Source organism: Bacillus sp. AM1(2019) (assembly GCF_009906915.1).
In the GTDB taxonomy this organism is placed as follows: domain Bacteria; phylum Bacillota; class Bacilli; order Bacillales; family Bacillaceae; genus Bacillus; species Bacillus velezensis.
This window is the reverse complement of the sequence record NZ_CP047644.1, coordinates 2,194,246-2,423,011: the sequence shown is the minus strand read 5'-3', so window position 1 is coordinate 2,423,011 and position 228,766 is coordinate 2,194,246. Positions and strand designations below refer to the sequence as shown.

The 228,766-nt window shown below is 40.3% G+C and carries 278 protein-coding genes, 1 other RNA gene, 11 pseudogenes and 1 riboswitch (1 of these 291 cut by a window edge); of the genes and pseudogenes, 216 read left to right on the top strand and 74 right to left on the bottom strand.

Features of this window, described 5'->3' with window-relative positions; all coding sequences use genetic code 11:
* Positions 1-38: 38 nt before the first annotated feature.
* The 3 genes from cmk (at position 39) to fni (ending at position 3,153) form a co-directional block, all read left to right on the top strand.
* On the top strand, positions 39-713 hold the full coding sequence (gene cmk, locus GNE05_RS11960; protein ID WP_061862337.1) for a (d)CMP kinase: 675 nt from the start codon (positions 39-41) through the stop codon (positions 711-713).
* A gap of 227 nt (positions 714-940) precedes the next feature.
* Positions 941-2,089, top strand: a complete 1,149-nt coding sequence (rpsA, locus tag GNE05_RS11955; protein ID WP_003153426.1) for a 30S ribosomal protein S1 — start codon at positions 941-943, stop codon at positions 2,087-2,089.
* 14 nt (positions 2,090-2,103) lie between these two features.
* The gene (gene fni, locus GNE05_RS11950; RefSeq protein WP_061862336.1) at positions 2,104-3,153 is read left to right on the top strand and encodes a type 2 isopentenyl-diphosphate Delta-isomerase; all 1,050 of its coding nucleotides are present in this window, start codon (positions 2,104-2,106) and stop codon (positions 3,151-3,153) included.
* Between the two features lie 34 nt (positions 3,154-3,187).
* On the opposite strand, the gene GNE05_RS11945 is transcribed toward fni, so the two are convergent.
* Complete coding sequence (locus tag GNE05_RS11945; RefSeq protein WP_003153429.1) at positions 3,188-3,319, bottom strand: YpzI family protein; 132 nt, start codon at positions 3,317-3,319, stop codon at positions 3,188-3,190.
* A 76-nt stretch (positions 3,320-3,395) separates the two neighbouring features.
* On the opposite strand from GNE05_RS11945, the gene GNE05_RS11940 reads away from it, so the two are divergent.
* The 35 genes from GNE05_RS11940 (at position 3,396) to GNE05_RS11770 (ending at position 35,274) form a co-directional block, all read left to right on the top strand.
* A complete protein-coding gene (locus tag GNE05_RS11940) occupies positions 3,396-3,998 on the top strand; it encodes a YphA family membrane protein (protein ID WP_160182840.1) in 603 nt (200 codons plus the stop codon).
* A 192-nt stretch (positions 3,999-4,190) separates the two neighbouring features.
* A complete protein-coding gene (gene der / locus GNE05_RS11935; protein ID WP_003153433.1) occupies positions 4,191-5,501 on the top strand; it encodes a ribosome biogenesis GTPase Der in 1,311 nt (436 codons plus the stop codon).
* A gap of 17 nt (positions 5,502-5,518) precedes the next feature.
* Positions 5,519-6,556 carry an NAD(P)H-dependent glycerol-3-phosphate dehydrogenase gene (locus GNE05_RS11930; RefSeq protein ID WP_029973642.1) on the top strand — a complete coding sequence of 346 codons (1,038 nt, stop codon included), beginning with the start codon at positions 5,519-5,521 and terminating at the stop codon, positions 6,554-6,556.
* Between the two features lie 318 nt (positions 6,557-6,874).
* Entirely contained in the window at positions 6,875-7,078 is a 204-nt protein-coding gene (locus tag GNE05_RS11925; RefSeq protein WP_003153435.1) for a DUF2768 domain-containing protein, read from the top strand.
* A 19-nt stretch (positions 7,079-7,097) separates the two neighbouring features.
* Positions 7,098-7,832: a hypothetical protein gene (locus tag GNE05_RS11920; protein WP_007409453.1), complete on the top strand. Its 735-nt coding sequence runs from the start codon at positions 7,098-7,100 to the stop codon at positions 7,830-7,832.
* A 185-nt stretch (positions 7,833-8,017) separates the two neighbouring features.
* The gene (gene spoIVA / locus GNE05_RS11915; RefSeq protein WP_003153438.1) at positions 8,018-9,496 is read left to right on the top strand and encodes a stage IV sporulation protein A; all 1,479 of its coding nucleotides are present in this window, start codon (positions 8,018-8,020) and stop codon (positions 9,494-9,496) included.
* 374 nt (positions 9,497-9,870) lie between these two features.
* Positions 9,871-10,149 (top strand): non-specific DNA-binding protein Hbs, encoded by a 279-nt coding sequence (gene hbs, locus GNE05_RS11910; protein ID WP_003153447.1) that lies wholly within the window; start codon positions 9,871-9,873, stop codon positions 10,147-10,149.
* A gap of 186 nt (positions 10,150-10,335) precedes the next feature.
* Positions 10,336-10,908 carry a GTP cyclohydrolase I FolE gene (gene folE / locus GNE05_RS11905; protein ID WP_003153448.1) on the top strand — a complete coding sequence of 191 codons (573 nt, stop codon included), beginning with the start codon at positions 10,336-10,338 and terminating at the stop codon, positions 10,906-10,908.
* A 20-nt stretch (positions 10,909-10,928) separates the two neighbouring features.
* On the top strand, positions 10,929-11,156 hold the full coding sequence (mtrB, locus tag GNE05_RS11900) for a trp RNA-binding attenuation protein MtrB (RefSeq protein WP_003153449.1): 228 nt from the start codon (positions 10,929-10,931) through the stop codon (positions 11,154-11,156).
* Positions 11,157-11,312: 156 nt separating this feature from the next.
* Positions 11,313-12,068 (top strand): heptaprenyl diphosphate synthase component 1, encoded by a 756-nt coding sequence (gene hepS / locus GNE05_RS11895; protein ID WP_021494244.1) that lies wholly within the window; start codon positions 11,313-11,315, stop codon positions 12,066-12,068.
* A 5-nt stretch (positions 12,069-12,073) separates the two neighbouring features.
* Positions 12,074-12,775 carry a demethylmenaquinone methyltransferase gene (menG, locus tag GNE05_RS11890; protein ID WP_003153453.1) on the top strand — a complete coding sequence of 234 codons (702 nt, stop codon included), beginning with the start codon at positions 12,074-12,076 and terminating at the stop codon, positions 12,773-12,775.
* A gap of 28 nt (positions 12,776-12,803) precedes the next feature.
* On the top strand, positions 12,804-13,766 hold the full coding sequence (gene hepT / locus GNE05_RS11885; RefSeq protein WP_003153454.1) for a heptaprenyl diphosphate synthase component II: 963 nt from the start codon (positions 12,804-12,806) through the stop codon (positions 13,764-13,766).
* Between the two features lie 120 nt (positions 13,767-13,886).
* On the top strand, positions 13,887-14,333 hold the full coding sequence (gene ndk, locus GNE05_RS11880; RefSeq protein ID WP_007409456.1) for a nucleoside-diphosphate kinase: 447 nt from the start codon (positions 13,887-13,889) through the stop codon (positions 14,331-14,333).
* 189 nt (positions 14,334-14,522) lie between these two features.
* Positions 14,523-15,293 (top strand): protein-glutamate O-methyltransferase, encoded by a 771-nt coding sequence (locus GNE05_RS11875; protein ID WP_021494243.1) that lies wholly within the window; start codon positions 14,523-14,525, stop codon positions 15,291-15,293.
* A gap of 71 nt (positions 15,294-15,364) precedes the next feature.
* Positions 15,365-16,537, top strand: coding sequence for a chorismate synthase (gene aroC / locus GNE05_RS11870; protein ID WP_003153459.1), 1,173 nt, complete (start codon positions 15,365-15,367; stop codon positions 16,535-16,537).
* Entirely contained in the window at positions 16,537-17,625 is a 1,089-nt protein-coding gene (gene aroB / locus GNE05_RS11865) for a 3-dehydroquinate synthase (protein ID WP_065180555.1), read from the top strand. Before aroC ends, aroB begins: the two co-directional genes overlap by 1 nt.
* Positions 17,622-18,005, top strand: a complete 384-nt coding sequence (gene aroH, locus GNE05_RS11860) for a chorismate mutase (RefSeq protein WP_003153463.1) — start codon at positions 17,622-17,624, stop codon at positions 18,003-18,005. The genes aroB and aroH overlap by 4 nt, the downstream gene beginning before the upstream one ends.
* Positions 18,006-18,228: 223 nt before the next feature.
* Positions 18,229-19,776: an anthranilate synthase component I gene (gene trpE / locus GNE05_RS11855; RefSeq protein ID WP_160182839.1), complete on the top strand. Its 1,548-nt coding sequence runs from the start codon at positions 18,229-18,231 to the stop codon at positions 19,774-19,776.
* Positions 19,748-20,764 carry an anthranilate phosphoribosyltransferase gene (gene trpD / locus GNE05_RS11850; RefSeq protein ID WP_061862330.1) on the top strand — a complete coding sequence of 339 codons (1,017 nt, stop codon included), beginning with the start codon at positions 19,748-19,750 and terminating at the stop codon, positions 20,762-20,764. The genes trpE and trpD overlap by 29 nt, the downstream gene beginning before the upstream one ends.
* On the top strand, positions 20,757-21,509 hold the full coding sequence (gene trpC / locus GNE05_RS11845) for an indole-3-glycerol phosphate synthase TrpC (protein ID WP_095060768.1): 753 nt from the start codon (positions 20,757-20,759) through the stop codon (positions 21,507-21,509). The genes trpD and trpC overlap by 8 nt, the downstream gene beginning before the upstream one ends.
* Positions 21,510-21,513: 4 nt before the next feature.
* Positions 21,514-22,167, top strand: coding sequence for a phosphoribosylanthranilate isomerase (locus tag GNE05_RS11840; protein ID WP_160182838.1), 654 nt, complete (start codon positions 21,514-21,516; stop codon positions 22,165-22,167).
* Positions 22,148-23,350 carry a tryptophan synthase subunit beta gene (gene trpB, locus GNE05_RS11835; RefSeq protein ID WP_014418255.1) on the top strand — a complete coding sequence of 401 codons (1,203 nt, stop codon included), beginning with the start codon at positions 22,148-22,150 and terminating at the stop codon, positions 23,348-23,350. The genes GNE05_RS11840 and trpB overlap by 20 nt, the downstream gene beginning before the upstream one ends.
* The gene (gene trpA / locus GNE05_RS11830) at positions 23,343-24,140 is read left to right on the top strand and encodes a tryptophan synthase subunit alpha (protein WP_017418034.1); all 798 of its coding nucleotides are present in this window, start codon (positions 23,343-23,345) and stop codon (positions 24,138-24,140) included. Before trpB ends, trpA begins: the two co-directional genes overlap by 8 nt.
* An 11-nt stretch (positions 24,141-24,151) precedes the next feature.
* A complete protein-coding gene (gene hisC / locus GNE05_RS11825) occupies positions 24,152-25,234 on the top strand; it encodes a histidinol-phosphate transaminase (RefSeq protein ID WP_014418253.1) in 1,083 nt (360 codons plus the stop codon).
* 51 nt (positions 25,235-25,285) lie between these two features.
* On the top strand, positions 25,286-26,401 hold the full coding sequence (locus GNE05_RS11820; RefSeq protein ID WP_160182837.1) for a prephenate dehydrogenase: 1,116 nt from the start codon (positions 25,286-25,288) through the stop codon (positions 26,399-26,401).
* Positions 26,402-26,412: 11 nt separating this feature from the next.
* Entirely contained in the window at positions 26,413-27,699 is a 1,287-nt protein-coding gene (gene aroA, locus GNE05_RS11815) for a 3-phosphoshikimate 1-carboxyvinyltransferase (protein WP_160182836.1), read from the top strand.
* A 317-nt stretch (positions 27,700-28,016) separates the two neighbouring features.
* The gene (locus tag GNE05_RS11810; RefSeq protein WP_014418250.1) at positions 28,017-29,288 is read left to right on the top strand and encodes a tetratricopeptide repeat protein; all 1,272 of its coding nucleotides are present in this window, start codon (positions 28,017-28,019) and stop codon (positions 29,286-29,288) included.
* A 73-nt stretch (positions 29,289-29,361) separates the two neighbouring features.
* The gene (locus GNE05_RS11805; RefSeq protein ID WP_003153482.1) at positions 29,362-29,901 is read left to right on the top strand and encodes a ReoY family proteolytic degradation factor; all 540 of its coding nucleotides are present in this window, start codon (positions 29,362-29,364) and stop codon (positions 29,899-29,901) included.
* A gap of 54 nt (positions 29,902-29,955) precedes the next feature.
* Positions 29,956-30,402, top strand: a complete 447-nt coding sequence (locus GNE05_RS11800) for a YpiF family protein (protein ID WP_072177157.1) — start codon at positions 29,956-29,958, stop codon at positions 30,400-30,402.
* A gap of 137 nt (positions 30,403-30,539) precedes the next feature.
* On the top strand, positions 30,540-31,043 hold the full coding sequence (locus GNE05_RS11795; RefSeq protein ID WP_003153484.1) for a Rieske (2Fe-2S) protein: 504 nt from the start codon (positions 30,540-30,542) through the stop codon (positions 31,041-31,043).
* A 1-nt stretch (position 31,044) separates the two neighbouring features.
* On the top strand, positions 31,045-31,719 hold the full coding sequence (qcrB, locus tag GNE05_RS11790; RefSeq protein ID WP_003153485.1) for a menaquinol-cytochrome c reductase cytochrome b subunit: 675 nt from the start codon (positions 31,045-31,047) through the stop codon (positions 31,717-31,719).
* 31 nt (positions 31,720-31,750) lie between these two features.
* Positions 31,751-32,518 (top strand): menaquinol-cytochrome c reductase cytochrome b/c subunit, encoded by a 768-nt coding sequence (locus GNE05_RS11785; protein ID WP_007409471.1) that lies wholly within the window; start codon positions 31,751-31,753, stop codon positions 32,516-32,518.
* A 107-nt stretch (positions 32,519-32,625) separates the two neighbouring features.
* Complete coding sequence (locus GNE05_RS11780; RefSeq protein ID WP_021494235.1) at positions 32,626-33,219, top strand: lipoprotein heptaprenylglyceryl N-acetyltransferase LhaT; 594 nt, start codon at positions 32,626-32,628, stop codon at positions 33,217-33,219.
* A gap of 67 nt (positions 33,220-33,286) precedes the next feature.
* Positions 33,287-34,069, top strand: a complete 783-nt coding sequence (ypjB, locus tag GNE05_RS11775) for a sporulation protein YpjB (protein WP_021494234.1) — start codon at positions 33,287-33,289, stop codon at positions 34,067-34,069.
* 29 nt (positions 34,070-34,098) lie between these two features.
* The gene (locus GNE05_RS11770; protein ID WP_021494233.1) at positions 34,099-35,274 is read left to right on the top strand and encodes an oxalate decarboxylase family bicupin; all 1,176 of its coding nucleotides are present in this window, start codon (positions 34,099-34,101) and stop codon (positions 35,272-35,274) included.
* A 23-nt stretch (positions 35,275-35,297) separates the two neighbouring features.
* On the opposite strand, the gene GNE05_RS11765 is transcribed toward GNE05_RS11770, so the two are convergent.
* Entirely contained in the window at positions 35,298-36,170 is an 873-nt protein-coding gene (locus GNE05_RS11765; protein ID WP_003153493.1) for a YitT family protein, read from the bottom strand.
* A gap of 142 nt (positions 36,171-36,312) precedes the next feature.
* Here GNE05_RS11765 and GNE05_RS11760 point away from each other — a divergent pair, with 142 nt between their 5' ends.
* From GNE05_RS11760 to GNE05_RS11675, 18 genes are all read left to right on the top strand, one after another.
* Positions 36,313-36,648: a nucleotide pyrophosphohydrolase gene (locus GNE05_RS11760; protein ID WP_003153495.1), complete on the top strand. Its 336-nt coding sequence runs from the start codon at positions 36,313-36,315 to the stop codon at positions 36,646-36,648.
* A gap of 8 nt (positions 36,649-36,656) precedes the next feature.
* The gene (gene dapB / locus GNE05_RS11755; RefSeq protein ID WP_003153497.1) at positions 36,657-37,460 is read left to right on the top strand and encodes a 4-hydroxy-tetrahydrodipicolinate reductase; all 804 of its coding nucleotides are present in this window, start codon (positions 36,657-36,659) and stop codon (positions 37,458-37,460) included.
* Positions 37,461-37,483: 23 nt separating this feature from the next.
* Positions 37,484-37,897 carry a methylglyoxal synthase gene (gene mgsA, locus GNE05_RS11750; protein WP_003153499.1) on the top strand — a complete coding sequence of 138 codons (414 nt, stop codon included), beginning with the start codon at positions 37,484-37,486 and terminating at the stop codon, positions 37,895-37,897.
* Entirely contained in the window at positions 37,890-38,603 is a 714-nt protein-coding gene (gene bshB1, locus GNE05_RS11745; RefSeq protein WP_094295998.1) for a bacillithiol biosynthesis deacetylase BshB1, read from the top strand. The genes mgsA and bshB1 overlap by 8 nt, the downstream gene beginning before the upstream one ends.
* Positions 38,600-39,733, top strand: a complete 1,134-nt coding sequence (gene bshA, locus GNE05_RS11740) for an N-acetyl-alpha-D-glucosaminyl L-malate synthase BshA (protein ID WP_020955989.1) — start codon at positions 38,600-38,602, stop codon at positions 39,731-39,733. The genes bshB1 and bshA overlap by 4 nt, the downstream gene beginning before the upstream one ends.
* Before the next feature lie 4 nt (positions 39,734-39,737).
* On the top strand, positions 39,738-40,928 hold the full coding sequence (locus GNE05_RS11735) for a CCA tRNA nucleotidyltransferase (protein WP_022553039.1): 1,191 nt from the start codon (positions 39,738-39,740) through the stop codon (positions 40,926-40,928).
* A complete protein-coding gene (locus tag GNE05_RS11730; RefSeq protein WP_014418241.1) occupies positions 40,913-41,890 on the top strand; it encodes a bifunctional biotin--[acetyl-CoA-carboxylase] synthetase/biotin operon repressor in 978 nt (325 codons plus the stop codon). Before GNE05_RS11735 ends, GNE05_RS11730 begins: the two co-directional genes overlap by 16 nt.
* 244 nt (positions 41,891-42,134) lie before the next feature.
* The gene (gene panB / locus GNE05_RS11725) at positions 42,135-42,968 is read left to right on the top strand and encodes a 3-methyl-2-oxobutanoate hydroxymethyltransferase (protein ID WP_007409480.1); all 834 of its coding nucleotides are present in this window, start codon (positions 42,135-42,137) and stop codon (positions 42,966-42,968) included.
* Between the two features lie 3 nt (positions 42,969-42,971).
* Complete coding sequence (gene panC, locus GNE05_RS11720) at positions 42,972-43,832, top strand: pantoate--beta-alanine ligase (RefSeq protein WP_012117844.1); 861 nt, start codon at positions 42,972-42,974, stop codon at positions 43,830-43,832.
* A 1-nt stretch (position 43,833) separates the two neighbouring features.
* Positions 43,834-44,217: an aspartate 1-decarboxylase gene (gene panD / locus GNE05_RS11715; protein WP_160182835.1), complete on the top strand. Its 384-nt coding sequence runs from the start codon at positions 43,834-43,836 to the stop codon at positions 44,215-44,217.
* A gap of 121 nt (positions 44,218-44,338) precedes the next feature.
* Complete coding sequence (gene dinG / locus GNE05_RS11710; protein WP_103526785.1) at positions 44,339-47,125, top strand: ATP-dependent DNA helicase DinG; 2,787 nt, start codon at positions 44,339-44,341, stop codon at positions 47,123-47,125.
* A gap of 147 nt (positions 47,126-47,272) precedes the next feature.
* Positions 47,273-47,443 (top strand): YpmA family protein, encoded by a 171-nt coding sequence (locus tag GNE05_RS11705; protein ID WP_003153512.1) that lies wholly within the window; start codon positions 47,273-47,275, stop codon positions 47,441-47,443.
* 9 nt (positions 47,444-47,452) lie between these two features.
* Positions 47,453-47,938: a cell wall elongation/penicillin-binding protein regulator TseB gene (tseB, locus tag GNE05_RS11700; RefSeq protein WP_022553042.1), complete on the top strand. Its 486-nt coding sequence runs from the start codon at positions 47,453-47,455 to the stop codon at positions 47,936-47,938.
* A gap of 22 nt (positions 47,939-47,960) precedes the next feature.
* Complete coding sequence (locus tag GNE05_RS11695) at positions 47,961-49,142, top strand: pyridoxal phosphate-dependent aminotransferase (protein ID WP_007612190.1); 1,182 nt, start codon at positions 47,961-47,963, stop codon at positions 49,140-49,142.
* A gap of 134 nt (positions 49,143-49,276) precedes the next feature.
* A complete protein-coding gene (gene asnS / locus GNE05_RS11690; protein WP_003153515.1) occupies positions 49,277-50,569 on the top strand; it encodes an asparagine--tRNA ligase in 1,293 nt (430 codons plus the stop codon).
* Between the two features lie 94 nt (positions 50,570-50,663).
* Positions 50,664-51,362 (top strand): DNA replication protein DnaD, encoded by a 699-nt coding sequence (gene dnaD, locus GNE05_RS11685; protein WP_003153516.1) that lies wholly within the window; start codon positions 50,664-50,666, stop codon positions 51,360-51,362.
* A gap of 18 nt (positions 51,363-51,380) precedes the next feature.
* Positions 51,381-52,040, top strand: a complete 660-nt coding sequence (gene nth, locus GNE05_RS11680; RefSeq protein ID WP_007612187.1) for an endonuclease III — start codon at positions 51,381-51,383, stop codon at positions 52,038-52,040.
* A complete protein-coding gene (locus GNE05_RS11675; RefSeq protein WP_160182834.1) occupies positions 52,037-52,528 on the top strand; it encodes a YpoC family protein in 492 nt (163 codons plus the stop codon). The genes nth and GNE05_RS11675 overlap by 4 nt, the downstream gene beginning before the upstream one ends.
* A 77-nt stretch (positions 52,529-52,605) precedes the next feature.
* Here the strand turns inward: GNE05_RS11675 and GNE05_RS11670 are convergent, their stop codons facing one another.
* Both GNE05_RS11670 and recU read right to left on the bottom strand, forming a co-directional pair.
* Positions 52,606-55,380, bottom strand: coding sequence for a PBP1A family penicillin-binding protein (locus GNE05_RS11670; protein WP_160182833.1), 2,775 nt, complete (start codon positions 55,378-55,380; stop codon positions 52,606-52,608).
* A gap of 38 nt (positions 55,381-55,418) precedes the next feature.
* Positions 55,419-56,027 (bottom strand): Holliday junction resolvase RecU, encoded by a 609-nt coding sequence (recU, locus tag GNE05_RS11665; RefSeq protein WP_015417702.1) that lies wholly within the window; start codon positions 56,025-56,027, stop codon positions 55,419-55,421.
* Between the two features lie 41 nt (positions 56,028-56,068).
* Between recU and GNE05_RS11660 the strand changes: the two genes are divergently transcribed.
* Positions 56,069-57,031, top strand: a complete 963-nt coding sequence (locus GNE05_RS11660) for a DUF2515 domain-containing protein (RefSeq protein WP_015417701.1) — start codon at positions 56,069-56,071, stop codon at positions 57,029-57,031.
* Positions 57,032-57,074: 43 nt separating this feature from the next.
* Here the strand turns inward: GNE05_RS11660 and sspM are convergent, their stop codons facing one another.
* Positions 57,075-57,179 (bottom strand): acid-soluble spore protein SspM, encoded by a 105-nt coding sequence (gene sspM, locus GNE05_RS11655; protein ID WP_003153525.1) that lies wholly within the window; start codon positions 57,177-57,179, stop codon positions 57,075-57,077.
* 205 nt (positions 57,180-57,384) lie between these two features.
* Here sspM and GNE05_RS11650 point away from each other — a divergent pair, with 205 nt between their 5' ends.
* Entirely contained in the window at positions 57,385-57,630 is a 246-nt protein-coding gene (locus tag GNE05_RS11650) for a DUF5446 family protein (protein WP_039063257.1), read from the top strand.
* Between the two features lie 45 nt (positions 57,631-57,675).
* Positions 57,676-58,044, top strand: a complete 369-nt coding sequence (locus GNE05_RS11645; protein ID WP_007409492.1) for a YppE family protein — start codon at positions 57,676-57,678, stop codon at positions 58,042-58,044.
* Between the two features lie 38 nt (positions 58,045-58,082).
* Here the strand turns inward: GNE05_RS11645 and GNE05_RS11640 are convergent, their stop codons facing one another.
* The gene (locus GNE05_RS11640) at positions 58,083-58,265 is read right to left on the bottom strand and encodes a YppF family protein (RefSeq protein ID WP_003153532.1); all 183 of its coding nucleotides are present in this window, start codon (positions 58,263-58,265) and stop codon (positions 58,083-58,085) included.
* 186 nt (positions 58,266-58,451) lie between these two features.
* Here GNE05_RS11640 and GNE05_RS11635 point away from each other — a divergent pair, with 186 nt between their 5' ends.
* Positions 58,452-58,886 carry a YppG family protein gene (locus GNE05_RS11635; protein ID WP_160182832.1) on the top strand — a complete coding sequence of 145 codons (435 nt, stop codon included), beginning with the start codon at positions 58,452-58,454 and terminating at the stop codon, positions 58,884-58,886.
* A 29-nt stretch (positions 58,887-58,915) separates the two neighbouring features.
* On the opposite strand, the gene GNE05_RS11630 is transcribed toward GNE05_RS11635, so the two are convergent.
* A complete protein-coding gene (locus GNE05_RS11630) occupies positions 58,916-59,329 on the bottom strand; it encodes an Hsp20/alpha crystallin family protein (RefSeq protein WP_017418017.1) in 414 nt (137 codons plus the stop codon).
* A gap of 138 nt (positions 59,330-59,467) precedes the next feature.
* On the opposite strand from GNE05_RS11630, the gene GNE05_RS11625 reads away from it, so the two are divergent.
* From GNE05_RS11625 to GNE05_RS11585, 9 genes and pseudogenes are all read left to right on the top strand, one after another.
* Positions 59,468-59,974 (top strand): PTS sugar transporter subunit IIA, encoded by a 507-nt coding sequence (locus GNE05_RS11625; protein ID WP_012117833.1) that lies wholly within the window; start codon positions 59,468-59,470, stop codon positions 59,972-59,974.
* A 98-nt stretch (positions 59,975-60,072) separates the two neighbouring features.
* The gene (locus GNE05_RS11620; RefSeq protein ID WP_160182831.1) at positions 60,073-62,319 is read left to right on the top strand and encodes a DEAD/DEAH box helicase; all 2,247 of its coding nucleotides are present in this window, start codon (positions 60,073-60,075) and stop codon (positions 62,317-62,319) included.
* A 19-nt stretch (positions 62,320-62,338) separates the two neighbouring features.
* Positions 62,339-63,577: a ribonuclease H-like domain-containing protein gene (locus GNE05_RS11615; RefSeq protein ID WP_022553048.1), complete on the top strand. Its 1,239-nt coding sequence runs from the start codon at positions 62,339-62,341 to the stop codon at positions 63,575-63,577.
* A 121-nt stretch (positions 63,578-63,698) separates the two neighbouring features.
* Positions 63,699-63,806: pseudogene (locus GNE05_RS11610) on the top strand (hypothetical protein); the annotation flags it as partial.
* 83 nt (positions 63,807-63,889) lie between these two features.
* Complete coding sequence (cotD, locus tag GNE05_RS11605) at positions 63,890-64,126, top strand: spore coat protein CotD (RefSeq protein ID WP_003153539.1); 237 nt, start codon at positions 63,890-63,892, stop codon at positions 64,124-64,126.
* Positions 64,127-64,214: 88 nt separating this feature from the next.
* Positions 64,215-64,763, top strand: coding sequence for an SLOG family protein (locus GNE05_RS11600; protein ID WP_022553049.1), 549 nt, complete (start codon positions 64,215-64,217; stop codon positions 64,761-64,763).
* A 79-nt stretch (positions 64,764-64,842) separates the two neighbouring features.
* Positions 64,843-65,142: a cell division regulator GpsB gene (gene gpsB / locus GNE05_RS11595; protein ID WP_003153541.1), complete on the top strand. Its 300-nt coding sequence runs from the start codon at positions 64,843-64,845 to the stop codon at positions 65,140-65,142.
* Between the two features lie 55 nt (positions 65,143-65,197).
* Positions 65,198-65,579, top strand: an RNA gene (gene rnpB, locus GNE05_RS11590) — RNase P RNA component class B.
* 96 nt (positions 65,580-65,675) lie between these two features.
* Positions 65,676-66,842, top strand: coding sequence for a THUMP domain-containing class I SAM-dependent RNA methyltransferase (locus GNE05_RS11585; RefSeq protein ID WP_014418227.1), 1,167 nt, complete (start codon positions 65,676-65,678; stop codon positions 66,840-66,842).
* Positions 66,843-66,882: 40 nt separating this feature from the next.
* On the opposite strand, the gene GNE05_RS11580 is transcribed toward GNE05_RS11585, so the two are convergent.
* On the bottom strand, positions 66,883-67,035 hold the full coding sequence (locus GNE05_RS11580) for a YpzG family protein (RefSeq protein ID WP_003153548.1): 153 nt from the start codon (positions 67,033-67,035) through the stop codon (positions 66,883-66,885).
* Positions 67,036-67,201: 166 nt separating this feature from the next.
* Between GNE05_RS11580 and GNE05_RS11575 the strand changes: the two genes are divergently transcribed.
* The 5 genes and pseudogenes from GNE05_RS11575 to GNE05_RS11555 form a co-directional block, all read left to right on the top strand.
* Complete coding sequence (locus GNE05_RS11575) at positions 67,202-67,393, top strand: hypothetical protein (protein WP_014418226.1); 192 nt, start codon at positions 67,202-67,204, stop codon at positions 67,391-67,393.
* 103 nt (positions 67,394-67,496) lie between these two features.
* Positions 67,497-69,416: an ATP-dependent DNA helicase gene (locus GNE05_RS11570; RefSeq protein ID WP_014721409.1), complete on the top strand. Its 1,920-nt coding sequence runs from the start codon at positions 67,497-67,499 to the stop codon at positions 69,414-69,416.
* A gap of 110 nt (positions 69,417-69,526) precedes the next feature.
* Complete coding sequence (locus GNE05_RS11565; protein WP_061862313.1) at positions 69,527-71,029, top strand: carboxypeptidase M32; 1,503 nt, start codon at positions 69,527-69,529, stop codon at positions 71,027-71,029.
* A 133-nt stretch (positions 71,030-71,162) separates the two neighbouring features.
* Positions 71,163-71,262: riboswitch (purine riboswitch) on the top strand.
* 99 nt (positions 71,263-71,361) lie between these two features.
* Complete coding sequence (gene xpt, locus GNE05_RS11560; protein ID WP_003153553.1) at positions 71,362-71,946, top strand: xanthine phosphoribosyltransferase; 585 nt, start codon at positions 71,362-71,364, stop codon at positions 71,944-71,946.
* Positions 71,943-72,341, top strand: a pseudogene (locus GNE05_RS11555) (solute carrier family 23 protein); the annotation flags it as partial. The gene xpt and the pseudogene GNE05_RS11555, both read left to right, overlap by 4 nt.
* Before the next feature lie 19 nt (positions 72,342-72,360).
* On the opposite strand, the gene GNE05_RS11550 reads toward GNE05_RS11555, so the two are convergent.
* Both GNE05_RS11550 and GNE05_RS11545 read right to left on the bottom strand, forming a co-directional pair.
* On the bottom strand, positions 72,361-73,902 hold the full coding sequence (locus GNE05_RS11550; protein ID WP_160182830.1) for a recombinase family protein: 1,542 nt from the start codon (positions 73,900-73,902) through the stop codon (positions 72,361-72,363).
* A gap of 248 nt (positions 73,903-74,150) precedes the next feature.
* Positions 74,151-75,131, bottom strand: a complete 981-nt coding sequence (locus GNE05_RS11545; protein WP_160182829.1) for a thermonuclease family protein — start codon at positions 75,129-75,131, stop codon at positions 74,151-74,153.
* Positions 75,132-75,302: 171 nt separating this feature from the next.
* On the opposite strand from GNE05_RS11545, the gene GNE05_RS11540 reads away from it, so the two are divergent.
* Both GNE05_RS11540 and GNE05_RS11535 read left to right on the top strand, forming a co-directional pair.
* Positions 75,303-77,057: a T7SS effector LXG polymorphic toxin gene (locus GNE05_RS11540; protein WP_160182828.1), complete on the top strand. Its 1,755-nt coding sequence runs from the start codon at positions 75,303-75,305 to the stop codon at positions 77,055-77,057.
* A complete protein-coding gene (locus GNE05_RS11535; protein ID WP_038458787.1) occupies positions 77,057-77,617 on the top strand; it encodes an SMI1/KNR4 family protein in 561 nt (186 codons plus the stop codon). The genes GNE05_RS11540 and GNE05_RS11535 overlap by 1 nt, the downstream gene beginning before the upstream one ends.
* Positions 77,618-77,911: 294 nt before the next feature.
* Here the strand turns inward: GNE05_RS11535 and GNE05_RS11530 are convergent, their stop codons facing one another.
* On the bottom strand, positions 77,912-78,001 hold the full coding sequence (locus GNE05_RS11530; RefSeq protein WP_076982784.1) for a putative holin-like toxin: 90 nt from the start codon (positions 77,999-78,001) through the stop codon (positions 77,912-77,914).
* 202 nt (positions 78,002-78,203) lie between these two features.
* On the opposite strand from GNE05_RS11530, the gene GNE05_RS11525 reads away from it, so the two are divergent.
* The 5 genes from GNE05_RS11525 to GNE05_RS11505 all read left to right on the top strand — a co-directional run bounded on the left by GNE05_RS11525 (position 78,204) and on the right by GNE05_RS11505 (position 81,468).
* The gene (locus tag GNE05_RS11525) at positions 78,204-78,545 is read left to right on the top strand and encodes a hypothetical protein (RefSeq protein ID WP_160182827.1); all 342 of its coding nucleotides are present in this window, start codon (positions 78,204-78,206) and stop codon (positions 78,543-78,545) included.
* A gap of 18 nt (positions 78,546-78,563) precedes the next feature.
* Entirely contained in the window at positions 78,564-78,767 is a 204-nt protein-coding gene (locus GNE05_RS11520; protein ID WP_160182826.1) for a hypothetical protein, read from the top strand.
* 115 nt (positions 78,768-78,882) lie between these two features.
* The gene (yunB, locus tag GNE05_RS11515; RefSeq protein WP_160182825.1) at positions 78,883-79,656 is read left to right on the top strand and encodes a sporulation protein YunB; all 774 of its coding nucleotides are present in this window, start codon (positions 78,883-78,885) and stop codon (positions 79,654-79,656) included.
* Between the two features lie 236 nt (positions 79,657-79,892).
* A complete protein-coding gene (locus GNE05_RS11510; protein WP_064778347.1) occupies positions 79,893-80,225 on the top strand; it encodes a YolD-like family protein in 333 nt (110 codons plus the stop codon).
* On the top strand, positions 80,218-81,468 hold the full coding sequence (locus tag GNE05_RS11505; protein ID WP_160182824.1) for a Y-family DNA polymerase: 1,251 nt from the start codon (positions 80,218-80,220) through the stop codon (positions 81,466-81,468). The genes GNE05_RS11510 and GNE05_RS11505 overlap by 8 nt, the downstream gene beginning before the upstream one ends.
* 163 nt (positions 81,469-81,631) lie before the next feature.
* Here GNE05_RS11505 and GNE05_RS11500 read toward each other — a convergent pair whose 3' ends face one another.
* The 44 genes and pseudogenes from GNE05_RS11500 to GNE05_RS11280 form a co-directional block, all read right to left on the bottom strand.
* The gene (locus tag GNE05_RS11500; RefSeq protein WP_069013027.1) at positions 81,632-82,792 is read right to left on the bottom strand and encodes a response regulator aspartate phosphatase; all 1,161 of its coding nucleotides are present in this window, start codon (positions 82,790-82,792) and stop codon (positions 81,632-81,634) included.
* A 151-nt stretch (positions 82,793-82,943) separates the two neighbouring features.
* Positions 82,944-83,249 (bottom strand): hypothetical protein, encoded by a 306-nt coding sequence (locus tag GNE05_RS11495; protein ID WP_223609776.1) that lies wholly within the window; start codon positions 83,247-83,249, stop codon positions 82,944-82,946.
* 339 nt (positions 83,250-83,588) lie between these two features.
* A complete protein-coding gene (locus GNE05_RS11490) occupies positions 83,589-83,840 on the bottom strand; it encodes a phage holin (protein WP_014417851.1) in 252 nt (83 codons plus the stop codon).
* Between the two features lie 20 nt (positions 83,841-83,860).
* Positions 83,861-84,253 carry a hypothetical protein gene (locus GNE05_RS11485; protein ID WP_014417852.1) on the bottom strand — a complete coding sequence of 131 codons (393 nt, stop codon included), beginning with the start codon at positions 84,251-84,253 and terminating at the stop codon, positions 83,861-83,863.
* Between the two features lie 114 nt (positions 84,254-84,367).
* The gene (locus tag GNE05_RS11480) at positions 84,368-85,414 is read right to left on the bottom strand and encodes an N-acetylmuramoyl-L-alanine amidase (protein ID WP_053574313.1); all 1,047 of its coding nucleotides are present in this window, start codon (positions 85,412-85,414) and stop codon (positions 84,368-84,370) included.
* A gap of 171 nt (positions 85,415-85,585) precedes the next feature.
* Complete coding sequence (locus GNE05_RS11475; protein WP_160182823.1) at positions 85,586-88,135, bottom strand: peptidase G2 autoproteolytic cleavage domain-containing protein; 2,550 nt, start codon at positions 88,133-88,135, stop codon at positions 85,586-85,588.
* A gap of 13 nt (positions 88,136-88,148) precedes the next feature.
* A complete protein-coding gene (locus GNE05_RS11470; protein WP_020954192.1) occupies positions 88,149-88,964 on the bottom strand; it encodes a hypothetical protein in 816 nt (271 codons plus the stop codon).
* 20 nt (positions 88,965-88,984) lie between these two features.
* Positions 88,985-92,281, bottom strand: a complete 3,297-nt coding sequence (locus GNE05_RS11465; RefSeq protein WP_236654836.1) for a DUF7359 domain-containing protein — start codon at positions 92,279-92,281, stop codon at positions 88,985-88,987.
* Between the two features lie 14 nt (positions 92,282-92,295).
* Positions 92,296-93,057: a phage tail domain-containing protein gene (locus tag GNE05_RS11460; protein ID WP_160182822.1), complete on the bottom strand. Its 762-nt coding sequence runs from the start codon at positions 93,055-93,057 to the stop codon at positions 92,296-92,298.
* Between the two features lie 44 nt (positions 93,058-93,101).
* Positions 93,102-99,986, bottom strand: a complete 6,885-nt coding sequence (locus GNE05_RS11455; protein WP_160182821.1) for a phage tail tape measure protein — start codon at positions 99,984-99,986, stop codon at positions 93,102-93,104.
* A gap of 63 nt (positions 99,987-100,049) precedes the next feature.
* The gene (locus GNE05_RS11450; protein ID WP_160182820.1) at positions 100,050-100,676 is read right to left on the bottom strand and encodes a hypothetical protein; all 627 of its coding nucleotides are present in this window, start codon (positions 100,674-100,676) and stop codon (positions 100,050-100,052) included.
* Positions 100,677-100,753: 77 nt separating this feature from the next.
* Positions 100,754-101,218: a hypothetical protein gene (locus tag GNE05_RS11445; RefSeq protein ID WP_160182819.1), complete on the bottom strand. Its 465-nt coding sequence runs from the start codon at positions 101,216-101,218 to the stop codon at positions 100,754-100,756.
* A 127-nt stretch (positions 101,219-101,345) separates the two neighbouring features.
* The gene (locus GNE05_RS11440) at positions 101,346-101,561 is read right to left on the bottom strand and encodes a hypothetical protein (protein ID WP_046560223.1); all 216 of its coding nucleotides are present in this window, start codon (positions 101,559-101,561) and stop codon (positions 101,346-101,348) included.
* A 44-nt stretch (positions 101,562-101,605) separates the two neighbouring features.
* Complete coding sequence (locus GNE05_RS11435; RefSeq protein ID WP_014472041.1) at positions 101,606-102,607, bottom strand: tyrosine-type recombinase/integrase; 1,002 nt, start codon at positions 102,605-102,607, stop codon at positions 101,606-101,608.
* A 13-nt stretch (positions 102,608-102,620) separates the two neighbouring features.
* Positions 102,621-103,037, bottom strand: coding sequence for a hypothetical protein (locus GNE05_RS11430; protein ID WP_160182818.1), 417 nt, complete (start codon positions 103,035-103,037; stop codon positions 102,621-102,623).
* Positions 103,037-103,522: a hypothetical protein gene (locus tag GNE05_RS11425; RefSeq protein WP_062623494.1), complete on the bottom strand. Its 486-nt coding sequence runs from the start codon at positions 103,520-103,522 to the stop codon at positions 103,037-103,039. The genes GNE05_RS11430 and GNE05_RS11425 overlap by 1 nt, the downstream gene beginning before the upstream one ends.
* A gap of 82 nt (positions 103,523-103,604) precedes the next feature.
* Positions 103,605-104,453, bottom strand: coding sequence for a glycerophosphodiester phosphodiesterase family protein (locus tag GNE05_RS11420; protein WP_113766212.1), 849 nt, complete (start codon positions 104,451-104,453; stop codon positions 103,605-103,607).
* Positions 104,454-104,471: 18 nt separating this feature from the next.
* Positions 104,472-104,624: an XkdX family protein gene (locus GNE05_RS11415; protein WP_095353067.1), complete on the bottom strand. Its 153-nt coding sequence runs from the start codon at positions 104,622-104,624 to the stop codon at positions 104,472-104,474.
* Complete coding sequence (locus tag GNE05_RS11410) at positions 104,625-104,903, bottom strand: hypothetical protein (RefSeq protein WP_233162028.1); 279 nt, start codon at positions 104,901-104,903, stop codon at positions 104,625-104,627.
* 10 nt (positions 104,904-104,913) lie between these two features.
* On the bottom strand, positions 104,914-106,245 hold the full coding sequence (locus GNE05_RS11405) for a pyocin knob domain-containing protein (RefSeq protein ID WP_160182817.1): 1,332 nt from the start codon (positions 106,243-106,245) through the stop codon (positions 104,914-104,916).
* Positions 106,245-106,601 (bottom strand): hypothetical protein, encoded by a 357-nt coding sequence (locus GNE05_RS11400; RefSeq protein ID WP_160182816.1) that lies wholly within the window; start codon positions 106,599-106,601, stop codon positions 106,245-106,247. The genes GNE05_RS11405 and GNE05_RS11400 overlap by 1 nt, the downstream gene beginning before the upstream one ends.
* A gap of 71 nt (positions 106,602-106,672) precedes the next feature.
* A complete protein-coding gene (locus GNE05_RS11395) occupies positions 106,673-107,137 on the bottom strand; it encodes a hypothetical protein (RefSeq protein WP_207719809.1) in 465 nt (154 codons plus the stop codon).
* Positions 107,138-107,155: 18 nt separating this feature from the next.
* The gene (locus GNE05_RS11390; protein ID WP_053574387.1) at positions 107,156-107,959 is read right to left on the bottom strand and encodes a hypothetical protein; all 804 of its coding nucleotides are present in this window, start codon (positions 107,957-107,959) and stop codon (positions 107,156-107,158) included.
* 40 nt (positions 107,960-107,999) lie between these two features.
* A complete protein-coding gene (locus GNE05_RS11385) occupies positions 108,000-108,710 on the bottom strand; it encodes a hypothetical protein (protein WP_053574386.1) in 711 nt (236 codons plus the stop codon).
* Positions 108,707-109,213 (bottom strand): hypothetical protein, encoded by a 507-nt coding sequence (locus tag GNE05_RS11380; protein ID WP_160182815.1) that lies wholly within the window; start codon positions 109,211-109,213, stop codon positions 108,707-108,709. The genes GNE05_RS11385 and GNE05_RS11380 overlap by 4 nt, the downstream gene beginning before the upstream one ends.
* A complete protein-coding gene (locus GNE05_RS11375) occupies positions 109,210-109,875 on the bottom strand; it encodes a hypothetical protein (RefSeq protein WP_160182814.1) in 666 nt (221 codons plus the stop codon). The genes GNE05_RS11380 and GNE05_RS11375 overlap by 4 nt, the downstream gene beginning before the upstream one ends.
* A gap of 9 nt (positions 109,876-109,884) precedes the next feature.
* Positions 109,885-110,271 (bottom strand): hypothetical protein, encoded by a 387-nt coding sequence (locus tag GNE05_RS11370; protein ID WP_020954177.1) that lies wholly within the window; start codon positions 110,269-110,271, stop codon positions 109,885-109,887.
* A gap of 12 nt (positions 110,272-110,283) precedes the next feature.
* A complete protein-coding gene (locus GNE05_RS11365; protein WP_020954176.1) occupies positions 110,284-110,757 on the bottom strand; it encodes a hypothetical protein in 474 nt (157 codons plus the stop codon).
* 54 nt (positions 110,758-110,811) lie between these two features.
* A complete protein-coding gene (locus GNE05_RS11360) occupies positions 110,812-111,918 on the bottom strand; it encodes a hypothetical protein (protein ID WP_020954175.1) in 1,107 nt (368 codons plus the stop codon).
* Positions 111,919-111,942: 24 nt separating this feature from the next.
* On the bottom strand, positions 111,943-112,407 hold the full coding sequence (locus tag GNE05_RS11355; protein ID WP_047474209.1) for a hypothetical protein: 465 nt from the start codon (positions 112,405-112,407) through the stop codon (positions 111,943-111,945).
* A gap of 40 nt (positions 112,408-112,447) precedes the next feature.
* Entirely contained in the window at positions 112,448-113,602 is a 1,155-nt protein-coding gene (locus tag GNE05_RS11350) for a hypothetical protein (RefSeq protein WP_020954173.1), read from the bottom strand.
* Positions 113,603-113,619: 17 nt separating this feature from the next.
* Positions 113,620-115,161, bottom strand: coding sequence for a hypothetical protein (locus GNE05_RS11345; protein ID WP_160182813.1), 1,542 nt, complete (start codon positions 115,159-115,161; stop codon positions 113,620-113,622).
* An 18-nt stretch (positions 115,162-115,179) separates the two neighbouring features.
* Complete coding sequence (locus tag GNE05_RS21025; RefSeq protein ID WP_201741785.1) at positions 115,180-116,955, bottom strand: hypothetical protein; 1,776 nt, start codon at positions 116,953-116,955, stop codon at positions 115,180-115,182.
* Positions 116,956-116,957: 2 nt separating this feature from the next.
* Entirely contained in the window at positions 116,958-117,887 is a 930-nt protein-coding gene (locus GNE05_RS11330) for a hypothetical protein (protein WP_201741784.1), read from the bottom strand.
* 103 nt (positions 117,888-117,990) lie between these two features.
* Complete coding sequence (locus tag GNE05_RS11325; protein ID WP_160182812.1) at positions 117,991-118,521, bottom strand: hypothetical protein; 531 nt, start codon at positions 118,519-118,521, stop codon at positions 117,991-117,993.
* 30 nt (positions 118,522-118,551) lie between these two features.
* Entirely contained in the window at positions 118,552-118,749 is a 198-nt protein-coding gene (locus tag GNE05_RS11320) for a hypothetical protein (RefSeq protein ID WP_160182811.1), read from the bottom strand.
* A gap of 38 nt (positions 118,750-118,787) precedes the next feature.
* Entirely contained in the window at positions 118,788-119,243 is a 456-nt protein-coding gene (locus tag GNE05_RS11315; protein ID WP_022553084.1) for a hypothetical protein, read from the bottom strand.
* Positions 119,215-120,456 (bottom strand): metallophosphoesterase family protein, encoded by a 1,242-nt coding sequence (locus GNE05_RS11310; protein ID WP_160182810.1) that lies wholly within the window; start codon positions 120,454-120,456, stop codon positions 119,215-119,217. The genes GNE05_RS11315 and GNE05_RS11310 overlap by 29 nt, the downstream gene beginning before the upstream one ends.
* Before the next feature lie 11 nt (positions 120,457-120,467).
* Complete coding sequence (locus GNE05_RS11305) at positions 120,468-120,677, bottom strand: YonK family protein (RefSeq protein WP_160182809.1); 210 nt, start codon at positions 120,675-120,677, stop codon at positions 120,468-120,470.
* Positions 120,678-121,719: 1,042 nt separating this feature from the next.
* Positions 121,720-121,831 (bottom strand): annotated as a pseudogene (locus GNE05_RS11300) (hypothetical protein); the annotation flags it as partial.
* A 572-nt stretch (positions 121,832-122,403) separates the two neighbouring features.
* A complete protein-coding gene (locus GNE05_RS11295) occupies positions 122,404-122,679 on the bottom strand; it encodes an HU family DNA-binding protein (protein WP_077722257.1) in 276 nt (91 codons plus the stop codon).
* A gap of 252 nt (positions 122,680-122,931) precedes the next feature.
* The gene (locus GNE05_RS11290) at positions 122,932-125,451 is read right to left on the bottom strand and encodes a hypothetical protein (RefSeq protein ID WP_160182808.1); all 2,520 of its coding nucleotides are present in this window, start codon (positions 125,449-125,451) and stop codon (positions 122,932-122,934) included.
* 40 nt (positions 125,452-125,491) lie between these two features.
* Positions 125,492-125,671, bottom strand: coding sequence for a hypothetical protein (locus GNE05_RS11285; protein ID WP_014417885.1), 180 nt, complete (start codon positions 125,669-125,671; stop codon positions 125,492-125,494).
* A 119-nt stretch (positions 125,672-125,790) separates the two neighbouring features.
* Complete coding sequence (locus GNE05_RS11280; protein WP_021493593.1) at positions 125,791-126,027, bottom strand: helix-turn-helix domain-containing protein; 237 nt, start codon at positions 126,025-126,027, stop codon at positions 125,791-125,793.
* Between the two features lie 178 nt (positions 126,028-126,205).
* Between GNE05_RS11280 and GNE05_RS11275 the strand changes: the two genes are divergently transcribed.
* The 9 genes from GNE05_RS11275 (at position 126,206) to GNE05_RS11235 (ending at position 136,301) form a co-directional block, all read left to right on the top strand.
* Complete coding sequence (locus tag GNE05_RS11275; protein ID WP_021493592.1) at positions 126,206-126,490, top strand: hypothetical protein; 285 nt, start codon at positions 126,206-126,208, stop codon at positions 126,488-126,490.
* A complete protein-coding gene (locus GNE05_RS11270) occupies positions 126,490-127,602 on the top strand; it encodes an FtsZ/tubulin family protein (protein WP_160182807.1) in 1,113 nt (370 codons plus the stop codon). Before GNE05_RS11275 ends, GNE05_RS11270 begins: the two co-directional genes overlap by 1 nt.
* A 987-nt stretch (positions 127,603-128,589) precedes the next feature.
* On the top strand, positions 128,590-128,769 hold the full coding sequence (gene yonT / locus GNE05_RS11265) for a type I TA system toxin YonT (protein ID WP_038458712.1): 180 nt from the start codon (positions 128,590-128,592) through the stop codon (positions 128,767-128,769).
* Positions 128,770-129,256: 487 nt separating this feature from the next.
* Entirely contained in the window at positions 129,257-130,105 is an 849-nt protein-coding gene (locus GNE05_RS11260) for a GIY-YIG nuclease family protein (RefSeq protein ID WP_160182806.1), read from the top strand.
* Between the two features lie 20 nt (positions 130,106-130,125).
* Positions 130,126-131,343 (top strand): hypothetical protein, encoded by a 1,218-nt coding sequence (locus GNE05_RS11255; protein ID WP_077722264.1) that lies wholly within the window; start codon positions 130,126-130,128, stop codon positions 131,341-131,343.
* Positions 131,344-131,649: 306 nt separating this feature from the next.
* Complete coding sequence (locus tag GNE05_RS11250; protein WP_201741783.1) at positions 131,650-133,521, top strand: LPD29 domain-containing protein; 1,872 nt, start codon at positions 131,650-131,652, stop codon at positions 133,519-133,521.
* 51 nt (positions 133,522-133,572) lie between these two features.
* A complete protein-coding gene (locus GNE05_RS11245) occupies positions 133,573-135,174 on the top strand; it encodes a DUF4942 domain-containing protein (protein ID WP_160182804.1) in 1,602 nt (533 codons plus the stop codon).
* A 404-nt stretch (positions 135,175-135,578) separates the two neighbouring features.
* Positions 135,579-135,944 (top strand): beta barrel domain-containing protein, encoded by a 366-nt coding sequence (locus GNE05_RS11240; RefSeq protein ID WP_021493579.1) that lies wholly within the window; start codon positions 135,579-135,581, stop codon positions 135,942-135,944.
* Between the two features lie 30 nt (positions 135,945-135,974).
* Positions 135,975-136,301, top strand: coding sequence for a hypothetical protein (locus GNE05_RS11235; protein WP_021493578.1), 327 nt, complete (start codon positions 135,975-135,977; stop codon positions 136,299-136,301).
* 228 nt (positions 136,302-136,529) lie between these two features.
* Here the strand turns inward: GNE05_RS11235 and GNE05_RS11230 are convergent, their stop codons facing one another.
* On the bottom strand, positions 136,530-137,621 hold the full coding sequence (locus tag GNE05_RS11230) for an acyltransferase family protein (RefSeq protein ID WP_160182803.1): 1,092 nt from the start codon (positions 137,619-137,621) through the stop codon (positions 136,530-136,532).
* Positions 137,622-137,907: 286 nt separating this feature from the next.
* Between GNE05_RS11230 and GNE05_RS11225 the strand changes: the two genes are divergently transcribed.
* From GNE05_RS11225 to GNE05_RS11205, 5 genes are all read left to right on the top strand, one after another.
* Complete coding sequence (locus tag GNE05_RS11225) at positions 137,908-138,345, top strand: hypothetical protein (RefSeq protein WP_201741782.1); 438 nt, start codon at positions 137,908-137,910, stop codon at positions 138,343-138,345.
* Positions 138,346-138,438: 93 nt separating this feature from the next.
* Entirely contained in the window at positions 138,439-138,642 is a 204-nt protein-coding gene (locus GNE05_RS11220) for a helix-turn-helix domain-containing protein (protein WP_014470137.1), read from the top strand.
* Between the two features lie 131 nt (positions 138,643-138,773).
* Positions 138,774-140,084 carry an RES domain-containing protein gene (locus GNE05_RS11215; protein ID WP_160182801.1) on the top strand — a complete coding sequence of 437 codons (1,311 nt, stop codon included), beginning with the start codon at positions 138,774-138,776 and terminating at the stop codon, positions 140,082-140,084.
* A 50-nt stretch (positions 140,085-140,134) separates the two neighbouring features.
* The gene (locus GNE05_RS11210; protein WP_160182800.1) at positions 140,135-140,362 is read left to right on the top strand and encodes a hypothetical protein; all 228 of its coding nucleotides are present in this window, start codon (positions 140,135-140,137) and stop codon (positions 140,360-140,362) included.
* Between the two features lie 24 nt (positions 140,363-140,386).
* Entirely contained in the window at positions 140,387-140,611 is a 225-nt protein-coding gene (locus GNE05_RS11205; protein WP_160182799.1) for a hypothetical protein, read from the top strand.
* Positions 140,612-140,621: 10 nt separating this feature from the next.
* Here the strand turns inward: GNE05_RS11205 and GNE05_RS11200 are convergent, their stop codons facing one another.
* Entirely contained in the window at positions 140,622-140,804 is a 183-nt protein-coding gene (locus GNE05_RS11200) for a DUF8096 family protein (protein ID WP_014417903.1), read from the bottom strand.
* Positions 140,805-140,874: 70 nt separating this feature from the next.
* On the opposite strand from GNE05_RS11200, the gene GNE05_RS11195 reads away from it, so the two are divergent.
* The 14 genes from GNE05_RS11195 to GNE05_RS11140 all read left to right on the top strand — a co-directional run bounded on the left by GNE05_RS11195 (position 140,875) and on the right by GNE05_RS11140 (position 148,862).
* Positions 140,875-141,126, top strand: coding sequence for a hypothetical protein (locus tag GNE05_RS11195; RefSeq protein ID WP_160182798.1), 252 nt, complete (start codon positions 140,875-140,877; stop codon positions 141,124-141,126).
* Between the two features lie 2 nt (positions 141,127-141,128).
* On the top strand, positions 141,129-141,344 hold the full coding sequence (locus GNE05_RS11190; protein ID WP_053574292.1) for a hypothetical protein: 216 nt from the start codon (positions 141,129-141,131) through the stop codon (positions 141,342-141,344).
* Positions 141,345-141,355: 11 nt separating this feature from the next.
* Positions 141,356-141,487: a hypothetical protein gene (locus GNE05_RS11185; protein WP_108702409.1), complete on the top strand. Its 132-nt coding sequence runs from the start codon at positions 141,356-141,358 to the stop codon at positions 141,485-141,487.
* A 42-nt stretch (positions 141,488-141,529) separates the two neighbouring features.
* The gene (locus tag GNE05_RS11180; RefSeq protein WP_053574293.1) at positions 141,530-141,736 is read left to right on the top strand and encodes a hypothetical protein; all 207 of its coding nucleotides are present in this window, start codon (positions 141,530-141,532) and stop codon (positions 141,734-141,736) included.
* The gene (locus GNE05_RS11175) at positions 141,737-142,786 is read left to right on the top strand and encodes an LPO_1073/Vpar_1526 family protein (RefSeq protein WP_053574294.1); all 1,050 of its coding nucleotides are present in this window, start codon (positions 141,737-141,739) and stop codon (positions 142,784-142,786) included.
* 184 nt (positions 142,787-142,970) lie between these two features.
* Complete coding sequence (locus tag GNE05_RS11170) at positions 142,971-144,110, top strand: AimR family lysis-lysogeny pheromone receptor (RefSeq protein WP_160182797.1); 1,140 nt, start codon at positions 142,971-142,973, stop codon at positions 144,108-144,110.
* 29 nt (positions 144,111-144,139) lie between these two features.
* Positions 144,140-144,271: a lysogeny pheromone AimP family peptide gene (locus tag GNE05_RS11165; protein ID WP_021493559.1), complete on the top strand. Its 132-nt coding sequence runs from the start codon at positions 144,140-144,142 to the stop codon at positions 144,269-144,271.
* 127 nt (positions 144,272-144,398) lie between these two features.
* Positions 144,399-144,554: a hypothetical protein gene (locus tag GNE05_RS21020; RefSeq protein ID WP_201741781.1), complete on the top strand. Its 156-nt coding sequence runs from the start codon at positions 144,399-144,401 to the stop codon at positions 144,552-144,554.
* 149 nt (positions 144,555-144,703) lie between these two features.
* Positions 144,704-144,916 (top strand): hypothetical protein, encoded by a 213-nt coding sequence (locus GNE05_RS11160; RefSeq protein WP_014472000.1) that lies wholly within the window; start codon positions 144,704-144,706, stop codon positions 144,914-144,916.
* A gap of 14 nt (positions 144,917-144,930) precedes the next feature.
* The gene (locus tag GNE05_RS11155) at positions 144,931-145,161 is read left to right on the top strand and encodes a hypothetical protein (protein ID WP_014471999.1); all 231 of its coding nucleotides are present in this window, start codon (positions 144,931-144,933) and stop codon (positions 145,159-145,161) included.
* Between the two features lie 38 nt (positions 145,162-145,199).
* Positions 145,200-145,364, top strand: a complete 165-nt coding sequence (locus GNE05_RS21015; RefSeq protein ID WP_021493556.1) for a hypothetical protein — start codon at positions 145,200-145,202, stop codon at positions 145,362-145,364.
* A gap of 9 nt (positions 145,365-145,373) precedes the next feature.
* Positions 145,374-146,432, top strand: a complete 1,059-nt coding sequence (locus GNE05_RS11150) for a tyrosine-type recombinase/integrase (RefSeq protein ID WP_021493555.1) — start codon at positions 145,374-145,376, stop codon at positions 146,430-146,432.
* A 76-nt stretch (positions 146,433-146,508) separates the two neighbouring features.
* Positions 146,509-147,858 carry a DNA sulfur modification protein DndB gene (locus GNE05_RS11145; protein WP_014417909.1) on the top strand — a complete coding sequence of 450 codons (1,350 nt, stop codon included), beginning with the start codon at positions 146,509-146,511 and terminating at the stop codon, positions 147,856-147,858.
* Positions 147,859-147,878: 20 nt separating this feature from the next.
* Complete coding sequence (locus GNE05_RS11140; protein ID WP_062623451.1) at positions 147,879-148,862, top strand: phage lytic cycle repressor MrpR family protein; 984 nt, start codon at positions 147,879-147,881, stop codon at positions 148,860-148,862.
* Positions 148,863-149,082: 220 nt separating this feature from the next.
* On the opposite strand, the gene GNE05_RS11135 is transcribed toward GNE05_RS11140, so the two are convergent.
* A complete protein-coding gene (locus GNE05_RS11135) occupies positions 149,083-149,304 on the bottom strand; it encodes a helix-turn-helix domain-containing protein (protein WP_021493552.1) in 222 nt (73 codons plus the stop codon).
* 165 nt (positions 149,305-149,469) lie between these two features.
* On the opposite strand from GNE05_RS11135, the gene GNE05_RS11130 reads away from it, so the two are divergent.
* The 16 genes from GNE05_RS11130 (at position 149,470) to GNE05_RS11070 (ending at position 157,030) form a co-directional block, all read left to right on the top strand.
* Positions 149,470-149,769 (top strand): hypothetical protein, encoded by a 300-nt coding sequence (locus tag GNE05_RS11130; protein ID WP_020954129.1) that lies wholly within the window; start codon positions 149,470-149,472, stop codon positions 149,767-149,769.
* A 74-nt stretch (positions 149,770-149,843) separates the two neighbouring features.
* A complete protein-coding gene (locus GNE05_RS11125; protein ID WP_020954128.1) occupies positions 149,844-150,089 on the top strand; it encodes a hypothetical protein in 246 nt (81 codons plus the stop codon).
* A 367-nt stretch (positions 150,090-150,456) separates the two neighbouring features.
* Complete coding sequence (locus GNE05_RS11120; protein ID WP_160182796.1) at positions 150,457-150,657, top strand: hypothetical protein; 201 nt, start codon at positions 150,457-150,459, stop codon at positions 150,655-150,657.
* Position 150,658: 1 nt separating this feature from the next.
* Positions 150,659-150,874, top strand: a complete 216-nt coding sequence (locus tag GNE05_RS11115) for a hypothetical protein (RefSeq protein ID WP_160182795.1) — start codon at positions 150,659-150,661, stop codon at positions 150,872-150,874.
* On the top strand, positions 150,871-151,527 hold the full coding sequence (locus tag GNE05_RS11110) for a dUTP diphosphatase (RefSeq protein WP_160182794.1): 657 nt from the start codon (positions 150,871-150,873) through the stop codon (positions 151,525-151,527). Before GNE05_RS11115 ends, GNE05_RS11110 begins: the two co-directional genes overlap by 4 nt.
* On the top strand, positions 151,527-151,904 hold the full coding sequence (locus GNE05_RS11105) for a YopX family protein (RefSeq protein ID WP_160182793.1): 378 nt from the start codon (positions 151,527-151,529) through the stop codon (positions 151,902-151,904). Before GNE05_RS11110 ends, GNE05_RS11105 begins: the two co-directional genes overlap by 1 nt.
* The gene (locus GNE05_RS11100; protein WP_160182792.1) at positions 151,901-152,098 is read left to right on the top strand and encodes a hypothetical protein; all 198 of its coding nucleotides are present in this window, start codon (positions 151,901-151,903) and stop codon (positions 152,096-152,098) included. The genes GNE05_RS11105 and GNE05_RS11100 overlap by 4 nt, the downstream gene beginning before the upstream one ends.
* A gap of 71 nt (positions 152,099-152,169) precedes the next feature.
* Positions 152,170-152,409, top strand: coding sequence for a hypothetical protein (locus GNE05_RS11095; protein ID WP_160182791.1), 240 nt, complete (start codon positions 152,170-152,172; stop codon positions 152,407-152,409).
* A gap of 21 nt (positions 152,410-152,430) precedes the next feature.
* Complete coding sequence (locus GNE05_RS11090) at positions 152,431-154,629, top strand: RNA ligase (RefSeq protein ID WP_160182790.1); 2,199 nt, start codon at positions 152,431-152,433, stop codon at positions 154,627-154,629.
* A 43-nt stretch (positions 154,630-154,672) separates the two neighbouring features.
* Positions 154,673-155,269: a hypothetical protein gene (locus GNE05_RS11085; protein ID WP_160182789.1), complete on the top strand. Its 597-nt coding sequence runs from the start codon at positions 154,673-154,675 to the stop codon at positions 155,267-155,269.
* Between the two features lie 32 nt (positions 155,270-155,301).
* A complete protein-coding gene (locus GNE05_RS11080) occupies positions 155,302-155,694 on the top strand; it encodes a hypothetical protein (RefSeq protein ID WP_236654835.1) in 393 nt (130 codons plus the stop codon).
* A gap of 186 nt (positions 155,695-155,880) precedes the next feature.
* On the top strand, positions 155,881-156,096 hold the full coding sequence (locus tag GNE05_RS21280; protein ID WP_057080587.1) for a hypothetical protein: 216 nt from the start codon (positions 155,881-155,883) through the stop codon (positions 156,094-156,096).
* Between the two features lie 32 nt (positions 156,097-156,128).
* Positions 156,129-156,320, top strand: a complete 192-nt coding sequence (locus tag GNE05_RS11075; protein ID WP_041054525.1) for a hypothetical protein — start codon at positions 156,129-156,131, stop codon at positions 156,318-156,320.
* Between the two features lie 27 nt (positions 156,321-156,347).
* On the top strand, positions 156,348-156,482 hold the full coding sequence (locus GNE05_RS21405; RefSeq protein ID WP_257730966.1) for a hypothetical protein: 135 nt from the start codon (positions 156,348-156,350) through the stop codon (positions 156,480-156,482).
* Positions 156,483-156,520: 38 nt separating this feature from the next.
* The gene (locus tag GNE05_RS21010) at positions 156,521-156,685 is read left to right on the top strand and encodes a hypothetical protein (RefSeq protein WP_201741780.1); all 165 of its coding nucleotides are present in this window, start codon (positions 156,521-156,523) and stop codon (positions 156,683-156,685) included.
* Between the two features lie 84 nt (positions 156,686-156,769).
* Positions 156,770-157,030 (top strand): hypothetical protein, encoded by a 261-nt coding sequence (locus GNE05_RS11070; RefSeq protein WP_047474307.1) that lies wholly within the window; start codon positions 156,770-156,772, stop codon positions 157,028-157,030.
* Positions 157,031-157,115: 85 nt separating this feature from the next.
* Here the strand turns inward: GNE05_RS11070 and GNE05_RS21005 are convergent, their stop codons facing one another.
* Positions 157,116-157,268: a hypothetical protein gene (locus tag GNE05_RS21005; protein WP_173391191.1), complete on the bottom strand. Its 153-nt coding sequence runs from the start codon at positions 157,266-157,268 to the stop codon at positions 157,116-157,118.
* Between the two features lie 118 nt (positions 157,269-157,386).
* Between GNE05_RS21005 and GNE05_RS11065 the strand changes: the two genes are divergently transcribed.
* Positions 157,387-158,247 (top strand): hypothetical protein, encoded by an 861-nt coding sequence (locus GNE05_RS11065; protein WP_236654834.1) that lies wholly within the window; start codon positions 157,387-157,389, stop codon positions 158,245-158,247.
* Between the two features lie 235 nt (positions 158,248-158,482).
* On the opposite strand, the gene GNE05_RS11060 is transcribed toward GNE05_RS11065, so the two are convergent.
* On the bottom strand, positions 158,483-159,295 hold the full coding sequence (locus GNE05_RS11060) for an ATP-dependent DNA ligase (protein ID WP_160182788.1): 813 nt from the start codon (positions 159,293-159,295) through the stop codon (positions 158,483-158,485).
* Between the two features lie 69 nt (positions 159,296-159,364).
* The gene (locus tag GNE05_RS11055; RefSeq protein ID WP_160182787.1) at positions 159,365-160,039 is read right to left on the bottom strand and encodes an SOS response-associated peptidase; all 675 of its coding nucleotides are present in this window, start codon (positions 160,037-160,039) and stop codon (positions 159,365-159,367) included.
* A 67-nt stretch (positions 160,040-160,106) separates the two neighbouring features.
* On the opposite strand from GNE05_RS11055, the gene GNE05_RS11050 reads away from it, so the two are divergent.
* From GNE05_RS11050 to GNE05_RS10970, 18 genes are all read left to right on the top strand, one after another.
* The gene (locus GNE05_RS11050; RefSeq protein ID WP_160182786.1) at positions 160,107-160,328 is read left to right on the top strand and encodes a hypothetical protein; all 222 of its coding nucleotides are present in this window, start codon (positions 160,107-160,109) and stop codon (positions 160,326-160,328) included.
* Positions 160,329-160,363: 35 nt separating this feature from the next.
* Positions 160,364-160,714 carry a YopX family protein gene (locus GNE05_RS11045; protein ID WP_160182785.1) on the top strand — a complete coding sequence of 117 codons (351 nt, stop codon included), beginning with the start codon at positions 160,364-160,366 and terminating at the stop codon, positions 160,712-160,714.
* A gap of 95 nt (positions 160,715-160,809) precedes the next feature.
* Positions 160,810-161,634, top strand: a complete 825-nt coding sequence (locus tag GNE05_RS11040; RefSeq protein ID WP_160182784.1) for a poly-gamma-glutamate hydrolase family protein — start codon at positions 160,810-160,812, stop codon at positions 161,632-161,634.
* A complete protein-coding gene (locus GNE05_RS11035) occupies positions 161,631-163,373 on the top strand; it encodes a right-handed parallel beta-helix repeat-containing protein (protein WP_160182783.1) in 1,743 nt (580 codons plus the stop codon). Before GNE05_RS11040 ends, GNE05_RS11035 begins: the two co-directional genes overlap by 4 nt.
* A 38-nt stretch (positions 163,374-163,411) precedes the next feature.
* On the top strand, positions 163,412-163,789 hold the full coding sequence (locus tag GNE05_RS11030) for a hypothetical protein (protein WP_134982128.1): 378 nt from the start codon (positions 163,412-163,414) through the stop codon (positions 163,787-163,789).
* Positions 163,790-164,294: 505 nt separating this feature from the next.
* A complete protein-coding gene (locus GNE05_RS11025; RefSeq protein ID WP_160182782.1) occupies positions 164,295-164,669 on the top strand; it encodes a hypothetical protein in 375 nt (124 codons plus the stop codon).
* A 28-nt stretch (positions 164,670-164,697) separates the two neighbouring features.
* On the top strand, positions 164,698-165,612 hold the full coding sequence (locus GNE05_RS11020) for a hypothetical protein (protein ID WP_124692939.1): 915 nt from the start codon (positions 164,698-164,700) through the stop codon (positions 165,610-165,612).
* A gap of 88 nt (positions 165,613-165,700) precedes the next feature.
* Complete coding sequence (locus GNE05_RS11015) at positions 165,701-166,672, top strand: ATP-binding protein (protein ID WP_160182781.1); 972 nt, start codon at positions 165,701-165,703, stop codon at positions 166,670-166,672.
* A 41-nt stretch (positions 166,673-166,713) separates the two neighbouring features.
* Positions 166,714-167,184 (top strand): hypothetical protein, encoded by a 471-nt coding sequence (locus GNE05_RS11010; RefSeq protein WP_160182780.1) that lies wholly within the window; start codon positions 166,714-166,716, stop codon positions 167,182-167,184.
* Between the two features lie 14 nt (positions 167,185-167,198).
* Positions 167,199-168,713, top strand: a complete 1,515-nt coding sequence (locus tag GNE05_RS11005; RefSeq protein WP_160182779.1) for a replicative DNA helicase — start codon at positions 167,199-167,201, stop codon at positions 168,711-168,713.
* 15 nt (positions 168,714-168,728) lie between these two features.
* Positions 168,729-169,865, top strand: a complete 1,137-nt coding sequence (locus tag GNE05_RS11000) for a hypothetical protein (RefSeq protein WP_160182778.1) — start codon at positions 168,729-168,731, stop codon at positions 169,863-169,865.
* The gene (gene recJ / locus GNE05_RS10995) at positions 169,865-171,592 is read left to right on the top strand and encodes a single-stranded-DNA-specific exonuclease RecJ (protein ID WP_160182777.1); all 1,728 of its coding nucleotides are present in this window, start codon (positions 169,865-169,867) and stop codon (positions 171,590-171,592) included. Before GNE05_RS11000 ends, recJ begins: the two co-directional genes overlap by 1 nt.
* 12 nt (positions 171,593-171,604) lie before the next feature.
* Positions 171,605-175,534 (top strand): DNA polymerase III subunit alpha, encoded by a 3,930-nt coding sequence (locus tag GNE05_RS10990; protein ID WP_160182776.1) that lies wholly within the window; start codon positions 171,605-171,607, stop codon positions 175,532-175,534.
* A 26-nt stretch (positions 175,535-175,560) separates the two neighbouring features.
* Positions 175,561-176,268: a 3D domain-containing protein gene (locus GNE05_RS10985; RefSeq protein ID WP_160182775.1), complete on the top strand. Its 708-nt coding sequence runs from the start codon at positions 175,561-175,563 to the stop codon at positions 176,266-176,268.
* 11 nt (positions 176,269-176,279) lie between these two features.
* Positions 176,280-176,483, top strand: a complete 204-nt coding sequence (locus tag GNE05_RS10980; protein ID WP_021493509.1) for a YorP family protein — start codon at positions 176,280-176,282, stop codon at positions 176,481-176,483.
* 4 nt (positions 176,484-176,487) lie between these two features.
* Positions 176,488-176,646, top strand: coding sequence for a hypothetical protein (locus tag GNE05_RS21000; protein ID WP_095353281.1), 159 nt, complete (start codon positions 176,488-176,490; stop codon positions 176,644-176,646).
* A complete protein-coding gene (locus GNE05_RS10975) occupies positions 176,643-177,140 on the top strand; it encodes an AAA family ATPase (protein WP_160182774.1) in 498 nt (165 codons plus the stop codon). Before GNE05_RS21000 ends, GNE05_RS10975 begins: the two co-directional genes overlap by 4 nt.
* Positions 177,141-177,148: 8 nt before the next feature.
* Positions 177,149-177,667 carry a 5' nucleotidase, NT5C type gene (locus GNE05_RS10970; protein ID WP_160182773.1) on the top strand — a complete coding sequence of 173 codons (519 nt, stop codon included), beginning with the start codon at positions 177,149-177,151 and terminating at the stop codon, positions 177,665-177,667.
* 62 nt (positions 177,668-177,729) lie between these two features.
* Here the strand turns inward: GNE05_RS10970 and GNE05_RS10965 are convergent, their stop codons facing one another.
* Positions 177,730-178,077, bottom strand: coding sequence for a BLB8/JUQZ-1 family protein (locus GNE05_RS10965; RefSeq protein ID WP_160182772.1), 348 nt, complete (start codon positions 178,075-178,077; stop codon positions 177,730-177,732).
* 139 nt (positions 178,078-178,216) lie between these two features.
* Here GNE05_RS10965 and GNE05_RS10960 point away from each other — a divergent pair, with 139 nt between their 5' ends.
* From GNE05_RS10960 to GNE05_RS10820, 30 genes and pseudogenes are all read left to right on the top strand, one after another.
* Positions 178,217-179,134, top strand: a complete 918-nt coding sequence (locus GNE05_RS10960) for a DNA cytosine methyltransferase (protein WP_160182771.1) — start codon at positions 178,217-178,219, stop codon at positions 179,132-179,134.
* Positions 179,135-179,187: 53 nt separating this feature from the next.
* Positions 179,188-179,403, top strand: a complete 216-nt coding sequence (locus tag GNE05_RS10955) for a hypothetical protein (protein WP_095353282.1) — start codon at positions 179,188-179,190, stop codon at positions 179,401-179,403.
* 37 nt (positions 179,404-179,440) lie between these two features.
* Positions 179,441-179,668 carry a hypothetical protein gene (locus GNE05_RS10950; protein ID WP_160182770.1) on the top strand — a complete coding sequence of 76 codons (228 nt, stop codon included), beginning with the start codon at positions 179,441-179,443 and terminating at the stop codon, positions 179,666-179,668.
* 12 nt (positions 179,669-179,680) lie between these two features.
* The gene (locus GNE05_RS10945) at positions 179,681-179,878 is read left to right on the top strand and encodes a hypothetical protein (protein ID WP_113766148.1); all 198 of its coding nucleotides are present in this window, start codon (positions 179,681-179,683) and stop codon (positions 179,876-179,878) included.
* 187 nt (positions 179,879-180,065) lie between these two features.
* Positions 180,066-180,824 carry a hypothetical protein gene (locus GNE05_RS10940; protein ID WP_160182769.1) on the top strand — a complete coding sequence of 253 codons (759 nt, stop codon included), beginning with the start codon at positions 180,066-180,068 and terminating at the stop codon, positions 180,822-180,824.
* 790 nt (positions 180,825-181,614) lie between these two features.
* Positions 181,615-181,770 carry a hypothetical protein gene (locus GNE05_RS10935; RefSeq protein WP_160182768.1) on the top strand — a complete coding sequence of 52 codons (156 nt, stop codon included), beginning with the start codon at positions 181,615-181,617 and terminating at the stop codon, positions 181,768-181,770.
* A gap of 43 nt (positions 181,771-181,813) precedes the next feature.
* A complete protein-coding gene (locus GNE05_RS10930; protein WP_062623414.1) occupies positions 181,814-181,993 on the top strand; it encodes a hypothetical protein in 180 nt (59 codons plus the stop codon).
* 17 nt (positions 181,994-182,010) lie between these two features.
* A complete protein-coding gene (locus GNE05_RS10925; protein ID WP_160182767.1) occupies positions 182,011-182,463 on the top strand; it encodes a hypothetical protein in 453 nt (150 codons plus the stop codon).
* 60 nt (positions 182,464-182,523) lie between these two features.
* Positions 182,524-182,892 (top strand): hypothetical protein, encoded by a 369-nt coding sequence (locus tag GNE05_RS10920; protein ID WP_265339042.1) that lies wholly within the window; start codon positions 182,524-182,526, stop codon positions 182,890-182,892.
* A complete protein-coding gene (locus GNE05_RS10915) occupies positions 182,893-183,333 on the top strand; it encodes a hypothetical protein (protein ID WP_029974360.1) in 441 nt (146 codons plus the stop codon).
* Positions 183,326-183,523, top strand: coding sequence for a hypothetical protein (locus GNE05_RS10910; RefSeq protein WP_029974358.1), 198 nt, complete (start codon positions 183,326-183,328; stop codon positions 183,521-183,523). The genes GNE05_RS10915 and GNE05_RS10910 overlap by 8 nt, the downstream gene beginning before the upstream one ends.
* 52 nt (positions 183,524-183,575) lie before the next feature.
* The gene (locus tag GNE05_RS10905; protein ID WP_122504006.1) at positions 183,576-183,938 is read left to right on the top strand and encodes a hypothetical protein; all 363 of its coding nucleotides are present in this window, start codon (positions 183,576-183,578) and stop codon (positions 183,936-183,938) included.
* 98 nt (positions 183,939-184,036) lie between these two features.
* Entirely contained in the window at positions 184,037-184,255 is a 219-nt protein-coding gene (locus tag GNE05_RS10900; protein ID WP_126835037.1) for a hypothetical protein, read from the top strand.
* Positions 184,209-184,517, top strand: a complete 309-nt coding sequence (locus GNE05_RS10895; RefSeq protein ID WP_236654833.1) for a DUF1653 domain-containing protein — start codon at positions 184,209-184,211, stop codon at positions 184,515-184,517. The genes GNE05_RS10900 and GNE05_RS10895 overlap by 47 nt, the downstream gene beginning before the upstream one ends.
* 12 nt (positions 184,518-184,529) lie before the next feature.
* Positions 184,530-184,661: pseudogene (locus tag GNE05_RS21275) on the top strand (hypothetical protein); the annotation flags it as partial.
* Positions 184,662-184,896: 235 nt separating this feature from the next.
* Positions 184,897-185,187: a hypothetical protein gene (locus GNE05_RS10885; RefSeq protein WP_160182764.1), complete on the top strand. Its 291-nt coding sequence runs from the start codon at positions 184,897-184,899 to the stop codon at positions 185,185-185,187.
* 16 nt (positions 185,188-185,203) lie between these two features.
* Positions 185,204-185,353, top strand: a complete 150-nt coding sequence (locus tag GNE05_RS10880) for a hypothetical protein (RefSeq protein WP_160182763.1) — start codon at positions 185,204-185,206, stop codon at positions 185,351-185,353.
* A gap of 18 nt (positions 185,354-185,371) precedes the next feature.
* Positions 185,372-185,728 (top strand): hypothetical protein, encoded by a 357-nt coding sequence (locus GNE05_RS10875; RefSeq protein WP_160182762.1) that lies wholly within the window; start codon positions 185,372-185,374, stop codon positions 185,726-185,728.
* A complete protein-coding gene (gene nrdI / locus GNE05_RS10870; protein ID WP_160182761.1) occupies positions 185,725-186,120 on the top strand; it encodes a class Ib ribonucleoside-diphosphate reductase assembly flavoprotein NrdI in 396 nt (131 codons plus the stop codon). The genes GNE05_RS10875 and nrdI overlap by 4 nt, the downstream gene beginning before the upstream one ends.
* Positions 186,083-186,802 (top strand): annotated as a pseudogene (locus GNE05_RS10865) (ribonucleotide reductase N-terminal alpha domain-containing protein); the annotation flags it as partial. The gene nrdI and the pseudogene GNE05_RS10865, both read left to right, overlap by 38 nt.
* A gap of 253 nt (positions 186,803-187,055) precedes the next feature.
* Positions 187,056-187,478: pseudogene (locus GNE05_RS10860) on the top strand (ribonucleotide-diphosphate reductase subunit alpha); the annotation flags it as partial.
* Positions 187,479-187,758: 280 nt separating this feature from the next.
* Positions 187,759-188,715, top strand: a pseudogene (locus GNE05_RS10855) (ribonucleotide-diphosphate reductase subunit alpha); the annotation flags it as partial.
* A 21-nt stretch (positions 188,716-188,736) separates the two neighbouring features.
* Complete coding sequence (locus GNE05_RS20995) at positions 188,737-188,913, top strand: hypothetical protein (protein WP_201741779.1); 177 nt, start codon at positions 188,737-188,739, stop codon at positions 188,911-188,913.
* Position 188,914: 1 nt separating this feature from the next.
* Entirely contained in the window at positions 188,915-189,127 is a 213-nt protein-coding gene (locus GNE05_RS10850) for a hypothetical protein (RefSeq protein ID WP_160182760.1), read from the top strand.
* A pseudogene (locus GNE05_RS10845) lies at positions 189,120-189,707 on the top strand (ribonucleotide-diphosphate reductase subunit beta); the annotation flags it as partial. The gene GNE05_RS10850 and the pseudogene GNE05_RS10845, both read left to right, overlap by 8 nt.
* A 107-nt stretch (positions 189,708-189,814) precedes the next feature.
* The gene (locus GNE05_RS10840; RefSeq protein WP_160182759.1) at positions 189,815-190,336 is read left to right on the top strand and encodes an HNH endonuclease signature motif containing protein; all 522 of its coding nucleotides are present in this window, start codon (positions 189,815-189,817) and stop codon (positions 190,334-190,336) included.
* Positions 190,337-190,512: 176 nt separating this feature from the next.
* Positions 190,513-190,920 (top strand): annotated as a pseudogene (locus tag GNE05_RS10835) (ribonucleotide-diphosphate reductase subunit beta); the annotation flags it as partial.
* Positions 190,917-191,156 (top strand): thioredoxin family protein, encoded by a 240-nt coding sequence (locus tag GNE05_RS10830; protein WP_104678977.1) that lies wholly within the window; start codon positions 190,917-190,919, stop codon positions 191,154-191,156. The pseudogene GNE05_RS10835 and the gene GNE05_RS10830, both read left to right, overlap by 4 nt.
* A 26-nt stretch (positions 191,157-191,182) precedes the next feature.
* A complete protein-coding gene (locus GNE05_RS10825; protein WP_104678978.1) occupies positions 191,183-191,410 on the top strand; it encodes a hypothetical protein in 228 nt (75 codons plus the stop codon).
* Positions 191,407-191,841: a dUTP diphosphatase gene (locus GNE05_RS10820; protein ID WP_160182758.1), complete on the top strand. Its 435-nt coding sequence runs from the start codon at positions 191,407-191,409 to the stop codon at positions 191,839-191,841. Before GNE05_RS10825 ends, GNE05_RS10820 begins: the two co-directional genes overlap by 4 nt.
* A 71-nt stretch (positions 191,842-191,912) precedes the next feature.
* Here GNE05_RS10820 and GNE05_RS10815 read toward each other — a convergent pair whose 3' ends face one another.
* Entirely contained in the window at positions 191,913-192,356 is a 444-nt protein-coding gene (locus GNE05_RS10815; RefSeq protein ID WP_160182757.1) for a hypothetical protein, read from the bottom strand.
* 112 nt (positions 192,357-192,468) lie between these two features.
* On the opposite strand from GNE05_RS10815, the gene GNE05_RS10810 reads away from it, so the two are divergent.
* The 18 genes from GNE05_RS10810 to GNE05_RS10725 all read left to right on the top strand — a co-directional run bounded on the left by GNE05_RS10810 (position 192,469) and on the right by GNE05_RS10725 (position 202,550).
* Positions 192,469-192,750: a hypothetical protein gene (locus tag GNE05_RS10810; RefSeq protein ID WP_160182756.1), complete on the top strand. Its 282-nt coding sequence runs from the start codon at positions 192,469-192,471 to the stop codon at positions 192,748-192,750.
* 271 nt (positions 192,751-193,021) lie between these two features.
* Positions 193,022-193,330 (top strand): hypothetical protein, encoded by a 309-nt coding sequence (locus GNE05_RS10805; RefSeq protein WP_045207799.1) that lies wholly within the window; start codon positions 193,022-193,024, stop codon positions 193,328-193,330.
* Entirely contained in the window at positions 193,323-193,622 is a 300-nt protein-coding gene (locus tag GNE05_RS10800; protein ID WP_160182755.1) for a hypothetical protein, read from the top strand. The genes GNE05_RS10805 and GNE05_RS10800 overlap by 8 nt, the downstream gene beginning before the upstream one ends.
* 775 nt (positions 193,623-194,397) lie before the next feature.
* On the top strand, positions 194,398-195,237 hold the full coding sequence (locus GNE05_RS10795) for a thymidylate synthase (RefSeq protein WP_160182754.1): 840 nt from the start codon (positions 194,398-194,400) through the stop codon (positions 195,235-195,237).
* A complete protein-coding gene (locus GNE05_RS10790) occupies positions 195,237-195,743 on the top strand; it encodes a dihydrofolate reductase (RefSeq protein ID WP_160182753.1) in 507 nt (168 codons plus the stop codon). The genes GNE05_RS10795 and GNE05_RS10790 overlap by 1 nt, the downstream gene beginning before the upstream one ends.
* A gap of 128 nt (positions 195,744-195,871) precedes the next feature.
* Entirely contained in the window at positions 195,872-196,237 is a 366-nt protein-coding gene (locus tag GNE05_RS10785) for a hypothetical protein (protein WP_160182752.1), read from the top strand.
* Positions 196,238-196,296: 59 nt separating this feature from the next.
* Positions 196,297-196,653, top strand: a complete 357-nt coding sequence (locus tag GNE05_RS10780) for a hypothetical protein (RefSeq protein WP_160182751.1) — start codon at positions 196,297-196,299, stop codon at positions 196,651-196,653.
* A complete protein-coding gene (locus GNE05_RS10775) occupies positions 196,641-197,360 on the top strand; it encodes a hypothetical protein (RefSeq protein ID WP_160182750.1) in 720 nt (239 codons plus the stop codon). The genes GNE05_RS10780 and GNE05_RS10775 overlap by 13 nt, the downstream gene beginning before the upstream one ends.
* A gap of 217 nt (positions 197,361-197,577) precedes the next feature.
* Positions 197,578-197,883 (top strand): hypothetical protein, encoded by a 306-nt coding sequence (locus GNE05_RS10770; RefSeq protein ID WP_071581237.1) that lies wholly within the window; start codon positions 197,578-197,580, stop codon positions 197,881-197,883.
* Positions 197,884-198,118: 235 nt separating this feature from the next.
* Complete coding sequence (locus GNE05_RS10765; protein ID WP_236654831.1) at positions 198,119-198,949, top strand: HNH endonuclease; 831 nt, start codon at positions 198,119-198,121, stop codon at positions 198,947-198,949.
* Complete coding sequence (locus GNE05_RS10760; protein ID WP_160183204.1) at positions 198,913-199,587, top strand: metallophosphoesterase family protein; 675 nt, start codon at positions 198,913-198,915, stop codon at positions 199,585-199,587. Before GNE05_RS10765 ends, GNE05_RS10760 begins: the two co-directional genes overlap by 37 nt.
* Before the next feature lie 34 nt (positions 199,588-199,621).
* Entirely contained in the window at positions 199,622-199,783 is a 162-nt protein-coding gene (locus GNE05_RS10755; protein WP_021493460.1) for a hypothetical protein, read from the top strand.
* Positions 199,784-199,831: 48 nt separating this feature from the next.
* Positions 199,832-200,191 carry a hypothetical protein gene (locus tag GNE05_RS10750; RefSeq protein WP_201741778.1) on the top strand — a complete coding sequence of 120 codons (360 nt, stop codon included), beginning with the start codon at positions 199,832-199,834 and terminating at the stop codon, positions 200,189-200,191.
* A 38-nt stretch (positions 200,192-200,229) separates the two neighbouring features.
* Positions 200,230-200,469, top strand: a complete 240-nt coding sequence (locus tag GNE05_RS10745; protein ID WP_160182747.1) for a hypothetical protein — start codon at positions 200,230-200,232, stop codon at positions 200,467-200,469.
* Between the two features lie 161 nt (positions 200,470-200,630).
* Positions 200,631-200,900, top strand: a complete 270-nt coding sequence (locus tag GNE05_RS10740; protein ID WP_160182746.1) for a hypothetical protein — start codon at positions 200,631-200,633, stop codon at positions 200,898-200,900.
* 380 nt (positions 200,901-201,280) lie between these two features.
* Positions 201,281-201,445: a hypothetical protein gene (locus GNE05_RS10735; RefSeq protein WP_160182745.1), complete on the top strand. Its 165-nt coding sequence runs from the start codon at positions 201,281-201,283 to the stop codon at positions 201,443-201,445.
* A 3-nt stretch (positions 201,446-201,448) separates the two neighbouring features.
* A complete protein-coding gene (locus GNE05_RS10730; protein ID WP_160182744.1) occupies positions 201,449-202,126 on the top strand; it encodes a hypothetical protein in 678 nt (225 codons plus the stop codon).
* Complete coding sequence (locus tag GNE05_RS10725; protein ID WP_160182743.1) at positions 202,119-202,550, top strand: macro domain-containing protein; 432 nt, start codon at positions 202,119-202,121, stop codon at positions 202,548-202,550. Before GNE05_RS10730 ends, GNE05_RS10725 begins: the two co-directional genes overlap by 8 nt.
* A 244-nt stretch (positions 202,551-202,794) precedes the next feature.
* Here GNE05_RS10725 and GNE05_RS10720 read toward each other — a convergent pair whose 3' ends face one another.
* Positions 202,795-203,034, bottom strand: coding sequence for a helix-turn-helix domain-containing protein (locus GNE05_RS10720; RefSeq protein ID WP_014470254.1), 240 nt, complete (start codon positions 203,032-203,034; stop codon positions 202,795-202,797).
* A 97-nt stretch (positions 203,035-203,131) separates the two neighbouring features.
* Here GNE05_RS10720 and GNE05_RS10715 point away from each other — a divergent pair, with 97 nt between their 5' ends.
* The 4 genes and pseudogenes from GNE05_RS10715 (at position 203,132) to GNE05_RS10700 (ending at position 205,890) form a co-directional block, all read left to right on the top strand.
* A complete protein-coding gene (locus GNE05_RS10715; protein WP_160182742.1) occupies positions 203,132-203,686 on the top strand; it encodes a Holliday junction resolvase RecU in 555 nt (184 codons plus the stop codon).
* Complete coding sequence (locus GNE05_RS21265) at positions 203,683-203,847, top strand: hypothetical protein (RefSeq protein ID WP_020954050.1); 165 nt, start codon at positions 203,683-203,685, stop codon at positions 203,845-203,847. Before GNE05_RS10715 ends, GNE05_RS21265 begins: the two co-directional genes overlap by 4 nt.
* A 35-nt stretch (positions 203,848-203,882) precedes the next feature.
* Positions 203,883-204,803: pseudogene (locus GNE05_RS10710) on the top strand (nucleobase:cation symporter-2 family protein); the annotation flags it as partial.
* Between the two features lie 523 nt (positions 204,804-205,326).
* Complete coding sequence (locus GNE05_RS10700) at positions 205,327-205,890, top strand: cysteine hydrolase family protein (protein WP_021494221.1); 564 nt, start codon at positions 205,327-205,329, stop codon at positions 205,888-205,890.
* An 800-nt stretch (positions 205,891-206,690) separates the two neighbouring features.
* Here GNE05_RS10700 and GNE05_RS10695 read toward each other — a convergent pair.
* Positions 206,691-206,954, bottom strand: a complete 264-nt coding sequence (locus GNE05_RS10695) for a hypothetical protein (protein WP_017418009.1) — start codon at positions 206,952-206,954, stop codon at positions 206,691-206,693.
* Between the two features lie 221 nt (positions 206,955-207,175).
* Between GNE05_RS10695 and GNE05_RS10690 the strand changes: the two genes are divergently transcribed.
* A complete protein-coding gene (locus tag GNE05_RS10690) occupies positions 207,176-207,484 on the top strand; it encodes an MGMT family protein (RefSeq protein ID WP_014418174.1) in 309 nt (102 codons plus the stop codon).
* Positions 207,485-207,512: 28 nt separating this feature from the next.
* Here the strand turns inward: GNE05_RS10690 and GNE05_RS10685 are convergent, their stop codons facing one another.
* Positions 207,513-208,121 (bottom strand): GNAT family N-acetyltransferase, encoded by a 609-nt coding sequence (locus GNE05_RS10685; RefSeq protein ID WP_014418173.1) that lies wholly within the window; start codon positions 208,119-208,121, stop codon positions 207,513-207,515.
* Between the two features lie 166 nt (positions 208,122-208,287).
* Between GNE05_RS10685 and GNE05_RS10680 the strand changes: the two genes are divergently transcribed.
* The 7 genes from GNE05_RS10680 to GNE05_RS10650 all read left to right on the top strand — a co-directional run bounded on the left by GNE05_RS10680 (position 208,288) and on the right by GNE05_RS10650 (position 215,352).
* A complete protein-coding gene (locus tag GNE05_RS10680; RefSeq protein ID WP_160182740.1) occupies positions 208,288-209,388 on the top strand; it encodes a type III polyketide synthase in 1,101 nt (366 codons plus the stop codon).
* Positions 209,388-209,894, top strand: coding sequence for an isoprenylcysteine carboxyl methyltransferase family protein (locus tag GNE05_RS10675; RefSeq protein WP_014418171.1), 507 nt, complete (start codon positions 209,388-209,390; stop codon positions 209,892-209,894). The genes GNE05_RS10680 and GNE05_RS10675 overlap by 1 nt, the downstream gene beginning before the upstream one ends.
* 72 nt (positions 209,895-209,966) lie before the next feature.
* Entirely contained in the window at positions 209,967-210,062 is a 96-nt protein-coding gene (fbpC, locus tag GNE05_RS10670; RefSeq protein WP_025284905.1) for a Fur-regulated basic protein FbpC, read from the top strand.
* Positions 210,063-210,244: 182 nt separating this feature from the next.
* On the top strand, positions 210,245-213,826 hold the full coding sequence (locus GNE05_RS10665) for a dynamin GTPase (RefSeq protein WP_029973665.1): 3,582 nt from the start codon (positions 210,245-210,247) through the stop codon (positions 213,824-213,826).
* Between the two features lie 67 nt (positions 213,827-213,893).
* A complete protein-coding gene (locus GNE05_RS10660; RefSeq protein WP_012117818.1) occupies positions 213,894-214,151 on the top strand; it encodes a YpbS family protein in 258 nt (85 codons plus the stop codon).
* 76 nt (positions 214,152-214,227) lie between these two features.
* Positions 214,228-214,371 (top strand): hypothetical protein, encoded by a 144-nt coding sequence (locus tag GNE05_RS10655; RefSeq protein ID WP_014418168.1) that lies wholly within the window; start codon positions 214,228-214,230, stop codon positions 214,369-214,371.
* A gap of 93 nt (positions 214,372-214,464) precedes the next feature.
* Positions 214,465-215,352 (top strand): 5'-3' exonuclease, encoded by an 888-nt coding sequence (locus GNE05_RS10650; RefSeq protein WP_021494215.1) that lies wholly within the window; start codon positions 214,465-214,467, stop codon positions 215,350-215,352.
* 5 nt (positions 215,353-215,357) lie between these two features.
* On the opposite strand, the gene sspL is transcribed toward GNE05_RS10650, so the two are convergent.
* From sspL to GNE05_RS10635, 3 genes are read right to left on the bottom strand one after another with little or no spacing between them, the layout of a single operon-like run.
* Positions 215,358-215,486 carry a small, acid-soluble spore protein L gene (gene sspL, locus GNE05_RS10645; RefSeq protein WP_003153575.1) on the bottom strand — a complete coding sequence of 43 codons (129 nt, stop codon included), beginning with the start codon at positions 215,484-215,486 and terminating at the stop codon, positions 215,358-215,360.
* A gap of 51 nt (positions 215,487-215,537) precedes the next feature.
* Complete coding sequence (locus tag GNE05_RS10640) at positions 215,538-215,930, bottom strand: reverse transcriptase-like protein (RefSeq protein WP_015240064.1); 393 nt, start codon at positions 215,928-215,930, stop codon at positions 215,538-215,540.
* A 6-nt stretch (positions 215,931-215,936) separates the two neighbouring features.
* Complete coding sequence (locus GNE05_RS10635; RefSeq protein ID WP_012117815.1) at positions 215,937-216,617, bottom strand: queuosine precursor transporter; 681 nt, start codon at positions 216,615-216,617, stop codon at positions 215,937-215,939.
* 81 nt (positions 216,618-216,698) lie between these two features.
* On the opposite strand from GNE05_RS10635, the gene GNE05_RS10630 reads away from it, so the two are divergent.
* Positions 216,699-217,370: a ribonuclease H family protein gene (locus tag GNE05_RS10630; protein ID WP_080130255.1), complete on the top strand. Its 672-nt coding sequence runs from the start codon at positions 216,699-216,701 to the stop codon at positions 217,368-217,370.
* Between the two features lie 2 nt (positions 217,371-217,372).
* Positions 217,373-217,555, top strand: coding sequence for a zinc-finger domain-containing protein (locus GNE05_RS10625; RefSeq protein WP_060562811.1), 183 nt, complete (start codon positions 217,373-217,375; stop codon positions 217,553-217,555).
* Between the two features lie 26 nt (positions 217,556-217,581).
* Here the strand turns inward: GNE05_RS10625 and GNE05_RS10620 are convergent, their stop codons facing one another.
* Entirely contained in the window at positions 217,582-217,839 is a 258-nt protein-coding gene (locus GNE05_RS10620; RefSeq protein WP_160182739.1) for a DUF2564 family protein, read from the bottom strand.
* 161 nt (positions 217,840-218,000) lie between these two features.
* Between GNE05_RS10620 and GNE05_RS10615 the strand changes: the two genes are divergently transcribed.
* Positions 218,001-218,183 carry a hypothetical protein gene (locus tag GNE05_RS10615; protein ID WP_012117812.1) on the top strand — a complete coding sequence of 61 codons (183 nt, stop codon included), beginning with the start codon at positions 218,001-218,003 and terminating at the stop codon, positions 218,181-218,183.
* A gap of 51 nt (positions 218,184-218,234) precedes the next feature.
* On the opposite strand, the gene cspD is transcribed toward GNE05_RS10615, so the two are convergent.
* The 4 genes and pseudogenes from cspD to metA all read right to left on the bottom strand — a co-directional run bounded on the left by cspD (position 218,235) and on the right by metA (position 220,929).
* Complete coding sequence (gene cspD, locus GNE05_RS10610) at positions 218,235-218,435, bottom strand: cold-shock protein CspD (protein ID WP_003153604.1); 201 nt, start codon at positions 218,433-218,435, stop codon at positions 218,235-218,237.
* Positions 218,436-218,450: 15 nt separating this feature from the next.
* Positions 218,451-218,562, bottom strand: a pseudogene (locus GNE05_RS10605) (hypothetical protein); the annotation flags it as partial.
* 94 nt (positions 218,563-218,656) lie between these two features.
* Complete coding sequence (locus GNE05_RS10600; protein WP_007409520.1) at positions 218,657-219,799, bottom strand: diglucosyl diacylglycerol synthase; 1,143 nt, start codon at positions 219,797-219,799, stop codon at positions 218,657-218,659.
* Between the two features lie 224 nt (positions 219,800-220,023).
* A complete protein-coding gene (gene metA, locus GNE05_RS10595; RefSeq protein ID WP_003153608.1) occupies positions 220,024-220,929 on the bottom strand; it encodes a homoserine O-acetyltransferase MetA in 906 nt (301 codons plus the stop codon).
* Positions 220,930-221,212: 283 nt separating this feature from the next.
* Between metA and GNE05_RS10590 the strand changes: the two genes are divergently transcribed.
* The 9 genes from GNE05_RS10590 to GNE05_RS10550 form a co-directional block, all read left to right on the top strand.
* Positions 221,213-221,695, top strand: a complete 483-nt coding sequence (locus GNE05_RS10590) for a glutathione peroxidase (RefSeq protein WP_014418163.1) — start codon at positions 221,213-221,215, stop codon at positions 221,693-221,695.
* 11 nt (positions 221,696-221,706) lie between these two features.
* A complete protein-coding gene (locus tag GNE05_RS10585; RefSeq protein WP_160182738.1) occupies positions 221,707-222,315 on the top strand; it encodes an HD domain-containing protein in 609 nt (202 codons plus the stop codon).
* 68 nt (positions 222,316-222,383) lie between these two features.
* Positions 222,384-223,517, top strand: coding sequence for a conserved virulence factor C family protein (locus tag GNE05_RS10580; protein ID WP_160182737.1), 1,134 nt, complete (start codon positions 222,384-222,386; stop codon positions 223,515-223,517).
* A 252-nt stretch (positions 223,518-223,769) separates the two neighbouring features.
* Positions 223,770-225,446 (top strand): dihydroxy-acid dehydratase, encoded by a 1,677-nt coding sequence (gene ilvD / locus GNE05_RS10575; protein ID WP_007409524.1) that lies wholly within the window; start codon positions 223,770-223,772, stop codon positions 225,444-225,446.
* An 81-nt stretch (positions 225,447-225,527) separates the two neighbouring features.
* Positions 225,528-225,962: a BrxA/BrxB family bacilliredoxin gene (locus tag GNE05_RS10570; RefSeq protein ID WP_003153619.1), complete on the top strand. Its 435-nt coding sequence runs from the start codon at positions 225,528-225,530 to the stop codon at positions 225,960-225,962.
* A 39-nt stretch (positions 225,963-226,001) separates the two neighbouring features.
* Positions 226,002-226,772 carry a class I SAM-dependent methyltransferase gene (locus tag GNE05_RS10565; protein ID WP_061862302.1) on the top strand — a complete coding sequence of 257 codons (771 nt, stop codon included), beginning with the start codon at positions 226,002-226,004 and terminating at the stop codon, positions 226,770-226,772.
* Positions 226,773-227,034: 262 nt separating this feature from the next.
* Positions 227,035-227,643, top strand: a complete 609-nt coding sequence (locus GNE05_RS10560) for a YpjP family protein (protein ID WP_007409526.1) — start codon at positions 227,035-227,037, stop codon at positions 227,641-227,643.
* A gap of 99 nt (positions 227,644-227,742) precedes the next feature.
* Entirely contained in the window at positions 227,743-228,537 is a 795-nt protein-coding gene (locus GNE05_RS10555; RefSeq protein ID WP_025284896.1) for a thymidylate synthase, read from the top strand.
* Positions 228,534-228,766, top strand: partial view of a dihydrofolate reductase gene (locus GNE05_RS10550; RefSeq protein ID WP_007409527.1) — the 5' end (the start) only. 253 nt of this gene lie beyond the right edge of the window; 233 of the gene's 486 nt are visible here — the first part of the coding sequence; its start codon is at positions 228,534-228,536; the stop codon falls past the right edge of the window. Before GNE05_RS10555 ends, GNE05_RS10550 begins: the two co-directional genes overlap by 4 nt.

Genomic DNA, 228,766 nt, shown 5'->3' with positions numbered 1-228,766 from the left:
TACAATCCATAGAGGAGTAAAGAGCAAGGAGAGAGATTATGGACAAGAAATTATCAATTGCGATCGACGGGCCGGCCGCTGCCGGAAAAAGCACCGTTGCTAAAATAGTGGCTGAGAAAAAATCATATGTGTACATTGATACAGGAGCGATGTATCGTGCCATTACATATACGGCGCTCAAGCAGAATGCCGATTTAACTGATGAAGCCGCGCTTACAGAGCTGCTGAAGCGTACGGAAATTGAGCTTGTATCCGCTCCGGAAGGACAAATCGTTCTGGTAAACGGAGAAGATGTGACAGAAGAAATCCGAAAAGACGAAGTCAGCAACCAAGTATCAATCGCCGCCAAGCATAAAGGCGTCAGAGAAGAAATGGTCAAAAGACAGCAGCAGCTCGGAGAAAAAGGCGGTGTCGTCATGGACGGCCGTGATATCGGTACTCATGTGCTGCCTGATGCCGAAGTGAAAATTTTTCTGCTCGCGTCCGTAGAGGAAAGAGCGAAGCGCCGATATGAAGAGAATAAGAAAAAAGGCTATGACGTGAATTACGAGACGCTCATTGAAGAAATTGCCAGACGCGACAAACTCGATTCAGAGAGGGAAGTTTCCCCGCTGCGCAAAGCGGAAGACGCGATTGAAATCGATACGACGTCACTAAGCATTGCCGAAGTCGCAGGGAAAATTCTGGAGATCGTTGAACAGAAATCACGTTAAGCCCGGGCGGAGCGCTTTATAATTTTTTTCGAAAGACAAGATGTTATTGCTTGACAAACCAGTCCATTTATTAGAAGTTAATACTAATAAAACTTTTTATTGATCATTCAAAATCTTTTTTGGATGATTCTTTAATACATATTCGGCTGAAAAGCGGACATTCACATGTTCAGCTTTCAAACCGTATTAATTAAGCTGTGTAGGTTTGGACCAAGGAGGTTATTCAAATGACAGAGGAAATGAATCAAATTGATGTTCAAGTGCCAGAGGTTGGAGATGTAGTAAAAGGGATTGTGACAAAGGTAGAGGACAAGCATGTAGATGTCGAAATTGTCAATGTCAAACAGTCCGGAATCATTCCAATCAGTGAATTATCAAGTCTTCATGTAGAGAAAGCATCGGATGTCGTAAAAGTTGACGACGAGCTTGACCTGAAAGTAACAAAAGTGGAAGACGATGCTTTGATTTTATCTAAACGTGCCGTTGATGCTGACCGCGCTTGGGAAGACCTTGAAAAAAAATTCGACACAAAAGAAGTGTTTGAAGCTGAAGTGAAAGATGTGGTGAAAGGCGGTCTCGTCGTTGATATCGGCGTTCGCGGCTTCATTCCCGCATCACTTGTCGAAGCTCATTTCGTCGAGGATTTCACTGACTATAAAGGGAAAACCCTCTCTCTTATCGTCGTTGAACTCGACCGTGATAAAAACCGGGTGATTCTGTCACACCGGGCTGTAGTGGAAAAAGAACAGACAGCCAAAAAGCATGATTTTCTCCAAACGCTTGAGGTTGGAAGCGTGCTTGAAGGAAAAGTGCAGCGTCTGACTGATTTCGGCGCATTTGTCGACATCGGCGGAATTGACGGGCTTGTTCATATTTCGCAGCTGTCTCATTCACACGTCGAAAAACCGTCTGACGTGGTGGAAGAAGGTCAGGACGTAAAAGTGAAAGTACTGTCCGTAGACCGCGATAACGAACGTATTTCTTTATCTATTAAAGAAACGCTGCCGGGACCTTGGAGCCAGATCGGCGAAAAGGTAAAACAGGGAGATGTGCTTGAAGGAAAAGTGCAGCGCCTTGTAAGCTTCGGCGCCTTCGTTGAAATTCTTCCGGGCGTGGAAGGACTTGTGCACATTTCGCAAATTTCCAATAAACATATCGGAACGCCGCATGAAGTGCTTGAAGAAGGACAGACTGTTAAAGTGAAAGTGCTTGACGTGAACGAAAGCGAAGAGCGCATTTCCTTAAGCATGCGTGAGCTTGAAGAAGCGCCGAAAGCCGATCAGGAGGACTTCCGCCAATACCAGGCGAAAGAAGAGCCGAGCACCGGCTTCCAGCTTGGCGATTTAATCGGAGACAAGCTTAATAAATTAAAATAAATTGGTGATAAAACGTGACACGAGCAGAACGAAAAAGAGAACATATAAATCATGCGCTGTCTACCGGCCAAAACCGGGAAACGGGGCTTGATGATATTACGTTTGTTCATGTCAGCCTACCGAACCTAGCATTGGAAAAAGTGGATATATCAACGAAAATCGGCGGACTCACAAGCAGTTCGCCGATTTTTATCAATGCGATGACAGGCGGCGGCGGACAGCTTACATACGAAATTAACAGATCGCTGGCAAGAGCCGCGCGCAAAGCCGGCATGCCGCTGGCTGTCGGTTCGCAAATGTCAGCTTTAAAAGATCCCTCCGAACGGTGTTCTTACGAGATCGTCAGAAAAGAGAATCCGGACGGGCTGATATTTGCCAATTTAGGCAGCGAGGCGGATGCCGAGCAGGCGAAAAGGGCAGTTGATATGATTCAAGCGGATGCCCTCCAGATTCATTTAAATGTGATTCAGGAGATCGTCATGCCAGAGGGTGACAGAAGCTTTACCGGCGCTCTCGGCCGTATTGAGCGGATTGCGGCGGAAGCGGGAGTTCCCGTTTTTGTCAAAGAGGTCGGCTTCGGAATGAGCAGGGAATCGGCACGTCAGTTATTTGATGCCGGCGCAGCAGCAGTTGATGCCGGCGGATACGGCGGTACAAATTTCTCTAAGATCGAAAATATGCGCAGAGAGAAGGCGCTTCAATTTTTTAATACGTGGGGAATTTCCACTGCCGCAAGCTTAGCGGAAATCCACTCGCTCTCCGCTGATCAATCAATTATCGCATCCGGCGGGCTGCAAAGTGCCCTGGATGTCGCCAAATCGATTGCCCTCGGCGCTTCCAGCGCGGGAATGGCGGGCACTTTCCTGAAAGCTCTCACCTCTAAAGGAGAAGAGGGCCTGTTTGACGAGATGACGGCGCTTTTGCAAGAGCTGAAAATGATTATGACCGCCCTCGGATGCCAATCGGTTGCCCAATTGCAAAAGGCGCCTTTGGTCATAAAAGGTGACACACATCACTGGCTTTCTGAACGGGGAATTGACACATCCCGTTTCAGCAGACGTTAAAAGGCATGCGGACCCGCATGCCTTTTTCTGTTTTTTACGATTTTCTTTTTCGGAATTCCCCGTTTTGCTCAAGGCTTGTCGCTCCTTTATGGTGAATCGAATCATCGCGATCAGATTCCACTCGTCGGGAGGCTTTCAGTTTTTTCTCCTGTCTGTCTTTTCCCATCCTTATCCGCTCCTTTCAGGCATAATTAGTTTAAAAAATGCGTTCCCGCTCCATACTGATCAGAGGAGGAGCGATTATGGAACCGTTTTATTATTACTGGTCAATGTGGTTTTTATGGATACTTGCGACTTTTATTTTTGCCAAAACGAAAAGCCGTTTTTACGTATCAGTCTTTATTTTGACTAATATGATGGCAAGCATACATCAGATTACGGCTTATTTTACGTTGAACGCGGCATATGTCATGTTTTTTGCTGCGGCATTTGTTTATGCGGGAAGCCTCGGCATGCATAAACGGCTCCGTAATATTGTGATTCATCTGACGGCGGCTGCGGCGTACGGCTTTACTTTTCTTTTTGCATTATATGATCCTGTTTGGTTTATCATAAAACCTGAATGGGCGGCGGTTATACTGCTTACCGTTATTACGCTTTCCGTTGAGGGGCGGTTCCCTGAGAGGCTTTGTCTTTTTGTTCTCGGCATGTGCCAGGGGGAGCTATTGTATGCTGCGGTCATCCGCAATATTGCGGGTGCGGCAGCCGTCGGTGATTATAAATGGCTTTCAGGCTGTTCGGCGGGAGTGATTCTGCTCGTCGGGCTGACTACATATGAACAGCTTGCGGCGCGCATCAGCCAAAAAAGCAAAAAGCAGGGCAAAGGAGCGACAAAAATGTCTTGAAAACAGACGGAGACTGTTACATGAATGCGAAACATTTTGAAGAATACATTGTGATCTCAGTGAAAACTGATATAATAAATGAGTTAAGCCCTTCTGTTTGAAGGGTTCTTTTCATAGCGAAGATGATTTTTAATAACCGGTTGAACAATTTTTTGTGAAAATGTAAGCGGCTGGATTGAAAGGAAGGGTACTATGGGTAAACCTGTCGTAGCCATTGTCGGAAGACCGAATGTGGGAAAATCCACAATCTTTAACCGGATTGCGGGTGAAAGAATTTCAATAGTAGAAGATACCCCCGGAGTGACGCGGGACCGGATATACAGTTCGGCGGAATGGCTGAATTATGATTTTAACCTGATTGATACGGGCGGAATTGATATCGGAGACGAACCGTTTCTGACACAGATCCGCCAGCAGGCTGAAATCGCCATGGACGAGGCTGATGTGATCATCTTTATGGTGAACGGCCGCGAAGGTGTGACGTCTGCGGATGAAGAAGTGGCAAAAATACTGTACCGGACAAAAAAACCGGTCGTATTAGCCGTTAATAAATTAGATAATACCGAAATGAGAGCGAACATCTATGACTTTTATGCGCTCGGCTTTGGAGAACCGTATCCGATTTCGGGCACACACGGTTTAGGATTGGGAGATTTGCTCGATGCTTGTGCCGAGCATTTTAAAAACATTCCGGAGACGAAGTACAGTGATGATGTCGTTCAATTCTGCCTGATCGGCCGCCCGAATGTCGGAAAATCATCCCTTGTCAATGCGATGCTCGGCGAAGAGCGGGTTATCGTGAGCAACGTAGCCGGAACGACTAGAGACGCTGTGGATACGGCGTTCACCTACAATCAGCAGGAATTTGTAATCGTTGACACGGCGGGAATGAGAAAAAAGGGTAAAGTATATGAAACAACAGAAAAATACAGTGTGCTTCGGGCGTTAAAAGCCATTGACCGCTCAGACGTCGTCGGCGTTGTGCTGAATGCAGAAGAAGGCATCCTTGAGCAGGACAAGCGGATCGCCGGATACGCCCATGAAGCCGGGAAAGCCGTCGTCATTATCGTAAACAAATGGGATGCCGTTGATAAAGACGAGCGCACGATGAAAGAATTTGAACAGAATATTCGGGAACATTTCCAATTTCTTGATTATGCGCCGGTGCTGTTTATGTCGGCACTGACGACAAAGCGGATTCATACACTCATGCCTGCGATTATTAAAGCGAGTGAAAACCACTCTCTCCGCGTGCAGACAAATGTCTTAAATGATGTCATCATGGATGCGGTCGCCATGAATCCGACTCCGACGCACAACGGCTCCCGTCTGAAAATTTATTATGCGACTCAAGTCGCTGTTAAGCCGCCGAGCTTCGTTGTTTTTGTCAACGATCCGGAACTGATGCATTTTTCTTATGAACGCTTTTTAGAAAACCGAATCCGGGACGCTTTCGGATTTGAAGGTACGCCAATTAAAATATTTGCAAGAGCAAGAAAATAAAAAGGTGTGATACAGAGATGAAAAAAGTGGCAATGCTTGGAGCGGGAAGCTGGGGCACTGCACTTTCTTTAGTGCTGGCTGATAACGGACATCAAGTTATGATGTGGGGACACCGTGCCGAATTGATCGATCAAATCAACGACCTGCATGAAAACAAAGATTACCTGCCGGGGGTGGAGCTATCAAGTTCTATCATCGGTACAGCTGATTTAAACGAGGCTTTAAAAGGAGCGGACTTCATTATTGTGGCAGTTCCGACAAAAGCCATTCGGGAAGTGCTGAAAAAGGCTCTGCCGTACATCCCGAAACAATCGATTTTTGTTCATGTCAGCAAGGGAATTGAGCCGGATTCGCTTCTCCGTATTTCAGAATTAATGGAAGAGGAGCTGCCTGAGGAGTACAGAAAAGACATCGTCGTGCTTTCAGGGCCGAGCCACGCTGAGGAAGTCGGATTAAGACACCCGACGACTGTTACATCATCTTCAAAAAATATCAAGGCTGCAGAAGCGGTTCAGGATTTATTCATGAACCAGCATTTCCGCGTCTATACCAATCCGGATATGATCGGTGTTGAAATAGGGGGAGCGTTAAAGAATATCATCGCTCTTGCAGCGGGGATTACAGACGGATTGGGATACGGAGATAATGCAAAAGCGGCCTTAATCACCCGAGGTCTTGCTGAAATCGCCAGACTCGGCACAAAGATGGGCGGAAATCCGCTCACCTTTTCCGGCCTGACCGGCGTAGGCGATTTGATCGTGACGTGTACAAGCGTTCATTCCCGAAACTGGCGCGCCGGCAACCTGCTCGGCAAAGGATATAAGCTGGAAGCTGTCCTGGATAAGATGGGGATGGTTGTTGAAGGCGTGCGGACGACGAAAGCTGCGTATCAGCTGTCTCAAAAATACCAAGTGAAAATGCCGATCACAGAGGCGCTTCACCAAGTATTATTTAACGGGCAGAAGGTAGAAACGGCTGTAGAATCCTTAATGGCCAGAGTGAAAACCCATGAGATGGAAGACTTGGTCAACACATTCGAAAACCGGGTGAAGTGACAATAACATGCCGTCAGCATATTCTGAAGTGACGAAAGTCCAAAACGCAGAACTCTCCGGCTGAAATCGCTTAAAACATTTGCTGATTTAGGCAGAAGAGGATGCAGACGTACGCATCTGCGCATACTATAGCATCGAAGTCCAAGAGAGTGTATCTCAGACGTACAGGTGAATATAGTCAACTTGACTGAAGCAAAGTCCCCCTCTTTGCTTCAGTTTTTTTGTTTTTTCAATAGATGGAAAACCTGTTGATCTTTTCAACATTTGTATATTAAAATGAAATATAACGCTTACAATGATGGGACGGGGGGCACGAACGTGAGTGTGGCATTGATGAAAATGTGGTTTGCGCTTGGTGCTATGGGATTAATGTTTGTTGCGGTGGCCTCTATTTATGTCAGCAGGTATAAAGTGAAAAACAAACTGATAAAAGCAGCGGTTTCTTCACTCGCTTATGCCTGCATGGTCATCTCGGGATTGATCGTGTTAATGGTCGTTTTCAGCGGGCCTGTCAATGAATAAAGCCGAAAGGGGGCGCGGAATGCATAAGTTAAAAATGGCCGTCATAACGGCAATGGCGGTGCTTCTGCTGTCCGGCTGTCTGTACCCTGAAGCGGAAAAAACTGAAAATAAAGTATCTTACAAACATCAGCTTCAGCAGGTGCAAGCGGCAGTGGATGAATTTAAAAAGGCGAACGGCGGACTTCTGCCGATTCAGACAAAAGATATGAAAACACCGCTCTATCAAAAATATCCGATAGATTTTAAGCGGCTCGCGCCCAGATACATAGAGGAGCCGCCGGCCTCAGCTTATGAAAGCGGAGGAATGTACCAATACGTGCTTGTCGATGTGGAAAATAAGCCGACCGTCAAGCTGGTCGATCTCCAAATGGCGGAAGCAATCCGCGACATGAAGCTGCGTGTCAAAATGTATCAGGAAAAGCATACATATCCTCCCTATGAGGACGCCGTTTCAAAAGGGCTGTTCACTTTAAATAAAAAAAAGCTCGGCATGAAAGACTCTCCTTCAGTCAAAAGTCCGGTTTCAGGCACGTCTCTGCCGCTTTTAATCGGCGCTGACGGAGAAATCTATGCCGACTATCGCGTCGATCTCGCCCGCTGCCTGAAGGAAAACAAAAAGAAAATCAAACCGGGCGCGGAAATTCAGGATATTTTATGGAAAGAGACTCCTTTCGTCCCGGCCTTTTCAGTCACATACACCGTAAATGAAAAACAGGAACCCGTTTTTTTAGAAAGTCAAACGAAACAGGAATGAACCTTTTTCCCGCGCATACAAATAGGGAGAAAGGTTTTTTTGATTTTGATAGAAAAGACTGCCTGAAAATTTTCTAAAGATGTCATATTGAAATAGGACAACGTCATACACATATAGTGTCCTGTATTTGATTGGAGAATGGTGAATGAAAAATGATAAGGATAGGAAGTCCGGGAGGGGATCACTTGGAAAAGGTCGATATTTTCAAGGATATCGCTGAACGAACAGGGGGCGATATATACTTAGGAGTCGTTGGCGCTGTCCGTACAGGGAAATCTACATTCATTAAAAAATTTATGGAGCTCGTGGTGCTCCCGAATATCAGCAATGAGGCCGATCGAGCGCGGGCGCAGGATGAGCTTCCGCAAAGCGCAGCAGGAAAAACGATAATGACCACAGAACCAAAATTTGTCCCGAATCAAGCCATGTCCGTTCATGTCGCGGAAGGACTTGATGTCAACATCCGTCTTGTGGATTGTGTGGGATATACGGTTCCCGGGGCGAAGGGATATGAGGATGAAAACGGCCCGAGAATGATCAATACACCTTGGTACGAAGAACCGATTCCCTTTCATGAGGCAGCGGAAATCGGTACGAGAAAAGTCATCCAGGAACACTCCACAATCGGGGTCGTCATTACGACAGACGGCTCAATCGGCGATATTGCGCGGGGCGATTACGTGGAAGCGGAAGAAAGAGTCATCGACGAGCTGAAGGAAGTCGGCAAACCGTTTATTATGGTCATCAACTCGGTAAAACCGTACCACCCGGAAACAGAAGCGCTCAGAGCTGAATTAAGCGCGAAATATGATATTCCCGTCCTCGCCATGAGTGTTGAAAGCATGCGGGAAACAGATGTGTTAAGCGTCCTCAGAGAAGCGCTTTACGAGTTCCCTGTGCTGGAAGTCAATGTCAACCTTCCGAGCTGGGTCATGGTGCTGAAGGAAAATCACTGGCTCAGAGAGAGCTACCAGGAATCAGTGAAAGAAACCGTAAAAGATATTAAACGCCTGCGCGATGTCGACCGGGTTGTCGGCCACTTCAGTGAATTTGAGTTTATTGAAAGCGCCGGTCTGGCCGGAATCGAACTTGGCCAGGGTGTCGCAGAAATTGATTTGTATGCGCCGGATCATTTATATGACCAGATTTTAAAAGAAGTGGTCGGCGTTGAAATCCGCGGGAAAGACCACCTGCTTGAATTAATGCAGGACTTCGCCCACGCGAAAAAAGAATATGATCAGGTATCAGATGCGCTGAAAATGGTGAAACAGACCGGCTACGGCATTGCCGCCCCGGCCTTAACCGATATGAGCCTTGATGAACCGGAAATCATCAGACAGGGATCAAGGTTCGGAGTAAGGCTCAAAGCGGTCGCTCCGTCCATTCATATGATCAAAGTGGATGTGGAAAGTGAATTCGCGCCGATCATCGGGACGGAAAAACAAAGTGAAGAACTTGTCCGCTACTTAATGCAGGACTTTGAAGATGATCCGCTTTCTATCTGGAACTCCGATATTTTCGGCAGATCATTGAGCTCTATCGTAAGAGAAGGAATCTCCGCAAAACTGTCACTCATGCCGGAAAATGCGAGATATAAACTGAAAGAAACGCTGGAGAGAATTATTAACGAAGGCTCAGGCGGCCTGATCGCCATTATTTTGTAAGCTGAAGGACCTCTTCCTGAAACGGGGGGTCTTTTTTTATTCTTTTTAGATACTGGAAATCAATCAAGGATTAGGAGGAAAAAAGCAAAAAAAGGAATATTTGTTCGGTAAAACACGTGAAAACCTTGACGAGCAAGGGATTGAGGCTTTAAAATGCTTGATATGGCTTTTTATATGTGTTACTCTACATACAGAAAATCTTCACTTTGTTGGACAAACATTCCTCAAAGTGTCTGTTTTCTTATGAAAAGCCGTTTACTTGTCTGTTCTTCCCTGCTTTGATTTTTTATCAGACAGGTTTAGAATCAGGCTGAACTGTGAAGAAATGATAATAAACTGCTGATTTGATACCCTTTTGGGAGGAGGTGAAAGGCATGAACAAGACAGAACTAATCAATGCGGTTGCTGAAGCAAGCGAATTGTCTAAAAAAGACGCTACAAAAGCAGTTGATTCTGTTTTTGATACGATTTTAGATGCACTTAAAAACGGTGATAAAATCCAACTGATCGGTTTCGGTAACTTTGAGGTGCGCGAGCGCTCTGCACGTAAAGGACGTAACCCGCAAACAGGTGAAGAAATCGAAATCCCTGCAAGCAAGGTACCTGCTTTCAAACCAGGTAAAGCTCTTAAAGACGCTGTTGCAGGAAAATAATTGTGAATATAGATCGTGTATGCATCTGATACATACACTTTGTTTCTTCACAGAAAAGCCCCTTGATAAAGGGGCTTTTCATATTTAAGCAGCCTCGGTCACCGGGCAGGACTTTCGTTTTGCTTTTGGCGCGGCAAATGTGCTAGAATCGAAATTAAATGTATTCAATGGTGGAGGACACAGACAATGAAAGAAGTTAATAAAGAACAGATTGAACAGGCGGTTCGCCAGATTTTAGAGGCGATTGGAGAAGACCCGGACCGGGAAGGGCTTTTAGATACGCCGAAACGCGTGGCAAAAATGTACGCGGAAGTATTCTCGGGATTAAATGAAGACCCGAAAGAACACTTTAAAACCGTTTTCGGAGAAGACCATGAGGAGCTTGTTCTTGTAAAAGATATCGCGTTTCATTCCATGTGTGAACATCACCTTGTTCCTTTTTACGGAAAAGCGCATATTGCCTACATTCCGCGCGGCGGCAAAGTGACGGGCCTGAGTAAATTGGCGCGGGCGGTGGAAGCCGTCTCAAAACGCCCGCAGCTGCAGGAGCGCATCACTTCAACGATTGCAGAAAGCATCGTAGAGACCTTAGATCCCCACGGCGTCATGGTTGTCGTCGAAGCTGAGCATATGTGCATGACGATGAGGGGCGTAAGAAAGCCGGGTGCAAAAACAGTGACTTCCGCTGTAAGAGGTATTTTTAAAGATGACGCAGCGGCGCGTTCCGAAGTGTTAGAACATATTAAACGTGCGGATTAATAATGATAGAGGGTGCAGATATGAATTCAAAGCATTCAAGTGATTTTGTCGTCATTAAAGCGGTCGAGGACGGCGTGAACGTCATCGGTTTAACGAGAGGAACGGATACGAAATTTCACCATTCCGAAAAACTGGACAAAGGCGAAGTAATTATCGCTCAGTTTACTGAGCATACCTCTGCCATCAAAGTGAGAGGCAACGCCCTCATCCAGACCGCTTACGGAGAAATGAACAGCGAAAAAAAATAAGCCGGCTGTTTCCCGCTTTTGCCAAATGCCCGCAAACGGCGGGAGAATACAGCCAATTTCTTTTTTTTATGCTATAATGATACCTGCGTATAATAATGACGAGTAAATCTCATACATATTAGAATAAATGTGAATTTGGGGACAAGGGTGATATTTTTGCAAGACATCTACGGAACTTTAGCGAATCTAAATACGAAATTAAAACAAAAGCTGTCTCATCCTTATTTAGCGAAACATATTTCTGCGCCTAAAATCGATGAGGATAAGCTTCTTCTTTTTCACGCTTTGTTTGAAGAGGCGGACATTAAGAACAATGACAGAGAAAATTACATAGTAACTGCGATGCTTGTCCAAAGCGCCCTTGATACCCACGATGAAGTGACAACAGCCAGAGCGTTAAAGCGAGACGAAAATAAAAACCGGCAGCTCACCGTGCTTGCCGGCGACTATTTCAGCGGACTGTATTATTCGCTTTTATCTGAAATGAAGGATATCTATATGATACGGACGCTCGCTACGGCAATTAAAGAAATCAATGAGCATAAAATCCGTCTGTACGATCGGTCTGTCAATGACTTGAATCAATTGATCGAAAGCATGGCGATTGTGGAAGCGGCCCTGTTTCACAGAGTGTCAGACCACTTTAATCTTCCGCGCTGGAAAGAGCTGGCGAGTGATTTTTTTGTATATAAGCGGCTGATGAACGGCAATGCTATATTTCTCGATGTCATCGGCAATATTGTAAAGTCAGGGAAATCAAAGGCTGACATAATGGAAGATAGCTTCCGAAAGGCAAAGCAAAGCATTGAAACGCTGCTGCCGCTCAATTCACCAATCCAAAACCTAATGCTGAACCGGCTTACGGCGATCAGCCGGGACAAAACATATCATCAGAAAGTGGAAGAAGGGTAATCAACATGCAGGAGTCAAAAGAACAGCGCGTACACGGCGTGTTTGAAAAAATCTATAAAAATTATGACCAAATGAACTCTGTTATCAGTTTTCAGCAGCATAAAAAATGGCGCGATAAAACGATGCAGATCATGAATGTTAAAGAAGGCGCAAAAGCGCTTGATGTCTGCTGCGGAACGGCTGACTGGACGATTGCCCTCGCAGAAGCGGCCGGAAAAAGCGGCGAAATCAAAGGACTGGATTTCAGCAAAAATATGCTGAGCATCGGTGAGAAAAAAGTGAAAGAGGGCGGTTACAGCCAAATTGAGCTTTTGCACGGAAATGCGATGGAGCTTCCTTTCGCTGATGATTCTTTTGATTTTGTCACCATCGGCTTCGGGCTGCGAAACGTTCCCGACTATCTGACCGTGCTGAAAGAAATGCGGCGGGTCGTCAAACCGGGCGGGCAGGTCGTATGTCTGGAAACATCCCAGCCGGAAATGTTCGGATTCAGACAGGCATATTTTCTTTATTTTAAATACATCATGCCTTTCTTCGGAAAAATGTTTGCGAAGAGCTATAAAGAATATTCTTGGCTTCAAGAATCGGCAAGAGAATTTCCCGGTATGAAAGAACTTGCGCGTCTGTTTGAAGAAGCGGGCCTGACGAATGTCAAATACCATTCGTTTACCGGCGGAGTGGCCGCTACGCATATCGGTTGGAAATGATGAATATACAGATGTTTGGGTGAATGATATGAAATTTAAAATGGCCTATTCTTTTTTAAATGACGATATTGATGTGATCGAAAGGGAGCTTGAGCAAACGGTGCGGTCAGACTATCCCTTGCTGAGTGAAGCCGGGCTCCATCTGCTCCAGGCGGGAGGCAAGAGGATCCGCCCCGTTTTCGTATTGCTTTCCGGCATGTTCGGCGACTATGACATTAATAAAATAAAATATGTTGCGGTGACGCTGGAAATGATTCATATGGCGTCCCTCGTGCATGACGACGTCATTGATGACGCCGAGCTGCGGAGGGGAAAACCGACCATCAAAGCCAAGTGGGACAACCGCATCGCCATGTATACCGGTGATTATATGCTAGCGGGCTCACTTGAGATGATGACGAGATTGGATGAGCCGAAAGCCCACCGGATCCTGTCCAAAACCATCGTAGAAGTATGCCTCGGAGAAATTGAACAGATCAGAGATAAATACAATATGGAGCAAAACCTCAGAACCTATTTGCGCCGCATCAAACGGAAAACGGCTCTTCTCATTGCCGTCAGCTGCCAGCTCGGCGCCATCGCTTCGGGAGCTGATGAGAAGATTCACAAAGCATTATATTGGTTCGGTTATTACGTGGGCATGTCCTATCAGATTATTGACGACATTCTTGATTTCACTTCAACGGAAGAGGAACTGGGAAAACCGGTCGGAGGGGATCTGCTGCAAGGAAATGTCACTCTGCCCGTTTTGTACGCGCTCCGTCAGCCTGAATTGAAAAATCAGCTGAAATTAATTAACAGTGAAACAACACAGGAGCAGCTCGCCCCCATTATTGAAAATATTAAACGCACAGACGCGATTGAAAAATCAATGGCCGTCAGTGACAGGTACTTAAAAAAAGCGTTTGAAAAACTGAATACACTGCCGAGAGGACGTGCGCGCTCATCATTGGCCGCCATCGCCAAATATATCGGCAAACGGAAATTTTAAATTCCTTTTACGAACAAGATGTGAACATTCTCCGCCCTGGATTGATTAATTGTCAGAAAGATGTTACGATTTCGGTGTGCAACTTGAAAGCCTATACATAATGATGGGGTGGAGAATCTTATGGAAAAAACTTTTATCATGGTAAAACCGGACGGCGTACAGCGCCAGCTGATCGGAGAGATTTTATCCAGATTTGAGCGTAAGGGCTTACAATTGGCAGGAGCCAAGCTAATGCAAGTTTCAGAACAGATGGCTGAAAACCATTATGCTGAACATAAAGGGAAGCCGTTTTTCGGCGAGCTTGTGGAATTCATTACATCAGGACCCGTATTTGCAATGGTATGGGAAGGGGAAAATGTAGTAGAGATCACAAGACAGCTGATCGGAAAAACGAACCCGAAAGATGCACTGCCGGGCACGATCCGCGGTGACTACGGCATGTTTGTCGGCAAAAATATCATTCACGGTTCAGACTCCTTAGAAAGCGCTGAGCGGGAAATTCACATTTTCTTTAAACAGGAAGAGCTTGTACCGTATCAAAAATTAATGGCCGACTGGGTGTACTAAGCCGTCAGCCTTTCTTTTTCTCGTATTATGAAAAGGTTTACATCATTTATGAAAGACAGAGGCTGCGCCGCCCTGTCTTTTCGTTTCTCACAAATCAGCCCGCGGGCTGATTTTTTTATTGAAATCGTACAATTTCGACAGAAAACAGGCTATACTAGGACAAAAGACAGCGAGATTGGGAGAGAAGCAATGGAGCCTTACGACATTTTTATCACCAAGTGGAAACAAATAACCGGCGTTGATTTATCTTTATACAAAGAAGCACAGATGAAAAGGCGGCTGACGTCCCTTTATGAAAAGAAGGGGTTCAGAGATTTTCAGGAATTTGCCGCCGCTTTGGAAAAGGACAAGCTTTTATTAAACGAAACATTGGACAGAATGACGATCAATGTTTCTGAATTTTACCGAAATTATAAACGGTGGGAAGTTCTTGAAACCTCAATTCTTCCGTTAATAAAGCATAACAAACCGTTAAAAATATGGAGTGCGGCCTGTTCAACGGGAGAGGAGCCCTATACTTTGGCTATGATTCTCAATCAGCAGACGGGACTGGCCGGATTTGATATATTGGCGACAGATATTGATGAAAAGGCGCTAAGCAAAGCCAAGCGGGGCATCTATCAGGAACGCTCGCTGCAAGAGGTGCCGGCTTCCGTGAAAAGCCGTTATTTCACCAAGCAGGCTGACAGCAGCTATCAAGTAAAACAAGAGATTCAGAAAAACATCCGGTTTAAGCGGCACAACCTGCTTGCCGACAGCTATGAACAGGATTTTGACCTGATCGTCTGCCGCAACGTCTTTATTTATTTTACTGAAAAAGCAAAAGAAGAGCTGTATGTGAAAATGGCGGGCAGTCTGAAAAAGAACGGAATTCTGTTTGTCGGCAGTACAGAACAAATTTTCAGCCCGGAAAAATTCGGCCTTGAGAGCACTGATACATTTTTTTATCAAAAAAGATAGAAGACATTTAATGAAAACTTGTGTTATAGTTTTACTTAAAAGCGTTAATGCGATGAAGGGAGAAAAAAGAAATGAGATACTTAACAGCCGGAGAATCACACGGTCCGCAGCTGACGACAATTATAGAAGGTGTGCCTGCGGGGCTTTATATAACTGAAGAAGACATTAATTTTGAGCTTGCCAGACGTCAAAAAGGGCACGGCCGCGGACGCCGCATGCAGATTGAAACGGACAGAGCGAAGATCACAAGCGGCGTGCGGCATGCCCGGACACTCGGTTCACCCATCGCGCTCGTTGTAGAAAATAAAGATTGGACCCACTGGACAAAAATCATGGGCGCCGCACCGATTACAGAAGAAGAAGAAAGTGAAATGAAACGCCAGATTTCAAGACCGAGACCGGGACACGCAGATTTGAACGGTGCTATTAAGTATAATCACCGCGATATGAGAAATGTGTTAGAACGATCTTCCGCGCGTGAGACAACGGTTCGCGTGGCTGCCGGAGCCGTCGCTAAAAAGATTTTAGCGGAGCTTGGCATTAAAGTCGCCGGGCATGTCCTGCAAATCGGCAGCGTAAAAGCAGAGAAAACCGATTACACATCCATTGAGGATCTCAAACGGGTAACGGAAGAATCACCGGTCAGATGCTACGATGAAGAAGCTGGCCGTCAAATGATGGCAGCCATTGATGAAGCGAAGGCAAACGGCGACTCGATCGGCGGAATCGTTGAAGTGATCGTCGAAGGTATGCCGGTCGGTGTCGGAAGCTATGTCCACTATGACCGTAAGCTGGACAGCAAGCTCGCTGCTGCCGTTCTGTCGATTAACGCGTTTAAAGGCGTAGAATTCGGCATCGGTTTTGAAGCGGCCGGCAAAAACGGCAGTGAAGTTCATGATGAAATCGTATGGGATGAAGAGAAAGGCTATACACGCGCCACAAACAGGCTCGGAGGATTAGAAGGCGGTATGACGACGGGAATGCCGATTGTCGTCCGCGGCGTTATGAAACCGATCCCTACTTTGTACAAGCCGCTGAAAAGCGTCGACATTGAAACGAAAGAACCGTTTACAGCGAGCATTGAACGTTCAGACAGCTGCGCGGTTCCGGCAGCAAGCGTAGTGGCTGAAGCAGCAGTGGCCTGGGAAATCGCAAATGCCGTCGTAGAACAATTCGGGCTTGACCAGATCGACCGCATTAAAGAAAATGTTGAAAACATGAAAAAACTATCGAGGGAATTCTGATGAAAGAGCTTGAGGTTCGGACAGCTTCCTCCGCATATCCCGTGTATATCGGTGAAGGCATAAGGAAACAGGCCGCTGCCCTTTTGTCTTCACTGAACAGGCCGCTGACAAAGATCCTTCTCGTCATCGATGCGGAAGTTGACCGGCTATACGGTGATGAGATGTTCCGGCTTTTAAACGAAACATGGCCCGTGAAAAAAGTGATCGTTCCAAGCGGAGAAGAAGCGAAGTCTCTGAAAGAGTATGAACGGATTCAAACGGAAGCGATCGCTTTCCATATGGACCGCTCCTCATGTATGATCGCCTTCGGAGGCGGCGTGACGGGTGATTTGGCCGGCTTTTGCGCAGCAACTTTTATGCGCGGAATTGATTTCATTCAAATGCCGACGACACTGCTTGCCCATGACAGCGCGGTCGGCGGCAAGGTGGCCGTCAACCATAAACTCGGAAAGAACTTAATCGGCGCGTTTTATCAGCCGAAAGCGGTGATTTACGATACGGAGCTTCTGAAAACCCTGCCGGAACAAGAGCTGAGATCGGGCATGGCTGAAGTGATCAAACACGCGTTTATCGCCGATCATGCTTTTTTAGAAAAACTTCTCACGTTTGACACGTTGCAAGGACTGACAAGCGCTGAGCTGAATGAAATGATTTATAAAGGAATTTCAATCAAATCGGCCGTCGTGCGTGAGGACGAAAAGGAAGAGGGGATAAGAGCTTTTCTGAATTTCGGCCATACGCTCGGCCATGCCGTTGAGGCGGAATACGGCTACGGCCGGATTACACATGGAGATGCGGTCGCCCTCGGCATGCAGTTTGCCCTTTACGTGAGTGAACAGGTTGCGGGATGCAAGATGAACAGAAAAGAACTCACGCAATGGCTGATTGGGCTCGGCTACCCGGGAAGCATCAGACAAGATATTGAAACGCCGGTTCTCTCCGCCCGGATGATGAATGATAAAAAAACGCGCGGAGGCATGACACAGTTCATCGTGTTAAAGGAATTAGGCGAAGCGCAGGACTGCATGCTTTCAAAAGATGAGCTTGAAAATTTGCTGAACAAATGGCGAATGGAGGAAACAGCATGATGATACGCGGCATTCGCGGAGCAACAACGGTGGAACAAGACACTGAACAAGAAATTTTAGAAAAAACACAGCAGCTGCTTGAAAAAATCATTGAACAAAATGGATGCAAGCCGGAAGACGTTGTGCAGATCCTGTTATCCGCCACGCCTGATATCCATTCCGTATTTCCGGCAAAAGCGGTCCGCCGCCTTTCCGGGTGGCAGTACGTCCCGGTGACGTGCATGCAGGAAATGGATGTCACCGGCGCTCTGCAAAAGTGTATCCGTGTCCTGATGACGGTTCAGACGGATACGCCTCAGGATGAAATCAAGCATGTCTATTTAGAAAAAGCCGTTGTGTTAAGGCCGGATTTATCATTGACAAAAAATACTGACATGTAATACGATAAACAAAGCTTAGAAATACACAAGAGTGTGTATAGAGCTGGTAAGTAAGATATTGAACAGTTGAGTTTAGAATAGGGTAGCAGAGAATGAGTTTAGCTGAGCTGAGATAAACACGTTTTTATTCTGCCCAAAAGAAGCCTTTCTTTTGGGTTTATTTCTTATACGCAAGACTCCTCTCACTCTTCATCTCATTCTCCTTACCGTAAGGAGGAGAATCATGAATTTACAATCGGATGTTTCTTTATTTTTAAAGGACAGTCTGACACACCGCACCATTCCAATCGCAGAGACTTTTACGGTCGACACGATCACACCCATTCAGATGGTTGAAAAACTGGACAGAAACATTACGTATCTTTTAGAAAGCAAGGATGAGTCGTCAAGCTGGTCGAGATACTCTTTTATCGGCCTCGATCCTTTTATCACCATTAAAGAGAGTCATGACACATTCACTGCCGCTGATCCAAATGGGCATACGCTGTTTGAAGGCGGAGAATTAAAAGCCGTGCTTGACTGGATGAATGAGAGCTTCCGCATTAAAACACCCGAGCTTGATATCCCATTTTCGGGAGGGGCGGTCGGTTATCTGAGCTATGACATGATTCCTTTGATTGAGCCTTCCGTGCCAAGCCACGCGAAAGAAACAGATTTCGAAAAATGCATGCTGTTTGTCTGCCGGAAAATCATCGCGTACGACCACGAAACGAAACAAGTGCATTTCATTCAGTATGCGGAGCTTAACGGCCGGGAGACGGAGGAAGAAAAGCGGGCCGTTTTTAAAGAAAATTGCGCGGAGCTTCGTAAGCTTATCGGTATTTTGACAGAATCGAAAGATATGAAAGAGCCGTTTTTTTCTAAAGAAACGTTTGACACGCCAAGTTTTGCCGATGTGACATCCAATTATACGAAAGAAGAGTTTATGGCCGGCGTCAATAAACTGAAAGAATATATAAAAGCGGGAGACATTTTTCAAGGGGTGCTTTCGCAAAAGTTTGACATTCCGGTATCCAGACATTCATTTGAGCTGTACAGGGTGCTCCGCATCATCAATCCTTCACCCTATATGTACTATATCAAACTGCCTGACAGAGACATTGTCGGGAGTTCGCCTGAACGTCTGATCCGCGTGCATGACAGGCACCTGGAAATTCATCCGATTGCCGGAACGAGAAGAAGGGGCGCCGGAAAAAAAGAAGATGAACGCCTGAAAAAAGAGCTGATGAATGACGAAAAAGAAAAAGCTGAACATTACATGCTCGTCGATCTTGCGCGCAATGACATCGGCAGAGTTGCGGAGTACGGTTCCGTAGCCGTTCCGAAATTCACAAAGGTCGTTTCTTTTTCACATGTGATGCACATCATCTCTATTGTAACCGGCCGTTTAAAGCAGGGCGTCCATCCCGTTGACGCGCTGATGTCGGCATTCCCGGCAGGAACACTCACGGGCGCTCCGAAAATCCGCGCGATGCAGCTTTTAAATGAATTAGAACCGACTTCCAGAGAAACCTACGGCGGATGTATCGCTTATATCGGATTTGACGGGTCAATTGATTCGTGTATTACCATCCGCACCATGAGTGTCAAAAACGGTACGGCGTCGGTGCAGGCGGGCGCGGGAATAGTCGCCGATTCCGTCCCGGAAGCCGAATATGAAGAGAGCTGTAACAAAGCGGGGGCGCTTTTAAAAACGATTCAAATCGCAGAAGACATCTTTTCTGGCGGGGAGGAGAAGACGGATGAACAAATTTCTGCAATCGTGCGTTAATGGCCGTACGCTGAAAATTGGAGAAGCCGAAAAGCTGATGGAGATGATGGTGAACGGGGACATGTCGCAGTCTGAGATCGGCGGGATTTTATCGGTATTAGCCCACCGGGGTGAAACGGCGGAGGAGCTTGCCGGATTTGTAAAAGTGATGCGGGCGCGGGCACAGACATCAGGTGGCTTGGCGGATGTCGTTGATACGTGCGGAACAGGCGGAGACGGGATTTCTACGTTTAACATATCCACGGCAGCGGCGATTACAGCTTCTGCCGCCGGAGCTAAAGTTGCCAAGCACGGAAATCGCTCCGTTTCGTCTAAAAGCGGCAGCGCGGATGTGCTGGAAAAACTGGGTGTTTCCATTCAAGCCACACCAGACAGCGTCAAACGCAGCATTGAAACGAAACAAATGGGGTTTTTGTTTGCGCCGCTGTTTCATTCGTCAATGAAGTACGTCGCCGCCGCAAGAAAAGAGCTTGGCTTCCGAACCGTATTTAATCTGCTGGGCCCGCTCAGCAACCCGCTGCAGGTGAAGCGGCAGGTGATCGGCGTCTATTCATTTGATAAAGCGCGCCTGATGGCAAGCGCTTTGGAACAATTTGATGTCAGACACGTCATGCTTGTCTCTGCCCGTGACGGATTAGATGAATTGTCCATCTCAGCACCGACCGATATCATTGAACTGAAAAACGGTGAACGTCTGGAATATTCCGTTTCACCTGAACAATTCGGTTTTGCAGAAGGTTCATTGAAGGATATTCAAGTGAGTTCATCGGAAGAAAGCGCGCTCCTCATTCAGAATATTTTTGCAAATAAAGCTCCGTCATCCGCTCTGCATATTACCGCCTTAAATGCGGGCGCGGCCATTTATACGGCAGGTCTTGCAAACGATCTGAAAGAAGGAACGAAAACCGCCTTAGAAGCGATTCAAAACGGAGATGCCAAAAGGCAGCTCGAACGTCTGAAACAGAAAGAGGAAGAAATGTATGCTTGATCAAATCATTCAGCAGAAAAAAGAAGAAATCAAATCCATCGTGCTGCCGGAAACCTGTCAAATTGAACGGAGATCCTTTAAAAAAGCGCTCCTGAACCCGAACCGTTTTATCGGGCTGATTGCCGAAGTGAAAAAAGCTTCGCCGTCTAAAGGATTGATTAAAGAGCATTTTGTTCCGGAAACGATTGCGGCGGATTATGAAGCGGCTAAAGCCGACGCCCTTTCAGTTCTCACGGATACCCGTTTTTTTCAGGGGAGAAATCAATTTCTGACAGATGTTAAACAAACCGTGTCTCTTCCCGTGCTGAGAAAAGATTTTATTATTGATCCCCTTCAGGTGGAGGAATCGTTCAGGATCGGCGCCGATGCCATTTTGCTGATCGGGGAAGCGCTGGAACCTTCAGAGCTTCATGAGCTTTATCTGGAAGCCCGCGAGAAGGGCATGGACGTTCTCGTTGAAGTCCATGATGAAACTGTGCTTGAACGGATTTTACAAGTGTTTCAGCCGGACATTCTCGGCATAAACAACCGGGACTTAAAAACGTTCCGTACTTCTGTTTCGCAAACGGAAAAAATAGCGCAGCTTGTACCGGACGGCTGCCTGCTGGTCAGCGAAAGCGGCATCGGTTCTTTGGCTGACCTGCAATTTGTCAACAAGCACGGGGCGCAGGCTGTATTGGCCGGAGAATCCTTAATGAGAGAGGATTCGCAGCAAAAGGCGATCCGCGGACTGTTCGGAGAGTGACGATATGAAAAAGCCTGAGTTAAAGTACTGCGGAATACGATCGAAGCGTGATTATGAACTTGCGGCAGCTTCAGAAGCGGATTATCTGGGATTTATTTTTGCCGCAAGCAAACGGAGAGTAACGCCGGATGAGGTCCGGAAATGGAAAGAGCAGGTCCGGACAGACAAGAAACATGTCGGAGTATTTGTAAATGAAACGATAGAAAACATCGCGCAAATCGCCTCTGATCTGGCACTTGACGTCATCCAGCTTCACGGTGATGAATCGCCTGAGGATGCCCTCCTCCTCCGTCCGCTTGTGCGCTCGGAGATATGGAAAGCGCTCCATCACGGGGAAGGGACGCTACGTCAGATGGCTCAATTTGCACCTGCTGTCGACGGCTATGTCATTGATTCTTCAGTAAAAGGAATGAGAGGCGGCACGGGAATCGCGTTTTCATGGGTCCGTGTCCCCTTGTACCGAAAGCAGGCTCAAAATGCAAACAAGCGCTGTTTTATCGCGGGCGGCGTTAATCCTGAAACGATTACCGGCTTACTGAGATCGCGTCCGTGCGGTATAGATCTTGCCAGCGGAATTGAAAAAAACGGACAAAAGGATCAAACACTGATCCGGCTTTTAGAAGAAAGGATGAACCACTATGTATCCATATCCAAATGAAATCGGAAGATACGGCGAATTCGGCGGCAAATTTGTCCCTGAAACATTGATGCGGCCCCTTGAGGAAATCGAAACGGCTTTCACAGAATTAAAGAATGATCCCGTTTTTCATGCCGAATATAAAAAACTATTGTTTGATTACTCCGGAAGACCGACCGCATTAACGTTCGCAGACAGGGTGTCGGAGTATTTGGGAGGGGCGAAAATCTATCTGAAAAGAGAAGATTTAAACCATACCGGCTCTCATAAAATTAACAACGCGCTAGGCCAGATTCTGCTTGCCAAAAAGATGGGCAAAACGAAAATCATCGCCGAAACCGGTGCGGGACAGCACGGTGTGGCTGCCGCGACAGCCGCCGCAAAATTCGGTTTTAAGTGTACGGTTTTTATGGGTGAAGAAGACGTTGCACGCCAGTCGCTGAACGTATTCCGGATGAAACTGCTCGGCGCGGAAGTGGTGCCGGTCACAAGCGGCAACGGCACGCTGAAAGATGCGACGAATGAGGCAATCAGGTATTGGGTCCAGCATTGTGAAGATCATTTCTACCTTATCGGTTCTGTAGTGGGGCCGCACCCGTATCCGTATATCGTTCGCGAATTCCAGAAAATCATCGGCGAGGAAGCGAAAGAACAGCTCCGCCGGGTTGAAGGAACGCTCCCGGATAAGGTTGTTGCATGTGTCGGCGGCGGAAGCAATGCGATGGGCATTTTTCAGGCCTTTTTAGACGAAGATACTGAGCTGATCGGCGCCGAGGCGGCCGGAAAAGGAATTGATACGCCGCTGCATGCGGCAACGATCGCAAAAGGGACGCTCGGGGTGATTCACGGTTCAATGACCTATTTAATACAAGATGAATACGGGCAGATTATCGAACCGTATTCCATTTCAGCAGGCCTTGATTACCCGGGGATCGGCCCTGAGCACGCCTATCTGCATAAAAGCGGCCGTGTAACGTACGAAAGCGTGACAGACGATGAAGCGATTGCCGCGTTACGTCTGCTTTCTGAAACAGAAGGTATTCTTCCGGCTATTGAATCTGCCCACGCTCTGGCAAAAGCGTTTGAAATGGCAAAAGACATGGATAAAGATAAAATCATTCTCGTCAGTTTATCGGGAAGAGGAGATAAAGACGTTCATACGCTGATGAATGTTTTGGAAAACGGGGTGGAGACACATGTTTAATCTGCGAGATTCTGAAAAATTATTTATCCCTTTTATTACAGCTGGCGATCCGCTTCCTGACATTTCTGTTGAGCTGGCAATATCATTGCAGAATGCAGGCGCTTCTGCCCTTGAAATCGGCGTTCCTTACACAGATCCGCTCGCGGACGGACCCGTCATACAACGGGCTTCAAAACGGGCTCTGGAAAACGGAATGAATATCGTAAAAGCAATTGAACTTGGCGGCAAAATGAAAAAAAACGGCGTTCATATTCCAATTATCCTCTTTACGTATTATAATCCTGTGTTACAATTAGAAAAAGAATACTTTTTCGCTTTACTGCGGGAAAACGACATAGACGGTCTGCTTGTACCCGACCTTCCATTAGAGGAAAGCGCCCTTTTGCAAATGACATGCAAAAAGGAGAACATCGCTTATATCTCACTGGTTGCGCCGACAAGTGAAGACCGTTTGAAAATAATTACTGAACAGGCCTGCGGCTTTGTGTATTGTGTATCCTCTTTAGGAGTGACGGGCGTACGCAGCGAATTCGATCCGTCTGTATACTCTTTCATTCGTAAGGTGAAAGAATTCAGCTCTGTTCCGGTGGCGGTCGGTTTTGGCATTTCAAACCGCAAACAGGTTGACAGGATGAATGAAATATCTGACGGTGTCGTTGTCGGCAGCGCGCTTGTCAAAAAAGTTGAAGAGCTTAAAACAAAGCTTGTGAATCCCGGAACAAGAGCTGATGCGCTTCTTGAATTTGAAGAATACGCAAAGACGTTCGGACGACTGTACAGTGTAAAATGAGGTGACTGGATTTGCAGATTAAAGAACAGCTGCGGCAGCTGAAACCGTATCAGCCGGGCAAACCAATAGAAGAAGTGAAAATGGAATACGGGCTTGAGAAAGTAGTAAAACTCGCTTCTAACGAAAATCCGTTCGGCTGTTCACAGGCCGCTAAAGATGCGCTGCATCAGGAGATTGAGCAGCTTGCGCTGTATCCCGACGGTTACAGTGCCGCTTTGAGAACGCGGCTCAGTGAGCATCTGCAGGTCAGTGAATCTTCTATTATTTTCGGCAACGGCTCTGATGAGCTTGTGCAGATTATCTGCCGTTCTTTATTAAATGATCAGGCAAACACGATTACCGCCGCCCCGACTTTCCCGCAATACAGACACAATGCGGTGATTGAAGGCGCTGAGGTGCGCGAGGTGCCGCTCCGCAGTGACGGCGCTCATGATTTGGACCGGATGCTGGAAGCAATTGACGGCAAGACGAAAGTCATATGGGTATGCAACCCCAATAATCCGACGGGGACATATACTTCTGAGCAAGAGCTAATTGCCTTTTTAAACAGAGTTCCCGAGCATATACTCGTTGTACTTGATGAAGCGTACTACGAGTATGTTACGGCGGAAGATTACCCAGAAAGCATTCCGCTTTTAAAGCAATATGCGAATGTCATGATCCTCCGCACCTTCTCTAAAGCGTACGGACTTGCCGCGCTGCGTGTCGGATACGGCATTGCGGACGAAGCGCTGATCCGCCAGATTGAACCGGCGAGAGAGCCGTTCAATACGAGCAGAATCGGTCAGGCTTCGGCACTGGCAGCGCTTGATGACCAGACATTTATTCAGGAATGCGTCGAGAAAAATAAAGCAGGCCTTAAGCAGTATTATGATTTTGCAGAAACTCACGGATTAACTTGTTATCCTTCACAAACCAACTTTGTGCTCATTGATTTTAACCGCCCGGCGGATGAACTGTTCCAAGCCCTGTTGGAAAAAGGATATATCGTCCGCTCAGGACAGGCGCTCGGATTTCCGACAGCGTTAAGGATTACGGTCGGTACGAAAGAGCAGAATGAGGAAATTCTCACAATTTTAGCTGCAATATTATAAGAGGTGATCAGGCATCACCTCTTTGCTCTATTAAAATAGTTGAAAAAGGAAATGAGTGAAATGAAGGATACTATATTGCTTGCGGGGATCGGGCTGATCGGCGGATCGATCGCATTGGCCATCAAAAAGGAGCATCCGCATAAACGGATTATCGGTGTGGATATTTCGGAAGAACAGCTCACTGCCGCGCTGAAGCTCGGAATTATTGACGAGCGGGCCGGCTCATTTACGGAAGGGGCGCAGCAAGCGTCTGTTGTCATTATCGCCACGCCTGTCGCCCAAACGCTGAAAATGCTCGATGTCCTGGCCGAATCAGACATCACCCATGAACTCCTGATTACGGATGTCGGCAGCACGAAACAGAAAGTCGTCAGCTACGCCGACAAAGTGCTTCCGGCTCACTATCAATTTGTCGGCGGCCATCCGATGGCGGGATCTCATAAATCCGGGGCCGCTGCCGCGAAAGAATTTTTATTCGAAAATGCGTTTTACATTTTAACACCCGGAAAATCAACTTCTAAAGAGTCAGTAACGCATCTGAAGGAACTCTTGAAAGCGGCAAACGCCCACTTTGTGGAGATGACTCCCGAGGAGCATGACGGCGTAACGAGCGTCATCAGCCATTTCCCTCATATCGTTGCTGCAAGCCTCGTACATCAGGCTCATCATGCTGAAGAAGATTATCCGTTTTTGAAACGTTTCGCAGCCGGCGGTTTTCGGGACATCACCAGGATCGCCTCAAGCAGTCCGGCGATGTGGAGGGACATACTTCTTCATAACAAAGATAAACTGCTTGACCGCTTCGAAGAATGGAAACGGGAGATTGACACGATCGAATCTTATGTAGAAAATGAAGATGCGGACAGCCTGTTCGGATATTTTAAAAAAGCGAAAGATTATCGCGACGGTCTGCCGCTCCGTCAAAAAGGAGCGATCCCGTCCTTTTATGACCTTTATGTCGATGTTCCCGATCATCCGGGGGTCATTTCGGAAATTACGGCGATATTGGCAGAAGAAAAAATCAGTATCACCAACATCCGCATTATCGAAACAAGAGAAGATATTAACGGAATTCTCAGAATCAGTTTCCAGACTGATGATGACAGGAAGCGGGCGGAAACCTGCATTCAATCCCGCGCTAAATATGACACATTTTACGCTGACTGAGGTGGAAAACATTGAAAAGAGAAAAAGTGACGTCTTTAAACGGTGAAATTCATATTCCGGGGGATAAATCCATCTCCCACCGTTCTGTTATGTTCGGAGCGCTTGCGGAAGGAACGACAACGGTAAAAAACTTTTTGCCCGGAGCCGATTGTCTGAGCACCATTGCCTGCTTCAGAAAAATGGGTGTCTCCATTGAACAAAACGGAAGTGATGTAACGATATACGGGAAGGGCATTGACGCACTTAGTGAGCCTGACAGCCTTCTTGATGTCGGAAATTCCGGCACGACCATCCGCCTGATGCTCGGCATTTTAGCCGGACGCCCATTTCACAGTACGGTAGCGGGGGACGAAAGCATTGCAAAGCGCCCGATGAAGAGGGTGACAGAGCCTTTAAAACAGATGGGAGCCGCGATTGACGGAAGAGCGGACGGAGGATTTACGCCTTTATCCGTAAGAGGCGGACAATTGAAAGGCATTGATTACGTCTCCCCTGTTGCAAGCGCGCAGATCAAATCCGCCGTGCTGCTTGCCGGATTGCAGGCTGAAGGGACGACAACCGTCACTGAGCCTCATAAATCAAGAGACCATACGGAACGGATGCTGAACGCTTTTGGCGCCAAGCTTGCGGAAACGGAGACGAGCGCTTCCGTAACGGGCGGTCAGAAGCTTCGGGGGGCTGATATTTTCGTGCCCGGCGATATTTCTTCAGCAGCCTTTTTCCTCGCCGCAGGTGCTGTCGTTCCCGGAAGCCGGATTGTGCTGAAAAATGTCGGCCTGAATCCGACACGCACGGGAATGATTGATGTCTTAAAGCAAATGGGGGCTTCACTTGAAGTGATTCCTTCAGAAGCGGACAGCGCGGAGCCTTACGGAGACCTGGTTATTGAAACTTCAGATCTGAAAGCGGCAGAAATCGGCGGAGAAATCATTCCCCGTTTAATTGACGAGATCCCGATTATCGCCCTTTTGGCAACGCAGGCTGAAGGCACAACTGTCATTAAAGACGCTGCGGAGCTGAAGGTGAAGGAAACGAACCGGATCGACACCGTCGTATCAGAGCTCCGGAAAATCGGTGCAGACATTGAACCGACTGAAGACGGCATGAAAATACACGGCAAAAAAACGCTTGCGGGCGGAGCCGATGTGTCAAGCCACGGCGACCACCGCATCGGCATGATGCTCGGTATCGCTTCATGCCTGACAGAAGAGCCGATTGACATCCGTGATACTGAGGCGATCCATATCTCATATCCGTCATTTTTTGAGCATTTAGATCAATTAGCCAAAAAAGCCTGAAGACGATTCTTCGGGCTTTTTTCTTCATGAGTCATAAAATCTTGGGCTTTGACATAGCTTGTCTTAAACAGAAAAATAAAAGAAAGGGGGAATGCGTTTTCGTTACAGAAACAGCCGGAACAAATTGCGCTGTTTGCGTATAAAGATGCCGTCCCCTTTTTTGCCGTTTTCCTCTTAACCATTTTCTGATAAACTATAATGCCGGGTGAAGCATCTTATTTGCGGGCAGGCCCTGTCTGAATTATGATAAGAATAACCCGAATAAAAACCCTTTTCATTGGTTGATGAGGTATAGGAAAAGAAAGGACCGGTCTGATTTGAATACATTGATTCAAGAAGCCATAAAATTAGTTGAAGCAGGTGAAACCGAAAAGGGACTCAAAGCGCTTTCAAAAGCTGAAACGCAGCTTCATGACGAAGACAAAGCCATTGCAGCCCAGCTCTACTATGAATGGGGAAACGCCGAAAAAGCGTTAGCGCTGATCAGTGATCTGCATGACCTTTATCCGGATGAGTCTGAGCTGACGAATTTTTACGCCGAATTGTTAATAGATATTGATGAAGAAGAAAAAGCTCTTGAGGTGCTGGAGACGATTTCTCCGGAAGACCCGTCTTACGCGGAAAGCCTTCTTTTAATGGCTGATCTGTATCAGATGCAGGGCTTATTTGAAGTAAGTGAGCAAAAGCTGTTACAGGCGAAAGCGATGTTACAAGATGAACCTGTTATTGATTTCGCTCTGGGGGAATTATACTTCACTCAGGGGTCATACGCAAAAGCCGTTCCGTACTATGAAGAGACGGCAAAAGAACGGCACGAAATCGGCGGCGTAAATGTTCATCAGAGGCTGGCTGAGTCATTGAGCGCGGCGGGCGAATTTGAGGAAGCGATTTCATGGTATGAAAAAGCGGCGGCAGAACATACAGAACCGAATACGATTTTCGGATACGGGTTCACAGCCTATCAGGCGGGAATGGTCAAAACAGCCATCAAGCAGCTGTCTGATTTAAAAGGGCTTGACCCTTCCTATTCATCGCTTTATATGCCGCTTGCAAAAAGCTATGAGGCAGAAGGCATGTATGAAGATGCATTAAAAACCGCTAAAGAAGGTATTACTTACGATGAATACAATAAAGAGCTTTTTCTCTATGCGGCGAAAATGGCGTTAAAGCTCGGCAACGAAGAGGAAGGCAAAAAGCTTCTTCAGGAAGCGCTGGCGCTCGATCCGGGTTACGTGGAAGCGCTCCATACGCTTTTAGCCGTCTATCATAAAGAAGAAAGCTTTGAAGAGATTATTGATCTGATTCAGGAAGTCCGCGGCTACGGAGAAGAAGATCCGAAATACAATTGGTATTTGGCGGGTGCCTATACAGGCCTTGAGCAATACGCTGAAGCGAAAAAAAGCTTCGAAGCTGCGTATCTCCATTATCAGGATGATCGGGATTTCTTATATGAATACGCTCACTTCTTATTGGAAGAGGGCCTCCAGAAAGAAGCGCTGCCGCTTTTAAAACAAGTGCTTTCAATGGATGGAACAAACGAAGAGCTTGAAGAAACAATCTTACGGATAGAGGATGAATTTTTAAGATAAGCAGGATTTTGGACCATGCTTGCTGAATGTATAAGTGATGTCAGATTATACGATCGATAGAGGAGGGAATTACATGCAGACCCCTGTTTCTGTCAATGAAAAAAAGGATTTTATCCGTTGGTTTTTAAATCATTATCAGCTTAAACGCCGGGAGTGCGTCTGGATTTTAAATTATTTAATGAGTCATGATTCATTAATGGAAAAAGTCCATTTTGTAGAACAAGCCGAATTTTGCCCGCGAGGCATTATCATGTCTACTCATTGCGTTGATGAGGTGCCGTTTAGGTTTTACAAAGAAAATGTCATGACTACGGACGCGGAAAAATCTTTTCACGACATCCGGTTAAATAAACAGCAGGATTTATTTATCCAGCTGAATTTCCGTTCGGCCTACAGCTCACCGGAATATGCCGCTGTTCTTGAATCAAATCCGCATCTGCCGAAAGACCTGTTTGAAAATAAACAGGATCAGGGGATGGCTGAAAAAATATTAGAACATGCCATTTCCACTTTCCAGCGGGAAAAGCTGCTTAAAGATATCGACGAGGCGCTGGACCGCCACGACAAAGAAACATTTGAAAAGCTTTCCCGCCAATTGAATCAGCTCACATAAATGACAGCCTTGCAGAGTATGCAAGGCTTGTTGCGTAAAGAGGAGGAACGAGACATGAGATGGAGGGCCGCTGATGCCGATGCCTATTTACAATCTGCGGATTACATTGATACCGCTGTCATTCCGTTAATTTCCATAACATCTTCAGGAGGCTTAAAAGAGGCCGTTGAACAGGGGGAAAGCACCCAATTGCTTTCTGAAGAGCTTGAGCGCCAATTGAAGGGACGGGTATATTTATTCCCCTCTTATACATATGTTGATATAGATCAATCACAAATCGCCCTGCTTCAAAAACTCAAAGAAGAGGTGATGACCAACTTCCGGCACGCCTTGTTCCTGACGGCAGACGAAAAATGGAAGGATTCTGAAATAGAGTCTGATGTCATATACATACCTGCCGTTCCGTTTGAACATATGAAAGACTCTTTAAAGAGAAAAATAGCGGATGACAAGTGCGGAGAAATTTTGAACGTTTTGTTACAGAAGTGGAACAATTCTTAAAAACTCCATACATCCCGCAAAACACCCGTTTTGCCTCTGTTGACCTTGCTGAAAGATTCATATATTATGAGGGTGTCAAATCTCTGAATTATTTTCTATTTTAGTTAATTTTTGGTCAATCTTTAGGGGGGGAAGAGATGGGCGGAAAACAAGATATATCAAGAAGACAATTTTTAAACTATGCGCTCACCGGCGTGGGGGGATTTATGGCCGCCAGTGCGCTTATGCCCATGGTCCGTTTTGCGCTGGACCCGGTATTAAAACCGACGGGAGATCAAAAAATGGTGCAGGTTGTCAGTGTGGATGAGCTGACGAAGGAGCCGAAGCGGTTTGACTTTAAAATTCATCAAGTCGACGCCTGGTACGAATCGGAAGAATCCAGGTCAGCCTGGGTTTACAAGCACGGGGATGAAATTATAGCGCTTTCTCCGATCTGTAAACATTTGGGCTGCACCGTAAACTGGAACAATGATCCTAAAAATCCGAACAAATTCTTTTGTCCCTGCCATTACGGGCTGTATGAAAAAGACGGCACGAACGTTCCGGGCACGCCGCCGCTCGCGCCTCTTGACCGTTATGAGCAAAAAGTAAAGGACGGCTTTTTGTATCTTGGAAAAGCAAAGCCTAGGGGGGAAGGGTGACATGCTGAATAAAATTTATGACTGGGTGGATGAACGTCTCGATATTACGCCGATGTGGCGGGATATCGCCGACCATGAAGTGCCGGAACATGTAAATCCCGCTCACCATTTCTCGGCTTTTGTCTATTGTTTCGGCGGTTTGACGTTTTTTGTAACCGTTATCCAAGTGCTGTCCGGGATGTTTTTAACGATGTATTATGTGCCGGATATAAAAAACGCGTGGGAATCCGTGTATTATTTGCAGAATGAAGTCGCTTTCGGGCAGATTGTAAGGGGTATGCACCATTGGGGCGCAAGTTTAGTCATTGTGATGATGTTTTTACATACGCTGCGGGTTTTCTTTCAGGGAGCTTATAAAAAGCCTCGGGAATTGAACTGGATCGTCGGTGTTCTGATCTTTTTTGTGATGCTCGGTCTCGGTTTTACAGGGTATCTGCTTCCGTGGGATATGAAGGCGCTGTTTGCGACAAAGGTAGGTCTTCAGATTGCGGAGGCGACGCCATTGATCGGAGCGCAGGTGAAAACTCTTCTTGCCGGCCACCACGATATTGTCGGCGCCCAAACGCTGACGAGATTTTTTGCGATTCACGTATTTTTTCTCCCTGCCGCTTTGTTTGCGCTCATGGGCGCCCACTTTGTCATGATCCGCAAGCAGGGAATTTCAGGACCGCTTTAATACAAATCTGATATAAAAGGGAGGGGATGACATGCACCGGGGGAAAGGAATGAAGTTTGTAGGAGATTCAAGGATACCGGCTGAAAAAAAACCGAATATACCGAAAGACTATTCAGAGTATCCTGGAAAGACAGAGGCGTTTTGGCCGAATTTCCTGCTGAAAGAATGGATGGTCGGGGCCGTTTTCCTCGTTGGATTTCTCGTTTTAACGATTGTGCACGAGCCGCCTTTAGAACGGGTGGCGGACCCGACGGATACAGGGTATATTCCGCTGCCGGATTGGTATTTTCTATTTTTATACCAGCTATTAAAATATGAATATGCCGCAGGGAGCTACACCGTTATCGGCGCGATGATTATACCGGGTCTTGCCTTCGGGTCGCTGCTTTTGGCTCCGTTTCTCGACAGGGGGTCTGAAAGAAGGCCGTGGAAACGTCCGGTTGCGGTCGGGATGATGCTTTTGGCGCTTTGCGCTACGGTCTTTTTAACGTGGCAGTCAGTCGCGACGCATGACTGGGCGAAGGCGGAGGAGCAAGGGAAAATCAAAAAAGAAGCCGCCATTGATACTGAATCAGACGGTTATAAGGTATTTAAAGAACAAGGCTGTATTTCCTGTCACGGGGATAATCTTCAAGGCGGAAGCGCCGGTCCGTCCCTGGTCGATAACGGGCTGAGCCCGGAAGAAATTAAAAAAATCGCCGTCAAAGGGAAAGGACAGATGCCAGCCGGTATTTTTAAAGGGAATGACAAACAGCTTGATCAGCTGGCGAAGTTCATTTCTGAAACGACAGCGAAATAACGTATTGTGAAGCAGACAATAGCAGGATATACTTTTATGAAAAGAGCTGACCGGATGTCAGCTTTTTTTGCATGATACATACTTTTTACGGACTGAGAGTTGATGGTATGAGGTGGATTTCTTATCTTTTAGGGTTGCGCGGCATGCTTCTGCTTGTTCTTGCCGTTAATTTTATCGGTACGGTGTACGGCTATTATTGGTATGTGCCTCAGCTTGCGGACACGCCGTTCCGATTTCTGATATTTGTGCCTGACAGCCCGACGGCGACGTTTTTCTTCCTGTTCGTGCTTCTGGCATTTCTCATGAAAAGAAACGCGCCGCTGTTTGAAGCGCTGGCTCTTGTAACCCTTGTAAAATACGGGCTGTGGGCGGTCGGAATGAATGTCTTTGTGCTGGCCAAAATGGGGCAGATGCCTTGGGAAGGGTACATGCTGATTGCTTCACATTTTGCCATGGCCGTTCAAGGCGTTTTATACAGCCCGTATTTTCGGTTCCGGTTATGGCATCTTGCCGCTGCCGCTGTTTGGACGCTTCATAATGATGTCATTGATTATCTTTTCGGCATGATGCCCCGCTACTCAATGCTCAATGACTATATGCAAGAGATCGGCTATGCTACATTCTGGCTGAGCATATTTTCACTCGGCCTTGCATACTATTTGGTGATTTCCAAAAGACGGATAAAGCTTGACTTACACTGATAGAATCTTGGTCTAACCTTGTCCCGCTCCTCATATTCTGTAAAGAGAAGGAGTGGGAGGGACCTCTATGAAACGAAAGCTGACGATCTGTCTTTTACTTGCTCTTATGTGTTTCATCACAACTGCCAAAGCTGAAGATGAGGGCGGTCTCAAGGAACTGAACGACCTTTCGGATACCGTTTTCCAAATGACGCGGCATTCGCAGTATGATGAGGCTCTGCAAGTGCTTGGCTACTTTAAGAAAAAAATGACACACGTAAACTCACTGAGCGGCGCCGAAGTCAGGCAGGTGACTCTGGGTTTCAATGATTTAGTGCGCGTTCTGAAACAGGCAGACGCCTCAGATAACGAAAAAATCCGGGCAGCCGCCCAGTTCAGGTTGGTAATGGATGCGATGGAAGACCACTCCGATCCGCTGTGGGGTTCGCTTGAAAGACCGATTATGGCGACATTCAGCGCCTTAAAAGAAGATGTCAGCGGAAACGGAAGTGAAAATTTCAATGAAAAGTGGAATGAATTTATATCATTATATGATTTAATTTATCCCAGCCTGACAATGGATGTGTCTGCCGGCCAGCTTGATACGGTGGCGAAACATATCGAGGTGATTGAGCAGGAAGGGTTTCAGCAGATGACAAAAGGAACAAAGCTTGAGCGTCTGACGCTCCTGCAGCAGGATTTAAAGCGGGTTTTTGACAAGGTGGAGCGGGATGACGCTGATCCTTCGCTGCTCTGGGTCATTCTGACAACAGGCGGTATCATTATTACTGCGCTGACATATGTCGGCTACCGAAAATACAGAGCGGAAAAAAAGAAAGAGAAAAAGCGTGAGTATCCTAAGTCTAAATAAACACAAATTGCTGTAAAGGAGCTAAGCCAGTGAAAAAACTCATCCAGCAATTGGCTTCAAAACACCTCCCGCAGCCGATCAGAGGCAGAAAAGGGGCGACTGACGAAGGACCGCGAAACCTCGCGCGTGACTTCCAGAATCCTGACATGCTCGTTCCGCCTTCAACGGATGCAGGAACGGTTCAAAATTTGAAATTCTCATTTTCTGATACGCATATGAGGCTTGAAGACGGAGGATGGTCCAGAGAGGTGACGGTAAGGGAACTGCCGGTATCCAAAAACATCGCGGCGGTGAACATGAGACTGAAGCCGGGAGCTGTGCGGGAGCTTCATTGGCATAAAGAAGCCGAATGGGGATATGTGATTAACGGAGGAGTCCGTTTAACTGCGGTCGATCAAAATGGGCGGAATTTTATTGATAATGTCAGTGAAGGGGATCTGTGGTATTTTCCTTCCGGCATTCCTCATTCCATTCAAGCATTAGAGCAGGGAAGTGAGTTTTTGCTCGTCTTTGATGACGGCTCTTTTTCAGAAAACAGCACCTTTTCAGTAACGGACTGGTTTGCCCACACCCCGCGCAGCGTGCTGGAGGCGAACTTCGGTGTTCCGGGTTATGAGTTGGCTTATATTCACAAGAAAGAGCGTTACATGTTCCAGTTGGAACCGCCTCCCCCTATCGAGCAGGCAGCAGTTTCTTCCCCGGAAGGCACCGTTTTGGAGCCGTTCAGCTACAAGCTTTCCCGGCAGGAGCCCCTTGTTACCAGCGGGGGAAGAGTAAAGATTGTCGATTCAAAAACGTTTAAGGTGTCAAAAACGATTGCCGCAGCTCTTGTGGAGGTCGAACCCGGGGGCATGAGAGAATTGCATTGGCATCCGAATACGGACGAGTGGCAGTATTATCTTTCAGGAGAAGCGAAAATGACGGTGTTTGCGGCGGAGGGAAGAGCGCGGACATTTAACTATCAAGCGGGTGACGTAGGATATGTTCCTTTTGCAATGGGACATTATGTTCAGAATACCGGTGACACCGTGCTTCGCTTTCTGGAAATCTTCAAAAGCGACCGTTTCGAAGACGTCTCTTTAAACCAATGGCTGGCACTGACGCCGCAGCGCTTCGTCGAGCAGACGCTCAATGTCAGTCCGGCATTCGCCCGCCGATTGAAAAAGAAAAAATCACCGGTTGTCAAATGGAAACACGAACAGTAAAGGCGGCAAAAGCCGCCTTTTTATTATCGTCTGATCGGATTTTTATTTTCATCAAGCGTAAATCCTTCGCCGAGCACATCATGGACGTCGCTTACTGCAACAAAGGCGTGCGGGTCAACGGAAGTGATGACGCTTTTCAAAAGCACAATTTCGTTTTTCGGAACGACGCAGTAAAGAACGTCCCTGTCTTCTTTTGTATATGATCCCTGTCCTTTCAAAACGGTGACGCCGCGCTCCATCTCTTCAATGATTTTTTGCTGGATCAAATCATTTTTCGAAGAAATAATCGTTGCCCCTTTTGCGGCATAGCCGCCTTCCTGTATAAAATCAATCAATCTCGCAGCGACAAAAACGGCTACAAGCGTGTACATCGCTTCCTTGTAAGAAAGATACGTAAACAAAGAAAGAAGAATGACACAGGCGTCAAAGGCAAACATCGTCCGGCCCATCGGGATTCCGAAAAATTTGTTGATCAGCCTGGCGATGATATCGACCCCGCCCGTCGTGCCGCCGTATTTAAAAATAATGCCGAGACCCGCGCCGATAAATACACCGGCGAACAAGGCGGCCAGCGCTAAATCATGGGACAGCGGCATATGAATTTCGTAGCGCTGAAAAACACTCAGAAAAACAGAAAGAGAGACGGTGCCGATCAGGGTATAGACAAACATCGTCCGGCCGAGCATACGCCAGCCGATGAAAAAGATAGGAATGTTCAATACCAGGTTGGAAATAGAAGGGCTGATGTGGAATAACGCATATAAAAGCAGCGTAATGCCGGTAAATCCGCCTTCCGCCAAATTGTTCTGCATATTAAAGTGAACCAGTCCGAATGAAAAAACAGCGGCGCCGATTAAAATAAAGCAAATGTTTTTGATTCTGATTTCTCCAAGCATTGCATCAAACCCCTTTTCCTTCCATAAGATTGCGTAAATATTATAGTGGATACAAAAGAAAACAGCAAACTGCCGTTTTTAACATTTGTCAAATGTACTTGAATTAGCTAACATGGAAGAGATGACAGGAGGTATTCGCACAGTGAGTGACAAAACGATGAAAGACTTACAAGCTGAGGTCGATGAATATATCGGCCAATTCAAAGAAGGCTATTTCAGCCCGCTTGCCATGATGGCCCGTCTCACGGAAGAACTGGGCGAACTTGCAAGAGAAGTCAACCATTATTATGGGGAAAAGCCGAAGAAAACGACGGAAAATGAGAAAAGCATGGAAGAGGAAATGGGCGATGTGCTGTTCGTCCTGATCTGCCTCGCCAACTCCCTTGATATTTCATTGGAGGAAGCTCATAACCGCGTCATGCATAAATTTAATACACGTGATAAAGACCGCTGGACTAGAAAAGAAGAAGGAAAGTAGGAGAAACCATGTCAAATGAAACCATTAAAGTCGTCATTGCCGGACCGAGAGGCAGAATGGGCCAGGAGGCCGTAAAACTTGCCGTCCGCACGCCTCATTTTGAGCTTGTCGGCGCCATTGACCATACATATGATCAGCAAACATTGCGGGAAGTGATGTCAGCTGATTCAGACGCTCTTATTTATACGGATATCCGCGCATGTTTCCAAGAAACAAAACCGGATGTGCTGATCGATTTGACAACGCCTGAAATCGGCAAAAAACATACGAAAGCCGCTCTTGAACACGGCGTCCGCCCCGTTGTGGGAACGACAGGATTTTCTGAAGCGGATTTAGAGGAGCTTCAAGCCTTGACTGAAGAAAAAGGAATCGGCGCCATCATCGCTCCGAACTTTGCATTGGGCGCGGTGCTGATGATGAAGTTCTCACAAATGGCCGCCAACTATTTTGAAGATGTAGAAATCATTGAGCTTCATCATGATCAAAAGCTGGATGCCCCGAGCGGAACGGCTCTGAAAACAGCGGAAATGATCTCAAGCGTCCGTACAGAAAAGCAGCAGGGCCATCCTGATGAAAAAGAAATTCTGCCGGGCGCCCGCGGTGCTGAATTAAACGGCATCCGCCTTCACAGCGTGCGTCTGCCGGGCCTTATCGCCCACCAGGAAGTCATGTTCGGCATGGACGGCCAGACGCTGAAACTGCGCCATGACTCCTATAACCGGGCTTCCTTTATGTCAGGAGTGAAGCTGTCAGTGGAGCAAGTGATGAAAATCGACCAGCTTGTATACGGACTCGAAAATATTATCGACTGAATCGGCAAGGGGGAGAACATCAAATGAAAATTGCTTTGATTGCTCACGATAAAAAAAAGCAGGATATGGTTCAGTTTACGACCGCATATAAAGATATATTGAGCCATCATGAGTTATACGCGACAGGTACGACGGGCCTGAAAATCCAGGAAGCGACCGGATTGTCTGTTGAACGTTTTCAATCCGGCCCGCTCGGCGGAGATCAGCAAATCGGCGCATTGATTGCAGCAAATGCCCTGGATCTCGTCATTTTTCTGCGCGATCCGTTAACTGCGCAGCCTCACGAACCGGATGTCTCGGCGCTGATCCGGCTGTGTGACGTATACGCGATCCCGCTCGCCACAAATATGGGAACAGCGGAAATCCTCGTCCGGACGCTGGATGGCGGGGCATTTGATTTCCGCAATCTTGTGCGCGGAGGAGAGCCGAATGTCTGAACACGTTGATATTCTGGCGTTCGGCGCCCATAGTGATGATGTCGAGATCGGTATGGGCGGCACGATCGCAAAATTTACGGCTCAAGGAAAAACCGCGGTGATATGCGATTTGACCGAGGCCGAACTATCATCTAACGGAACGGTAGGGATAAGAAAAGAAGAAGCGGCAGAGGCGGCCCGAATTCTCGGCGTAAAAGAGAGAATCCAGCTTACGCTTCCCGACCGCGGGCTTTTGAAAAGTGAGGAGGGCATCCGCCGGATTGTCAGTGTCATCAGAGCCTGCCGGCCGAAAACCGTTTTCATGCCTTATCCGAAAGACCGTCATCCTGACCACGGCAATGCGGCGGCTTTGGTCGAAGAAGCGGTGTTCTCGGCGGGAATTCATAAATACAGAGATCACCAGGAACTGCCGGCTCATAAGGCTCAGCGCGTATACTATTATATGATCAACGGGTTTCACCGTCCGGACTTTGTAATCGACATAACGGAAACCATCGATCTGAAAAAAGAAAGCCTGCACGCCTATCAAAGCCAGTTTATTCCTACGGCGCAGTCAGTGAACACACCGCTGACCAACGGTTATATCGAAATGGTGGAAGCGAGGGAAAGACTGTATGGTAAAGAAGCCGGGACGGGGTATGCCGAAGGTTTCTTTTCAAAACAGCTTCCCGTTTTGAATGATGATGTTTTTGGGGGCGGACAATGAGACCATTAAAAATAGGGATTACATGCTACCCGAGTGTCGGAGGCTCGGGTATTATTGCGACGGAACTCGGCAAGCTGCTTGCGGAAAAAGGGCACCAGGTTCATTTCATCACATCAAGCATCCCGTTCAGATTAAATACATATCATCCGAATATTCATTTTCATGAGGTGGAAGTCAACCAATACGCGGTATTTAAATATCCGCCTTATGACCTTACGCTGGCGAGCAAAATCGCCGAGGTTGCCGCGAGGGAAAATCTTGATATCATTCACGCGCATTATGCGCTGCCGCATGCGGTATGCGCTTATCTCGCCAAACAGATGCTCAAGCGCGACATTGGCATCGTGACGACGCTTCACGGTACGGACATCACCGTTTTAGGATATGATCCGTCATTAAAAGATTTAATCCGTTTTGCCATCGAAGCGTCCGACAGAGTGACGGCGGTATCAACCGCGCTTGCCGGAGAAACATATGACTTAATCAAGCCGGATAAAAAAATTGAGACCATCTACAACTTTATTGATGAACGTGTTTATCTTAAGAAAAATACAGAGAGTATAAAAGAGAAGCATGGCATTTTGCCGGATGAAAAGGTCGTCATCCATGTTTCGAACTTCAGAAAAGTAAAACGTGTTAAAGACGTCATCCGCGTTTTCCGTAATATCGCAGCCAACACAAAGGCGAAGCTCCTGCTTGTCGGCGACGGGCCGGAAAAGTGCGTCGCTTGGCAGCTTGTCGAAAAATACGGACTGCAGGATCAAGTGCTGCTCCTCGGAAATCAGGACAGAGTGGAAGAGCTGTATTCCATCAGCGATCTTAAGCTTCTTCTGTCTGAAAAAGAAAGTTTCGGACTCGTCCTCCTTGAAGCGATGGCCTGCGGCGTGCCGTGCATCGGAACAAATATCGGCGGAATCCCGGAAGTGATTAAAGATCAAGTAAGCGGTTTTCTGGTGGAAGTCGGAGATATTCAGGCGGCATCTGAAAAAGCGCTTGCCGTTTTAGAAGATAAACAGCTCAGCAAACGATTGACTGATCATGCGCTGAAAATGGTGGAGACCGCCTTTTCTTCGCAAAGAATCGTCAGTCAGTATGAACGGATTTATGACGAATTGGCAGGACCGGAGTGATCTTATGGAACAGGAATTTGTCAAAGCCCTCCCCATCCTTCATCATCTGATGAAGGCGGGCCATCAGGCGTACTTTGTCGGGGGAGCCGTCAGAGACAGCTATATGAAACGGAAAATAGGTGATGTGGACATCGCAACCAGCGCTTCGCCGAATGAGGTGGAGCGCCTCTTTAAGCGGACTGTCGATGTAGGAAAAGAGCACGGCACCGTAATCGTCTTGTGGGAAGATGAAACCTATGAAGTCACCACTTTTCGCGCCGAATCAGAATATAAGGACTACCGGCGCCCTGAAGCTGTGCGGTTCATTACTTCTTTATCAGAAGACTTAAAGCGGAGAGACTTAACGATAAATGCGATGGCGATGTCTGCCGAGGGAGAGCTGCTTGATTATTTCGGAGGCGCGCATGATATCGGTCAAAAGCTGATCCGTACGGTGGGTAATCCTGAAGACCGTTTTCGGGAAGACGCTCTGCGGATGATGAGAGCCGTCCGCTTTATGAGTCAGCTCGGCTTTCTGTTAGAAAAAGAAACAAGAGAGGCCGTCATAAAAGACAGGGAGCTTTTGGCACATGTATCAGTAGAACGAAAGACCGTCGAATTTGAAAAGCTGCTGCAGGGCGCTTCCTCACAAGAAGCGATCCAAACGATGGTGCAAACAGGTCTGATACAAGAGCTGCCCGGCCTTTCCGGTTATGAGCAGCAAATGCTTGAAGCGAGCGGATTTCCGTTTTCTTCTTTAGATGCACGCGAAGAACGCTGGGCAGCGCTGTTATTGTTTCTCGGTCTTTGTCCGAAAAGCGCCGAGGCGCTTTTAAAACAATGGAAACTGCCGGGAAAAGTCATAAAAAAAGCGGTGCAGATCATAAGCATTTATCCGGCGCAGCTGGAAGCGGAAGCGATGTACCGGGCGGGAGAGGCGCTGTTTTCAGCCGTTAAAATCGGGATGCTGAAAAAGCATAAGACGATTGATGAACAAAAGCTGAAAGAGGTTCAGAGCCTGTATGATCAGCTGCCGATCAAAAGCCTTCGAGACCTCGACATTTCAGGCGCTGATCTGATGGAGCTCAGAAACCGCCGCGCGGGTAAATGGGTGGCCGAAGAACTTCGCCGGATCGAAGAAGCGGTATTGGCAGGGAAGCTCCCTAACCGAAAACATGACATAAAGGAGTGGCTCGCATCATGGGATCAACATTAAGAACCCGATTAATTGATTTATTTTCTGAGGCGGGTGACGGCTTTATCTCCGGGCAGAAAATAAGTGACGCGCTCGGCTGCTCGAGAACCGCCGTTTGGAAACATATAGAGGAGCTCCGCAAAGAGGGCTATGAGGTTGAGGCGGTCAGACGAAAAGGGTACAGGCTCATTAAAAAACCGGGGAAACTCAGTGAATCCGAAATCCGTTTCGGGCTGAAAACAGAGGTTTTGGGCAAACAGCTTCATTACCGGGACGTCCTGCCGTCCACCCAAAAAACCGCTCATGAACTTGCCAATGACGGTGCGCCGGAAGGGACGCTCGTAGTCGCCGATAAACAAACGGCAGGCAGAGGAAGAATGGCCAGAGTGTGGCATTCACAGGAGGGAAACGGGATTTGGATGAGCCTCATTCTGAGACCCGACGTTCCTTTGCAAAAAACGCCGCAGCTCACCCTGTTATCCGCCGTTGCGGTCGTTCAGGCCATCGAGGCTTTTACAGGTATACAGCCCGCCATTAAATGGCCGAATGATTTAATGATTCACGGCAAAAAAGCCGTCGGGATTTTAACTGAGCTGCAGGCGGAAGAAGACCGTGTCCGTTCGGTTATTCTCGGGATCGGCATCAACGTGAACCAGCAGGAAGCCGATTTTCCCGGCGAGCTTCAGGACATTGCGACGAGCCTGAGCATGGAAGCTGGCGAAAAAATTGACAGAGCGGGTCTGATACAAGAGATTTTGCTGACTTTTGAAAAACGCTATCAGGATTACTTGAACCACGGCTTTACACCGATCAAGCTGCTATGGGAAAGCTATGCGGTCGGACTGGGGAACGAGCTCAGAGCGAGAACGCTGCAAGGAACGTTTTACGGGAAATCGCTCGGCATTGATGATGAGGGAGTTCTTCTCCTGGAAACGAGAGACGGTATAAAGAAGATCTATTCTGCCGATATTGAGCTCAATTAATCTTAGTTGGTACAAGCCTCGTGAATTTGGTATACTTCCTATGGGCAGTATCATAATGAACTGCACCTGATCAGCAGAACAGAGATTACGAAAAGTCTGCCTTGATCCAAAAAAGGACTGGGACAGAGGGATGACATTCGCCGAACGTTAAACAAGTGGGAATCCTTCTTATTTTACAGAAGGCTTTTTTGCTTGCGAAGAATTGGCGGCTCATCTCCTCACCGTTTAGAGGAGGAGAAACAGAATGAAAACAAAACTGGATTTCATGAAAATGAAGGAAAACGGAGAGCCGATCGTGATGCTGACCGCTTACGATTATCCGCAGGCAAAGCTTGCGGAACAGGCGGGAGTCGACATGATTTTAGTCGGGGATTCGCTCGGAATGGTCGTGCTCGGACTCGATTCAACAGTCGGCGTAACGGTCAGTGACATGATTCACCATACAAAAGCGGTAAAACGCGGTGCGAAAAATACGTTTATCGTAACGGACATGCCGTTTATGTCTTACCACCTTTCAAAAGAAGATACATTGAAAAACGCCGCGGCCATTATTCAGGAAAGCGGCGCGGACGCGTTAAAGCTGGAAGGCGGAGACGGCGTTTTCGAATCCATCCGTGCGCTGACTCTCGGCGGGATTCCCGTCGTCAGCCATTTAGGCCTCACACCGCAGTCTGTCGGCGTATTAGGCGGATATAAAGTGCAGGGAAAAGATGAGCAAAGCGCGAAAAAGCTCATTGAAGACAGCATCAAATGCGAGCAGGCGGGAGCGATGATGCTCGTGCTTGAATGCGTGCCTGCTGAACTGACTGCTAAAATAAAAGAAGAAGTATCCATTCCCGTCATCGGAATCGGAGCCGGTTCAAAAGCGGACGGCCAAGTCCTTGTCTATCATGACGTCGTCGGCCACGGCGTGGACAGAACACCGAAGTTCGTGAAGCAATACGCCAAAATCGACGGCACGATTGAGTCGGCCCTCAGTGATTATGTCCGTGATGTGAAAGAACGGGTTTTCCCGGAAGAAAAGCATTCCTTTCAGATAAACCAAACTGTGCTGCAAGGCTTGTACGGAGGAAAGTAAGCGATGAAACAACTGACAGAAACTCAACAGCTGAAAGAATTAATTGCACAATACCGCTCAGAAGGCCGGACGATCGGATTCGTCCCGACAATGGGTTTTCTTCATGAAGGACATCTGACGCTGGTTGAAAAAGCAAGCAAAGAAAACGATATTGTCGTGATGAGCATCTTTGTCAATCCGACTCAATTCGGACCGGGCGAGGATTACGAAGCATATCCGCGGGATTTAAAGCGCGATGCCCGGCTTGCAGAACAGGCGGGGGCGGATGTTTTGTTTACGCCGTCTCCAAGTGACATGTATAAAGGCGAGCAAAATGTTGCCGTGCAAGTGAAAAGGAGAACTGACGTGTTGTGCGGCGCCTCCCGCGTCGGCCATTTTGACGGAGTGGCCACTGTGCTGACGAAGTTTTTCAATCTCGTTAAACCGACCCGCGCCTACTTCGGTCTGAAAGATGCCCAGCAGGCAGCGGTTGTGGACGGATTAATTGAGGACTTCTTTATGGATATCGAATTGGTTGCAGTGGACACGGTCAGAGAAGAAGACGGACTTGCCAAAAGCTCTCGCAACGTCTATCTGACTGAGCAGGAACGCAAAGAAGCGCCGATGATCTATAAAGCATTGCAGCAAGGTGCCGAACTGATCAGAGACGGTGAAAGAAATCCGGAAACCGTCATAAAAACCGTCACCGATATCATCGAAAACACAAGCGGCGTCATTGATTATGCCGAACTGTACGCTTATCCGGAGCTGACTCCGCTTAAAACATTAAACGGCAAGGTCATTCTGGCCTGCGCCGTCCAATTTTCTAAAGCCAGACTGATTGATAATATCATTATTGATATTGATGAATGGGAGAGATCATAATATGTACCGCACTATGATGGCCGGAAAACTGCACCGCGCTACCGTGACGGAAGCCAATTTAAACTATGTCGGCAGCATAACGATTGATGAAGATCTTTTAGATGCCGTCGGAATGCTCGCTAATGAAAAAGTTCAGATTGTGAATAATAATAACGGAGCGAGATTTGAAACGTATATTATTCCCGGTAAGCGGGGGAGCGGCGTCATCTGTTTAAATGGAGCTGCCGCCCGTCTCGTCCAAGAAGGAGATAAAGTCATTATTATTTCTTATCAAATGATGTCTGATCAGGAAGCAAAAAGCCATCAGCCGAAGGTGGCCGTTCTGGATGATCAGAATAAAATCGAGCAGATGCTGGGCCAGGAGCCGGCACACACGATTTTGTAAAAGAGCCCCCTTCATGGGGGTTTTCTTTTAAGATTTAGGGGCAAAAGCTGTTTTTTGGCTCCATTTCTCAACAAAACGTGTTACACTTTTCTCGTATGCAAGAATTGAGGTGTCCATTTTAATGAACAAACAACGGTTCGTTGTCATAGATGTCGAAACAACAGGAAATTCGCCGAAAAAGGGCGATAAAATCATTCAAATCGCAGCGGTTGTCATTGAAAATGGACAAATAACTGAGCGGTTTTCAAAATATATCAATCCGAATCAGGTCATCCCGCCGTTTATTGAACAGCTGACGGGAATTTCGTCCGGAATGGTTGAAAATGAACTGCCGTTTGAAGCGGTCGCAGAGGAGATTTTTCATCTGCTTGACGGCGCGTATTTTGTTGCCCACAATATTCATTTCGACCTCGGATTTGTCCGGCATGAACTGAGCGAAGCGGGCTATGAGCTGCCGGATTGTGAAGTGCTTGATACGGTTGAGCTTTCGCGTATTGTTTTCCCGGGGTTTGAAGGATATAAGCTCGGTGAGTTGTGCGCGGAGCTGAATATTGTTCATGACCGCCCTCACCGCGCAGACAGCGATGCGGAGGTTACGGGACTGGTCTTTTTAGACATTTTACATAAATTGAAACATTTGCCTTTACCGACGTTAAAGCAGCTTAGAAGGCTTTCACAGCATTTTATCAGCGATTTGACGCTGCTTTTGGATTCTTTTATACATGAAAGCAGGCCGGCGGAAGAAAAGAGCTGCATTCCATACGCCTCTTTTTCAATTAAAGAGCCCGAACACATTCCGGTTTCCCGTCCGGTGAATGCGGCCATTGACCTTGAAAAGTGGAACGAAGAAAAAGAACAGATCTTATCCGATATCATCCCCCGCTATGAAAAGCGGAAAGGGCAGCTTTCGATGATGGATGAAGTGCTCGGCGCCTTCCGCAATCGGGAGCATGCGCTGATTGAAGCGGCACCCGGCATCGGAAAAACGATCGGTTATCTCGTTCCGGCTGTTTTATTTGCCAAAGCGGAACAAACTCCCGTGATTATCAGCACGTACTCTACTCTTTTGCAGCAGCAGATCATGTCTAAAGATCTTCCGCTTTTGGAGCGTATGTTTCCTTGGCCGGTCAAAGCCGCTATTTTAAAAGGGAAATCACATTATCTGTGCCTGCCTAAGTTTGAACATATTCTGCATGAGGAAGATGACAACTATGATGCGGTTTTGACGAAAGCACAGCTTCTCGTCTGGCTGACGGAGACTGAAACGGGCGACGCCGCTGAGCTGAATCTTCCATCAGGCGGCAGATTGCTGTGGGAGCGCATGGCTTACGATGAGAATTCTTTTTTGAAAAAAGGGAAGGACTCGGCTGCCGGGTTTTATGAACGGGCTAAAGAAAAAGCACAGGCTGCAGATCTGATTATCACAAACCATGCTTTGCTGTTTTCAGATCAAAGCAGTGAAACGAAAAAACTGCCTGCAAGCGGAACGGTCATCATTGATGAAGCGCATCATTTCGAACGCGCTGCCAGCGAGCACCTCGGGAAGAGAGCTTCATACATCGGACTGCACACAAAGCTCAGCCGAATCGGAACCTTAAAGGAACACGGACTGTTAAAGCGGATGAGAAAACTGTTTTATACGTATGAACTGCCGGCGGAAAGTTTTTTTGACGCCGATGAGTGGATGAAGCATATTCAATCGGAAAGCGACGCATTTTTCAGTTCAGTGCATTCTTTTGTCAAACGAAGAAAACCTAAAGACGATCTGAACCGTCTCGTCTATAGTCTCAATCATAAAAGCCAGGATAAAGGGTTTCACATGATAACGGACGGAGCGGAGCGGCTTTGTGCGATGCTGGATCAGCTGCTTGACATGTTTTCAGTACAGGAGAAACTGTTACATCAAAAGCTTGAACAGATGAAAAGCGGAGCGGCTTTTTTAGCGGCTGAATATGTAAAGTGTATCAGGGGGCTGAAAGAATATCGCGATACGTTCAGCAGGCTGCTGTTTGAAAATGATGAGAAAGAAGCAGTTTGGGTTGAAATTGACGCGAAAGGCGCAAAAAATGCCGTCAGCATCTATGCGCAGCCTTTGGAGCCCGGTGAAATGCTGGCAGACCAGTTTTTCGCCCGCAAAAAAAGCGTTGTGCTCACATCAGCGACCTTAATGGTGGAGCAGTCTTTTCAATTTATGATTGAAAGGCTCGGACTTGCGGATTTTTATCCGCGCACCAAAAGCATCCCGTCTCCTTTTTCTTACGATGATCAGATGAACGTCATCATTCCGAAAGAGATGAAATCCGTTAAATATGACGGGGAGCGGGAAGTCATTGAGCATATTGCCAAGTATGCGGAAATCATGTCAAAGGGAAAACAGCCGAAGATCCTTGTCCTGTTTACATCTCATGATATGCTGAAAAAAGTGTATCAGGAACTGAAACTCAGTATGGAGATATCAGGCATTCAGCTTCTCGCCCAAGGTATTTCGGGCGGGAGTCCCGGTAAATTAATGAAAACCTTTAAAACAGCAAGCCGGGCGATTTTGCTCGGGACGAATCATTTCTGGGAAGGCGTTGATTTTCCGGGGGATGAATTGTCAACTGTCATGATCGCAAGACTTCCTTTCAGGGCGCCTGACAATCCGCTTCACGCCGCAAAATGCGAATTTGCCAAGAAGCAGGGGAAAAATCCGTTTCAGACGATTTCCCTGCCTGAGGCTGTGTTAACGTTCAGACAGGGGATCGGGCGCCTGCTCCGTACGGCGGGAGACAAGGGAACAATCGTTCTTTTAGATCAGCGTGTAAAGACGGCGGGTTACGGACGGCTGTTTCTTGAAGCGCTCCCGACTTCATCTCTTTTGGAGCTGACGGATGCCGAACTCGGGGCTTATGTCAGCCAAACGGAATAAAAGCCGCATAAACGCGGCTTTCGTGGTGTGGGATGAGGAATTGTTTTTATAGTAAAAGCGGGTTCATGCCGCCTTGTGATTTTATTATGCCGCGGGCGCATCCCGTTATGACTAACAAAATTTGTTCGACCGATGGAGGGTATAAAAATGGAAAGCAAAATTGAAATTCTGTCAACGATTAATGTGGAGCATTCAGATGATTTATATAAAATCGTCGATACATTAAACCGGACTTTGAAACGGGACAATCTGATGTTCGGCCTTGCGCTCGACGAAGAAAATCAAAATGAAGCGGTCTTCACCATTTATCGTACATAGGTGAAAAAGATGAGAAAAAAAGCATTAATATTTACAGCCGTATTTGGTATTATTTTTTTAGCAGTTCTTTTATTTTCGGCCGGCATTTTTAAATCTGCAATGGCTCAAAAAGAAGAAGGCCACGAAACAGCTGCCGCAGCCGCTAAAGAAAAAACGGATCTGACAGATGCTGAGAAAGTGGAGACCTTTGTCGGCAAACAGAAATATTATGTTGTTACCGGAACGGATAAACATGGAAAAGATATGTATGTATGGGTTCCGGCCGACAAAAAAGCAAAAATCCTCTCAAAAAAAGCCAGTGACGGCATTTCAAGCGGCAAGGCTGCCAAGATCGTTCGGGACGAAGGGCTTGTTTCCAAGCTGAATGGCGTTCACCCGGCGAGAGAAAACAATGTTCCGTTATGGGAAGTGACCTATATCAACAAAAGCGGGCAGTATAGCTTTAGCTATGTGGACTTTACAAGCGGCAAGATTCTCAAAAACATCACACCGTGAGACGTATTAGGGGGAGTTCAAGTTGAAATTGGCAAAAAGAGTATCCGCATTAACACCGTCTGCAACACTTGCAATTACTGCAAAAGCGAAAGAGCTGAAAGCAGAAGGCCATGATGTCATCGGCCTCGGAGCAGGAGAACCGGATTTTAATACGCCTCAGCACATTATAGATGCCGCGGTGCGTTCCATGAATGAAGGCCACACAAAATATACGCCTTCAGGCGGTCTGCCGGCGCTGAAAGACAGTATCGCAAAAAAATTCAAAAACGATCAGGGGATTGAATATAAGCCGTCAGAAATCATTGTCTGCACCGGAGCGAAACACGCTCTGTATACATTATTTCAGGTCATTCTTGATGAAGGGGACGAAGTGATTATACCGACTCCTTACTGGGTCAGCTACCCTGAGCAGGTGAAACTGGCAGGGGGGCGTCCCGTCTATGCAGAAGGGCTGGAATCCAATCAGTTTAAAATTTCACCGGAGCAGCTGAAGCAGGCTATCACCGAGAAAACAAAAGCGCTCATTATCAATTCACCGAGCAACCCGACAGGTGTTATGTATACGAAAGAAGAGCTTGCGGAACTTGGAAAAGTGTGTCTGGAGCATGGCATTCTGATCGTTTCCGACGAGATTTATGAGAAGCTTACATACGGAGGAAAAAAACACGTCTCAATCGCACAGCTTTCAGATGAATTGAAAGAGCAGACGATCATCATTAACGGCGTTTCGAAATCTCACAGCATGACGGGCTGGAGGATCGGCTATGCGGCGGGTTCGGAGACGATTATTAAAGCGATGACGAGCCTTGCGAGCCACAGCACATCAAATCCGACGTCCATCGCTCAATACGGCGCCATTGCGGCCTATAACGGTCCGGCTGAGCCGCTGGAAGAGATGAGACAGGCATTTGAGCACAGACTGAACACCATTTACGCTCAGCTCAGTGAAATTCCCGGATTCACCTGTGTCAAGCCTGAAGGGGCGTTTTACTTGTTCCCTAACGCCAAAGCGGCCGCAGAAAACTGCGGATTCAAAGATGTCGATGAATACGTCAAGGCGCTTCTGGAAGAAGAAAAAGTCGCCATCGTGCCGGGCTCGGGCTTCGGCTCACCGGACAACGTCCGTTTATCTTACGCAACGTCACTTGATCTTTTAGAAGAAGCGGTCGAAAGAATCCGCCGCTTCACGGAAAAACACAGCTGATTCTGAAAAAGCGGCTTTTAAAGCCGCTTTTCACTTGCATTGACCCCGTTAGAGTAGAACGGGTATAATAAAGTGATGAAAAAAGAGATTCAGGCAGATTCCTGAATGTCTTTCTTGTTCTGGAGGGAAAGAGTTTGAAAACAACAATCAACCAAGTGTATAAACACACAGGCGAGGAAGTAACGATTGGAGCTTGGGTCGCTAATAAACGCTCAAGCGGTAAAATCGCATTTTTACAGCTGAGAGACGGTACCGGCTTCATTCAGGGAGTTGTCGTCAAAGCTGAAGTAGAAGAAGACATCTTCCAAATCGCGAAATCAGTGACGCAGGAAACGTCACTTTATGTAAAAGGAATTGTGAAAGAGGACGAGCGTTCACCGCTTGGCTATGAGCTTGCTGTTACATCCATTGAAGTCATTCACGAAGCGACTGATTATCCGATTACGCCTAAAGAGCACGGTACGGAATTCTTAATGGATCACAGACATTTATGGCTCCGTTCGAAACGCCAGCACGCAATTATGAAAATCCGCAACGAAATCATCCGTGCGACTTATGAATTTTTCAACAAAGAAGGCTTCGTGAAAGTTGATCCGCCGATTTTGACGGGAAGCGCTCCGGAAGGCACGACTGAGCTGTTCGCGACGAAATATTTTGATGAAGACGCCTTCTTGTCTCAAAGCGGCCAGCTGTATATGGAAGCAGCTGCAATGGCGCTCGGAAAAGTATTCTCTTTCGGACCGACGTTCAGAGCGGAAAAATCGAAAACGAAACGCCATCTCATCGAATTCTGGATGATTGAGCCTGAAATGGCATTTGTTGAATTTGAAGAAAACCTTGAAGTTCAGGAGAATTATGTTGCATACATCGTGCAAAGCGTGCTGGAACATTGTAAGATCGAGCTGAACACATTAGGAAGAGACACATCGAAGCTTGAACAAATCAAAGCGCCATTCCCGCGCATTACGTACGATAAAGCGATCGAATTCCTGAAAGAAAAAGGCTTTGACGATATTGAGTGGGGAGATGACTTCGGTGCGCCGCATGAAACAGCGATCGCAGAAAGCTATGACAAACCGGTGTTTATCACTCATTATCCGACGTCATTAAAACCGTTTTATATGCAGCCTGCCAAAGATCGTGACGATGTCGTGTTATGTGCCGACTTAATCGCTCCGGAAGGCTACGGGGAAATCATCGGCGGTTCAGAACGCGTTCATGATATGGATTTATTGGAAGAAAGATTAAAAGAACACGGTCTGGATTCAGATGCTTACAAATGGTATGCTGAACTCAGACAATACGGTTCTGTTCCGCACTCCGGCTTCGGCCTTGGACTTGAGCGGACAGTGGCTTGGATCAGCGGAGCGCCTCACGTGCGTGAAACGATTCCGTTCCCGAGACTTCTGAACCGTCTGTATCCGTAATAGTTATGAAAAACGAAGTCTCCTGCAAGGGAGACTTTTTCTAAGTAAAGGGGAAAGCTCCCGGAGATAACCTTTTACAGTAAGAGGTGTAAGGATGAAAAAACAGCAATTTATAGATATGCAGGAACTCGGCATTTCAAGCATTCCCAACCTGCTGCTGACACATTACCGGCAGCTCGGGCTGAATGAAACCGAATTGATCCTGCTTTTGAAGATTAAAATGCATTTGGAAAAGGGCTCTTATTTTCCGACGCCGTTTGAACTTCAATCAGGCATGTCCATCTCTGCTGAAGAATGTACAAGCTGCCTGAGAATGTTTATTCAAAAAGGTTTTCTGTTTATTGAAGAATGTGAAGACCATAACGGCATAAAGTTTGAAAAATATTCTCTGCAGCCGTTATGGGCGAAGCTGTATGATTACATGCAGCATTCACAAAACGAAACGCAGGAAAGAACGTCAGAAAGAGAACAAAAAAGCCTGTATACCATCTTTGAAGAAGAGTTCGGAAGACCGCTGTCGCCGCTTGAATGCGAGACGCTGGCCATATGGCAGGATCAGGATCAGCATGATGCGATTCTGATTAAACACGCCTTAAAAGAAGCCGTTTTATCGGGGAAACTCAGTTTTCGCTATATTGACCGGATTTTATTTGAATGGAAAAAGAACGGCTTCAAAACGGTTGAGCAGGCGAAGGCGCACAGCCAAAAATTCCGGCGTGTTCAAACGAAACAAAATGATCCGCAAAAAGAGTATACGAGGCAGGTGCCTTTTTACAATTGGCTGGAACAATAACATGAGAAGGGGAGAAACGTGTTAAATTTAAAGCAGATTGAATATTGTCTTGAAAAAATCGGCGATATGTTTCCGCACGCAGAATGTGAACTTGTCCATTCAAATCCTTTCGAATTGGTTGTGGCAGTCGCATTATCCGCGCAATGTACGGATGCTCTCGTCAACAGAGTGACAAAAACGCTATTTCAAAAATATAAACGGCCCGAAGATTATCTTGCCGTATCGCTGGAAGAACTCCAGCAGGATATTAAATCAATCGGCCTGTACCGTAATAAAGCCAAAAATATTCAAAAGCTGAGCAAAATGATCATCGAAGAGTACGGAGGAGAAGTGCCGAAAGACCGGGATGAGCTTGTGAATCTGCCGGGTGTCGGACGGAAAACGGCAAATGTGGTCGTGTCTGTTGCTTTCGGCGTACCTGCGATTGCAGTAGACACTCATGTGGAGCGGGTCTCTAAACGGCTCGGTATCTGCCGCTGGAAGGACTCTGTTTTGGAAGTAGAGAAAACATTAATGAAAAAAGTGCCGAAAGAGGATTGGTCTGTTACGCACCACAGATTAATATTTTTCGGCAGGTATCATTGTAAAGCGCAATCTCCCCGCTGTGCGGAATGTCCTTTGCTTCCGCTATGCAGAGAAGGGCAGAAGCGTGACAAAAAAGGGCTGGTGAAACGGTGACGGCGATTGACATTCTGGCAGGCTATGAAACATACCTGCGCAGCATTACGGACTTGGAAAGGCTCGAGATCAAAACGGCGCTGCGCCGCCATCCGCTGTATATGGATTTCAGCGGTCAGCCAACAGTGCAGCCATGGAGGGAAAGGGGCGAATATGTCCCGTTTCTGTTTCAGATCTGGAACGAAACGAAAGAAACGCTGCTTCCCGTTTTTCAAACAAGAAAATCGAGATGTGATCAAAATGACATGCTGAAGGGAATTGCCTGTCTGATTGCCGCTTTTCACTGGACGGCAGGGGAGCGGGTTACATCACTCGACTGGACTGTGCTTGAAACAAAGCATTTTCCCGCCGAACCGATCAATTGGGCGGAGCGAATGGCGTTTATTTTAACAAAACCGACTCAATATCACTCGTTTATTCAGCTTGATGAATTGATGACGGAGATGAAGAAGCAATATCATAAACATGAAGCCATGAACAAATGTTAAAAACCTCCTTTTCTCATAAGGAGGTTTTTTTGTATGAAAAAAATCCTTCACCTGTTTGAGGTGAAGGATTTCGTCCGCTAATGAGCGGAATTTGACTGGATGGTTGACGAATTGGACTGTCCGTTGATATTTGAAGAAGAGTCTTGGTCATTGTCCTTCTGGCCGCTGTCATTTTTCGGACCGTCTGAACCGGAATCATTATCAGAGCCGTTATCTTGCTGTCCGTTGTTATCCGTCCCGTTACCGGGCTGATTCTGATTGTTGTTATCCGTTTGATCCTTATCGGATTGATCCTGATTTTTATCTGAGTCATCAGTTGGTGTTTGATCCGATCCGTCTGACGTATCTGTTTGATTGTCATCTGTATTTGAATCATCGGTTTGCGTCTTGTCTTTATCTTTATCTTCATCAGACTTCTGTTCATCGTCAGTCGCTTTATCTTTATCTGCATCGTCTTCTTCATCTTTCGGGACTTTGAAAGATGCTGATGCCGTATCGCTTTTTCCGTCATCGTTTTCCGCTGTCACCTGGAAGCTGTATGTGGAGCCTGGTGTGACATCTGAGACGACGGCTTCTTTTGCCGAACTGTTTTGAATGTCACTGTAGCTTCCGCCGTCAACGGATTGTTTGACATTGAATGTTGCATCACCGTCATAATTCCAGCTTAAGGTTAATGATTTTTTATCTTTGTCGTATTTCACTTGCAATCCTGTCGGTTTATCGGCTTTTTCTTTCGTGTACGTTTTAGAAACGGCAGTTGGCTGCGTTCCTTTCACGAAGTACTCCGTCACTTTTTTATCATCCGGTGTATTCGGTCCGGCTAAAGCGGCAGGATTCGAGCCTTTCTCAACCGTTTCTTTGACGACGCTGTCAGGCTGCTTGAAGCTTCCTTTACCGTCATCAACGTATGAGATCAGCTTTTGGAAAATCCGTTTTGCGACTTGCTGGTCAGCAGAAGACAGTGATTTCTTACCTGCTTTGTTGCCAGACTCAACTCCGGTCCAAACCGCTGCTGTATATTGAGGGGTGTATCCGACAAACCATGAGTCTGGGACTCCGCCTTGTGCGATGTTATATTTTTGAATATCACCTTTAGTAAAGTTTGTCGTACCCGTTTTACCGGCGACTTCCACGTTCGGTACTTGAGCCAGTCTGCCTGTTCCTGACTGCACGACTGTTTTGAGCATATCGGTAATCATGAATGCCGTGTAATCGCTCATAGCACTTTTCGGTTTCGGTGTTAAATCAAGCTTAGTGCCGTCATTAAATTCAATCGATGTGACCGCATGCGGTTCATTGTACGTTCCGTTATTTCCGAAAGCGCTGTAGGCGCCCGCCATTGTCATAGTAGATACACCGCGGTTATCCTCACCAAATCCTCCGATCGAATAAGATTCGGTTACACTCTCTTTGTTTAATCCTAGTCCTAAGTCATTTGCGAAGTCGACGGCATTATCTTTACCGGCTGCTTGATATGCTTTCAGAGCCGGAATATTACGCGAGTCTGAGAGGGCCTCTCGCATTGATATCATATTTCTGTATTTATTGTCGTAGTCGTGAATCGGTGTGCCGTCAGAGTACGTATAAGCCGAATCATCAATCTGCTCATACGTCGACCATTTTTTATTTTCAATGACCGGGCCGTAATCAAGAATCGGTTTTATCGTTGAACCGGGCTGGGTTTTACCTTGTGTTGCATAATTGAATCCCCCGGTAGTTCTGTTCCGTCCTGCTCCGATGGCGCGGATTTCTCCGTTTGTCGTATCAAGGAGAGTGACGCCGCCCTGCATGCCTTCCGAAAAGCCGGCTGTATCTCCGTTCATCAATTGATCAAGATAATCTTGTGCTTTCGTATCAAGAGTCGTGTAAATTTTCAATCCGTCAGTTGAAATATCGACGTCTTTCTTTTCTTTTGTCTCAATTTCTTTCATAACTTCTTCGACAAAAGCGCTGTATTTATTTGTGTCCTTTTTATCGTATTCCTTTTGGCTGACGACGCCTTCATCTTTCATGGACACTTTCTTTGCTTTTTGGTAGTCAGAATTTGAAATGAATCCTTGTTTTTCCATTAAGCTGAGAACAATGTTTCGGCGTTTTTCGGAAGCCTTCGGATTTTTAACCGGGTTATATCCGGTCGGGCTTTGCGGCATTCCGGCAAGCGTCGCCGCCTGTTCAACCGTAAGCTTGCTCAAATCTTTTACGCCGAAGAATTCTTCAGCGGCTTTACCGACGCCGTAGGCACGCGGTGAGAAATAAATTCTGTTTAAATACATTTCTAAGATTTCATCTTTAGAATAATGGCGCTCCAGCTGCAGTGAAAGCCACACTTCCTGTGCTTTCCGTTTAATCGTTTTCTGATGGGTCAAAAGCGAGTTTTTCACAACCTGCTGGGTGATTGTGCTTCCTCCCTCTGAACCGAATCCATCCGTAAAGTTGGCGACCAAGGCGCCTCCGATCCGGATCGGGTCTATACCGTGGTGCTTATAAAAACGGGCGTCTTCAGTTGCGATAAATGCTTCTTTCACAACATCGGGTATATCCTTAATCGGGACGTAGGTTCGTTTTTCACCGCCCACTTCCGCGATTTCTTTGCCGTTTTTATCGTAAATCGTTGAAGAGTAAGGCGTTTTCAGCTTGGCTTCGTCCAAAGACGGCGCGCCGGAAACCAAAACGGCAAATGCCGCCGCTCCGCCGACTATGCCAAGGACAAACAGAATAACCAAGGACAGTACAATCTTTTTGAATAAACCGCCTTTACGCTGTTTCTTGCCTTTTTTCGGTGAAGAGGGCTTAGTGCTTTTCGTCTGCCTTGCCTTACGGCGTTCTTCACGGCTCGTAAATTGATCTGACATAACATCTCAACCTTTCGTTTATCAACCTTTCGCTCAGTCTACTGTTCCTGCGAAAAATAAAGCTGTTCAATAATACTAATATAATCAATTCTCGGTGAGTATCCAAGAGAAATCGGAAAGGAAGCATCTTCTAATTCGTCTTTGCGAATTGATTTTCTGCCATTGTTCTCCTTTCTCTCCCAAAAGACAAACAGCTTGTCGGCTTCGAGGAAATAAACCTTTCCGAAAGCGGATATAATAACAAAACAAATGCCGTCTTGCCTGACCACCTGCTTCATATGCTCAATCTGATGATCGTGAAAATTATGCAGCGGAAATGCCGTTTTGTTTTTTGTTTCTTTTGCCTCAAAATCAATGTAGCGTCCTTTATAAATGCCGTTGTAGTCAGTTGTGGAAGACTGTTTAAAATAAGCTTCCTTAATGACTGCGGCGCTTCTTTTCGGATAGTGGACGTTTACAATTTGGACGGGTGTCGGCTTTTTGTGAATGACAGCAATTTGGTTAGCCAGATAATACTTATTCGTTTCATTCAGGTCGTCTTCGAGGGTCATGCCGCGATTACTGTATGAATGGGACCGTTTCTGGCTGTTTTGGGATGAAACCGTTTTGTTCGGCTGAAAAGTTTTTCCATTCGGGTACCGAATCACTTTTTCCATCCTCCTTATCAAACTAATAGTGACGGAAGTGAATGAACGTGCATAAACGACAGACCGTAACCGCCATTCTTCGCCTGATCGAAAAAGAGACGAAAATAAAAAATGCCGATAATATTTCCCGGACGAATGCCTATAAAGCATATTATGACCGCCATCCTGAGATCAAGTGGCCGCTTTTGGCATCCTTTGTGTCCCGCAATGCGGGCTGGTCGATGACTGATTTAAGAGGCGTCCTTTATCAGGAGGGCCTTGACAGCAGTCAGAAAAACTGGTTTTTCCTTTCGTATGAAAGGGCGAATTGGCTGATTTTTTCTGATGCCTATCCTCAGCTTCTGGTCTACCAGTGGTCAAAACAAATCGGCGAACCTCTTTTCCGTCATCTTCCTCATTTCCGCGTCTCGGCTTTTATGCAGGAAGAGTGGTTTCGCTTTTGGCGTGACGGAGATACGGAACGGCTCATGTATGCTCTTATTATAAATGAACAAAACACTATCCAAGCACCTATTATACAAAATCCTTCGTTTAAAAAGAATGTTTTTGGCACGATTCCTTTTTATTTAAGTGATTGGTTTCACTTTAATACGGTGATATTCCCTTCAATTGACGGACATTTATACGGAATTTCCGTCAAACGGTTTTCAAAAACCGAAGAGAGAATTACGCTCGGAAAACAGCTGGCCCGCCTTCTGTTCAGCCCTGATCTTCACGCTTCTTTTTACCGTTTTCTTGATACCGTTCCTCATACCGGTTCACGCTTTGATATGGAGAAAATGATCGGCATCAAAAAAAGAACATCACCGATGCTGAGGACAACCTATCCCATTGTTGCCCACCCATTAGACGGCGAAAGGGCGGATTGGTTTCAAAAAAGGTTAAGAAAAGGGGCTTTCTTACAGGAGAAAATGCCGAAACAGCTTGAACTGACGGACTGGTACTTCCAGAAAAGACGGGAGCTCCATGCGCTCTTCGCGGTTAAAGAGTGGCTGAAGAAATGAAAAAGCCCGAAACCGTTCGCTGGGGTTTCGGGCTGCTGATGTGTTACGTGGAAGGGCGGTTTGGGCCGCCTAATTTTTTATCAAGCGTATCAGTCGTTTTTGCTTCGGTTTTTTGCTGTTTACCTGCATTTTTCGGTCTCGTTTTCATACGGCACCTCCTCAACTGTATCGTTTGCATTAACGTGCCGGTTCATACAAAGTTTGCGGCACTTTTTTGTCGAAAGGCACGCCTTTTAGGATAATCTCTGTTTGTTTGCCGAACTGCTTCTACTTTTGTCATGTGCAGAGGAGAGCGGTATGAAAACGAGAATTATATTCTAAAGAGACGCAAGTGATAAAAGGGAGGAACATGAATGTCTGTTTACACGAGCAAGGCTGATATTCTCCGTCTGCTTTCTGATATTGAAATCCGGATTTCTGCTGCTGAAAAGACGCTTACCCAAGCAGTCAGATCCTGTCAGGCGGAAGCTGAAGAAATCAGACAGGAGAAACTTTCCCGCCTTGAGGAAGAGGCGCGGGAGCTTCATGTTTGTATTGATGACCTGTTTTTGACTGACCGGCGTAAAAAGGATTTGCCGAGAGCCTGCCGGATCAGCTGATTTTATGCAAAAACTTTGGTACCATATGTACTGAGGTGAGTCCGTTTGCAGACACAGTCGTTATTGGAGCTGACAGAACAAATGATAGAGGCGGTTCTGGAAGCCGAAAAAAGGTATCAGGATGGAAAAGAGTCAGGCCGTTCATATGATTTTTTTGAGATTATAAAACCCGATGTTGAAAAAAGAGACCGGCTTTGCGCGCTTTGGACAGAAGCAGCGCTTGCGTTTATTCAGGAAAACCGTCCGAAATACGTTCATCACGCACAAATTCAGGCCGTTACAGAAAATTTCGGAGAGCTGATGCTCCAATCATATGTTCATCATATTCATAAAAAAAGATACAGGGATTTAACTGAATCTGTTTTATATACGCTTCGTATATTAAGGGATGAAATTGAAAAAGAAGGCAGCTGAAAACGGCTGCCTTCTTTTATATAAAGGGGTCGGGTATGTTATTCATACGCCGGGTTTTCTGCTCCACTTGCTTCGAGAACCTTCATACTGTTTCGAAATTCGGTTGCGGTGAGATGGCCTTGAATATAGAGGAATTTTGCAAAGTCCATCAGTTTATCTGCACAATCTGTTTCATATTTTTTCACTTCAGCAAAACGCTTTCTTAAGTATGATACGTTCATAATGGTGCATCCCCTCTCATGTATGTTGAGATTATGGTAACATAACGATTCGACTTTTTTCTGTTTTTAAAAAATTAAGACTTTCGACAGCATTTGACAAAGAACAGAATCTCCGAAAGCACATAACCACGGCGGAATTCATACATATATAGCAGAAACTTAGTGAGAGACAAGGGGGAATGTCATATGCAATGGAGAGCAGAGCCATATCAAAATATGTACCAGCAGCCGGCGGGATATTTCTACCCGCAGCAGATACAGCCGCTGCAGCAGCCGTACCCGCAGCAGATACAGCCATTGCAGCAGCCGCCATATCATCAGCAAGGGCAGTACCCGCAGCAATTTTATCCGAATCAGGAATACGGTCATATGCAGCAGCCGTTTGCTCCCTCTCCTCCTCAGGCAGCCATGCCCGGGGGGCAGCCGGGGTTTGTGAATCCTTACCCCGTTCCCAGACCGAATCAGCAGCAGTCTTCCCAATTCTCAGGCATACTCTCCCAGTTTAAAAAAACGAACGGACAGTTTGACTTTAATAAAATGATGGATACAACGGGGCAGATGGTAAGCGCCGTAAATCAGGTCGGATCGCTGGTGAAAGGCCTCACCAGTATCTTCAAATAAAAAGCATGAATGATATCCATCATTCATGCTTATTTTTTAGGGAAAAAGAGGGTAAGCGTCTGTTCATTCCAGGATGTTTCCATATCTTCTTCACTCACCTTATACGGGAGGACAACGGTTCTTGTCATGCTTGAAGACACGTGGGATGAATGAGCCTGTTTATGATCGTAGCGGATTGTAACGTGAAGGTAGCACCCTTTCGTTTCCACCAGCATATCCCCGTCACGGAATGTCTCGGGAACGCTGATATCAACCGCGAGGCCCGTCGGCTCTTCTCTGACGTCAATCGTCACTTGCGCTTCAGTAAAAGCCGAATTGACAAGGTGTTGAAAACCCTGCATCAATTCTGCGAAGGGACCTGAGTGAAAAAATTGGTCCATCGCATGGCTGATGATGTCCTCATTTCTTTGCGGATCAAGTTTATCGTTTTGTGATTGATCCATATGACCACCGCCTTTTTACAAACAGACTATGCGATGTTATGCCGTATGGTTAAGAATTGAAGGAAAAAAGAAAGTATGGTTAAATAGTGGAGAATAAACTGGTAACGGATTCACATTTAGGAAGGGGAGCACAACACATTGCTGAAAAAATTATTTGGATTGGGAGACAGCCGGAAAAAGCCGGCCGAAGAAGTGATTTTTTCTCCGGCTGACGGAGCGGTGATGGATTTGGCTTCAGTGCCGGATCCTGTATTTTCACAAAAAATGATGGGGGATGGGATCGCCGTCGAGCCTGCAAACGGAGACATTGTTTCACCGGTTGAGGGAGAAGTGATTCAGCTGTTCCATACAAAACATGCTGTCGGCATCCGCACCCTTTCCGGAGCGGAACTTTTGATACATGTCGGCTTGGATACCGTCAATATGAACGGTGAAGGCTTTGAAGCGCATGTAAAAGAAGGCGACAAAGTGAAAACAGGCGATCTGCTTTTAACGTGCCGGCTGGATTTAATAAAAGAAAAAGCAAGCAGCACCGTCATCCCTATGGTGATTATGAATGGCGATGCCGCAGAACCTTTGCAATTTGCAGGCGCAAATGAAGCGAAAAAAGGACAAACAGAGCTTTTTACGATAAAAATGAAGTAGGCAGGGGCTGATTCCCTGCTTTTTTTCTTGTGCAGGATTTTCATCTAGCCAGGCAAACAAATATTCGGTAAACTGTACCTCATAAAGAGGTGTGAACGATGAAGAAAAAATCACTGAGCGAACTGATACAGGAATTAAAAAATCATGAAAATATTGTGCATTGGCATGAAGAGGAACCGAGGGAGGCGAAAACCATGCCGATGCCGGAGCAAGTAGATCCGAACATTCGGGCGGCTCTCGAAAAGAGGGGGATCGAGCGGCTCTTTACACATCAATACTCCGCTTTTCAGACGGTTCAAAACGGAGAAAGCATTGTGGCTGTCACACCGACGGCCTCCGGAAAAACACTGTGCTATAATCTTCCGGTTCTTCAGTCTATCGCGGAAGATGCCTCAAGCCGCGCGCTTTATTTATTTCCGACAAAGGCGCTCGCGCAGGATCAAAAAAGCGAGCTGAACGAAATCATAGACGAGACGGGCATGGACATTAAAAGCTTCACCTATGACGGAGATACGTCTCCGGCCATCAGGCAGAAAGTCAGAAAAGCCGGGCATATTGTGATCACAAATCCCGATATGCTTCATTCAGCCATTCTTCCCCATCATACAAAATGGGTGAGTCTGTTTGAAAACCTGAAATATATCGTCATTGATGAATTACATACGTACCGCGGCGTATTCGGCAGCCATGTGGCGAACGTCATCCGCCGTTTAATGAGAATCTGCGCTTTTTACGGAAGCAAGCCGTCATTTATCTGCACATCCGCCACAATCGCCAATCCGAGGGAGTTGGCGGAGCAGCTGACGGGAAAATCAGTGCGCCTGATTGACGACAACGGCGCCCCGGCCGGAAGAAAGCATTTTGCTTTTTACAATCCTCCGATTGTAAATAAACCGTTGCATATTCGAAAAAGCGCCACCGTGGAAGTGAACGAACTTGCCAAAACTTTTTTGAAAAATAAGATCCAGACGATTGTTTTTGCAAGAAGCCGTGTGCGGGTTGAAATTATTTTAAGCCACATTCAGGAGATCGTAAAAAAAGAAATCGGCGCGAAGTCTGTCAGAGGCTATCGCGGCGGATATCTTCCGAAAGAAAGAAGAGAAATAGAGCGGGGGTTAAGAGACGGCAGTATTCTCGGGGTTGTCAGCACAAACGCGCTGGAGCTTGGCGTTGATATCGGCCAGCTTCAGGTCTGCGTGATGACGGGGTACCCGGGCAGTGTCGCGAGCGCATGGCAGCAGGCGGGCCGGGCCGGGCGGCGACAGGGAGAGGCGCTTATCGTGATGGTGGCGAACTCTGATCCGATTGACCAATATATTGTGCGCCATCCTGATTATTTCTTTAAACGCTCGCCTGAATCTGCAAGGATTAATCCTGATAATCTCATTATATTGGTCGATCACCTAAAATGCGCTGCGTATGAGCTGCCTTTCAGAGCCGATGAAACATTCGGAGAAAATGATGCAAGAGACATTCTCGAGTATTTAGAAGAAGAAGGGGTGCTTCACGAAAACCGCGAACGCTATCACTGGGCGAGCGAATCTTTTCCCGCCTCCAACATCAGTCTCCGTTCGGCGTCACAGGAAAACGTGGTCATCGTTGACCGGTCAGAGACGGCTGATGTAAAAATCATCGGAGAAATGGACCGTTTCAGCGCGATGACGCTTCTTCATGATGAAGCGATTTATCTTCATGAAGGGGTGCAGTACCAGGTTGAAAAGCTTGATTGGGATCATAAAAAAGCGTACGTGCGAAAGGTCGATGTCGAATATTATACAGATGCCAATTTAGCGGTGCAGCTGAAAGTGCTGGACATTGACAGAACGGACAGCAGAAAGAAAACGGCCTTACATTTCGGTGATGTAACCGTGAACGCACTTCCGACAATATTTAAAAAAATTAAAATGACGACATTTGAAAATATAGGATCAGGGCCGATTCATCTTCCAGAAGAAGAACTGCATACCAGTGCTACCTGGCTTGAATTGAAAGAGACGGATTCGGAGATCGGCGAAAAAACGCTTGAACAGCTGCTTTTAGGCATTGCCCATGTCCTGCAGCATATCGTGCCTGTATACGTCATGTGCGACCGAAATGACGTGCATGTCGTGCCGCAAATCAAAGCCGCACATACCGGACTTCCGACAATCTTTCTGTATGATCATTATCCGGGCGGAATCGGAATTGCTGATGAAGTATATAAGCGATTTGATGAAATCAATGAAGGGGCTGAGCGCCTGATCAGACAATGTCCATGTCAAGACGGATGTCCTTCCTGCATCGGCTCCGAAATAGAAGGAATAGATGCAAAGAAAGCGATACTCCGGCTCTTGAATTACGTGTAAAAGAAAAGGGGGACGAAAGATGTCCTTGAAAAATAAATTAAAGCGGATGAAAAACCACCTGAATGTGCCGGAAGCTGAAAAAAAGCCGGCAGCTTCACAACTTTCGGTCCCGGATATTCAAGTCCCATTTAGAGAAGAATGGGAGGCATTCGGAGTGAAGCCTTTCTTTTTTGAGGATGAATTCTGTCTTATCCGCGAAACCGTCTATCCGCTTTCGCACCGTCACGGACGGTACAGCTTCAGTGAACTTGATGACGTCATGGCATTATGGAATAAAGGCGGTTTGACACATACTTTATCAGCAGAAGGATACGAAAAAAGCCAGCTGTTCTTCTTTGATACTGAAACGACCGGCCTCGGCGGCGGGGCCGGCAATATGATCTTTTTGCTCGGTCATGCAAGAGTGTATGAAGACCGTGTCGCGGTTAAACAGCATCTGCTTCCTAAACCGGGAAACGAGACGGCTCTTTACAAAAGCTTTTTAAGTGAGGTTGACATTACGTCTCTTGTTACGTATAACGGAAAAGCCTTTGACTGGCCTCAGGTAAAAACTAGGCATACATTGCTGCGGGACAGGCTTCCGAAACTTCCTGACTTCGGACACTTTGATCTTCTGCACGGAGCGAGACGGCTTTGGAAACATAAATTAGAGCGTGTATCGCTTTCTGCGGTTGAAAATGAAGAGCTTGCTTTTAAAAGGGACGAAGACACCCCTGGTTATTTGGCGCCGATGCTGTATTTTCAATTTTTAAAGGCGGAGGACCCGGCTCTTTTAAAGGGAGTGCTCTCGCATAATGAACAAGATGTGCTTTCCCTCATCGCTCTTTACATCCATATGTCAAAAAAGATTTTTGCATCTTCTGATCAGACGTCAGAACGTCAGGAAGCATACGCCATGGCGAAATGGTTTATCGCTCATAAAGAAACCGATCGGGCTGTTTCACAGCTGGAAGCGCTGCAAGGCAAAGCCTTTGAAGATTCAGATCGGGCCCTTTTTGACTTAGCAATGCTTTATAAAAAACAAAACCGCAGGCAAGACGCCGTGCCCCTTTGGGAGAAACTGACGGGCTCTGATCTTCACATATGCAGACACCAATCAGCGGTAGAGCTGGCGATCTATTTTGAGCATCACGCAAAAGATTACAAAAAAGCTCTGCAGGCCGCGCAGCAGGCGGCAGAAGACGGGGAAATATCGGAAAAAGAAGCCGAGAAGCTCCATGTGAGAATTGCCCGGCTCAAGAGGAAATATTCCTCTTGAAATATTGCCCGGGAAAGCGCAAAAGCCGAGCTGTTTCGCCAAAAATATTTTTTTCTGAATCCGCATCGATTTTGTTGTAGAATGGTGCCGTATCTTGTAAAATAGCGTTAGTTATTTATAGGGGAGAGTTGGTATGTATAAAGGTGTTTTTTACTTGTTCTTTGTCGTGGTTTTTTTGATTGCGTTTGTATTTTCGAATTTTAAAGACAGCTTGCTGACGCACTTTTAAATTGGGTGATTGAATTAGAACATGCACCCTCTTTTCTTCATAACCTAACAGTGTAATAAAAGTTAATGGAGAGGGGATTTAGCATGTTTCATCATCATTGTTGCAGACCAAACGTGATGCCGCCGATTGTCCATCCGACTCATTGCTGTGAACACCATTGTTTTTCTAACACAGTTGTGCCGCATATTCATCCGCAACATACAACTAACGTAAATCACCACAACTTTGAGCACGTTCATTACTATCCGCACACTTTTTCAAATGTTGACCCGACAACTCACCAGCATTTTCAGTGCGGAAGCCCTTGCTGCGATCATTAGTATTGAACGCTTAAGCAAGATCGGTTAGGATATCAGCAAATCAAAATGGGGCCCGATGGGGAGCCCCATTTTTTAAGCAGGTGATCAATTGAAAGTATTAGCCGTAACAGGATACAAGCCGTTTGAACTCGGGATTTTTAAACAGGATGACCGGGCGCTTGTTTATATAAAAAAGGCGATAGAAACCAGACTTAGAAGCTTCCTTGACGAAGGCTTGGAATGGATTCTCATATCAGGACAGCTGGGGACTGAGCTTTGGGCGGCAGAAACGGCGTACGATCTCAGAGAAGAGTATCCGGAATTAAAGGTTGCCGTTATCACGCCTTTCTACGGCCAGGAGGAAAAGTGGAAGGAGCCGAATAAAGAAATGTATGAAGCGATGCTTGCTCAGGCAGATTATGAGGAGAGCCTGACGCATCGGCCGTACGAAAGTCCGCTCCAATTCCGGCAGAAAAACGCGTTCTTTATTGAAAAGTCAGATGCGCTTTTGCTTTTATATGATCCTGAAATGGAAGGATCGCCGAAATATATGCTGCAGCAGGCAGAAAAACGCCGTGAAACAGACGGATATCCGATTTATTCGATTACGATGGATGATCTCCGTGCCGCCGTTGAAGAAGAAGATTTCTTTACATAACACGTCAGAGAATATTTGACAACGGGACGTGTTTCTGAATAAAATATAACATGATGATTCACGATATGAGGTGAAAAAGATGCTTGCTGATAAAGTAAAGCTTTCTGCGAAAGACATTTTGGAAAAAGAATTTAAAACAGGCGTTAGAGGTTACAGACAAGAAGACGTTGACAAATTTTTAGATATGATTATTAAGGATTATGAAACCTTTCATCAAGAAATTGAAGAACTGCAGCAGGAAAATCTGCAGCTGAAAAAACAGCTTGAAGAAGCAAGTAAAAAACAGCCGGTGCAGTCCAATACGACCAACTTTGACATTCTGAAAAGGCTGTCCAACCTTGAGAAACATGTATTCGGCAGCAAACTTTATGACGAATAAGGCAGATACACTTGTCAAATGAGACAAGTTGCTTTATAATGAACAAGTGTTCTTAACGTTCGGGTAATCGCTGCAGATCTTTGAATCTGTAGAGGAAAGTCCATGCTCGCACGGTGCTGAGATGCCCGTAGTGTTCGTGCCTAGCGAAGAAATAAGCTAGGGCAGCCTTGATAGGCTGACGGCAGGAAAAAAGCCTACGTCTCCGGATATGGCTGAGTATCCTTGAAAGTGCCACAGTGACGAAGTCTCATCAGAAATGGTGAGAGTGGAACGCGGTAAACCCCTCGAGCGAGAAACCCAAATTTTGGTAGGGGAACCTTCTTGAAGGAACTGAACAGATAGAAGGACAGAATACTTTCTGTAGATAGATGATTGCCGCCTGAGTACGAGGTGATGAGCCGATTGCAGTACGACGGAACAAAACATGGCTTACAGAACGTTAAACATTATTGATATGACAAATTAGAGCTCTCCTTTAAAGGGGAGCTTTTATCTTGAATGAAACGAAAGCTTAAAAGAGACAGGGTGATACGATGAAGAAGTACACACTAATAGCGACGGCGCCGATGGGAATCGAAGCGATCGTCGCCAAAGAAGTGCGTGATTTAGGTTATGAATGCAAAGTAGACAACGGAAAAGTCATCTTTGAAGGAGATGCGCTTGCGATCTGCCGCGCTAACTTATGGCTGCGGACGGCTGACCGCATCAAGGTACAGGTCGCCGAGTTTCAGGCGAAAACGTTTGATGAGCTGTTTGAAAAAACAAAAGCGATTGACTGGCGCGCGTACATTCCGGAAAACGCCAAGTTCCCCGTTATCGGAAAATCCGTGAAATCAGTGCTTGCCAGTGTGCCTGACTGCCAGCGGATCGTCAAAAAGGCGATAGCGGAAAAGCTGAAACTGCAATCAGGAAAACAAAATGAATGGATTGAAGAAACGGGACCCGAGTATAAGGTGGAGATTTCCCTTTTAAAAGATAAAGCCGTACTTACACTGGATTCATCAGGAACAGGCCTTCACAAACGGGGATACAGGGTTGATCAGGGAGGAGCTCCGATTAAAGAGACGCTCGCTGCCGCGTTAATTCAGTTAACCAACTGGACACCCGACCGTCCGTTCGTCGATCCGTTCTGCGGTTCCGGCACGATCGCCATTGAAGCCGCTTTAATCGGACAAAACATTGCTCCCGGTTTTAACCGTGATTTTGTTTCAGAAGACTGGGAATGGATCGGAAAAGAACTGTGGGACAAGGCGCGTCTTGAAGTGGAGGAAAAGGCGAACTATGATCAGCCGCTGCAGATTTTTGCCAGTGATGTGGATCACCGGATGGTAAACATCGCCAAAGAAAACGCAGAAGAAGCGGGACTTGGTGACCTGATCGAATGCAAGCAAATGCGGGTGCAGGATTTTACGACAAAACTCGAATTCGGCGTAATCGTCGGAAACCCTCCGTACGGCGAACGTCTCGGCGAAAAAAGAGAAGTCGAGCAGATGTATAAAGAAATGGGCCGGGCATTTGAATTTCTTGATACATGGTCTGTCTACATGTTAACGTCAAATGAACAATTTGAAGAGGCCTACGGGAGAAAAGCAACCAAAAAACGGAAGCTCTTTAACGGTTTTATCAAAACGGATTATTATCAGTACTGGGCTAAAGTGCGGCCGCAGCGGAAAAAGCCGCAACAAAGAGAAGACGCCTGAAACAGCGTCTTCTCCGGCATCTTTACGTTTTATTCTGCCATTACCAGCGGTGCGCTTTTGCGTTGCTCCGTAAAATAATGTTGGTCTGGGACATTTCGGTGTGGCCGTTCACTTGTGATTTAGAGCGTTTCGGCCGCGTCCAATTGTGATGAAACAATTCAGAATGCTGATCTAATCGATCTTTATAACTCATGTAACCATCACTCCCGGGTAGAATAAATTTGTCAAGATGGATATTCGATCGAATATCTGTTGTAGTTTGTGCAGGTCAGGTGCGGATCATTCAGAATGGCATGTATAGAAAGTGAAGCATCGGCATAGAATGATGATTATTTCTATTTGAGAGGTGATCTTATTTTATGCTGAACAGCGAGCACTTCAGTAAAATACAAAAGGCGTTAGACGCAACTGCTTTCCGGCTGGAGGAAGCTGGAGCGGAGTTCGGTCCTTCCGCTGTGACACACGCACAGGAAGAACTTGAAAATGCGGTAAAACATACACATTCAACAGACCATCCGTTCCTATGTACACATATCATTAACCGGAAATGATCATGACAAAAACTTGGCGAGGCCAAGTTTTTTTGTTGTATTGAAAAGGGTTAAATGATATTATAGATGGTCTGAATGCCGAATAGTTAGGGGTTGGAGTTGGGTGACAACATCACGTTTGCCTTTTGCTTTAACAAAAGAAAAGAATTTTTACGAAGAATTGAACAATTGGATTGGTGACGTGTTTTACGATATCCTTCCCGAGAAAGGCTTTGACCTTCGGGATGAGCAGGTATTTATGGCGTTTCAGCTTGAACGGGCATTTAAAGAGAAAAAGGTCATGTTCGCTGAGGCAGGAGTCGGTACGGGGAAAACGCTGGTGTATCTGCTGTTTGCCATCAGCTATGCCAGATATACGGGTAAACCGGCCATTATCGCATGCGCCGATGAAACGTTAATTGAACAGCTTGTCAAAAAAGAAGGCGACATTTCCAAGCTGACAGAACATTTGGATCTGCAGATTGATACACGGCTGTCCAAATCCCATGAGCAGTATCTGTGTCTGAAAAAGCTTGAGAAAACAATGCAGCGTTCTGATGATGAAAAGTGGCTGGATCTTTATGAGTCGCTGCCTTCATTCGTACACGAATCACAAGCGATGCAGCGCTTTTATCCGTACGGCGACCGCAAACAGTACGCTGATTTGACGAATGAAGAGTGGGCAGGCGTCAGCTATGATTCCTTCCAAGATTGTTTAACTTGTGATATGAGACATAGATGCGGTTTAACACTTTCAAGAGATCATTACAGAAAATCAACGGATCTGATTGTTTGCTCCCATGATTTCTACATGGAGCATGTATGGACGGAAGAATCACGTAAAAGGGAAGGACAGCTGCCGCTTTTGCCGGATCACAGCGCCGTCGTGTTTGATGAAGGACATCTGCTGGAATTCGCCGCGCAAAAAGCGTTAACCTATCGCGTGAAGCAGTCGACGCTCGAGCTGTTTTTAGAGCGTCTGCTTCAAAATGACATCAGAGAGGAATTCGCCGAACTGATTGAAGATGCCCTTGCCGCAAACGATGAGTTTTTCTATGTGCTGTCAGAGGAATCGAAGGAAATCGCCGGCTCTCACCGATTGGACATCCAAAACGACCAGCGCGTTAAGCGTGCGGCTGACGAACTGTGCCGTCTGCTCGATAAAATCGGCGAGGCGCTCGTATTTGAATCGGAAATGTATACGATTGATAAGTACGAGCTGTCAGTTGTAGAAGAATACGTCGAACAAATGGCATATTCGCTGTCGCTGTATCAGAAGGATGCCATCAGCTGGCTTGAAACGCGGGATACAGACTCAACGTTTGTCGTTATGCCGAGAACTGTAGCCGAAGTGCTGGGAGAAAAGGTCTTTTCTAAAAAGATTCCTTATATCTTCTCATCGGCCACTCTTTCTGAGGGCGGTTCATTTGATTATATCGCTGACAGCCTCGGAATCCGTGATCCTTTATCATTCACCGTTGAATCTCCGTACGATTACGAGGAGCAAATGTCTGTTGCGCTTCACGGTGACATGACGTCTGAGCAGAAAACAGCCGAAACGATTGAAACCATTAAGGAGAATGAAGGACGCACCCTCGTTCTTTTCCCTTCCTTTGAAGACATGAAAGAATTTAAAGAACAGGCTGCCGCGTGGGAGCTGCCGTATCCGATATACTACGAAGGTGACGAAGAGATCAGCAGTCTGGTCGAAAAGTTCCAGCGGGATGAAGAATCCGTGCTTTGTTCCGTCCACTTATGGGAAGGTCTTGACATTCCCGGTGACTCGCTCCGGAATGTGACCATTTGGGCATTGCCGTATCCGCCTCATGATCCGGTGTTTACCGCAAAGCGGAACGGAGCGAAAAAAGATCCGTTTGAGGAAGTTGATCTGCCATACATGCTCTTGAGAGTCCGGCAGGGAATCGGCCGCCTCATCCGTTCTAATCAGGACAGCGGAACCATATCCATTTATGCGGGCGGAGAAAGTGAACGAGTCTTGGCCGAAGTCAAAAAGATCTTGCCTGTTACACCGAAAATCGTATAAAAACAAAAGCTGCAGGATTCTCTCCTGCGGCTTTTTTAAATCCGGGAAGTTGACTTTATCACGGCATTCCATTAGCCTGTAATTGATAGTGAAAAGGGAGGGGAACGGATATGGATTTACATACATATGAAAAAGAGTTTTTTGATCTGTTAAAAAGAGTATCCCACTATGTCGAAGCCATTGCGCTTATGCATTGGGACTTAAGAACGGGAGCCCCGAAAAAAGGCTCTGATGACCGGGCGGAAAGCATCGGACAGCTTTCGGCTGACGTTTTTCAAATCCAGACATCCGACCGGATGAAAGAGCTGATCGACATCCTTCTCGCGCATGCAGAAGAGCTGCCTGAAGATACAGTGAAAGCGGCGGAACTTGCGAAAAAAGATTATGATCATAATAAAAAAATTCCTGAAGATGAGTATAAAGAATATGTCATTTTAACATCGAAAGCTGAAACGGCTTGGGAGGATGCAAAGGCTGCCTCTGATTTCTCTATGTTTGCTCCGTACCTTGAGAAGCTGATTGATTTTAATAAGCGGTTTATTTCGTATTGGGGCTATGAAGATCATCCGTACAACGCATTGCTCGATATTTTCGAACCGGGTGTTACGGTAAAGGTGCTGGATCAGCTGTTTTCTGAATTGAAGGAAGCGATCATTCCGCTTATCAAAAAAGTGACGGAATCCGGCAATAAACCGGACACTTCCTTTATAACGAAAACGTTTCCGAAAGAACAACAAAGAGACCTCTCCTTGTATTTCTTAAAAGAGTTCGGGTATGATTTTGACGGCGGCCGCCTGGACGAGACGGTGCATCCGTTTGCGACGACAATCAACCGGGGCGATGTACGGGTGACGACCAGATATGACGAAAACGATTTCCGTACGGCAATTTTCGGAACGATTCATGAATGCGGGCATGCGATCTACGAGCAGAATATTGACGAAGCACTGAGCGGAACGAACTTATCTGACGGTGCATCCATGGGAATTCATGAATCCCAATCGTTATTTTATGAAAACTTTATCGCCAGAAATCAACATTTCTGGACCGCCTATTATGAAAAAATGGTTGAGGCTTCGCCTGATCAATTTCAAGATGTGAAAAGAGAAGATTTTGTACGCGCTGTCAACGAGGCGAAACCGACCTTTATCCGAATTGAAGCCGATGAGCTGACATATCCGCTTCATATTATTATCCGTTATGAAATTGAAAAAGCGATCTTCAGTAATGAAGTGACAGTGGAAGAACTGCCTGCATTGTGGAATCAAAAATATCATGATTATTTAGGCATTACACCGCCATCTGACGCAAAAGGCATTTTGCAGGACGTACATTGGGCGGGCGGCGATTTCGGCTATTTCCCTTCCTATGCGCTAGGATATATGTATGCGGCACAGCTGAAGCATACCATGCTTGACGATCTGCCTGAATTTGATCAATTAATAGAACGGGGCGACTTTGAGCCGATCAAACAATGGCTGACAGAAAAGGTTCATCAGCACGGAAGACGCAAAATGCCGCTTGACATCATAAAAGATGCAACGGGAGAAGAGCTGAACGTTCAATATCTCATTGAGTATCTCGTCGGCAAATATTCAAATTTATATTTATAAACGAAACGCCCGGTATACACCGGGTGTTTTTCTAAAAATTCTAAAAAGACGAATAATCGAAAACCAATTCTTTGTAAAAGTTCGGAAATATTCAAATTTCACTATGCAAAAGAAGTGTATCTTGTTATAATTTGATTAATATCATACGAACACTCATATAATCGCGTGGATATGGCACGCAAGTTTCTACCGGTCACCGTAAATGTCCGACTATGAGTGAGCAATGGAACGGCTTTATTCGGCCGTTGCGTGTAGATCATTCGGCATTGCTTGCTCTTTTTTTGGAGAGCGGGCAATGCTTTTTTTATTTTTTATAAGCGGGGGTAATCATTGTGGAAGCATTAAAACGAAAAATAGCAGAAGACGGAATTGTTCTTTCTGATCAAGTGCTGAAAGTGGATTCTTTTTTAAACCATCAAATTGATCCGGTTCTCATGCAGCAGATCGGCCGGGAATTTGCGCGCCGTTTTGAAAAAGACGAGATAACCAAAATCGTCACAATTGAATCTTCGGGCATTGCCCCTGCGGTGATGGCCGGCCTTGAACTCGGCGTTCCCGTCATCTTTGCGAGAAAAAGGAAGTCTCTCACATTAACGGATGATCTGCTGACGGCATCCGTCTATTCTTTCACGAAAAAAACAGAAAGTCAGATTGCAATCTCCGGAAATCATCTGTCGAAAGAAGACCGCGTGTTAATCATTGACGACTTTTTAGCGAACGGACAGGCGGCAGAAGGACTTTTATCCATCGTAAAACAAGCAGGCGCAGCGGTTTGCGGGATCGGAATCGTCATTGAAAAGTCATTTCAGCCGGGAAGAGATGAGCTGGTGAAAAAAGGATGCCGGGTCGAATCACTGGCGAGAATTCAATCGCTTGAAGACGGAAAAGTGACATTTGTACAGGAGGTCCGTTCATGAAAAACGGCTATGCCAAAACACTTTCCCTCGGTATCCAGCATGTGCTTGCCATGTATGCCGGCGCCGTCGTCGTTCCTTTAATTGTAGGAGCGGCATTGGGACTGAACGCAGAACAGCTGACATATCTCGTATCAATTGATATTTTTATGTGCGGGGCGGCTACGCTGCTTCAAGTATGGAGAAATAAATTTTTCGGTATCGGCTTGCCCGTTGTGCTCGGCTGTACGTTCACCGCGGTAGCGCCGATTATTTCCATCGGTAAGGAGTACGGGATTTCAGCCATTTACGGAAGCATTTTGGCATCGGGTCTGCTTGTCATTCTGCTGTCGTTTTTCTTCGGTAAGCTCGTATCGTTTTTCCCGCCTGTCGTAACCGGATCTGTCGTGACGATTATTGATCGAGTACGACATAAACCTAGTTATAGTACACCTTGATATTCAAATTCTTCGTACCATCTCCCAAATCCTCGACCGTATACGTTACATGACTAATGAGCATCTTTAGTATTAAGTTTATTTCAGAGTTAGACATCCCGTCAGTAGACTCAATCATTTCCTGCACTTTATGATGGCTCCATTTTTCTTTTTTTGTCTCAGCGCTAAGAGCATTTTGAAACTCAGTAGATGCAATTAATTCTGCTAAGTCATTTTCAGCTTTTTGAAGTGTTTCTTGTGAAATTTTCAGCTTTTCTTTGTACTCTGTTTTACTGATGTCTCCATCTAAGTACATTTCTTTTATGCGTTCTATTCTTCCTTTTGCCTTTTTAACAGCTTTCTCTCTTAAACCAATAAGCTGAGTTGTGTAAGAGTCATCGTTAACATCTTGCTCAGTGGGGGAGAAGAGAGATTCATTGTATTTTTTTATTTCCTTCATAATTGACTGGAACAGTACTTCTTCATGAATTCCTTTTGTTTCTTCGCATTCTTTTGTTCTTTCAGCAGATTTTCGTAAACACTTTCTAACGTGTTTTCTTCTGCCTTTGGGTTGTTCTATAGCTTGTGCTTTATGACAATAAGGACATCTAACAATACCAGAAAGCCTGTGGGTATTCATATTTAAACGTCTTCCAGCCACTTTATATGTTCTAAGTTTTTCTATTCTATTCAGGATTAGGGCATGTTCTTCATCGGTTTTCATGGTTTCATGATGACCTTTTGCAATTAATACTTCATCTAGATTTTTATTTTGAACAATACTGTTGTTGCTTTTGCTTTTCTTGTATTTACCAAACCATACATAACCCCTATGAAAATCGTTGGACAGAATCTCAGAAACAACTTCTCCGTACCAAATGGAACGGCCGGATGGGGAAGGGACTTTCAGTTCGTTTAACATCTCAGCAATTACTGTGCAAGAATATTCCTCTTCTAAGAACCATTTAATCATCATTCTATAGATTTTTTTCTTTTCCTCAACAACTACTGCAGCTTTGAGATTCTTGTCCCACTTATAACCGTATGGAACTGACCCTGAATGCAGTCTGCCTTCTCTTGTGGCATTTTTCTTTCCGTTAATCGTTCTCCGTTTTATTGCTCTATATTCACTTCGAGCAATTATTGATTCAAACTCAGAAAGCATTTCGTCGCCTTCGATTGATAAATCATAGGTTTTTTTTGGTGTAATAAACAATGTCCCACTTTGCTTAAATGCTTCAAGTATACGTCCGGAATCAATTTGTGACCCTCTAGAGAGTCTGTCCATTGCTACAGCACAAACTGCGTCAAACTCGCCATTTTCAATTCTGGGCAACAACATTGAGAACATTGGTCGTTCATCAATAGTCTCACCTGAGACAACTTCCTCAAACCACTGAACATTTTTAAAGTTCTCTCTTTTTATGAGATATTCTAGCTCATTTCTATGTTTGGCGAGCGTATCTTCTGAATCTCTGTCTTCTCTGGATTTTCTTGAATAAACTGCTATTCTTGAATTTTCGTGTAACGCCAAGTATTTCATCCTTTCTTCTTATTGTAAGTGTAGTTAGATTATATCATGCGTATTGGAATTTCTTTATAAAATCCTCATTTTAACGAAACATTTTAGATCAACTTGCTTATTCATCTAAATTAAAGTATCCTAATTGATGTATCATAGGGGTTTAATCAGCCACTATAGACCACAGAGTCCCTCGCACGCTCTGTGGTTTTTTGTTTAGATTGAATATACCCAAATGAAAAAAGAAGCCTCAGAGGGCTTCAAATTGATTAATTCTTCTCACATGCAAAGTTGTCATTATCGCGATCCATCTTAGATGTATAAGCAGGGTGAGTGCTTGGTACACCATGCGGATATTTCTTTCTCAGCTCTGTGCAGTTTGCAAAGTGTTCTGTTCCTCCAGTAGAAGGGGAGGCTTGTGTAGAGTTAGAAGAGCTACTTGATGCTGAACTGCTTGAATTTGAATTGCTAGGGTTCGATTTATGTGTCTCGGATTGGTGTGTTGTAACTGACTTTTGAGCCGGCTTAGATACACTTACTGATTTCTTCGGTTTCGTTGCGCAGCCATTAAATCCTTTATCAGTCACATACCCATTCTTACTCCAAATCTTCAAGTCTTTATCTTTCGCAGCTTGCTCATCTTTCTTATACGTGTCTAAATACTTCGTGTTTGGCTCATATACATAAGCTACTCGTGCTAATCCTTCTTTAAGCAGTGTTTCTTGTACTGATTTGCCATCTGCATAAACGTAAGCCAGCATTCTGCCATACTTGTCTGTACGATCTCCTTTATCAAACTCCAGTTGAAGTTTTCCCTTGTTAACCAGCTGTTTGTTTCTTGCTGAAGCATCCTCACCATATGGTTGCACACAAGAGTTTGGCTTTTTAGTCTCAGGTGTGTCAACAAGCAAATAACGAACTGTTTTGACTTCGCCTTTATAGTTAACTTTAATCGTGTCTCCATCAACCGTTCTGTTAAGTGTTACATCGACTAGCTTTTTCTTACTGTCAGATGGCTTTTTATTCGATGAATCCTTCTTTGAAGCATTTTCGGCTTTTTCATTGTTGTCATTATTGCTTTTGTCGTTTGATTGCGTGTCTGCCTTTGTCTCTTTTGCATCCTTTTCTTCTTGCTGCGTTGTTTTAGCTTTATCTGAATCTATTTTATCTGTAGAAGCAGAATCAGATCCACACGCAGCCAAAGAAAAGCTTAGAGATAATGCGCCAATACCTAATAACCATTTCTTCAATGTAATTCCCCCAAATTGTTTGTTCTGTCTCTATATCGGACAAACCTTCCTAATTATAATTATAAAACCAAAGATTGTAAATTTAATTTTAGGTAAACATCTGATTTTGAAAATCGAAGAACCTAAAACTATGGTAAAATTTAGATAAGATTAAGTGGAAAGGAGACAGATATGAAAGTATTTGAAGCATCCTCGTTAATCTCAGCAGCGGAGAAACGAGCAAAAGAATATGATCAGGTTAGAGAACAATTTATCAATCTCAGAAAAGCGTTTCAGGGAATGGCTGACTTAGACGACAGTGAGTTTTCAGGCAAAGGCGCAGACAACATTAAAGCATTCTTTCAAGATCACGCCGGTGTCACAGACAGCTGGCTTGATCTGATCGATATGAAAATTGCGTTTCTTAACAGTATTTCAGGAAAAGTAGCTGATGCCGGATTGGTCGATTCGTTTGTGGAAGAGTCATTTTTAGAACATGAGTTGATTCATGCGAAGAATAAGTCAAAAGCCATCATGCAAGAGCAGCGGAATGAAATGAGGGATATTCTTAATGAGATAAGTGATATTGTTCATCTTGATGTTTTCTCTACAGAGGATGTCGATCAAAAGCTGGATTCAGCAGACAAGAAACGGGACAATACCATACACAAGCTCGGAAAGCTCGATCACGGTCTAACGAAAGAATACGCAGAAACCGAGGCAAATGAACATTTCATTCAGGCAGATTTTCAACAGCTCCAAAATGCCACGGGTAAGGGAAAAAATGCAACACCACTTCACTATAACGCCAAGGCGTACAGAGAAAGTGACATACATAAGAAAAAAGGCGAGATTGCAAGACACTCAGACACATATTTAACGTTTAAGAAGGAAGAAGCGAAAGAGCGGGAAATCAAGGATTTGAAGAAAAAGCTCGCCGATGGAGTAACTGATCCGGATGAATACTTAGAGATTGCGAAGAAGATCGGTTACGAGAACCTTGAACCTTCCCAGCAGCAATATGTCATTCAGCTTGAACAAGCAAAACAGCTGGAAGAAGCCGGAGAAGTGACTTGGGATATTTTGAAAGGAGCTGGCGTTGGTTTATATGATGTCGGGAAAGACACGGTAACCGGTTTATGGCAGCTGATCAGTAAGCCTGATGAAGTTGTTGAAGGTATCATAGGGGCAGTTGGTCATCCAATTAACACGTATAATGCCATTTCAACAGCTACTGAGGAATCGTATCAAAAAGATATGGTGAACGGAGATGCTTACTCCAGATCAAGATGGGTGACATATGCGATAGGTACGGTAGTTACCTCTGTAGTAGGCACAAAGGGAGCCGGTTCTCTTACAAAAGCTGACGTAGCAGGAAAAGTCACCTCTAAAGTCAGTAAAGCAGGCCAAAAACTGAAAGATGTCTCAATTGCTGATTTATTGCCTTATAATCCACGTTACGATGTTGTTCCAGCTGGAGGAGTTCCTTATAATGTAGTTAACGGTGAGAATTTAAAGGATCGTCTGCTTCAGTTAATAAAGTCCGCCAATCCTAGAACAAGGTTGCCTAGAAATCATGGGAGATGGGAAGGGACTCCTGGTAACGGTAAATGGCACTCAGATAGACCTGACGTTAATGCAGTTACTAAAGGAGAGCCCGTCACTTTTATAGATGGCAGACCGATTTTTACACCATGGAGCAAAGGGACGATTAAGTTTAAATCAGGAGAACTGAAAGGTACTAAAAAGGATTTCCCAGCAGTTTATAAACGTATTCAAAAAATGAAAGGCTTTAAAACCCAAAAAGAAGCTGAAAAATGGCTGAAAGAAATAGTTAGATTAACACCGCATCATTTAGACAATAACACCATCCAATTAATCCCTATGGATTTACATGGTAATATACCTCACGTAGGTTCGGCATCTGATTTAAGAGGAGGATTTTAATGGGTATACAGGCAATCAAGAAAAAAATGAGTGAATTTTATTTAGATATAAGACTTGATAAGAACATAAATTCTCATCAAGTCCTTAAAAAGTTTGAGGACGAAAATTCTTTCGACATAACAGATGAATATAAAGAGTTTCTCAATTTATACGGGGAATGCTGGATAGAGGAAGATAATGTGTTTTTCCCTGTTTTAGAGGACAATCCACTAGCAGATAACGGTAATCTCCGGTTGGGATATTTCTACGGTCTTAATAACAATGATGCTAATATTATCAAATTAAAAGAGGATCTTTCAGAACAAATGCCGGACTGGATTATACCGATTGCTGATGGTGACGGAGGAGATCAAATTTGTCTTGGTGTGAAAGGAGAAGCAACAGGAAAAGTTTATTTTTGGGATCATGAATTGACAAATGGAATAAAAGACACATTTTTGGTCGCAAATTCTTTCTCTGACTTCATTCAAAGTCTGTTTATTGAAGAGACAACAGATGAGGACGATGAAGACGATGGTATTTTATCTATTGAGCTAGATGATGATTTATTAAACAGTTAAGCAAAAGTATTGCAATTGCATGATGTAGCAGCATAAGTGTCCTTAGGCTAAGTGAAAGTGGTTTAATCCATAAAGCAATAGTATTGCAAATACCATTTTTATGTGGTTATAATTAGTGTAGATGATACAGTTATATAATTATTTTTTGCATTTGATTTGTGGAAATGCATAAAATAAAAAGACCAGGGTGTTGGTAGCACCCCGGCTCTGTACAAAAAGCTGCCCATCAAAGGGCTTGCTCAGCAGTTGTTCATGATAGACCTAACCCTTCAGGTTTCCAGGCTCAAGGGAGGTCTATTTTTTATTTATATACGTCAACAGGGCGATTATAAACGACCCGAATGCAAGCATTAACATTAATGCCTGAAATGTTGACATAAGCATCACCCCCTTTCGTAGGGGATGAGCAAGACTCCCTTGAGTGAGCATGCTTTAATGTACAGGAATCATTATACACTAATTCCAAATATATGTCTGTGATTATCGGAGCCTTATTGCCAATAGACAAGTTATAATGTAGTACTTTTCTTTTTGGAATTTGTGTTATAAGATATATTAAGATTTTCAACAAGAGAGGAAATTTATCATGAAGAAAGAAATTTTGCTAATTCATAATGGCTCAAGCATTACATATGCAGACCCACATGAAGCTGCTAGGAGTTATGCTAAAGCTGTCATTGATGGGGTAAATCCGAATGAAATAGAACTATATACTGACATTGCCGTAAATCTTAAAGACCAAGCTAAACTGATGAAACGATTTAACCAGGAACTATCTAAGATTGTAAATACAAGAATTCCTATGATTGAAAAAAACAAAAAAGAGCTAAGCAATGAAATGGAAAATTCACATCAAATTTATATTGGAATTTCAAAAGAAAGTATAAAAAGAAAAAGGATCAGAAAGACCAAAATAAGCAGAGCATGACTAAAGGAGAATCTGGCGTTGGAATTTACTTTAGCTAAACAGGTTTTAAAGTTTTCATTAACAAGTGGCAAAAGGGCAGAAATAAATGTTCCACCAGTGCTCAATAAACAAGACATTAAGATATTAAAAAGCCAATTAAGTGTTATGGAGATGCAAACAAAAATATCTAATGAAGATATAAAAAGAAAAAGGATTAGAAAAACGAAAATAAGCAGGCTATAAAAAACAGCCCTTCATTTGCGTGATCCGAAAGGAAAACAATGCTTCATGCCGTGAAAATAAATTACTATGTCCCCCCTTACAAGCATACATTGTGATATGTAAGGGGGGATTTTTCTTGCCTAGATACCGGAGAGCTCTTCGCAAGAGAGGGCCTTTGCCTTTTCGATATGTGCTGCTTCTGTCGTTTGCTTTTTTTATCATATCGACGGTCATCAGCCTTTGGATGATCAACTCCTCAATCAAACCGGTGCTGATGAACATAGGAGAAATGGAAACCAAACGGGTGGCGACAGAGGTCATTACGGAATCCATTGAAGAATACATGTCTCACAGCGACAATGTGAAAGATATGGTCGATATGAAAACGGATGAAAACGGAAAAGTCACAACGATGGATTTTAATACACAAATGGTCAACAGCATGAAGGCGAAAGTGACAAAGCAGCTTCAGGCTCATTTGAAGGAAGCGGAGTCGAACAATAAGCAGCATGAAACGGAGAAAGGCGCGAAAACGGCCGATGAAATTATGATTAACATCCCTTTAGGGCAGGTCACGGGAAACAGCATTCTTGGAAATCTTGGGCCGAAAATCCCCGTGCGCTTTAACCTGATCGGTGATGCGTTAACTGATGTGAAAACAAAAATAAAGCCGTACGGCATTAACAATGCCCTGATCGATATCAGTATTTTTGTGGAAATTAAGGTAAAGGTTATTATCCCGTTTGCCAGTAAAACATCAGTCGTGACAAATAATATTCCGGTCTCCATTAAAGCGATTCAAGGAGAGGTGCCGCAGTTTTATAACGGAAGCGGCGGGTCAGGTGTGACGCCTTCCATTCAGCTACCGAATGAAAAACAAGAGAAATCCGGAGCCGATAAAGACAAATAAAGACACACAGCTGCCAGAAAATAATGCGGCTGTGTGTTTACTTTTTTCTGCGGATTTCTTTTCGCTCCCATGCCTATTGGAGAGAATTCAATGTCTCGACTAGAGCAACTCATAAAGCTTAGTGATTGCTTGCTGAATAGTCATTTCCAACAATTGCATCGAACTATTGTTCTTATTTATATTGAATAAAGAACGTTTGTTCTGTTAATATTAGATCGATAAAGGAGTGATTCAAAATGCTTAGAGATCGAGGAGCAATCAAATGGACTTCCATGATGCTTCCAGAACATTTAACGCAACTAAAACAGGACTTGTTGGATGTTTCGAAAATGGAGAAGCCATCTTTAGATGAACAACAAATTGAGGAGATTGACATCTTGGTTTCTGAAGCAATGGCACTGAATAAAGAACTAAAGTTTAAGCTCTTTAAAGAAGGAGTTGCCGAGGATTTAATCGGTACAGTTCAATATCTAAATTACGAACAACACAAATTACATGTAAAAGATCATCACGATCAAACCGTATACATCACCATGAATGACATCATAGGAGTTGCTTACAATGATTGATTACTCACAGTTTCCACGTAAAAATATACTTTGTGTAGATATGAAATCCTTTTATGCTTCGGTTTCAGCTGTAACAATGGGATTGAATCCAATGACATGCTATCTCGCTGTAGTCGGAAACACGGATAGACAGGGAAGTGTTGTCTTAGCAGCGTCTCCTGCACTTAAAAAAGATTATGGAATTAAGACTGGCTCCCGGTTATTTGAGATTCCAGATGATCCGAGAATTCACATAGTTAATCCGCAAATGAAACTTTTCATCAGAGTTTCAACTGAAATCACTAAATTGTTTTACAGGTTCGTTCCTGAAACATGTGTACACACGTACTCAATTGATGAATCTTTTTTAGATGCAGGAAAAGAAAATCCTGAAGTCATGGCAGAGGCAATTCAGAGCAGTATGAAGAGAGAGTTTGGCTTAGTTTGTACTGTTGGTATTGGTGACAATATGCTGCTGAGTAAATTAGCCCTTGATTTAGAGAGCAAGAAAACAAAGACTGGGATCGCACGATGGAGGTACGAAGATGTTCCAAATAAGCTCTGGAGTGTTCATCCGTTATCTGAAATGTGGGGAATAGGAGGGAGGATGGAGAGGAATTTAAACCGGATGGGGATTTCAACTGTTGGCCAATTAGCTAAATATCCATTAGAGCTGCTTGAAAAGCGCTTCGGCATTATGGGAAATCAGCTTTATTATCATGCACATGGAATCGACCTTTCTGAAATTGGAGCTCCTTTGATGCAAGGGCAAATAAGCTACGGGAAAAGTCAGATCTTACTTAGAGACTATACGAAGAAAGAGGATATCAAGGCAGTTCTCTTGGAGATTTGTGAAGAGGTTGCACGAAGAGCACGAACACATAATAAAGTAGGGCGTACGATCAGCTTAGGAATCGGTTACAGTAAAGATGAGTTCGGCGGTGGCTTTCATAGAGCTAAAACAATTGATTTACCTACAAATATCACAATGGATATTTATCGATATTGCTTGATATTGTTTGATAAGTTCTATACAGGAAAAACAGTGAGAAGCATTTCAGTTACTTTATCTAATATTGAAGACGATGTGAATCAACAATTGAGCCTGTTTGAAAAAGATAATGAGAAGAGAAGAAAGCTTGGATTTGTTATGGACGGGATAAGAAACAAATACGGATCTAAAGCGATCTTACGAGCTGTTTCTTATACACCTGGAGGCACAGCTTTGCATAGAGCAGGTTTGACGGGTGGACATAAATCATGAGAACAGAGAGCAACTCCCTCTGTTCTCCTTACAAAGTCATTAGTTTTTTACGTTTCGGCTCTTTCAGCAACCTTGAACGTATCATTTTGTTGTTGGAGATAGGAAGCACCCACTGTTCCGGCAACGCCGAATAATAGAACTGCACAGATAAATAGTTTAGTTTTCATATTGCTTCTCCCCTTTTGATTTGTCTTCTTGCTTCATTTGCCAAACGATAAAATTCAACTGCACCCCAAGCATCCTGTTTTCCAGTGAGAAAATCTGCTACAGAGACACCATAGCTTTCCATGTCAGGGTATATACTTCTTTCTTTGAAGAACTCGAATGTTTTCCTAACTAAGTCTAAATCATAGTCCAAGAAAAGTCCTTTAACCATTTTTAACTTTTCAAGTACCATTTCATTGTTATGCCGTTCAGCCAACTGTTTGGCCTGTTCATAAAATTTTTTTGCGTTTTCAATGTCATTTTGCCTTCCCTTTAAGAAGGAGATAACAAATAATGTTTTAGCAGCGTAATCATGATTTTCCGGCTCAATGATTTGAAGTGACTTATTAAAGTGAAAAAATGCTTTATCAAGTTCTTCCATTTGATTATAACATAATCCAATATTAAACAGTGCTGAACGCATCAAATGTCCACGATTCTTTTCACTTTTGTTTAGCTCTACTGCTTCCTGATACGCTTTGTATGCTTGCTTTAAAGCTTCATCAAACTTCATACTGTCCAATAAATTACCAAATATGACGAATTGACAGCGTACCTTTTGTACCCCGTATGTAGGGCTCCCGTCAATAGCAGGTTGCTTTTTAAATATATCGTAAGCCCTCATGGCATAATTCATTGAAAAATAAGTCTGTTTCATGTGGTAATACACTTCTGACAATTTAAAATAAAATTCAGCTTTTTCAACTTCAACATCTTCGCTCTCAATTGAATCCAAATATCTCTCAGCTTGTCTATAGTGATTAAGGGAGAATGCCAACTCCTTTTGTCTAAAATAGAACATGCCCATGAAAAAATAATAGTAATATTCGAGCATTCCTGTTAAGTTTTCATGGCCTTCATATGCTTTTAACTCACCATAATTTTTCTCAATGTTTTTTATAGCGTTAGGATACATATATGCCAACATTAGCTTATGTCTAAACTCAAGTAGGGAGTAGTATAGTAAAACATCTTGGTTTTCTTCCATAATTTTTATTTCCTGCATAACTTCTTTACGCATTTCTTCTGCTCTACCGACCCAATTCTTTTTAATAGCCACATACCAATGATTCATCTTTGTTGCTACTAAATCATAAGGAATGACCTTTTCGTTCTCCAAGTCCTAAACCCCTTTCAAATCCATTTTATTATATAGTTGCATTGGAGGAAAGAAATGTAAAGGGAATTTGAGTGAAAATTAAAAACAAATCAATAATTCGATTATGAACGAAACGAAAAAAATACCCTCCTCGTTAGAGAAGGGTATATGATCAGTTTGCTGTTGCTTTTAGAGAAGCAAGCCACTCATCTAATGTTCCAGAGAAACCTTGTTGAACGGCTAATTCATATGCTGATTTTCCATCTTTACCGGCAGCACCAGTAGCTCCTTTAGCACCGGTTGCACCAGTATCACCTTTGTCTCCCTTAGCGCCAGTAGCTCCAGTGTTGCCTTTTTCACCTTTTAGTGAAGCTAACCATTCCTCTACAGTTCCTGAAAAACCATTGTCCACTGCAATATCATAAGCAGACTTCCCAGTGACAATTGAGACATTAACCATCGGATTGAAGAAACTCATTTATGCGCCCCCAAAAAATTATATGTTATCCCTGACTCAGAAATTTTGAAGCTTGTGATAGGTGAATCGTGAGCGTCCATTTGAAAGCCTTGTCCAGCTCTTAAATAGATAGGATTTCCACCATTGATTGATACGTGGCATTCCTGATCATTCGAAAAGCTGAATTTATAGAAAGAATATTTAATCGTCCAGGTTGCAGGTGGGGAAGGGATCACTTCATGGTTAGATTCTGACTTCTCAAGCATTGGACTCCCGATATATCCAGATCCTATTTGCATGACCAACAATCATTCCTTTCTTAATTAAAAATGAAAAAAAGGGGAGATGAGCTCCCCTGAGTTATTTTGGTTCTGTGTATTCCATTGCTTGATCACTATCTGAGATACCTGTAGTGGTTGGATCCACCACAATTCCCATGGCAGTTAAAAATGTCAACAGCGCATTAAATTTCTCAGTGAGATCATCACTAAACACAGAAATATCGTATCCAAAAGCTGATGCAATTGCTTGTGCGAATAAAAGAGTTGCGGAGAAGATTGCAACCAGGAATGTTTTCTTTTTAAGTCTTACTTTCCAGTTAATTTTAGTCATGAAATTCGCTCCTGTTCATTTTATTTAAGCCCAAAATGTATGAGTAACCAGGCTGCGACAATAGTCGCAATTACACTGGGCAGTACCTTAAACACAAGGTCTTTAGTAAACTGAGAGGGATCAATTTTGCGAGTAGAATCAGAGCGTTCCAATATTTCAACTCGATTGTCCAGTTTTTCATATGATTTACTCAGATTTTTTAAACTGTTGCTCATTTCGTTCAGAGTGCTGAACTGTTCTCTCGATTGTGCTTGAGAATCCTTATTAATTTCGACTTGCTGCTCAACAAGCGTAGCAATACGACCAATAACATTTGTTCTTTCTTCAAGAGAGTCAATTTTGTTATCAGTGTGCTTAGCTTTTTCTTCAAGTGCACTTAATCTTGAAATGGTGCTTTGCTCAAAGTTATCCATTTGTCACCAACCTTTGATAAAATAGAAAGGTGACATTACATCACCTCCTAAAATAAGAGGATAATCATTGATATATCTCGATCAACAATCATCCTCAAAGATATTTAAATATATTTAGATTTTTGACCCAAATTGTCCTGAGATGTAGCCGCGTTTACCTTTGTAGATAACTTCCCAGTAACCCTTAGCATTGTTTGACCCTTTCACTGAGCCAGAAATGCTGAGTGTGTCACCTAGCTTCACAGTGCCGAGATTCTTCGCTTTGTTTTTATCGGGTCTGTCCATAACGATTGCAGCGCTTTGTACACCGACAATTTTAATTTTGCCTACAGATTTGATACCACTGCTTTTAGGCTTAGAAGTGGATTTAGGCTTTGGGGTTGATTGTCCAAGTTCAGCATCACTTTTAATGTATTTCACATTTACGTAACCGCTGTATGTAGCACCTTTAGAGTTTGTATATTTGATATATCCCCAACCATTTTGAGTTGATCCTTTTTGGTATTGGACAGTGGAGCCTTTAGGAAGAGCGAGTACAATAGAGGAGTTTGCATTGCGTTGGGTTCTCACATTAAGACTGTCAGCGATAACTGTGTTTTTAACATAAGAACCATTTGTTTTAACAACGTTTGTTGGCTTTGAAGATGAGGAAGAAGTATTTCCGTCCAGTGCTTTCAATTCAGCAGCAATAGCAGCTTTAACAGCATTCCAACGACCTTCATCAAGAACTCGATGCGGGCAGTACTTGCCAGACCAGTCTTGATGCTTTTTAACTCGATCCACACCCCAGCCACGTTCTTTAAGGAGTTGTGCAATAAACTTAATAGCCAACGCTTCAGCTTTTCTGTAGCGCTCTCCACCTGATTTGGAGTAGCAAACCTCTACACCAATAGAAGTACGGTTTCCTGAATTCGCACCTGATCCATCACCAGTGTGCCATGCGTTTCGATTTGTAGGTAAACCTTGGACGACCTCTTCATCATCAACGGCGAAGTGATAAGAAACTTCATTGTTGTTGCCGATCATGTAGCGAATTTCAGCGTCTGCAGATGCATCATTGGCTGTGTTATGAAATGTAATATAAGAGGCTGATAACGTATACGGACACTTAATAGAGTATTTGCTGGTTGAGACAAGATTTTCTCTTACTTGAATAGCCATATTAAACATCTCTCCTAAAAATTAAATTTGAGCACAAAAAAGAGAGAAGGGGCAAATCCCAATCTCTCTTTATCTCACGTATGCTCTTGTTATCTCTGTTTTTGAATGCTGTAAATTAAATAAAATTTATATTTTAACTAGAACATAACCACCTCCTTTAGTTTCGAGGGATTACTTAATTAAGCAGATAGCAATACCATAGCCAAGCTTGTCTGAATATGGGGTTACAATCTCCATAGCCTTCCAAGAGTAAAACCTGTCTTCTGTTTTTGTGCCGATTCCATAATTGCCTTCAATCCGATCTCCAACAGAAACGGTGTTGTCCACTTTCACATAAACCTGTCCAAGCAATCCTACTATATTCCATTCAGGGCGTTCTTCACGAGGGACGTAATCTATTTTTTCAATCCACTCAGGGTTTACTTTAGGCAGTTTCTTAACATCACCGGTTTCTGGGTTGACCACATCTTCATATATGTATCCACCGAATTCATTCTTTAAATATCTACCTTGCCAGTGAATATCAGCTCCGCCTAAAATAGTCCCTGCAGTTTCGGAAATTACTCCGTGTACATCTTCACCTTTTCTCGCCGGGCGAATTTTAGCTCCTTCAAGAGTGACAATTGTTCCTGTTGGTATTGCTTTTCCGTCTAGGCTTTCAAAATACTCAGCGTAATCACTGAAAGTGGCTCCGCCATTCATCTTGCCGGTAGATGTTATGTCTCCGTTCCAGGAGTTTAGCATCCATTTGATATTCGCTCTGGACGGGGTAGAACCATATCCACCAACCACCATATAGCGATCATTTGCACCGAGTTTGACTCCTCCCGAAGATAAGATAGTTCGTGAGACATTGTCGCCTTCAATGTGGGATTCGTTTGAAGACATGACTGTGCTACGCGAACCGCTAACGGAACTTGCTCCGGAAGAGGAAAATACTCCTGTTCTAACCCCAGTTGCTTTTGCTCCACCAGTGGTCCCTATAACAGCAGAAGCTTCACCTGATACTTCAGGTTGTCCAGTAGACGCTGCTATTAAGCCGGTGCTAGATTTGGGTGCTCCAGAAGAGGTTGCAATCCTTGTTCCGCCTTTTATATTATTTGGTACAAAAGTGTAATCAACTCCTGCAATTCTGGCAGCCTTTTTGTATTTTTCCACTGAAATTCCCATAAGGCTTACCTGAGAATTAGAACAATATACACCAATACTGTCAGCTTTCCCATCACCTATTAAACTTGCATTAATAAGCTTTACATTTTCTGTGCCACTGCCAATACGCACGCCGATTCTCGCCGATTCAAAACAATTCACATTTGAAATATTTACATTATCTGATTTTTGATCCCCACCATATACATAAATGTCAGCTCCAGATGTTTTGAAGTTAGAAATAGAAAGATTGTTTAAATTGATGTTTCTTGATTTAAATTGTGTAGCGATTGCGGGATTTCCTTTGTAATCATAAAAAGGGTCTCCAATTGCGTTAAAGTTTGAAATGTTGACATTTCTGTAAGCTGAGATTACTAGTGCTCGTGGGCTCAACTCTTTATAAAGGTCACTAAAAATTGGGGACTTCGCAGTACAGTTAACAACATTAATGTCGAATGCACTAGTGGAAATTTTATCAGAAGCACGATGAAAGCCGATGTGTCTAAAATCAAATGCACGAATGTCATTCTCTGAGTAGCAGTTGATTAAATTAACGTTTCTTGCTGCAGGCGCTCTATTGTGGGCTTTAACTTCAAAACCTCTGCAGTTTTTTTGACTGTTGCAGTTCACCAGCCATACGTTTCTAGAACCGTCGTCGATTTCAAAACCATTTGAATTTGACGAGCCTTTGTCATGAGCAGACCCATTGGCATTGTATGCGTGACAATTAGTGAAGTAGATGTATTCAGAATAGTGAGTTGTGAAGCCATCGTCACCGAAATTAGTTGCAGTACAGTTTTCAATCCAAACATATTTACTGCCCTTCGGTTGATAATAATCAGCGCCATCTGAAGAAGTGTTCCAAATAGGAGAGCTTACATCAAAACCATGAAGACCGGGATTTCGGGCATTGACGTTTCTAACCCGAACAAATTTAGAGTTAACAATACCCACACAGTTTGCATTTGTCCCGTTTGTGATGGTGTTATCCTTTTTGTCTAAATTCCAATCGAGGTCTAAGTCTTCAATTAAGATATATTCGTTTCCGTTAGTATAGTCACTGTTGGTAAGAACGCAAGATGTTCCAGCAGCTGTAGGATGAAGTTTGATAATAGACCCTGATCCAACACCATAGAGTCTGACATAAGAGGGAATATGCAATCCTTGAACCATATAAATACCTGCAGGAACAAAAACTTCTCGCTTCCCACTTGCAAAGGCAGCTTTAAAAGCTTCAGTGTCATCAGTGACACCGTCACCCTTAGCTCCAAAATCCTGAACATTGACACTTCGTCTGATAAATTCATTTAGGACTTTATCAACAATTGTTGCACCGGATGCAGGGATTTTTGAAATGTCTCCAATAGTGTTTGTGATATCTGTTAAGCCAGAATCGACTGTACTTATTACGTTTTTAATATCCTTAGAAGCTTTATCAAAAGCCTCTTGAATATCGTCTGCAGTATATCTAATATTATTTGATTTTAACCCGATAGCATCAATGGGTATCCATTGCTCTGTTTCTTCGTCCATATAACCCATTGTGTTTACAGGAATTAAATTGTCGTTCAATATATACTCCTCCTTATCCTTTTCTAATCCAAACCATACTTCCGTCAGGGGGTTCTACAGAAGGTTTTATCCTCATCTTTTTGGGAGCATTGTTCGTTCTCAACCATACTGACCTGATGTTGTAAGGCTCTACATAGCTAGAAACAATGTTGAAACCATCATACTTATCTGAGACGCTAATATTTATCCAGTCAAAACCATCCCATCGATATTCAATGCCTGTTTCTTTTACAGTGACAGTCCAACCAATTTGAGGGGAAGGATAAGTGCTTAATAAATCCTGATAGGTGTACACAAACGGCAAGTAAATCTTCCTAGTGTTCTCAACTACATACTCATAATCTGATGTTGCTTGTCTGCACCAATTTGTTATTTCAACACATCGCTTGGTGACACGTTCACATTCAGCAATACGTTCGTTGATACGAATAATGGCATCTTCAGCATCATCAATTAAGCCTTGAAGTGTTTCAATAACCATATTTCCTTGCCGTTTAATCCAAATTCTTGAGGCAGGGAAGAAGGATGCACCTTCTCCTTGATATGTAAAAGTAAGTGATTTGCCTTCATTTGAACCATTGAAAAAGACAACTCCCATAAGGTAATCAACCTTAAAGTAGTTGTCTTCTAATTCACCATCTTCAATTTCTCGCCATTCTTTACTGTCACCACTAACCTCGACTCTGTACTCACGGTTAGGTACTTCTGTAAGTAAGACTCGACCATTGTAAACAGTTAAAGTTTCACTATAACTTAAATAAGGATCATCGATTGAACCCTTCCTTTTTTGAGAAAGGGTGGGATCATTATAGAGCTGAGGAAAATCCAAACTAATTTCACCGTCCTTTCCTATTGTGTAATTGATTTGAGCAATTCTTCTAAGTGTGCGACTCTCTCTTCTAAACTCTGCAGTCTGCCCTTAGTACCGCCTAGTGTTTGTCCTCTGATAATGGATTCAGCTTTCTTACCAATTACATTGTACACAGACTTCTCATCTGAAATTGCATATACAGAATATCCTTGCCACCAATCTTGAGCTTGAAAAACTCTAACCCAAGCTTCAAACCAATTCGCCTGAATTGATTCATTGTATTCACCTAGGTCACCGAATGCGTTATAGGGCTGTTCAGGAGAGTTACTGTAAGGTGGGATGCCAAGTTCACCAAAGAAGATCGGCTTATTCCATTTATCGTAAAATGCTTTGATTTCCTTGAATATATTCTGTTCTCGTCCATATAACGGTACGCTATAAATAGCATCAATTAACTGATCGACAGATGGATTTCGATTATCAGTCAATTCAAAATAAGCGGCAATAGCAATAATATCGACTAGTCCGAATAGAAGATTGTTCAGCTTTTTATTATACGCGGCAATCGTTTCGGGAGCCCAATTAGCGGTCACCCAATAATTTGTCCGGTAGAGTATCTTGCCTGAGAATAAACTCCTAAGGCCTGTAATAACTGTTTTCCACTTTTCTGTTGAATCTTCCATGTGAACTAAGTTTGAAGCAATGTATAAACCGTCTAATTTAAATTGCTCGCATTTTTTGGCGAAGTCTTGAAGGATGTTGTTCCATGCTGCGAACCATTGGTCTAGATCAGAAGGAATCCAATCTGTTTCTGATATCGTTCCGTTTGCGATGAAGGGGTATGGTTCTAATATAATGTTGTATCCATCGTTTTTGAGTTTAGGGATCATATCCCACGCTTCGTTATAAGTGTAGTCCACAACAGTTGGATTTGAATCTGAAGCATCTACTGCATTAATAAGGATAGGAATAGTGATTGTATTTAAGTTTAAAACAGTTGAGTCATAACTGACATCGGCATAATACTTACGACCAAATGCAGAAACATTTCCGCCTTTCCATTTCAGGGGATTGACCAAAAGGTTATTGAGCTCAATGTTTTGGACACGACTATCATAGTCAGAGAGTTTAGTGTCAACTTGTGCTGCTGTGGTTTCAACTAATTCAGCAGTTTTTTGATCACTGGAAACCCATTTTTCTCCGTCGTAAGATGAAACAACACCGGTAACCGTATTAGTCCATAAATCGTTTGCCTCAGGCTCTGCAGGTTCAATTGAGGAGACAGTGTATTTCGAGCCATTAAGCTTACCTTTGACTTCTACAGTAGATGAAGGGAGGTAGGGATTTTCGTTTGGATGAAGAGATTTTACGATGTCAGATCCAATGAATTGAGTTATCTCTATATCTGCATCAACTCTTCGATAGGCTTGAATACCAATTGTGTAGTACATATTGGAGGGGAGTCCTGTAAATGTAGCAGCTCGTTTGTCATACTTTACATTCTTCAGGTCTTCACTTGCCATCTTTGAGCCGAAAACATATTCTTCATTTTTATTGCTTCCATGGAGATATATTTCAAAACCATCAATATTGTATTGATCTTCGTCTGATTCAACATAGTCCCATTGGAAAGTCACATCAACAGAACCATCATCATTGGTCGTATGTGAAATAGCAGTTCCGTCCTTTGCAATAATAGGGGAGGCTGGTTTAACAGCAATTCTGTCATTGCGTAGGTTGAAATTTTCAGTGACCTTATCGTACTCAATTTTTCTTTTGTTTGTCTCAGTGCTAATTTTATTTGTTCGATAAACTGTTTTCAGCATGTTCTCAAAATCTGATGAAGCGCGTTTACCGTTTGAAACTGTAACGCTCAAGTTAGACTGTTCAAAATCAATCGAAATAGCTGTTATTGTTGCTTTTACATCGGTATAGAAGCTTTTCTGTTGTACTCTTACGATGTCTCCAAGAGAAAACCTGTCCCAGTTATGTTTTTCACTAATACAATTGAAAAAGTTCACTAAGCCTAATGCCAGATTAACAGCTGGTGCATTTCGGTTCTCAAGTTCTTCGTTTGCAGCGTCATATAATTCATTCTCATCAAAGATACTGTCATTAGACCACTCAGCAAAACTAATGTATTTTGAAAGTTCTTTCTGAAGATCAGTATTAAAGTTCTTTTCAAAAGACAGTTTATCTTTAAGGGCGGTAATCTGTGTTGAAATTTGTGTAATAGAAGCTTGTATTGCTTTAATTTCTTCTTTTTTTGATTCAACTTCTTTTGATTTAGCATCTCTTTGCTTTATTAGATCAGTAGTATCATCGCCGGCTTTACTTGCAACTGTAATCCTGTCCAATATCTTTTGGAAATCAAGCTGCAACGTATATAGGTCATTATTCGATGATGTTTCTTTTTCCTCGGCTTTCTTTTTCTCATCTAAAAGCTTGTAGAAAGAGCTGCCTTCTTTATTAACCAGGTCATTGTAATCTAAAATTGCATGACAAAGAGTATCAGACATGTAATTGCTTCTTTGAATTACATTTCGCTCCTGATCACGCTGGAAAGGGTAGAGGAAGTACGAAAAATCGTCTATGTATGATTGTCCGGTTGGATTTACGGAGTTGATGCTTAATCCATCTTTGCCTGTAGCATAAATCCTTGTAACGACATCATCCATATCCTCAATGTCATCCAGAGAAATCATATATTGGGCAGGGCTTATATTGAGACCCTTGTATTTAGACACATCAGATTCTTTGTAAAAATCAACAGTACAGTCAATTGTATTAAAAACAGGAACTGCTTCGAATTTCTCACAAATCGAATACATAAAATCAAGCTTGTTTGAAGAAGAAATATCAAACTGTCTGTATTTTAAATTGAAGAGGGGATCAATAAAACCGATAGACCATTCAGTATTTTTTAGGCAGTCGGTAGCGACCTCTTTAAGATTTTTCGAAGTTTCTTCATACTTAATGACACCTTGCTTAGAAAGTACATATTGAAGTGATTTGCATTCAACCTGGATAGTGTCCATATCATTGCTGTATGATTTGGTTTTCTTGACTACTGTAAACCAGATTGTAAGTCCATAAAATTCTGATTTTATTAAGTACCAAGGCCTCAATAGATCAACAACATGATTCCGTTTATTTACACCATCGTAAGTAGCAGTTAAAGGGATTGAGAATGTTAATTCGTGTACATTGCTACCGTGATTGAGCGTTACCATAGGGTTGATTACTTCATCAATATTTGCGATCTTTGTTTTATTTGGTTTGGCTAGGGAAAGACGAATATCTTTAATTTCCGTATCTTTACGAATTGTAATCAAATGTCTAACCCCTCCTATAAATACTTGTATCTAAATGAAAATCTTAATTTGCATTTCCCTGTAACCTTTAATCTGTTCCTTCCAAAGCCTAACCTCAAGTACTGGTCATTAAAATCATCATAGCGTTCATTCCCATAAAGATTAGAATCAATGATTTCTTTTTCACCGTTTATTTTTAAGAGTTCCTTATCTTTCAAGTTGCTGAATACGAATGGTTCAGAGAAATCACTGAGATTTTCGATTTTTATGTCACCATCACCAATTTTCAATATTTCTAAAGAGGGGAAGATGTTTACATCGCCTTTATTATGCAACTCAACAATTTCAGTACCAGAGGATATATCACATGCATGAGTGATTGCATTTCGACTGTAAGCGTAAGGGGAGTTGCATTTCATAGTTAACCGGACGTATCCATTACGAGCGGCATTATGAACTAAATCAGCTGTATCTACAGGCATTGCATAATAAACGATATCAAGGTTTTGACTAAAAGCAAAAGGCTTGTAATCTTCTACACTTAACCAACGTTTAATTGCTCGTACATTCTTTTCATCAAAGTGATCACCGAGATAAAAATTCAATGGGAATTGCTTAGGCTCCTGTTTAACACCTTCAGTGAAGGGTTCAGGCCGACCCTTTACATAAGTCTCATTAACTGTTCTTGAGCCTAAAAATGGTTCTTCAACCAAGCCTGAATCAGTGTTAACATTTGTGACGCCATAGTCACTTGATTTTTCGTCATTAAATAAAAAATAGAGGCTTTCTCTAATCAATTTTTATCACCTCAAAAATAAGAAGAGCCAGCATATTTACTGGCTCATGAGTTGTTGAAATTTATGCCCTTGTTTTTAAGACCATTTGCAAATTTATTGAATACAAAATCAGCTGTTTTCTGAGGATTTCCTGATTCGTTAATGGTGAATTCAACTTTAAAATCATTGTTGTTTATAGTGCCATTTACTGACTTAGCTGCGTCTGGTGGGGAAGAGAGGTTTTGAATGCTCGGTATCAAACTATTAGAAAGACTTGATTGATTAATATTCGGAATTATTGATGGAATAGTGGTGATTCCTTTGTTAATCAAGGCTGCTAATTTCCCACCTTGACCCCATTTAGGCGTCTCTTCACTTGGAGTATTGTTCTCACGTACAGCTTTTACTGTATCCAAGATGTTTGCAGTATCAGTTTTATTAAGGATAAGTTCTTTATCATGAAGGAAAGCGAGTTTACCTGCGCCCAGTCCTGTACCTGTATATCCACCCGATGCAAAAGAGGATACCTTTTTCCCAGTTTTATTACCTTTGGTCACAGTATTCAGGGCATTGGAGGCTTCTTTAAGCTTATCGATAAGGTTGTTGGAGATGCTTTTCCCTATGGACTCCATATTGCTGTTAATGAACTTAGAGAATTCATTCAGTTGCTTAGCAATATCAGTAATCTTCCCATCCATTAGCTTTTTCTCAAGTTCCTTAAACCCACGCTCATCATTAACGAGATCATCGTATTTCTTGTTAATTGAATCTTCATCTTTTTGAAGCTGATCTTGTAACGATTCTTTTCGTTTACTGTTTTCACGATCTTTAAGAAACTCATCTAATGCTTCTTGCTGTTCTTGAAGCTGCTTTTCTAAGTCTTTAACCTGTGATTTTGCTTCATCTGAGTCATCGAGAGACAGTTTATTTAGCTTATCTTTGGTTTCCTGAATAGCCTGATTCTTTTCTTTGAGCTCTTTTTGGTATTTAGCTTCATCATCAGTTTTATCAATCTCATCAATCAAGTCCTGCGTAGCTTTTTGGTGCGCTTTTAATTCAATATCACGCATCTTTTCGTACATCTCTTTATAGATGGAGACAACTTCATCAGCAAGAGATTTGTACACATCTTTGATTGATTTCTTTGTGTTGTAAAGCTCAAGATTGTAATCCTTCTGCTTGTCTTTCCAGTTCTCGATCTCTTCAGTGATTTGTTTCTGAATATCCGGGAACCCTTTAGCAGCTTTCTTTTGTGCTTCCAACTGTTTGATATACTTCTTCGCTTCAGTCTGTTGCTGCTGAATAAGTTTAATCTGTTGGCTATAATATTTAACCTTGTCTTCATCTTCTTCGGTCATGGATATTTTGTTGCTAACATCTTTAAGCTTAGATTCAGTTTTCTTGGTGGATTTCTCAATACCGTTAAGCGTTTCGTCAACTTTAGATTGGATGAGCTGTCCTTGAAGTTCTCTTACTTCTTCTTGGAAATTGATGAGATCAATCTTAGCTTGTTTTAATTCCTCAGCAAGCTGTGCTCTTTGAGCAGAATTCAGAGTTTTGTTTGTTTTGATTTCTTTTTCAATGAAAGAAACCTTCTGGCTCTGAATCTTTTGCTGTTCAGTTAAAGCTTTTTTCTGATCATTGGTATACTTACGGAACTCTTTACTGTCGCTCAGATAGTGGCTAGCGAGGGCTTTGTCTTTAGCGATTCTTACATCAAAATCACCAATGCGCTTGTCATACTCATCAAGTTTCGACTGAACGATTTCATATCTGAGTTCTTGTATCTGATCGTTTACTGAGTCAATGTCGCCTTGGAGGGAGAGGAGGTCGGATTTAGCTTGCGCTATTGCTTGTTGTCGTTCTGCTTCGGCTTGGGATGCATCTGAAATAGATGTACCGACACCTTTTAAATACTTCTCAGGGTCAATTGTCTTTCCGTTTTCCTCAATTTGAAGATGAAGGTGATTTCCAGTTGAATTACCCGTACTGCCAACTTTACCAATGGTCTGGCCAGCTTTAACAGTTTGACCGGCTTTAACAGAAGGGGTATCAAGCATATGCATATACTTAGCAACTTTTCCATCATCCTGCTGAATGACAACCCAGTTACCGGCAGTCTTGCTATAACCAGCAATTTGAACTTTTCCACTCTGAACCGATTTAATTGCGGTTCCAGCTTTTGCTGCGAAGTCGATACCTTTATGTGGAGTTGATCGGTAAGCGCCATCTTGTGCATTATATTTAGAACTTATTCTAAACGCACTGTTCTTCGTGTAGTAGCTTGCAATAGAAGAATTAGCAGAAGTCATTGACTTAGTGTAATTAGACATGATCTTCTGAACATAATTCTGCGTTTCTTTGAAAGGAGGGACTCCACCATATTTAATCACATTACCAGGGCCTGCGTTATAAGCAGCAAGTGCTTTCTCAACATTGCCACCAAATTTGCTTAGTTGTTGGGCTAAATATTTCGTGCCACCCATAATGCTCTGATAAGGATCATAAACATTGTTTACACCTAAGCTTTTGGCAGTTGAAGGCATCAACTGCATTAATCCGGCTGCGCCTGCTCCAGAACGGGCTCTTGCATTGAATCCTGATTCTTGCTGGATTACAGCTGCAATTAGAGCTGGATCAACACCATATTTACTTGCGGCAGAATTAATGTAGCTGGAGTATTTACCGGAGTAAGACCCGCCACCGGAAGAATAAGAACCACCAGAAGATGAACCAGAGGAAAGGGAAGAGGTTACAATACCGTATTGTGCAATGTTCCCTGACTTGATTTGATCCTTGAGGAGTTTGGCTTGCTCCTGCATAAGCTTTTTCTTTTGTTGGAGAGCTTTAATTTCTTTTTGCAGGGCATTTCGATAACTTTGAGAATACTTTGGATAATCGTTTACCTGCTTATTATACTTTTCAACTTCAGCGTTGACTTTCTCCAGAGCTTCCTTGTATTTATCAGCCACATACATAGATGTTTTAATTTCCTCAGAGGCTTTATCGCTTGAAGAAGACAGATCATCAAGAGATGTTCCTGTTTCAGATAGGGAAGTTGAAGCCAAATCTGCTAATTTATCAAGCTCTTTGAGCTGATCAGTGATATCAGTGACCTGGTTTAAATCATCCTGTGTTTTCGGTAGGAACTGCAGCGCACCGCTGTTCCCTTTTTTTAGTTCGTCGTATATCTTTTTCTTGTTATCTTCAAGCTCAGACTTCATTTTATAAGCGTCTTGAACAGTCTTAATAGCCTGAACTTCTGACTTATACATGTTAATCTTTTTGTTTAATGCATTAGCCTGATTAATTAGATCTTGTCTTACAGATTGTTGCATATCATTGTAAGCTTTGAGTTTTGTGTCCCGAAGCTTGACAACTGCATTTCTGTTGATTTTTACAACACCATTTTCAACAGAAATTGCATCAGCAAGGTCATGTTCTTTCTGAATAAGCTTCATGGCTTCTGTTGCAGATATGCTTTTACCTTCAGACATTTTTTCAAGGAGGTTATTTAAAGGGGAGATACTGTCAGACATAGTGTCATAAGCTTCATTTTGAATAGCAGATATAGCAGCATCATTTTGCTTCGATTCAACTAAGTCATCGATGATTCCTTTAATTGCTTCAAAATCACCTTTAGCCTCTTTGAGCTTGTCAGATAAATTCCCGACTTGCTCACCTAATGCATCTACACCTTCACCATTTTCATCCCACGTTACTTTGGCAGTTTGTGCAGAATCATTTGTAGAGTCAATGGCAGTTTTAAGGTCATCATAAGATAAAGCCAGACCATTAGCTTTATCTTTGTCACTCATATATTGATTAACAAGCTGTTCTAAGCTTTTAGAGGCGGAATCAAAATTATTTTTATTCCCCGATTGCAGAGCTTTTTGGATATTTTCCATGTATTTTGAAACATTTATTGAAAATGACTCAAGTTCATCTGCATTCATTTTGCTGAAGTCAATTTTATCAAATGCGTTAGATATTTCCCTTGAAAGATTCGGGTTTATCTTTATTGAGTTAAAGGCATCAATTGTCTGTTGGACTTGCTCTCTAATTTTAGCCTGTGAGCTGGATAGTTCTTGTTCAGTACGTAGTGCATCTTGTTCAGCTTTAATACCTTGATTTTTTTTGTCATTTTCAGAAGAGAAAATATCCCAACTCTTGCCGTTTTTATAATAATCGGCAACCTGCTTATACTGTTTAATCTTATCATTGAGTTTATCAATGTCTTTTAAGCTTTCCTTAAAGTTACTATTGGCACCTGTTTGAATGTCTTTTTTGTTTAAATTACTAAGGTCTTCAGTGTACTTTATAGCATCCTTAAGTGCTTGGTTTTTCTTTAAGATTGCTTGCCCTTGAGAATCATAACCAGAGATCAAATTCGGGAACGTTTGTGCTAATTGTTGTGTTACTTGCAGATATTCTTGTTCTTGGTCAGCTGATAAAGCTCCGCCATCTTTAGCCTTTTGCAGTTCTTTGTATTGGCTAATCAGTTTATCAGTTTCATCTTTATTGGTTGTAATTGCTTCAATGCTTGTAGTTTTCGCTTGTTCAAAGTCTTCTCTAGCTTGTTTCAACTCAGAGTAAGAAGAAATTAACTTCTCAATAACAACGCCAAGTCCAACCATGGCTGCCATAGGAAGAAAACTGCCGGCTAAAAACGCGCTTGTAGAGACTGCTACTTTCTTTAGGTTGCTCATCGCAACGCTTGAAGCATTAACCACTCGAGTCCAAACTGCAGTTTTAGCTGAAGCTGTGGTTGCGCCAATCCCAACAGCATTAAAGTTTAAGACAAGATTTTTAAGGGTTGATATTGCAGACATTCCAGTTGAGATGGTAGCTGTACGAAGAGAGGTGTTGAAAAGCAGGATTGCAGTTGTCGCAGAACCAAAAACTTGAGGGAGGAGCCCGACTGTTTTAGTAATTTGAGCACTTGTTTGCATTAATCCTTTAAGTGCATCTGCAAAAACAACAATGCTATTAGAGATGAAAGCTTCACTTGAGGCAACCGACATTTCTGTAAATGCATTTGACAGCCTGTTTAATCTTGCCTGTAAACTGTCAGCGTATTTCTGCTGTTCACTCCAAGCGCTTCCTGCGGAATTAGCTGCAGTGGTCGCTGCATTTTGTGATATGGAGAAATTATTCATCAAGGCATTAAATCTAGAAAGCTGATAAATGCCCGCTACGCCTATTGAGGTATTTTGTTTTTGGGCATCACTGAGAGTGTTCCATTTGTCTGCTAACTCATTAATTAAATCAGTTGCGGATTTAGCCTCACCACTAGCTGTTTTCACAGAAATGCCAATCTGTTCTAAGGCTTTAATTGAGCTATCATTATTCCCGATACGTGCAAAAATTGTCTTTAATGAGTTACCAACAATGTTTCCCGATTCACGGGTGGTACTTGCAATTGCTGTAGTATAACCAATCAGGTCATTTAATTCAACGCCAAAAGTCGAGGCAGTACTTCCTGCTTTTCGAATCGAATTCGCTAGGTCAAGAGTAGTTACAGCATAGTTGTTATCGACTTCATTAAGCTTATCTGCAATGGAAATGGAATCGTTTGCGGCAATATTAAAGTTCAACATTGCGGCAGTTAAAGTGTTAACTGTATCATCAGGAGTTAAATCAGAGACGTTTTGTAGAACCTGAGCGGTTTTAGTAAGCGTAGATAGTTCACTTTCATCGAAACCCATACGTCCGAAATCGCCAGTCATTTGGAGTATGTCAGTGATCTTGTTTGAAAGGGTGTCGCCTAGGTTTATTGATTCCTCGAGTAGCTCATTGTACTTATAATCAGGCTCATTCATTACACGTCTGATGTTTGTCATTAGAGTATCAATTTCAACAGCCTGGGAGACCATTTCCTTGAGCCCAGATATAGCACCATAGAACAAAGAACCGGAGATCAAATATGTCGACATACTTTTGAAAGCTTGAGTTAACTCCGTGCCAAAAGAGGAGGCTTGACTAGACGCTGTTTGAGCATTTGAAGCCAACTCCCTAAATTGCATGTTCAAGCTTTGAATTTGAGATCTGATATTACTGCCGCCAGCACTTACATTAAGACTATTTACTGCATTTAAATAATCTTGAGCAGCTTGTCTATTGCCGGCACCCATTGTATCGCCGTAACGTGTATTAAGGTTTTGTACGTTTACCTGCGCTTGGCGTTGATAAAGCTCAATAGTTTTTCTGAGCTCATTATTTTTCGCTACCGCAGCGGACTTATCATCGAGCATTTTAATTCTGTTTTGTAATGCTTCAATTTGTTGTGCTGTTTGAGCAGTGTTTAATTTCCGTCCGAGGGAAGAGAGGGTGGTGTCAGTCACAATCCCTTGCTGTCTAAGTTTTTCTAGATCCAGCTTTAATTGTTCAATTGCTTTTCGTTGCTGATCATAGTTCGTTGTTATTTTTGATGTAGTAGCGTTTGTTTTTGGGTCAGTTGTATAAGTTATATCATCGAAGCCATTGCGATTCTTTTGAGTAACCCTCGTTGTTTGTCCTTGAGAATTCTTTTGTTCGGTTCTCTTCTGTACCTGACCAAGTTTTTCAGTTGCTTGAGCAAGCCTGTTAACTTCTTGTGTTTGTTCACGTAATGATTGATTACGATTGTCTATGGTCTTTGTTTCACGCTGAATGATTTCGCCATTTTTCTTATACTGCTGAGTAAGCTTTTCAACAGTACCATCAGCATTTCTTGTAATCGTTGTGGTTTCTTTAACTGTTTGATTGAAGGATTTGAGATGTTTTTGATAAGTTTCAACTGCAGAGGAGAATTCGTTGAGAGTCTTTAAAGCAGAGGCATCAATATTGGTCTTTAAATTAAGGGAATTGAGCTTTTTCTCTAAAGATTTAATTTGCTGATTTAACTGTTCGACAGTCTTTGAGGAGGTATCAGCCTTGGGTGTGAGAATGATCTTTAAATCTTGACTCAAATATAGGTCACATCCTTTCGAATAGGGGAGAGTAATTTTTAGGGCATATAAAAAAGCCACTCATTATTGAGCGACTTTGTTTGCTTTCCGTATTGCTATCTCCATAATCCCTTGCCATATTTCAGCATTTGATAAAGCATCTTTAACTTTTGGATCATCCTGTTTAAACCCTTTAACATTCTCTAGGCCAAATTCATCTTTACTCGGCAGGAAATCAAATCTGTAAATAGGGGAGGAAAAATCATCGAGCTTTAATTTTAAATCAATTTTTTTGAAGTACTTTGTTTCTGTCTTGTTAGAAGATAGCCCGCCAACTAATGCTCCAATACTTCCTGCGGCTAACCCGCCAACAACAGCACCTGTTATTTGACTTCCTTTGGACACTTTTGTAACTGTGCTATCATCAATTGTAACTTCAGCTTGAATTATTTTGCTGAATGGGACAATTCTCTCTCCTAATGTTCCATCTTGTTTGAAGTTGTGAATTACAAATTTATCTTCTGAATCAATTAAAGTAAGCTTTGCATTTTTATCTGGATTTATGATGGACTTATAATTAGAAGGGAAATTTCCAACTGTTTCAATCTCACTAGCTCTTTTTTTGTCCATTTCTTTTTGCTTATCCGAAGCGCTAACCCCAATAATAATGAAAGCGCCAACCACTAAAATCAGAATGATAGCCCAGATCATCCAACCACCACCAGTATTATTTTCCTACATTATATCATGGTTTCCAAAAGGTTAGAATTGTATATTGGATAATTGAGCTACTGCTCTTTTTCTGACTTTACTTGTTCAAGTAAGCTCCTGTAACGTGAGGCATTAGATCGATGAGTTTTCCCTTTGTTTACTCCACAGATTATAAGGAAAAAGAATACTGCTGCCATAATAACTGAATAGGAGAGGGAAAGTAAATACTCAAAAGACTTTTCATCAATATTAAATTGCAAGAAATCAACTAAAGCTTTAATAAAAAAAGTTCCTACCACAATCCCAGAAGTAAGCTTTGAATTATCGTAGGCCTCTTCAATATTTTTCATCCTTGCAATTGCAAGAATAATAGTGTCTTTATCTAATCTTCGTATGCGATTCAATTCAGTTCTTGGGTTTTTATCATTAAAATATCCAAAGCTATCAATTATATATTCAATTAATTCTTCATCAGTCCATTTAAGTAACACTTCTCTTAAAGCGTTTGTTTGCTTTTTAATTTTTTTCTTTTTAAACCACATAAATAAATTCACCTCTCCATATTATCGTCAAATATGGAAATATGTTTAAGATTTCATCCATAAGCAAAATCCCTCAATTGAAGGATTTTGATTCTGCATAAAAGAGGGATTTCATAAAGAGTGCTGCCTAAAGCAAATCAATTGATATGTCACCCAACAAGCTTTTCTTAATCTTCCCGTATTCAAGTTTACCGGTGCTTGCGTTGTAAACAAGAACTTTACCGTCACTGATCTTGGATTCATCAATCTGTTTAGATCCGAATTGGTTCTTATCAGCTTTAGCGTCAAGCTGCCTAGTTAATTCAGCAACAGCTTCGTTCAATTTATTAATTTGCTGTTGCATATTCTCAATTGAACTTTGGTGAGGATTGAAGAGGCTCATAATGTTTACGAGAAGATTTGATTCTTTTCTTCTTTAAAATCACGAAGGTCGTAATGCTTAATTGTTGTAGACACATCATTATGCTGTGCAACATATTTACTCACGAGCTCAATCTTAATTTTCTTGACTTCAAGAAGGTAAGTAATACAGGAGGCTTTAAAGAGGTGAGGGTTAATGCGGCGGCCAAGGATATCAGAAAGAACATCAGAACAAAAATAGTCAGCCCAACCCTCTGACATTTGTCTTGGTTGACCACCGTACTGTGTGGTAAATAGATATTCATGGTCATATCCCCGCTGTTCATGCCAAAGCTTCAAATATTCCAGAGCTTCTGTGTTAATCATGTAGTCGAGAGGTTTTCCTTCGCCCTTTCCTTTTCCAAGAACTTTGTGAGCCATGACATAAGATTGACCTTCAGGTATCTCATAATTCAGGATTTCGGTTTTAAACTGAATTATTTCAGCTCTTCTGGCACCTACATTAAAGGCAGTAGCTAACCAAGCCATCCCCAAATAGTTTTTGTCTTCTTCAAGCACTTTCATCATTGTTCTGTATTCATCGTAAGTAACCTTTACTTTTTCATACGTGGTTGTTTTAGGGATGGCAGGGAGACCTCTTGTGAAGTTCCTGAATGATTTGTAATTATCGTCATCTTCAGCAACAACATTTTCAATGTAGTTATTTAAAGAAGATACTCCAGCCTTTTTTAACGCTATTCCACTTGAAGACATCCCTCTATTTTTCAGGAAGCTTTGATATCTGATGAAATCCCTTTTGGATATTTTGTAAAGCTTCTTCCCATTCAAGGAATTATGTACCCACCAGAAGAACTGACGAAGAGAGGAGTTGTATTGCTTCCTGGTTTTATCTCGGAATGAGTGGGCGTCAAGAAACTCTTGAGTTAAGCTTCTATGCTCGTCATCAACCTGACCCCACATTTCATCCGTGACTTCGGGCAACTTTTCGGCTCTAGAGCGCATCATATTTTGTTTTATTTCTCTGGCCATTAATACACCACCGTTATTCTGTTTTAATACCACTTGCATTTAAATCTTTTTTCATAGCAGCAGCTAATCGTCCATCTTTTAACGATTCAGCGGTATTCTTCATAAATGGGCGAGGTTTTCCATAACCATAACCGTATTTATCTGGATACGTGTACCCTTGACCAGTCTCAACAACCGTGGCAACATCCTTACCGTTGTCTTCACGGGTATTGTCTAATGAAATTCCGTTAGATTCATTTTGAATGACGAAGGAGTCCTTCAAAAGAGAAGTACGTTCATATACAAGAGGATCGTATGTGTCATATACATCAGATTGCACATGCTCTTGACCTGTTTTAATCATCGTATTTTTTGTGCTGGATTGTTTTTGAACGGCTTGCTTCGCGGCAAATTCAATTAGTGCTGCTATTTCCTTTATGTTCTTGGCCATTATTCAGCCTCTTGTTCATTTTCAATCTCTTCGACCCTATTAAGGATGAGTTCATTTATTTCTTTTTTAGACATGTTGGAAAATTTGTCTAAACTCATCTTCATCATTTTTGCTGCTTTTTCAAGTTTCTCTATACTTTCTTCAGGAAAGCTTTTAATAATCATTGGGAAATATTCGGAGTCTATTAATTTAACAAACCACTTAACCTTATTTTTGATATCGTTTGGAATGCCTAAGTCTGTAAATTCTTTTATTAGTGAAAAGTTCCCCCAATGAACAGGATTGATATCTTCAAACTTAATTCCTGCTTCTTTTGCCTCTTCTTGATCCGTAATTAATTCAGTAAGCATTTTGGTTAAGCGGGTAGGGGAGAAGTAAGGGTAAATATAAACATGAACGTCATCGGTAAGTTGCACTCGTTCTTTCTTGTCATATTTGCTTACACTTTCTTCGATCAACCCAAGATTTAATTTTTTCGATGCCATCTCATTTCCTCCTTATATATCCTCTGAACTCATTAAAAAAGACACCTCAAAAGGGGAGAGGTGTCTAAATAAAACTTGTATTTTATTTATAATCTTCTTTTAGAACTTTCTCTGTATAAGATGGGTTATTTGTAAAAAGTCCATCAACTTTCAACTTAAGCATTTTGGGTGTGAGTGTTCTTTCTCTATCAGCATTAAAAAACACATGTACTTTCATATTGTTTTTGTGGACTAAATCAACAAAACCTTTATCAACCAATTTGGCATTAGGCCCAACAACATTTGAATATTTTTTTATTTCGTTTAGCTTTGATTTGCTCATAGGCTTAATATCTTCATCTTTCAAAAGTTGAACAAGAGGAACATCGCTGTCTAGCTTATGTAACTTCTTTAGACTTTTGTCACTAAATGACTCTAAAACAACTTTGTTATTAGCGATTAGTTTATATTTAGAGAGTATGTCAATTAATTTTTTCTCCATTACTAATTTGCCTTTGTTGTTTGTTCTAGTCTCGATATAATATTTTGTAGTTTGTCCAAATTTTTTAATGATCTCTTCAATAGTTAATATCTTTTGTCTTTTTCCAGTACGTAGCTTTTTAATCTGATCTAATGTGAGATCCTCAACTTCTCCTTTGCCGTTTGTGGTTCGATCAACAGTCTTGTCATGGTTTGCGACTAGGTGACCGTCTTTGGTTTGTCGTAAATCAATTTCAATGTAGTCTGCTTTTTCTTTTATTGCTCGTTCATAGGAGAGCAGTGTATGTTCTGGCTCAATTTCCGAGGCGCCTCTGTGTGCAATCATTAGCGGCTCGTATTTTTTACTGCTTCCTTTCCCATATCCTAAAGCTGATGAATCAACTTCGTTAAATGAACATCCTCCTAATATGACTAAAGCAATAGTTAATGTTGTAAAAATTATTATTTTCATGATCTAAAATTATCATAATTAGGCAGTTGGTTCAATATATTTCTTTCCAACAATTTCTTCGTACTGTTCTGGTGTAATTTTGCCTTTTACTACAGCTTGTGCTACGCGATATTCATCCCACACACCATTACCGTCATTGTAATAATCTTTTATAAGTTCATACCAATTCATTTAAAGTACACCATCCACCATTAGTTGATATGTTAAGTCGCTTAATTGTTTTTTAACTTTTTCAGCTTCCGATGGCTCTGGGTCAAGTGGTTTTAAACTGTCAATGTATTCTTTCGATGCGGACTCAACCCATTTTTTTGTTTTAGGATTGAATTTGGGAATATAAAGACCATCGGATGGAGCTATAGTAGTGCAATTATCAGGAAGCGGACTATCGTCTTCAAGTACAACAGGGGATTCATAAATATAATTTTCGTCATATTTGTATACTTGCATCATAATATTCTCCCTACACGGCCTTAAAATTAAAACCGAAACTAATGTAATCATTGGGTTTGGAGGTATTTGTACAACTTTCTATAATAACTCTTCCTTCAGTATCAACAAGCGTTCTGTGAGTCTGGGGTATGCCTGACATTCCTGCTTGGGAAGCTACACCAGCCCACTGAAACGCTCTTCCGGGTCTGTAGCCTTCAGGTAAGGTGAATGCTGCTACTCCAAAACCGATCGTTCCTTTTGCTATAGCGCCCTCTACAAAAACAGTCCCTGTTGCATCTTTTGTATACCGAGTTTTAAACACTGTTTGATCTGTAGAGTTAACATCAGTGTAATTAACCCATCCGTTCTGTAAAGTAGGAGTGTACCATGTCGTAGAGGAAAGCTTGGTATCAGTATAGGTTTTAGCTGAGTTGAGTGCAGTATTAGCTCTGGATTGCGCTCCATCAGTCGTTTCATGTGTTTGCCACGAAGTCCAAGTTAAATCGCTTTTTCTAAATCGGAAATAAGTATGAGTTCCGTAATATGCTTCTAAAGCAAATTGGGCTACTGTATCACCATAATTCATGACAACCAAATATACATTGGACAAGTTAGCAGGGGAGTGAAGCCCTTGGTTAGCGATTAAATAAAACCCGGAGGTAATTAAATCATTGTATTCCGTTTTTTCGGAACTGTCTTTGTAGATTATCTTTCCATCATCGGCAGTGAGCTTGAAAAGTTGAGCAGCGTTCCATTTATCCCGATCAGACTTACTGATATGAACATTGGTGTCATTCAGATGATCATCAAAATCATTTTTAGCGGCTTGTTTTACATTGTCTACATTCCCAAGCCCAACCTGTTCAGCAGTAACCTTGTGTGGGTTTGATTGATCGTTAGTATGGTCAGCTAAAAAAGACTTTGACCTTGCATCGGAACTGTTCCAATAACTGCGCTCATCCTTTGTGATATGTCGATCGAGGTCTGCATCGTGAGCGTCAAAATCAATTTTCGCTGCTTGCTGAATGTTATCAACCTTAGACAAACCAACTTGGCTTTTAGTAACTGAATGGGGATTTTTCTTATCGTCAAGATGGCTATCAAAATTCACTTTTGTAGCCTGCTCTTCATTGAGTACATTTGATAATCCAATTTGTTCTTTTGTAATTTGATGTGGATTCTCATTGTTTTGAATGTGCATTTTCAAATCGAAATTCTGCTTTTCCATGAACTCATCAACTTTGTCATTCAAGCGTTTTTCATGATCTGACATATGAGATTCAGTTCTGAAAAATTGATCTTTAAGATTATTAATTTGCTCATTGTTTTGTTTGAGCTGACCTACAAATTTACTGCTACTCATTAACTCACCGCAATTCCTTTAATCGTTATATCTCCATTTACGGAAACAACCTCAACCATGAATTTGAAAACCCCCGCAATATCGAAATCCCAGTTTTCATTTGTATTCAATGTCCCCGTACCTAATTGAAAATCAGTTTTGTTTGTTCCAGCAATTTCTGTCTTTTCACCATTTTCATCTACGGCAAAGAATTTTATTTCTCTTGAAGTTGAGGAACCAGAGATCTTAACAGTAATATCCCGATAATGTGATACTACAAATTCTTCACCTTCAGACGGGGCAGTTGTTGCTTCGTGGAATGTAAAGGTTGTTTTATCTGGAATGGTTTTTAAAATATTTTCATCGGTTTCTGTCAACAACTCCACCTCCTAAGTCTGTTTAAAAACTGACTTTTATTTAAAAAGGAGAGGGGAAGAATCCCCTCAAATTATTTAGCCTCAAATACTCTTACGTCTCTGTCAGTACCGTCATTAATCACATAGACATAAAGTGTTTTACCAGCAGCGACAGGAACTGAAAAAGGTTTGTCACCTGCTGTCAATGGGATACCTGTATCAGCAGTCACAGTAGAGTTTCCAATATAAATCGTGCCTTCTGCAGGAGGATAAATAGTAAGTGCTGTTCTGTCAGTGATACCTGCGGTAACTTTTTGAGCTGTTGAAGTAACAGTGAATTTATCCGTTTTAAATGAGGAGAAACCGGGATCTCTTTCATTCAAGGTCACGGAAGGGGATTGTACTTGGATCTCTTTGATAGCATCCAAGCCAGCTTGAGGAAAGTCAACTTGTACTGGTTTTTCTTGTGATTTTAGATGAATGTCGGTAATTGGTTTACCAGTTCCATCGTCTCGAGCTGAAGTGTAAATGTCTCCGTCTTTGTTTAAAAGTGCCAAGATATCAAACTCCTAACGTTATTTTGTTTCTTGCGTTGTTCCAATGTCTACACTGCTTTTCGATGCCGCATCTTCTTGTTCCGTTTTAACTCCTTTTGTCCCATCTGGGTTACGCTTAACACGTGCAAAAGTACCGATCTTGCCATTGTCATCAGCTAATGCTCGGTAACCAATTTCTGGTGTGTAGGCTTGCCCAGCTTCTAAAGACATGTCTGCTTCACCAGAGAAATTAACTTTAGGCAACTGGATATAGAGATCACTGTAAATTTTCGATGTCTTTGGATCGTACTCTAGTGTGTGAATTTCGAAGTAATAGTTCTCGGAGAATTTTTCACCACTAATTTCAACTGTTTCTGCATCAACTTCAATTTGATAATGAGCTGTTACAGCGTTCCCTTTAGTAGCAAACGTTTCAGGAACAGTAATTGTTTTGTCTGAAACACTAAATTCTTGTTGATCTCCGTCTTCATTTGTAAGTGAGACTTTGGATAAAGGAGTATACGCGATTTTGACCGTTCCAGAATCATCTACAACAAGACTTTCATCTTCCCATACAGAAATCGTCTCATTTTCAATTTTTACACCTTGCTGCATTGCCATAAAATCAAGATCAAAGAAAGCATTTTTTACATTACCTGAAACTTCTTTGCTTGAGTTGATGACATAAAGGTCTCTATTTCCCCATCCACCTTTTAAAAAGTCTTGTTGGACTTGTTGCGAGAACTGAGTCATTTGCGTTACAGAAGATGCAACGACTTTATGGTCACTAAGCCTTTTGGTTAGCACCTTACCAACTTCATGGATAACTGTTTGTTTTGCCAAGTGTTTTCCTCCTAATTTAAAATGAAAAAGAGACTGAAAGTCAGTCTCCGAATAATTGCTCTAAGTTTTTAGCATCTGCTGTACTGAGGTGGTGCTTTTCTTCTTTATACATATCAACATGACTATTCCAGTCACCGATTTTCACATCAGCTGAAACAGTGGCAAATAACGCAGAAGTGTTATAATTCATTATTTCGCCCATTCTGTAATATGACAGGTACAATTGATAAATTGTCATATCGGCTACCTCTTGATATGTATATCCATTAAAAGCAGCCACACAGCTGGCGATGTCCTTTAAATCATTTTGAGAATCTTGAAGCTTTAATTGATTATTTAAATCATGAAACTCCTGCAATTCATCATTCTCAACAATTTTCTCTTCAGTCAAGCAATGCATCTCTAATATCAATTTTCTAACATTATTAAATGCTTTCTGATCAATAAGATGTAGTGATTCTTTGTCCACAAATACTTTGCTAAACACTTTAAAATAAGCTTGGTTAAATTCAGGTAAGTAATCATGAACAATTTTGAAGAGGCTGTTCTTCTTCAATTCGATAATTAAATCATTTAATGAACCATCATTGTTGATTTTTGAAAAGTTTCTGATGATTTCCTTCTTGCTCATTTTCATCATATTTAGCTCGCTTATGTACTCTGGGTAATCTCTTAAGTGGATAAAGCTTATTGCACCGACTTCAGTATTAATAGGCCTTCCTAAAAAGAAAAAATCCTTTAACACATTCATTTACTTGCTCCGAAAGTAAATATCAATTTGTATCCCAAATACCCTTCAGGTGCGTTCGATATGAGCAGTCTTGTGTATTTAACATTTTTACCGATACCAGCAAAATTTTGATTGAAGAGCATGTCACAAACACGATCCGTAATTTTCAGGTTCCTGAATTCAGTCTCTTCATAGGTGTTAATGTGTGTATAAACATCAATCATCAAATCTTGATCTAGCAGCATCACACTTTGGGTTGAGGGTTTAGGGATTCCATTACCAAGATAGACACAAAGCCTGCAAATTGGTTGATCGGTTAAATCATCAGTTTTGGGAGCACGTTTGATTATGGAGTTTAATATCGATGGGGAATCATCAACTGGATCATAATAATTTTCCAATGTCTGAACGTCAGGGAGAGAAGAGGAGAGAGGGTCATCTTTATAATATAGAAGACGATTCAATTCTGTGTCATTTATAATAGTTCTGAATACAGTTGTCATATGTTCGACCATCATACTCATTCACTATCACCTCCAACTTTCTTTTTGGCTATAAGTCTAATTGTTCCGATGTCTCCATAGACCTTGGAATAGTCTATATCATCAACACGGAATTCCTCACCATAAAAAGAAAGAAAAAGACCCTTCTTTAATTTTTCATGTTTTAAAAAGGGGATGGTGACATGTGCTTGCCCTTCAGGAATATTTATAGCCAATTCTGATCCAATTGTTGAGGTTGTCCGTTCTAAAACACACGGGATGTCAATCTTCTCACCAGGCACTTTAATCTTTATCGGTCTCCCTGTAACTTCATCGATCTTTCCGGAATCAATTAGTTTGTCAGAAGATGTTAGACTAATTGATGAATTACAAAGCCGCATAGTAGCACTGTCATTCATTTTGTTATCGGTAGGGCGTGAATTAACTAACCAGTAACTACCGTCATACAAAATCAAGTCACCACGATTTAATAAACCTAAAACTGTAAGGACTTTTTTTGTTTCACTGTCCTGAGTGGTTTGAATTATTACCTGTGCAGGCTTGCCATTCAATTTAATATCGTAAGTTTCAGGTGAATTTGCTAAGATTTCTTTGAAAATTTCATACTTGTTTGAATTAAACTCTTCATTTTCCCAGCCACTCAAATAATTTGAAGAAGAGGTAAGATACCAATCTACAGACACCGAACCACCTCAATCAAAATTATTTACTTTTAGTTTGCTCATTTTTTTTTCAATCTCATCGACAAGATCTTCATAGGATCTATTAACCTGAGCTTTAGTATTAGATAAACCTGTCAATTGAATATCTCTTCCTACAATGTTGTTTAATTTTAAGGCTCTGTCTCGATATCTTCCTAAATAATCTTTGTACATGAGTCTTCCTAAAATTTGAATTTGAGCAGGGGAGAGGGGTTCTTTAAAATCTTTTGTTTCTTTATCAAAACCCAGTTCAGTTAAATCTGTTTCATATTCACCAATAGCGTTCTTGAAAAACTGATACTCAAGTCCATCTGGTAATATTTCATTTGACTGAAACTTTGAATGGAAAACGTTTATGATTTCATCATAGGTAGTCAAGATTTAACCCCCTTATGATTGAGTATCAAATTTAAATCCAGTGTATTCTTCAATGAACTTAATCTTAGCGTAGTCATTAATCTTTTCTTTTTTAGCCACATCAAACAGCTGAGCTTTTTCAGACTCAAGTAAAATTTCTTTTTGAACATTTTCTTCGAAGGCTTTTTGTGTTTTATACCCCAAGATTTGTTTAATCCGTTCTACAGTAACAACTTCTTGCTTATCGTCTTTATCATCAGTCTCAAAACCTAAGTGTACACGGGTTTCTTTGTCATCAATATAGATTTTGGCATGAGTACCTTGACCGTCAGTTCCAGTGAATAGCGAGGTATTGTCATAGACTTGGGATTGCACTTCTCCAGCTGTAATCTGTCTAATCCCATTGGCTGGCAATCTGAAGTCTCCGTGAGTGTCAATCTTTCGGAAATATAAATCCCATGGACATAGGTTTTTAATTGTGATCTTTTTATCTAAATTAAAAGACATGTAATCCCTCCAAAAATAAAAGGAGGGACACAGCCCTCCTAGATTTTAAATTGTTTAAATTTGTGGTAATTCATATTTTGTGTCTCTGATGAGACCAATTTGATGTTCTTGTCCTTTTGCTACACCAGCCCCAATTTCCATATCAAAACGAGTAATCTCTGTTCCAGTAATAATGTCGTTACCATTCATTGAAGTAAGTCCGCCTTTTTGGAATACTTGAAGAGGGGATTTTTTACCTTGAGGAACGAAGAAAAGAAGTCCTTCAGGAAGATATGTTTTGAAGTTGTCGCCGGCTTTATTTAATTCAGTAAGATTATAAGCGTTAGGTAATTCTACAACAGAAGAACCTTTATAAGTGTTAAGCAATCCTGTTCTTCGGATCTCATCCATCACAGATTGAGGGAGCTTAGTGCTTGAAGCATCTCCGGCTACAGCCTGAAACCCTGCAAAGTCATTTAACTGAGAAACAACAGAAAAGTCACCAACAATAGAAGGTTGTCCAAATCGGCGAATCTTTGTGATAATATCGTCTACAGATGATTTGGTGATACCTTCAGTTTCAGCAAAGTATTTAACGCCTGTTGCATTTTTAATTGCATTGAACATTTCATTTACAACATAGTACATTGCTTTGTTCATCATATCTGTTTGAACTTGCTCCATGCCTTCTGCTACTTTATCGAGGTTTCCACTTTGAATCTCACGATAGTTAACAGCATAGCCAGAAGAAATGGTTTGAGTTCCAATTGGATATTCGCTCCAAGTTGTAGTAGCGAACGGTACGTCACCGCGGGAAGCTTGGAATTGGCTTCGGATGGATTCATGCGCGTATGTTGTCATCATTGGTTGCTGATCATAGCCAATAGTTCTAAATGTGCCCATAAAATCAAATAGCTTAATTGCTGAAATAAGCTTAGGCTCAATGGCATAACGCACAATTGTGTTGATCTCGGCTTTAGCTACAGGGTTGCCCATAAGAGCTTTGGAAGCTAGTTCCTTCACATGGGTCATAGCAGCATTGGCTTTTGCTCCAAACTTGGAAAGATCTTGACCTGTTGCAGCTGCAGAAAAGATTTCTACAATAGGGGACTTAGCATTCAATTTAGCATTTGCATAATGGTTTGAGTCTTTTTGAACATTATTTAATTCAACTGTAAACATTAATAATTACCTCCAGAATATTAATTAAGCCTGTACTGTTAGGTACAAACCTTTTCCGCCAAATGTATTTTTCTCTAAGACTTTTAGAGATACTTTAAACTCCGCAACGTCATCGCCAGCTTTAACCCATTTACCTGTTTTGTCCGCAGCAGGAACCAATACGTCATCTTTAACAAGCGCATCATAATCAACTACCACGTCTGAGCTGAGTTCAATTGGCAGTCCTTTTAAGTCTGCTAAATTAAATGCAAGGACATATTCACCTTTTAGAACTTTGAAGTCTTCTTTATTGCGAATTTCAGGTTTATCAATAATGTTTCCAACAACATACACATCACCTTTTGCAGTTGAAGATGCGCCTGGCGGGAATGCGTTACCAGAAGAATCGTTAGGGATTACGGCTAAACCAGGGACTAAATCGACACTAGCCTTGCAGCGTGGATTATTTCGTACTTGTTTGTAAGCACCAATTGTTCCGAATTTGAACATTGAGTATTCCTCCTAAATTTTATAAAAGTGTTATTTTATCTTAATAAAGATCATCAATAGTCACTGAACTTTGTTGCCCAGAATCACGAACTTCTGAATAAATATCGAAATTTGTGCTATTAGTCTCAGAGGCTTGCTTCTTTGAGCGTTCAGCGATGAAGGATCGAGCGATTGCTGAGTTGATTTCAGAAATAATTTCGTTTTTAAGCTCGACAGAAGGTGACTTAGAGAACATTTCAATTTTCTCTTTTGCGACATCCTTTTCTTCAGGAGAATATTCCTTTAAAGCTTGGTTAAGCTCTCCTTGCATCTTTTCGGCTACCGCCTTGTTTTTGAATTCCTTTAAAGAATTAAGCTCTTCATCTGCCTTGGCTTTTTCATCCTTAGCTTTTTGCGCTTCTTTTTCTTTTGCATCTGCCTTAGCTTTTTCATCCTTTGCAGCTTTAACAGCGGCATTCAGTTCTTCAGTTTTTTGCTTTAAATCCTCAGTAAGTTTTTCAACTTTTTGATTTAACTCTCCAATTTCTTTATTCTTATTATCAAGTTTGTTGTTTAACTCAAGGACTACTTCTTCTTGAGATTTTGGCATTAAATTATCCTCCTTTTTGTTACTGTTTAATTCAAGTAAAATGGCAGCGTCATCTGCTGGATCGATACCTAAAATTGCATCACCTGTAAAGTCAAACTTCATAGGTATACGCCCTTGCTCTTTCCAGCCACCTTCATATTCAATTGCATCTGAACCTTCTACAGCTGCTATTTCAACCGAGGTCTCAGGGAAATCACCATCAAACATTTTTGATTTTAACCATTGAACAAATTTAGGATAGCGCTGGTTGTATAGGAAGCCTTCAGCTATTAACACTCTTTTTGGCTCGCCATTAACATCTATAGTGTCAATGTAAGCATTAGTAGTCGTACCAACCACTGCGCTGTTTTCAAAGAGAGGGGTGCCGTCCTTGACTTCTGTTAAACCGTGTCCGAATGGCTCACTGTTTTCATCATCCAAGAATTCTGCGCAAATTGGCATTAACTTAATTGATTCAAGGTTAGCGTTTATGTATTTCTCCAGCCAGGTAATACCGTTCTTGTTGAACTGAGTATTGTTTTCATGGATTTCGAGAACGACCCACTTGATGTATGTTTGACCACTGGTTTTTTTCTGATTGTTAATTTCTAAAATCGTGCTTTTCAAATACTAATCACCTCCTCTCAAGAGCCAGAAGGCGTTCCGTTACTGTTATTTGTCTTCGATTTAATCGTGTTTTCATTTTTCGGATCATCGATCTCAGGTGCGCCGGCTGACTTATCGTTATTCTTACTCATTGTGAAAGAGGTCGCATGAACAGGGAATTTTTCATCAAAACCTTCGTCTTTTTCATATTCCATTAGGGATAAGTAAGCATCAGGATTCCATCCAGTAGCGGCTATCCAAGCAATAAGGCTTCCTCGACCACTTGTATAAAGGTCTTTCATGTTTTGGACTTTTTCTTTCCTGTTAACGTGGGTAAGAGGGAGGTAGTAAACCTCAATATAAGAGCGAGGATCTTTGATGATATTGGCGTTTATCACCTTGTTAAACTCACTTTGAATTTGTTCTAACCAGGAGAATATTTGGGAAGAAACCATCTCGATATTGGTTTGTTGAGAAGAGTAGTTACCGTCTTGACCATTGAGAGCAGATCCTGCAAATCCTAAATTTGTAGTGATTCGTTTAATGAGCTCGTCTTCACCTTTAACCTTCAAGAAATCTACATTAGTTTCCAACTTGTCTAATTTTGTTCCAGAGGCCAAAGAGAAGAACTTAACACCTTTAACGCTTCCTTTAGCAACTAACGCTTTTTTTATATTCTCATGCTGCTGCTCCTGTTGCTTTTGAGATAAGGCTGATTTGCCTTTTTGATCACCTTCAGGGAAAGTCTGATAAATTAAAGTGCTGTTGAGCTCATCTAAAATGTTTCGTTTAGTGTCAACAAAGTATTCATCATAAACCATATCAATAAATGCGGATAAACCGATTGGGCGTCCCCATTGATCTTCAATGTCGCTACTTCCTTTAACAGCAATAGTCTTATTGTTATCAAGAACTAACCATTTTCGATTTTGGTCTTTCTTATAAGCCCTATAGCCTTGTCTGATTTCTTCTGGCCATCGTCTAAGCTTGAGCGATCTTCCGTTACTTGTGAACTTGTCAAAATAGGAGACATCAAAAGCTAACTGATAAGAGGAATTTTTCCTGCCTATAATTTTGCAATAATCCAGAGGAAGAGGGAGGACGGAACAATTAAAGGCGTCAATAGCATTTGATTCAGTTATTGATCCGATCTCATTGTCACTTAGAGTGGTGGGAAAAGAATCATTGGCTACAGAATCAAAATAATAAAAACCAGTGCCGTATTTGCTGAGTTTTCCTAATGCATCCCTGACAACACTTTTGTCGCTGATTTTCCTTAAAGCCAAATTGAACTTTTGTTTGTTCAATTTGAAATCAGCTACTTTACTTGATCCCAAAATAACTCTGTCTAAAGTAGGGAGGGCTACCATGTAGTCAATAACGTTTCTATACACACCATTTGCGTTATAAAGCAATTTAGAGGCATCCCTAATCTGTTTATTGTAAACGTTGTGGTCTTTCAGCCATGATTTAACTTTGTCGTAAGAAATGCCGTTAAATAAATCATTAAAGAACAACGAATCAAGCGGCGCTAAATTTGTATTAAACTCATATGATGGCTGTGGTTCAGGTGTAGTCATTATTCACCTCCTCAATTTCTAATTAAAAAAGAATCCAAATGAATACTCATCATCGGATTCTTCTTTTTCTAAAAATAAAGCTATGTAGTAAAGAGCGTAACTCAATGCACTGTACCTATCTTTATCAATACGTTTAACTACTTGTTCAACGCTAATTGAGTTCTGTGTTTTCTTTAGCCTTAAGTTGGCTACTTCATCAATTAATAATTGTGTTTGAATACATGTGGCCTCAACCATTATATCGTCGCTGATGACTTTTTTGCTTTTTATTTCTTCATATGGTCTCAATAATTTCAACTTTCCAGATTCAACATAATCTAAGAAAGTGGTAATAATCTTGTCATTAATCCCTTGAGATTTGAGGTTGTAAACAATAGCAGGGGAGTTTGGAACATCTGGCTTCTGATCAGTATTGATTGTTGCCCAGCATCCTAATTCTTCATTCGTTTCTGGATCTGTAACATCTTCTAGAAGTCTATCCACTAGTCCACTCCCGACTCCGTTTCCATCCACAATCACAGCTCTAACTCTTGATATAGATAGATCTTCATTACCTCCATAGTTTTTGAAAACTCTTTTAACCATGATCGATTGCTCTTTAAAATTCAAACCATTTGGTGGCTCGATTATATTTACAACCTGGACTTGTCTAATTGCATTATTGGAGTTGCGAATAATCTTCAGAACAATGATGGCTGTTTTGTTGTTTGACTTTTCACTTGAGCGGGCAACATCGACCCCAATCACATATTCATTTAATAAGAAATTCTTATTCTTATCTCTAGGGCAGGTCAGTTCTGGGTTTGTAATTGTCCTTGCTTTGATCAATTTGCTAATGTTGATAAGTGCTCCATCACTCGCACCAACCCATTTAGACTCATAGTTCATTGCAAAAGCAGTTGATGAGGTTGTAGGATCGTTTTTCTTTGCAAGTATTTGAGTCCGTGTTTCACCTCTGCCAAAGTGACAAGGTAACTCCCAGCTTGCTCCTAGAACAATTTTCCCTTTTAAATCAGCCATTTCATCAAGCATGTTTAAAATCCTGTTGAATTCATCCGATCCTCGATAGCCTGACGTTGTTAGGTAATTAATCATTCCGTTCAATTCAAAAGGGTTTACTGTAGCAAGCTTACCAATTGTTCTTCTGGGTACGTTTACTACTGGTTCAAGCACATCTTTAAATAGCTCGTTATTTAAAAGAGCTGATTCTTCAACATTTAGCCTTCTTCTACGCTGGCCTTTTGTAGACTGTGCATTTGCCAGTACAGAATAAACTCCTCCTGAAGAAAACTTAACCTCAACAGAGTCTTTAGTAAAAGAAGGTCTCCCAGCTAATTCATTTTTCATTAAAGGAAACCACTTCATAATTTCATTGTGTTTCTCTTCACTAATTGAAGCAGCGTTTTCTCTGGTTTGTGCTGACATGGCTATTGTGATATCAGGAAACCAAATAGCAGTATGGTAAATTGACATTAACTCAAGCATCGTTTTACCAAACCCACGAGGGAAAACTCCATACGTACTTACAAAACGACTCATACATCTTAGGAAAACCCTTTGATCTAAGTCTAGCCTCATGCCGCCTTTTTCTGGCTTAATTAAGTCGTACCATAAATCAGGAAACCACCTTGCCCATTGAACAAATTCAATCCATTTGTCTAAATTTCGCTCAAAAGTATCAACCTTATTTTGATTTGCTTGAACAGGGGAGTTGAATTCAGGGTCGCTGTCTAATCTTGAACTTTGTTTGGTGTATTTAAAATTATCTCTTTGAAAGTTCTTTCTCGAAGCCATATTTATAACTCCCTCATGGAAGGATCATTATCTAATTCTTGTTTCTCATAATCAGCTCTCCGTTCTTCATAAAAGTTGTAGATATCTTTATAATCAGCCGCAGGAAGACCTTTTAAGTCCCGAACATAATTCAAATAACACCATAGAACAACATCTGGTTTATCTTTTGGTTGAGAAACAAACTTCGGTAAGATAGGGATAATGTCAACTTTCTCTTCAACCATTCTGGCCAATTGACCAAATCCATCTAGACCTTGCGATAAATCAGCTTTACTCATTTGAGAAGGTTTTAATTTACCTGCTTCAGCTGTATCTTTTGCCATTGCAGCCCAGTCTTTAGCCTGTTTGAAATCTCCTTTTGCTTTTGCAAGTGTCTCGTATACTTTATTTACACAGTATTCTCGCAAGCACTCTTCATGCATTGTGGTAAGTAACTGAAAAGAGGGTTTGAGTTGAAGGAATTTCTTTTCGAAAAGGAGATAGTCGTCATCGGGGTAACCATATCCGTAATTTTCTTTAAGTTTCTCTAGATAATCTGAATCAATATTTTGCGTGGTTTGTTTCTCTTCTTCATTTGTTGTAACGTTTTTAATTTCTTCTTTTACAAATATACTGTCTTTCCAACCAGTCCCGTTAAATTGCTTTAATGAATTAGCCATAGTCATATAAGCGCTAAATGTATCAGTTTTTCTCTTTTCAGCTTGATCCCAATACAACGGATCAAATTTAACATCAATCTGTTGTAAGACTGTATATATTGATTCAATATTGTTATAATCAATGTTTTTCTTCAAGCAAGTCTTGCAAATAGGGACTTTTCCTGTCTTCTCATACAGGCTACTTCGTGAATTGTAGAACCCTGACTCTTTGTCCTTTTCTTTTTGACAAGCAGCACAGATCAATTTTTCCTTTTCTTTGGCTTTTCTAGGCATTCATTCACCTCCATGTTATTGTCCAAAACACATTTTATAAAACGCCCAGCAATAAAGAGGAAGGGGGTTACCTCAATCATCACTGGGCGTTCTAAAAAGGCGCTTAAACTAAAGAAGAGAGGACATCGTCATGATAAAATCCCCCCTTAATTTCAACGTCCAGCTCTTTAATCGTTTTTAGTTGCTCTTTGGTAACAGTGCTATCAATATATACACCATTCGCTAAGCGTCTGCCTAATATACGATTGGCCGGAATAACAACGCAACCTATACCTTTTTCTTCTCCAAGTTGTTTATAAATATTTTCTTCAGTATTCGTACCTACAATTACAGGAATATTGTTTTGTTGTGATAAAGTCATAAGGAAAGTTGTTTTTCCTTTACCGCGGTCAGCAGTGTCTACGAAAACAAGTTTTGGGGCTTTTTTGTGAAATCTACTTTGTAAATCTTTATCAACGTTCTCTATCATTGTCCATTTTCTATCTGATGGAAAAAATAATTCTCTTTCAAATAGATTTTTATGCAAGCAGCGTAAAACCTGACTGATTTCCTGATCACACTTGTGGCCAGCTTCTCTAAGTCTTATCAATGTTGCTAAATGTCTATTAAGGTAATCAAACCCTATTTTCTTCATTCTCATCAATCCTCATCGCATTATTTATTTTTAATAGTTTGTCAAAACAGTCTCTTTAACTTCATCTTTAGTTAAGTGACTAAATTTGTCCCAATCTTTTTCACGAATATTAAAGTTGAATTTACTGAGCAAAAGCTTTACATCCTCAACTGTTTTAACTTTGTCAAAGTCAATTTCTCTGTATTTGATTTTTTCCGAACGTGCAACTGAAGGCATAATTATACTCATAAAAATCTCCCTTTGGTTTGGATAAAATTAAAGTTTTATCAATAGTGAATTTTAAAGAATTCGTTATCTTGTGGGTTTACTTTGAAAATCAAATCTAAACCTGAAACTTCTCCACTAACACCTTTAAGTTCTGCTCTAGAAATAATTTCGACATTGTTAAATTCTAAAGTAACCTTGTGTGACTTTGTTGTCTCAATATGGCGACCAATTGTTTCAGCTAATAGTTTGAATTCAGAACGAGGAGTTTCTTTTAAAACTGAAATATATTGTTTCTTCCCTAACTTTGATTCAAAGGAGGTAGGAGCTTTATATTCACCTAAAAATTTAAGTACATCAAAGTTTAGCAGAGCATTCTTTGCAAAAATCAAATACGTTTCATGTTCATCGCTATAAAAGATTTCAACATCTTGAAGAGTTGTTAAATCAATTAAAGACTCTTCAGTTTTTTTATCATACAAATGAAGGTTATACACTTCGTGCATTGCTAAGTCCACGTATATTTCCTCCCTGATTATCATTTTTAAAGCGAATTATGTATGTAGCCTCAATACCTGCATCATCAAAAACCATAAATTTCTGAGAAGGTTTTGTGCCGAACCGACCTTGCATAGCATAATCATCCGCACCGACAAGCGCTCCGTTTACTACAACTGTTGTGCTGCCGTACTCTTTTTCATAATTGTGATGAATATGACCGCCGAATATGTAAGAAGGGATGTAGCCAAGCAATTGGGGTAATCGTGTTACACACTGATCAACACGATCATAGTGTCCGTGTACAAACACGACTTCCTGATTGTTGATTTTAGCGGGGATGAAACCGTCTTGCTCAGGTTCAATGGAGATGTTCTTTATGTTCTTTAATCTAGCTTCGAGGTACCAATTAATGAGGTATTCAAAATTTTCCTTAATCCCTACATCATTTTTAGAAGGGGAGAGGCGACCATGATTTCCTGCCACGTTGTAGAACTTAACCTCTTGAAACTCACTTGCCAACATCGCTAAAACCTCAGCAAGCGTTTCTGATACATACTTAATTTGTTCTACAGCATCTTCATTGGCCTGAACTCTTGTAGACACATGGATAAGTCCTCCGATTAAATCGCCGAGGTTTGCTACATGTAGTGTAGATATGTGATTCTGTTTGCCGTACTCAATCACTTTGTTGGTGAGATGTTCTACACGCTCATTAAAAATTTCTTTATTGAATTTGTTAATGCGGTTGTCGATTTCCATTCCGAAGTGCCAATCACTGAATAGAGCGAGTCCATGTTTTTCAGTAATAGCAGGTGATGGGAAGGTAAAGCGAAGGGGTCTTTTTGACTCTAGAGATGCAATAGCTTGTATGACATCATCTTTAATTTGTTCAAACCGTGCTTGATTGGCAATGACTTTCCGATATTCTCTTTTTTGATCTCGTGCTTTGATTGTTTGTTTTTCGGATTCAATGCGAATTTCTTCATGTTTTTGTTGAACTTCTTTGTTCATATTCTTTGAGATAAAGTAATCGTGCCAGCGCTCAAATTGTTTAAAGTCTTTACGCCATTTGCTTTCATCATAGTTGGTTCCTTGATCCTTATTTAAAAGGGCAGCAATTGTTTTTGTGTCAATGTGATAAGTGCCTTTGTTTTTGAAAAGTCTAATATGATAATCAGTGAACGATTCGTCTTTTTCTCTCTGTAACACAGTATCTAAAATAGCTGTCATTCAGTCACCGCCTACTCAGGAAGTCCTTCAGTTTCTTGGGGAACAACATCACTGTCACTTTTTAACGTGAAATCAATTAGCTCCGTTTTGCTTTCCATCTCTCTTAAATACTTAGATAATGAGTGAATTTGTATGCCATCACCTTTATGCTCAATAATTTGATCTTCATCAACATTTACAGTACATTTTTTAAAAGAATACTCTTTCTTGCCTTTAGCCAAATTAAATTCCTCCAATATGTGTTTTATTTACGTTCAATAAGCTCCTTCGGAAGCCCGATGATCCGAAGCATCGGTAACGTCCGAAAAGGGGATATAAGGAGATGAAAAGATAAGTCGGATAGGCGTTGGGGAAACGCCCGAAGGAGATTATTGATAACTTGCGTACCGGAAGGCTCGGAAGCCTATTCCGGTCGGCCCGTAGGCTAACGCAAGCACAAAAAGACCTTCTAACGATTTAGATGGCCTTGTTCTGATTACATTCTAACCCCGTTTCACCTACATCAGTAGCCCACGTAGGGACGCAAGCCTTCAGATCGACAGGGAATACGCTGATGTGAAACCTTTGTAGTCGACAAACTATAAGTAAGTCGAAAATAACAAAAGAAGCCAAATAACGTCTTCAGAAACTCCTTGTACATCATGGTACATGAGCATAAAAGGCTGGTTATCGCTGTGCGAAATCCAGCTGGCTCCTTCTACACCTGGCAGATGAGCTAATTCATTTATAGGCTGCGAATGAAGGAAATCAATCCTGCGTTATTGCCAACTACTCAATCATAATATGGGTTAAGTAGTCGCCGAACAACCTCTGAATTCGCAGTGAAACACTTGATTAGTAGCTGGCTTTAGAAGGAATCCCAAAGCTTGACGTATCGAGGTATCTTTTATGTCCCCCACGCGGGATTAAACGGCTACTCTCGTTTAATGAATTCAAAAACAAATATTGAGAAGGAAAGACCCATTATAAGCCTTCTCAATGGCATTTTCAGTCTCTCTTGTCAGGTTACACGCCTTATTGAGAAACAAAGCGTCTCAAACGCTCGCCATTTATTTTGCACAGTTTTCTCTGACCCGTGTAAGGAGGTATGTGCATTGGGAAGGTAAGGCTCCATTCAGAACATTGAAGGAGATAAGTGAAATAAAGTGAAATTGAAAAGGCAAGACCGAAAATAATCCTTTTCTGTGAAATGGGAGTGGTGATCAAGCGCTCAAAACCCATTTCACTTATTTTACGAGGGTATGTAATTACAAAGCCTCGCTAACCCGGAAAATTTTTATGTGGCCGCATAATAAGCATCAAAGCTTACAAGGACATTATTTAAAGGGAAGGGAGACGCATCTTCCTTACCTAAGTGCAAGCCGAAGCAATACACCGCAATTAATATTCAGGTTATATGCCACCCATAATAAGACCCTGATGGGATTCAGTCGCAATTTGCATTAATGCATTAAGTCTTATCGGCATATTTAGCCCGATAATAGCCATTCTTGTCTCTTTAAGATACAGACATCCGAGTTAACCTCGAACCCTCATAAATGACCATTATCCGACCAACCACAATGACCAGTTGTAGCTGTAAAGTCGAATTTAATGCTTTTGTTCGTATGAAAGTGAGAATAGCAATGTTTAGAAAAAGCTTAATCCACGATGGGGCAATACCCCGCTAATATCCACTTATCCAAAACCCTGGCATCCAAGACCTCAAACAAATGAATATTAGCGGAGAACTGATATCCCACATATCAGTAAACAGCTTATTATTGACGACACCCCCATGCCATCAATAAAAGAACTCTAATTAATAAACCTGGAGATGAATACATGAAAAAAGAGGGGAGGTCGACAATTTCCTCCATAACTTCTAACTCTGCCACTTTTAGGAGCATAAGCTCTATGTGACAAAGGCGTGCAGGAAGCCTTTCCTGTCGTCCTCAATAAATTTTATTAAGCTTTCACTGCGTCTTTTAGAGCTTTAGCAGCCTTGAAGGCAGGTGCCTTTGTAGCTGGAATATCAATTTCCTCACCCGATTGCGGATTTCTCCCTTTACGAGCTGCACGTTCACGAACTTCAAACGTTCCAACTCCTGGAATCTTGATTGATTCACCTTTTGTTAGTGCTTCAATGATGACATTAAATACTGCTTCCACTTTAGGTGCAGCTTCTTTCTTAGTAACTCCTAATTTTTCTGCAACTTCTCCAACAAATTCTGTTTTGTTCATGTTTTAATTCCTCCTAGTGATATTGTTTATTTTTGTGTTAAAGTAAAATTACGGTAACGTTTATGCTTCTTTTGAAAAACGGGAGACGTACTCACCCTTATATGTGGAAATTAGCTTTCTTTCTCCCTTATGGCGATTATCTCAAAAGGGGCTTTCAGACCAGTCATATCAAGGGTTCAAGGCGCTTTTTTCGTTAAACTTTTTCCGGTAAAATCGCTGTACCCCTTGGGGGAGTAAGGCTCAGGGCACTTTCTATTTCGCTACCAGTTGTTTTCTCTTCCATTCTCTTTTTCTTATCTTTTCTCGTTCATTTAAACATTTTGTACAGTATTTTTTCTTGTTTCCTTTATTGCTTATAGGTTTCAAGCAGCTTAAACATACCTTCCTGTTCTTTAAGTTTATTGCTAAGTTATTTAATAGAATCTCACCAAAGCACTCCCATAATGTTGATTTAAATTTGCTTTTCTTTTTATATAGGTACTTTGCTAAAACATCAGCAACATATTGCTCGTCATTATGGATTTTCAACAATCTGTCTTTGATAACCTTATAAACATAAAGTTTTTGTCCAGGCTTAATGTCCTCATCATTCATGAGCCATTTCTTGTTCTGGTCTAATCGTTTGTATTCACGAATAATTGCATCGTCCAATTTAATATCCCTGTTCTTGAGCAGGAAGCGGTAATCAAATTTTCCTGCCACTGCTGCGAAATTAATTCGGTCAGAAGGGATAATGGAGTCTAACTTATTTACTGTGCTTTCATTAATTAACTCAACACTATGTTCTTCTTTGTCCTTTGCATTGATAAAGAAGTGAGGCACTTTATTTTTTATGTAATCTTTAATTTTTTCATCAACATGATCAGGACGGGTCGGCATGAATAAGGTTTTTGCAAAATCAATAGTAAAGTTATTTTCCATGCATAACCATTTGATCACATCCAGATTTATATTGTCGCTGTTCCATATCTTAGTGATGTTGTTGCTGTATTCCCCGATATTGATCCCATAAGCAAGAGTAAGTGCTTCATATACGTTCCTGCTATTAATCTCTTGTTTCTGGGCTACAGACATTTCATAATACAACGGAACGATGTTTTCCATATTACGCTTGGCAATATTGACGATTAACTCATCAGAAATAATTAAGGCCTTATCCCCGTCATTATCAAACTGTAGCAACTTAGATATCGGATCATGAATGCTTGTGTAAACACCTGGGGTAATGAACCACTTTTCATATTTCTCATCTTTTTTGTTCCACCTAACACCATGCTCTCTGAATAGGTGAGGGGAGCGGAGGATGTCAATATACCCTTCATCATATAAAGAACAATGGACATCATTTCCTGAAAGCAGTCCTTTTGGATTCTGGATATTCAGAAATAATTTTTCGCAGAAAGCATATAGATCAGGGCATAAGTATGTATAACGAGCACCATCCACAAGCAATTTTCCTGATTTGGCATCTTTAATCATGCTTTTCTTTTTATTTTTAATAATTTCTTTCGTGTGATCATCGTTAAGAAGTTCTGGATATAGAAGTAAAGCGTCCTGAAGAGCTGTCCGATGTTTCTTTTTCTCCGTAGCTCCAAGAACTCTTAACATGGTTTCTTTGTCAGTTCCCAATGTGGTTATTTCTTTTACAGTCTTTGAGCTCATTTGAATTAATTCTTCATCTGAGATATCTGTAAGTGTCTGGAGCATTTGATATGTGAGCTTACCTTCAACAGAAGGGTCTTCTTCGTTGAGTTTTGCCCCTAAGCATCCATATTTTTTATAATTGCCTTGATATTCTTCCCACGATGAATAATACTTCCACATTTTAAACTGGCTTTTAGTGAAGATAATTTGAACATCATCTTTCACTACGTCCCATTCCTTGCCGTATATATCAGTTACTTTAAAAGCTTTGTTTTCCTCAGCAAATTTACGAAAATCAAAAGGGACTAATAAACCCTTTACCCATGGGAGTCTTACCATGAAGCTTTTACGACTTAGAGTGGGGAGTATCATTCCGCAGCCATCTGTATGTTCAATGGGAATGTTCATTGTTTTTCGTGTGATATCGTAGGTATCTCGATCAATGTAGTCAACGAGACTCGACACATCAGTTTCTAAGTCGTTGACAACAATGGCTTTATCAATATCAATCTCCCAAGGGCTACTGGCACTGTTAGAAAGGGCCATATAGCTATTCCATTTGTTAATGCTACTACCACCAAGGGAGTTGATCTTTTCAATACTTAAGCCGCATGTCAAAGCATCCTGATACTTATCGTAGGTGCTTTTTTTAATGAAACATGACTTCTTTGTACGAATTTGACCGGCGCTGCTCGTGAAATAAATGTATTTTTCATTGTTATGTAAAAATCCCTGATCAATAATGTCCTTCAATACTTCAAAATGGTAAGTCTGGACAACCATGATTTCCTCTGAAAGGGTGTTTTCTTTAATCCCTAATGTTCGGGTCAACACTGAATCAAATAAAGAAATCACTTTATTATCCCTTAAGCTGTCAGTTCGAAGTGTTCTTATGTTATTATGTTCTTCGAATGCGGAATAGAGGCATTCTTTAAGGTATGTAATTCTTTGTGATATGTATTTCTTATGTTTATTATTTACATTGTCTAATGTCTTAAGATAATCTCTGTATCTATAAGACTTCAAAATCTTATTATGTAATGAATTTTCTTTGTCATTATAAAATGCTGATGTGTCCACGCTGTATATGTGAACTTGCTTAGACAATCCGTCTTTTTTTCTTTTCAATCAATCCCCTCCATTTATTTTATTTTTACTCTAAAAGTGCTTAATATTCGCTATTAAGATATTGATTTACTAAACTTCGATATGTAAAGCTTTGCTTATTAATCTTTCCGTACCATTTATAATCCTGATAAAGGTATTCTTCTTCGGGTGTTGCTGTCCCATCGACTACTTTTCCCTCAATAAATCCCATTAAATGACTAAATAAATACTGCTTTTTCATCTTACACCTCCATACTATTTTATTTTTATTCTTAAAGTAATTAAAATAAAGACCACTTCATGTGGTTGTGTCTTTATTATATATTTTATTTTTACTCTTGTAAACATAAAAATCCAAAGTTAATTGGATTTAATTTCGATTAATTCAAAAAGATCGTCAACTTTACAATTTAGAATATGTGCCATCAATAAAAGATTGTATGTACTAGGGAGGACGGTTGCAAATCCCTCGCTGTCATTTTTACACCATCTAGATATACTTGCTCTTTCAGCTTTTATTTGCTCTGCTAACCAGCCTTTTTCAATACCTTTGCTGTTTAGAAATGAATCCAACTTACTTTTAACCCTATATTCCATTTAAATCATCCTTTTGCTGTTTGAATAAATTTTATAAAATGACCGGTTTACATACAAGCAGAGTATGATTATTTGCATTAAGATACAAAAATATTTGCATTTAAATGCAAATAGGCAATATAATAATTGTATATCAACCAAGATACTTCAAAATCATCAGATATTAAGGAGGGGTCACATGGATACTTATTTTGCTTCTGTCATTGACAACTTAACTCGAAATGATCTGTATATTCTAGGCTTATTGAGCGATGAAGGGGCTGATTTAAAGTTTAAATCAATTAGGAAGAAAACCATTCAAGCTAAAACTCAACTAACTGATGCTACTTTTAGAAAGAGCATTGATCGTCTTGAGGCCTTGCAGTTTATTAATATAGTGAAAAACAGTAAAGAGCATACAATTTTTATTACTCAATATGGTCAAGAAGCTTTGAGATATCAATTAGAAGGGGAGAGGGTTTAATGTTTGGATTTATTGGAGTTGGTCAGGCCGGTGGAAGTATAGCGGATGAAGCAATGAAGAGAGGATTTCATTCTGTTGCAATAAATTATTCACTTTCAGACCTTAATTCATTAATCAATATTCAAGATAAGCTTCATCTGGTAGGGACAGAAGGAGTAGGTAAAGACAGAAACGTAGCAGCGAAACATATGAAAAATAACTGGGAGTCCTCTATTGAGTTCATAAAGAACACAATGGAAAAGCCTTCAGTACAAGTTATTTTCGTAGTTTTTTCTGCAGCTGGTGGAACCGGTTCAGGGGTAGCCCCTATATTATTAGAATTGTTAAACGAATGTCTTACTCATAAAACAATAGTTGCTGTACCAATCCTCCCTGACAACAATGAGGTATTGGTTAACCAGATGAATTCACTGGAGTTACTTGATGACTTATCTATGCCAGAGACATGTGTTTTACCTTTGGATAATCAAATGGTTTTGAGTAAACATGAAGGAAACATCTCTGAGAGTAGGCTTTACAAGGAGACAAACAAGCTGTTCCTGGATTTAATTGAAGTCTTACTTAATTACACGGACAGAGGATCCAAGATCAGCACACTAGACAGGAAGGATTTAAATCAGCTTTTTGATACGCCAGGAATCATGACTATTGCCCAAACAAACCTCAATGAATTTACAAATGAGGGCAAGTATTTTGATAAGCTGCATGAAGATATACAGAAGTCGTGGAACAATTCGATATTTACTCCTGTTGAGTTTACAAATGTGATGAGAGCTGGAGTTATCCTAGATGTTCATGAGTTCTTAACGGAGCATATATCGTATAATGAGCTGTTTAATGTCTTTGATAACAAGATGCCTTTAGACTTATTTAAGGGGCATTATGATAAAGGTAATAGGGCGATAACGATTCTTAGCGGGTTAACCTGGATCAATGAACGGATGAAGCAGTTAGATGATTTAATTGAAAATGGAAACACTGAAGTTAAAGAAACAACTGTTTATAAAGCGAAGAATCGCCGTAGAAAGGATTTATTCAAGCCGAGGAAGCTAGAGAACAAGGAATCGAAAAAGACCTCGTATATGGAGGCACTGAAGAGACTAAAGCGCTAATTTTAAAGGGAAGCTGCCTACTAAGGTGGCTTTTTATTTTGATTTTTTATGACCCCCCTTAGTGATCGTGAGCTAAAAAAGTGCGTATCGTGAATGAAGATCGGAAAGGGTTAATTAGTTGATATAGCAATGTTTTAGAGCTGTCAAAGGGGATAATAGGTGTTTTGTGATCGTAAAACGTAGACAGGAGAGAGGAAAAGTGGACGTTGAGTTAAAAATTTGATGAAAAAGGGAAGAATGAGGGGTAGAAAAACATTGATACTATAGGCTTTTACGATAGCGATTACGATGTGAAAATAGGCTGAAAAATGGGAAAGTGAAAAAATAAGTTGGGTGTGGAAATGGAAGTGCTAGGGGTACATTTGTTCCTGTTTTTTAGCCTTTAGATGTTAATATACCCCCTATATATTGGTATTGAATTCCCTATATAAGATACGTTATGTAGGGTTTTTATGATTTGTCTGATAAATTTAGACTTCTAACACAATTTCAAATGAAAAACAATATTTATTTTTGAAAAAATAATAAAGCGGTCAATTTAAAAGTGAATACCCATTCATTAAAAATAATCGTGTGTATAACGAAGGGGAATGAATCGAAGTGTTATCTTTCCTATACAATTTTCATCTAATCCACACACCTATTTTATATTCACTCTAATCATATACCTTCATCTCATTACATCCACCATTACATATCCTCATCTTGCCTAATCATCTCTATCCGTTTCCTTCACCACACATCATCATATATCCATCCCATAACACACTAACAAACCATCAGAAGCATTCTAATACACCTAGAATCAATTTTAAATTAATCATAGTATTATTGGGTGCCCAATCCACATACACGCCTTATACAGCCTATAAACACCCATAAATAATGTCCGAAATAATTTAAAAAAATCCGTTTTAAGAGTAAAAATAAAATGACTTTGTAGGAAAAATGTGTTATAATAGAGTTATTGGAAAGGAGGTGAAAAGAGTGCTTGAGAAAGTGGGTATAACAATTGCTTTCCTTATTCCTATCACGGTTTTAATCATCAACTGTTTAACGATAGCTGAGAAGATTCAAAACCTGATGAAGAATAAGAAAAGCAAAAAGAAAAAGCGTACACGCAAGCGCCTCCGTAGCAAGAGACAACGCAAACGTATACGCCGATAAACCTCTAAAGGGGATTAAGTTCCCCTTTAGTTACTACCCATATTATAACATGGACAAGCACATTGTAAATATGAAACGATTCTCATTATGGTTTACGAACATAACATTTATTGTTTTATTCTTATTGTTCCTCTTCATCAAAGATTACTTCAGCAGCGGAACACAGTCGCTTATTACAGGTATCTTCATAGTAACGTGTATCATCATCATTTTATTATGGATCGCTTACTTTGTATACGCCAAAAGAAGGTAAACAAATCTAACTGACATCACAATTAAAGGTGCCTATAGAGGTGAGTGGGACAGAAAAATGGATTGACACAAATGAACCTGGAGAAATTTCATCTATGTGATTCATTTTCATTTTCCAGGCTGGAAGGATACTTTAATGATCTTGAAGAGAGAACTAACAATTGAATTTAAGACATAAGAAGGAGCGGTATATTGTTTATCGTTCCTTTTTAAAAAGAAATTATAAGGAGTTAAAATGAAAGGAATATATCAGATAACAAATAAGCATAATGGAAAAAAATATATAGGAAGTAGCATAAATGTATTCAAACGTTGGGAACAACATATAAATGATCTACATTACGGAGTTCACCATTCTCATCTCCTTCAGAAAGATTGGGATAAACATAGCTTAAATGATTTCACATTCGAAATATTGGAGCATGTAGAAAAGAAAAAGGATTTATTAAAAATAGAACAGATGTGGCTAGATGGAGAGGACACAGACTGTCTATATAATGTTCTAAGCTCCACTACAATGCGGAGCATTTCAGCTCCTTCTAGTTTCGTAGAAGATGTGTTTTATTGTAAAAACCTTTCAGCGAGAACTCTGCATCTCTTAAAGAAAAACTTAATAATCCACGAGAAGAAAGGTAAGTTGCTTCATAGCGGAAATAACAGATACGACTACAGTAAAACTTGGTTCAATAAAAACTCTGGTGGTGCTGTGCAACAATTAAAATTGAATATGAATAATTATTTTTATAATCAAACAAAATCAACTAGTCAAGAGCGTTGCTGGACAACATTCACACAATATGCGAGACAATTAGAATTCAAAGGAAACAAGAAAAGATTCGTGCCTCTCAATGGTCAAGAGCTAAAGGAAAAGAAAAGTTATCTGTGCTTTGCAGCCAATTGTTTCCCAAACTCGTTTTTGATTGCGAAATATAACGAGTTGTCATCTCTAGATGAAGATACATACGCTTTATCTTTGATTTTAAAATGGATAATAAACTGTGGCAATATCAATAAGCCTTTAACAGTGTTCATTCCTTCGATGAGAATGGAAAAGCTGCTTTCACAATGGATATATAATATTTAAGGGGGAAGTCTGTATATATTATGAATAAAATTAAAATAGTTGATTCGGTTATGGGGAGCGGTAAAACATCTGCAGCGATTAACAAAATGAATTCTGCCAGTAAAGAAGAAACCTTTATATTCATCACACCTTATTTAAATGAAGTTGAGCGCATAAAGAAAAGCATAAAGTCCAAACAATTTTTCGAACCTAAAGTAAAGAAGAAAGGTGATAAAACACAATATAAGTTTGAATCCTTTCACGAACTCTTATCACAGAATAAAAACATTGTGGCAACTCATAACCTTTTTAAAAATGCAAACGACGAGACAAAGGAACTTATACTTGCAGGTAATTACACACTGATATTAGATGAAGTCATGGAAGTAGTGGAACAATTACAGGTGAAGAAACATGATCTAACAACACTGTTTGATTCCAATTTGATCTATGTTGAAAACGGTTTTGTCAAATGGAATGAAGAAAAAAAAGACTATGAAACACGATACGATGATATTCGAGATATGGCTTTAAATAACAACCTAATGTATTTCAAAGACAATATATTGATTTGGAACTTTCCTGCCGACGTATTCCAGTTATTCAAGGAGGTTTACATACTTACATATATGTTTGATGCTCAAATACAAAAGTATTACTACGATCTGAACAACATTAAGTATCAAAAGTACATTTCAGCTTACATGGATGGGCAGTATAGGTTCATTGATCACAGTACTGATTATGAAAGGAGCTTTAAGAAAGAGTTAAGAAACAAAATAAAAATATATGAAGGTAATCTAAACACAATAGGACAACTGGAGTTTTCACTGTCTTCTAATTGGTATAAAAATAAATCACCTTACACAATCAAAAAGGTGAAGAACAATGTATTCAATTACTTTAATAATATTGTTAAGTCGTCAAGTGATGAAGCTATGTGGACGACTTATTCAGACCATAAGAACAGAATAAAGGGTAATGGGTATACAAAGGGGTTTGTCTCATGTAATGCACGTGCAACAAATGAGTTTAAGCATAAGAAACACTTAGCATATACAATAAACAGATATACGAATACTGTTCTGTATAATTATTTTAAAGAAAAGTACAGTATTACAATAGACCAGGACGCATTTGCATTGTCTGAGTTAGTGCAATGGGTATGGAGGTCAGCTATTAGGGATGGAGAAGAAATAACTTTGTACATACCTTCTTTGAGAATGAGGAAGCTGCTTACAAACTGGCTCGATACCTGATAAAGAGGACAAACCTCTTAAACTTAAAAAATAAGCCAGTCATATCAAGGGTTTTAGAGCCTAAGTCTTAAGGAGAACCAGAAAAATAATTAAATAAAAAATAATAAATTCGTCCGTAAAGAAAGTGCCTTTACGGCCGTCTCGTTTCAGCAAGCTGAACCTCGATAATATGTTTTTCTTTTTTTAGAATAAAAATAAAATAACTATTGAATATTTAAAGTGATCATGTTAAAATTAAATCAAGTCAAAGGATTACATACATTTAGAATAAAAATAAAATTATTATAAAGAATGGAGAGGTTGAAAATGACAGCTGTTTTAAGAATTAACGAAGAGTTAAACGGGATTGAACTTTATTTTGATAGTAAACCAGAACAAGAGGTTTTAACTCATCTTAAATCAAACGGTTTTCGATACTCTGGATTCAAAAAATGTTGGTGGAGCAAACGGACAGAAAAATCAATGCAGGTCGCTAATGGTGTCACTAAACAAGAAATCTCATCTTCTAAAACAATCACAAAAACCAAAAAGAAAGCTAAGGGTGTAAATATGAGTCTGTGGGATGCAACACAATGGAGTGAATTAGAAGTAAATAAGGAACAAGAAGTAAAAGAAATGGCAAAGGAAATAAGAAAGCATATAAGACAACGTTTCCCACAATGCAAATTCTCTGTTACTACTGGGGGAAGCTATTTACATAGCACTATTAACATCAAAATCAAATCAAGTCCTTATGAAAAAGGCTCAGCTTATTTGACTGCGATTTATGATTATTGCAACAGTCTTTTAAACAATTATCGCCATTGCTACAGCCCATCAGATCCATACACTGATTATGCAGGTAGTTACAATTTCTATGGTCGTGTTTCATTAGATTGGGAATACACAGTGACAGAACAAACAGAAGAAATTAAAGAAGATATGACACTGTTTGATTCAAAGATGGAAGAATTCGAAAGAGCCGAGAAAGCGAGAAAAGAAAAAGAACTTCAGGAATATTTTAAAGAACAAGAAATCAAAAATGCTGAATATAAGAGACAGCAACAAGAAGAAAAGAAACAAATTGAAAATATCTATAGCAGAATTGTAGTAAAACAATTGAACGAAGAACAACAGTATTTTGTTATTGATTCACAGTTCGCAAACTTAAATAAGAATAGCACACTTGATCAATATAAAGATGAGGTTACCAAAGGAGATTTTACTCTCGAAAATGTAAAAATTACAAAAGAAGTGCATTTCAATACTGAAGAAGCTTTAAACAACTTTTCTAACATGCTTTTAAATGATTTTGATTTTCTTGCGGAAACCGGTGGAAGCTTTACGGAGGACAACAGAATCAACTCAATGATTGATTATTACAATATGGACGATCTAGAAAAGAACACAGTCAAATGGAATTTATATGGCGTAGGAGTGTACTACGGCGGGAAATTGCAGTTTGTTATAGACGCTCAAGGCTATTCTTATGCGAGATATGTTGGCTTAGTGGATAATGCCAAAATTGAAAAGTCGATTTCTCATAAACAAGCGGTAAAAGATGAAGAATTGCAGGAGTTAAAACATCAAGCGGGAAAAATAGAAGATCTTTCTAGCTCAGTCATTGAAGAATTAAATATATTTGCAACCTGGAATAATGAAGACTGGGACAAATATAAAACTTCACTTAAAGAAAAATTGAAATTAAATAATTTAAATTTGAGTAAAAATGTTATCCAACAAGCAGATGCAGAAAAATTAAAAATTGCTTTATACAGAATTCACCATGAAGTTGACAGCATTCAAGAACAATTTAAAAATGCTGATCTTGAAAAAGGTGAAAAATATACTCTGTTTTACATATCGGATCTTGGATCTTTAATTACTGAAAGAATAACATATGACAGTTACCGGCCAACTAAATATGCCCAATATGATAATGCAGTCAAGTTGACATACCGGCCTGAAAGTAAAAGAAAATTATATTTTCGTCACTTCTATTCAGAATTATTGATGTTCAAAGGGTGGCACTCGCTGCCCGAAACAGTATTGAATAATGTAGAGGTTAAACCAGATGGAATGAAAATAATTCATAGTAAGTACCACTCTTGCGACAAAAGACAATTCGATGAGGTTTTAGGTTATTTAAATAAAAAAGGCTTCAAACCAATAATCAACACTTATAAGCCTAATCTATAAACTAATGAGGGGATGGGAAAACATCTCATTCCCTAAAAAGGGGAGCTCAAAATGTTTAAAGATAATCCGGATTTTTATCCGACACCACCACAGTTAATCCGAAAAATGACATCTAAAGTAGAATGGAAGTACATTAACTCCGTTCTGGAGCCCTCAGCAGGCAAAGGGAATTTAGTAGAAGCTATTCACAATCAATTTAAAAACACCAGCAACTATAGAAGGAATTCGAAATATGACATTGATACAATTGAACAAGATGAAAACTTACGACACATACTTAGAGGCAAAGATTACAGAGTGATTGCAGATGATTTTATGACGTTTAACACTTACAAGAAGTATGATTTGATTTTTATGAATCCACCTTTTAGTAGTGGTGTTAAACATTTATTAAAGGCGATTGAATTAATTGAAAAGCAACAAAGATCCGGCCAGATTGTTTGCTTATTGAACGCCGAAACATTAAAAAATCCGTATTCAAATGACAGAAAATTTCTCATACGTAAACTAGAAGAAATAAATGCAGAAGTCGAATACATTCATAACGGTTTCCAGGGTTCAGAGCGAAGCACAGAAGTTGAAACGGCACTAATATACATATGCATTGAAATGCAAGAATATAACAGCGTTCTAATAGAAGAATTGAAAAAAGATGAGTTTCATAGAATTAATGAGGATTATAAAGCAACACAGTTGGTGAATGCAGACTTTATAAAAGGGATTGTAGAACAATTCAATTATGAAATCAAAGCGGGTTTAAAATTAATCAATGAATACAACAGTTTGAAACCCTTAATGCTGCATAGTTTCAATGATGACAGTACTCCAATATTGAAGCTGCAAATTGATAAGAATACCGAAGAAAATGACATAGAGAATGCATATATAAAACAAATTAGGGCGAAGTATTGGAATACGTTATTTAACAATGATCAATTTATGGGGCTCTTCACAAGCAATCTGAAACAAAAGTATTTGCAGCACGTTGAGGAATTAAAAGATTATGATTTTTCTTTGTTCAATATCTATACATTAAGAATTCAGATGAGTAAAGAGATGACGCAGGGCGTAGAAGATACAATACTTAACCTTTTTGAAGAATTTAGCCACAAGCATTACTATGATGAATCATCAAAAAATGTGCACTTATATAATGGGTGGAAAACAAATAAATCATATAAAATTAATAAAAAAATAATTATTCCATTGAACGTGTATAGCTGGCTAGATGGTCGGTATAATCCAACAGACTATAAGGTCTTAGAAAAGTTGAAAGATATCGAAAAAGTTTTCAATTATCTTGACAATGGATTGACAGAAGACATAAATATTGTTGAAACTTTAAATTTAGCTGAGCATTATGGGGAGACGAAAAAAATAGAGTTAAAGTACTTCTATGTAACTTTTTATAAAAAAGGGACATGTCACATCGAGTTCAAAGATATGGAAATTCTAAAGAAATTTAATATCTTTGGCAGCCAAAAGAAAAACTGGCTTCCTCCTTCGTATGGCAAGGTAAAATATCAGGATATGACGGCAGAAGAAAAAGACGTAATTAATGATTTTGAGGGTGCGCAATCTTACAGTGAAACGGTAAAGAACGCTTCTTATTATATCCTGGATACATTGAAGCTTCTCATGCTTACATCATAATAAAATACGCACTTTTAGAATAAAAATAAAATTAGTATTGATTATTTAAAATGGTTATGCTATACTTAAATCAAGTTAAAACAACAGCGGAGCATACATATTTCAAGGATAAAAATAAAATAAAATGCATATTTTAAACAGAATGGAGTAATTAAGATGAATGAACAGTACGGAATCAACTATTACAATATAAGCGAGATTGAAAATAAGGCATTAAACGAAGGTATTGTATCAGAAAAGGAAATGATTTTTCTTAACAGAATTACAACCATTGGAGAAAGAAACCTTTCTCTTCTGTCTAAAAAAGACAGAATAAAAAGAAAGTGTATCTTAAAGCGTCTCAACAAGTTATGCTATGACATCTGAATAAAACAACAATTTGAAATAGAATGGAGAGAATTGATTTGGATAAAAGTCAATTAATAAAGGTTGGTTCAACAGTATATCTTAAACCAATCAATAATGCCGCACGATATGGAAGAAAAGATATTCTAGAGAAAGTTGTGTTAAAAAAAGGAAGGAAATATTTCTATGTTGGAAATACGGGAGAGACAGAAATAAGACGCATGTTCAAATTTTCTTTAGAGGATATGACAGAAGTGACAGAATATAGTCCTGACTGGGAACTTTATTTGTCCAAACAAGATATTATTGATAAGGAAGAGAAGAAAAAGTTAATTTTCAATATACGCTCAGTCTTTGATAGATGGTCATCGGTTGATTTAACGTTAGATCAATTAAGAAGGATACATGCAATCATATCTGAATAAAACACAGTTTTAAAGAGGGGAGAATAAAGCATGACAAAATCAAAATTAAATGAAAACATTCTTCAATTCTTACTGGACAACGGCTTTAAACTAAAGGAATATGAAGATCAGGGGTTGACATTTTATTCTAAGGAAATAAAAGACAGTCAAACATTGAAAAGATTAATTGAACATCATTATGAACTCGAGGAAGATGAAGAGATTAATACAAAAGGAGTAAGCTTTACTGTAGAGATACAGACAAATGGGGAGTCACCTCAATGGGTCTTTACTGGTAGGCATGAATTGTTTGGCATTCTTGAAGGTCAACAGCAGTTTTTTGAATATGTAAAAGAAATTAAGCCATTAATTAGTTAGGCAACTGAGACTAAGGAGAGATGAACAATGGATGAGCTACTGATCAAGTGTGAAGAGTGTGGGTATAAATGGATTGGCGATGACTTTGATGAAGACTGTCCATCTTGTGAAAGCGAAAATATCAAAGCTATTTGATGAAACGTTAGTATTCCAAAGCCTATTTTAAATAAAAACACCATTTCATGCTAAACAGGATTCGGGCTGCCTACATAAGAACAGCCCTTGCAGTTAGCTCGCAATCCTTGTTTTGACTGGTTTGTTTTTCTTGATATTACGTAATTTAAGAGCGGGTTTTTCCACTATTCTGTACGAAAGAAATGCGGATTTAGCAGTAACAGCAATTAGGGCTATGATCAGCGGGTAATCAGACAATGTTTTATTAATTCCAGTGTATAAGAAGATGTTGATGATCACCATGTGCCATATGAAAATCCCCATACTGATATCATCTAACCGGTTCAGCTGCCACAATATCTTCGGCCCATTGTACCCGAACCAAATGATTGCATAGCTCAAGGGAATGAACCATAAAAAGCTCCATAATGTGCTGTTTATTGAGCTGAGATGTAGAAGGTCAAATTTAAAGAATAAAAATAAAATTATAGAACAGAAAAATAAAACGATATGCTGCGGTGACTTGCTCCATGCCTTAGCCCAGAAGATGCCCAAAGTGAAATAAAACATCTGCGGCAGGAAAGAATGTAAGTACAGGTTACCGAACACACTGCCAGGCGCGAACTTTAAAATTATGAAAGAGACTAACACACTGAAAGCGGCAACAGCAAAAGAGCAAAGAATCATTTTTTGGAATCCGAAACGTTTATAAAACCAATAAATTACGGGTAACACCAGGTAAAAGCTAATCTGAACAGGAATTGTCCAAAGTGAATCGTTAAGGCGACCTGTGCCAATGTGATGGAAGATGTCAGGGAAGTATTGAGGGTACAGCACAAGATTGCTCAGAAGCCATATCCAGTACTCTTTAGTAGTGAATACCGTTAATGAAAGAGCTCCCAGAACAATTAGCAGCACAGTGGAGGCAATAGCATAGGTGTAAATTGCGGGTGCGATCCTGATAATTCGGCTCCAATAAAAATCGATTACATTATTTCCTTTAAGCTTGGATCTCTCATAAGAAGTGAAAAGAAAAAACGCGCTTAGAAAAAAGAAGATTGATATGCCGGTGTGAAATATTGCTTTGCTCTCTGGGGTATAACCAAAGACAGAAATGTTTAGATCTCTTGTAGCATGACCAACTAACACACACAGAGCAGCAAACAGCCTGATAACAAAGAAACAGTTAGTATGTTTTACGTTCATTAAAAGAACCTCTTTCCTATACCATATGGCGAATAAGCAGTAAAAGCTACTTATAGGCAGTGATGATTATATCATAAAATTGGCAGAATCGTTCTTTAAAATGAATTAAAATAAATATTTTTGTTCTCTATAAAGGTGTAATATCATTATAAATACATGTAGATACTCATAGATTTATGAATATCTAGCTATATCATAGTTGATACAGAAAAATGAAGAATCTGCGTGCCTGTTCACTCTACTTTAATCTCAAGTGTTGTATAATTTGGGAAGAGGGGGAGTGGATATGAAAAAGTTGGGTTTGAGTATTGCTGCATTGTCTTTAACTTGGTGTTTGAGTAGCGGAAGTACTTTGGCTAAGATTACAAAAGATGAACATAAGGTCAGCTTTAAAATGACTGAGAATGAAACGGGCTTTTTTATGGCTGATGACACCAATCTCGAATATTGGCCAACTAAGTTGGGATACAGATTCACCATCTACAATGCTGAAGGTTGTACATTAAATTTTAAACTCCAAAGAATTACACTGGCAGGTTATGATTTTACTCTAAGTGAAAAGAATTTCACGGGAAATCATTTGAACTTGAGCGCAGAGGATAAGGTGAATGGTGATGCAAACAGGAATCATTACTTAAGTATCACAAAAGGAACCGGCTGCGGTGACGTCTGGATTAAAGGCTTTTATGGATTCGAACATGATGAGCCGGATGATGATTGGTAAGCTTAATACATAGTCAAGGTATATCCTTGACCTTTTTTATGGATATAATGATAATTTAAAGTGATCATACATAATGAATGTGGGGTAGTTAAATTGATTAAATCAAATTTAAAACCGATATTAGACGAAAGGAATATCAGTATTCGAAAGCTGTCCAATGATATTGACCATGGTTTTAACACAGTTAGGAAGCTGTATCATGATGAAATGGAGCGGTACCCAAGAGACCTGTTAGATAAAGTCTGCACATATTTAGACATTGAGCTGCATGAGCTGTTGATTTACAAAAAAGATTAAAAAGATATTGATCACTTAAAGTGATCATGGTATACTAAAGTTACAAGAACAGTAAATACTTACAAATTTTCTGGGTCTACATAAAATCGTACTTTTATGGAAAAGGTGAAAAATTAATAAGGAGAACATTAATGGATTTGTATAGAAAAGCTAAAAGGCTAAAAAAAGACTTATCGAAACATGAGGAAATTAATGATTCTTTGAAAGAGCTTGCATTTGATATTTTTAAAGAGTTAACAGTAAAACCTGAATTCACAGACAAAAACACCAATGATGTTATTAAGGAGGAAAAAATTAATATAAATACCTTTTCAAATAAAGAAAGGTTAGACATTTTAATTGAATGGGCTATTGAAATATATCCAATATTAAGTTTTATTATTGATAAATGCGATATTCCAATAGAAAGAACGGGTGAAGATTTAGATGTTTTTATGGAGAATTTATATTCAGAATATATTGCAGAATTGTCTAAGCTTCCACCTACAACATCATTCAACCCTTTAAAAATAACCAAGATTGAGTCTTTTGCAAAACAAATTACTAAAACAATTGATTTATACTTAGACGGATCTGTGCATCAGGCCTATGTTGAATTCGCAAAGGGGATGGAGGAGTTTTCAAAAGAGGTAAATATTAAGAACCTCTTATACAATATTGATAGTATACGTATTCCTAATGAATTATTTAGAATGAGGTCTAGTAAAACTAAAGTTCTTTCTTCTAAGGAGGACATGTTTCATATTCCCTTTGAGATAAGGGGTATTATAAAAACACAACGTTTTAGTATACCTGGATTTCCTTGTCTTTACCTTGGTAGCTCGGCTCAGGTTTGTTGGGAAGAAATAGAGAGTCCTGATTATGAAAGTATCTATACTTCAGTTTTTCACCTTGAAAATGATGAATTGAAACTTTTAAATTTGAGTATTTCACCTAAAGAACTCGCTGACAACCTTAAAAAATTTTTTGAGCTTAGTGGTGATTATAAATTTGATGATTACTTGATGACATGGATTTTAATATCTGTGTGTACAATAAGAGTGAAAAATAAAAGCGATGTTTTTAAACCAGAATATATAATTTCTCAATTTTTACTTGAATGGGTTAAACAGTCAAAGTCTTCGGAATACTGGGGAATCTGTTATTTGTCTTCTAAGATTAACAGACAAACAATTGAAAATTACAAGCTATATAAGAATTATGCTATTCCTGTTAGGCAAAGAAAAGACAGTGGACATTGTTCGTTATTGGGCGATACATTCCAAATATACGACCCCGTAGCTTGGGAAACGTTCCAAAGTCTTAAGGACTCACCAGAATCGCTTCCTTTCAAAAATCCATTATTTCCAGAAACCGAAGGGACTCATCATGATTACCATAAAACAGAGTTGGGGAGACTAGAGGCCTTTTTAATTAGATATAGATCAGTTGTTAAAGACTAACTGTAACTGAATATCTAAATAAAACTACGATTTTAAAGGGGGGATGACTTATGGCAGCCAAAATGATAACTGTCTGGTACAAATACGAAGATAAAGGCAACGAAGCCAAACTAAATCATATTGAAGATGGCTGGGTGGACGGAGAATACCCAAAGCCATTAGATATGTCATTCACAAATCAAGAAGCGTGGAAGAAAAGTGATTGGGAAAGGAAACATGCTTACTTAGATGAACAATATCGAGTATTGAACGTTCCACAAGCAAATTGGATTAAATAATGCGAGCTTGGGAGGGGAGTATACGTGATAAAGGTTTACACAATAGGTCATAAGATACCAGAAAAGATTAAGTCCTGCATCACTGAGTGGAATTATTGGTCTTGGATTGTTGCAGCAAATAGTGAAAAGGGTAATAAAAGTGCAAAGCGGCTTATTGAAAAGATTGAATCGGATCCAGACAAAATTGCGGAATATAAAACTGCAGACGGAATTGAAGTATATGTAAGCTACATGATTCCAGTGAAATAAAAAAGAGCATTTAAATGCTCTTCTTCATACCACATCTACGACACTCACGTAAAAACACACCACTTTTCACTGAACTCTTGAATAAAGCGTAATCACAGTTGTCACAGCGTCCATATTTAACATCGGGGTACTCCTTATAATCATATACAACTGTTACATCGTAGCCATTAGTCTCAAAATCTTTCTCTTCCATTAAATTTCACCTACACAAAGTATTTAACACTACTATAATACCAGACGATGTATATAAGGAGGGCTTTAATTTGATTGGAATAGCATATTTCTTAATACTCTGGCTGGGTATTGGCTTTCTATCTGGGTTTAAAGCTTTATTTGTTGATCAGGTTTACGATGAAGAATTTAAACAGGAACTGATTGATTCATTTTCACCAGGTATGGAGCAGAATATGATTGAACTGTTCTTTAAGAATAAAATAAATATCATGGTGTTTTACATATTAATTGGATTGCTGCCACTGGCCATAAAAATTGCTGGTCTGCTGAAGAGGAGTTAGCTATGCCGGTTATCGATAACTTTTTTGTTATTCAATTTGAAAATGATGATTACTTCAAGTCATTTAAATTAGATGGAAGTGGTTATAAGACATCTAAGGGGCTTCATGGCGCTTCTAAGTTCACTACAATGTCAGAAGCTTTAGTGATCGCAAATGAGCTACATACGGAGTTTAAAGCCACTTCTGCCATAAGGCAAATTGAAGTTATTACTAGGTGAGGAGTGTTCAGGTGTACTGGATTGAATGGATTGAGGATGGAGAGAAAAAAAGCATTGTTGCGGATGGATGGATTGAATGGGCCACAATCCTGGAAGACCTTTATCAGCAGCGATTTGAATATGTTGAATGGAATACCTTGTGAACGGATGAAATTAACTCGTATTCAAGAAAGGAAGGTTAGATTTTGATTGACTTTTTATATAATAATATTCAGTGGATTTTTAGCGGTGTCGGTCTACCTATTGTAGGTTGGATATGCTTAAAGTGGAAGAAAACAAAAAAGGAAGACATTCATGATACAAAATATAATCAACAAGGCGGGGACAATTCAGTTAATATTCAAGGGTGTAATGTAGAAATAAATGATTTTAAAAACAAGGGTGATAAATAGATGAAAAAGACTTGCTCGCAAAGTGGAGGAGATCACTCCGTCAATATCCAAGGAGAGACTGTACATGTAACGGGGCTATCATATGGAGATGCAAAACAAATATGTAACGATATTTTCAAAGAAAATTTTTATAAGCTTTCTCAAGAAGCTAATAAGATTGCTACAGAAAGAGCAAATACTTTAATTGAAGGTTTTCTAGAACAATTTTCTAAGAATCCCAATTTACCTAATCGGTTTTCTGATCCTGACTTGCAATATATAATTTATGTAGCACAAAGGGATTTTGTAAGGTCTGGCGAAAAATATCTATACCAGATGTTAAAAGAATTATTAGTTGAACGGACTAAAGAAAAGGATAGATCGTTTAAACAGGTAGTTCTCAATGAAGCAATAGAAGTTTCTTCTAAGCTAAATACTGAACACATTAATTTACTAAGTCTGCACTTCCTTTTATCTGAAGTAACTTTTCCGTGCCAAACAATAGGAGAATTAAATTGTTTGTTAAATAAATATGCAGTGCCGTTTCTGCCAAAAAAAATCCCTTCATTAAACCAGATGATGCATTTAGAGTATTGTAAATGCGAGAACTTAACAAAAGGTCAAAATGAGCATTTTTCTTATTTGATTCACATGGCATACGGTGGGATATTTCAAGCTGGTTTTGATCTTGAGCACTATCTTAAGACATTTCCTTATCTAGATTCAAATATCCTAAAAGAAATGGTTACGCCTCTTTCAGACGAAAATAATTTATATAAGTTCAATGTTCAGGGATTTTTTCATTTATTAGATAAAATTGAAATTTTGGGTTCAGTGTTTATTCAGCATCAAAGTAAGATTATTGATTTTTATAAAAACCATCTTAAATCAGAAAATGAAATAAGTTTGGCTATAAGCAGATATGAAAGTATCCGTAAAGTAAATGAAATATGGGACAGAACTACTCTTCCTGAGTTTAGAATGACCTCCGTTGGAAAGGTTATTGCTATTACTAATCTTAATCAAAATACAGATTTAGATATTAAATTAGAAGAAGCCTTAGCTAAATAAAATTACAATAATAAAAGACACAGTTGTGAAGAAAAATTGTGTCTTTATAAAATACGAATTTTAAACAGATAAGTATTCCTTAAAAAATAATTAGCATAAAAATAAAATAAATACTTGTAATTCTGACAACTCTAATGTATATTATAAACAAGGGAACATTAGTTGGGAAGGGGTGGAGTAACCAATGAATCTTAAGCAGATGATTAAGAATGAATGTGAAAAAGACAGCCAGCTCGCAGCGAAACTCTCAAAAATAGCAGGGTACGAAAAGGTTAATGGTTTTTACAAATTCATCAACACCCCAGAGAAAGAAATGGACAACTTAGGCGGTTTAATTAATATTGTTAAAAGCTTGTTTCCTGATAATGAGGAGCAGCTTCTAAGTGATTACTTCTTATCACTGGATCCCAACAAAAAATGCGCTAGACAATCTGTTGAATACTCCGATATCAATCAATGGGATTCATTAACAGACAAGATTATTTTAAATTTATGCCACTCAAAAAACACAACAAGTCAAGAATGGGGTAACATCTACAACATACATAGAAAGCTATATAAAAACGAAATCTCAATACCAGAAGCAATAAGAGAATGTGGGAGATGTAAAGCTCCAGAAATGTCATTTTTTTCAGATGCAATGCTGATGTATAAATACTTGAATATTGGTGAGTTCGGATTGATGAAAAGCACCTTAACACTTTTAGATTTTAAAAGCTTACCAGAAGGATTTATAAAAGATTCGTACAAAAGTAGAGTGTCAATGTTAAAAGCGAATATAAGCTTAAACGAAAACAATTTAATCGAAGCAAGGAAACATTCAAATATTGCAATAATGCAGTCCAATGTGAACCGAATATGTTTCTTTGCACATCTGACAATAGGTAATACCCTAATTTTCGAAAATTATGAAGAAGCTATGCTGGCGTATGTTGAGGCAAAGAAGTATGTTCTGAATGATACTCATGAAGAAATGCTAAATGGCGCTCTTTGCTTCTTAGCTAATGTATGGAACAAGGAAAATCTATGGGTTAACTATGAATCAAATGAAATCAAATATCAACAGCTAAGGGCTTTTTATTACATAAAAAGTAATAATCTCGACAAGGCTAACGAATTATTAGAAAGCTTATCAAAAAGAGATCAAGATGAAAATGAATTAGGATTTTATTTTTATTATAAAGGTTTAATATCGAGGCAAAAATCTGATTTTTTTAAATCAATAACATATTTTAAAGAATCAGATGATAAATATTTTATCCAATTGGCAATAATAGAACTCGAAAAATTAGGCTGTGACCCGGAGCTGCTAAATTTAATTTAGAATTTAGTACTTGAAAGGAGGTGAATTTAATGAAAAAAATTATTTTCGGTACAGCCATTTTAGCATCATTAGCAATTTCATTCATTGCAGGTCAACATTCAGTTAATACGGCATCAGCTTCTGATGAGATCTCTGTAGCAAGTGCAATTCGGGGAGCTTAATAATACAACAGGATACTACATAATCAATGGTTAGACGTTTGATCCAGTGGATCAGGCGTCTTTTCTAATTTTAAGAGAATGTTCCAGAAATTCATAATATAAAAAACAAGAACATGGAGGAATTAAAATGAAAAAGCATTTCGGACAATCACTTTCTTATGAGGATATGGCTAAGGGATACATGGAAATGGGAGACCTTAACTTAGAAATTTCCCAGGAAGATAATCATCTTGAAAATGAAGCAGATATGGTTAGATCAAAATATAAAGCAAAGGTATCCTAATGAAGATTAAAGACAAATCAGCAGACATTTTAACACATACAAAGGGGATGTGTTATTTGTCTTGGATAAAAATAAAATAAATTGTTGCATATTATTCTAGCAACATATATAATGAAGTTACAAGATGAACGTTGTTGGGAGATGAAACAATGGAAACAACCAGTGCCACTCAAAAGGAAGAGTTGAAGATTACATCATTAAGACAATATCAATACATAAAACAACTAAAGAACTTCACACGAGTCAATCTCCACCTAGAGGATCCAGATGTGTTTACACCTAATAATGTAACTACAATGAGAAAAAATCATAAAGAATACAACCTCATTAAAGAACAAAAAAATTCTATAAAATGTATTTAAGGAGTAAAAATAAAATGAATAATAAATATTATACAGAAGAAAACAAGGCTAAAGTTTGGAAAAAGCATATGATCGTTTTAAAGTTTCTAGAGCAGCCTGAGATAGCAGTAGCTTATAATGAGTTCCTACGAAGAGAAGCGACAAGTGATGAATGGGTTGGGTTCGAAGAGGAGCTTTATGAGGAATTGACGGGGATGCCAATTATAAACGTCTGTAAGGACGAGAGGGTAAATGTCCTAAACTGAATTTTATTATAGGATAAAAATAAATTAGGTGTGATAAAATGAATACAGACATCTTAATTAACGCTCTTAAAGAATACGACATGTTAAAGCAAATGGAAATCTGTAACGCCAATATAATGCTGCTGAGTAATATTCAAGGTGAGAATGAATGGATTGTTGCGTGGAAAGAATTTGATCAATACTTAATGAAAAAAATGATATGAGGTGTCATTATGGAAGCTCAAAAGAAAGCGTCAACACTAAGGGATTATTCAATATACAATAACATAAATAGGTGGTTTGATGAATTAGATTTAAGAAACAGGGATCGAGAAACTGGAGAAATTGAAAAGTCTAATACTAGAGCCACGTATGAAAGGCATATAAGAGAGTTTTTCAACCACTATGCTGCCAAGGATATTGAATATTTAACTGAGAGTGACCTGGCGATCAAGAAGAGCGACCTGTATGATTATCGAACTCATTTGGCTAAAAATAAAAGTAACTCCAATTCAACAATTAACAATAAGATTGCCGCACTGAAAAGTATGATTAAGTATCTTGAATCTGAACATGAGTGTGATTCATCTGTATTTAATTTTAGACCTCTTCCAACAGAAAAGAACCCAGCAGGGTCTTTTGAAGGAATATCTGAAGCTGATGAATTTGCTGAGGCAGCGTATGTTACTGAGCGTCAGAACAGATTAATGAAAAAGATGTTTATTTTGTTTAGTGCACGTACTGGTGGGCGTAAATCAGAGGTGCTTAGAGTTGGGTGGGATGATATTACTTATTCAGAAAAGCACCAATGCTATCTCGTCAACTTTAAAAAAACTAAGCAAAAAAAGGCTAGGCCAGTTGGAATTTCCACAGCTTTCTATGAAGAGTTGTTGCTGTTAAAGCAAGAGTATGGGGAACATGAACTGTTATTTCATAAGTTAACAGTTGATTCAATACAGGATATGTGGAATCGCGTATGTAGAGTTATGGGTATTCCCAAAGAAAGAAAGATAACTCCGCATAGTTTACGCAATACTGCAACAAACTTTTCTTACAGCGTTAATAGTGATATTAAAAAAGTGGCAGCATTCTCTGGTCACAGCAATATCAATACTTTAAATGACCATTATTTAGTCAATGAAAGGGATTATTCTCAAGATCCAGGGGTTTTGGTTGATCAAAAAGAAGACATGTCCTTTTTAGAAGATGTTACCTTAGAGCAATATAAAGAATTCTTTTTAAAATCAGACATGTATATACAGAGTAAACTTAAAATGTTTTTGAACAAGTGATATAAATAATCACATAAAAGCTTTACTTGCTTATGAAAATAATGATAAATTTAATATGATTATGTGAGGTGATAATGTGTCTGAAGTTTTGTTAACAACGGATAAACTTTATAAGTTAAAAACTGAAATAGAGAAAAATCTTATTGATATTAAAAGTGATTCCAATATGGTGAAGGAATTAAAAGCCACAATGGCGGACAAATACAAGGCACTCCCTGGTTATATCCAAGAAATTTTAAATAATAATGATAACAACGTACAGCGTTTAAACGAAAAAGAAGTGTACATTGTTTCAAAAGAGATGTATTCAATTCTTGGGGCTCCAGCTTTAGATCCCTCAAATTATTTTCCAACCAGATTGGCAAAAGAGCTTGAAGGTGGGAGAGTATTCGCCGGTGAAGAAGTAGTTAAGCTACCATACAAGTTCAAAAATGTGATTAAAATTAAAGAGGATAACTATGTCACTTCCATTACTGCCAAGGAACTTAGCGAGTTATATAATAGCTCCATCCTGCAGTACAATTACAATACTCAGCGTGAAGGAAAATACATTAAGGGCAGCCTTATCCCTGTACCTAAAACAAACCCTAAATCAGTTGATGAGATCAAAGAATTGTTTATTAAAGGCGATTTAATTGTATCAATGTTAACTTTTAACGCTCGTCTTGGAACATCTGATGGTGATGAAGAAGTTGAATATGATCCAAGCGACCAAACCCTCACTGTAACACGAGGAACCTTATTAGATGCTCTTGATGGATATCATCGAATTTCAGGTATTGTTAAGGCCATTGCTGAAGTCCCTGAATTAGATCAACCATTCATTTTAAATGTGCTCAATTACGATGAAGAAAAGGCTAAGGTTCACTTTGCTCAAATGAATACCATAAACCCAGTTGAAAAATCCAGAATTGAAGAATTGGGACAAAAACGGTATTCTTCAACCGTTGTCGAGCAGCTGAAATTTAAAAGTGAACTTAAAAATAAAATAAGCCCACAAAGTGAAATTGGTATCGATAGCAATTTCCTTGTAACATATTATACTTTATCAGAAGCTATAGACGATGCATTTGAGCTGAAATCTCGAAAAGATGCGTTGAAAATTGCGAAATACTTGGTAGACTTTTTTGATAACCTTTTTTATGCCTTCCCAGACGAATTTCTTGAAGATGATTTATCGTCCATTAGAAAGCAATCATACATTAATCATAACGTAATGTTTTACGGTTATGTTTATTTGGCCAAGAAGATGAAGGAAAACAATGTAGAACTAAACAAGCTTGAAAATATCCTTAATACGATTGACTTTAGTAAAAGCGGAAGAGTGTTTGAAGAATTAGGAAGACAAAATAATGAGAATCAACTAAAGAATATTATGAAGAAGAAACTTAAGCGAATGTTTTATGATGAAATTGCTGTTGTTTAAAGCCTAAAGGAGAATTTAATATGAGTGAAATATATAATGCTGAATTGAAGGAAAAGTTTTTAGAGAAATACGAAAGTGAAGCAACAAGAAACCATTATTGGCTAAGGCTAAGGGATTTCTCAGCTACAGAAAAAATACTTCAAAAAGACATATTTAATTTTTCTTTGGAAGAGCTGCGTACGTTATTTTTCGATTTGGATAGCAAATCTATAGACTCATTAAGAGGAGCACGAGCTGTAATTGGACAATACACAACCTGGGCAATGGAAAATGGCTTGGCAAACAGTAACATCAACAAAGTGTATCAGATACAGGATGGTGACTTAAAGCAGTTTATAGATAAAAACAAAAAAACACTATTCACCAATAAAGAAGTAGAAGAGTATGTTGATTTTATGATTAATTATCAGGATAAGGCCATGATACAGGCTATTTATGAAGGTATAGATGGTTATCAGCATTCAGAGTTATTGAATTTAACAGGTGACGATTTACTCGATGATAACAAGGTAAAGCTAGTAGATGATAAACATGGTGTAAGAATAATTACTGTAAGCGATAAATGTTATGAGTTACTTAAGCGTGCTAATGACCAAAGAACATATCATCTTAGCAATGGTTCGCCAGATAGTAGCCTTAAAAACAAATTTGCCACATTAGTTAAAAGCGAAAATATTTTTAGGCTAAAATATAAGAGCTCTAATCAGAGTATGAAAGCTGACAAATTTTTAGTTCATCGTTCTTTTAGTCAGTTTCAAAAATTTTTAGAAGAACCCTTCTTTACACCTAAAAATCTTATCAATTCAGGAAAGCTCAACATGGCGTATGCGATATATAAAGAGAAGGGTGAATTAAAAGTACCTGATTATAAACAAATAACTCGACAATATGGGTTCTTGAATGAAGACGCGGAGTTTAATTCACAAACACTGAGGAAAGTAGTGAATATGGAGAACTTAGAAAAATATTGTATCAAGTCTGAAGTAATTGAGACTAATTCTTAATCCCTGTTACAGGGATTAACTTTACATAACTTTCAGAGTAAAAATAAAACAAATGTGAGTTAACTCGTGGTATTTTTAAAAAAATATCAGGATTTTGTTCATATTTTTCAGAATTCGACAAAGTTAGACAGAGACAAATTTGTACATATGCAGTAAAATAGTTCTATACACTAAAAAGGGTACAAGGAGGTTCGCTAGGTCAAACTCCCTAGCGATTAAGTCAATGTTTGATTTTCCATTCATAGAGGTCTTCAATCGAACAGTTTAGGGCAATAGCAATGATTCTCGCTGTTTTTATATTCATAGAAGGTCTAACGCCATTAGCGTAATCACTTAACCTTTGCTTACTGATGCCTGTTAGGTTCGAAAGCTGCCCTAGGGACATTCCTCTACGTTCAAGGAGAATGGATATCAAACATTGTCCGATTTCAACCTCAAGCATCGGACAACCTCCTGATATAGTATTGCTTATCATACTATATCAATTCTTTCCAAGTTTTTAAATGAAAGAAAAAAGATTTGCCACTAACTAGGTAAAAGGTTATAATTAAGTCAACAAAAAAGGGAACGTAGGTTCGGTTAATTACTACCAGAGAGAGGGAAACGTATGTCAGAAAAGGATTATTTCATTCAAGGGGAGCTGTGCATACCTTTTTTCGGCAGAATAAAAGCCAAGAATGAAGAGGAAGCACTTTTGTTCGCATATCAATCAATTAAAAAGAAATTGAGAAATAAAACAGGAAAAATGGGGTTTCTTCAAAAAGATCATGAAAAATATGAGGCACTATTTGATGTAGATATCATGTGTACAGAGGATGCTGAATTAACAACCTCTTATGCCGAAGAAATAGACGATTCGTTTGAAAATGAGGATTATAAATCTTCACAATTGTTATCATCGAAGTAAAAATACATACACATCTTGTCAGTCATCATGAGACATAAAAAATTGGTGACTTTTTAGTCAGACTGGAGCATACAATGGATTTTAATCTTGAAATTGACTTGAAAGACATTATGAGATCAGTTTCCATGAGTGTTGGTTCTAAGAACATCCAAAGTGGAGAGTACTACATAGACATTATTTTTAAAAACAATGGGGATTGTTTGAGGATTAGAATGGATCATGCTTCAGTTTTAGAATTTAGAGACAAAATAAATGAAACTCTTTGGAAACTGGACGGCATGAAGACGTTTATGAAGACAGCAGCTTTACAGTATGAGTAAAGCTGATTTTTTTGAAATTATTTAGAGTAAAAATAAAATAATTGTTTACAACATTTGGTTGAGGTTATATAATCGAATTAGAATAAGGAAAGGAGATAGCTTTAATTATTGATTAATGAACCAATTAACGATCAAATAAGAACTATGGTTTTAAGGAAATATGCAAAGCTCTTAGTATCATGTGAAAGATCTTTGCGCAGCATAGAGAACAATGAAATCAGAATGGCAATAGGAGACCTGGACTTTGTTAAAGACAATTTAGAGGAAATACAATACATACTTCGTGATGTGGTAAACCAGCATGAATATTTTGAGGATAAAAATAAAATGTAAGTTTTATAGAGATTCAAATAAGGAGGGAAAAGTAATGAATGAAATTCAAATTGATTACATGAAACATGCCTTGAAAAACGGAAATAGATTCTACGAGGAATCGAACGATATTCATTGGAATGAACTTGTTTCGAAAGGACTCGCCACCAAACACGCTGGGTGGGAAGAGGATATGGCTTATTTCAGGGTAACAGCAGCAGGCAAAGAGAAACTATCTGCCGAAAGGAGGTTATAGAGTGAGTGAATCAAAATTTAAGGAATTTGTGGTCTACCGTAAACGCAAGACGGATGGAGAGTTAATACCGTTTTACCGTTTTAATTATGACGATATCGAAAGCATTACTGACACAGAAGACGGGAGCAAAGTATCCTTCAAAAATGGTAGTACATTCGTTGTAAAAGGTACAGCAGCAGAGTATAAGAAAAAGATCGGATGGGAGAGCGGGCAATGAATCTACAAAAAATGTTTGAAATTCAAAAGGTGCTTGATGATCGGATCATCAAAGAAAAGGGGCTTGAGGGGCAGGACTTGCTCCCAAACCTCATTCTTGCTCTACAGGTGGAGCTTGCCGAGTGTGCGAATGAATGGCGCGGCTTTAAGCATTGGAGCAATGACCGGGAGCCGCGGACGAAAATAGAGCATTTTTGTCCGACGTGTGATGGCACTGGCGATGAAAACCACGATATTAATTTGCAATATCTCGAAGAAGGACATGCAACTGAACCATATTCCGAATGCCAAGACTGCAACGGCTCAGGAAAGATAGGTGAATCGAATCCACTACTTGAGGAATACGTGGACTGCCTGCATTTTATCTTGAGCATTGGGAACAAGTTGGGCTTAAATAGCAAAAAGACAATATCCTCCATCCATTTAAGTTACTTGAGTTCTACCATTGGTTTTAACACTGAGCGGCTTTTTTCTTCTTTGATGTCTACTGCTTACCGTTTACAGGTGATGAATGGAAAAGAAGCGCAGTTTCTCGACCTTTGTGTAAGCTTCTTCATTCTCGGTGAGCGGCTCGGATTTAAATGGGAGCAAATCGAAGCGGCTTACATGGACAAAAACGCCGTCAATCATCAGCGGCAGCAGGAGGGATATTGATGAACACAGCATACAGAGTGTGGGACGGCGAGCAAATGCATCATTGGGATGATGAAGGGTTGAGTCTTGAAATCAAAGGAGATAAATGGATTTTATGGCGTGATGGTTGCAGGATTATCGTTGCGGAAAGTTACGACGGAAAATCCGTTCTCATGTGGGGCATAGGGTTGAAAGATAGAAACGAAAAGATGATTTATGAGTACGACATCGACATGGTGAATAACGAACCGATGATCGTTGCTCGAGCTGGGGGTAATTTCGGTCTTAGATTTCCCAGCGATTGCGATTACCATATTGACGCTTGGATAGTTTGGGGAGAACGCGACATCGGCGGCAACGTATATCAAAATCCTGAGTTAGTGGAGGGCGCGGAGTGATTAGAGCAACAGAGAAACAATTGAGATTAATTCGAAACATGGAGCAATTTATAAGTGAAAGATTCACCGGTAATACAATTAGAGAAGCAAGCGAATTTATCACTAAGAATATGGATGAATACCAAGATGAGAAAGAAATGGCCGATGAATCAAAGGTTATATATGATGATGTTTACTATGAACAAGGCTGGTAAGCTTGCCGAGAAGTATTGAGATCAATATAAAAGATGCATTTTAACGTGATTAAAAGGGAGTGAGAATAATAATGGAATCAAAACATGGAATGAGTCAATATCGCTTAAATAGTGCTAAAAGTTGCGCTCGATCATTTTTAGAAACAGTAACAAAGATTGAGCTTATGTACCAACTTTCTCTTCAAAAGTTGGTGGATCCAGAAATTGCAGAATCCTATATTGCTAGAAATGTTAAAGAAATTGATAGAGATTGGGAGCATTTTAAAAGTTATATTGAGCAGCGAGAAGACATGAGGGAATTAGATAAATAAAATTAGAAAGGTTGATAGAATTTGAGAACATTAGTGCTATTAAGAGGCTGCCCAGGAGTAGGGAAATCAACTTGGGTTAAAGAAAATGGACTTGAGCAATACACACTTTCTGCGGACAACATTAGATTGCTGTTTCAGTCACCTGTGTTAAACAAAAGTGGGAAATATGAAATCTCTCCAAAACACGATAACAAGGTGTGGGATTTATTAATGAAATTGCTTGAAGACAGGATGGATCGCGGTGAATTCACAATTGTCGATGCAACTCATTCAAAGCAAAGTATGATTTCAAGATATAAGCCACTAGCTCAAAAATACAGATACCGTGTATATGTAATTGATTTTTCTGATGTTGATGTTCGGAGAATCTTAAAAAGAAATAAAATGAGGGCCGAACATAAGCATGTTCCTGAAAGCAGTATTCTAAATATTTATGAAAGAATGACAACAGAAAAAGTGCCATCTTGGGTAACTGTTCTAAAACCAGATGAGTTCGAAAACACGATGACTTATAAGCCAAGATGTTTTGACGATTATAAAAAGATACATATTTTCGGAGATGTTCATGGCTGCAATACTGTGCTTCAAGAGTATTTAAACGGTGATTTGAATGAAAATGAACTATACATCTTTGTAGGAGATCTTATCGACAGAGGTATTGAAAATGCACAGCTGTTAGAATTCATGATCAAAATTAAAGATTATAAAAATGTGATTATTCTCGAAGGGAATCATGATAGATATATCAATATGTATGGGAATGATGAAGAAACACCTAGCAGCACATTTAACAACAAAACTAAGCCAGAAATTGAACAATCCAACATTGATAAAAAAGATATTAGACAGCTGGCCAGAAAGTTTCATCAGTTAGCTTACTTTACATATAAAAACACTACATACATTGTAACCCATGGCGGAGTTTCAACCGTACCAGAAAATCTTTTGATGACTGCAACAACACAATTCATCAATGGAGTTGGAGATTATTCAGACGATATTGATTATGAATTTGCAAATAATACTGCAGGTCAAAATGTTGTACAGATTCATGGACATAGAAACATGTACCGTCTGCCTGTGGTAGCAGCAGATAGATCATATAACCTGGAAGGGCAAGTGGAAAGAGGAGGACATCTTAGAGTCGTTACACTGTCTGAGAACGGAATTGAAACGCATGAAGTGAAGAATAAAGTCTTTAAACAAATTTCAAGTGAAGTACCGAGTAACAGCGCAACTGTTGGAACAATTGATGAATTGATTTCCCACTTACGTGGTCATGAATATGTGCAAGAGAATAAAATGCCAAACAATATCTCATCATTTAATTTTACAAAGCAAGCATTTAGAAAGAAAAAGTGGGATGAAACAAATATTAAGGCAAGAGGTTTGTTTATTAACACTGAGAGCAATGAAATTGTAAGCAGAAGCTATGATAAATTTTTCAACATTGGAGAACGATCTGAAACAAGAATGCATCATCTCGTAGATACGATGAAATTTCCAGTAACAGTCTTCGATAAGGCAAATGGATATTTAGGAATTGTAGGGTATGACTCTTTGTCAGATCAGTTGGTATTCACTTCTAAATCCTTTACGTCACAAATATCAAATGAACATGCGAAATGGGTCGAAGAACTGTTTTTCAAATCTTTTAATGAAAATCAAGTGTCTTTTATCAAAACTTACCTGAAGCTTAACAATGTTTCATTCGTTTTTGAAGTAATACTTCCAGAAAAAGACCCGCATATCATTGAATACGACAAAGATAAACTGGTGCTTTTAGATATTGTTAAAAGGCAGGTTGTGTATACAAAACTTCCTTATTGGGAATTGAAAGCTGTAGCCGAGCATCTAAACATTGAGTGTAAAAAACAAGTTGCAGAGTTTAGTAACTGGACAGATTTCTATAGATGGTATCTGGACGTGTCACAAGATTTTTCAATTGAGGAAGAGGGTTATGTAATTGAAGATGCTGCCGGCTTCATGACAAAACTTAAGCTCCCTTACTATAACTTTTGGAAACAAATGAGGGGATTAAAGCATAAGATCAGCAACAAACATGAGCATATGGTTAACACAGGAAGCCTTTATACTCCTTTACACAATAGATTTTTCGCATGGGCTAAGACAAAGGACAGAGGGTATTTAAAATCAACCTCCATTATCAAATTGAGAAACGATTTTGAAAAAGAAACTGTGGCCCAGGAAACAAGATGAATTAGATTAAAAGTAAAATTTTAAAGAGAAAGGAAGTTTATATATGCCAACAGGATATACAAGCGAAATTTATCATGGAGAAGAGGTATCCCCTAAGGACTTTTTATTGACATGTGCACGGGCTTTTGGTGCAACCATTTCAATGAGGGAAGAACCTTTAAATGCTGAAATACCTGAGTTTGAACCGAGTGGCTACTATAAAGATGCTCTAACCAAGGAGTTATCAGAGTTAGACAGGTATTCAAATATGTCACTAAAAGAAGCGGAGATGGCTGTAGACACCCTGTATCGAAATCAATTAAATGAATATAAGAAAATCTCTGATAACCAAAAGAAACTCCTAAAACGGTATACGAAATTATTAGAATGTATCAAAGAATGGGAGCCGCCTACAAGTGAGCACATAAGCCTTAAAGAGTTTGCAATTGAGCAGTTAAAAGGCAGTATTAAAACTGACTGTAATCCCAGTCTCATTAGAGAGGTCGTACGACATGATCCTGAAGAATGGTTGAAAATGAAAATTGAGAAAACAAGGGATAATATCGAGTGGTACAAACAAATGCACCAGGAAGAAGTTGAGAGAGTAAACAGACGAAACGAATGGATAAAGAATCTAAGGGAAAGTGTGATTGGGATTTAATAAAAAGACTGTTTTAAAGAGAGGGAGATGTAATGATGGGAATGTACACAGAATTGGTTTGTGCTTTTGAGCTTATACAGGAGACTCCGAGGCATATTATTGAAACACTTGAATTCATGTGTGGTCAGAGAGAGGATCATCCGAATGAATTACCTGACCACAAGCTATTCTCTAAAGAAACCAGATGGAAATGGATGCTTCAATCAGATAGTTACTACTTCGATGGAACAACTCATAGTGAAATTGTAAATGACACTATAGGCGGTTGTTACGTGACAATTAGATGCAATTTAAAAAACTATGATGATGAAATTGAAAATTTCATTGAATGGGTCTCTCCTTATATTCGGAAGGACTACGATAATTATTTTATAGGGTATGAACGATATGAAGAGGACAAAAAACCTACTTTATTATTCGTGTAAAAGGACTATTTTCATTGTAAGGAGGAAGGCACATAGGTTATTTAAAGCACATAATTGATACAGCCTGGTTTAACTTAGTTTGGTTTAGATGGCATCTTGGAGCGGACATAAGCATATTTGATGGCTGCGGATGGAATACATATAAATACTTAAAGGATAAAAATAAAATAAGTGGAGGTTATTAAGGTGATAAAGAGGAATCTGCTTAGCAACCACGTTGATGAGATTATTGGTGAATATTACGCTGCTAAAGGATATTCAGTCCATAGCATTGACCGCCAGGAAAGTGGACATTTGATTTTAGAGATGGAGCACATAAATGAGGATAAAGTAAATAAAGAGTTGGATATCCCATTTAATTTTATACATAAAAGACCTCACAGGTCTAAGCTCGTCATTTGAATAAAAAAATACGATGAGAAAGGTTGAAAAGAATGGATTTAGTTGTCTTTAAAAAAGATGTTTTCTTTGAGGATGAACACAGTTGTCCTATTTTTAAAAAGGGTAAGGAGTATGAAATATTGAGCGAGGATAAAGGGTTCATTTATGTAAATTCTAAGCCGGACACAAATGAGTGTTCACAAATTCCTAAGGAAGAAGAAGGGTCTATGTTTGAATATAAGTAATATAAAGAATCGAGAAGGAGAAAACGCATGAACAGAATGAAAGAGCTTATTAGAAAAAATCTAAGCTTAAAGAAGATGTTAGAAGTTAACGAAAGAGAGATACTAGATGAAAAACGCAGAATAAGAATTGAAAAAATTGCTCGAAGCCTGGTGGAAAGATAACAAAATATCATTCATTAGAATCGAATGGGGTTGAAAACATGCTTGGTTATCAGAAAGGGAAGCAAGTAAGGTGGCATGAATGTGGGGAGATGGGAATTATATTGTGGACGACAAATCGAGGTTCTGTAGGTGTTGAATGGGGCTCTGGTGAATATGGTGAATATAATTATGAAGTCGATGAGTTATTAAAGTTAGTAGATTAATATGTTTTCCGAAAGTGAACGCGTGACAGTAAGAAAAAGGTTTACTCTAAATGAAATCGTGATTTTAAAGGAAGAGGTGGGGAAGTGAAATATAGAAAAAAACCAGTTGTCATTGATGCTATTCAATATGATGGATCACAAGATTCTTACGATAAGTTAAGGGACTTCTGCGGTGATATAGTGGGTATCTGGTCTGATTCACTTACAACAATACGTGTTATTTATATACAAACTTTAGAAGGCAACATGATCATTTCACCTAATGATTATGTAATAAAAGGAGTCCAAGGTGAGTTTTATCCATGTAAACCAGACATATTTCATCAGACTTATGAGAGAGTCTAAATAAAAGATAGTTTTCAACTAAACATATAAGGATGGATCGTTATCGAAATTATAAGCAAATCTGATAACGATCGCAGAGGGGATGTTAATCTCTATAGCGCCTTCTTTCCTCCAAGTCATCGGGATACTCATTCTGCTTTGACTTGGACTTGAATACAAACCAAATTACAGCAGCCAGCATGTAATCCATGACTTTATCAAAAGTCCAATTTGTGAAAAGATCCATAAGAATTTTCATTACCTTTCACCTCCCGAGACAAAAATGTCCTATCTCTTTTAGGTGGCGTGTGTATGACACGCTCCTATTAATAAAAGAGTGAAAAGTAATATGAAAATCAAAAAGAATTGAAAAAAACATGAAGAAAATTGAGGTGGAGCAAATGAGCGAAACTAAGGCAAACACAAATACAAAGATTCACGTATTGGCTGACGAAAAACTTGGCGGCATCAAGCGCGAATATGTAGAGGTCGATCGGAAGGCGGAGGTTGGCGAGAAGATCGTAATTGTAGAGAAGGCTGATTGCGATGAATGGTACGAGAACGGCGCTATTTTTACAGTTGATCGTGCCTGCCCGGGAAAGGCGCACGTAGAAAGTGACGAAGCTCGTAGCGGTACAAATCTCAGCGGATTTATCATTCGCGAAGAATATCACGTACTCGAACCGACCGACATCGTTCATATTGACGACGGCAGCTACGAAATGGTCGAACGTGAGGGGGAAGTAGGCGAGAAGATTATCATTGTTAGGCCTGACGGAGTAATAGGGGACGATTATGATACAGGGAGAGTTGGAACGGTAAAATCACGCCATTCTGCTGGAGACGTAAGCGTAGAAACTATTGGGTTGGTGTTTGGCGATGAATACCGTGTCCTCGTCCCATTAGGTAAACATAAGAAGACCTTTGAAAATAAAAATAGTGCATACAAAGAAGTCAAAAACTACATACATAATGAATTAAGTATTTCAAGACAAGATGTACAAGATATGATTAGCATTGCGGTTTCTAATGAAGTTCAGAAGATGTCTAAGTCAGGAAAACTGGATAGAATTGCGGGAGAAAAGATTGAATCACTTATTGAAGAAGGTTTTGAAAACGGAGGCCAGCTACTACATGGATTTAAAGAAAGGGTGTCACAAACAGTTTCCGATGAGGTGGGTAAACGGATTGCAAAAGTATTGAATATTAATGTGGAATTAAAGGAGGAAGGGAATTGACCAAGAACGAACGAGAAGATTATTTAAAGAGACTTGATGAATATGGATTGACAGAAGAAGAGAATGAGGAAATGACGAATATTTTAAATGATTTTGTGGGCTATGATATTTGGTAAATTATTTTGGGATCAAAATAAAATAGTTATTTTAACGATGAATTATCTAATTGATCCATGTACTAAATTTTCATTTAATGTGCGATGGCAAGTCACTAAGGAATTATGTAACGGAGAGATTAGACTCTCCAGGATTCAAAGGAAGGTATGCGGAGTTTACCATGCTTAGTCTTAAATCTGTGCTTAACCTTACATAAGATCGGTTCTATAAATACATATTCATCAGATTCAGACTTTACATGTTTCATAGAGTGGAACTTACTTCGTTCTGCGTTCGGCATGAATTCCATAAATCCAGCTGCCGTACCATCAGGATAAGACAGAAGAAATTTTATATCCTCTTTGGTGTAGCCAGTGATAAGGACATCTGTGTAATCATAGTTAATCACTTTCAGCCAGCTGTGGGAACGTTTATTGATTTCATAAGGGGAGTTAGCTTTCTTTAGTACGATTCCTTCAAGATGCTTTTCTTTGGCTAGATTAAAGTAAGCTAACCCTTTTCCTTGCAGGCCCTCAATAACATATACATTATCGTGATCAAGGTTAAGATTTAAAAGCATGTTTTTACGTTCATTGAGCGGCTTATTAGCGATTGAATGCCCATCAATATAAATTACATCGAATACACAGTAAACCACCTTATGGGCTGATTTCTTAGACATAAAGCGTTCCATTACAGCCTCGAAATCAGGAGCGCCGCCTGGGGCAGCAACAATAATTTCACCATCTAAAACAGTTCCATTGGGTATATCGAGATTCAAGAGTTCTGGGAACTTGCTTGTTACCTCATTGTTGTGACGAGTATAAAGCTTTATCTGATCATTAAACTTGGAGAGAATCAGTCTAATTCCATCAAATTTCAGCTCAGTGATATAGTTCTCGTCATCAAATGGTTCCTTTATCGAATGCAATAACATTGGCGATACAAACAAAATATCACCTCCTACTTAGAACATAATAGCTAAGCGAAGGTGATATATAAAGCAAAATGACTGTGGTACTTAATGGGATTCAATGAGCTCCGGTGAGTTGTTTTTAGGTGAGTTAACTAAGGATGAAACTTGATAAGCTTCCATGTCATCAGAGTTATACGGCAACAGTAAGCTTTGAAGATAATCAGGGTCAGTGTTTTTAGGATTTAGCCATTCCTTTTCATTCTCATTTGTAAGGATAACTGGCATCCGATCATGAATGTCTTCCATAAGCTCATTAGGCTTTGTTGTGATGATTGTGCAAGTATACAACGGATTGCCTTCTGACGTGTTCCACTTTTCATATAAGCCGGCAAAAGCAAAGAGATTGGAGGATTTGAGCTTAATACGCATAGGAATCTTAGTCTTTGGATCAAGACGCTTCCATTCATAAAAACTGTCAGCTGGGATGATACAACGTTTGCTTACGAGTGGCTTTCGAAAGCTGGGTTTCTCGGCCAATGTTTCAGCACGAGCATTAATCATTTTATACCCGATCTTTTCATCCTTAGCCCAAGGAGGAATAAGACCCCATCTAAGCTTACCCAGACGATTGTTTGACCCATCATTAATGATTGTCAGGATGTTTTGTGAAGGAGCGACGTTATAACTTGGATGGTATTCGTCTTCAGGCAAAAATTGATCTATATTGAATTGCTCAATGATGTCATCGAACTCAGAGAATAAAGTGAACCTGCCACACATGTTCATCATCCTTTAGGGTTTTTGAATATTGTACAGGCTTGATACACGAAAATCAAAAAGGAGGAATGTGATGCAGCAAACAGTTGAGGTTAAAGAAGTTGAAGTGTTGATCAGAGGGATATGGACAAAGAAGAAGTTCACGGATATTCAAAAGGGACAAACATTTAAGATTGAGGAAAATGGGAAATCAGCAAAATACATAGCAAGAACAGAACCTTATTGGGATGAGATGTACGAAGCCTATATAATTGATTTATTTGATAAAAATAAAATAAGTATACTGAGTTAAATGGTATTAGTGAAGAAAAAAACGGAGGTCGCAGAATGAGAGAAATTAAGTTTCGGATGTATTCAAAAAAGAAAAAAGTAATGCACTATTGGGATCATATAAAGCAGTTTCAGTTGGCAGCGCTAGATGATAATGATGAAAATGAAAAATACAGTTCATGGATGCAATACACGGGGATGAAGGACAAATACCACAGAGAGATTTATGAGGGGGATATCATCCAAGATGTAGATGGTTTTCATTGGAGAGTCTACTGGAAAGACGGATCTTTTTGGGCTAAGGGTGGAGAAATGAATGATGATCAGCATCTCATAGAACTCGAGTCAGTCTGGTGGGATGTAGCAGGAAACATTTACGAAGATCCTGAGCTTTTGGAAACTGAATAAAAACGATATTTTATTTAAGGGGGTGATAACATGTGAGTTATCTATGTGATTTGAGTTTTAAGAATAAAACAAAAATAAAAAGGAGTGGTTGTTAATTGTTGAGGATTAAAAACAGAATAGAGGAACTGTTAAAAAAGACTAAAGGAGCAGAAAAGAGAGACTTTGGACGGTACACTCTAATCTGCACACTTCACCCTGAAGCGAAGCTATTAAAGTATAGCACAGTTAAGAAGACTTTTCCAGTCTTGGTGACTGCTCTGGTTTCATTCCTGAATCCAGTGAGTATTTTAGCAGCGGACAAGTATCGGAACTTTGAAGAGCTTAAAGCTAATGAATCCCCGTTCAATTTCAGTGTATTCTCAAAAGAGAAAGACACCGATGTATTAATTCTTGCTCCCCATGGAGGTGGCATAGAAGGGGGAACAAGTGAGCTTGCAAAGGAATTAAGCGAAGCATACTCTACATATCTTTTTGAAGCTTTAAAGACACCAGGAGCATTTGATTTACACTTAACCAGTACGAATTTTGATGAACCACAAGCACTTGAAATGTTGAAGGAACATGAGTTCACACTTTCACTTCACGGGTACGCAAGTAATGATCAACATGTTTTAGTTGGCGGCACAGATCGGGAGAAAGCTGAAGCGATAACAAACACATTAAATAATGCCGGTTACTCTGCAGAGCTTCTTGATGAGGGGACGAGGTTATCCGGTAGCAGTCCAAATAACGTGGCCAATAAAAATAAAACAGGAAAGAGCATTCAACTTGAGTTAAGTACTGGACTGCGAAAATCAATGTTTAACACCTTTTCTCTCAAAGGGCGCTCAGGAACAAGAAATGAGACCTTTTATAATTTCATTGACACTCTTTCACGGTTTCTCAGTGAAAATGTAGAAGGGAACGGTTTGACAACATGAACATGGAGCAGTCCTTATACTATTTTGTTGATGCTCTGGATTGGGGAATTGATGATAAAGGGTCAAATGCAATTGAAACAACAGAAGGAATAAACCGAGCTTTAGAGTATGCAAGCTCAAAATCATTCTATAAAGTACATATTCCAAAAGGTACCTATCTAATTGATGCTGTGAATATGTCAAGGCGGTTGCCTGAATTCGGTGGAGGTATTAATGTTCCTTCGAATATTGAGTTAATACTTCATCCAGAGGCTGTTTTTAAAGTGTTGCCTAATGATTCTCAAGGCTACTCCTGTTTTTATATTGGCCAAGCGAGCAATGTAACGATTCGTGGCGGTCAAATTATAGGGGATCGATACGAGCATGATTATTCAAAAGTAACTTCAATTAAAAGGACACATGAATGGGGATACGGAATTCATATTCATGGCAGCAGTAATGTGTTAATTGAAAATGTGCAAGTCTCTGACTGTATTGGAGATAACATTTGGATAGCAGCCGATGGGATGATGAACACTTCAGGAGCGTATACGCCTTCAAAGAATGTAACCGTTCGAAAGTGTACTCTTTTAAGAGGGAGAAGAAATAATCTGGCTACCAATGGTTGTGAAGGTCTTCTTGTAGACGACTGTGATATAGAGGAAGCTGGGGGAGATACCATTGGGCCACAATTAGGAATTGATTTAGAGGGTTTTGGAGAAAACGGAATTAAGTATGATCACCCATACAAATTAACTGTACGAAACTGCCGGTTTAAAAATAATGGGCGTGGATCCGTTACAGCTCACACAAGCGGTGAAGTAAACTTAGAAGGAAACTTTAGTGACAATGTTATCTCTTATGGATACAGCACTGATGTCAGTGTTAAGGACAACAAGATTATTAATAAGGGAAAATCCAAGAAATATGGAATTGACTCGGTGGGTGTTTCAAGCACGGAGTCAGGAAATAGAGTACAAATCAGCGGTAACACTGTAAGAGGGTTTGAAATAGGCATATGTGTAAGAGGTAAAGGGATTGATGTAACGAACAATATACTTGAAAACATCGCGGCTTGTCCGATTGCAACACATGAAGCTGAAGATGTTTTTATTTCGAATAATCATATTGAAAACAGCGATTGTATACAAGTTCAAGTGCGAAACTCAAAAGATGTGAGAGTTACAAATAATAAAGGGGGAAATACCACATCTGCTTATGCCATTAAAATCATGGATTCGAACCGTGTAAGCTTTGCAATTAATGAATTTGCAAATGTGCACGGGGGAATTTATTGTGAGAGGTCTCAATCAGTTCGTTTAATGTTGAATGACCTATTCTTAAGCGGAAGTGGATACGGCATCTTTTGGGATAAGGATTCTGAAGTGTATTTCAACAGAAATGAAATTCATAATCCAAGAAATGTTGCAATCAAAGGTACATCCGAGAAATACAGCTGTCAGATCAGTGAGAATCAGATTTATTTCTGTAAGTCATTGATTGCTATCCACCTGACAGGTGGTTCAGAACACATGTTAAACAATAATGAGATCATGTTTAATCGTTCAACAGACCAGGGATATGGAGTGTATTTGGAGAATACGGACAAAGTACGGCTTGTAAGAAATGATGCGCGGGGAATTGGAGGTAAGCTATTATCTCACCCTTATTGCACAGATAAAGCAAAGAATACAACGTTAATTCATAACACATATGATAGTGGAACGCTGAAGACAGCAGAAGGAGATGTTGTAGTCTAAATAAAATTGTAGTTTTAACAAGATTGGGAGATGGATATATGGCCAATATTTTAAGTGAAGAACAAGATGAAGCAATCCGGTATTTCAAAAACAAGCTGAGCTTATCTGAAAAACTGTACATATCCCTAATTAATTTTAACCTGCTTAGAGATAAACACGAAGACTTTGGTAATAGACTATATGAGCTTTATAAGGCAGATCCTTATCTGTATATCAAAGCGCTCAAAGAAGGTTACGTGGTTGATCAGCCAATTGAATTTAATGAAGCAATTGTGCGGTTCTATGATGGTGAAGAACTTGCTGTAATTCATAAGACCACTGGGAAGAGATATAACGTAAATATAAAAATGAAAAAGCTTCCTGACGGTTTTACGCTACAAACAATGAACATGTGGTCATGGAGTGAAGTTGTTTAATTTTATGAATTTTCACTTGTTTTGATTTGTCATATCGTTAAGTGGGTACATTAAGGATGAGAAGGAAAAGGTTCTCTCATTATAATGTTAAGGGGTGTTTAATGTGTTGGTATATGAATATGGCAGAACGAAGCAAGAAGCTTTGTCTAACCTATGTAGAAAAATGATCCGTGAGTACCCAGATGAAACTTTCACAACGGACTTTGCAAAAGTTTCTGATTACGGTAATGAAGGATCAGATAAGAGATACGTAGCTGAATTTCGGGTATAGGATAGTTTGTTATACAGAAGCGCCTAAGCAAAGGTGCTTCTTAACTCTCGATATGATTTTATAAAATTACGCTGTTGGGGGTGGAAACAAGAAAATCATTCTTCAGATGCAGTCTGTACCCCAATTGTAAAGATACTCATTAAAACTTTTCAGAATAAAAATAAAATAGTTATTGACCATGCCATTTTAATGATGTAAGATTAAGTTATCCCAAAGAGAGAAAGGAGGAAAGAGATGAAAAAGGAATTAAAGATACTGAAAGTATCTGCCGAAGCCTTGCATACCTACAAAAATGATGTAAAAAGGAATTACAACATTGACGAAGACCAAGCAAGAAGAAAATTAACCAGGAATGTAATGTTGGTTAAGGAATTTAAACCAAGAGGAATTAGAAGAGGTCTTTTTTCTAAAACATATTCATATGGAAACTTAAAGATCACAATCCGGCATGGAACAGTAATAAGGATTGAAAATGTAAAAGGTGATCCTGAACCTTGGGACTTTCCAAAAAAGAGATACATAGAATTAAACAAGCTACTGGGTATCAAGGATTGTAAGTTTAGTAGTAAGTCTCATTATAGGCATTTTAAGAGTAAAAATAAAATATAAACGAAAAAGAAAGAGGTTGATTATTTAAATGGCAGAAAATAAAACAGTATTACGTGAAGCATCAAATGTTGTAACTATTGAGGGTACACTTGCTGAGGTAAGACACACTGAGTGGAAAAGCGGCAAGGGGTTAAATATTGAATTAGACATTGAGGTTGCGCCAAATGAAGTACATACAGTGAAGGGCTTTTCAAAATATAAGAAAGCTGATGGCACAGATAATGCTATTGCCAAAGGGTATCAAACTATTATCAGTGATTATAAGTCCATTGCAGAACACGGGAGAGATCAAGCTGATAAAGTGAGAATTACCCAAGGAAAGATTGGATTAAACGAATATTACTCACAAGGGATTTTAAAGGCATATCCACAGTTAACGACTAACTTTGTAAATAGACTGGACGCCAATGAAGAATTCAATCCAAGAGCAGAATTTGATGTTGAGTTGTTTGTAAAGAATGTAATCGAAGAAAAAGTAAAAGGTGAAGAAACGGGCAGAGTTAATTTAAATGGTTATATTCCTTTATATGGTGGGAAAGTAATTCCGTTTGAATTTGTAGTCACAAAAGAAGGGTCTCAATACGTTGAAAATAATTATGAAAAAGGGTCTACGGTTAATGTTTTTGGAAAGATTATTAACTTTAAAGAGCAAAAAGTAACGACCAAAACAGCAGCATTTGGCGAAGACAAGAAAGAAATCACAATTAATTCGAAAAGAGAGTACCTAATTACAGGTGGCAATGATCCATATGACGAGGATAGCAAAAATGCTTTTAATGCAGATGCAATTAAAAAAGCGTTGACTGAAAGAGAGATTTACCTAGATGAGCTTAAGAGTGAAAGTGGCAATGAGAATAATAAAAAGTCTGGGTTTGGAGGAAGCGCTCCTAATAACAAGCCTTCAAAGCCGGTTGAAATTTCAGATGATGACCTCCCTTTTTAATGGATAAAAATAAAATAATTCACCTGAGAATACATAGCTGGGGTGGGCTTTGACTCACCCATCAAATCATAATTAAAGGAGAGTTTAAATGGCAATCGATATTTTCAACCCTCAAGTTTCAGTAGTCGCAAAAGGTTTAGAAGGAAAAGTTATTACTATCTATGGTTCTAATAACTTGGGTAAGACAAAACAAAGCACACGAATGAAGAAGCCATTATACTTGCCATTTGAAAAAGGTTTGAATGCCATCGCAGGCGTTAAATTTATGGCTATTAATAGCTGGGCGGATTTTAAGAAGGTTAATAAACAATTAACCAAAAATGCAGAAAAGGCAAAAGAAACGTATCAGACAATTATTGTTGATGAAGTAGATGCATTTGCTAAATATGCAACTAGATATGTTTGCGAACAATATGATGTAGAACGGATTAAAGATGGAAATGATGGGTTTGGTCTTTGGAAAGAGTATGAAACAGAAGTATGGGAAGAAATTAATAAACTGATTGGGGTAGGGTTTACCGTAATCTTTATTGCTCATGCTGCAGAGGACAAAAAAGGAAAAGTTTATCCTAAAGGTGATAAACGTGTCTTGGCCCCTGTTATTGATAACAGTGATATTGTACTTTATCTAAGTTCTAATGGTGTTGATGAAGATAGAAAGGTTATCAAATCAAGCGCCTGGTTGGCTGAAACAGCTGAGCATTTTGCACGGAGCCGATTCGATTACATTGACACATACCTTCCTGAATTCACTGCAGAGAACCTGGAGAAGGCCATTATCGAAGCAGTTGAAAGACAGGAAGAAGCAGAAGGTATTGTTGCCGTTACATATGAAGAGCAAAAACAAAATAATTCTTCAGAAGTGCTTGATTACGACTCATTGATGGAGCAAATTAAAGAAGTTGGAATTAAGCTCAATGAAGAAGGACGACTGGAAGAGGTTAATCAGATTACAGAGAAACATTTAGGCAAGGGAGTAAAAGTGACTGAATGCAGCCGCAAACAAGTAAACGTTATGTCTGTAATCTTGGATGACTTAAAGGATCTTCTCACTAAATAAACAGGAGGGATTATTCCCTCCTCCTTTTTAGGGGTGATTAATTGGGTAGACAAGTTAAATGTCCATATTGTGAGACTAAATTAGATAAAGATTTAGCGATTCCTTATAAAAAAAGATATTATCATGAACAGTGTTTTAACACGTGGAAGCAAGAATCAGACCACCGAAAAGAGTTACTTCAATACATATGCAATTTATATGGCCTTACATCTCCGACCGGTATGATGTTAAAACAGATCAAGGAGTTTCAAGAGGATTATGGTTATAAGCTAAAAGGAATTGAGCTTGCACTTAAGTACTTTTATGAAACACTAGAGAATCACCCAAGAGAAGGAGACGGCATTGGAATCGTCCCTTTTGTATATGACGAGGCTAAGCGCCATTACATAAAACAAAAGGCAATCCAAAAATCAGCTGAAGACCCTAAGAATCACAAAAGAGAAGAAATCACATTAATTATAAAAAAGGGATTGAGGAAGAAAAGAGGACTTGTTGACATCTCAACACTATAGGAAGGAGAGTCCATTTGCTACAAGACAAAAAAGCAATTATTCAGGTTTTAGGAAGCATACTCAAGGATCCCACAATCTTGTCTGAAAGCAACAAGTATAGGATTACTTCGGATGATTTCCCTTCAAGATTTCACTCAATACTGTTTTTTGCTATGAGTAACTTATTCCAGCAAGGGACGGAAGTATTGAATGAGGTTGAGATAGATGGATATCTAAAAGATTACGACATTCAATATAAGATTTTTCATGATAACAATGGCCTTGAATACATCGAGAGAATTCAAGATCTGGCTGTAGTCGAAAACTTTGATTACCACTACAAAAGACTAAAAAAGTTTAGTTTGCTCAGAGAAATGAGCGGCTTAGGTTTCGATATCAAGGAGATTTATGATGAAACTATAATTGATCCAAAAGAACAAGAAAAAATGCAAGAACAGTTTGATAAGAAATCGATTGACGAAATTCTAGCAGCTTATGAAATGAAGATTGTAGATGTAAAAGAGAAGTTTCGAACCTCATCTGAAAGTGTGGGAATTCAAGGTGGGGAAGGCATTGATGAGTTATTAGATTCTTTTGAGGAGTCGCCAGATATTGGAGTGCCACTAAATAGCGAAATGCTTACTTCAATTTTCCGTGGGTCTCGTAAGAAAAAGTTTTACATTCGTTCAAGTATTACTGGCGGAGGTAAAACAAGAAATATGGTTGCTGATGCTTGTCGATTAAGTGCAACTGAGTTGTACGACCTTAAAAAGAAGGAATGGGTGAAAAATCCTTGGGATAAAAGTTCCACGGTCATCTCAACGGAAATGATGGCAGAGGAATTGCAAAGCTTGGCACTTGCCTATATTAGTGGCGTAGAAGAGAAAAAAATACTTAGAAATACGATCAATGAGCAAGAAAAACAACTTGTGCGCAAAGCTGCTAAAGTACTTCAGCAGTCTAATATTTGGTTCGAGCATCTTCCTGATTTCAATATCCAAGAGATCGAGAGAACGATTGAAAAGAATGTAATTAAAAATAATGTTGAGTACATTTACTTTGATTATATTCACTCATCAGTGACAATTTTTTCGGAGATGAGTAAAAAAAGCGGGGTCAACCTAAGAGAGGATCAAATCCTTTTGCTTATGTCTGATAAGTTAAAGGGTTTATGTAACAAATACGATGTTTATATGATGAGCGCTACTCAGTTAAATGGTGATTGGAAAGAGGCATGGCAAAAAGGACAAGTAATAGACGCATCTTACCTGAGAGGAAGTAAAGCTATTGCCGATAAGACTGATGGTGCAATGATTATTCTTCCTTTAAGTAAAAAAGAGAACGATGCAATTGAGCCAATCTTAAAAGCAGGATTTTACCCAGAGCCAAATTTTGTTACACACGTGTTTAAAAACAGGGGAAATGAGTACGACAAAGTAAAAGTCTTCTCCCATATAAATATGGGAAATATGCGGATCAAGGATTGTTTCACAACAAATCTCGATAACGAATTAATTACAGTTGAAAAATTGAATATTAAAGCAGGATAAGGGGTGTAGCACCCTTTGAAATATGATAAGGACAAAATAAAAGAAAGTCTTACGCTTGAAAATATAAATAAAATATTAAAAGAACTGGGTAGCGAAAATAATCAATGGGATCAACAAGGAAACCCAATATACAAAACCGTTTGCCATAACGCTTCTGGGGGAAGCTACAAGCTGTATTATTATCACGAAGCAAAGCAATTTCATTGCTATACAGAATGTGGAGACACATTCGATGTCTTTGAGCTTGTTATACGAGCAAAAAGTCAAAAAGGGATCAATATATCTTTTAATCAAGCCATTGAGTATGTTGCAAGGATAGCTGGGAGAACATTTGGCTTTGGTAATAGAGAGACATTCACGAACAATGAATTAATTGATGACTGGGAATGGATAGGGAAGTTCAATAAGAAGAAAAAAATAGACATTGAGCTTCCCAGTTTCAATGAGACTGTTTTAGATGTGTTTATGCCTTATCCTCATCAAATGTGGTTGGAAGAGGGAATAAGCATGCAAACATTAAATGATTTTGAAATTGGCTATTATTTTAGAACCCACACAGAAGGGATAACCATCCCACATCGGGATTTAAATAATAGATTGATTGGCATACGTAGACGATCACTTATTAAAGAGGAAGTTGATGCCGGTTATAAATATATGCCTTTAAAAGTTGGAAACACCTTGTATAATCATCAGACCATGATGAATCTATATGGATTACATAAAACAAAAGATTCTATTGAAAGGTTTAAAAAAGCTTTAATTTTTGAATCAGAAAAGTCTGTGTTAAAATGCCAGGATTTTTATGGAGAAGCAAATTTCACGTGTGCAGTCTGTTCAAACAACATTTCAAATTTTCACCGTGATATCTTACTATCTCTTGGAGTGGAAGAAGTTTTTATTGCTCTAGATAAATATAGACCACCGAAAGAACATGAGACAGAGGAGATGTATCAACGTAAACTGCTAGAGTATCAGAAAAAAATCTTGAAGCTTGCAGCAAAATTCACGCCGTATGTTCGTGTGTATGTTTTATGGGATTTTGAAAATATGTTGGAATGTAAAGATAGTCCAGCTGATAAAGGAAAAGACATTTTAGAGGAGCTGATGAGAAGAAAAATTGAAATCAATACGAACGAAGGAGGAATTTAGTGGCTTATAAGCTCATTGGTAACAATGATTATAATTTCAACCCATTATTAACAATCTTAAAAAACAGAGGGATGGAAAATCCGAAGAGCTTTATTGATGTGAATCAAAGTGCAGTAATTCATTTTTCAAAACTAAATAACATTGATAAAGCTGTTGATTGTTTAATAAAGCATTTAGAGAATAAAAATAAAATATTTGTCCAAGTGGATAGCGACGTAGATGGGTACACATCCAGTTCAATCATTATCAATTACATAAAAGCAATTTATCCGAAAGCTGATATACGATACCGAATTCATGAAGGTAAAGAGCACGGTATTTTCATTGATACAATTCCTGAAGATGTCGACTTAGTTTTAATTCCGGATGCTGGATCAAGTCAATTTGATGAGCATGAGGAGCTAAAAAAGAATGGCGTAGAAGTAATTGTTATTGACCATCATGAGTGTGAAAAAGAATCTGAGCACGCTATAGTGGTCAATAATCAACTCTCAAATGAGTATTCAAACAAAACATTAACGGGTGCTGGTATGGCATATAAGCTTTGCCAGGCCATTGATTATAAGCTTGGTAAAACCAAAGCGGAACAATTTTTGGATCTTGTTTCTATTGGTAACATAGCCGATTCAGCTGATTCAAGAAATTTAGAGACCAGGTACTTTATGAATGAAGGCTTGAAGAACATTAGACACCCGTTAATCAAGAAGCTGTTTAAAAAGCAAGAGTTTTCAACTAAGGGTTGCCAAAACATACAGAATACACAGTTCTATATTAATCCATTAATTAACGCAGCTATAAGGGTCGGTAGCGGTGAAGAAAAAGATCAATTGTTGAGATCGTTTCTGTTGTCTAAAGAAAAAGTTCCATACAAAAAACGTGGACAAGATGAAATCAACCTGGTCTCAATTCACGATGACACAGTTAGGGTATTGGGGAACCTTAAAGCTAAACAGAAACGCATTGTTGATGCAGCTACTGTTGAAATTAAAAACAGAATTGAAGAAAAGAATTTGGCAGCTAATAAAGTGCTTATAGTCTACACTGAGAGGATTTTGGATAAAAGCTTGACTGGGCTAGTAGCAAATGTACTTGCAGGTGAATATAAAAAGCCAGTTTTGCTGGCTAGAAAAAGTGATGAAGAAGAAGGGGTGTTGAGCGGGTCTATTCGAGGGTATGAGACTGGCTACATCAAAGACTTTAAAAAAGAGCTAACAGATACAGGGCTGTTTGAATTTGTTGAAGGCCATCCAAATGCAGCCGGATTTGCAATCAAGCGTGAAAACTTGATTTTGGTTAATGAAGTTCTAAATGAAAAATTTAAAGATGCAGAGACAGGTGAAGAAGTTCAAAATGTTGACTTTGAGATACCGGCTAATCAACTTAGAAAGGAATTTTTAATTAAGCTGTATAGCTGTAAAGATTATTGGGGCTATAAGGTCGAAGAACCATTGGTAGCAATAACAGAACTAGAAGTTGATGTTGATCAAATTGAACACATCGGGAAAAAGAACAAGACAACAGTCAAGTTTAAACATGGAGATATTGAATACATACGCTTTAAAAGCGATACAGAATACTTTGAGAAACTTACTCAATCAAATGGAACTTTAATACTTAATGTTGTTGGTAAGGCAAGGGTAAATGAATATAAGGGCAGACAAACACCTCAAATTGAAATTTATGACTTGGAGGTGGTTCGCACAAAGAAAAAAGAGCTTGTGTTTTAAGGGGGATGAAAATTGATTGGATGCCACTGTCACACTGATAAAAGTAACATAAGGCTTCTCGATTCAACAAATTCAGTAGGAGAATTGCTTAAAACAGCGGTTCAGATGAATTATAAAGGATTGGCCATAACTGACCATGAGGTTCTTTCAGCACATTTGGAAGCAATTAAGACTGTCAGAGAAATGAAGAAGGAAGGGGATATGCCTGCAGATTTTAAACTCTTACTTGGGAATGAAGTATATTTAGTCGATTCACTAGAAGAAGTCCGCGATAACTATAGGTCAGGACAGACAAAGTTTCCGCACTTTTTAATGTTAGCAATTGACCCTATAGGACATGAGCAGCTAAGAATACTGTCTTCACAAGCCTGGGGAAATTCATTTTACACAGGAACAATGGAAAGAGTGCCAACAGTTAAAAAGAATGTAGAAGGACTGCTTAGCAAAGATCCAGGTCATATTATTGCTACAACAGCTTGTCTTGGCTCCGAGGTGAATATCAATTTACTCAGAATCAAAGAATGCGAAGAAAACGGAGACATTCAGTCAATCAAGCAGCACAAATTAAAAATTCATGAGTTTTTAACATGGTGTATTAAAGTCTTTGGGAAAGATAAGTTCTTTATTGAGCTTCAGCCAGCTTTAAGTGAAGAGCAAATTTATTGTAATAAGAAACTTGTTGATATAGCTAACGGCTATGGATTAAAAGTGATTGTCACAACCGATGCACACTTTCTTAGACCGGAAGACAGGGCAATTCATCAAGCCTTTTTAAACGCCAAGGATGGAGAGAGAGAAGTCGATTCTTTTTATGAAGCATGTTTTGTTCAGAACGTTGATGAAATTCATGAGAGAATGGACTACATGGACGAAGAGCTCATCAATGAGGCTATTGAAAACACATTGCTAATTGGAGAGATGATTGAAGATTATACTATTGAGCACGAACCAATTATTCCAAAAATGGCTTTACCTGAGTTTGAATTATCCCATTTGTTCAAGCCGGCATATGAGAAATATAAATATATAAAATTAATGGCGGAATCTGATGAAGAACAGGACAGGTATTTGTTAAAGCTAATTGAAGATGGTTTTAAGGCAAAGCTAATGAAAAAGGATATGTCTAAAAAAGAATTGCACTCAATTTTAAAACGGATTGATCTGGAATTGGGTGAGCTTTGGGAAATTAGTGAGAAGCTAAAACAGGCCATGTCATCTTATTATGTTACTGTCCGGGAAATCATCAATACAATTTGGGATGATGAGTGTGGAGGAGACAGCTTAGTTGGAGCAGCAAGGGGGAGCGCAGCAGGTTTTTTAGTAAATTACTTGTTAGACATTACGCAAATTAACCCAATGCAGTACAACCTTCCTCATTGGCGTCACATACATAAATCGAGACCAGATTTGCCGGATATCGATATTGATACTGAAGGATCTAAGCGTCCAAGAATCTTAAAAGCATTAAGGGACAAGTTTGGAGAAAAAAGAGTACTGCAGATTTGCACTTTTGGAACTGAGAAATCTAAATCCGCACTTCAAACTGCTTGCAGAGGCTTAGGAATTGATAATGATATCTCTCAATATTTAAGTGGAATGATTCCATTTGAAAGGGGAGCAAACTGGACTCTCTCCGATTGCTTCTTTGGCAATGAAAAATTAGGTAGAAAGCCTATCAAGGAATTTATTAGAGAGGTCGAGGGATATCCCAATCTGAAAGAAACCTGTCTGAAAATTGAAGGTTTAACTAACAAACGATCTTCTCATGCAGCCGGCGTCCTAATATTCAATGATGAATACACCAAATCAAACGCAATGATGAGGACACCAAAAGGAGCATATATCACACAGTTCAATATGGGCGACAGTGAAGCAATGGGTTCAGTTAAGTATGATCTGTTGACTATTGAGGGATTAGATAAAATTCGAGTAGCCTTAGACCAGCTTATCGAAGACAATCAAATAGAGTCCCAAGGAACTTTAAAAAGAACTTATACTAAGTATTTGCATCCAGATACTTTGGAGTATAACTCTAAGAGAATATGGGAAATGGCTGGCGAAGGAGAAATAATGGATTTGTTTCAGTTTGATACAGAAGTGGGCAACCAATCCGTTGTTAAAGTTAAGCCGAAAAACTTATTGGAAACAGCCGTAACAAATTCTTTAATGAGACTGATGTCAGAAGGGGAAGAACAGCCTGTAGATACATATGTAAGATTTAAAAAAGACATCGACCACTGGTATCAAGAAATGAGAAATTACAATTTAAGTTCAGAAGAAATGGATGTACTTAAAAAACATCTATATAAACCAGAAGAAGGTCTATACGGGATCGCAGATACACAGGAATCAGTTATGATGCTATCCATGGACAAAGAAATTGCTGGGTTTACCATTGAAGAATCTAATAAGCTAAGAAAAGGGATAGCCAAAAAAATCAAAAAAATGATTGATGCAATAAAGACAATGTTTTTTGAGAAAGGGCGAAGCTTGGGAACATCTGAAAACCTTTTAAAATATGTCTGGGAAGTACAATTTAAAAGACAATTCGGATACTCGTTCAGCAGCCTGCATACTCTTGCATATTCTATTATTGCTCTTCAAGAATTGAACCTTAACTATAAGTACAACCCATTGTATTGGAGCACAGCTTGTTTAACGGTCAACAGTGGTGGAATTGAGAGCGAAGAAGATCAGTCCACCAAAAAATCAGCCGCCACAAACTATGGGAAAGTGGCTGCAGCTATAGGGAATATCAGAAAAAGAGGAATTAAAGTTGATTTACCTGATATCAATAGCGCAAATTTTGGTTTTAAAGCAGATACGGAAAGTAACTCTATTATATTTGGATTAAAAGGAATGAATGGAATTGGTGACGATGTTGTTCATCAAATAATTGTAAATAGGCCATACAGTGACTTTGACGACTTCATCGAAAGAATGTTCAAAAGTAGCATCCTTAAAAAAGGACAGATGATCCAACTAATAAAAGGTGGTTGTTTTGATTCTTTTGGTGATAGACAAAAAATAATGAAATCTTTTATTAGTTTGATATCTGAGCCTAAAACCAAACTGACTTTATCGAATTTAAAAATGCTAATCGAAAACAATATTGTTCCCCAGGAATATGCTTTAGAAATTAGATTCTTCCGTTTCAAAGAATACATCAGCAAAAAGGTTTACAAGACAATGAAATCTCCAAAAGACAGGCTTTTCTTATTAGATGATATGTCTTCCGACTTTTACAATCAACATTTCAGTGAAAGCGGAATCGTTGATATGATTAATGGTCAACTTGTTGTATCAGAAAGATTGTTTAAAAAAGAATATGACAGTAAAATGTCCAAAATCAAAAACTGGATATCGACTGAAGAAGCCTTAAGTGGACTTAACAATTGCTTGCTTAAGAAAGAGTGGTCTAAGTATGCCGATGGATCTCTTGGTAAATGGGAGATGGATTCATTGAGTTATTATTATAACGATCATGAACTTGCTGGTGTTAACTTTGCTAAGTATGATATTGCTGATTTCTATGAGTTGCCAGAAGAGCCGATCAAAGGGAAACCATATCAATGGCGAGGAAAAACTCTGTATGAATATGAAACGACTCGAATTATAGGAACCGTATTAGACAGGGATAAAAACAAGCACACCATCACACTCCTTACACCTACAGGAGTGGTTACAGTTAAACAGTGGGCTGGCAGCTTTGGACATTATAATAAACAGATTTCTCGACCTGTTGCCGGCGGCAAGAAAGAGGTTGTTGAGAAGTCTTGGTATACCAGAGGAACTTTGCTCATGTTCACTGGTTTCAGAAGAGGCAACAACTTTATTCCTAAAGTATATAAGAACAGCATCTATAGCCACACGGTCTGTAGAATTGATCATGTTGATAGGAAAGGGAATATCAGCCTAACAACCAAAAGAGCTGAGGCATAGGAGGCAGGATTATCAATAAAAATTTTATGAATAAAAATAAAATAAAAATGAACATTTTCAAGTCCGTTTATGGTATGATGATTTTAATTCCCTTAACCACTTTTTCTTACATAAGTTATGAACAGCATTTACATAAAACAGAGGGAAATGAAGACTTAATAAAAGAATCATTTTATAAGAAGCCTAGACAGATTAGGATCCCATCAAGTGAGAATATTGTCTTGCGGTTATTTAAAAAAGCTCAAACGAACAAAGAACAACAATTAAAAAGGCATACTGAGAAGATTATGTCAGCAAAACTCATTAAACCTAAGCAAAGTAAGAAAAGGCACATGAGAGGAGGTGAAAAGGCAAAGCATAGAGTTTTTAAGAGTAAAAATAAAATTTATATTAAAGAAAAAGAAAACAAGCCACCGGCCGCAAAGGAAACCATCCAGGTTAAGCTGAGTGCTTATATTGCCCACTGCCAAGAAGGATGCACAGGAACAACTAGAACAGGTGTTGATGTTACTCAATCAATCTATTACAAAGGGTATCGTGTTATTGCAACCGATCCAAGTGTCATTCCCCTGAATTCAATTGTTGAAGTGAGCATTGGTGGGAAAACGTTCAAAGCAATTGCAATAGATACTGGCGGCGCAATCGTAGGAAATAAAGTGGACTTGCTTGTAGCAACCGAGCGTGACGCAATTAATTTTGGCAAGCAAAATGGGACAATCTCGATTATTAGTTAGGAGGCGGTTAATTGCCGAAGTTTTGGTCTTATCCAGAAGGGTTAAAAGTCATCATAAATGAGAATGCAAAGAACGCTTGTCCTCATCATGTTGGACGGAAAGGGAAAATTATTGAGTTGCTTCACTCTGCCACATATGATTACGCAGTTAGTGATGAAACAGGTGATATTACATTCTTCAAGGAGCATGAATTAAATCCAGCTAAAGGAGGTTAATTGTATGTTTAAAAAGGGAGAGAAGGTGATTGCTGGTTTCACAGAAGAAATTGGTGTTGTTGCACAAGTTGATAAAGGACATGAGCAATTAGAAGTTGAGTATCCAGACGGCTCATATAGAGTGATTGGCTTCAGCAATGTGAGAAGGGTGGAAGATAAATGACGATGATTATTTTAGAGGGCACTGACTGCTGCTACAAATCAACAGTAGCGGAAAAGCTAAGTAAAGAACTCGGATATCCGGTAATAAAGGGATCCAGCTTTGAATTAGCTAAGAGTGGTAATGAGCACCTGTTTGAACACTTTAACAAGCTTGCCGATGAGGACAATGTAATTATTGACCGATACATATATTCAAATTTAGTTTATGCGAAGAAGTTCAAGGATTACTCAATCTTAACAGAAGAGCAACAAAGGGCAATCGAGGAGAAGGTTAGAGATAAAGCAAAAGTGATCTACTTACATGCTGATCCAAAAGTTATTAAGCAGCGTTTACTTGAACGTGGTGATGAATACATAAATGATCGTGATATTGAGCCGGTATTAGAGCTATACAGAGAAGTTATGAGCAATGCGGAATTACATACATATTCATGGGATACAGAGCAGCGGTCTAGTAAAGAAATTGCTGAAGACATAATCTTTTTAGTGGAATAGGGTGATTTATGAAGAAGGTAATTGCAATTGATATGGATCAAGTTTTAGCTGATTTACTAAGTGATTGGGTAGCCTACATTAACGTCTATGATGATCCTTTTCTAAAAGAGGAAGATATACTGTGTTGGAATATTAGCAAATATACAAATACCCAAAACAATGTTTATAGACATTTGGATTACGAATTGTTCAGAAATCTGGATGTTATAGAAGGAAGTCAGAGGGTAGTTGAGGAGCTGACGAAGAAATATGAAGTATATGTTGTTACTACAGCAACAAACCATCCGGAATCCCTTAAAGCAAAGCTTGAATGGCTTACAGAGAATTTTCCATTCATTCCGCATAGCAACGTTGTGCTTTGTGGCAATAAAAACATAATTAAAGCAGACATCATGATTGATGACGGAATACATAACTTAGAATCATTTGATGGAATAAAGATACTATTTGATGCACCGCATAACAGGAATGACAATAGATTTATTCGTGTTATGAATTGGGAAGAGATTGAACGGAAATTACTTTGAAATATCATTATATTTAGAGTGAAAATAAAGTTAAAAGGAGTGAATTAACACTCCTTAGTAAACTAACGTGCTTCTACTGTAATTTTATAAATCACATAATTGTCGTTAATGTCATACGCATAAACCAGTGCTGTGCCCAATGTTGAATGAGAGGATACGACACCACTGGAACTAATGCTAATAAGGTTGCTTCCAGAAACTATTTCCCACCGGGTGTAACCTTTTAATAGAGATACGTTAGAATTCCTAAGCATGTGGTAATCAACTGTACCGAGCGGATCGCCTAGCTGCTTAACTTGGTCAAATGATTTGACAGGTGTTAGGGCTGAAGCTTGTGATGTGAATGCAGGGAGAGCTAGTGTTGTAAGCGATAGAGCAGAAACAATCAATCCTTTGTAAAACTTTTTCATAAGGATTACCTCCTAGGTTTTGATTGTAAGTACAACCCTAGTCTAACATGTAAAATATTTGAAATGTGTGAAGTGTTTGTGAAACCGATTAAAAGATCAATTTTATTTAGAATAAAAATAAATTATATGGAGTGATTTAGTGAAAGTACTAAGTTTATTTGACGGAATGAGCTGCGGACAGATTGCCCTAAATAAAATTGGCATTACTGATTATGTATATTATGCGAGTGAAATCGAAAAATCGAGTATCGCAGTAACACAAAGGAACTATCCATTCACAATTCAACTAGGTGATATTTTAGAATTAGATGAACAAAAATTAAAAGGATTAAATAAAATTGATCTTTTGCTAGGCGGGAGTCCATGTCAGAACCTCACTATAACTGTAGCTGATCGAGAAGAGCATTTTACAGGATTGGCAGGAGATAAATCAAAATTGTTCTTTGAGTATGTGAGGGCCTTAAAAACAGTTAAGCCCAGGTATTTTTTATATGAAAATGTTGAGAGCATGAAAGAGAAGGATAAAGAAACGATTACTAAGAACTTAGGCGTTGAACCAATAATGATAGACAGTGGACTACTTTCTGCACAGGAAAGAAAAAGATATTACTGGACTAACATTCCAAACGTTAAACAACCCAATGAAAGGCACCAGGTCTTAGCAGATATTCTTGAGGAAAACGTTGATGAAAAATATTATTACAATCTTAATTATGATTTTTATGGGTTGCATAAGCGAGTAGCTGCAAGGCTCGATTTATACAACTATGATATTTTACAAAGGGTATACAGTCCTCATTTTAAAGCTCCAACCTTAACAGCATGTAGAGGTGGTCATAAGCAAAAGAAAGTTATACATAATGATAGAGTTAGAAAGCTTACTCCTCTGGAATACGAGAGACTGCAAACGGTGCCTGAAGGTTATACAAAAGGTGTTGCAGACAGTCATAGATACAACATGCTTGGGGACGGATGGACAGTTGATGTAATAGCTCATATTTTAAGCTACGCTGATTTTTCAACGTCAAAGGGAGTGCAAACAGAAGCGGCAATTTAAATAAAATTTGTCTTTTAAAGAGTAAAAATAAAATATAAGAGGTGGAGTCTGCGGTGAACTATCCAGAAAGCTTAAAAGAGAAAGCCGAAAAGATTAAAGACGAAGTAAGAAGCGGAAAATTAGACGAGGAGAAAATAAAAGCGATTGCTAAGTCTGCAGTTGAACTTTTAAGATCCGAAGAGAAGAGCCATACACATTATGCAGAAGTTGTCGGTGCAATTGCTGCAAACCTAGAAGATTTCTTTAAGTCTTATCTAAAAGAGGATTAATATAACAGGATTAAAAGAAAGGATAAAGGGATGTTTATTGAAAAGGTACTATGTTAGATGTAAAGATCACAAAGACGAAAATACGTCTTTAATAATTGAGGCGTTATCACCTGAACAGGCAAAAGAACAAGCATGTGAAGTACATAAAGTAAGAGATATTTATAATGTGAGTCTGGGAGAAGGAAAGTCAAGGAATTATCTTGAACGAAAATATGCTCCATACATAAAAAATAACAACAGCAAGGCGGTAATTATCTTTTCATAAGGGAGGACGTCCGTGCGCATATCTGATCCAATAAAAGAAACACTTGTGCAAAATATAGATCAACTTAGTAGCAGAGTTGATGAGTTGTTCATTTATCTTGAAAATGAGTTGCCGTCAACATCTGAAAGACAATGGAAAACTATAGACAAAAAATTCGGTGAGATTTTTACTAAATCTAAGGAATTACAAAATTACATAAGTTGTTTATAAAGGTGAGCAATATCCCCTTGATATAAGGACTTCTGTGTTACTTAATATTCAAAATCATCAGTATTTCTTAACAATTATTTATATGATTGGTAGCATTTATTATTGAAAGAAGGTGATTTATGAGATTGTTTGTTTGATGAGTATTGGTGCCAGATGAGAATTATATTTTTACAAAGGGGATATTTTAATGAACAATTTTTATCGAACGATCTTAGCACTAGTTGCCGTATTTGTCCTGGCCTTTTCAACATTTCCTCCGAACAGTGATGCAAAGAGCACAATCTCAACAGATAATGTCGACAAGGATAAAGTAAAATCAGAGGCAGAATTTATTGTAGATCACACTATTGATGTGAGTAAAAAGACTAAGGAAAAACTTCTATCCAAGGCAGAAAAAGCAATTGAAGATGGAGACATTAAGTATCATAAATCAAACGAAAAGGTATTTGATAATGCATCAGTTAGAGCTATTAAGTATGATGATGGTACAGTAACTTATTCAGTTTCTTATTTATACGTGGACACTGAAAAAGTAGACAGAGTTAGCTCATTTAATGTTTCGTTTGATAGCGATATGAATATTGAAGAATACTATGAAGTTGACATGAAGAAAATCAGCAGTACTCAAAACGAAATGACTTATTGGGTTAATGGTGTTAAGGATGAGGACAAGTCTGGGGTCTTTGAAACAAAACAAACTTCAGAAGACAAAGGAAGCTCATCTAACATGATGAGTGCTCAGAAGAGTTGGACTGGGTGCGTATCAGATTGCTTAGGTGATAAAAATATTAGCCAATGGGCAATTACTGGTTTAGCTATTTTATGTGGAGCTGCATGTACAGCTGGTGTTCCAGCAACAGCGGGGACTGCTTGTTATGCTTGTGTAAATTCTGCTGGTATTATTGGTGTAAATGCATTCTTTGATTGTATGGAGAAGTGTAAATGATCAATATCTTGAGTAAAATACTATTTATTTTGTCTGGTTGCGCATTGTTGATCTTTGGGATAATTTTAAAGGATGGATCAATGGCTTTTGGATTGTTTGCCTTATTCTTCATAGCGGCAATAATTGTTCGTGTATTTCATAAACGAACTCAAAACCATTAGCAGCAGCCTTATTGTACTGTAGGGGAGGAAACTCTCCTACTTTTTAAAAAATATTTAGAATAAAAATAAAATAGTTATTGATTAATTGATGAGATGCGAGTATATTAGAAATATAGGAAGCGAGGTGATGCATTGGAGTGTGTTAAATGCAAGGATCACATTGGCGAGATCGTTTATTACATAAGAATAGCTGACCACAAAGATTATAAGGAATATCCGGTACACAAAGAATGTGGGGAAGCAATCAAGACAGAATGTATTGAAAACTGTAAAGACATGAAATTAGAAAAGACATTGGAATACTTGCAACTACTTTAAGAGTAAAAATAAAATATTCCTTTTATCGAGAATCGAGGTGAATGAAATTTCATATTTAGTACTGGGTCTGATCTTATTCGGCTCAATATTCTTAGGTAATGGAATGGCATGCTTGGTTGAGAATAAGAACTTTAAAGAAGGCAGACCATTCTATTTTACGGTTTTCTTAATTGGAGGGTGTTCACTCATTCTTGGAGTTATTCTTACAGTGATATGAACAATGTGAAGGGAAATAGTCAGAAGGCAATATTCATAATTTCCCGGGCAACCGCAGTATACGACAAATTAGAACCAAAGGAGAGAAAAAATTAATGGCTATGATTAAGCATATTACTCACGAAGAGGACATTTTTGAGGTGTATGGAACGAGAAGAAACGATAAAAACCAAGAAGAATTTTTGATTTATAAAAAACATTATGGGGGTTGGAAATGGGTTCCTGTAAGCGATTTTGAGCCATTTGAATAAATTTTAAATGAAATTCGATTTTTATAAAGAAAAGGAGAAAACCATGAGAGACATTACATCCGAATTCACATTAAGGGGAGTAAACAGAAAAACTTTGAAACTCCTAGCAACTAAGAGTGTCGATTATCCAGATACATGGGTAAAGGTGCAAATTGGAGATCAAATGGCAGAAGTAGAGGCTAAGCAACTATTGGTGGCAATAGCAGCATTTAATGAAATGTGAGAAGGGAGGCAACTAAAATGAAGCTCAAAAAAGCAGACTGGGTTATTGTCCGAGAAGCGGAAGAACAAGGCTTAATGGTTGGTATGACAGGTCGAATTGAAAGAAAGCGAACCGATTTAAACAATGAATTAAGTGATTATTTTAGAAAACAACTCCCCGGTTATACTGGTAGCTATGATGAAAATGAAGGGGAAGAAATCCTATATTCAATTAACGAATACATAGCAGAAAACAAAATTGATATGTACCCTTTAGACTTTCCAATTACAGATGGAACAGATGTTTATTTGATTCCTATAACCGAAAATATTCAATTAAAAGTAATTGTGACAGATGAATATCATGGCAGTGGCGACTATTCAAAATATGTTATGGCAGATTTCTTCTTGATCAATGACAAGGCAACTACGAAAGACGTTGATACACTCCTTCAATTTGTAAAGAAACATCTTTTACAAGGAGGTGAATAAGTGGTACGCCATAAAGCAACATTTGAAGGGAAGGTAATTAAGAAAAGTTGGACATTAGGTTTGTGTGATGCCCTTGTCCCAATTGAGCAGCAATGTGAATACCAGCCATTTTTTGAAGGGATCATTGACTTAGACCCAATTGAAATCGAAGGGAAAGTGTATATCCCAGGGTTTAACGAATACGTAGTCGTAACAGACAGGCAGCGCAATACAAAAAATGAATGGACATATCAGACTGACAAGGTAATTAAAACAATTGAAGATAAAGAGAGCCTTGAAAAAGCGATTCAAACACAAGAAAAAATAGAGAAATGGAATCAGCAAGTTAAAGAAAACTATGAACGCTTTAAAGAGGAAGAAAAACGTAAAACTTTCTGGTGGAAGAGGTTTTGGTTTTCTAAATTAAAGAATGACAAAGGGGAATTTTGAATGAATAATATCAAACTTAATTATAAGGTTGGGACTGCATTAAAGGAGTTAGTCAAAACGATTGGAAAAGCTGAGCTTTATAAATTTGAAAATTTATTATGTCATTACAAACACAGCAATAAGTATGAGGGAGAAACTCAAAAACAAATTTCAACAGTCGTTGATTTTGTAAGAAGTTCAGAGAAAAATCGAATTGCATACTATAATGCTTTATCTAATGATTTTACGGTATTAGAAGAGGAGGACTACAGCGGAGAGCTGTCTTATGATTTTTATAAAAATGAAGGGGCGGCTGTCTTCATTAAAGGAAAAATGGTTTTTGGAATTCATCCCGACAACCTTCACAATAATTTAAGGGCTTTGGAAAATGGAGATTTAAAAATAAAGTGGTGGCAAATATATTGTCGTAATGAAAAAAAGGAGGCATCTGAAAATGATTAAATCTCAGAAAGTTAATGTTTTTAGAGAGACGTTACATTGTGATGAATGTGATGAAGCTCCAGAGCTTGTATTTTCAAATATGATGCTCACATCAAACCCGCCGAAGTATCCGTTTCAATGCCCATTGTGCATGAAAAAAGTTTATATGAAAACAACCTATCCAAAGGTTAGATATGAAGCAGTTGATTGAAATTTAATTAAAAGTTTTATTTTAAACCGATTTTGCAAAATGAGAGTCAGATATGATCTTAAAAGAAATTGCTTTATATGAAGAAACACTAAATAAACATTTGCCAAATGAAACAAAAATGGTTCTTCATTACAGAAATGTAGAGGCAACTGAAAACGAAGATAAAATCACATTAAGGTTTGGTATTGATTCATTGGTGTATAAATGGCTTGAACTAGGCGGGGTATTAAAGGGTTCTTATAAAATGAAAATGACAAGCTTAGAGGATGAAACAAAGGAGGTTAACGTGAAAATCGAAAAAATCCAAACGAACTCAGACAGAGGTTTGGCGGTGGAAATAGAATTTAATGTACTCAGTCCATTTCGGAGCATTGAGGGCGTAGCTGGCATTCATTCGTTCTCCATAAAAGGATGATTTTAAGGAGTTGATTAGACATTAGTATAAGTCAAAGGCAGTCTCAACGTATTCGAGAAGCTCTGATAAATTCAAACACAACTGCTGAGGAAATTGGAATGGATAAGGCATTATCAGAAGTTCTCAATCTACTCAAGAGAAGAATTTTGGAGCTGGAAACTTTGTATTATCCAGAGTGGGAATATGAAAATGCAAAAGTGAAGCTTGAAGAGCTTAGAAAAATGGTGAATAGAATTAATGCACTTCGAGGAACCGGGAAGGATGAACAAAATGAATTTGAAAATGCAGGAAGCGGTTTTACATCTCAACAAATATGACAGCAGTTCAAAAAGTGCTCAAGATGCACAGAAGTTGTTGAATGCTTTAAAGGATACATACGATGTAGTCGGTTGCCGGTTTAGACATTATAAAGGCGGTCTGTATAAGGTTATTGGAGAGGCTATTCACACTGAAACAGAAGAAAAGCTGGTTATATATGAAGACCATGACGGAGTTCTTTGGGCAAGACCTAAAGAAATGTTCTTTGGAAAAGTGATTATTGATGGTAAAGAGATTAAGAGATTTACAAAAATAGATTAGGAGTTGATGAAAATGAATAAAAAATATGGACTTTATTGCATGGGAACACTTGTCAACACTTATGATGACGCTATTGAGGCGCATAATGATGCTGTGTTTGCTCAAGAAGAAAGCGGAGTACCGCATGAGGTAAGAGAAATTGAGGAAGTAACTGATTTAAACGAATTTAAATTTAAGCTATCAGAAGAAGCTATTGCTGTAGTCAGCAATACTGTATACACAGCAAGAATGAATCATAATACTGAACAATTCGAAATAACAGACTCTACAACCGACAGTACTCTTACTTATGCAAAATCAGATATAGACAAGTACATCAAAAACAATGTTTTGGTTTTAGTTTAAATAAAATCACAGTTTTAAAGAATGGAGAGAAGGCATGAATAAAAAACAATTAGTAGAAGTATTGAGGACATCCTTACCAAGTAAAAGAATTTTAGATTTAGTTGACCTGGGTATAGTGCAACTCTTGGGTGAACCACTCCTTTTAAAAGTGAGATCGGGCTATTCGTTATCTCAAACTGGATTAATAGAGTGGAATGAAAACAAAGGCTGTCATTACAACTATAACGAACTTTCCGGGAAAAAAGTCATTTTTGGATTCAATGCCTTTAATAGAAGAGGACAAGAGGCGATTGAAAAATATTTGGCGACTTATAAAAATAATTAAAGGAAGGAGAAGTTATATGAGTGCAACAAGAAAGTGGAGAGATTTGAGAAGCAAGTTAATTGGATATAAGGCATTCGGTAAGTTCAGTGATTTTGTTATTGACCAAATTCTCAATGATATGGATGAGTTGGACGTAAGGCACGAAAAAGGTAAAAACAAAAAATAGAGAAAAGGGAGTTGTGGAATGGGAGCTACTAAACAGTTATACGTGAAGCGTAGTGACTTGGTGAATTTAGATGATGCGAAAGATAATACGAAAATACATTTGCAAAATGGTGAGTCGTTTATGGTTTTTAAGGGAGAGCTTATTGCAACTGACTTAGATGGCAACCAAATGGTTATCCCGCAGAGTCAAAAGCATAAATATGTACCAGTTGATTTGGAGATGGAGGACTTATCCCCTCTTAGAGCTAAGATGGCCAAAGGCTATGCTGAGATGGCTGAGATCAATTTAGAAATGTCTGAAGCATTCCATTATGCTGAAAATGAAGCAGAAACAACCACGAATAGCTTAGTTAACGGGGAATATAAAGAATATTGATTATTACATATGAAAGCAAGACAGGTAATGTGAAAAGGTTTGCTCAAGCATTACAAAGGGAGTTAAACTTCGATGTCATTGAAATAACAGATGACTTAATTGTTGAAGAAGAATTCATACATATTACATATACGATAGGCTTTGGGGAAGTACCTGAAAGGACTTGGCATTTTATTATTAAGAATAAAAATAAAATAAAAGGAGTTGTTGTGAGTGGTAACAAGGTTTGGGGTGATAACTATGGTTTAGCTGGGGACAAGCTTTCAGCAATGTTCCATGTACCATTGTTATTAAAGTTTGAACTAAGTGGAACAAAACAAGACTTGCAGAAGATTAATCGGGAGGTACAACTTATTGACAAACACAATACCAAAGTGGATCAAGCTCAATAATGAGATCATGATTCAGAAAGACGGGAAGTTTCAATTTGAGAAGGATAAGGAGGCAGTACACAGTTACTTTGTTGATTACATTAATCAAAACACAGTCTTTTTCCATGACTTAAAAGAAAAACTGGATTACCTGATTAAAAACGATTATTACGAAGAAGAATTCTTAAGTAAATACACATTTGAACAGATTAAATCAATTTATAAAATTGCTTACAGTTACAAATTCAGATTCCCATCTTTCATGAGTGCCTTTAAGTTCTACAATGACTATGCATTGAAGACAAACGACAAAACAAAGATTCTGGAAAGATATGAAGATCGCGTCTCAATTGTAGCTTTGTATTGTGCAGATGGTGATTATGAAAAGGCTGTTGAGGAAGTACACGTCATGATGAAACAAGAATATCAGCCGGCAACACCTACTTTTCTAAATGCCGGACGTAAGCGTAGAGGTGAAATGGTGAGCTGCTTCCTACTTGAAGTGGGAGACAGTTTGAATGATATTTCACGGGCGATCGATATTTCCATGCAGCTGTCTAAAGTGGGTGGTGGCGTAGCGCTTAATCTAAACAAATTAAGAGCCAAAGGTGAAGCGATAAAAGACGTAGAGAATGCAACTAAAGGTGTCGTAGGTGTTATGAAGCTATTGGATAATGCTTTTAGATATGCAGATCAGATGGGTTGATTTGGCCCCTTTCGTCAGTAATGGCGATCGAAAACCTCTTTAATTCATGGGAACTCCTACAAGGACAATCATGAGCGAAGCTAGACTAAAGTCTTGAACGTGCAACGACTAGCCGAAAGGCGTAGGCTGCAAGCTATTGGCAGTCGAAACAGGAGGCACCCTCTTAGGGTGAAGATATAGTCTAACCTTCATGGTAACATGAAGCAGCCATATGGCGGGGCGTGCTTAGCGAACACGTCTGAATGGTCTGCAAAGACAAGGATCAGGAGCAGCTTATCTAAGTGTATTCCATCCCGATATTATAGACGTCCTTGATACCAAAAAAATTTCAGCAGATGAGGATGTCCGAGTTAAAACACTATCCATTGGTGTAGTGGTTCCTGATAAATTCATTGAATTGGCAAGAGAAGATAAGGACTTTTACATGTTCTATCCTCATTCAGTTTACAAAGAATATGGACAGTATCTTGATGAGATGGACATCAATAAAATGTATGATGAGCTTGTTGAAAATCCAAGGGTTAGAAAAGCAAAGGGGAATGCTCGGAAGCTGTTGGAGCAATTGGCCATTCTGAGAAGTGAATCTGGCTATCCTTATATTATGTTTGCTGACAATGTAAATAAAGTGCATCCAAATGAACATATTTCAAAAGTGAAGTTTTCTAATTTGTGTTAACTGTAGCACCTTCGGTCAGTAATGATCGTAGCAAACCCGTCTAAACGGTGAAACTCTATTCAATAGACAATACCGTGCTAAACCGCACCTTGCGGAAATGCCGAACGACTATCGAAACCACGCATACGCGTAAGGGAGTAGAGTACATCGCAAGCATATGGCGATGGAAACGGCGGGCGGCCTTATAGGTCGATGATATAGTCTATTCTTACGAGTGATCGTAAGCAGTTCATAAAAGAACGGACGAGAGTGTTGCGCCTTTCGTTGAATATTAAAGTCAGAAGTACTCCAAGCATCACAAGTGTCAGTTTATACAGATTACGATCAGGAAGATGAAATTGGATTAGATATCTCATGTAATCTTGGATCCATGAACATTGTAAATGTAATGAGTAACCAATCAATTGCTTCAACGGTCAGAATAGCAATTGACTCACTGACAACTGTCACAAGGAAAACAAACATTGTAAATGCCCCAGCTGTTGCGAGAGCAAATACACAAATGCGATCAATTGGTCTAGGGCAGATGAACCTGCACGGTTTTCTAGCTCAAAATAAAATTTCTTATGAAAGTGAAGAAGCTAAGGACTTTGCTAATACATACTTTATGATGGTTAATTTCTACTCCCTGCAACGTTCAATGGAAATTGCAAGAGAAACAGGGGAGACGTACTACAAGTTTGATGGATCAACCTACAAAAAAGGTGAGTATTTTGATAAGTACGTGACAAATGATTATAGCCCTAAATATGAAAAGGTTAAAAACCTGTTTGGAGATCAACATATTCCTAACATTGAAGATTGGATGAAGCTTAAAGAGAATGTTATGAAATATGGCTTGTATCATTCATACAGGCAAGCTGTTGCACCTACTGGAAGCATCTCATATGTTCAATCATCTACGGCCGGTGTAATGCCTATTATGGAGAGAATTGAGGAACGTACATACGGAAACAGTAAGACATATTATCCAATGCCAGGTTTATCGGCTCAAAATTGGTTCTTCTATAAGGAAGCTTATGATATGGACATGTTTAAGGTAGTTGATCTTATTGCAACTATACAGCAGCACGTCGATCAAGGGATTTCATTTACACTTTTCTTAAAGGATACGATGACGACGCGCGATCTAAACCGGATTGACTTATACGCGCATCATAAGGGGATTAAAACGTTGTACTATGCGCGAACAAAAGACACTGGACAGGATTCATGCTTAAGTTGTGTTGTTTAAACGAAGAGGAGGCGAAGATATATGCGAAAGGTTAAAATCGAAGGTTACGTGATTTATAACGAGGATGAGTTAATTCATGGATCATGTGTAACGCATGAAATCGATCATTGGTTGTTCAGTCAGACGGATTTTCCGCATGAGTGGGTGTTCAAAGCTGTATCGGATGAAGAAGTATTTGTTGAAGAGGAGGACAACTAAGATGACTGATAAAATTTTGTTACTAAACCTTGTTATACGTGGATTTGACCATGCAGTTGAGGTATGTGAGGCAGCTTTCGGCTATGAGGGCGTTGCATGGGAGCAAGTGAAAAATTCAGGAGACATTTCTACGCTACTTCAATGGCTTGTGGAGGATGGAGCAGATGCGGATATTTTAGAGCGTAAAGATCAGGAGCACAGCGTAAATGACTGATAGAATTTATGACGCAGCAAACTGGTCAAAGCATGAAGATGATTTCACCCAAATGTTTTACAACCAAAACGTAAAGCAGTTTTGGCTTCCGGAAGAGATTGCTTTAAACGGCGATATCCTCACATGGAAGTACCTCGGGAAAAACGAGCAGGATACTTATATGAAAGTGTTAGCTGGGTTGACGTTGTTGGACACAGAACAAGGTAACACTGGCATGCCTATAATTGCTGAACATGTAGATGGACATCAAAGAAAGGCAGTTTTAAATTTCATGGCCATGATGGAAAATGCTGTTCATGCAAAGTCTTACAGCAACATCTTTCTTACATTAGCTCCAACCGAGCAGATCAACGAAGTGTTTGAATGGGTTAAAAACAATAAATTTCTTCAAAAGAAAGCAAAAACAATTGTTTCAATTTATAAAGCAGTTCAGAAAAACGAAGATATTTCCTTATTCAAAGCAATGGTTGCGTCTGTGTTTCTGGAAAGTTTCCTTTTCTACTCAGGGTTTTATTATCCACTTTACTTTTATGGACAAGGGAAACTTATGCAGAGCGGGGAGATCATTAACCTGATTATTTAATAGTCCCTTTTGTCGGCAACGGCAAATGTGAACCTCTCTAATTGCTGGAAAATCCTTTTTAGGACAATCAGCAGCGAAGCTATGCGAACCCAAAGGAGGTGAAAATGATAAGGAAAGAAGTCGAAGAAGCGCCTTGGTGGATAACGGAAACGGGAGTTATCATATCAAAAAAATTAAAGAAACCAAGAAAGACATTTATTACTCCACATGGTTATGAAATGATAGGATACACGCATCCGAAAAAAGGAACACAGAACTTTTTAGTACATAGGTTAGTCGCAAAATATTTTATTAATGAAATACCAAAAGGAATGTTTGTAAACCACATAGATGGAAATAAACTAAACAATCACGTTCGGAACTTAGAGATAGTTACACCTAAAGAAAATACTCTACATGCAATGAAAATTGGATTAATGTCAGGACAACCTGGAGAAAGTAATTCAATGTCAAAGCTCACAGACTCAGAGGCAACAAATTTAATCTATGATTTGCTTGCTGGAATGAATAATGTTGAAGCAGGTGAAAAATACAGCCTTCATCCTCGTTACGTTAGTCTGATTCGACATAAAAGAAGATGGAAGACTTTATGGGATCGCATAGAACGTTCAACGACTATCGCATAGGCGGCGAAATTCCGCAAAACGAGTAGGGCGCAAGCTATTGGCGTGGGTGAGAACCCCTTAAATCGAAACGGGAGGCATCCTACAGGGATGATGATATAGTCTGCTCCTTACGGTAACGTAAGGCGGTTGCATCAGGGCAACGAGCTGAGAGTAGCGAACTCGGTTGAACTAAGGGTATTAGAGACGAAGCGATTCACGGCGTTTATATCGGATTGTTAGCTCAAGAGATATACAAGAAACAAACGCCTAAGAAGCAAAAAGAAATGTATACATGGGCTTTAAGCTTGCTCCAGGATCTTTATGAAAATGAACTGGAGTATACAGAAGATGTCTATGATCAGGTTGGTCTAGCTCCAGATGTAAAGAAATTCATCAGATACAACGCAAATAAAGCTTTAAACAACCTTGGGTTTGAACATTGGTTTGAGGAAGAGGATGTTAACCCAATTGTTATTAATGGATTAAGCACTAAAACCAAATCCCATGACTTCTTTTCAACTAAAGGAAATGGATACAAAAAAGCAACTGTTGAACCATTAAAGGATTCTGATTTCATTTTCGATAACAAAGGAGATACTCAATGAAACTAATCAAACTTGAGCAACCGGATTGCAACCCCTGTAGAATGGTATCTAACTATTTGAAAGATATGGGTGTAGAGTATAATATTATTAATGTAATAGAAAACCCTGAAGTAGCAGCAGAATATGGAGTGATGGGAGTTCCAGTTACAATTCTTATTGATAGCAAGGGAGGTGAAGTAAAACGCAGTACTGGTTTTAAACCTGAAGAATTAGAAGATTTAATTTCCAAATTATAAAAACTATTTAAAAGGAGAGGAAATAAATGACTATTGAAAAACTTAATATTAAATTTTCCAGAGATGAAGGCGGAGCAAAAACAACAATGGAACAAATCTATGACAAAGTAAACGAAATTGTTGATTTCTTGAATGAAAATAATGATGTTAAAACTGATCAGAATTTAAGAAATCAAATTACCGAAGGATTGACGAAAATTTCAAATACAGTTCAAGAAGTAAAAGATACTATTTCCAAAGAGGAGTCAGAATGACATTTCAAATTAAAATCAAATATCTAGACGAAACTCAAACGAGAATTAGCAAAATTGAGCAAGGGGATTGGATTGATCTTCGAGCAGCTGAAGATATCACAATCAAAAAGCATGAATTCAAACTCATTCCATTAGGAGTAGCGATGGAGCTACCAGAAGGATATGAGGCTCATGTTGTTCCACGTTCAAGCACATTTAAAAACTTCGGCATTATTGAAACAAACTCAATGGGTGTTATCGATGAGTCCTACAAGGGAGACAATGATTTCTGGTTCTTTCCGGCTTATGCATTACGGGATACAGAAATTAAAAAAGGGGATCGTATCTGTCAGTTCAGAATTATGAAGAAGATGCCTGAAGTTGAATTGATTGAGGTGGATCATCTTGGCAACGATGACCGAGGTGGTCACGGATCAACTGGAACTAAGTAAGTAACATACTTGGCTGTGTATACGATGACTAGATATACCATGTCGTAGAATAACACAGCCAAGTATTCAAATTAGTGGGTTTCTACAATTGAATTGATATCTACAAATTCGTGAAAAAGCTCGTCTTTGGTATATCCTGTGTATTCTCTGTTTTGAAAGTCGTATCCAATAATACTTAGAGGTTCCCCGAATTTACTTGTACCCGAAAAGCCAGACGGCCCAGCTTCTGTATAAAAAATAATTTTAACGGGTTCGCTTTTAGAGAAAAGGGAGATGAAATTTTGAGCAATTCCTTTAAACCCTTTTGAATCTCCTTTAGTGATCTTATCGATTTCGACCACAATTTCACTAACTGAGTTTTCAGCGCTAGTGCCATGATAGGAAGCATCGTCGTAAATATGAAGAATTTTCTTTTCGATTTCATAGACGTATTTAAATTGACTTTTTTGATCGAAACCAGCTTCGTAGATATAGCCTTCAATGGTATTTTCAGTATTGTGTCTAGTAACTTTCATCTATTAACCACCTTTGTATGAATTTTATAATAATTAAATTATACCAAATGATTGACACTTTGAGGTAATGCTAACCCTTGGATTTTATTTAAAAAAGAAAGGAGATTAGAATATGGTTAAACTTCTTAAAATAAACAAATTAGAAGAAATGGTTAAATACGAAGACCCTAACACATCAAATGTTCACCACGGAGGAAAGCAATGGACAAGAGGAGTCCCCATTGTTCTTGTTACTAAAGAGGATCGAGCCTTTGCAATTAATGAGTGGGTGTATATCAACAATAATGGTGAATTAGTTTATAACAAAAAAAAGAATCTATGGTGTCAAGGATGGGACTGGTATGACAAAGGTAAATCGCATATTAAAGAGGTTTTTGTAGTCATAAATAAATGAACATCTCTATAAAAGAAGACTTTTATCTAAACAATAAGGAGGAAAAAGACGATAAACAATAACAATTATAAAGATTTGCAAGCAAAATATACGACATGCTCTTCAGGAATGGTCTGTGTTTAGGATTTATTCAAAAACATGGGCTTGAAGATGTGTTTTTGGAGCATATGAAACAAGTTGTAGCTTATGAAGAAGACCAAAGGTATAGAGTTGCAGCAGTTAATTTTTTGAGTTTATTAGAATCAAATTAAAACAAAAAGGAGATTTGAAAATGAAAATTTCAATTAAAACAAGGCTAAATCCGACTGATCAATATAAGGTTGACGACTTTATTAATGCATTTAAGAACTTGCCGCCAGAAATAAGAATTCAGCTTTCTATGGACAATGGGAACAGTTGGCTGTTAGAACAAGTGTCAGTGAAAACAGAAAGAATCCTTCTTGATTGTTTACAAGAAGAAATTAAAAATATTGATAATCACCCTCTTTATTCTCATGCCACTTCATTAGGGCAAACTGTATTCCACAATACTCATGAAATTGTCGATGTTGTCAAAGAGTATGTGAAGAAAAATGGATAAACATATAGAGAAAATACAAGCCCATCTAAAAGAAATAGAAAATTTTAAACAAGGCCTCCAATTATTCAATGAAGATGAAGAAGAATATATAAGCTTATTAGCTAAGATTCAGGAGCAATTTTATTTTATATCCGACGAAGCAATGGAGGTCTTTAAAGAACTAACATTACAAATAAGAAATACAGGTCAGAAAAGAATTCAACGGGGAATTGACCAGTTACCTCATGCAATCAAAGAAAGTGTAAGTGAAGAAATCAAAGACATGAAGAGAGCCGGCGAGCTTTTTGATTGATGTTTGAATTTTAAACATGCCTATATAAACAGTGACAAGTATCGATTGGGTGTGAGCTTAAATACAATACATTGAATACTTTGAACAACTGGAGGTCTTAATGTGTTTAGACAATATCCAATATGGTACACACCGTCGCTGTATACTTTGAATTACTTGCCACAATTTTCACCATACATTGCTTACTTGAATAGTGCTGAACGATGTTTTCAACAATGTATGTACCAAACTCATGGTAATGCTGAATGGTGTCATAGAAACTGCTACGGCCCAATCTATCGATAAACTTAAACAGAGCAGTTGGATTTAATTCCTCTGCTCTAAAAAATAAAATAAGGAGATGTATTGTAATTACATACTTTACGTTATTACTTGCAGCATACTTATTTGCATTAAACATTAATGAAATTAGATTGATTATTCGAGGAGAACAGAACGTATACGCTAAAGTTACGCATATGCTTTCTAACACACCGTATAAAGATCTGAAGAAAAATAAGAACTTAGTGTATGTCATGACATTGTTCAAGGGGATTTCGTTCATTATCCCCTTGGCTACTATTGGATTGATTACGCACGGTAACTTGCTAATGTTAGCTTGGACAGCCTTTGCTTTAATTTATACCGGTTTAACAATGTTTAAAATTCTTGATGTTATGGAAGGTGACTCAAACAATAAGCAAAACAAGTTCGTGTACATGTTGTTTGTTTGCGGTAATATTGTCTTCGTGGTTAACTTTATTATCAGTTGGTTTAGATAAAGGAGAATAGAATTATGACTCAGTTTGATATGCAGTACAACACAATCATAAATGACATAATTAATAATGGAGTATCTGACGAAGAATTCGATGTCAGAACCAAATGGGATACTGATGGAACACCAGCACATACATTAAGTGTAATCAGTAAGCAAATGCGTTTTGATAATTCCGAAGTGCCAATTTTAACGACTAAAAAAGTCGCCTGGAAAACGGCGATCAAGGAATTACTTTGGATCTGGCAGCTTAAATCAAACAATGTTAACGAATTAAACAAGATGGGCGTGCATATCTGGGATCAATGGAAACAAGAAGACGGTACGATCGGCAATGCCTATGGCTATCAGCTTGGTAAGAAGAACAGAATACTAAACGGAGAAAAGGTTGATCAGGTTGATTATCTTCTTCATCAGTTGAAAAATAATCCATCATCACGCAGACATATTACTACGCTTTGGAATCCTGATGAATTAGACTCGATGGCATTGACGCCCTGTGTTTATGGTACTCAATGGCTTGTAAAAGGCGGGAAGTTGCATTTAGAAGTTTTCTGTCGCAGTAATGATCTCGCGCTCGGGAATCCGTTTAATGTATTCCAGTACAATGTATTGCAGCGTATGATTGCTCAAGTTACTGGATATGAGCTAGGTGAGTATATCTTCAATATTGGAGACTGTCACGTGTACACTCGTCATATAGACAATTTAAAAATTCAAATGGACAGAGAGCAATATGAAGCACCTGAACTATGGATCAATCCAAACGTAAAAGACTTTTATGATTTCACAATTGATGATTTCAAATTGATTAATTATAAACATGGAGACAAGCTTTACTTTGAGGTAGCAGTATAATGCTATCTCTTATTGCTTGCTGCGACAAATCAATGGCCATCGGGTATGAGAATAATTTGCTGTACCATATTCCTGAAGACATGAAACGTTTTAAAGAACTCACTACAGGAAAGCTGTGTATACAGGGAAGGCTTACATACGAATCGATCGTAAATATTACAGGTAAATCACTTCAAAATCGAAGGAATATCATATTGACTAAAAATAAGGATTTCAAGCCTGATCATTCTTCATTTGTTTATCATTCGATTGATGATGTATTAAAGCTCATACGAGGACAATTGGATACAGATGAAGAAGTAATGGTCATCGGAGGAGGCACTATATACGAGGCATTCTTGCCACATGCTGATAAGGTTTATTTGACGATTGTTGACTCAGTTGCTGAGAAGGCAGATTCATATTTTCCAAGGTTAAATGATGATTGGAGAGTAATTGAAAAGGATCACAGGAAAGCACACAACAATACCACATTTAATTATTCATTTGTGACTTACTCAAAATAAATTAAGAATAAAAATAAAATAGTTATAGACTTTTGAGAAGTTGAATGATAAGATAAAGACAAGTTAAAAGCTTGTCTTTTTTTACATACTTTAAGAATAAAAATAAAATAACAAATAGGAGTGACGATATGAAAACTGCAACAGAATACCTTGTTTCCATTTCAAAACCTCTTGTAGCAATTGAGGAGACTAAACAACGACTTCAAAATGAAATTGATAACCTTTATAAAGAGCTAGGGAAAGTTGATAAAGAGCTCAATGAATTTTATCACAAGCTAGAAGAGAACAAATTTAATGCTTCAGAGGGATATCACCTTTCGTTAAAAGGTCAAAAGATATTGAGAAAGCGAAGAAGCCTAAAACAAGAGCTCCAATTACTGAACACGCTTTTCGGCAGCTTAAACAATAACGGATGGACTCTTGAATCACTAAAAATTGCAGAGTATAAAATTAGCAAAAAGAAAAACAAGCATTTACAGTATGAATCAGTTTAAAACCATAATCCACATTCACATTGTGAATACATATTTAATCCTTATAAGGAGGTGACGGATTGCAGCAAAAAGAGCGAGAATTGTTGTCAAAGAAAGAACAGCTTGAAGTTGATGTTTTAGAAAAGGAAATAGCTTTACTCCGGCTAGAAGTGGAACAAGAAGATTCCAATCTCCACAAAATTGGGGAGATCGGTGTACTCAAAGATTTTCTTTTATACATAAAGAAATACAGAGCAATGTTTACTGTGCAGCAAGCAGAAGAAATTAGAAATATGGATGACCGAATGAAAGAAATTATCAAAGTCCATGATGAACGAGTTATGGTTGATGAAGCAGCTTTAGAGGGGTTTATTGAGGAAATTGAGGATCAAATTAATTTAATTGTAAGTGGAGGAGATAAGGAATGGAAAGCGTGAATCAAACGGCTATTGATAGTGCGAGCACAGTATTCGAAAAGGTAGGCGAGGATTATATCGGAAGCAAGTCGAGGTTCGGCGATATTCTAATCGGGGCGCCATATTCGGAAGCATTCGTAAAAGCCTACGCAAACGAACGAAAAGATGTCCTCGTGATTCCGCAGACAATTGAATATACTGCGTTTCTCCACAACGAGGAAATGAAGAAAGTCGCTACACAAGGTCAGGCTCCGATTGTTAGCGCCCAAGCCCGCCGTGATGAAATCGTTGAGCAGGCGAAGGCGGACGTTGAAAAACGGATCACGAATAACGCGTTAGATCGCGTCGTTTATTTCGTTCTTAATCGTATCAAACGTACCGTTGTTGCGCTAATTAAAGGGGAGTATTCCGGTAAAGTCTACGCAAAAGGAATCGCCAAAGCCGCACCTAACGACTGCTTCAACGTTCACATCGGAAAGGCGATTGCGCTAAGACGTGCGCTATGCTTGGCGGTGCCAGACGAATACTTGAACGCTCCGCAGCCGACTGAGGTTCGTGTAGGCGATGTTATAGAAGTTACATTAGATAGCGGAGAAATAGAGAAAAAGCCGGTTATTTCTTTAAAAGCAGGAAGTCTAAATGTGCATTTGCCGGGTAGGATTATACAGTACCCATCGCATTATGTAAAAATCATCAACGACTCAGGTGAAGAGGTGGGAGGTGAGTGACGTATCATAGACGCCTGAAGACGGAGGTGTTTAAAAAGTATAGCGGATATGATTGGACTTGCGATGGAATGTTTGAAAAACCAAGAGTGAAAGGCAGCGATAAAAGAAAGCGATCGAAGCATGAGCGAATAATCCGAAAAGTGATGGATAAAAAAGAAATTAGTTATTACGACTAAGTTAATATAAAATCTGTATTTTATGGGAAGGAGCAGTAGCTATGGAGAAAATCAATGGCAGGTATAGGATTAAAATACCTTGTCCAAAGGGAATTTCAGGATGTGCCGTTTGTCATTATTTGTGGATAGACGAAGATGCGTATGACCAGATTTTCGATTGTTATTATGATTACTATGGCAAAAAACCAGACCCAACATCTGCGGTTCAAATACATAAACACCTGCCGAGAGATATTCATTTGCTAGCAGAAGAATGGGGATGGAATGACACAGAGGTCAGAGAAAAAATTAATAAATGGTTGAGAAAAGAATTTAGCAGTTTTGATGATCTAGGTGTACGGGTTTAGGAAAGGAGCATATAGAGAGAGGGAATTGCTCCCCTCATAAATTAATGAAATTGGCCATTCATACTTTGTTGAGCTAATCGAACTAAACGTTTTGTGATCATGAACAATAAACAAAGGAGTGAAATGTATAGGAATTATTAAAGAACAAAAGATTGAGGTCAGTTGGAATCCTATGACATCGAGCCATTATCAAAAACTAGGATATGAATTTACCTTCTGGAGGGATAAATTTCATGTGCCATATTATCATTTACCACTTACTTCTGAAAAAACGGTTTTAGTTTCTTGTGATAAAGAGAAATGCACAAATGTTAAGTCGGTTAAATATGAGGAATTTAACCGGTTGTACAAAAATAAAAAATACGAATGTAAAAGACATAGCCATTCTTATTATAAGGGTAAAGCAAGGGAAAGAGGATTTATTTTAACATCAGAATACAAAGGTGTAAAAGGTAAAGTTGATTTGATCTGTTTAAAGAATGGTCATAAATCAACAAAATTGTGGTCTCAAATTAATAATGGATCTAAATGTTTAAAATGTCATCAGGAAAGCCTGAAATTGAGCATTGATTATATTAAAGAGGAATTCTTAAAGAAAAACCTATTGCTCTTATCAAATGAATACGCCAACGAAAAGAGCAAGTTAGCTTTTAAATGTGAGAATGGACACTATGGAGAAATTGCGTGGAACTATTTTCAACAAGGAGGGGGATGCCAGCAGTGCTATAGGAAGAGTCGATTTAGAGAAGGTAATCCGAGGTGGAATAAGAATAAAACTGATACTCAGAGGATAAATGACAGAAAGTATCATGAATATTTACAGTGGAGAAAGAAAGTTCTACAGAGGGATGATTACACATGTCAAAAATGCTGGCTTAAAAAGAAAAAATATTTAACTGCTCACCATATCTATAATTATATGGAGCATAAAGATATTCGACTAGAAGTTGATAACGGGTTGACCTTGTGTGATTCTTGCCATGAACATTTTCATAATACATATGGATACACTAACAACAATTATATGCAATTGTTTATGTACTTAAAAGAAAGGGGGATGAAGTAGCGAAGCAATATGAAAGGGTATATTTCACGTATGGTAATCATGATCTTTATTTACTCAGCAAAAATCAGCAACGAAAATACTCAGATTCATTGGGAAGGTTAAATGATTTAATTCAAAAGGCTGCAGATATCAAGAATGTCACTCCATTGATAAAGTCAACGGATACATACAAAGGGAAAATCTTTGCTGGAGATGTTATGTGGTATCTTCCTAAAGGAAAAGAAGGATGGGATTTCTTCAAAGGAGTCTCAAATGACTCAAACTATATCAGTCTTAATGGATACAGCAAAGAAGATGCGGTAAGAGCAATGTGGAAAGAATCAATGGACTGGTATGATACCCTTCAAAACACTCACATTGATGTATTTGTTTCGCATGTCCCTCCTGTTCACAATCCATATTCACCATTTGAGCCTAACAGCTGCTATATGGTCGATTTGCCTTTCATTAATGCTGAACATTGGGTTTGTGGACACGACCATTTACAAGCCGAGTTTGATAAAGAAGGAACGAGCTTTCACATGAACTGCATTGGATATCCGTATGACTACGATATGTACCCAAGAGTAAATGAGATACCAGGCAATCAAGTTGATACGTATAAAACGTTTGAGCTGAAGACATTTGAGGTCAAATGAAATTCTAATTTTATTTAAAAGGGGGAGTGATAATATGTTTAATGTTTCAAAAGCAATTAAGGAAATGTCAAAAGAAAGTGCTACCGTTGTAGATAACAGCATATTAAATGAAGTTGGTGAGATTCTTAATGGCTTAAATGTTGATTTCACAACAGCAAAAATAGATAGAAAAACAACGAAACTACGCTTAGATTGATAAAATATTGGTTTAATCTCTAAAGCGATTGAAAAGGGGGTTATGGTTTTGAATAAGAGAATAAAGAAGAAGACTCGAAATAGAGTTGAATCGTGGATTATTTATAAGAATCCTAATGGGTCATATAATTCACTGGGTATAAACAAGTTTGGAGAAGTACCATCGCATGCACGCCCTTTACATCCTGAATATGAAGCATTAGGAGAGGTCTTAAATTCATTCCCTAAAGGATTTTACTTTCCTTTGGTTGAGTTGACAAAAGAAGAAGAAAATATGCTGTTCTTTGATCATTATCCTACAGAGTGCGGCGGGTGGCATACAGGAGATAGAGATACGTGGGGTATTTGGGGACAGAGATACTTATTGAAAAAGGTATTGGATGGGTGTTTCGAATACGTTTCAAGATAAAATGTTTTTTCTGATTTTATCCAGAGAGGGGAAATGATATGGATTACACAAAACTGTTAGAAGAAAAGTACCCAATTAGTATTATTCAGTATGTAAGACAGAGAGAGGGTTTAGAAAAGAAAGACGGCGCCATGGATAAAGAAATTTTAGAAATGACGAACTCGGAAGTGTTTAGAGATGTTCTAGCGTGGAATGGCCTTCTTGGAGGATGGTATCACATAATTAAAGATTGGATTGAGAGCATTTATGGAATCGATCTTGATGACTTTGAAAAGTGAAACCATGTCGTATGGGAAATGCGATAAATGTTTTCATTTTGGGCATTTGCAAAAACACTCATACGGAATTTTTTATTGGTATTTTTGCAAAACATGTTATTTAACTGCAACAACAAAAGTTTCTTCTTACTTTGAGACTTCGTACAAGAAAGAGGGATGGCGTGGGTAAATTAGATGAATATTTATCAAAAACAAATGAACGGTTATTAAATGACTTTACGTGGGGAAGTCAAGGGTATGGTGAGTTCTCTGAATTTATGAATTTGGTAAGAAATATGCGCGCACAAAAAGAAGAACATAAAAATGAACATCAGCACACTTGTACATGGCAATGCAATGATTGCGGTTATGCTTGGACTGGTGATGAAACAGATTTTGATTGTCCAAAATGCGAAGGAAACGATATTGAAGAAATAGATAGTAGCATTTAAAAGAGCAGCAAAGAGCTTTCAAATTTTATACAGGGAGCTTTTAAGTACGAAAGCAGTCCCCACATCGTCAACAGTCCTGTAAATAACCCGAAAGGAAGTGACTTTTATAATTTTAATAAGCACGCTTTTCGTATTGTCTATTTTAATATTGATCGGGAAAGGACACGAGGATCATTGTTACAAATGCCATAACGGACATCTATTTAGTAAGCCTCGAGCTCAGACAGTTCAGGACTACGATGGTTTTAACGAAGAGATAAAAGTATGCCCTTATTGCGGATGCGACGAGTCTTTTTATGAGAAATTAACAGGTGTCCATAATGAGGTTTAGGTAAAGAACTAGTTAAAATGTTGATTTCATTTAGAAGGGGGTAAGTTTAATGAAAGAGATTGAATTTGATGAAGTTAAGAAATTTGTTGAAGTAATGTCTAGACAATTTAGATCAACAAGGGTGATAAAAATTCACATTAGTTATGCTGAATGGTTGGTTGCTGAAGTTGAGCGTTTAAACGAGCTTTTGAGGAAAGGAGAGGAATTTTCCTAATCAATGGATAGTAAAGAGAAAGAGTCTATTTCTGAGGCGGAATCCTTTTACATAAGCACTCTTGAAATTTCAAGAAGATTGGATAACGATCATAAAGATATATTGAAAAAAGTAAGACTTATAGCTGAAAGAATGCTGATATCACTAAATAGTCCAAATGAATTTATAAAAACATCGTTCTATATTAATTCACAAAATAAACAACAAAAGATGTATGTAGTGTCTAGAGAGGTTGTATTAGAACTTCTTAAGACGTGTACAAGAAAAAATTACATAAAAGCAACTCAAATGCTAGATTACATGAGTGATAATGATAAGGAAAGATATATGCCAAAGACTTTTTCTGAAAATCAGTTTATCACTTTAATGAAAAAATTAATGCCAAGCATAAAAGTTGAACCACAATATAGGGTGTTAAACTATTTTGTTGATTTATTTATACCTGAATTAAAAATATTTATTGAGTACGATGAAGAATATCATAAGCGCAATTCGGTTGCAATAAATGATAATCATAGACAAAATGGCATTTTAGATCATATAAACGACAAGGATATGATGTTTATCCGAGTCAATAGCTCAAATATGTATAAGATACTTAGAAAATTAGTTTTCTTAACAGAACTCAAAAAAATAAATTCTCAACTATTTTTAAAAAGAAAGGAATGGTTTTTTGATTAAAGTTGTAAATGGCAATATTTTAAATGCCTCTGAAGATATTATTTGTCATCAAGTAAATTGTCAAGGAGTTATGGGGGCTGGATTGGCGAAGCAAATCAAAGAAAAGTATCCATCTGCATACAGAGTTTATAAATACATGTGCGACAACGTAGTGTACAAGCCTGACTTGTTGGGAAAGGTTCGAGAAGTAAAAGAGCATGACGGAAAGATTATCGCCCATATCTTTGGACAACTCTCTTATGGAAGAGGAAGGGTATTCACTGACTATGAGGCTTTAAAGTGTGGCTTAGAGCTAATTAAAACCTCAGCCATGACAAATAGAAGATCCATTGCCTTGCCTTATGGAATCGGGTGCGGTTTGGCAGGTCGAAATTGGAATGAGGTAAACAAAATGATCGAATCCATTTTCGGGGCTACGATGTGACAATTTACAAGTTAGATTAAAACTAATTTTAGGATAAAAATAAAATAAGAGAATTAGAGGTGGATGGTAATAGCTGAAGAATATAAAACTATTCAAATACTGTTCAACAAAATGGAAAGACAAATGGGTACGGTGAAAGAAGCTCTCGAGAACAAAGAATACGAAAGAGCCCACCGTAACCTAATCAACCTTTCAGATAACAATGAAGAATTAATGCAGGAAATCAGGTGGGCTCGGAAAGGGATTAAGATTTAACTTTTCTTCTTTCTTCATGGTTCCATTCGTACAACTCTTCAATTGAGCAACCAATGGCATCAGCAAAAGTCATGCCCGTAGCCAAGTTCATGTTTGCTTTAGCTCCACTTATATAATCGTGGATACGTTGTCTGGGGTATCCTGTGCGTTTGAAAAGGTCATCAACTGTGAGGTCATATTCAAACATTAATTCATTTAAACGAGGGCGCAGGGGTGTCCATTGCTTCATTTCGAACACTTCTTTCAATATTAATTAACATAAAACAGTGTAGCAAAGGTTTATTCTAATTTCAATTTTAGTTTCAATATTTTAGGAGAGTGATTGATTGGGAGGTACAAACCAAGGCAAGGTTTTTGAAGCAAATATAGAAAAATCAGCTGCAGATCAAAAGCTGTTCTTCTATAGAATTAAAGATGTTAACCCAATGTTTTTGAAAAGGGGAGCAGCTGTATCAAAAAACAAATACGATTGTTTCCTGCACTTTAAAGGTTATCTTTTTCCTTTTGAACTTAAATCAACAAAGAACAAGTCTGTATCTTTCAGTGAAAAGATCATCAAGCCACAACAGATTAAACACTTAAAAGAGGCAACGCAATATCCAAACATAATTCCTGGTTTTCTATTTCAGTTTAGAGAGCCGGAAAACAAAGTTTATTTCGTACATATTAATGATTTCCTTACATATAAGAACATAGCTGAAAATCAGTTGTCACATACATATAAGAATAAAGTAAACAAATCCAGTATTCCAATTGCAATTTGCGAAGAGATCGGCACAGAAGTCCGTTCGATGAAGAAAAAAGTTAACTATACATATTATCTGAACAAGCTTTGCAATGATTTGATTAAAAAAGAACAGCAGAGTGTGAGCGCTGTATGAGTGAATTCGTTAAATCATCTTCAAAGCAATCGTTTGAAATAGAAAAATATCATATAACGATTGAAAGCATGAATCAACCATCAGCTGAAGCAATTAAGAAAGTCAACCTAAAAGTGAATGAAGTAATGTCTAATTTATTAGCAAAAGAAAAGAGCCATTAAACCGGCTCTTTTTTTGTTGTACCTAAACTATAATGCTTGTGACGATTATCGGGATGACCTTAATGCCGGTCGCGATGAATCATATTGCCGGCGGGGAAGGCAGCAAGGATTTCGGTGATCCGGCTAACCTTGCCCTCGGATTTACGGTGCTCGTCATCATCGTGCTGCTTTATCGGTTTACAAAAGGATTTTTGAAATCCATTTCGATTTTAATCGGCATTGTCATCGGGACGGCCATCGCATATTTTATGGGAAAAGTGCAATTTGACAATGTGGCGAATGCTGACGCAATTCAAATGATTAAACCGTTTTACTTCGGGACGCCGACATTTCATGCGGCACCGATTATTACGATGTCCATCGTTGCCATTGTCAGCCTTGTTGAATCAACCGGCGTCTATTTCGCTCTCGGTGACCTGACAAACCGGCGCCTGTCTGAACGTGATTTAGCAAAAGGCTACCGTGCGGAAGGCTTGGCGGTATTCATCAGCGGCATTTTTAATGCTTTTCCGTACACGGCTTATTCCCAAAACGTCGGCCTCGTGCAGCTGACAGGAATTAAGAAAAACGGGGTTATCGGTGTCACGGGCGCACTTTTAATGCTCTTCGGCCTTTTTCCGAAAATCGCAGCCTTCACGACAATTATCCCGTCTTCCGTACTGGGAGGCGCGATGGTGGCCATGTTCGGCATGGTCATTTCCTATGGCATTAAAATGCTCAGTCAAATTGACTTTAAAAAGCAGGAAAACCTTCTGATCGTCGCGTGTTCGGTCGGATTGGGACTCGGTGTAACCGTCGTTCCCGATATGTTTAAGCACCTGCCGTCTTACTTAAATCTGCTGACCACAAACGGAATCGTCGCCGGAAGCTTTACCGCCGTGATTTTGAATATTGTTTATAACATGATTCCTAAAACGAAAAAAACCCTTGATGTGACAAGGGTTCAAGAGGGTTAGTTACCCGTTTTTCTTTAAAATAACATCTTATTTTATCCAGATCGAGGATGCTTCCGAAAGTTGCTGAACTTTTTGCGAGGCATTCTCTTTCATTTTTTGAAAAAGAAACTAAATTGAGTGATGAGGCATCCGCCTTATTTCGCCGAAAAACCGTCCCGCACTATATGTACGTGAACGAGTATTTTGTGCACAGATCCTTACAAAAGAGAGTGAAAAGAAGGGAAAGCCCCTTCTTTTAATTAATCCATCTTTCAAAAGTTGCGCGATAGAACCCTTCGATTATCTTTACTTTCTTAAGGTAATAAGTAACACCATTCTTAACAGTTGTATTTGGGATATCCCTGTTGAATATTGCCGGCCTCTGGAGATCTGCAGCTTTTGAGTGAGTGCTTGCTTTAGATATTTCAATGCTTTTCCAACGGGGAAGGTGCGATATGAAATTTAACACTGAAACAATTGTACAAAAGTAAAATCTTTATTTAAAATGTTATAAATAAGAATTTTCAATATAGGAGGTTATCTGATGGCAGAAAAGAAAAAAGCTTTAATCATTGTGGATGTACAAAAAGCCTTTGATGATAAAAAGTGGGGAGACCGAAATAACGTAAAGGCGGAAGAAAATATCAGCAAAATACTGAAATTATGGAGAGAAAAAGGATGGACAGTCATATACATACAACATATTTCTGATAAACCTGGTTCTTTATTTTATCCAAAAAATGAGGGGGTTGCTATAAAGGAAATCGTTAAACCTATGGATAAAGAAGTCATTATAACCAAGAAAGTAAACAGCAGCTTTATTGGTACTAATCTAGAAGAGCTTTTAAAAGCAAATGATATAACAACTGTCGTAATCACTGGCTTGACTACGCCGCACTGTGTTTCAACAACCACAAGGATGAGCGGTAATTTAGGATTTGATACATACCTGATTTCAGATGCAACAGCAGCCTTTGGAATGAGAGACCAAAATGATACATATTATGATGCAGAGACTATTCACAATATATCTCTGGCAACATTGCATGATGAATTCGCCACAATATTAACGACTGATCAATTAATCAATGATTTTATAGCCGGCTGAAAAGCATATTCAGGCGCATACAAGGACCTCGTCGGAAAATACGGGGATTACCGACTCTTTTCATCGTCGCAATATCGATTGAAAAAAGGCATCTGCTTCAGATGCTTTTTTTGTTTCTTGTAAACCGGTTTCGGTAAAAATGCTCGGCGGTTAACGGGCTGATTCGGCTTCGGTTTTGAATAACAAAAGGCTTTACTAATCAGCGAATTATTCAAGATTTTTTGGCTTGTGCTGAGTCTGATGTTTTTTGATTTCCTCGAATATATTGGCACTTGATCATCTTTTTGAGGCCGAGGCTCTTTGTTAAGACATTTTGGATCGATCACATTTTTAAGATCTTTGATGGTTAAAGGCTTACAGTCATCTTTTAATTCGTAGCCTAATTGTCCATTAGTTTCTAAAGTGGCATATATATCGATCAATTATTAAGGTCAGTGAAACTAAAAAAAGGGGACAGAGCCCCCTTCATATTCGTAACAGCGCTCATCATTCCCATACCAGATTCCGTTCCATGATAAAACAATTATTGACACCGTCAAAATAGATATTTGGAACTTCTTTTCTGGAAAACAAACATGGAACAAAATGATCTGCTGCACAAGTTCTTAACCCTTTGTTTCTTTAATACAGAACATGTCAATAGTTTTAATTTTGACCCTTCTTTAATATAGAATTGAGAAAAATAATGTCTGGTTGAAAAAAGTAACATGTTAGCAATCATTTATTCTCTCATCTGCACGGTAACATACGGAATATTTTTAGTTATTACTTAAGACAAACTTTCCGCCCGTCATGAAAAATCAGCTTTTGTAGACGGCTGTCCAAGTGCCATCAGCACCATGGAAGGTGATGTTGTCTAAATAATAGGTGATTCCATTCCGGTAAATTGAAGTAGGATAATCAGGGCCAGAACCATTAAGTATGAACGTCGCCAAAGCAGATACTTCCTTCGTTTTACTTTCTGCAGAAGGTGTATCAGCAGGACCTGCGGCAAAAGCAGGGGCGGCAGAACAGAGTAAAGCGAGTGATAGGGCTGAGCCGGCTAAAGTTTTTTTCATTTTCATTGTAAACACTCCTTTTCTTTTTTGATACAATTGTATTATTACATATTATGTTAAATAAGTACATGCTTATCTTTGTTAATTTTTTGTGAACAAACAGATAATCTATTTAAACGCAGAGTTGAAATAAGTATGATGATGAAGCAATTATCATCTATAAAAATAAGATCAGGAAGTAGCTGATTTTCTCAAAAATCATCTGCTCTTGCGAAATGAGGAGTTGCATGACATTTACGGCACGGGCGGTAGCCATTATCAAACAGATACCTGAAGGAAAAGTGATGACGTATGGTCAAATTGCCGGTCTTGCGGGAAGTCCGCGGGGAGCGAGGCAGGTTGTGCGGATTCTTCACTCCATGAGTAAAAAGCATCATCTTCCTTGGCACAGGGTCATCAATGCAAAGGGCGAAATCGGATTGAGAGATGAAGAGATGTTTTCCGTACAGAAGCTGTCTCTTGAAGCTGAGGGGGTAGCGGTCACGTCAGACGGACGGATCGATCTCAATTTATACGTCTATGATCCGAATATGTAAAAAAACCTGCCGTATATCGGCAGGTTTTTCAGTTATATGCTTTGAGCCGGCCAGAAAGGTTTTGCCGGATATAAGGCCATTCCTCCCGAAGGATGGAGTAGTAGGCGGTATCTCTGAGGCCGCCGTCGACAGCCGGAATGTGTGCGCGGCGGATCCCTTCAAATTGGGCTCCGATCCGCAAAATCGCAGTCCGTGAGCGCTGGTTGCGAACGTCGGTTTTCAGCGTCACCCTGACAGCTTGCCACACGTCAAACGCATGGGTCAGCATCAGAAGTTTACATTCCGTATTGACACCGGTCCGCTGCACGGCAGAGGCATACCAAGTGCTGCCGATCTCACACACTTCCGGAGATGCATCTGTCGGCCGCGTAAACACTTCCGCATCCATAAACCTCGTGCTCCCGACGATTCGGTCTGTTTCAAGACTCCGTACTGCAAAAGGCAATGCAAGTCTTTTTTCATAATCGGAAAGCGCGCGCTCAATATAACGCTTTGTTTCTTCGATTCCGTCAGGAACATGGGTGTAAGCGTAAGTCGTCCTATTTTCTGAAGCAGCGTCACAAAGTGCCTGAGTGTGATCAATCGCCAGCGGCTCTAACTGAACGAGTGACCCTTTAAGAATGACAGGCTTCAGCATTCCTATCACAACCTTTTTTTTATGAATGGATCAAGTATAGTCGAACGGTTTCTTATTCAAAAGGGCCAATTTCCTATTAAAATGGCATGTCAGTGAAATTCTCGATTCACACTTATGCATACATTCAGGAAAAAAGCGGAAACCTTTATGTAAAGAGGTGATGGGCATGGCATATGTGTTATCTGTCGGAACGAGCATTCCGAAGTATCATGTCTCGCAAGAAACGGCGGCGGATTTTGCGAGAGGGATGTTTGCCGATTCATTTAAGGATATTGACCGGCTGTTAAAAGCCTTTCAAAACGGCGAAATTGAATCAAGGCAGTTTGTCCGGCCGATTGAATGGTATAAAACGGCACGGGGTTTTTCAGAAAAAAACCGGCTGTATACGGAAGAAACCGTCAAGCACAGTGCGGATGCGGCACTTGATTGTTTAACAAACCCGGATTGTTTAACAAATCCCTTTCCGTATGAAAAAGTGGATGCGATCTTTTTTATTTCCAGCACCGGGCTTTCGACACCCAGCATTGAAGCGAAAGTGATGAATCAGCTTCCGTTTTCTGCGAAAACAAAACGGATACCGATCTGGGGTTTAGGATGCGCGGGCGGAGCGGCCGGCCTGTCCAGGGCGTACGAATACTGCCGCGCGTATCCTGAAGCATACGCGCTTGTCATCGCGGCTGAACTCTGCAGCTTAACGTTTCAGCCGAACGACAAGTCAAAAAGCAACTTAATCGGAACTTCCCTGTTTGCGGACGGAATTGCCGCAGTACTAATCGGAGGAGAAAAGGCGAACCGAAACGACGTCAAACAGCCGCTTCTTCCGCGGATATTCGCCACTCAATCGGTGATGATGCCGGATGCGGAAGATGTGATGGGCTGGGAATTCACCGACAGCGGTTTTCAAGTCATTTTTTCAAGAGATATTCCCACCCTGGTTTCACAGTGGCTGAAGGACAATGTTGATGAATTTTTATTTGAATATGGTGTCAGTCCTCACGACATTAAAACCTTTCTTGCCCATCCAGGCGGGAAAAAGGTCATTGACGCCTATTTAACGAGTCTTTCAATGGACACCGGTCAGCTTGCGGCATCTCGGAAGGTGCTGCAAAAACACGGGAACATGTCTTCCGTAACTATTTTTCATGTGATAAAAGAACAGTTGCTCCACGGACGGCAGAAAGAAAACGAAAAAGGGCTGATCGGCGCTCTCGGGCCGGGATTTTCGTCTGAGCTTTTGCTGTTCAGCTGGGAAAAGGGGGCTTCTTAATGTTTTTGCTGTTTATCATGCTGCTTGCGGCCCAGCGGATTGCGGAGATGATCGTGGCCCGGCGCAATGAGCAAAAGGTGAAAAAGCAAGGCGCAGTCGAATACGGAGAAGGACATTATCCCTTTCTCGTCCTGATGCATGTGCTCTTTTTTGTCTCTCTTACAGCTGAGGTGGCGGCGTTTCAAAAAACGCTTTCTCCAAGGTGGGCCGCCATTATATGTATCATTTTATTTGTACAGGGGATCAGGTATTGGGCGCTATTATCATTAGGACGGTATTGGAATACTAAAATCCTTGTCGTGCCGGATGCGGAGCTTGTCAGAAAGGGGCCGTACAGGTGGATGAAACACCCGAACTACGCGGTCGTCATCTTAGAATTTATTTTTCTGCCGCTGTTATACGGAGCGTATTGGACACTGTTTCTCTTTTCGATTCTCAATGCCTGCATGCTCACTGTGAGGATTCGCGCCGAAGAGAAAGCGCTAGAAGAAAACACCGCAAAATAGAGATTGAAAATCATTCTCACTCATGATAAGATATAAATATGAAAATGATTCTCATTCAAGGTGGTGCCGAAAATGACAATGTTATTTTTATTTGCAGCCGTTTGTACATACAGTGTTTTAATTGGTTTCGTATTGAAAAAAGTTTCGAATAAATCGATGTCTTCTTAAACATCTGCGGTTTTTCCTGCCGCGGGTGTTTTTTCTTTATCAGCTGCCGATATCGGCGGCTTTTTTGCGTTTCCTGAAGAAAAGTGTGCCATTCTTGTGTAAAATGGGGGAGAGGTTTTTTTCAGAGCTTTCTAAAAATGAAAACGTCATTTGATGCGACAGACACAAAGGGGTAAAGACACATGACAGAAGAAGAACGCCATAACAGGGAGATTTTCAGCAGAACGGGTGCCTTATACGCACAATTTTTGGATCATCAGGATGAAAAACGGGCCGATCAGCTCGTGGCCATTATGAAAAAAGCGGCTGATGAAGAGGTTTATATCGCGTTTACCGGGCATTATTCGGCCGGAAAGTCCTCTTTATTAAACACATTGCTCGGTGAAGACATACTGCCGACAAGCCCGATTCCTACAAGCGCCAACCTCGTTGTCATCCGGCACGGTGAAGATAAAGTCGTGCTTCATACGACGGACGGTGCTTATGCAGAGATCAAAGGAAGTTACGATAAAGAACAAGTGCAGCAATTCTGTAAAGATGGTGAGCAAATTGAGACGGTGGAAGTCTATGCCGGCTTTAAGGAGTCAGAGCCTTATGCGGCCTACATCGACACACCGGGAATTGATTCGACGGACGAAGCGCATTTTTTATCTGCGTCTTCGGTTCTCCATCAGGCTGACGCTTTATTTTACGTCGTTCATTATAATCACGTTCATTCAGAAGAAAATATGATGTTTCTCAGTTCCATCAAAGACCGTATTCCGAATTTGTTTCTGATCGTCAACCAAATTGACAGGCATGATGAAACTGAAACGAAGTTTGAAGCGTACCGCAGGCAGGTGGAAGATATGCTTGAAGACGCGGGAATACCGAAAGAATCGCTTTTCTTTACGTCTGTCACTGAGCCTGACCATCCTTTAAACGGCATGGAACAGCTGAAAAAACATCTGCAGAAGCTGAAACAGCAGGCAAAAACAAATTTATGGTCCTTAACGGAGAGAAAAGTCGCACACTTAGTCACAGAGCATACAGAGATGCTCGTAAAAGAAGATAAAAACGGCAGCGGAGAGCAGTTTGACAAACAAGAAGCACTTGTCCGTTCTGTTGAAGATGAGCTTAAAAAAGCCGTTCAACAGGCTGAAACAGCAGAGAAAGACATCAGAAAAGACGTGCAGAACATATTGCAAAACGCTAATCTGACACCCTTTGAGATGAGGGAGCTTGCATCTGCTTATATTGAATCACAGCAGCCCTCATTTAAAACTGGGTTATTCTTTTCAAAAGCGAAAACGGCTTCGGAAAAAGAAAGAAGGCGTGCTGAATTTTTTGCCGATATTAAAAAAAGAACGGAAGGGGAAGCGGATTGGCATATTATCGACACATTTACGAAAGCGGCCAAGCGGTATGAAGCGGATTCGGACGAACTGATCAGGAAAATCCAGGCGTACCGTACACCGCTTTCTGATGATATCACCGCTCAGGCCCTTAAGCAGGGAGCGGCCTTTTCATCTGAATACGTATTAACTTATACGAAAGACCTCGCTGAAATGATCAGAAGGGAAGCCAAAAGACAGACAGCGGAACTCATTGAGGAGCTGACCGCTTATGTTCAGACAAAAAACGGACCGCTCATTGAGAACTTGAAAAACCGGCTCGAAAAAGAAAAGAAAATAAGGGATGAGCTCGCGCAATCGGCAAAAGAAGAACGCAATGCCTTGGAAAAAGCAGCCCGAGTCCGCGCTTTGTGGGAAGAAGAATTGACCTGTGATACGGGAAACGGCGACTGGTATACGCGAAAAAAACGCCTTGCAAAAGCGCCTGTCCAAAAAGAGAAACCAAAAGAGGCTGTACGGCATGAAGTAAGCAAGCCCGAAAAAAATGCGATGAAGGAACTTCCTATAAAAGAGCAGACTGATCGGTTCTATGAGCTTGCCGGGATTCTTGAATCCTCAAGCATATTAGGAAAACAGGCAGAAGCCTTTCGAAGCAGGATTGAGCGGCTTGAAAACCGCCAGTTTACCTTGGCGTTATTCGGCGGATTCAGTTCCGGTAAATCATCATTTGCAAATGCGCTTGTCGGTGAATACGTGCTTCCGTCATCTCCGACGCCCACAACGGCTACGATCAACAAAATAACGAAACCGCAAGACGGCAAACCGCATAAATCTGCGGAGATCGTTTTTAAAACGGAGGAGGAGCTGGACGCTGAAATGCTTCAGCTGACTGAGCTGAAAGACGCTGACGTAAAGGGGCGTTCACTGAAAGAGAGATGGAATTATGCCATTAAAAAGGGAAAAGTTCCGGGTGAACTTATTCCTGTGATTCAGACGATGCTGCAGGCGTTTGATACGTATGAAGAACAGATCCGTCAAAGGCTGACACTGACGGTGCCGGTTGAAGATGTAAAACCGTACGCAGCCGAAGAAAAAACGGCCTGCTGCGTAAAAGAAGTCACCGTCTATTATGATTCGCCTCTCACGCAAAAAGGCATCACCATTGTTGATACGCCGGGAGCAAGCAGTATCAATAAGCGCCATACGGAACTTGCCTTTCAATATATAAAAGATGCTGACGCGTTCTTTTATATGACGTACTATCAGCATTCTTTTTCAAAAGGAGACAGGTCTTTTCTGAAGAAACTCGGCCTCGTCAAAGAAGCATTCGGCATGGATAAAATGTTTTTTGTCATTAACGCCGCCGATCTGGCCAAAACCGAAAGCGAGCTGGAAACCGTCAAAGACTATGTCCGCTCAGAACTCTCAAAAGAGGGAATTAACCGGCCGAAATTATATCATGTCTCAAGTAAAGAAGAGCTTGCGGGTAAAAAAGAAGCTTTTTATAACAGGTTCTCTGATGTAAGAACCGGGCTTGAGCACTTTATTGAGGAAGATGTAATGAGGGCCAGCTGCGCCCAGCTGAAAACAGAGGCGGACAAATTGTGCGGTATGGTGGAACAGCTTCACGAATCTCTTCACCAGTCGGCAGAAGAAAAAGAGAAAAAGAAACAGCGTCTGGAGTCTTCCTATGAAAAAGCTCTCGGTGACATTTCAAAGCGCCGTACGTCTGAGGTCATCATTCGAAAAGTGATGAAAGATACGGAAGAACAGCTCTATCACATTAAACATCGCCTGACGTTTTATGCGAATGATATGCTGAAAACCGCCTTCCATCCGGGTCTTCAAAACGGTGATTGGAAACAAAATATATCAGCGGCGCTGAATGAAGCGCTCAAGGAATTCCGTTTTGAATATATTCAAGAGCTGAAAACGCTCGATATCCGGATGACCGGTTTTATTGAGCGCCATATGACTGAGGAATGGATGGAAAACTGTCAGAAGAAGCTTATGGAAGACGGAGATTTCTCCATTTATGTCAGCGGTGAAAACGAATTTGCCGTTCAGCTGAAAGAGGTCGCTCCGGTCATTGACGTCTCGGCATTCTCACATCACGTAAAGGAAGTTAAATCACCGAAGCAGTTTTTTGAACAGAACGGAAAAGCAGCGTTTGTAGAAGGGCTCAGGCTCAGCCTGCAAAAAGTGACAGAAAAGTGGCTTGAGCAGGAGAAAGAAAGCCTTTCAGAGCGATATGCTGAGCAGGTGCGCCGTCTGCAAGAAGAAATGGCGGATAAAAGCCTGTCCCAGATCCGCGAGCAGCGGGACACTTATTTACAAGGTCTTGCGGAAAATACGAGTGCAAGGGAAATTGAACACCTTTACGAAGCCGAAAAAGCATGGAAAAAGAAAGATGAAATGCTGAAAATTTAAAAATCCGGTTGGCGGGCAGATATCAGTCGTGGTAGACTAAAATGAAAAAAGCGAGATGAAACCTTTTATGTCAGAAGTCCATAAAGCAATTTCAGCACATTCCGCAAAACAGCATCAGCACGTCAAAACATTTGTACAGCTTGATTATGAGCGTGAACAGGCCATTGAAGAAGCCATTGTAAAATGCAGACAGAATAAACCGTTCACGACAGATGCCATCAATGGCATCACCGCAAAAATGAACCAGCTGGCGAAAAAGGGCATCGTGCCGCAAAGACGATTCGTAAGTGAAGAGATGGTGAAAGAATTCGTCAGCAGACAGTAATGGATGAACCTGCCGCGTGTGTCATCAGCGCTTGCTGTACATACTATTCGTATCTTCTCTAAAGGGGGATATGACCATGGGCAGAACAAAACTGGGAAACAGAAATGCTCAGCAGAATAACAATGCCAAAAAGAAAAACGGCTTCGGACAGAAATTTGATTCTTATGCCGGCCGTGAAGCTGAAAAGCTGATAGCAAGCAATAAAAGACACGGTGAGTAACGTGACGGCAGCATCTTCCAAATGGGGGGATGCTGTTTTTTTACCGCCTTCTTTGGTAAAATAGGAACATTGAATAAAAAGGAGTTTCGATATATGAATAATAAATTACTGCTCGTTGACGGCATGGCGCTTTTGTTCCGCTCGTTTTTCGCGACGGCCGTTCATCGCAATTTTATGATAAATGAAAACGGAATTCCCACAAACGGCGTCAACGGTTTTTTAAAGCATCTTATTACGGCGGTTGATACGTTTCAACCCACACATGTCGTCTGCTGCTGGGATATGGGAAGCAAAACGTACCGCAATGACTTGTTTCAAGATTATAAGGCCAACAGAAGCGAACCGCCGCTAGAGCTGATTCCGCAATTTGATCTAGCGAAAGAAGCAGCGCGAGAGCTCGGTTTTTTAAACATCGGCATAAAAGGCTATGAAGCGGATGACTGTATCGGTACGCTTTCTGCCCTATTTTCCGGGGAAGCGGAAATTACGATTGTAACGGGTGATAAAGATCTGCTTCAACTGCTGAATCATCAAGTTCAAGTAGCGCTGCTGCAAAAGGGTATCGGCAATTATAAGGTATATACAGATGAGATATTCAGAGAAGAAACGGGAGTTCCGCCAAAAGCGCTGATTGACATTAAGGCGCTGATGGGAGACACGAGCGATAACTATCCCGGCGTTAAAGGGATCGGGGAAAAAACGGCGTACAAGCTGATCCGTGAATATCAAAACATAGACCGGTTATTAGAAAGCCTCGCTCTCTTGCCGAAGGGCCAGCAAACGAAAATTCAGCAAAGCCTGAAAGAATTGGAGCTGTCAAGGCAGCTTGCTGAAATACATTGCGAGGTGCCGTTAGTCTGTACGCTTGAAGAAGCACTTTTTTCATTGAAGATGGAAGAAGCATCCTTAATGCTCAGACGCCATCAGATAAAAGGAATTGAAAGAATGCTCGAAAAGCTGAACGCCAGAGAGATCAGCTGATCCCTCTAGCGTTTTGTATTGCTTTTTTTTGCGTTGTTTTCAAGGGCTGATTTCGGGTCTTTATGCGCGTTTCCTTCCATATTTCCCTGAGGATTCACGCCCCCGGTCAGCCGGCCTTTATTTTCTTTTCTCATAGCTATTCACCTCATTTGTAGGATGAACAGTGAGACGCAATTTCATTCCGGTTATTTATTCAGCCGAATCGCTTTTTTTGCGAGCTGATCGGCTGTTTGGTTTTGTCTGCCGGGAATCCACTTAATGAAAAACAATGGAAATTCGGCCTTTAAGCGGATGATTTCGTCAACAAACGGCTGGAAAGCCTTGTTTTTAACCGCTTCAAGATCTGCGGCCCGCTCCACGATATCCGAATCCGTCCGGAATGACACGGACTCAAATCCGCGGGCGGCACACAGCTTCATTCCTTCAATTAAAGCGAGAAATTCAGCTTCCTGATTTGAATGGTCGCCGATCGGAATTGAGAAAGATTCTGTTTCCCCGTCATGTTTAATAAAAATACCGATACCGGACGGGCCCGGGTTTCCGGCGCTTGCACCGTCTACATAAATTTCAGCGGGCATCATCCGTCACTCTCCATTCGGTGTCATTCGTTTTGCCGCATACGCATAAGGGACAGAAATGAGTGATACCGCAAATTTAATCAGGTAAGTTGAAATGAAGATGCTGAACCATACTCCCGCGGAATAAACGCCGATAAAGGCCACGGCAGTGAAGATAAATGTATCCAGCAGCTGGCTGAGCGCCGTGCTTCCGCTGTTTCTGAGCCAGAGAAGCCTGTCTGAAGGAAAGATTCTCCGAATGGCTGAATATACATAAACATCTATCGTTTGGCTGAAAATAAAAGCCAAGAGGCTTCCGAGCGCAACACGCGGCAGAAAACCGAAAATCGTCTCAAGGGCAGGCTGTGCGATATCTGACGCAGCCGGTTTATATAAAAGAGCCCCCTGCATGGCGCATGTCAAAGCGAGCAGAGTGGAAAACCCGAGCCAGACGGCTTTGCGCGCTTCCCTGGGACCGTATTTTTCATTCAGCACATCCGTTGCGAAGAAAACGGTGCCGTACATGATATTTCCCAGTGTCGCCGTAAGCCCGAACAGCTCGACTGTTTTGACAACCTGCAAGTTGGCGCACACCGTGGCGAAACCGATCCATACGAATAGGCCCGTTTTGCCAAATCCTTTATAAAACAGAAGAACAATGATAAAATGAATGACCGCAAATAAAATCCATAACACATCGTTAAACAAAACCTGCTGACTTCCTTTCAATTTGAGAATGGTTTGATTATAGCACACGCCCGTCAACTAATGAATGGTAAGGTGATTTCAATGAATCTTAAGCCGTATATCGAAATAGAAGCAAAAGGAACAGGCCCTGTCGCATTTTTTTCCGAAGATTGGCTGACCGTTCCGAAAGCGCGCATGCTTGCAAGAGAAGTCAGCCGCTTTCCTTATATAAAAGACATTTATTTTGAGGATGAAAAAGGCGCGAGCTGGACGCTTAAAGAATTAGAAAAGCTTACTGAAGAGCTTGCGCACGAACCTGACGACATTACAGTGTATTTCGACGGCGGCTTTGACAAAACAAGCGGACGCGCCGGACTCGGAATTGTCGTGTATTATTCTCTCGGCGGCAAGCGGCACCGCATACGGAAAAACAAAAGCTTAACGCTTCAGACGAATAATGAGGCGGAATATGCCGCTTTGTACGAAGCCCTTAAGGAAGTGCAGGAACTTGGCGCAAGCAGAAATTCAATCACGATAAGAGGGGATTCCCTCGTCGTTTTACATCAGCTTGACGGCAGCTGGCCGTGTTATGATGAAACGCAAAACGAATGGCTGGATAAAATTGAAGCGCTGCTCGAATCCTTAAAGCTGACACCGACATATGAAGCCGTAAACCGAAAGGAAAATCAAGAAGCGGATGACCTTGCCAGAAAAATTCTCTCGAACCGGCAGATTGAAAGCCGCATAACATTAGAAGGTAACGGAGATGACTGATATTGGATAAAAAAAGCATTTATAAAGAATTGACAGAGCTTCAGGATGAATATTGCAAAGACTGTTTCGTAAAAAAGCATTTCCGCAAAGAGTTTGGAAAAAATCACGCTCATTCTTTCTGCATCAACCAATGCACAGTGGGGGAGAAGCTGAAAGCCTACGGCAAGGTGCTGACAAATCAATAAAAAATAAAACCGCAGCTTCTGCGGTTTTATTTTTCGAATTCATCAAGCTGATGCTGGCAATCGTCGAGAAGCATTCGCTGCTTTTGCAGAAAATCCTGGTCGAGAGCTTGCAGTTCACTGGATTGTGACATCGTTCTGGCATCCTGAATCGCCTGGTATGCAGATTCCACCAAAGTTGAATTTTGGCCCCGGGTAGCCGCTCCCGTTGTTTTCTGGGCCGTTTCCACCGCTAATTCAAACTGGCGTTTATCCGTCAGTCCGTTTGGGAAAAATTCAGAGTCCATTAAAAAACACCTCCGCAAATAGTTTGGAGATTTTTTTTAGAAATATGCACGGAAAATAGAAAAAAATATAGAAAATAAGCCGATATAACTATTGAACCTGATTAATTAGGGCTTATTTACTATTATTCAGGGTATCTTGGGAGAGAAGGGAAAAACCAGCCGTGAATGATAAAGATTTAAAAACAATCCTTCAGCAGACATTTAAAGAAATATACGGTGATTTGGGAAGTTTAGCGGAAATGGCAAAAAAAGGAATGCCGTCAATGGAGAAACAAATTGAAGAAATTGAGCAGCGCTGCAAGCAGAATCTTGTTGCAATTGAGATTCAGACGGCAATCAAATAGGAGAGGCATACGCCTCTCCTCTATTTGTCATCTGATCAACATGTATTGAGTTTAGAGTTTTACAACATTAGAAGCTTGAGGTCCACGATTACCTTCGACAATTTCAAAAGAAACTTCTTGTCCTTCTTCTAATGATTTGTATCCTTCTCCTTCGATAGCAGTGAAGTGAACAAATACGTCGTCTCCGCCTTCAACTTCGATGAAGCCGAATCCTTTTTCGTTATTGAACCATTTTACTTTACCGTTTTGCATATTGCTTAATTCCTCCTAGTACTGTAGCACCTTCGTGCTAAAAAAAATTTTGTCATCATCCAACCGTACGTATGTAAACGTTGTTAAATGATGGTTCAACTATACACCATATGGGAGCGGACGTCAAGCAGCCGCTCCCTATTTTTTATCTTTATTTTTCCAGTAACAAAGCTTAACCGGAAAAAAACAAAAAGCACACGAATCGTTCGTGTGCTTTTCTTTTACGATAATGCCATATCCGCCTTCCCGGCCATCATTTCAGATTCTTTTATAATGTCCTGCAAAATGACTTCAGAAGAGTTGGGGAGGTGAAGGCTTTTAATATTGTCCTTCATCCGGTTCAGCTTCTCCTCATCCGCAAGAAGGGAGGTGACCGACTCTAAAATTTCTTCGTGGCGGTTGACCACGACAGCCGCACCGCGATCTTCAAAGAAAATGGCGTTTTCTTTTTCCTGCCCGGGAACCGGTTTGTACAAAATAACGGGTACTCCGATCGCCGTCGCTTCCGTCAGTGTGATGCCGCCCGGTTTTGTGATCATGCAGTCCGTAATACGGAACAGCTCGTCAATTCTTTCTACATAGCCCAGAACTTTCAGCCGGTCGGCATTGTCACCTTCCAAGCTGCTGAGGGATTCTTTTAGCGAGCTGTTTTTGCCGCATACCACCACAACCTGCACCTGATCGTCATGAACGAGATTTTCGCACAGTTCTTTTACGTTTTTCAGCACACCATGCGCTCCCGCCATAATAAGAAGAACTTTTTTGTCGGGAGAGAGATTGTATTTTTTATAAATCGGCTCTTTCGGCATTGATTCCTCGAATTGAGGCCTGATGGGAATGCCCGTGATCTTTACGTTGTTCGGGTGAGTGCCGATTTCAATCAGTTTTTCCTTCACGTAATCTGTGGCGACATAATATTTATCAACATTTTCATGAACCCAGATTTTGTGAAGGCAGAAATCGGTCATAACGTTGAACGTCGGGATCACTTTTCCGGTTCTCCGTCTGTATTCCGGTACGACAATCATCGGAAATGTATTGATAATAATGTCCGGCTTATGCTCTTCGACGAGCTGGCCTAAACGTTTATTTCCCATTTTAAAATAAATATTGAATTTGCGTTTATTATAGATTTTGTCAACTCCGTAATAAAACAAACGATAAAACTGTTTTCCGATTGAGAAGCTTTTTAAATAAAGGTATTGAGTAACCTCTGAAACAATCGGATTTGACTCTTGATACAAATTGGAAACCGTCACATCTAAGCCGAGACGCAGACATTGTTCGTAGAGCGTTTTGGCCACTTGAACATGTCCGTTTCCGTAATTTGCAGTCAAAATTAATACTTTTTTATTGGTATTCAAGTAAATTCACCTCAATGTAATCAACAACAAGCAAGCTTCATGCATCGTAAGGAGTTATTGTCTATAGATAAACATAACACAAGTGCATCATTTTATAATAAGCGCGGCAACATATTTAAACTAAATTTAATTGATATGTTCCATTATTTTAAAGTTTTGTTATACGCATACTGAATCAAGAGTATTTTATCATATTTTTGTCACCGTATCACTCAAAACAAAAATTAATCCCATTCATACGGGGTTTCCTGATATACGTAATAATTCAGCCAATTCATAAACAATAACGTTGCATGAGCTTTCCAGCGGTTAACAGGTTCTTTCCCGCCGGGCGCAAAATAGTGCTTAGGAGCTTCTACGTTTGAAAGATTTCTCTCTATGTCTCTCTCATACTCCTGAAGTAGCGTATCGGTATCATATTCCGGATGACCCGTTAAGAAAATCTGTTTTTCGTCTTTTGAAACGATTAAACAGACCCCCGCTTCCTCTGAAACGCTGAGCACATCCAGATCCGAAGCCGATTGCAGCTGCTCCGTATTAATATCTGTATGCCGTGAGTGGGGCACATAGTATAGCTCGTCAAATCCTCTTACCAATCTCTCATGTTTTTTAAGAACGGTATGCTCAAACACACCGAAGATTTTTTTCGGCAGCTCCACTTTCTCAATGCCGTAATGATAGTATAAACCGGCTTGAGCGCCCCAGCAGATATGGAGTGTTGAAGTGACGTTCGTTTTGCTCCATTCCATGATTTCCTTCAATTCTTCCCAGTAAGAAACATCTTCAAACGGCAGGTGCTCAATCGGAGCCCCGGTAATAATCATTCCGTCAAACCGTTTGTGGCGGATGCTGGAAAAATCCGTATAAAATTCATCCAGATGCTGCCTTGCCGTATTTTTTGGAGTATGTGTGCTCGGAATTAAGAACGTAAAGTGAACTTGTAAAGGTGAATTCCCAAGCATCCTGAGGAGCTGGGTTTCCGTTTGGATTTTTTTCGGCATCAGATTTAAAATCACGATCTTCTGCGGCCGGATATCCTGATGAAAAGCCCGGCTTTCATCCATTACAAAGATGTGTTCACTTTCAAGCACCTGCTTAGCGGGCAGGTGATTTGGTATATTAATAGGCAACATGCCACCTCCGTTATTCCCCGTTAATTTTCTTCATTATAGAAATTTTTAAGCCATTTTTCAATCCATCCCGGCGTAATAAACCGTATTTAACGCATAATGACAGGGATAAAAGCGGCAAATGGGCATAAATTCGGAGCGGCTCTTTATTATGACGGGTAAAGAGCCGTTTGGTTCCTCGAAAAAAACGTTTTCCGTTAAGTGGAAGGAAAAAGCGGTTACCGTTTGTTTTGCAGTGTAAAACAGGTAAAATAAATGAAGAATGTAAAAAGGAGGGCCGCAGATGACAATTTACGATATAAACGTACGGACCATAACAGGCGAAGACATGACGCTATCGGCTTACAGAGGCAAGGTGATGATCATTGTGAATACAGCAAGCAAATGCGGGTTCACATCCCAGCTCAAGCAGCTTCAGGAGCTCTATGATACATATCGGGAGGAAGGTCTTGAAATATTAGGATTTCCCTGCAACCAATTCATGAACCAAGAACCTGGAAACGAAGCGGAAATTCAAGAGTTCTGTGTGAAAAACTACGGGGTCACATTCCCGATGTTTGCGAAAGTTGATGTCAATGGAGCAGACGCTCATCCTCTCTTCACATATCTGACGGAACAGGCAAAGGGGATGCTCGGCACAAAAGCGGTCAAATGGAATTTCACTAAGTTTATCGTGGACCGAAACGGTGAAGTCACCGGGCGTTTTTCACCGAACGTCAACCCAAAAGAGCTTGAAGATACGGTGCAGAAGCTTTTGGCCCGATAAGAGGTGATACGGTGAACGAAAAAGAGCAGCTGGAAAGCGTCAGGAATTGGGTCAGAGAAAAGCTTATCAATGAACGAACGGGCCATGACTGGCTTCATATTTCCCGGGTCGCAACACTTTCTGTTTATATGGCAAAAGAAGAAGGCGCCGACTTATTTATCACTGAGACGGCCGCGCTGGTTCATGATCTGATTGACGCCAAGCTCGAAAAAAGCGAAAGGCTGACGGCAGGCGAAGTGACAGAACGGCTGGCTGCTTTCAACATCGCGGATGGCCCCATTCAGGAGATCACGGATATTATCACGAGAATGTCATTCAGACACAGGGAACTGCTGAAAAAGCGGCCGCTTTCATTGGAGGGGAAAGTTGTTCAGGATGCAGACATGCTTGATGCGATCGGCGCAGCGGGCATCGGCAGGGCTTTTATGTTTGCCGGGGCGAAGGGTCATCCGATGTACGGAACTCAAACAAGTGTGCTGGCCCATATAGAGGATAAATTAATCAAGCTTAAAGGCTTAATGAATACAAAAGCGGGGGCCGGTTTAGCAGAGGAGCGGCATCAATTTCTTTTGCAGTTCGCCGCCCGTATCCAAAAAGAGGCCGGCATTTGCAAAAGCTAAGCGGCGCAATAGAACGCTTGTGCCGACTATGTTAGAATAAGTGTCAGATTGCGCATAGGAGGACCAATATGAAGATTAAATCAATAGAACCGACGCCGAGTCCGAACACGATGAAAGTGATTTTGACTGAAGAGCTTCCGGCAGGGAAAAGCAACAATTACAAACCCGATCAGGCAGATGATGCTCCGGCTGTCGTACGTGATATTTTAAACATTGAAGGAGTAAAGGGCGTTTATCACGTTGCCGATTTCCTGGCTGTGGAGAGAAACGCCCGTTTTGACTGGAAGGAAATTCTGCCTCAGGTCCGTTCCGCTTTCGGAATGGAACATACGGAGCAGTCTGAGAGCCGTTCTGAACAGGAATCGTTCGGTGAAGTGAAGGTTTTCGTACAAATGTTCAGCGGAATCCCGATGCAGGTCAAATTGACGGACGGCGAACGTGAAGAGCGCTTCGGCCTTCCGGAACGTTTCCAAGAAGCCATTTTAAAGCTGCGTTCCGAAGCTTCAAATGTCGTATTTGAGCGGGCTTGGAAAGAACAAGGCGTGCGCTTCGGGGATTTTACCGAAATCGGACACGATGTCACAGAAGAGCTTCAGGCCGCCTACAGTGATGAACGGCTCAAACGTTTGACAGAAGCAGCCGCACAGCAAAAGGGTGAGGCCAAACCGGCAGTGCAGCGGAAAGCTTATAAAGTGACACTGGAGATGATTGATGATGAAGACTGGAAACAGCGCTATGCCCATCTTGAGCAAATGGATCCGGGTGAAGACGATTTACCAGTATTGGAAAAGGCGCTGCATGATCCGAAGACTTCGATCAGAAGACAAGCCGTCGTTTATTTGGGAATGATCGAAAAGCCGTCTGTGCTTCCGCTGTTATACAAAGCGCTTGAAGACAAAACGGTGACGGTCAGAAGGACGGCGGGTGACTGTCTGTCGGATCTCGGCGATGCGAGCGCCATCCCGGCCATGATGAAATCGCTCAGTGACTCAAGCAAGCTTGTGCGCTGGCGCGCGGCCATGTTTTTATATGAAGTCGGCGATGAAAGCGCGCTGGAAGCATTAAAAGCGGCGGAAGACGATCCGGAATTCGAAGTCAGCCTGCAAGTCAAAATGGCGATTGAACGGATTGAGCACGGAGAAGAGGCGAAAGGTTCAGTCTGGAAACAGATGACTGAAAGCAGAAAAAAAGAACAGTTATAACAAAAAGGTGCGCCATGCACCTTTTTTATTTGAATTCACTTTTTATAAAAATTATTTAGAATATTGTTGAAAAATGATTCAAAACTCTATATAGTAAGTACAATATTAATTGTTGGAGGGTTTTTATCGAAATACAGAAAGAATAGAAAAGCGAGCCAGGGCAAAGATACTGTAAAATTTGCAGAACGCGCCCTAGAATAAACTGAAAATTTTAAAAATAATGCACAGTCTAAAAACAGTAGGGGGATCACCATGGCAGAATTACGCAGCAACATGATCACACAGGGAATTGACAGAGCGCCGCACCGAAGCCTTCTTCGCGCTGCCGGCGTAAAAGAAGAAGACTTCGGCAAGCCGTTTATCGCGGTCTGCAATTCATACATCGATATCGTTCCCGGGCATGTTCACCTGCAGGAATTTGGAAAAATCGTAAAAGAAGCAATCAGGGAAGCGGGCGGTGTGCCTTTTGAATTTAACACGATCGGAGTAGATGACGGAATCGCGATGGGGCATATCGGCATGAGATATTCGCTGCCGAGCCGCGAAATCATTGCCGATTCAGTTGAAACGGTCGTCTCGGCGCACTGGTTTGACGGAATGGTCTGCATTCCGAACTGCGACAAAATTACGCCGGGAATGCTGATGGCGGCTATGCGGATTAATATTCCGACCATTTTTGTCAGCGGGGGGCCGATGGCAGCCGGCCGTACAAGCGACGGCCGCAAAATTTCGCTTTCTTCAGTATTTGAAGGCGTCGGCGCATATCAAGCCGGGAAAATCGGTGAAAGCGACCTGCAGGAGCTGGAACAGTTCGGCTGCCCGACATGCGGATCTTGTTCGGGCATGTTTACGGCAAACTCCATGAACTGTCTGTCTGAAGCGCTCGGTCTGGCGCTTCCGGGCAACGGAACAATTCTAGCAACTTCACCGGAGAGAAGAGAGTTTGTGAGAAAATCAGCGGCCCAATTGATGGAGACCATCAAAAAAGACATTAAGCCGCGCGATATCGTCACCGAAAAAGCGATTGACAACGCGTTTGCGTTAGACATGGCTCTCGGCGGCTCAACCAACACGGTGCTTCATACGCTTGCGCTTGCCAATGAAGCTGGGGTTGAGTACTCTTTAGAACGCATTAACGAAGTGGCTGAACGAGTGCCTCACTTATCGAAATTGGCGCCGGCCTCGGACGTCTTCATTGAAGATCTGCACGAAGCGGGCGGAGTCTCGGCGGCCCTTAATGAATTGGCGAAAAAAGAAGGGGCGCTTCATCTTGACGCGCTGACTGTAACAGGCCGCACACTCGGAGAAACAATTGCGGGTCATGAAGTAAAGGATTATGACGTGATTCATCCGCTTGACAATCCGTTTACCGAAAAAGGCGGTTTGGCCGTCCTGTTTGGGAATCTGGCTCCGGACGGCGCCATTATCAAAACAGGCGGCGTACAGGACGGGATTACAAGACATGAAGGTCCCGCTGTCGTCTTTGATTCCCAGGATGCCGCGCTTGAAGGCATTATAAACCGCAAAGTAAAAGAAGGAGATGTTGTCATTATCCGTTATGAAGGGCCAAAGGGCGGCCCGGGCATGCCGGAGATGCTTGCTCCGACGTCTCAGATTGTCGGAATGGGGCTTGGCCCGAAAGTGGCGCTTATTACAGACGGCCGTTTTTCAGGAGCGTCCCGGGGCCTTTCAATCGGGCACGTATCGCCTGAAGCGGCTGAAGGCGGCCCGCTCGCATTCGTAGAAAACGGCGACCATGTCATCGTTGACATAGAAAAACGGATTTTGGACGTACAAGTGCCTGAAGAAGAATGGGAAAAACGCAAGGCCGAATGGAAAGGCTTCGAGCCGAAAGTAAAAACAGGATATCTGGCCCGGTATTCCAAACTCGTAACAAGCGCCAATACAGGCGGAATCATGAAAATATAAAACAGAGGCCTGAACAATTGAATTCCGGCCCCCTCTATAGTATCCTTGACTTCATATAAGGATTTTAGAGGGGGCTTTTTTATGTCAATGGCTTATGAAGAATATATGCGCCAGCTGGTCGTGCCGATGCGCCGTGAGCTGACGGGTGCGGGTTTTCAGGAATTAACGACTGCTGAAGAAGTAGAAAGTTTTATGGAACAGGCAGAGGGCACGACATTGGTCGTTGTCAACTCCGTGTGCGGCTGTGCAGCCGGTCTTGCCCGTCCGGCTGCGACTCAGGCTGTTTTACAGCATGAAAAAGCGCCTGATCATACGGTTACCGTATTTGCCGGTCAAGATAAAGACGCAACTGCAAAAATGCGTGAATATTTTACGGGACAGGAACCTTCCTCGCCTTCAATGGCGCTGTTAAAAGGGAAAGAGGTCGTTCATTTTATTCCCCGCCACGAAATTGAAGGGCATGACATGGAGGAAATTATGAAAAATCTGACGGATGCCTTCGATGCGCACTGCTGAAATGCCCGATTTCCGGGCATTTTCTTTTTGGAGAAAAAAATGATCACAACGAGTTACAGACCAAGCGAATATACGATACACACAGCGCAGTCACTCAGTGTCAGGCTGGGTGACACTTACTGCAGCCGCAATAAACAGCCCATTGAAAAAATGCTGGAACGAGCGGCTGGCGATCTTTTAGTCATCGGAAAGGAACGGTTCGAACTTTACACGAAGCAAGGGGAGAAGTTCTTTTTTCACCCGAATACAGCGATGTTCCGTGCAAAGCGGTTTTTGAGAGGGGAAGCCGAGCCGTTGTTAAAAGCAGCCGGATTACGCGAGGGGGATTCCTTTTTAGATTGTACGCTCGGCCTGGCATCTGATGCGATTTTGGCAAGCCTGGCAGTCGGAAAAAGCGGACAAGTTATCGGCCTGGAGAAAAACAAGCTTGTCTCATTGCTTGTAGAAACAGGACTTCAAACGTGGGAAACCGGAATGGAGCAGCTCCAAACCGCCATGAAACGCATTCAGGTCAAACATGCCGACTGCGCCGATTATTTGCGGGAGTTTCCTGATTCATCGGTAGATGTCATTTATTTTGACCCGATGTTTCACGAACCTGTTGAAACGTCAGACGGCATTGCACCGCTCCGCGCGCTGGCAGAAGAGGGTTTTAACGAAGAGTGCATCACGCAAGCCGTCCGGGCGGCGAAAAAATGCGTAGTGCTTAAAGACCATTGGAAAAGCCCGCGGTTTGAACGATACGGCTTCAAGGTGCTGAAAAGAAAGACGGCGCTTTTCCACTTCGGTGTCATCCATGTAAGCTCATGATATCATGGGCTTCTTTTTCGTTAATCAGTGATTTCCATAACGACAAAATAAAGCAGCGTGAGAAGTGATACAGTCGCAAATAAAGCGTTAATCATCTCATCCCCTCCTTTTTCTCCTTCTTATTGTAAGCGGTTTATCCGCTCGGTCACAGTTACCAATTTCCCATATTGCATGATAATACGTTGCCGGACATGACGCCGCGCTTTCATCTATGCTAAAATAAAGGAAAAGAGGACAATAAAACAGAGGGGAACAATCTGTCATGAAATTGTGGATGAAAAAGACCCTTGTGGTTCTGTTTACCATTGTAACGTTCGGACTCGTGTCTCCTCCGGCTGCTTTGATGACAGACAAGCCTTCAGGACAGTCGAGCAGTCTTGAGCAGAATGATTACACCGCTTTTTATGATGAACATGCCCTGCCGGGAGAAGAGAAGGCAGGGCGGGAGCCTGAATTACTGTTTCAATCGTATCAGCAGCAGCTTCTCGGTGATGCTGAAAATCAATCATTTTTAAAATTCGGCAGCAAAATCTCTCCGGTCATTGAAGATGATTACAGAAGTGAAATTCTGCCGAAAATCGAAGATGTGATCACAGGACATTTAGCCAAGTTTCAAGATGATGAAGCGTATCAGGATGTGGTTATTTCCAGTAAACCGTCGGCCGGAAAAACCGAAAAAATTTTTCATGTGTATAACAGGCTGACGGGTGAAGATCTTTTAAGGTTCCACGTCCGCCGGGACCATCCTCCGCAAGACGGCTACTGGTTTAATTTTCATTACCATACCGCTGAAGACGGATTTCAATCACATCATGAGCTCGGCAGCATTTACTGGGACCGCAATACGCCGCCTGACTGGATGAGCGTGTAATAGCGAGAAGAAATAAAAAAATCATTTCTGAGAAATTTTGCAGAAATGATTTTTTATTGTGTTACACTACTAAAAGACTACTTTAAAAGGATGAAAAAAATGAAACAATATAAAGATTTATGCCGTCATGTGTTAGAAAACGGAGAAAAAAAAGGAGACCGTACGGGAACGGGTACGATCAGCACGTTCGGCTACCAAATGCGGTTTAACCTTCAGGAAGGTTTCCCGATGCTTACGACGAAAAAGCTCCATTTTAAATCCATCGCGCATGAGCTGCTTTGGTTTTTAAAAGGAGATACGAATGTCCGCTACCTTCAGGAAAACGGAGTCCGCATCTGGAACGAATGGGCGGATGAAAACGGAGAACTCGGACCGGTTTACGGCTCTCAATGGCGTTCATGGCGCGGAGCGGACGGCGAGACCATTGATCAAATCTCCCGGCTGATTCACGACATCAAGACAAACCCGAATTCCAGACGTTTAATCGTCAGCGCCTGGAATGTCGGCGAAATTGATCATATGGCGCTTCCGCCTTGCCACTGCCTGTTTCAGTTTTATGTCGCGGACGGAAAACTGTCTTGTCAGCTTTATCAGCGCTCAGCGGATGTCTTTCTCGGCGTGCCGTTTAATATTGCGTCTTATGCGCTTTTAACATTGATGATCGCGCATGTGACGGGGCTTGAACCGGGTGAGTTTGTTCATACATTCGGAGACGTCCACATTTACCAAAACCATGTGGAGCAGGTGAATTTGCAGCTGACAAGGGATGTCCGTCCGCTGCCGAAACTGCGGTTTGCGCGAAATGTTGATTCTATTTTTGATTTTACGTTTGAAGACTTTATCATTGAGGATTATGACCCGCATCCGCACATCAAAGGAGCTGTCAGCGTATGATTTCGTTTATTTTTGCGATGGATGAAAACCGGCTGATCGGAAAAGATAACGATCTGCCTTGGCACCTTCCTGATGATCTCGCATATTTCAAAAAAGTGACGACGGGTCACACCATTGTAATGGGGCGGAAAACGTTTGAATCAATCGGACGCCCGCTTCCGAACCGGCGTAACATCGTTGTAACCTCACGGGATGAATCTTTATTCCCGGGCTGTATTACCGCCGACTC

Coding starts and splice junctions, on each gene's coding strand:
- GNE05_RS10880 (WP_160182763.1), top strand. CDS start 185,204: ATGAGTGCAACAAGAAAGTGGAGAGATTTGAGAAGCAAGTTAATTGGA.
- GNE05_RS11425 (WP_062623494.1), bottom strand. CDS start 103,522: ATGGCATCGAAAAAATTAAATCTTGGGTTGATCGAAGAAAGTGTAAGC.
- GNE05_RS11365 (WP_020954176.1), bottom strand. CDS start 110,757: ATGTCTTTTAATTTAGATAAAAAGATCACAATTAAAAACCTATGTCCA.
- GNE05_RS11530 (WP_076982784.1), bottom strand. CDS start 78,001: ATGCTTATGTCAACATTTCAGGCATTAATGTTAATGCTTGCATTCGGG.
- GNE05_RS21265 (WP_020954050.1), top strand. CDS start 203,683: ATGAGTGAATTCGTTAAATCATCTTCAAAGCAATCGTTTGAAATAGAA.
- GNE05_RS10755 (WP_021493460.1), top strand. CDS start 199,622: ATGTTTAATGTTTCAAAAGCAATTAAGGAAATGTCAAAAGAAAGTGCT.
- menG (WP_003153453.1), top strand. CDS start 12,074: ATGCAGGAGTCAAAAGAACAGCGCGTACACGGCGTGTTTGAAAAAATC.
- GNE05_RS10660 (WP_012117818.1), top strand. CDS start 213,894: ATGTCAGAAGTCCATAAAGCAATTTCAGCACATTCCGCAAAACAGCAT.
- GNE05_RS10925 (WP_160182767.1), top strand. CDS start 182,011: ATGAAGCTCAAAAAAGCAGACTGGGTTATTGTCCGAGAAGCGGAAGAA.
- panC (WP_012117844.1), top strand. CDS start 42,972: ATGAAACAACTGACAGAAACTCAACAGCTGAAAGAATTAATTGCACAA.
- GNE05_RS11125 (WP_020954128.1), top strand. CDS start 149,844: ATGGATTTTAATCTTGAAATTGACTTGAAAGACATTATGAGATCAGTT.
- GNE05_RS11155 (WP_014471999.1), top strand. CDS start 144,931: ATGAATAATAAATATTATACAGAAGAAAACAAGGCTAAAGTTTGGAAA.
- GNE05_RS11080 (WP_236654835.1), top strand. CDS start 155,302: ATGATGGGAATGTACACAGAATTGGTTTGTGCTTTTGAGCTTATACAG.
- GNE05_RS11045 (WP_160182785.1), top strand. CDS start 160,364: ATGAGAGAAATTAAGTTTCGGATGTATTCAAAAAAGAAAAAAGTAATG.
- GNE05_RS11440 (WP_046560223.1), bottom strand. CDS start 101,561: ATGCAACAGCAAATTAATAAATTGAACGAAGCTGTTGCTGAATTAACT.
- GNE05_RS11385 (WP_053574386.1), bottom strand. CDS start 108,710: ATGAATGTGTTAAAGGATTTTTTCTTTTTAGGAAGGCCTATTAATACT.
- GNE05_RS11550 (WP_160182830.1), bottom strand. CDS start 73,902: ATGAAATACTTGGCGTTACACGAAAATTCAAGAATAGCAGTTTATTCA.
- GNE05_RS11575 (WP_014418226.1), top strand. CDS start 67,202: ATGCTGAACAGCGAGCACTTCAGTAAAATACAAAAGGCGTTAGACGCA.
- fbpC (WP_025284905.1), top strand. CDS start 209,967: ATGACAATGTTATTTTTATTTGCAGCCGTTTGTACATACAGTGTTTTA.
- GNE05_RS11120 (WP_160182796.1), top strand. CDS start 150,457: ATGAATGAAATTCAAATTGATTACATGAAACATGCCTTGAAAAACGGA.
- GNE05_RS11930 (WP_029973642.1), top strand. CDS start 5,519: ATGAAAAAAGTGGCAATGCTTGGAGCGGGAAGCTGGGGCACTGCACTT.
- GNE05_RS10825 (WP_104678978.1), top strand. CDS start 191,183: ATGACTATTGAAAAACTTAATATTAAATTTTCCAGAGATGAAGGCGGA.
- GNE05_RS10565 (WP_061862302.1), top strand. CDS start 226,002: ATGATCACAACGAGTTACAGACCAAGCGAATATACGATACACACAGCG.
- panB (WP_007409480.1), top strand. CDS start 42,135: ATGAAAACAAAACTGGATTTCATGAAAATGAAGGAAAACGGAGAGCCG.
- GNE05_RS11095 (WP_160182791.1), top strand. CDS start 152,170: ATGGAATCAAAACATGGAATGAGTCAATATCGCTTAAATAGTGCTAAA.
- GNE05_RS10850 (WP_160182760.1), top strand. CDS start 188,915: ATGACTGATAAAATTTTGTTACTAAACCTTGTTATACGTGGATTTGAC.
- GNE05_RS11055 (WP_160182787.1), bottom strand. CDS start 160,039: ATGTGTGGCAGGTTCACTTTATTCTCTGAGTTCGATGACATCATTGAG.
- GNE05_RS11275 (WP_021493592.1), top strand. CDS start 126,206: ATGGATACTTATTTTGCTTCTGTCATTGACAACTTAACTCGAAATGAT.
- GNE05_RS11820 (WP_160182837.1), top strand. CDS start 25,286: ATGAGTGAAATGAAGGATACTATATTGCTTGCGGGGATCGGGCTGATC.
- GNE05_RS10840 (WP_160182759.1), top strand. CDS start 189,815: ATGATAAGGAAAGAAGTCGAAGAAGCGCCTTGGTGGATAACGGAAACG.
- GNE05_RS21010 (WP_201741780.1), top strand. CDS start 156,521: ATGCTTGGTTATCAGAAAGGGAAGCAAGTAAGGTGGCATGAATGTGGG.
- GNE05_RS11735 (WP_022553039.1), top strand. CDS start 39,738: ATGGAACAGGAATTTGTCAAAGCCCTCCCCATCCTTCATCATCTGATG.
- GNE05_RS10700 (WP_021494221.1), top strand. CDS start 205,327: ATGGCAGAAAAGAAAAAAGCTTTAATCATTGTGGATGTACAAAAAGCC.
- GNE05_RS11650 (WP_039063257.1), top strand. CDS start 57,385: ATGTCTGTTTACACGAGCAAGGCTGATATTCTCCGTCTGCTTTCTGAT.
- GNE05_RS11225 (WP_201741782.1), top strand. CDS start 137,908: ATGAAAAAGTTGGGTTTGAGTATTGCTGCATTGTCTTTAACTTGGTGT.
- GNE05_RS10675 (WP_014418171.1), top strand. CDS start 209,388: ATGTTTTTGCTGTTTATCATGCTGCTTGCGGCCCAGCGGATTGCGGAG.
- GNE05_RS10650 (WP_021494215.1), top strand. CDS start 214,465: ATGAATAATAAATTACTGCTCGTTGACGGCATGGCGCTTTTGTTCCGC.
- ilvD (WP_007409524.1), top strand. CDS start 223,770: ATGGCAGAATTACGCAGCAACATGATCACACAGGGAATTGACAGAGCG.
- GNE05_RS11580 (WP_003153548.1), bottom strand. CDS start 67,035: ATGAGTTATAAAGATCGATTAGATCAGCATTCTGAATTGTTTCATCAC.
- GNE05_RS11450 (WP_160182820.1), bottom strand. CDS start 100,676: ATGATCTGGGCTATCATTCTGATTTTAGTGGTTGGCGCTTTCATTATT.
- GNE05_RS11800 (WP_072177157.1), top strand. CDS start 29,956: ATGAGATGGAGGGCCGCTGATGCCGATGCCTATTTACAATCTGCGGAT.
- ndk (WP_007409456.1), top strand. CDS start 13,887: ATGGAAAAAACTTTTATCATGGTAAAACCGGACGGCGTACAGCGCCAG.
- GNE05_RS11635 (WP_160182832.1), top strand. CDS start 58,452: ATGCAATGGAGAGCAGAGCCATATCAAAATATGTACCAGCAGCCGGCG.
- rpsA (WP_003153426.1), top strand. CDS start 941: ATGACAGAGGAAATGAATCAAATTGATGTTCAAGTGCCAGAGGTTGGA.
- GNE05_RS11255 (WP_077722264.1), top strand. CDS start 130,126: ATGAATAAAATTAAAATAGTTGATTCGGTTATGGGGAGCGGTAAAACA.
- GNE05_RS11215 (WP_160182801.1), top strand. CDS start 138,774: ATGGATTTGTATAGAAAAGCTAAAAGGCTAAAAAAAGACTTATCGAAA.
- GNE05_RS10805 (WP_045207799.1), top strand. CDS start 193,022: ATGAAAATTTCAATTAAAACAAGGCTAAATCCGACTGATCAATATAAG.
- GNE05_RS11270 (WP_160182807.1), top strand. CDS start 126,490: ATGTTTGGATTTATTGGAGTTGGTCAGGCCGGTGGAAGTATAGCGGAT.
- trpB (WP_014418255.1), top strand. CDS start 22,148: ATGTATCCATATCCAAATGAAATCGGAAGATACGGCGAATTCGGCGGC.
- GNE05_RS10770 (WP_071581237.1), top strand. CDS start 197,578: ATGGAGAAAATCAATGGCAGGTATAGGATTAAAATACCTTGTCCAAAG.
- GNE05_RS10735 (WP_160182745.1), top strand. CDS start 201,281: ATGAAAGAGATTGAATTTGATGAAGTTAAGAAATTTGTTGAAGTAATG.
- GNE05_RS11875 (WP_021494243.1), top strand. CDS start 14,523: ATGGAGCCTTACGACATTTTTATCACCAAGTGGAAACAAATAACCGGC.
- GNE05_RS11490 (WP_014417851.1), bottom strand. CDS start 83,840: ATGACTAAAATTAACTGGAAAGTAAGACTTAAAAAGAAAACATTCCTG.
- GNE05_RS11670 (WP_160182833.1), bottom strand. CDS start 55,380: ATGTCAGATCAATTTACGAGCCGTGAAGAACGCCGTAAGGCAAGGCAG.
- GNE05_RS10905 (WP_122504006.1), top strand. CDS start 183,576: ATGATCTTAAAAGAAATTGCTTTATATGAAGAAACACTAAATAAACAT.
- GNE05_RS11165 (WP_021493559.1), top strand. CDS start 144,140: ATGAAAAAAATTATTTTCGGTACAGCCATTTTAGCATCATTAGCAATT.
- GNE05_RS11105 (WP_160182793.1), top strand. CDS start 151,527: ATGAACACAGCATACAGAGTGTGGGACGGCGAGCAAATGCATCATTGG.
- hbs (WP_003153447.1), top strand. CDS start 9,871: ATGAACAAGACAGAACTAATCAATGCGGTTGCTGAAGCAAGCGAATTG.
- GNE05_RS11030 (WP_134982128.1), top strand. CDS start 163,412: ATGGCCAATATTTTAAGTGAAGAACAAGATGAAGCAATCCGGTATTTC.
- GNE05_RS11330 (WP_201741784.1), bottom strand. CDS start 117,887: ATGCCTAGAAAAGCCAAAGAAAAGGAAAAATTGATCTGTGCTGCTTGT.
- GNE05_RS11495 (WP_223609776.1), bottom strand. CDS start 83,249: ATGAGTTTCTTCAATCCGATGGTTAATGTCTCAATTGTCACTGGGAAG.
- GNE05_RS10775 (WP_160182750.1), top strand. CDS start 196,641: ATGGAAAGCGTGAATCAAACGGCTATTGATAGTGCGAGCACAGTATTC.
- GNE05_RS10795 (WP_160182754.1), top strand. CDS start 194,398: ATGACTCAGTTTGATATGCAGTACAACACAATCATAAATGACATAATT.
- GNE05_RS10885 (WP_160182764.1), top strand. CDS start 184,897: ATGAATAAAAAACAATTAGTAGAAGTATTGAGGACATCCTTACCAAGT.
- GNE05_RS11410 (WP_233162028.1), bottom strand. CDS start 104,903: ATGATGCAAGTATACAAATATGACGAAAATTATATTTATGAATCCCCT.
- GNE05_RS11940 (WP_160182840.1), top strand. CDS start 3,396: ATGGAACCGTTTTATTATTACTGGTCAATGTGGTTTTTATGGATACTT.
- GNE05_RS11260 (WP_160182806.1), top strand. CDS start 129,257: ATGAAAGGAATATATCAGATAACAAATAAGCATAATGGAAAAAAATAT.
- GNE05_RS11170 (WP_160182797.1), top strand. CDS start 142,971: ATGAATCTTAAGCAGATGATTAAGAATGAATGTGAAAAAGACAGCCAG.
- cmk (WP_061862337.1), top strand. CDS start 39: ATGGACAAGAAATTATCAATTGCGATCGACGGGCCGGCCGCTGCCGGA.
- mgsA (WP_003153499.1), top strand. CDS start 37,484: ATGAAAATTGCTTTGATTGCTCACGATAAAAAAAAGCAGGATATGGTT.
- GNE05_RS11345 (WP_160182813.1), bottom strand. CDS start 115,161: ATGACTACACCTGAACCACAGCCATCATATGAGTTTAATACAAATTTA.
- GNE05_RS20995 (WP_201741779.1), top strand. CDS start 188,737: ATGCGAAAGGTTAAAATCGAAGGTTACGTGATTTATAACGAGGATGAG.
- GNE05_RS10730 (WP_160182744.1), top strand. CDS start 201,449: ATGGATAGTAAAGAGAAAGAGTCTATTTCTGAGGCGGAATCCTTTTAC.
- GNE05_RS10810 (WP_160182756.1), top strand. CDS start 192,469: ATGGTTAAACTTCTTAAAATAAACAAATTAGAAGAAATGGTTAAATAC.
- GNE05_RS11200 (WP_014417903.1), bottom strand. CDS start 140,804: ATGGAAGAGAAAGATTTTGAGACTAATGGCTACGATGTAACAGTTGTA.
- GNE05_RS10590 (WP_014418163.1), top strand. CDS start 221,213: ATGACAATTTACGATATAAACGTACGGACCATAACAGGCGAAGACATG.
- dnaD (WP_003153516.1), top strand. CDS start 50,664: ATGAAAAAACAGCAATTTATAGATATGCAGGAACTCGGCATTTCAAGC.
- GNE05_RS11175 (WP_053574294.1), top strand. CDS start 141,737: ATGAAAAAGACTTGCTCGCAAAGTGGAGGAGATCACTCCGTCAATATC.
- GNE05_RS10940 (WP_160182769.1), top strand. CDS start 180,066: ATGAACAATTTTTATCGAACGATCTTAGCACTAGTTGCCGTATTTGTC.
- GNE05_RS10970 (WP_160182773.1), top strand. CDS start 177,149: ATGAAGAAGGTAATTGCAATTGATATGGATCAAGTTTTAGCTGATTTA.
- GNE05_RS10745 (WP_160182747.1), top strand. CDS start 200,230: ATGGATTACACAAAACTGTTAGAAGAAAAGTACCCAATTAGTATTATT.
- sspL (WP_003153575.1), bottom strand. CDS start 215,486: ATGAGAAAAGAAAATAAAGGCCGGCTGACCGGGGGCGTGAATCCTCAG.
- GNE05_RS11920 (WP_007409453.1), top strand. CDS start 7,098: ATGCATAAGTTAAAAATGGCCGTCATAACGGCAATGGCGGTGCTTCTG.
- GNE05_RS11630 (WP_017418017.1), bottom strand. CDS start 59,329: ATGGATCAATCACAAAACGATAAACTTGATCCGCAAAGAAATGAGGAC.
- GNE05_RS10695 (WP_017418009.1), bottom strand. CDS start 206,954: ATGAAAATGAAAAAAACTTTAGCCGGCTCAGCCCTATCACTCGCTTTA.
- GNE05_RS10665 (WP_029973665.1), top strand. CDS start 210,245: ATGACAGAAGAAGAACGCCATAACAGGGAGATTTTCAGCAGAACGGGT.
- GNE05_RS10680 (WP_160182740.1), top strand. CDS start 208,288: ATGGCATATGTGTTATCTGTCGGAACGAGCATTCCGAAGTATCATGTC.
- GNE05_RS11535 (WP_038458787.1), top strand. CDS start 77,057: ATGGGTATACAGGCAATCAAGAAAAAAATGAGTGAATTTTATTTAGAT.
- GNE05_RS21020 (WP_201741781.1), top strand. CDS start 144,399: ATGAAAAAGCATTTCGGACAATCACTTTCTTATGAGGATATGGCTAAG.
- GNE05_RS11360 (WP_020954175.1), bottom strand. CDS start 111,918: ATGTTTACAGTTGAATTAAATAATGTTCAAAAAGACTCAAACCATTAT.
- GNE05_RS11320 (WP_160182811.1), bottom strand. CDS start 118,749: ATGAGTATAATTATGCCTTCAGTTGCACGTTCGGAAAAAATCAAATAC.
- GNE05_RS11140 (WP_062623451.1), top strand. CDS start 147,879: ATGAGTGAAATATATAATGCTGAATTGAAGGAAAAGTTTTTAGAGAAA.
- GNE05_RS10910 (WP_029974358.1), top strand. CDS start 183,326: ATGATTAAATCTCAGAAAGTTAATGTTTTTAGAGAGACGTTACATTGT.
- GNE05_RS10580 (WP_160182737.1), top strand. CDS start 222,384: ATGAAGATTAAATCAATAGAACCGACGCCGAGTCCGAACACGATGAAA.
- GNE05_RS11795 (WP_003153484.1), top strand. CDS start 30,540: ATGGGCGGAAAACAAGATATATCAAGAAGACAATTTTTAAACTATGCG.
- GNE05_RS21405 (WP_257730966.1), top strand. CDS start 156,348: ATGAACAGAATGAAAGAGCTTATTAGAAAAAATCTAAGCTTAAAGAAG.
- GNE05_RS11730 (WP_014418241.1), top strand. CDS start 40,913: ATGGGATCAACATTAAGAACCCGATTAATTGATTTATTTTCTGAGGCG.
- GNE05_RS11295 (WP_077722257.1), bottom strand. CDS start 122,679: ATGAACAAAACAGAATTTGTTGGAGAAGTTGCAGAAAAATTAGGAGTT.
- GNE05_RS11780 (WP_021494235.1), top strand. CDS start 32,626: ATGAGGTGGATTTCTTATCTTTTAGGGTTGCGCGGCATGCTTCTGCTT.
- GNE05_RS10790 (WP_160182753.1), top strand. CDS start 195,237: ATGCTATCTCTTATTGCTTGCTGCGACAAATCAATGGCCATCGGGTAT.
- aroH (WP_003153463.1), top strand. CDS start 17,622: ATGATGATACGCGGCATTCGCGGAGCAACAACGGTGGAACAAGACACT.
- GNE05_RS10875 (WP_160182762.1), top strand. CDS start 185,372: ATGGGAGCTACTAAACAGTTATACGTGAAGCGTAGTGACTTGGTGAAT.
- GNE05_RS11620 (WP_160182831.1), top strand. CDS start 60,073: ATGAAGAAAAAATCACTGAGCGAACTGATACAGGAATTAAAAAATCAT.
- GNE05_RS11015 (WP_160182781.1), top strand. CDS start 165,701: ATGGCAATCGATATTTTCAACCCTCAAGTTTCAGTAGTCGCAAAAGGT.
- GNE05_RS11840 (WP_160182838.1), top strand. CDS start 21,514: ATGAAAAAGCCTGAGTTAAAGTACTGCGGAATACGATCGAAGCGTGAT.
- GNE05_RS10915 (WP_029974360.1), top strand. CDS start 182,893: ATGAATAATATCAAACTTAATTATAAGGTTGGGACTGCATTAAAGGAG.
- GNE05_RS10560 (WP_007409526.1), top strand. CDS start 227,035: ATGAAATTGTGGATGAAAAAGACCCTTGTGGTTCTGTTTACCATTGTA.
- GNE05_RS10570 (WP_003153619.1), top strand. CDS start 225,528: ATGTCAATGGCTTATGAAGAATATATGCGCCAGCTGGTCGTGCCGATG.
- aroB (WP_065180555.1), top strand. CDS start 16,537: ATGAAAGAGCTTGAGGTTCGGACAGCTTCCTCCGCATATCCCGTGTAT.
- GNE05_RS11805 (WP_003153482.1), top strand. CDS start 29,362: ATGCAGACCCCTGTTTCTGTCAATGAAAAAAAGGATTTTATCCGTTGG.
- trpD (WP_061862330.1), top strand. CDS start 19,748: ATGAACAAATTTCTGCAATCGTGCGTTAATGGCCGTACGCTGAAAATT.
- qcrB (WP_003153485.1), top strand. CDS start 31,045: ATGCTGAATAAAATTTATGACTGGGTGGATGAACGTCTCGATATTACG.
- GNE05_RS11355 (WP_047474209.1), bottom strand. CDS start 112,407: ATGTTCAAATTCGGAACAATTGGTGCTTACAAACAAGTACGAAATAAT.
- GNE05_RS11585 (WP_014418227.1), top strand. CDS start 65,676: ATGAAGAAGTACACACTAATAGCGACGGCGCCGATGGGAATCGAAGCG.
- GNE05_RS11615 (WP_022553048.1), top strand. CDS start 62,339: ATGTCCTTGAAAAATAAATTAAAGCGGATGAAAAACCACCTGAATGTG.
- GNE05_RS11210 (WP_160182800.1), top strand. CDS start 140,135: ATGGCAGCCAAAATGATAACTGTCTGGTACAAATACGAAGATAAAGGC.
- GNE05_RS11505 (WP_160182824.1), top strand. CDS start 80,218: ATGATTGATTACTCACAGTTTCCACGTAAAAATATACTTTGTGTAGAT.
- GNE05_RS11035 (WP_160182783.1), top strand. CDS start 161,631: ATGAACATGGAGCAGTCCTTATACTATTTTGTTGATGCTCTGGATTGG.
- trpA (WP_017418034.1), top strand. CDS start 23,343: ATGTTTAATCTGCGAGATTCTGAAAAATTATTTATCCCTTTTATTACA.
- GNE05_RS10830 (WP_104678977.1), top strand. CDS start 190,917: ATGAAACTAATCAAACTTGAGCAACCGGATTGCAACCCCTGTAGAATG.
- GNE05_RS10985 (WP_160182775.1), top strand. CDS start 175,561: ATGAATAAAAATAAAATAAAAATGAACATTTTCAAGTCCGTTTATGGT.
- GNE05_RS10685 (WP_014418173.1), bottom strand. CDS start 208,121: ATGCTGAAGCCTGTCATTCTTAAAGGGTCACTCGTTCAGTTAGAGCCG.
- GNE05_RS11420 (WP_113766212.1), bottom strand. CDS start 104,453: ATGAAAATAATAATTTTTACAACATTAACTATTGCTTTAGTCATATTA.
- GNE05_RS11415 (WP_095353067.1), bottom strand. CDS start 104,624: ATGAATTGGTATGAACTTATAAAAGATTATTACAATGACGGTAATGGT.
- GNE05_RS10620 (WP_160182739.1), bottom strand. CDS start 217,839: ATGGACTCTGAATTTTTCCCAAACGGACTGACGGATAAACGCCAGTTT.
- GNE05_RS11085 (WP_160182789.1), top strand. CDS start 154,673: ATGCCAACAGGATATACAAGCGAAATTTATCATGGAGAAGAGGTATCC.
- der (WP_003153433.1), top strand. CDS start 4,191: ATGGGTAAACCTGTCGTAGCCATTGTCGGAAGACCGAATGTGGGAAAA.
- GNE05_RS10690 (WP_014418174.1), top strand. CDS start 207,176: ATGACATTTACGGCACGGGCGGTAGCCATTATCAAACAGATACCTGAA.
- GNE05_RS10800 (WP_160182755.1), top strand. CDS start 193,323: ATGGATAAACATATAGAGAAAATACAAGCCCATCTAAAAGAAATAGAA.
- cotD (WP_003153539.1), top strand. CDS start 63,890: ATGTTTCATCATCATTGTTGCAGACCAAACGTGATGCCGCCGATTGTC.
- GNE05_RS11640 (WP_003153532.1), bottom strand. CDS start 58,265: ATGAACGTATCATACTTAAGAAAGCGTTTTGCTGAAGTGAAAAAATAT.
- GNE05_RS11380 (WP_160182815.1), bottom strand. CDS start 109,213: ATGAGTATGATGGTCGAACATATGACAACTGTATTCAGAACTATTATA.
- GNE05_RS10640 (WP_015240064.1), bottom strand. CDS start 215,930: ATGCCCGCTGAAATTTATGTAGACGGTGCAAGCGCCGGAAACCCGGGC.
- panD (WP_160182835.1), top strand. CDS start 43,834: ATGTACCGCACTATGATGGCCGGAAAACTGCACCGCGCTACCGTGACG.
- GNE05_RS21025 (WP_201741785.1), bottom strand. CDS start 116,955: ATGGCTTCGAGAAAGAACTTTCAAAGAGATAATTTTAAATACACCAAA.
- cspD (WP_003153604.1), bottom strand. CDS start 218,435: ATGCAAAACGGTAAAGTAAAATGGTTCAATAACGAAAAAGGATTCGGC.
- GNE05_RS21015 (WP_021493556.1), top strand. CDS start 145,200: ATGAATACAGACATCTTAATTAACGCTCTTAAAGAATACGACATGTTA.
- GNE05_RS21000 (WP_095353281.1), top strand. CDS start 176,488: ATGTTTAAAAAGGGAGAGAAGGTGATTGCTGGTTTCACAGAAGAAATT.
- gpsB (WP_003153541.1), top strand. CDS start 64,843: ATGCTTGCTGATAAAGTAAAGCTTTCTGCGAAAGACATTTTGGAAAAA.
- dinG (WP_103526785.1), top strand. CDS start 44,339: ATGAACAAACAACGGTTCGTTGTCATAGATGTCGAAACAACAGGAAAT.
- GNE05_RS11485 (WP_014417852.1), bottom strand. CDS start 84,253: ATGGATAACTTTGAGCAAAGCACCATTTCAAGATTAAGTGCACTTGAA.
- hepT (WP_003153454.1), top strand. CDS start 12,804: ATGAAATTTAAAATGGCCTATTCTTTTTTAAATGACGATATTGATGTG.
- GNE05_RS11435 (WP_014472041.1), bottom strand. CDS start 102,607: ATGGCCAGAGAAATAAAACAAAATATGATGCGCTCTAGAGCCGAAAAG.
- GNE05_RS10815 (WP_160182757.1), bottom strand. CDS start 192,356: ATGAAAGTTACTAGACACAATACTGAAAATACCATTGAAGGCTATATC.
- GNE05_RS11310 (WP_160182810.1), bottom strand. CDS start 120,456: ATGACAGCTATTTTAGATACTGTGTTACAGAGAGAAAAAGACGAATCG.
- GNE05_RS11565 (WP_061862313.1), top strand. CDS start 69,527: ATGGATTTACATACATATGAAAAAGAGTTTTTTGATCTGTTAAAAAGA.
- GNE05_RS11250 (WP_201741783.1), top strand. CDS start 131,650: ATGACAGCTGTTTTAAGAATTAACGAAGAGTTAAACGGGATTGAACTT.
- GNE05_RS10785 (WP_160182752.1), top strand. CDS start 195,872: ATGAAAACTGCAACAGAATACCTTGTTTCCATTTCAAAACCTCTTGTA.
- GNE05_RS10935 (WP_160182768.1), top strand. CDS start 181,615: ATGGCTATGATTAAGCATATTACTCACGAAGAGGACATTTTTGAGGTG.
- GNE05_RS10820 (WP_160182758.1), top strand. CDS start 191,407: ATGACATTTCAAATTAAAATCAAATATCTAGACGAAACTCAAACGAGA.
- GNE05_RS11765 (WP_003153493.1), bottom strand. CDS start 36,170: ATGCTTGGAGAAATCAGAATCAAAAACATTTGCTTTATTTTAATCGGC.
- GNE05_RS11445 (WP_160182819.1), bottom strand. CDS start 101,218: ATGTGGTTTAAAAAGAAAAAAATTAAAAAGCAAACAAACGCTTTAAGA.
- GNE05_RS10900 (WP_126835037.1), top strand. CDS start 184,037: ATGGATAAGGCATTATCAGAAGTTCTCAATCTACTCAAGAGAAGAATT.
- GNE05_RS11405 (WP_160182817.1), bottom strand. CDS start 106,245: ATGAGTAGCAGTAAATTTGTAGGTCAGCTCAAACAAAACAATGAGCAA.
- GNE05_RS10895 (WP_236654833.1), top strand. CDS start 184,209: ATGAATTTGAAAATGCAGGAAGCGGTTTTACATCTCAACAAATATGAC.
- GNE05_RS11025 (WP_160182782.1), top strand. CDS start 164,295: ATGAAAAAGGAATTAAAGATACTGAAAGTATCTGCCGAAGCCTTGCAT.
- GNE05_RS10965 (WP_160182772.1), bottom strand. CDS start 178,077: ATGAAAAAGTTTTACAAAGGATTGATTGTTTCTGCTCTATCGCTTACA.
- trpC (WP_095060768.1), top strand. CDS start 20,757: ATGCTTGATCAAATCATTCAGCAGAAAAAAGAAGAAATCAAATCCATC.
- GNE05_RS11135 (WP_021493552.1), bottom strand. CDS start 149,304: ATGCTTGAGGTTGAAATCGGACAATGTTTGATATCCATTCTCCTTGAA.
- GNE05_RS11325 (WP_160182812.1), bottom strand. CDS start 118,521: ATGAAGAAAATAGGGTTTGATTACCTTAATAGACATTTAGCAACATTG.
- GNE05_RS11660 (WP_015417701.1), top strand. CDS start 56,069: ATGAACGTGCATAAACGACAGACCGTAACCGCCATTCTTCGCCTGATC.
- aroC (WP_003153459.1), top strand. CDS start 15,365: ATGAGATACTTAACAGCCGGAGAATCACACGGTCCGCAGCTGACGACA.
- GNE05_RS10655 (WP_014418168.1), top strand. CDS start 214,228: ATGGGCAGAACAAAACTGGGAAACAGAAATGCTCAGCAGAATAACAAT.
- dapB (WP_003153497.1), top strand. CDS start 36,657: ATGTCAAATGAAACCATTAAAGTCGTCATTGCCGGACCGAGAGGCAGA.
- GNE05_RS11525 (WP_160182827.1), top strand. CDS start 78,204: ATGAAGAAAGAAATTTTGCTAATTCATAATGGCTCAAGCATTACATAT.
- GNE05_RS11510 (WP_064778347.1), top strand. CDS start 79,893: ATGCTTAGAGATCGAGGAGCAATCAAATGGACTTCCATGATGCTTCCA.
- GNE05_RS11110 (WP_160182794.1), top strand. CDS start 150,871: ATGAATCTACAAAAAATGTTTGAAATTCAAAAGGTGCTTGATGATCGG.
- folE (WP_003153448.1), top strand. CDS start 10,336: ATGAAAGAAGTTAATAAAGAACAGATTGAACAGGCGGTTCGCCAGATT.
- GNE05_RS11480 (WP_053574313.1), bottom strand. CDS start 85,414: ATGGCTATTCAAGTAAGAGAAAATCTTGTCTCAACCAGCAAATACTCT.
- GNE05_RS11245 (WP_160182804.1), top strand. CDS start 133,573: ATGTTTAAAGATAATCCGGATTTTTATCCGACACCACCACAGTTAATC.
- GNE05_RS11705 (WP_003153512.1), top strand. CDS start 47,273: ATGGAAAGCAAAATTGAAATTCTGTCAACGATTAATGTGGAGCATTCA.
- GNE05_RS21005 (WP_173391191.1), bottom strand. CDS start 157,268: ATGAAAATTCTTATGGATCTTTTCACAAATTGGACTTTTGATAAAGTC.
- GNE05_RS11230 (WP_160182803.1), bottom strand. CDS start 137,621: ATGAACGTAAAACATACTAACTGTTTCTTTGTTATCAGGCTGTTTGCT.
- GNE05_RS11160 (WP_014472000.1), top strand. CDS start 144,704: ATGGAAACAACCAGTGCCACTCAAAAGGAAGAGTTGAAGATTACATCA.
- GNE05_RS10555 (WP_025284896.1), top strand. CDS start 227,743: ATGAAACAATATAAAGATTTATGCCGTCATGTGTTAGAAAACGGAGAA.
- tseB (WP_022553042.1), top strand. CDS start 47,453: ATGAGAAAAAAAGCATTAATATTTACAGCCGTATTTGGTATTATTTTT.
- GNE05_RS11065 (WP_236654834.1), top strand. CDS start 157,387: ATGAAGAAAATTGAGGTGGAGCAAATGAGCGAAACTAAGGCAAACACA.
- GNE05_RS11075 (WP_041054525.1), top strand. CDS start 156,129: ATGGATTTAGTTGTCTTTAAAAAAGATGTTTTCTTTGAGGATGAACAC.
- GNE05_RS10975 (WP_160182774.1), top strand. CDS start 176,643: ATGACGATGATTATTTTAGAGGGCACTGACTGCTGCTACAAATCAACA.
- GNE05_RS10930 (WP_062623414.1), top strand. CDS start 181,814: ATGAGAGACATTACATCCGAATTCACATTAAGGGGAGTAAACAGAAAA.
- GNE05_RS11190 (WP_053574292.1), top strand. CDS start 141,129: ATGCCGGTTATCGATAACTTTTTTGTTATTCAATTTGAAAATGATGAT.
- bshA (WP_020955989.1), top strand. CDS start 38,600: ATGAGACCATTAAAAATAGGGATTACATGCTACCCGAGTGTCGGAGGC.
- GNE05_RS11150 (WP_021493555.1), top strand. CDS start 145,374: ATGGAAGCTCAAAAGAAAGCGTCAACACTAAGGGATTATTCAATATAC.
- GNE05_RS11130 (WP_020954129.1), top strand. CDS start 149,470: ATGTCAGAAAAGGATTATTTCATTCAAGGGGAGCTGTGCATACCTTTT.
- trpE (WP_160182839.1), top strand. CDS start 18,229: ATGAATTTACAATCGGATGTTTCTTTATTTTTAAAGGACAGTCTGACA.
- GNE05_RS11280 (WP_021493593.1), bottom strand. CDS start 126,027: ATGGAATATAGGGTTAAAAGTAAGTTGGATTCATTTCTAAACAGCAAA.
- GNE05_RS11235 (WP_021493578.1), top strand. CDS start 135,975: ATGACAAAATCAAAATTAAATGAAAACATTCTTCAATTCTTACTGGAC.
- GNE05_RS11540 (WP_160182828.1), top strand. CDS start 75,303: ATGAAAGTATTTGAAGCATCCTCGTTAATCTCAGCAGCGGAGAAACGA.
- sspM (WP_003153525.1), bottom strand. CDS start 57,179: ATGAAAACGAGACCGAAAAATGCAGGTAAACAGCAAAAAACCGAAGCA.
- mtrB (WP_003153449.1), top strand. CDS start 10,929: ATGAATTCAAAGCATTCAAGTGATTTTGTCGTCATTAAAGCGGTCGAG.
- GNE05_RS11430 (WP_160182818.1), bottom strand. CDS start 103,037: ATGGCCAAGAACATAAAGGAAATAGCAGCACTAATTGAATTTGCCGCG.
- bshB1 (WP_094295998.1), top strand. CDS start 37,890: ATGTCTGAACACGTTGATATTCTGGCGTTCGGCGCCCATAGTGATGAT.
- GNE05_RS10630 (WP_080130255.1), top strand. CDS start 216,699: ATGAATCTTAAGCCGTATATCGAAATAGAAGCAAAAGGAACAGGCCCT.
- GNE05_RS11285 (WP_014417885.1), bottom strand. CDS start 125,671: ATGAAAAAGCAGTATTTATTTAGTCATTTAATGGGATTTATTGAGGGA.
- ypjB (WP_021494234.1), top strand. CDS start 33,287: ATGAAACGAAAGCTGACGATCTGTCTTTTACTTGCTCTTATGTGTTTC.
- GNE05_RS10720 (WP_014470254.1), bottom strand. CDS start 203,034: ATGAAGCAATGGACACCCCTGCGCCCTCGTTTAAATGAATTAATGTTT.
- GNE05_RS11945 (WP_003153429.1), bottom strand. CDS start 3,319: ATGGGAAAAGACAGACAGGAGAAAAAACTGAAAGCCTCCCGACGAGTG.
- GNE05_RS11785 (WP_007409471.1), top strand. CDS start 31,751: ATGCACCGGGGGAAAGGAATGAAGTTTGTAGGAGATTCAAGGATACCG.
- GNE05_RS11020 (WP_124692939.1), top strand. CDS start 164,698: ATGGCAGAAAATAAAACAGTATTACGTGAAGCATCAAATGTTGTAACT.